We start from the raw sequence: 204,884 nt of genomic DNA, 5'->3' as shown, positions 1-204,884 counted from the left end.
ACCCACGGACCGCCGGGCGGCCCCGTTTAGTCCGTGTAAGTTCTCTAAATCCAGAAGTTGTTATAAACTCACACGGACTAAACGGGGCCGCCCGGCGGTCCGTGGGTACGTCAGAGCCAGCGGTACGACAGGCCGAACGACAGCAGCAGGTTTGTACTGTTTTCCAGCTCGTTGTAGTTAAAAAACACGTGCTGATACTGCGCCTGAATCTCCCCGCCAAAGTTGTTGTTGCGGCCAAACTGAAACTTAGCGCCGACAGCCGGTGCCAGGGCTCCCCGGATGCCGGTTTTCTGATCAGCCAGCGTGCCGTAATACGACGTATAATCGACGTAAGCCCCACCAGCCCCCATTTGCAGGTATGGCCGGACCGTCGAATTGATGTCGTTCAGGTACACCGATCCGATGGCCAGCACCGGCACGAGGGTCAGCGTCCGGGTTTGAACAGCCGAGATGTCGGTACCATCCGGAAACGAAAAAACCTGGCGAGGCAATTGCTCACTCACGTACTGATGCCCAATACGCCCTCCGACGGAAAACCGCCCCGGGAACATAGCTTCAAAGGCAACGGCCACATTCCGGCTCCCGACTTTGTCAATGTAATTCTTTTGACTGCCCATCGGCAAGCTGGCCCCGTAAAAAACCGTCGCCCGGCCCGATACAAATTGTCTGAATAAGCTACTTTGGAAGTTATCGTCCTGATCCGAACCAGTCTGCGCCATCGCACCCAGCGCCCAAACCAGTCCGAGGATACTCAATGCAATCGTCTTTTTCATGGCTTTTTAGGAATTAAAGGCCAGCGAGATGAGAGAATAGCCTTAAATCCGGCTTTTTATTCTTTTGTCTCACTGGCTTACACCGAACTTACTGATTTGCCCGCAAATACGCCGACTGCTCAAACACCTTGCTCAGCATCGTGTCGACCGAGGTCGCGTCGTAAATCCCGTTCCCCCGAATCTGGGCCTGCCAAATGACATTCAGCTCCCGGTCGGTTGTATTCGGGTTTTTCAGATCAATCAGTTGAATCAACCAGTAACTGTCGCTGACTTCGTAAAACGAGTAATAATTGGGGTAATACGGACTGAAACCGCCCCAGCCGCCCAGACCGCCGTAGCCCCAATAATCGAGGTAATACGGCGAAAACGGCATGGAGGTCACCCCGACGTAGCTGTTGTTGATCCGCATGACAGCCACGCCCAGATCGGGATTGGTACTGCGGCTGACCCGCTGATAGCCCCGGCTCGTGAGTTGCTGAGCCAGCCGATCCAGGAATTGCGGCTCGATGCCCGTCATGGATAGTTGCTGCTGGTCGTTTGATACTTCTACGACCGAATCCGGCAAGCTAAACGTTTGGTAATTGGCAAAGTTGACCGACCGGTCACGGTTGGTTATAAACACCTGACTCTCTTCCGGCGTCAGGTTTTCGAGCGGGTCGGGGCGGCAGGAACTGATTCCACTTCCGATCGCTCCCCCTATCCCTGCCCATAGCAGAATCTGAAATACAGCTTTCATACTCAACAAAAGAAATAGTACAACGTAATTAGAACCGACGTTACTTCGTCTGCTCTAGTAACTAAACGTTTTTCGGTTCGGTTTTGATAAAAAGGCAACGGTTCTTCTGCGGTTTTTGAAAACCGTAACAGGTAACGATAGGCATAGACCTTTCGCTTTTCAACCCTACATCCCGAAATGTCGGCCCGGTCTCAGGGAGACTCGGGCTCGCCCTAACTTGGATTATCAAGTCCCTTCCAGGCAGAGGGTGTTTCGGATTTAGGCGTAGTTTTTACCTAACCAAGGTTATCAGGCATATAATTTGTACAATTATCCCATGTTTCGCTTTATGGGCAGCTACTGCGTTGGCAAGTTGTAGCAGCGGGTGTTGCACCGGAAACCCTTGCAATCCCTTTACCTCGGGACCAACCCCCAAAGTGGAGTAAGTTTAACATTAACCGATCTCAAAATCATGACAACCAGGAGAATCATCTTAGTCTTTTTAGTTGCAAATATCATTAGTTTGATCGGCGTCTTTCTTTTCACTGCTACTGATGTACCTAAGTTGGCAGGACGGGCTACTATGCTGGTGGGTATTGGCCTAAATATTATATGGTTTGTGAATGCTTTGAAAAAGCTTCTCAGCAAGCGCAATCGCTTATCCTGAGAGTCATATTTAAGCACACATTACACCCTTATTCTTAAAGCACCCTATACAGACTATAGGGTGCTTTTTGGCTATTCAATAATCGGTCGATCTGATAGGGATCATACATCATCTCTTATTTACGCCCTTGCAACTAGCCCACGGGCCGACTACCTTTGTTTTTTTACAACCCGACAAAACCATGAGTTTTCTAGATAGTATACGGGGCATGAAATTTTTTGACATGCACGTCCACATGACCTCCCGTACCACCGACGATTACCAGGCGATGGCCGACGCCGGTATCGTGGCCCTGATTGAACCGGCTTTCTGGCTCGGTCAACCGCGCACGGGCGTCGACTCGTTCCGGGATTATTTCGCCAGCCTGGTCGGTTGGGAGCGGTTTCGGGCCTCGCAGTTTGGTATCCGGCACTACTGTACCATCGGTCTGAACTCGAAAGAATCCAACAACGAAGCGCTGGCTGAACAAGTGATGGAAATTCTGCCGCTGTTTATTTATAAAGAAGGCGTTGTTGGCGTGGGCGAGATCGGTTTTGACGACCAGACTCCGGCCGAAGAAAAATACTACCGCGCCCAATTGGAACTGGCCAAAGAAGCCAACCTGCCCGTCCAGATTCACACACCCCACCGCGATAAAAAGCAGGGTACCAGCCGCAGCATGGACATTGCGCTCGAACACGGCATCGATCCCGGTCTGGTGATTGTCGATCACAACAACGAGGAAACTGTTAAGGAGGTGCTGGATCGCGGCTTCTGGGCGGGTTTCACCATTTACCCGTTTACGAAAATGGGCAACGAGCGAATGGTGGAAGTGGTGAAGCAATACGGTCCGGAACGCATCATGATCAACTCGGCCGCCGACTGGGGCATCAGCGACCCGCTAGCCCTGCCCAAAACCGCAGCCCTGATGAAAGAACGCGGTATTTCGGACGAGACCATCCGACTCGTCACGTTCCAGAATGCCGTAACGGCCTTTGCCCAGAGCGGCCAACTGAACCTCGAAGACCTCGAACAACCGCTCGACATCGACCAGAGCCAGCGCTACAACGGCAGCTCGGTCCTGCGCGGAGGGCAAGCACCCCGGGTGGATAAATCGTCGCCAATCATTAAGTAACGTTTTAATTCATTAAGTAACGTTTTAATAATGAATAACGAATAGCGAATAGCGAAATATCCTCTCTACTTCGTTATTCAATATTCATTATTCGATATTCATTATTCATTCCTTTGAGCCTTCTTCCTCTTCTCCGCCTGACCCGCCCCGCAAACCTGGTGACGGCCATTGCCGATGTGATGGCCGGGATGGCCATTGCCGGGTATTACCTCATTCCGGATGCCGACCCCGCGCCGGTGGGCTGGCTCTGCCTGTCGACGGTGGGCTTGTACGGTGGTGGTGTGGTGTTTAATGACGTTTTTGACGCGGAGCTGGATGCTGTCGAACGGCCCGAACGGCCGATTCCGAGTGGGCAGGTAAGCCTTGGCGCGGCTACAACGCTGGGGAGTGTCTTGTTGCTGATTGGTATAGCAGCCGCCTGGCTGGTGAATCCGCTGGCGGGGTGGCTGGCCGTTGCCATCAGTGTGGCATCGCTGGTGTACGACAAATTCGGCAAGCACAACGCCATTTTGGGGCCGCTAAACATGGGCCTGTGCCGAGGGCTGAACCTCCTGCTGGGCATCAGCATCCTGCCCGATCAGGTACCGGTCTGGGCGTCGCTGGGCGTGATCCCGATTGTCTACATTGCGGCCATTACGATGATCAGCCGGGGCGAGGTCCACGGCGGAAATGCCGGGATTTTACGCGTCGCCGGTTTGCTCTACGCCCTGGTCATTGGCAGCATCGGCGCCATTGCCCAAAACCAGCATCAGTTGGGAACCGCTTTTCCGTTCCTGCTCCTGTTCGGCTACTTTATTTTCCCACCCCTCTGGCGCGCCATCAGCGAACCGACCGGCCGCAACATCGGCATGGCCGTCAAAGCGGGCGTGCTATCCCTGATTGTGATGAATGCCGCCTGGGTGGCCGCCTTTGCGTCCTTTCCGCTGGCGATGCTGGTGGTTTGTTTGCTGCCATTGTCGCGCCTTCTGGCAAAAGTTTTTGCAGTTACCTGATCGAACGGTTCCGAGTTATTGCGTGTTCTACACACATTACCCCGACCAGCCCTGAGCAGGACGGGGACGTAGCCATTTTTTGAGTAACTTTACGTTTTATCCAATTTAATCGCGAGGAATGAACACCCTTCATCAGTCTTTCAGCGTTCGGTTTAGCTATGATGTCTATTTTTCTGAACGGCTGTTTGAATCCACTAACCCTACCTTACTCGAATTTCTGAAAAAACACCATACGGAAGGATTTCGTAAAAAGCTTTTATTTGTTCTGGATGAAGGTGTTATGGCCAGCCATCCCCTGTTGCTGGATCAAATCAAGGCTTACTTTGTCGGTATTTCACTTGTTGATCTCGTCCCCCATTTACTTGTCATTCCCGGCGGAGAAGGGGCGAAAAACGATCCAACCCTGGTCGATCAGTTGATCGATGTGGTGGATCGCTACGGCATCGACCGGCATTCGTACGTGGTGGCTGTGGGTGGTGGGTCGGTCCTGGACCTGGTGGGCTACGTAGCCGCCATCTCGCACCGGGGCATCCGGCACATCCGGATCCCAACCACGGTTTTGTCCCAGAACGATTCGGGAATCGGCGTCAAGAACGGTGTTAATTACCGGGGCAAGAAAAACTTCCTCGGCTCGTTTGCGCCCCCGGTGGCGGTTTTCAACGACCCTCATTTTCTGGAGACACTCGACGACCGCGACTGGCGGGCGGGCATGTCGGAAGCCATCAAAGTGGCCCTGATTAAAGACCGGGCGTTTTTCGAATGGCTCGAAGCGAACGCCGACAAACTGGCCGCCCGCGACCGGGAAACCATGCAATACCTGGTTCACCGCTGCGCCGAGTTACACCTCGACCACATTGCCAGTGGCGATCCGTTTGAAATGGGTTCGTCGCGCCCGCTGGACTTTGGCCACTGGAGCGCCCATAAACTCGAACAATTGACGGATTTCGAGATTCGCCATGGCGAAGCCGTTGCCATCGGGATTGCGCTCGACAGCCTGTATTCACAGCGGTTGGGCTGGTTGAGCGAAGCCGATACCAACCGCATCCTGAATCTGGAACGTGCGCTCGGTTTCTCCCTGTTCCATCCGGCGCTGGAAGGCGACGGCATCCTGAAAGGGTTGAACGAATTCCGCGAACACTTGGGCGGACGGCTGACGATCATGCTCCTGACCGCCATCGGCCAGGGCGTGGAAGTTCACGAAATGAACCCCGACCGGATTCGGGAGGTCATTGGCATTCTGAAAGAAAACGAAATCCAGCCCGCATGAAAACCCCGCTCGGTCATTTAGGCTACTGCACGAATATCCATGCCGGGGAGCACTGGGCCGACCATTTCATTGCCCTCCAACAGGCGATTCCGGCCATCAAACAGAAACTTTCGCCGGACGCACCATTTGGCATCGGTCTGCGCTTGTCCAACATCGCTAGTGAGGAACTGGCCCAGCCGGAGCGCTTGCACGAGTTTCAGCAGTGGCTGACCGACAACGACGGCTACGTCTTTACGATGAACGGCTTTCCGTACGGCGGTTTTCACCGGACCCGCGTGAAAGACCAGGTTCATGCTCCCGACTGGCGTACACCCGAACGCGTTGCATACACCATCCGGCTATTTCGGCTGCTGGCGGCTTTGCTGCCCGCCGGAGCAAACGCCCTGACCACCGCCGGCATTTCGACCTCGCCACTCTCCTACCGATACTGGTTCCAGTGGAGCAATGCCGACGAACGCGACCTGGCCTTCGAAGCCACGACGCAGCGGCTGATGACGGTGGTGGAAGAACTGGTGCGGATCAAACAACAGGACGGCATCAGCCTGCACCTCGACCTGGAGCCCGAACCGGACGGTTTGCTCGAAACCGCCGACGAGTTTATCAACTGGTTCAACCTGTATTTACTGCCCATCGGCATCGAACGGCTGAATGATGAATTTGGGATGTCGGCCGAGGAATGTGAAGCGGCTTTGCGCGAACACGTGCAACTGTGCTACGACGTTTGCCACTTTGCCGTCGGCTACGAACGCCCGGAAGAGGTCCTGAAAAAGCTGAACGACAATGCGCTGAAAGTCGGGAAAATCCAGATCAGCGCAGCTTTAAAGGCCACGTTCCCAGTGGAGGCAAACAGCCGGGAAGCGGTGTTGGACCAGTTCCGGCAATTCAACGAACCCACGTACCTGCATCAGGTCGTAGCACGGGACGGCAACGGCGAGTTGTTGCGGTTTCCGGATTTGCCCGAAGCCCTGCTGGCCTTCAATGACACCCACGTCGAATGGCGTTCGCACTTTCACGTCCCGCTGTTTGTAGCCGATTACGGGTTGCTCCAATCGACGCAGGAAGATATTGTCGACGTACTCCAATTACAGAAGCAAAGCCCGTTTACGGAGCAACTGGAAGTGGAAACGTATACCTGGGAGGTGCTTCCCGAAGACCTGAAGCTACGGCTGAATGACTCGATTGGGAGGGAGTTGGAGTGGGTGTTAAAGGAAATTAACAATATCGAATAATGAATATTGAATAACGAATAATGAAGTAGCTCCGCACGCTTTCGATATTCGTTATTCTACATTCAGTATTCGATATTCTCATTTACTTATGAAAAAAACCGTCGTCATCGATGTGGTGGGCTTGTCGGCTTCGCTGATTGGCGAGCATACGCCCTTTTTGAAACAGTGGGTAAGCAACAAGCAATTGTCGACGATTGAGCCGATGCTGCCAGCCGTCACGACCGCCGTTCAGTCGACGTATGTGACCGGCAAATGGCCCACCGAAACCGGTATTGTCGGCAACGGCTGGTACGACCGCACGGATTGCGAAATCAAGTTCTGGAAACAATCGAACAAACTCGTTGGTGGCGAAAAAATCTGGGAACGCGCCCGGCAACTTGATCCGTCGTTCACGGTTTCCAAAATGTTCTGGTGGTACAATATGTATTCGTCGGCCGATTTTTCGGTAACACCCCGACCGCAGTACCACGCCGACGGCGTGAAAGCCCCCGACTGCTATAGCCACCCATCCGACCTGCGCGACCGCTTGCAGGAAGCCTTGGGTACCTTCCCGCTGTTTAATTTCTGGGGACCTAACGCCAACATCAAATCCACCCGCTGGATTGCCGATGCCTCACTGCTGGTCGACCGCTGGCACAACCCGACGCTGACGTTGATTTACCTGCCGCACCTGGATTATTGCCTACAAAAATTTGGACAAGATTTTGGCAAAATTTCAAAAGAACTGCACGAAATCGACGAAGTTTGTAAAGATCTGATTCAGCATTACGAGCGGCAAAATGCCGAAATCATCGTGCTGTCGGAGTACGGCATCACGAACGTAAGCCGTCCGATTCACCTGAACCGGTTGTTCCGGGAAGCCGGCTTGATCAACGTCCGCATGGAGCAGGGGCTGGAACTGCTGGACGCGGGCGCGTCGCGGGCCTTCGCCGTGGCCGACCATCAGGTGGCCCATATTTACCTCAACGATCCGACGTGCCGGGCGAAGGTTCGTTCGATTCTGGAAAAAACGCCGGGCGTTGAACTCATTCTGGACGAAACCACCAAACCGGATTACCACATCGACCACGAGCGCTCGGGCGATCTGGTGGTGATGGCCGATGCCGAGAGCTGGTTTACCTACTATTACTGGTTTGACGATGCGAAAGCGCCGGATTACGCCCGGCTAGTCGATATTCACCGAAAACCGGGGTACGATCCGGTCGAGATGTTCATGGACCCGGCCAACCCGATGGTCAAACTGAAAGCCGGGTACAAATTGCTTCGTAAAAAGCTGGGCTTCCGGTATTTGATGAACGTCATTCCGCTGGATGCGACCTTGATCAAAGGTTCGCACGGCCGCGTGGGAACCCCTGCCCCCTATCACCCGGTTTTTGTCTCGTCGCGCCCGGGGCTTTCAACTGAAAAACCGCTCCAGGCCATCGAGGTATTTGATAAAATCTGGGAAGCTCTGACAGCCGGGGTTCCGCAAAAAACCGCCTGATAACCAACCATTTGCCAGGCCGATAGCCGGATGTTTTGCAGCGTCCGGCTTTTTTGTTGGCCCGTTGAATAATAGAATCCGATCAATCCTGGATCGATTCGGTTGTTAAGTCAGGAGACAAAAGAGGAGAGACAGGAAAGTGAGAAAGAAACGTGATTCGCGACTCTTTTGTCTCCTGTCTTTCTTCCTTCGTCCATCCGCTTTCTGATTTACTCAACAGCCGAAGGAACGTTATGGAAACGAAAATTCCGCCCCAGCACCAGGATATGCAGCCGGGGCTGGAGAGCGAACTAAACCCGCAGCCGAAAGTAATTCGGTACACCTACGTCGGGACAGGAAAACTAAAAGACAAAGTGGCGCTGATTACCGGTGGCGACAGCGGCATTGGACGGGCGGTGGCGGTTCATTTTGCCCGCGAGGGGGCCGATGTCGCCATTGCTTACACGCCCCGCGAGGAGGGTGATGCGCAGAAAACCCGGGAGTTAATACAGGCCGAAGGACGCCAGTGCCTGCTGCTGCCCGGCGATCTGCGCAATCCGGCGTATTGCGAACAACTGGTCGAGGATACCGTCCGGCGGTTTGGCAAGCTGAACATTCTGGTCAATAATGCCGCTTTGCAACTGGCGCACCCGACATTCGAAGAAATGACCGACGACGACCTGGTAAACACCTTCGAGATCAATATTTACTCGTTTTTCCGGGTCACACGGGCAGCTTTGAAACACCTGCACGAAGGCGACAGCATCATCAACACCTCGTCGGTAACGGCCTACCAGGGCCGGGCCGATTTGCCGGAATATTCGGCCACCAAAGGCGCAATCATGAGCTTCACGCGCGCCCTGTCGTCGAATCTGGCGAAGAAGAAAATCCGCGTTAACGGCGTAGCGCCCGGCCCCATCTGGACCCCACTCAATCCGGCGTCGGTCGATGCCCAGCAGGTCGCCCAGTTTGGGCAGGATGTGCCGATGAAGCGCCCCGGCCAGCCCAGCGAAGTGGCTCCGGCCTATGTCTACCTGGCTTCGGCCGATGCCAGTTATGTAACGGGTCAAATCATTCACCCCAACGGCGGCACCATTATCAACGCCTGATCTCAGCCTTACGTTATGAATTTAGAAGTAGAAACTCCTCCCCAGCACCAGCGCGAGCAGCCGGGCCTGGAAAATCAGATGCACCCGCAGCCGATTTACATGCGTGACGATTATGTCGGCAGCGGCAAGCTGGAAAATAAAATTGCCCTCATCACGGGGGGCGACAGCGGGATTGGTCGGGCCGTGGCCGTGCATTTTGCCCGCGAAGGGGCCGATCTGGCCATTGTTCATCATCCGCGCGAGGAGGAAGATGCGCAGAAGACCCGGCAACTGGTGGAAGCCGAAGGACGCCGGTGTTTGCTGATCGCCGGAGATTTGCGAAAACCGTCTTTTATCAGACAGGTGATTGATCAAACCGTCGGCCAGTACCACCACATCAACATCCTGGTCAACAATGCCGCCAACCACGTTGAGCAGCCCGAATTCACCGACATTTCGGACCAGCAACTGATCGATACGTTTGAACTCAATATCCTGGCGATCTTCCGGCTGGTGAAGCTGGCCCTGGCTCATATGGCCGCTTATGATTGTATCATCAACACCACCTCCGTCGTATCGTACCGGGGCAGTAAAGCCCTCATCGACTATGCCTCGACGAAAGGCGCGGTCACAGCATTTACGCGCTCCTTATCGCAGCATCTGGTCGAGCGCAACATCCGCGTCAATGCCGTCGCACCCGGCCCCATCTGGACGCCCCTGATTGTTTCGACCAAAACGGAAGAAGAAGTGGCGGAATTCGGAAAAGAAACACCCCTGGAGCGCGTCGGACAGCCCGCAGAGGTGGCCCCTGCCTACGTTTTTCTGGCATCCGAAGACGCTTCCTACCTGACCGGCCAGGTGATCCACATCAATGGCGGAGAGGTGGTCAACACCTGAAAACCGGTTGGAAACCTGACGAAAATCAACCCAAAACACCGGTTTATCAGATTGCAGAATTAGACAATAAGAAGAACTTTTGCCTATACTTTTTTCAGGGTTGGCAGGATATGTGTTGGTTCTGAATCGTGTGAATACATTCGTACAAAATTGGACAATCGTCTAAGTTGGATATTTCGGGCAACCCCTTGACACTGTCAATCCAATTTCCAAACTTAGATAGTCCATGGGTTCCTTGTTTAACTTTTAAACCATGCGACACGTATGAGAATTCAAATTCATTGCGTCCATTTCACGGCAGATCAAAAGTTGCTGGACTTTGTTCAGAAGAAACTTGACAAGTTGGACACCTTCCACGACCGGATTACGAGCGGTGAGGTCTATTTACGACTGGAGGGTAGCGAAACGAGCCGCATCAAACATAAAATCATCGAGGTGAAGTTGTTTTTGCCGGGAGATTCCATCTTCGTCCGCCAACAGGGAACGACGTTTGAAGAAGCCACGGATATGGTGGTCGACACACTCAAAAACAAGCTGAAACGTCATAAAGATAAATTACGCAACATCTCCGCCCAGCAGATCAAGGATTCTTCGCGGGAGTTGGTGGAAGCCGAAGCTGTTAACGAAGACTTCGAGCTGTAAGATAAGCCGTTGATGAAAAATGAAAAAGCCGCCCCGAAAAGGCGGCTTTTTTGTACCCCGGACCGCCTGGTCCGGGAGTTGTTTTTTACTCCATACGAATGAAAACACTCCCGGACCAGGCGGTCCGGGGTACTAGAGGCCGAATGCTTCTTTGACTTTGCCGACAAAGTCGAGTTTCTCCCAGGTAAACAGCTCGACTTCTACCTCCTTCGCACTGCCGTTTGAATTAAACACTTTCTTCACGACCTGATTCTGACGGCCCATGTGCCCGTAAGCAGCCGTTTCCGAGTAAATCGGGTTGCGGAGTTTCAGGCGTTGTTCGATGGCATACGGCCGCATGTCGAACAGTTCTTCAATTTTAGCGGCAATCTCGCCATCGGACAGATCAACTTTGGCCGAACCATACGTATTTACATACAAACCGCAGGGTTTTGCCACCCCGATGGCGTAGGAAACCTGCACCAGTACCTGGTCGCACAAACCGGCGGCCACGAGGTTTTTGGCGATGTGCCGGGTGGCATAAGCCGCCGAGCGATCCACTTTCGAGGGGTCTTTGCCCGAAAACGCGCCACCGCCGTGGGCCCCCTTGCCGCCGTACGTATCCACGATAATTTTCCGGCCCGTCAAGCCCGTATCACCGTGCGGACCGCCGATCACAAACTTGCCCGTGGGATTGATGTAGTACGTAATGGTATCGGTAAACAGTGCCTGCAATTCCGGCTTCAGTTTGGCCTTCACGCGCGGAATCACGACATTAATAATGTCTTCCCGAATCCGCTCCAGCATGGCGGCATCCGTATCAAAGTCGTCGTGCTGCGTCGAAACAACGATGGTGTCGATCCGAATGGGCTTATGATCGTCACTGTATTCAATGGTCACCTGCGACTTGGCATCCGGACGCAGGTACGTCAGCACGTCCTTGTCGTGATTCCGGATGTACGACAGTTCCTGCAAAATCTTATGCGCCAGATCGAGCGGCAACGGCATGAAGTTATCCGTTTCGTTCGTCGCGTAGCCGAACATCATGCCCTGGTCGCCCGCGCCCTGCTCTTCCGGATTGGCGCGTTCGACGCCCTGATTGATATCCGCCGACTGGTCGTGGATGGCCGACAGGATACCGCACGAATCAGCTTCAAACATGTATTCACTTTTGGTGTAACCAATCCGCCGGATCACTTCCCGGGTAATTTTCTGCACATCGAGGTATGTATTCGTTTTCACCTCGCCCGCCAGCACAACCTGGCCAGTTGTTACCAGTGTTTCGCAGGCCACCTTGCTGGAAGGGTCATACGCCAGAAAATTGTCAATCAATGCGTCGGAAATCTGATCCGCAACTTTATCGGGATGTCCTTCAGAGACTGACTCCGAGGTAAATAGATAGGGCATTGTAGGTACGATTTTTAAGATCAAAACAGCCGCAAAGCTACTGGAATTTTACGACAGGTCAAACGCTAAATTTAGGTTCGAGCCAGAGCGCAGCCCAACACCCGATCAGAAGCAGAAGCCAGGCCCAATCGGGTAGCCGAACAGAATACGGGCGTTGCAGAGCGGCTTTTGGCAGGTTCGCTTCGGCCGAATGCGCCCGCAGGTAAGCACTGACCAGGCGATGACCAAAGCCGGCTTTTCCTTCCGGTGTGTCGACGTAAACCGCGAGCGAATCGCCCATCGGCTGCCAGCCTGACCGACCAAATCGGTATTCAGCCTCCGCCGACAGTGGATTGACGGGCGAATACCGGAGCGGAACGGTGTCCTTGCCGACGCGAAGGAAGTCCGGTTTTGTTGGTAAATTATTAAGTTCGACGTTCGTCCGCAACCCGGCAAAAACCGGCGCATCAATCCGAACAGCGTTTTTAGCTGTGGGCTGCAACGGGGTCAGAATGGCCGTCCAAATCCGGTCATAGGTAACGCTATCACCACTGAGTTTCAGCGGAAAGGTTTCATTCAGTAAACTAAATCCGATCGTTGCGCCCGTTTTCTGATGAGCTACCGGATACCCATTCACCGCAAATTGATTGATTTTTTCCCGGAACTGATACGGCAATGCCTGAAGAGTATTGCCAACGGGAACCGTGGCTTCGTTCGAGATTTTCCGGACCTGCCAAGACGTACCCAGCGCCTGGTTGATCGTCCGGCTGTCGGATTCCGGGTCGGTGCTGTTCATGAACAACACGGCTTTTCCCTGCGCAACGGCTTTGCGGACCACCGGGTTTGTCGCGTTGCCCGGGTCCGTAATGATCACATCCGGTGCAGCGGCCCGGTTGATCCGGACGCTGTTGCTGATGTCTTTTGAAATGACAGAGTTAAGCTGAACGGAATACCCTTTTTTGCCCAGCCAGTCGGCCAGCGTTTTGCTTTCAAAATCGGGACTATCGAGGATAAACTGATACGAAACCGGTTGTGGTTTTTGCGTAAAAAAGCGCAACGTATCGAGCGGTTTTTCATTGAGGACCAGTTCCACCGCCGTCCGGCCCTGCGCAAAAGCCGGAAATTGAAGCTGAAAGGACTGAAAACCGGGCTTGAGTACCATACTGTCCAGCGTTTGCCGACCAAACCGCACCGCCAACACCTGTTTTTTCGAGGATTGGATCGTACCGGCTATGGTCTGTAGTTCTTCTTTGCGGAGAAGGCCTTTCCAGCGCAGAAGCTGAACCTGATCGGGCGGGTAGTACGGCACCCACTGCACGGTTTGCCGACTCAACTGCCCTAACAGATCGGGCGAAAAATCGGTCCCAACCAGCGCGACAGCCTTCACGGTTCCGTCGGCCAACTGCGCCCGAAACCGGGGCGTTGCAAACAAACTGACCCGTGCCGACTGCTCAATGGTTAAACTGTCTTTTAGTTGGTTGATGTATTCGGTCGGCACCGTGTTGTCGGCGATTAGAACCGTGTTGTTACGACCCTCAATCTGCCATTGCGGTTCCAGAAAATAACCGACCAATACAAGCCAGAAAAGCAGATTTAGCCCTAACCGAACGGTTTTTCGCTGTCTAGAAAATGACAAATTACGAACTGTTAACCCGATCTGCATGACCAGCAAAACCAGCAAAAGAAGCAGAATCAGCCAGTGGACCGGATTGAACGAATCAAACGAAATAGTTATGCGATCAAATACCTTCATTTTAAACGACGCCAATAGGCTTGTTCGAGCTTCCGTTCAGCGGAATACGAACCAGTTGCAGAATAAGGTTTAGGCAGAGAAGTGCTACCGGTCAGCACGTACAATTTGGTTTTTAATTCCACCTTTTCCGGCTGGGTCAGGATTTTCCCGGACCCGAGTTTTTGCAAAACCGTCAACACCGACCAATTCGCCAATCGGCTATTCATTATCTCATTCGTCAGGGCTGCGCTTAATTGCTGAACAACCAGCTTCTGAGCCGAAGTTAGGCGTTTAAATTCCAGATAACCGAGTACTTCACTGACCAGCCGTTCGGTTTGTCGGGAATCGTAGTTTCGTTCCTGTTTAAATTCGGGATTGACCTTTTTTAACTCACCGGTTAACCGGGTTTCTTTCTCTTTGATTGGGGGCGGATCGTAGCCACTTTTCTTGACAAACGTTCGGGCTTTTTGCTGAGCAGCTTTCAGATAAATCAGGGCTTTGTTTTCGAACGGCAAGGCTTTCTCCGGCTCGTATAAACGCAGGTGTAGTTCCGATTGCCACATTTGCTCAAGCGCCATTTTCAGTAAACTCCGGGTCGATTGCTCATAAAAGGTATTGGCTTCTCCGTCGTCGTGCGAGTGAATATATTGCTCCATTAAAGCCGCCACCGGGTCTTTCTCATTTTCGGCCGGTTTGGGCCCTTGGTCATGATCGTGCTGATCGGGGGCAGGCAATTCTTTCTTTTGCTGCTCTTCGGCTTTTTCAATCAGCTTAAACGCAAAAGACTTTGGCGCATCTTTTTCGCCTTCCGTATCGTGTTTATGAATAAACCCTTCCAGCACGTTGCCGTCAGGCGATAGGTCATGACTACCAATTGAATTTTCAAACTCTTCGCCCAGGTATTGTCCGTAGCGTAATCGCAACACTTTCTGATCGAAACCGATTTCGTTGGAGGCACTTTTAAATTCTTTCGCTGCGAGTTTCTTCCGTCTGGCAATTAGCTTCTCGGTATCGATGATAATTTGCCGCTGGCTCCGGAAATACTCCGGCATGATGTTCACGGCCATCGTCGCCAGTTCGGCCTCTTCGACGCGGGCGGTATCCTTGTAAACAACAAAATAGGTATCGGACTTGGCAAAGTTCGCTTCGGGCTGTTTGTTGTCAATGGCCGCCCAATAGTAATACAGCTCGTCGCCGGGGGCAAAATTGAGCGCTTTCAGGTCAATGACCTTCTGTAGCTGAGCCTCTTTGAAGTTCGTTTGCGGTAACGGGAATTTTACCTCCCGAAATTTCACATTTTCGCCCGCTCCCCGCGCAACCGTCGCAACAATGTAGGCTTGTCGTACGCTAAAATCGTCCGATATACGGGCCGAAATGCGGAGATTTTTATCGTCTTTCAGAAAGTGAAACCGGTACAACTCCTTCGAATCCGGCTGGATTTTCGGGGCCAAGTCGGGTTGTGCTTCCAGCCGGTAAAAGTCGGATTGATAAATGAGTGAATCTTTCCCGTCCGTGGTTTTCCAATACGCTTTCAGGGCATAAATACCGGAACTCACCAATTGATCTCGGTATTCAAACTGCTCACCCGAGTGTTTAAAATAGACCTCTTCGCCCCGGCTATTCGCTAATCGCACGGATAATTTTTCTGTATTACTAAAATTTAACCGCCAGCGTAGTATTGATCCACTAACCGCAACCGCGTTCAAATCGGATGATTCCTTGACCGGCAAGCCCGTATAACCCGGCGGTGTAATCTGCAACGAAGCCGACTGAAAAACCGGTACCGTTGGGCGGTTTTCTTTTGCTATCGCCGGAACGTAGGTCGAACGTTTTTTCTGAATAGATGAGCTAGCCTGAATAAGCGGATACCCCCAATAAATAGCCAACACCAGCAAAACCGGCAACGCGAATAAACCGACCCGGGCGAAGATCACCGCCAGCACTTTCCGTGTTGGAATCTGAATCGTCTGAATGCGTTCGTTCAGGCGGGCTAGTTGCAATTGTTCTGCGATGTTTAACTCCTCTTTATCCAGCAAGGGCAAACTGTATTCGACGTCGCCAACAGTTTGGTGCAGAATCGCCATGGCTTCCGGTTTTTTGTCCCGAAGAAGCCCAGTTAGCCAGGCACCCACGCCAAACACCAACATTCCCACGAATATCGCCAGACCGGCCGATAAACCTGCCAGGTGAGCGCCCAGCCCAATGGCTATTCCCAGCAGCATACTTTTCAACAACGCGTTGATCGTAAGCTGATAACTAATAACCGATAAGCTACGTTTTAACTCGTTCATGCGTTCTTTTTCAAAGCCATCCAACGTTCCACGCCTACCAACACCACAAAAACCGCCAGCAGACCGGTCCGCACGCTTTCCGGCTGTTTTTTCTCCGGCCGGGCCGTTGGCACAAAGACGGTTTTCAATTCATCTGGGCGCAACGGTTCTCCATCCGGATTTAGCTTAAAGTGTCTGATTAATATGTCTGCTAACCACTCCGGCAACTGCCCCGTTCGCGCCAACTCACCGGTTTGCGGACTGAGACTTTCCGGCACATAAATCACGTTTGAAACCGTCGGAATTTTTAGTGTATTCGAGACGACGTACAGGGTGGCCGGATCCGGATTAGTCACGGCCTGGTCGGTCAGCACCCAGTCGTATTTTTTACCCGGAACCGACTTTCGGTCCAGTTGCCACACCAGCCCGTACACGTCCGACAGAGCCGCCAACGCGGCTGCTACGGTCTGCTCTTCCGCCCTGTCCCGATAACGCAGCAAAACCGCCAGCGGCCCCGAATGCGCTGGCGTCGACTCAAACCGAACATCGGATGCCAAAACCGGCTGGGTGGTCAATCGATTAGCCCGATCGACAAACACTTTCTTACCTGCCGTCTCGTCCAGGTACCGCCGGACCAGTCGGCGGGCCGAATCCGCGATGGTATGCAGTTGATACCCGGCCGGAACGCGAATAAACGGCACTTCAGCTAACTGCCGGTTATTAAGCACATACAGATGCAATTCCGACCGATCTTTCAGCAGGTTGTTGACGGATGTCTGCAAAACCGTTGGTGAAAACGCTTGTTGTTCAGGCAATTGGGTAGCGTCGGTTGCCCGCTCGGTAGCCGCATTGCTCCAGAAAACTGCTTCGCCTTTTTTCAGCGCTTCCGCCAGTTCGAACCGAAAGTTATCCACCACCAGCGGGTCCGGCTGCACCAAATGAATTTTCTGAATAGCGGCCGATTCTGCGAACCGGGTCAAAACCGGTTGGCTCAACAGAAACGCCAGCAGTAGAATCAGCAGACAACGCAGCAACAACAACAGCAGGTTATCGAATTTCAGGCCCCGTTGCTGCTGCTGGTCTTTTTCCCGGAGCCAGCGAGTAGCCGCCCAGGCCAACGTTCGGCCCTTTTTCTGGTGCCAGAAATGAATGACCACCGGAATCACGACGGCACTCATTCCCCACAGCATTCCCGGTTGCAATAGCTCCATCTATACGCTTCGTCTAGTCAGAAAATCTTTCAGCGCCCGGGCCAACGGTTCGCGGAGATTGACCCGAATCAAATGCACGTGCGGTAACCGCAGTTCGTCTTCCAGTTGCTTTAAGTAAACCGAAACCGACTGCCGGTATGTTTCCCGAACCGTCTCCGCCTGCACCTCTACCTCACGACCGGTTTCGAGGTCCTTGAATCGGTAAAAACCGCTCAGGTTGAAATCCTTCTCCTGATCGCCCAGCACCTGAAACAGCACGATTTCCCGGCGCGGACTGGCCACGCTTTTGACCAGATCCAGCCACTCGGTGTTGACCTGCAGCAGGTCGGACACTAGCACGAGTAGTTCCTTCTGCTTTTGCTGAAACTCCGGAAACCGGGCTTGAGTCGGCACCCACGGGCCGGACGCTTCGGCGTTTTGCAGGGCAAACAGAATCCGTTGAAACGCTTGCTTTCCGGCCGGGACCAGTGTTTGCAAAGCACCGTGTTGCAGGGCGTACAAACTCATGGCATCGTTCTGCCGGTAGCCCAGGTAAGCCAGCGACGCCAGCAGGATTTTGGCGTAATTCAATCGACTTACGCCCTGCTCGGTGTAGTTCATCGACCCCGACAAATCGAGCAAAAACCGGATTTGCAGGTTGCTTTCCGTTGCCGACTCGCGCACGAGGTGTTTGTCGGTGCGGGCAAACAACTTCCAGTCGATACGCCGGGGATCGTCGCCGGGCTGGTAGTGGCGGTATTGCTCAAACTCCGTCCCCACGCCGGACCGCTTGCTGGCGTGGATGCCCAGCAGCAACTCGTCGCTGACCAGTTTTCCGGCCAGTTGCAGGTTATTGAGCTTGATGAGATCCGTGGCTAACTGCATTTTGATGAGGTTGTTACACAGGGTTAATCAGAGAGTATCAGAGGTTATCAGGGAAATCTCTGGTTACCTCTCTGATTAACCCTGATTAACTCTGTGTAATAGCTATTTCAATAACTCTGTAATCACCTGGTCCGTGGTCACATTCTCGGCTTCGGCGCGGAAGTTTAGGGCGATGCGGTGGCGCAGGATTGGGTAGGCCAGCGTTTGAATATCTTCCGGGATCACCGAAAACCGTTCGTGCAACACCGCCCGGGCCTTCGAGCAAAGCACCAGCGCCTGCCCCGCCCGGGGGCCAGCGCCCCAGTCGCACCACTGCCGGACGAAAGCCGAGGGGCTGCTTTCCGGGCGGGTCGATCGGACCAGTTTGTTGATCATCGTGATCAGTTCGTCGCTGATGTGCACCTGCCGCGTCAGGCGCTGCAAATCCACGATTTCCCCATCGCTCAGCACGGTTTGCAGTTGCGGGCGGCTGGTGCCGGTGGTGTTTTTCAGAACGTTGAGTTCTTCCTGCTCCGACGGGTAGCTGAGCTTGATGTACAGCAAAAACCGGTCGAGCTGGGCTTCGGGCAACGGGTACGTTCCGGCCTGTTCGATCGGGTTTTGGGTAGCAATGATTAGAAACGGCCGGGGCAGTTCGTAGTCGTTTCCGGCGTAGGTTACCTTGTACTCCTGCATAGCTTCGAGCAAAGCCGCCTGGGTTTTGGGCGGAGTCCGGTTGATTTCGTCGGCCAGCACCACGTTGGCAAAGATCGGCCCCCGGTTGAATTTGAAGAACTTCTTGCCGGTCTGGTGATCTTCCTCCAGCATTTCCGTACCGACAATATCGCCCGGCATCAAATCCGGCGTAAACTGAATTCGCTTGAAAGGCATTTCCAGCGCGTCGGCCATCGTCTTCACCATTAGCGTTTTGGCAAGTCCCGGTACACCTTCGAGCAGACAATGCCCGCCCGCCAGCAGGGCAATCAGGATTTCGTCGATGGCTTCCTGTTGTCCGACAATCACTTTTGCGATCTCTTTCTTCAGTTGCGGGAGCTTGGCTACGAGGGTTTTATAGTGCGTGAGTTCCTTGGTTTCCAATGTTCAGGCTGTTAATGCGTAGGTAACAATATTGACCCCAAATTTGGTGTTGTCTTCGGCCAGAAAGCGTTTGTTGCGAAAGTCGTAATCCCATTCACACCCGTAATCCTTGTTGCTGTAGAGAACGCCGATGCGTCCGTTGATCGGGATGGCTTTGAGGTAATCGTGCACGAGGTCATCCCCCCAGCCGTTCAGTTCGAACGTCGTGGTGGGCGGGCCTTCGGTAAATTCAAAAAAACTGGTGTAGATCGGATGGGTGTTCGGAATCTTCTGCAAGGCTTTCGGGCTGAACGTGCGGGCCATTTCCTGCTCGAACGACTTGGCAAACAGGCCGTCGATGTCGTGGTTGCAGTCGTCGACAAAGACAAAACCGCCGTTCTGCACGTAGCGCTTGAAATGCTCACGCTCCTGGGCCGAAAACTCGACGAGTTTGTGGCCGCTCAGGTAGCAGAAGGGGCTTTTAAAGATCTCGTTGCTCGTCAGTTGAACCACTTTTTCCTTCTCATCGACCGGAATGGTCGTATACTCCACCAACGAATGCAGCAGGTTGGAAGGCATTCGCTGGTCCGTATCCCAATCGCCGGAGGTATACTGGATGCGCGTGAAAAAGAATGGTTTCAAAATCAGGTTGATGAAATGAGTAATCTAATAAATTGTTACACAGGGTTTATCAGAGAACATCAGAGTTAAGCAGAGCAGTTCTCTGATAAACCCTGGTCACCTTTGATAAACCCTGTGTAACAACCCAGCCTACACTGCGTCCGAGAGCGAGCTGAACGTGAACTCCCGGATTTTCATCGGCGGGATGAGGTAGTTCGACTCCGACTCGGTGCTGACCACACGCTCCGGTTTGCCCAGCGCTTCGAGGTTATTGAGCATGATCACCGGGCTTTCGTTGAACCGGAAGTTCTTGATCGGGTGCTTGATCTTGCCGTTTTCTATGTAAAACGTCCCGTCGCGGGTCAGGCCCGTCAGCAGCAGCGTCTGGGGATCGACCGAGCGGATGTACCAGAGTTTGGTCACCAGAATACCGCGCTGTGTGCTTTTAATCATCTCGTCCAGCGAAGCCGTTCCGCCCGCCATGATCACGTTGTTTGGAAACGGCACGGCTTTCACGCCCTGCTTTTGTGCCCAAAACCGGGAATAAGCCATGTTTTTCACCACACCTTTGTCGATCCAGTTGACCTTTTCCTGCGCCCGACCGTCGCCCGACCAGGGAGAAGCCGGCAGGTCTGGGTGCGTCGGATCGGAGTAAATCGTCACGCGCTCGTCCACGATCTTCTCGCCCAGCTTGGTTTTTCCACCCGGTTTGCTCAGAAACGACCGGCCTTCGTCGGCGCTGCGGGCGTCCATGTTAAAAAAGATGTTTTCAAGCAAAACCGCAGCCGCCGTCGGTTCCAGAATCACCGTGTACTTGCCCGGTTCCAGCGCCCGTGCGCCCACCGAACCCAGGCACTTTTGCACGGCTATTTTGGTCGCCGAAACCGTATCGAGTTTCGAGAAATCGCTGTAGCCTCGCGTCACGTAGCCCGAACCGGTGCCATCGTCGGTCCGGACGGTCAGCGAGAAGTTGACGTTGGTGCTCGGGTAGTAAGCAAACAAGCCCTTCGAGTTCATCATGGCCGAATAACCCCGGTAATCGTCCAGAAAACCGGCGGATTGCAGCTTCTGATTGTCAGCCGCCTGCAAGCTTTTGGCCACGGCTTCGGCCCGGACGGCGGGCGTAATTTTGGCCGTCGATTCAAAAAAACCGTTCGTTTTCAAGTATTGCTGCGGCCCCAGCAAACCGACGTATTCCGGGTTTTCGGGAGCCAGTTGCGCCAATTCCTCCGACCGACGCACCACTTTTTCGATGGAAGCATCATCGAACTCGTCGATGGTCGCCACTCCGACTTTTTTACCAAACGACGACTGCACCTGCAAATTCTGGTTGATCATCGCACCACTCGTCGAGACTTCGTTGCGGGCGTAGCGGATGTTGCCCCGCTCCTCGCCCAGCAGATTGACTTCGCACTCGTCGGCTTTCGAGTAACTTAATACCTTCTGAAGCAAGGCCTTGGCTTCTGCTTCGGATAATAGAACTGCCATTGTATAGTTTGTTGGTTTAAACGTTTATAGTTTAAAGTTCTCGGCTACGTTGATCGGTTAACTATAAACCAGAAACTATAAACACTAAACAGATTTAGATCTTCCGTGCGGTATTAATGACATTGACGCCGTTGAAACGGGTGGTGGAGCTGCCGTGCGAAACGGCGCTGACTTGCTGGGGTTGGCCTTTGCCATCGAAGAACGAACCGCCCAGGCGGTAATCGCGCTCGTCGCAAATCTGCACGCAGGAGTTCCAGAATTCCTGCGTGTTCGACTGGTAGGCCACATCTTTCAGCATCCCGGCAATCTGGCCGTCCTTGATTTCGTAGAACAATTGCCCGCCAAACTGGAAGTTATACCGTTGCTGGTCGATCGAGAACGAACCGTCGCCGATGATGTAAATGCCTTTCTTGACATCCTTGATCATCTGCTCGACCGACAGGGGCGTTTTGCCGGGGGCCAGCGACACGTTCGCCATCCGCTGGAACTGCACCGAACCCCAGCTATCGGCGTAGCAGCAGCCCTGCGATTCATTTTCGCCGATGATGTGTACCTGATCGCGAATGGCCTGGTAATTCACGAGTGTCCCGTCTTTCACCAAATCCCACCGTTTCGTTTTCACGCCTTCGTCATCCCAGCCGACCGCGCCCAGCGAACCTTCCTGCGTTTTGTCGGCAAAGAGGTTGACAATCTTGCTGCCGTAGTTGAAATTCTTGGTTTTCCACTTATCCAGCGTGGCAAACGACGTTCCGGCGAAGTTAGCTTCGTAGCCCAGCACCCGGTCGAGTTCCAGCGGGTGGCCCACCGACTCGTGGATGGTCAGCCAAAGGTGCGAGGGGTCCAGAATCAGGTCGTACTTTCCGGCTTCCACCGACTTGGCCGTCAGTTTTTCCTTTGCCTGTTTGGCAGCCGCCGTCACGTCTTCCAGCATATCGTAGCCCTTGTTGTAGCGGGTCGTAATGCCGGTAATCTTGTCGCTCGGGTTGACTTGCAGGTAATCGTAGCTCATGCCCACGGGTGCGCTCAGTTCACCCCGGGTTTCGAACTTGCCGGTTTTCGGATCAATGGCCGTGACGTTGAACGTGGGCCAGATGCGGTGAATGTCCTGGTCGATGTACGAACCGTCCGACGAGGCAAAATATTTCTGCTCGTTGACCATGAACAGCACCGAATTGACGTAATTGGCTCCGTTTTTCAGGGCCGCGTCATTCACCGACAACAGCAGATCGACTTTTTCCTTGATCGGCACCTCAAAGGCATTTTTCTTGATCGGCGCTTTCCAGCTCACCTCGCCAAAGCCTTTCTGCGGAGCCAGTTGCACAGGCTGCTTCATCAAGCGGGCGTTGGCTTTGGCAATGGCCACGGCTTCTTCGGCGGCTTTGGCGGTCTGGTCTTCGTTTTTGGCATCGACCACAGCCGCAAAACCCCAGCAACCGTCAGCAATCACCCGAACGCCCACGCCGTACGACTCGGTGTTGACAATGTTCTGCACCTTGTCTTCCCGCGTGACGACAAATTGCCGAAGATACCGGCCAATCCGGACATCGGTGTAGGTAGCGCCTTTGGATTTGGCGGCATTCAGGGCCGCGTCGGCCAGTCGTTTTTTGACGGCCACATCCACACCGGGTTCCAGCAAGGCTTCCGGTGCCACCGGGCGACCGAAAACCGCACCAGTGGGAAGCAGCAAGGCTCCCGCACCTAACCCGGATAATTGAAGAAAATCTCGACGATTCAAGTTAGTTTGTTAATAAAGTTAGAAGGTTCATTAAAAACGAAAATTCGGCCCGTTTCCGTCAGTCATGCCAAAAACGGACACCAGGGCCAAGATGCAAAATCGGCTCCCGCCAAACCTCCCCCAACCTGGAGGATATTTCCCGGAGTTACCCACCTCCCAACCCCTGCGGGTTTTTTGGCTGTATCAGACTGCGTCTGATAGTGAACTGAAGGTAAAATCCCGGATCTTCATCGGCGGAATCAGGACACCACCGGCCCGGACGGGTTTGCCCAAGGCTTCCACGTTGTTGAGCATGATCACCGGGCTTTCGTTGAACCGGAAATTTTTGATCGGATATTTGATCTGGCCGTTTTCGACGTAAAACGTCCCGTCGCGGGTCAAACCGGTGTACAGTAGCGTTTGCGGATCGACAGCCCGGATGTACCAGAACCGCGTGACCAGAATGCCTTTCTGTGTGCTTTTGATGAGGTCGGCCAGCGATTGAGTGCCACCCTGCATGATAAAACCACTCGGTGGTGGGGTCGCTTTGACTCCGGCTTTCTGCGCCCAGTACCGCGAATAGCTCATGTTTTTGACGATGCCGTTTTCGATCCAGAGCGTTTTTTCCTGTGGCCGACCATCGACACCGCCCCCGCCAAACCGGCCTCCTCCGCCCCCAACGAACGGCGAACCCGGAATTTCTACATTGGCCGGATCGGAGTAAATCGTAATCCGCTCGTCGAAAAACTTCTCGCCCAGCCGCGTACCTCCGCCCTTACGGCTCAGGAAGCTGCGCCCCTCTTCGGCGTTCCGGGCATCGAGGTTGTTCATCATCAGGCCAATGAGGTCACTGGCGGCCGTTGGCTCCAGAATAACCGTATATTTGCCCGGTTCGAGGGCCTTCGCGTTGGTCGACGCCAGCGCCTTCTGCATGGCAATTTCCGTCGCTTCCTTCGTGTCCAGTTTCGACACGTCGTTGAAATCGCGGGACACGTAGCCCGATCCGGTACCGTCGGCCGTTCGGGTGGTTACCGAAAAATCAACGGATGTGTAGGGATTGTACCCAAACAAGCCTTTGCTGTTGGCAATCGCAGAAAAACCGGTCGTATCTTCCAGGTAACCGGCCGCCGTCAGGTTCTTTTTGCTGCACGGTTCGATGCTGTCGAAAGCCGCCTGAGCGCGAAATTCGGCGTTGATTTTGGCCGTAGGCTCGGCGTAGGCAGCGGTTTCGATGTATTTCTGCGGTCCCAGCATCGGCACATATTCCGGGTTTTCGGGGGCCAGCCGGGCAATCTCTTCGGCCCGGCGGACGGTTTTTTCCAGCGACTGGTCGTCAAATTCGTTGATCGTCGCCGAGCCGACGCGCTTGCCAAAAACCGCCGTTACGGCCAGCGAGAGGTTGTCGGTTTCGCCACTGGTCGACACCGAATTCCGGGCGTAGCGGATGTTACCGGTCCGGTTTCCGCTCAGGCTTGCACTCGTTTCGTCGGCTTTGGAGTAGCCCAGCACTTTATCCAATATCTTTTTTGCTTCGTCTTTCGTCAGAATAGCCATGTTCGTTTAACGTTTGAGGTTTTGACGCATACCCACGGACTTTAGTCCGTGTGAGCTTCAATGATCCAGTAGTTTATATTAACTCAATGATTAACTGGCTCACACGGACTAAAGTCCGTGGGTACATTCAAATCTTCCGCCCGGTGTTGATGACATTCACGCCGTTGAAGCGGGTGGTGGGGCAACCGTGCGAGACGGCGCTGATCTGGGAAGGCTGGCCCTTGCCGTCGAAGAACGAACCGAAGGTCCGGTAATCGTTCTGGTCGCAGAGTTGGGCGCAGGAATTCCAGAACTCCTGGGTGTTCGACTGGTAAGCCACATCGTCGACCATGCCCGCAATCTGGCCGTTTTTGATTTCGTAGAACACCTGGCCCCCAAACTGAAAGTTATACCGCTGCTGATCAATCGAATACGAGCCACGACCCAGGATGTAAATGCCTTTGTCGACACCCTTGATCATGTCCGAAACCGAGCGTTTTTCAGTAGCCGGTTTGAGCGAAACATTCGGCATTCGCTGAAACTGAATCGAATCCCAATTGTCGGCGTAACTACAACCGTTCGATTCGGTGCCGCCCAGGATTTTGACCTGATCCCGCGTTGCCTGATAATTGACCAGAATACCGTCCTTGATCAGATCCCACTCCTTCGTGGGAACGCCTTCGTCATCGTACCCAACCGTGCCGAGCGTATGAGGTTGTGTTTTATCGGCGACGATGTTGACCAGTTTGCTGCCGTAATTGAAACTCTTCGACTTCCATTTATCGAGCGTGGCAAACGAGGTTCCGGCGTAGTTGGCTTCGTAGCCCAGCACGCGATCCAACTCGGTCGCGTGGCCGACGGATTCGTGAATGGTCAGGCCGAGGTGGTTCGGGTCCAGCACGAGATCATATTTTCCGGGCTGGATCGACTTGGCCGTCAATTTCTCCTTGGCCTGCCGCGCAGCTACCGTCGCATCTTCCACCATATCGTAGGAGTTGCGGTAACTGATTAACCCGTTCGGACCGGCAATTTTGTCGGATGCTGAACCATCTAAATATTCGTAGCCCATTCCCATCGGCGAACTGAGCGCATCCCGGGTTTTAAATTTTCCGGCCTGGCGGTCCACGGCGGTGACGGTAAAGGTCGGCCAGATGCGGTGAATGTCCTGGTCGATGTACGAGCCGTCCGTCGAAGCAAAGTATTTCTGTTCGTTGATAAAGAACAGGTTCGAGGTAACAAAACCGGCTCCATTTTTCAGGGCGGCATCGTTCACCTTCATCAGCAAATCAATTTTTTCCTGCACCGGCACTTCGAAGGCATTCTTCTTCAGCGGGGTTTTCCAGCTCACTTCGCCAACGCCCTTCTGAGGGGCCAGGTCGACGGGTTCTTTCTGAATTTTGGCGTTGGCTTTGGCAATGGCGACGGCGGTTTCGGCGCATCTGGCGATGGCTTCGGGCCGAACATCGCTGGTGGCCGAAAAGCCCCAGGTGCCGTCGACAATGACCCGAATCCCAACCCCGTACGATTCGGCATTGGTGATGTTCTGCACCTTCATTTCCCGCGTGAAGAGAAATTGCTGCAAATACCGCCCGATCCGGACATCGGCGTAGGTCGCGCCTTTGCTTTTGGCCGCATTCAGGGCCACGTCGGCCAGTTTTTTCTTCTGGGCCGCATCGGCGCGGGGTTCGAGCAATTGGGTGAACGAAACCGGACTACCCAGCACAGGAACCGAGCCGCCGAGCAACGCGCCCATTCCCAAACCGGAGAGTTGGATAAAATCCCGTCTTCTCATGTTTTGTTGATGGAGTTAAATAAGCAAAATTTCAGATTAGGTTATTGCTTTGAAACCTGTTTTCGATTAAAACAGCAAACAATATTTCGTGATAGAGCGGTAGCGAGCACGAAAATGGTTAAAAATCACCAAAACGACAAAAACCGCCTTGATTTTAATCCGACCAGATTGCTCCCTAGCTCCAATACTATACCCGGTATGCCCAACCCCGACGGGGTTGACTTTGGATAACCCCGGGTGCAACCCGGGGCCGTTCCGCACTGACACCCTCCCGGCCAGGCACCAGCCATATGGACGGTATCAGGAGCCTGGCTCCGGTGAGTCTGACCCCCGACTGGCTCGCTGCCCCGGGTTGCACCCGGGGTTACCCAATGTGCGCCCTGCAGGCTTTTTGGTTGATTTGGGGGTTATTTTTCGAGTTGACCAAGGATCAGGAGTTGGCTGGCGTAGCAGGCATTTTCGGCGTAACGGCGCGGGTCTTTGATGGTCTGGTTGCGCTTTTGGAGAATAGCCGCTTTGTCAAGTGGTTCCGGCGAAACCATCAGTGTGATGGTGTGCGATTTGTCGTCCAGCGTGGGCAAAAAGAAGTAGTTCGAGCGGTAATAGGTCGCAAAGCTGTCGAATCGCGGGATGGCCGCAGCGGGAGCACCGTCGACAGTAACGGCATATTGCCCGCAGCCCGGCCCGATGACGTCGTAAAGTCCGGCTACGGTTCCCCGAAATTTAACCTGGAGCAACGCACCAGGTTGGTTTGATTTGATCAGATACGAAAACCGGTTTTTCAGCAACCGGGCCACGGTGTCGGTGGTGGGCGTTACCTCCTGCCAGTCGCCCTGCCGGGAAAGTTCCTGCACGGAAATCATTTGCGCATTCTCCCAGTTGTCAGACACAAACGGCTTCGGAATCACGTGCGATCCGGGCCGACCGGCCGCAAGAATCGGCGGCAGTGCCCGGGTCAGGGCCTCGGTATAGAACCGATGACCGGTGTCGGAATACGGATGGGTTTTGTCGGGCGAAAAAACCAGTTTGTCCGGATGTTCTTCTTTTTTACCGCCCCACACCAGCTTGCCCTGACGATCTAACCGAATCACTTCCAGCCCCATATGCACCGAAGGAATACCGTACTGATTGGCGATCTGTTCCATCGCCCGCACGGAGTTGGGCATCTGGCGAGCCAGCAAAGCCGGGGCCATCGGCGCGTTGAGGGTATAAACAAAGCAAATATCCGTGCGCCGGTTTTGCCGCCAGATTTGCCGGACAATGCCCTCCATCGCCTTGTGGATCTTCTCCGGCTGCTGTCCGCTGTCGTTTACGGCAAACTCTACAAACACCAGATCCGGTTTATGGACCAAAACGTGCTGTTTCAGGCGGAAAACGCCCAGATCGGAGCCGGTACCGCCAATAGCCGCATTGATGTGCGTCAGAGTAGCCTTCGGATACTGCCGTTGCAACCAGGTAAGCGATTGTTCCCGCCAGCCGTTGGGCGCTTCAGTGATGCTCCCGCCAAAATACGCTATCGAAACCGGACCGCCTTTCTCCAACTTTTGTTTAAAGTTTGGTAGCCCATTTCGCACTAAAAATTCCCGGTTTTCCGATAAAGTGTCGGCCGATGATTGAGCTTGAGCGGAGGTTAAACCCCAAACGATGGCAGCAAAAAGAACTACGGTTTTTCTCATAAAGGGCAAGCAGGGCTTCTTACGCGTAACTTTCATCCCGGCCATTCGGTAACCGGGCCAGAATAAGAAGTCGTTTCGAACAGCGATTTAACCAAATTGCTTTCAGAAAATAACCAGACTGACTGCCGTTGGATTCAATCGACACCCTGTTCCGTTGCCCGGATGGTGTCAAAAAACCACATCCGTGCTGATCAATTTCTCATAAATATCGCTTGCGATATAAATTGTCTTTGTATTTTTGTATCGCACACGACTCATTTACAATTTTTAATTTTTCTGTTCAGATCGTTGGTGTCAGGAATCGTAGAAATCGCCCTGGGATTTGCGCAGGTGTTTCCGGGTCGGCTGGGTGGTGGCATTGTTCAAGGTAAACCCGACCGGCCATCTAATCATTCAGTAACATGTCAAACACATCCTTTTACCAATTGTCGGCTCAGAGTTTGCAGGGCCAGGAAATTCCGATGGATTCCTTCAAAGGAAAAACCGTGTTGGTGGTCAATACGGCCAGCCAGTGTGGTCTGACTCCGCAATTTGCCGGACTGGAACAGCTTTACCAGAAATACAAAGACAAAGGGCTGGTCATTCTGGGTTTTCCCTGCAATCAGTTCGGGAACCAGGAACCGGGCGATGAAAAATCGATTGCCGAAGGCTGCGTGCTCAATTACGGCGTTACGTTTCCCATGTTTCGGAAGGTCGATGTCAATGGCGATCACGCCCACCCGGTTTTTAAATACCTCAGGAAAGCCCTTCCGGGTCTGCTGGGCGGGGCCATCAAATGGAACTTCACCAAGTTTCTGATTGATCAGAACGGTCGGCCGATCAAACGGTTTTCGCCGGTTACCAAGCCGGAATCCATCGACGCATATTTGGAAAAGATAGTTCACTAACTTTGTCAAGGTTAACCCACCGACATTCTTTCCAATCGAGGGCGTGCCGGTGGGGTTTGAATTTCACTGAAATGGTCGACGAATTCTTAAAACTTGACAATCAGATCTGCTTTCCGGTTTATGCGGTTTCCAGGCTGATCACACGGGAGTATCAACCCTTCCTGAACGAACTCGGCGTAACGTACCCACAATACCTGGTGCTACTGATTTTGTGGGAACAGGACCAGTTGACGGTCAATGCCATCAAAGAGAAGTTGATTCTGAACACCAACACGGTTACTCCACTGCTGAAGCGGATGGAAAGCCTCAGGCTGATTAAACGCCAACGTTCGGAGGATGATGAGCGCAAGGTAATCATCGCGCTAACAGAGCACGGTAAAAACCTGAAAGCCAAGGCACTTACGATTCCGGAACGGCTGACGGCGGGCCTGAGTTCGAGCGAATTGCAAGTTGACGACCTGATCGACCTGAAAAACCGGCTCCATCAACTGCTCGACTATTTGGTTAGTAAAAACAATTCGGCGGAAGAATCACGGTAAGCGCGCTGCCCGGTTGCCTTTTACCTAAAACCCTTCCCTATGCCATTGAGTTTGAACCGCCTTTTCCTGATCTTGGGATTGGGTTCGCTGCTGATCAGTCCGTTGCAAGCGCAGGATAACCGAGATATAAGAACCGGAATGGTGATTCCCGACGAAACCTACAGCGACCAGCCCTACATCGTCAAAACCAACGACGGGGCCTGGCTGTGCGTTCTGACCACCGGAACCGGCCACGAAGGCGCGTCGGGCCAGCACATCATCACCTGGCGGAGCCTCGATCAGGGCAAGACCTGGATCGACAAGCGGGATGTGGAACCCGGCGACGGCCCGGAAGCCTCGTATGCCGTGTTGCTGAAAGCGCCCTCGGGTCGGGTGTTCGTCTTCTACAACCACAATACCGACAACGTCCGGGCGGTCAAAGGCGACAATCCGCCGTATAAAGACGGTTTGGTGAAACGGGTGGACAGCCAGGGCTATTTTGTCTTCAAGTATTCGGACGACCACGGCAAAACCTGGTCGGCCAACCGCATAAAGATTCCGATTCGCAATTTTGAAATTGATCGGAAGAACCCGTATCAAGGCAAAATTCAGTATTTCTGGAACGTGGGTCGGGCCTTTTCGTACAAAAAATCGGCTTACGTACCGATTCATAAAGTCGGCGGTTTTGGCGAAGGTTTCTTCACGAGCAGCGAGGGTGCGTTGGTCCAAAGTCCGGATTTATTCACGGTAGACGATCCGGCCAAAGCGCAGTGGAACACGTTGCCCGACGGTGAAATTGGCCTGCGCACTCCGGCCCAAAACGGTGGCCCGATTGCGGAAGAACAAAACGTGGTGGTCCTGAGCGACGGTTCCTTTTTCTGTGTCTATCGAACCATCGACGGTTATCCGGCCTATTCCTACAGCCGGGATGCAGGCCACACCTGGGAACCACCCCAGTACATGCGGTATGGCACCGGACACCTGGTGAAGCACCCACGAGCGGCCAATTTTGTCTGGAAATGCGAAAATGGAAAGTATCTCTACTGGTTTCACAACCACGGTGGGCGGTTTATCCGGGAGCATAAAAACCGGCGAAGCATGGCCTACGAAGACCGCAATCCGGCCTGGGTGATGGGCGGTTTGGAAGTCGATTCGCCGAAAGGGAAGGTCATCAAATGGACACAGCCCGAAATTCTGCTGTACGACGAAGACCCACTGATCCGGATGAGTTACCCCGATCTGGTGGAAGACAAAGGGTCGTATTTCATCACGGAAACCCAGAAAGACATCGCCCGCGTCCATAAAGTTGACGAGAATCTGCTGAATAAACTCTGGAGTCAGTTCGACTATTCAAAAAAAGCGCAGGACGGTCTGGTGACGCAGTGGACGTACCAATCCGGCAACTTTCCGCAAACCGTTGCGGCTCCGGTCCTTCCGGAATTTTACAAACGAGACACCAAAAAGCTGGAGCAACCGGGAATGAATGTGCCCAATGGGTTTACCATCGACATCACCTTTAAGTTGAACGACCTGTCCGGTAATCAACTCCTGCTGGATGCCCGCGACCCGGCCGGGAAAGGCTGGGTGGTTCGAACTACCGACCAGAAAACGATTGAACTGCTCATGAACGACGGCCGGACGCAATCGGCCTGGGCCTGCGACGAAGGCGTGCTGAAAGCCAATCAAACCCATCAGGTCAGCATCCTGATCGATGGGGGGCCGCACATCATCGCGTTTGTAGTCGATGGCGTGCTGAACGACGGGGGCGACACCCGGCAGTTTGGCTGGGGACGGTTTAGCCCCTACCTAAAGTCGGCCGCCGGAACGTCGGACATCCGGATCGGCGCACCGATTCGGGGAAAAGTCAATCAAGTTTCGATCTACAACCGGGCTCTGACCGTTTCGGAAGCCATTGGAAATTATCGCGCCCAAAGGAAAGCACTGTAATTCCCACTTTCATTTATTGGCTGCATGGCATTACAGATGCGCCCCGCAATACTTGCAGAAAACCGCATCGGCATCGTGTCCTTCAGCCCCGCAGGCCGGGCAGGACTGTGAAGAAACCCGGTTAAGTTTCTGAGCGGCCTGGGAAATTTCCACCGTTACGATCCCGGTCGGAACCGCAATCACGCCGTAGCCAAGGACCATCACGAGCGACGCCAGTGCCTTGCCCGCCGGGGTTTGCGGAGAAAGGTCACCGTAGCCGACCGTCGTTAACGTCACAATGGCCCAGTAAATACTCGTCGGGATGCTGTCGAAACCGTGTTCTTCGCCCTCGATGATGTACATCAACGAACCGATGATGACCACCAGCGACAAAACCGTCAGAATAAATACGCTGATTTTCCGACGGCTGGCCTGAAGGGCGCTCGTGATGATGCTGGCTTCCGACAAATATTCAGACAACTTCAAAATCCGGAAAATCCGGAGTAACCGCAGAATCCGGATGGTGAACAAATACTGCGTACCCGGAATCAGTAAACTCAGGTAAGTTGGCAAAATGGCCAGCAGGTCGACAAAACCGAAGAAACTTTGCGCATACCGCAACGGGCGCCCAACGCTAATCAGACGCAGAATATATTCGACGGTAAACAGAACGGTAAAAAACCACTCAAGCCAGTGTAACAGCGGACCATAGATCACCCTGACGCTCCGGATACTTTCCAGCATGACGACCGTTACGCTGATGAGAATGCTACCAATCAGGATGATATCAAAAGCTTTACCCGCCGGAGTATCTGCCTCGAAAATAATTTCGTGTAGACGGGCCCGCCAGGGCGACGTGGGCTTTTTAGGCGTCGATAAAGCCATACTAACGAGGATAAAGGCTTTTAGGTCAGGGGAAACGTCACGGTAATTGTCGTTCCCTCCCCAACTTCGGAGTGTGCCCGGATCAGGCCCGAGTGATTTTGAATGACCTTGCGACAGTACGCCAGTCCGAATCCCTCTCCCTCCCGGACCTGCTTATCGGGCAACTGCATAAACAGATCAAAGATTTTTTCGAGCTGCGACTTTTCAATGCCAATGCCGTTGTCGGCGATCTGAATTGCCAGGTAACGGACTGCGGCCCCGGCTGGTAACGGATACGGGAGTTGCCAGCTATCCAGCAGCTGACAGGAAATCGTAATAACCGGCGGAGTATCTTCCCGCGAAAATTTGACTGCGTTACTAACCAACTGGTAAAACAACTGTTCTAACTGCAATCGAATTCCGTTGATCGGGGGCAGATCATCCACCTCCATGATAGCCTGTTTTGCCTGCAACTGAGGGGCAAGCTGTTCGCTGACATCCCGAATCAATTTATTCAGATCGACAGGTTCACTAACAGACTCTTCATCTTCCAGATCGACAAAATCGGCCAGCCCCTTGATCATCATTGAAAACTTCCGGGCATTGGCGTTGATTTTCAACGCCAGATGTTTCGCCTGGTTAATGTCCTTTCGATCAGAAGCATCGATCAACATTTCACTAAAAATCCGGAGTTTCCGAAGCGGTTCCTGTAAATTATGGCTGGACATTCGCCGGTATTGCCGGTTTTCGTTCAGGGTATTGGCCAGTTGATGATCCAGTCGCTGTACAACGCCCAAACTGTGGTCGAGCAGATCGACCTGCTGCAAATGAAAGGCAATCAGATCGGTAAAAAGGCTGAATAGCCCGATCACCCTGGCATTGTTAAGCGCGTGGGGATGGGGGTCAATGGCGCAGAGGGTGCCGAAGAACTCACCGTTTTTCTGAAAAATAGGGAATGAAATATAGCTTTGGAACCCATACATCCGGGGCGTATGATGCTGGCAGTAGACCGAATCTTCCCGCACATGATCGATAATCACCGGCTGTTGCCGGGTCCGGATTTCGTTACAAATGGTAGTTTCGATCTCTAATTCATCGCCAGGCATCAACCCAAACTGAATATCGTCCCGAACACTGCACGTAATCCAGCGTTTTTCCGTAACCCGGGCGACGGCCGCAAAGCCCATTCCGGTCGTTTGACAAATCACATCAAGAATGGTCGGGATGATTGGAATTTGTTTGATCCTTTCAATATCCCTGAACAATGCGGCATCTGTGTAGCTCATCCCAAATCAATTACCTCAGCATCAAAGATACGCATTTGGCCAGACTATCCGTTTCTGCCTCATCGTTTTCAACCAGAGCCGAAACCGGTTTTTGTCTCCTTTAACAGACAGATGGCCCCAACCGATTTCAGCTAGCCCGGCGCTCGATTTTACCGACCAGAAAAATGTAGGAACAGGCCCCAAGCAGGCCCAGCGATCCGATAAACACCAGCGCCGGTTTGAAATTACCGTCTTTCGCCAAATACCCAATGACGATCGGCACGATAATCGACGCCAGGTTGCCCATGAAGTTGAACACGCCACCCGTCAGGCCAATCAGGTGTTTGGGTGACAGCAATGAGACAAATACCCAGGAAATCAGGGCCATTCCGGCACCAAAAAATGAGAAGGCCATGAAAAAAATGATTGCGGCCGTGTCAGTGGCGTAATTGGCCCCAACAATACTGACGGACAGGATCAATCCGACAATGATGGGGGTTTTCCGGGCGGCACTCACCGACCAGCCGCGTTTGACCAGATTATCGGACAAAAAACCGGACAGCAGAACCCCCGCACAGGCCGCCAGAAACGGCACCGAAGCCAGATAACCGGATTTGATGAAATCCAGCCCCCGGTATTGCACCAGGTAGGTTGGGAACCAGGTCAGGAAAAACCAGAGTGTAGCATTGACCGCAAACTGCGCAATGTAAACGCCCCAAAGCGTCCGGCCGCTGAATACCAGCCGCAAATTAGCCCAACTCCAGACGCTTGGCTGGGCCGCATTCCGTTTCTGCCCCCGAAACAAACCGCCCCCTTCTTCAATGTAAGTTAGTTCAGCCTCATTGACCGTCGGATGGTCCAGCGGATCGCGGTAGGATAAATACCAGACAACACCCCAGGCCAGACCGACCAAGCCGGTAATCACAAACAAGCCTTTCCAGCCCACCTGATTTTGAATCAGGACCAGCACCGGCGTCAGAAACGCCAGTCCGATAAACTGGCCCGATACGTATAGGGCCGTTGCGGCTGCGCGCTCGTTGTCGGGAAACCAACTGGTCACGATCCGGTTGTTGATCGGGTAGGAAGGCGCTTCAAAGGCCCCCGTTGCCAAACGTAGGCCAAACAGGCTGGCAAAACCCCGGGCGAAACCTTGAAAGACCGTTGCAATGGACCAGGTTATCAGGCAGAACGCGTACAACACCCGGGGACCGAAGCGGTCGGCTACCAAGCCACCCGGAATCTGCAAAACCGCGTAGGTCCAGCCAAAAGCCGAAAAGATGTAGCCCATCTCCACCGGCGACAGGGCCAGATCTTTGCTGAGCGCCGAAGCCGCCACCGACAGATTGCTGCGGTCGAGGTAATTGATGACGACGTTGACGAAAACCAGCGCCAGCATGCCGTAGCGGACGCGGGTAGGTTTCATCGTAGGGGTGTAAGTCGATTGCATTAATGCTATTTTTAAGGGTTAGGGGTCTTCTATAAAACCGTATTTTATTCCTCGACCGTCGATCAAAACCGGGATTTGCTAACTGACACAGAATTGACGAACTTTGGAATACAAAATGCCGGAGCATGTAATCAAATCAGCGACAAACGTTTGTTCTAGATAGTATGTCACATCCCGCTCAACCTCCCACCAAACTCAATCCCCTGCAACAGCACCTGCTTGACTTATTCGGTCGGCAGGAGGTCACTGAAAATGATACCAGGGCGATTCAGCAGTTGATTTCAGACTATTTTTTTCAAAAAGCCGAAGCGGAACTGGAACGGGTCTGGTCTGAAAAAGAACTCTCGCCCGACCAACTGGACAAGCTGGCTGACGCGCACTTGCGCACTCCCTACACTCCGCGCTGATGCGTGTTCTGATTGACACCAACTGCCTGCTCATGTGCGCTCCTCGATTGCTGCTAATGCCGACTGGATTATTACCAATGATCGTCACTTTGCGGCTCTTGAGACCATCCCATTTCCTAAAGTCAACAGCATTCGAATGGATGACTTTAAACGTCTCCTGAATGTATAAACCGCCCGCTCTACTTCGCCGTCCAGCCGCCGTCGACCGTCAGCATCGAACCCACCAGGTAGGTTGCCGCATCGCTGGCGAGAAAAATGGCGGCCCCCTGGATCTCCCGGAGTTCCCCCCAGCGGCCCAGGGCCGTGGCACCTACGACAAACTTTTTCCCTTCTTCCGTGTCGGCGATTGGCACGTTCATATCGGTCAGAAATGGTCCGGGACAGATGGCGTTGACGTTGATGTTGAACGGTGCCAGTTCGAGCGCCAACGCGCGGGTCATCTGCACCACCGCGCCTTTGCTGGAGGTGTAGGGCGTGCGGTTCGATAAGCCCACCACGCCCAGTGTGCTGGCCAGGTTGATGATGCTGCCGCGCCCGGCTTTTTTCATATACGGCGTCACGGCCCGACAGCAGAGCCAGGTACCCGTTACGTTCACGGTCATCACCTGGTTGAATTCCTCAAGGCTAAGCTCATCGATCGGTCCGCGGATGTTGATCCCGGCGCTGTTGATCAGCACATCGATCCGCCCGAACGCATCCAGAGCCGCCCGGGCCATCGTTTCGGTCTGTTTTTGATTGGTAATGTCGGCACTGAACGAGAGAGCGGTTACGCCAAAATCCTTGCTCAGTTCTTCGGCCGCTTTAGCGCCTTCATCGGCATTCCGGTTGACGAGCAATAGATCAGCCCCCGCCGAAGCCAGTCCGGCCGCCATCGCGAGGCCTAGTCCTTTGGAGCCACCGGTGACGATGGCCGCTCGCCCACTCAGATCAAATTGCTTAATTCCAGGTAGTTTACTCATACGTGATGTAGTTGTGTTCGGTTTTCGGTAAACGGTTTTCAGTTTTCGGTAGTGACTGTATACCGAAAACCGTATACTAAATACTGTAAACTGAAAACCGTTTACCGCCTACCGAAGTCCTAGTTTGTTATTGCTGTAGGAAAGGCAGGCCAGAATGTTATTCTCTTCAGCCGCCAGGCGATCTTCGGGTGGCAGTTGGGAGAATCGGGGAAGCCCCGGTTTGGCAGCATGCTGTCTGACCATCTGCAAGGTCCGCTCCATGTCCGTTTTGGAAATCCCTTCGAACGTAGCCCAATACTCGTCTTTTCGGCACGGGACTTCCAGCGGGTCGCGGGTTATCATTTCCAAGTTGAAGGTAACGGCCGGATTGTGTTTTTTACAGATTGCGATGATCTTCGGCAACTCCAGAATTCCGCTGCCAAGCGGCACCTCCGAGAGCAGAAAACCGTCCGGATATTCCTGTACGCCCATGTCTTTGACATGAGTCGTAAACACATACGGAGCCAGCGTTTCGACCACTTCCATGGGATTTTCCAGCAACGCAATGCTATTGCCGAAATCCAGCGTGACGCCTAGCCACTCACTTTGAAGCGGTTTAATCAACTCGACCAGCTCGGGCGCCCGCCAGTCCTTGTGATTTTCGACGGCGAGTTTGACTTTGTGTTTTCGCAAAACCGGCTCGGCCAGTTGCAGGGACGTTACGGCGTTTTTCCGCAAAGCTTGCCATTCATCGCGGGAGTGATAACTTTCGTAACGCCGTCCGCTCGAGCAAACCGTCCGCAGCACCTGAGCTCCGGCTTCCTTCGCATGGATGACCTCCTGTTCAAAAGCCGCCACCTGCTCGTCTTTTTTGGGTAATCCGATCGAGCCTTCGAGGTACAAACCGGCTTTTTCCCGTTCGTCACGCACTTTTCTGGCAAAATCCGCCGACCAATCCTTTACCACCGTCTGCACGCCACCCGCACCGATTTCCCGGCAATGCTTAATCAACTCAATGGCGTTCGTAAAACCGGGGTATTTCTGGCTCTCGATCTTTGAATTCCAGCGGGTTCCGTACGAATGCACGACAACGCCCATCGGAACGTCCCGAAAAAAACCGGGCATCGCGGGGAGCGTAAGCGCCACGGCACCAACGCCCGCCCGCTGTAAAAATTCTCGTCTGTCCATGTGTTGAGGATTGGAATAGTCAAATTCGGTACTCATTCGGGCCGCTTACTTCCCGTTGCCAGCCTTCGCTTCCAGCATATAGGCATTCAGTTCTTTGGCGGTCCACGGCACCACCCGGCCTTGCGAGGTCACCCGCGTCATGCCGACGGTCCGGCGTCCGATGGGACCGGCGTTGTTGCCCCATTCATTTCGGATATACATCAGGATGGCCGTGATCGAATTGTCGTCCATCGTGGAATGCGAAGGCATTACCGGCAAAATATCGGGCACGTTGTATACTTTCTTAGCCACTTCCACCGGCCCTTCCATGCCGTGCAGCAGGATTAGTGCCAGCCGTTTTTCGTCGCCCAGCACCCAGTCGGACCCGATTAGCGGAGGACCAAACCGGTTCAGACCGGCACCATCGGTACCGTGGCAACCCGAACAGGTGCTCAGATACAATTGTCGGCCGGTTACAAACAGTTTTTGCTCCTCATCGTTCAGTAAACTCTTTTGGGGGGTACTTACTTTTACGGCGGTATGACCGGGCCATTCAAACAGGGCTGCCAGCGACGCCAGCCGCGCGGGTTCGATACCGGGGTTGGAACGGGCCAGAATACCCGGAGCTGCGGCTAGTTTGATCGGTTGCTTCGTCGTGCTACCCAGGATCGAGAGACTCGTCAGCACGGCCTTCTCCTGCCAGCCCAGCGATTCCTTGTCCAGCATCGCCAGCAATTCGGTGAGTTCCGCCGGATTCCGCTTCCGGGCAATGGAAGTCGTCAGCATTTCCAGAAAAATCTCCTTCGACGGCTCGTGACGCTGCCACTGCGGTGAATTGAGCAACGCTTTTAGAAACGCAAACTCCTGGTTGTAAAGACTACTCATGGCCGCATCGCGAATCAACGCCGTCGTTCCGTAGCGGTTGACGATTCCGGCCAGCAAGCGATGCGAGGCCGTTAGTTCCAGCGTTCCGGCCGTAAACGTCATCTGAAGAATCTGTTCGATCGGCGCTTTTTCCCAATCGGTCAGAAGCCGCTGCGCCAGCGTCGTCCGAACGACCGGATCGGTTTTAGCCATCGGTTCCAATAGGCGCAACGCGGTGGTTTTGATCCGGGCATCCGGATCGTTCAACAGGGTTAAAAGTAACTCGGACCGGCTCAGTTTCAGGCCATCCAGCGTCCACAAGGCATGAAACCGGCCTAAGGAACTGTTGCCTTTCTGCGCCAGATCCTCCAGCGGTTTTTGCAGGCTTTTGTCGTTGCGCTCCACCAGCAGCCGCTGCGCCATGTCGCGGTACCAGCCGTCGGGGTTCGACAATTGCCGGACTAGTTCTTTGGTCGATGCCGTCGAGAGCTTCACGGCTTTTGCCGGTTTCCAGTTTTCCGGTACGATCCGCCAGATGCGTCCCCGGTTGATGGGCATCACCAGCCCCCGGTTGATCGTTTGTTCGCGCAGGTAGGGCGTCACGTAGGCTTTGTGCTGGATCAGGCCCCGGTACATATCGGCCACATACAGCGCACCATCCGGCCCCGATGCCAGGTGAACCGGCCGAAAGCGCTCGTCGGTCGAAGCCAGAAACTCTTTCCCGGGATGCGGGTCCTGGGCCGTCAGCGAAATGACGCCTTCAGCCACCCGGTTGCGCTTGATGAGGTTTCCGGCGGGTTCGCAAACGAACACATTCCCTTTATACTCCGTCGGCAGGGCCGTCCCCCGGTAGACCAGGGGCGAACAAGCCGCTGTAAACTCCTGTAAACGACCACCTTTGTCGAGCGTGCCGGGAATGTAGCCCCGGTTCACGGCTGGAGTCGGCCGGATGGGATACACACGCCGGTCGAGCGTTAGGCCGACATCGATGCCCGTGGTTGGCGTATGGTTTTTGTTGCGGGAAAGGTAGTTCGGCGGCACCAGATCGGCGTGCAGTTGCGACCAGTTGTAATTGTAATAAAGCCGCCCTTCGTCGTCGTGGCTAATGCCCCACTGCCCCCGGAATTCGGTGCTGTCGCGCTCCCATCTTCCGTTGGCAAGCCGGTACCGCAGCCGGGATTTGGCGTTGTAGTACCAGTTGTCCATACTACGCCAGAGGCCATTTCCGGAATGTTCGGGCAAACCGCTTCCGGCGTATTGGGCATCGATCAGCGTTTTACTGTCCGCTTTTAAATCCCCGTTCCGGTCTTCGGTCATCCATAGTTTGCTGTTTTCAACCACCAGAGCGCCCCCTGGTACCAGGGCAATGGCCCGCGGCAACACCAGACTATCGAGGTAGATTTTGCTGACGTCCATCTGCCCGTCGCCATTTGTATCCTCTAAGACCGAAATGCGGCCCACCGGTTTTTCCTCGCCGGTTCCGTCCATGTCAGGCATGAAACCCCGCATCTCGACCACCCACAGCCGCCCGTCTTCGTCGAACGTGATCACGACCGGGTCCTGCACCATCGGTTCGGCCGCAACGAGCTGGATTGTCAGCCCGGGTTCGAGTTGAAACGTGGTAAGTTCTTCGGCGGGTGTCCGGGCGGGCGACGGACTTTCCTGCCGCATGGTGATGAAGCTTAACAGACCCCAAAGTCCCGCACCCAACAAGCCGATGACGTAAATGCGCTTCTGCATGAAACCCTGTTTGTGAGTATTACACAATAAAGATTTTTTTGCAAAATACTACTCGTTTTGCGCAATTGTGAAGCAATTAATAAGGCTTTTTGTCATCCCTCCTGTCGTCGGGATGACAAAAGCAGTCAGTCAGAAAATGGAAGCGTGTTGTCGCCCCCTCAAATCCGCAAAACCTTTTTCCGCAACACATCCAGCGCAGCCACGGTAAATGGCCCCAGCGGTACGGTCGACATGATTTTGAGATCCTCCGTGAACGTGGTATCTTCGTCCAGAAACCGGAAAATCTGGCCAGGGGGGTTGTATTGGTACAGGCGCGTAAAGACGTCGTCGGCCGGGTGTCGCCGGTATTGCAGCACATTCAGCAGCACACTGTCCAGGTACTTTTTAAAAACCCGCCGAAGCCACGGTTTCCGGCGTCGGGGCTTGCCGATGGCGACGAGATTCTGCACAATTTCGTGTAAATACCGCTGCGTACGCTGGAAGGTGTAGCCCGTCGACGGTTTGGTGTAACCGCCCGAGGTGCCAATCCGGACGACCCGCCGACCCGCCCGCTCCTGGGTTGGTTCATCCGACATCGGAATAATGCCAAATTCGGTTTCCTGAATGGTATAGTTTCCCGTATCCAGAAACCGGCTGATGTAATCGATCAAGGCCGTATCGTATTCTGCGTCGGCCAGCAACCGGTCGTTGAAAATGGTGTATTCGACCAGGGCTGTCCGTTCATCGAATGGCAGCACGTACAAAAACCGGCAGTCGCCGTGCTGCTCGACCCGGAAATCCATCATGCAAGGGCGGTTTACGTCAAAACACGGTTTTTCGGTTTGAATAACCCAGCCTTTAAAATGCTGCAGGAGGTTGTGGTTTTCGGGCCGTTTCAGGTTCAGGGCAAACGTGCTGTCGAAGACATAACTGGCGATATACGGTTCGTCGTTGGCAATGACAAAACCGCCCTGGGGCGTGTCCTTCACGCGGTTGATGGTCACCTGGCGAAATTCAATCGTGGGAAACTGCGCGAGGTGGTTCTTCATGAACTCGTAAAAATCAATACCGCGCAGCATTTTGTACTGGTAATCACCGATGTCGAGCAGTCCCTCGTAGGTGGTTCCGAAAAACTCGACGGTGTTCCATTTCCGGAACAAAATGGGTTCAAAAGGTCCGGTCTGTTGTTCCCAGAAACACCAGGTTCGGTCGTTGCGTTGCTTGGTTTCCTTGTCCAGAATCAGAATGGACCGGTCGCGCAGGGGCGACTGGCTCAGGTAATACGCCAGACTCAACCCGGCCATTCCTCCTCCTGCGATGATGAAGTCGTATTTTTTCATTCATACCAAGAAAAGGAAAAAGGAGCAAAGCAGAAAGGAAGGGCGGGAAAAAAGCCCAAAAACCTATTTCCCTCTCTTTTTTCTGCCTGGCTCCTTCGGGTTGCGGTTTTACACGTTGACGTGCCGCTCGGCATGGTACGACGACCGAACCAGCGGCCCGGACTCGACGTATTTCAGACCGCGTTTCAGCCCTTCCTCCTGGTACATGGCAAACGTTTCGGGATGAATCCACTCAATGACTTCGTGGTGCATCTTGGTGGGTTGCAGGTATTGCCCGAGCGTCAGAATATCCAGTCCGTTCTCGACCAAGTCATCCATCGCTTTCAGCACCTCATCGACGGTTTCGCCCAGACCCAGCATGATGCCGGATTTAGTCCGCTGGCCGAAGTCTTTCGTCCGGCGAATCTGTTCCAGGCTGCGTTCGTAACGGGCCTGGGGCCGGACGCGCCGGTACAACCGCTCGACGGTTTCCATGTTGTGCGAAACCACTTCCTGACCGGCCGAAATCATCCGGATCAGTGCATCCCAGTTGCCTTTCGTATCCGGAATCAGCGTTTCGATGGTCGTCGTAGGCGACACTTCCTTCACGGCCCGGACGGTTTGGTACCAGATTTCGGCTCCCCGGTCTTTCAACTCATCCCGGTTGACCGACGTAATGACCGCGTGTTTGACTTTCATCAGCAGGATGGCTTCGGCCACCCGCCGGGGTTCGTCGGTATCGTATTCGTTCGGGCGACCCGTGGCGACGGCGCAAAACGTACAACTCCGCGTGCAGACGTTGCCCAAAATCATGAACGTGGCCGTGCCGGCCCCCCAGCACTCGCCCATGTTCGGGCAGTTACCGCTTTCGCAAATCGTATGTAATTTATAGGTATCGACCAGTTTACGGACTTTGGCGTATTCGGGACCGATGGGCAGTTTCACCCGCAACCAGTCGGGTCGTTTCCGGTTCCGTTGTTGTTCGGAAGGAATTACGGGAAGTTCAATCATAGCGCACCTCAAATCCTGTTTTCTACACAATGGATTTTTGGTTCGTAAAGTTCGGGAAAAAGCCGGAAAGGAAAAAGTGACGGGGTGTTGGCTTCGGATCACCCGCACGGGGTCTTCCGAAGCCAACACCCCGTTTTAGGATTGCTGCTCTTATCGCTTGTTCCCGAAAAAGAGGGTCACAAAACCAGAGGTATACACACTGCGGTTGTTGGCATCGTGCATAATCACAACTTCTTTCGGGAAGGCTTCGGCCAGAAAACCGATCTCCAGCCCGGTCATGTTGTTACGGAAAGCGCTCAGTTCGAACGCAACAGCCGCTTTGAAGTTCAGGCCGACGGTCAGCTTCGATTTGTCGAACCCCTGAAAAAAGCTCCCCGCGCCGACAATCAGTTCCGGCTGGAGCGACGGATCGAACGGCCGCGTGTCGACCTGGCCCGGCCGGGTTGAATATTGCACGTAATACGGTTTGATCACGCCGATGGAAGGGCCAACCGCCAGAATCCCGTTGATAGCCACACCCTCGTCCGCGGTCCGGGTGAACAGCGAAATCTCCCGGCCATACTGCGGCCGGACGACAAACAGGTAATTCTGCTTATTGTACACATACCGGGCGCCCGAGTACGGCGTCGACGACTGCACTTCTTTGGGGTGCTTCACGTTGACAATCTCAACGGCCAGGTACCGAAACTGCCGTTTCCCCTGAAACAGCGTCGGCAATGCTTTCGAATGCCGGAACACAAAACCGCCCAGAATACCGGAATTCGTATTGGTCGTGACGCCATAAGTCGTCACCGACGTATACTTGTCTTCATCAGTATCGACGTTCTGAGCCCATCCACTGCGCATTGTCAGCAGCAGACCCATGATGGTAAGTATCGGAAAAACTCGTGACACGGTCGTAGTAGAATACTTTTGTAAGAATAAAAATAACAGTTTACTTTGAAACGAAGAAATATACTCCGCGTCAACCCCGCAATTCGGCTCCGTAAGGGTAACGGTCTGTTTCATTGGATGGTTGCGTACGGCAATGTATATTTTTCTGTTAACTTTCATTGCATAACGGTTAATTAGTTTTTGGTACCATGCCCACAGTTCATACTACGTATTTAGGCGACTTACGAACGGAAGCCACCCACCTGCAATCCGGCACCCGGATTTTGACCGACGCGCCGACCGACAATACCGGCAAAGGCGAAGCCTTCTCCCCCACGGATCTGGTGGCGACGGCCCTGGGAAGCTGCATCATTACCACGATGGGCATTGTAGCCCGGCGCGATGGCATCGAACTGCCGACGAGCGAATTGAGCATCACGAAAATCATGTCGAAAGACGCCCCCCGGCGGATTACCGGGATTGAAATTGACATCGTGATGGGACCATCGGATTTCGACGAAATGTTTCGGGCCAAAATGGAGCAGATCGCCCACACCTGCCCGGTCGCCATCAGCCTGCACCCTGATTTGCAGCAGGTCGTCCGGTTTACCTGGAAAGAGACGGAGCCGATTGGAGCCTGAAACCGGCGGCTAGTTTTTGAGCAGGCGGCTTTTCAGGTCGGCCACGTTTTCTTCATACGAAGCGCCAATCGGTATTTTTACGCCGTTGACGGTGATTTCGGTGCGGGCTATTTTATCGACTTTCCGGAGCGAAACAATGTAGGAACGGTGAACCCGAACAAACCGGTTTTCGGGCAATGTTCGCAAGACCTCGGCCAATGTCTGCCGACTGAGCAGCTTGCGGTTTTTCAACACGAACGTCACGTAATTGCCGTCGGCTTCAAGGTACAGAATATCATTCAGTTCGACTTTTTCTTCTTCGTACCCGGTTTTTACAAACAGAAAGTCTTCAGCCGTTTCGCTGCGGATATTCTTGAAATCCAGCGCTTTGTTACAGGCTTTCAGGAAGCGGGCCAGCGAAAACGGTTTCAGCAGGTAGTCGATGGCATCCAGTTCGAAGCCCTGCACGGCGTAGTCGGAGTAGGCCGTGGTGAAGACGATCATCGGCACCGTGGACAGGCACCGCACAAACTCGATGCCCGAAATATCCGGCATCTTGATGTCCAGAAAAATCAGGTCGATTTTGTTTTTCTGCAAATACGGAATCGCTTCGAAGGCATCCGTAAAACCGGCTTTCAACGCCAGAAACGGCACTTTGGCGGCATGCATCCGCACGACCTCCAGGGCCTGCGGTTCGTCGTCGATGGCGATAGCGGTTAAGGGGTTCACGAAGGGTCAGTACCGAATAGTTAAGGCGATAAAATAATCCTGCTCCGACGCCTGGATCGCCAGCGTGTGCCGGGTCGGGTAAATCAGTTCCAGCCGTTTCCGAACGTTTTCCAGCCCGATGCCGGTCCGGTCTTTTTCGGGGTCGCTGGCAGTAGCCGGATGCCGGGAATTGTGGACTTTGAAATAGAGCGTGGTCAAATCCCAGGTCAAAGTAATAAAAATCCAGGACGGTTTTCGCAGGCTAATACCGTGTTTGAACGCATTTTCCACGAACGGAATCAGCATCATCGGCGCAATGGCCACGTCCCGTTCCGGCTCCTGAATCGTCACCCGGATTTCGATGCCGTGCGATTCGTCGAGCCGCATCCGCTGAAGCTGGATGTAGTTGCGGAGGTATTCGATTTCTTTTTCCAGTGGAATCCGGTCGCGGTTGTTTTCCTGCAACATAAAACGCATCATGTCGCCCAGCTTCTGAATACCGTCGGCGGTTTTTTCGCTGTTTTCCTGCAAAGCCGTTGCGTACAGGCTGTTGAGGGCGTTGAACAGAAAGTGCGGGTTGATCTGCGATTGCAGCCCCGCCAGTTCGGCCGATGTTTGGGAAACCTGGGTCTGGAGTTGAATTTTCTCCCGCGTGAAAACCCGGCGCATGAGCGCGATCAAACCCGGCACAAAAAGGGTAAGCAGCAATAAACCCAAATTGAGTCCGTAAACAGGGAATTTAAATTGCCACCTCGCACCCCATATTACCACAGTTGTCCCCAGCCAAATTAAAAGATAAACAAGGATCCGAACGATAAACTCCCCTGAACGAGAATGATGTACATAAGGAAAAATCGTTTGGTAAATACAACGTTGAAGTATGTAGAACTGGATTAAAGTGACGAGTACCATCAATAGATTACCGAAGGGTGGTTCCCAGAGCGTTTCAGGCAAGTGCCCACCTAACGCAAAGAGCATCAACAATGCCGCCAGTGGAATCCAGAAAAAATAATTAACGTACCGGTATTCCTGCCCGAATTTCCGATCTAAAAAATAGCCTAGCTGACTCAGCAGTTCGTATGCTAGTAGCAAAACGGCTAACCCGATCGTATCGGCCAGTACGTTTCGTTTACTGTATGGCGAATAGACTTTTAAGCCAATGATGGAATTGTAGTCATCCAGTTTATACCGTGTGTACAATTTAAGGGAATAATAAACCGCAACGCTACTAACGAGAAAGAAAAGTGTCAAACCCGCGAACAGCCAGGTTTCTTCGTCGTTTTTTCTACGCTGAAGATTGGGATAGACCCAATAGTGGAAAAAGAACCAGGCTAACAGAAAGAATACTACCCCGGCAATCAGCGCCAGGTTATTATTCAAATTGTGGTTATAATTCGCCAGTTCCCGTAGCGTGATGGAGGCTGGTCGGCCTCTTCCATTTTGCAAGACAGCTTCGATCATTGAGTTGAGCCGGTCGGCTTCCTGAATCAATCGGCGAACTACGTAAACCACGGTTAGTGCGGCCGTGAACCATAATTCGTACCGCCGGATGCCTGTTATGTCCCGCATAGTCAGTTGTTTTAGACAAAGCTAGGTAGGAACAACTAGGTAAGGATCGAAATGGGGTCAAACCGGCGAAAAATGGGATCAATTGCCTATCGAATGAAAACCGGATTGCCGTCCTGTTTTTTCTTTCGCATCAAATAAATAAACTGATTGGACGAACCGGCACCCGAGTGGGTAACCTGAAACGAAACGACTTCCCAGCCGTTTTTCTCGACAAAATTAACGGCCTGCATCACCGTATCAAACCGCTCGAGCGGTTTGCCTTCCTCGTCGAAGAGACGAAGTTCACTGTTGATTCGCTCCCGGAAATCGGCCTGTCCGTAATCGACATACACGCGCGCTTTGCCGCCCAGACCGGGGTATTCACAGATCAATTGACAGTATTGAATATCCAGTTGATTGATGTTGACCCGGTTTACGACCAATTGGGCAGCAGCCTGGACGGAAATCGTGATCAGAAAAAGCAGCCTAGAAAACGGTTTCATATCCTCATCGGTTTTCTCCCATAACGAAGCAAAACCGATAATTACGATACATGATCAGCTCTTCTTTTGTTTTCCGGCCAAATTTTGCTTACCCGCCAGTTCCGAAATCGCCACCACCAGCCGGTCGAGGTCTTTGGGCGTCGTGTAGATGTGGGGTGTTACGCGCACGCCGTTGACCTCACCCAGTGAGATGGGCGTTGTATGGATTTTGTAAGTACCCAGCAGTTGGCTTTCCAGTTCGGGGCCTTTGAGCCCGTCGACGCCGACGACAGCCAGCGCCCCGGCAAATTCTGGTTTGAGCGAGGTATATAATTTGACACCGGGTACTTCTTTCACCCGTTCGGCCCAGTAATTTTTCAGGTAATGTAACCGCGTAAACTTCCGGGCAGCTCCGATTCCCAGGTGAAAATCGACCGCCGTGCCGATCGCCATCTCGGACGCAAACGAGCGGGTTCCGAGCGACTCGAATTTCCGGATGTCGGTTCCGTCGGGATCGGTATTCGACAACAATGCCCAGACGTTTTTGATCTTGTCTTTTTTAATGTACATCATCCCGCTGCCAAACGGGGCGCAAAGCCATTTGTGCAGACTAGTGGCCCAATAATCACAACCCAGATCGGGAATTTTGTAATCGACATGAGCAAAGCTGTGTGCTCCGTCGCAAATGACCTCAATGCCTTGCTTGTGGGCCGCATCGGCAATTTTCCGAACCGGCATGATCTGGCCCGTCCAGTTGATCACGTGCGTTACGTGCACCACTTTCGTCTTGCTGGTAAAGGCACTGACGTATTGCCGAACCAGTTCATCCTCGTTTTCGGAGGGCAGTTTCAGATCGAGCCAGACAAGTTTAATTCCGTCGCGTTTTTCGCGCTGTTTCCAGGCATTCATCATGTTTGGGTAATCCTGTTTCGCCAGAATCACCTCGTCACCCGGTTTTAGATCCAGACCGAAAATGATGGTATTGAGTCCTTCGGTGGCGTTGCGGTTGATGGCCAGTTCCTCAGGTGAGGTGCCCGCCAGATCGGCCAGCTTAGTCCGGAGCGATTCGCGTCCCTGATCGAGAATGCGCCACATGTAGTAGCTCGGAGCCTCGTTGGAATACTGGTAAAACCGGATGTGCGCATCCTGCACCGACTTCGGTTGCGGACTCACCCCGCCGTTGTTCAGGTTAAGGAGGTTAGGCGAAACCGTAAATTCGGCCTTGATCCAGGCCCAGAAATCTTCATCGGTCGCGACTTGCTGCGGGCTGGCCGAACTTTCCAGACGCCGAAACAGAGCGCGATTTGTTTCGGACGTAAAGTCAGGAAGTATAAATGGGGCAGCGGCTGCTGTGCTGAGCTGGCGGAAGAAGGAACGACGAGTGGTCATGGGTTGAAGAGAATAGGGCGTTTGTCCAACAAGATAAAAATAAAATTGGAATGCACGCACGCCGACCAAATAATACAACAGTAAATCCTGCCAATATCTAATTTTTATTCCGGCAAACTACCGTTCACTCAGAACCTTCCGAAGTTATGATAAGCCTACGTACTTCTGGCACGGTATAGGTGGAAACTACGCATTTTGCAAAAAGCGTACTTGTGCGCTAAAACCGCCCCGGCCGACCCCCTACTTTTGCAATGTCATCTGACATATCCACACCATTTACTTTTTGAACAACACTATTAATGAAAACGGTTTTGATTTTCAGTACGCTTTGCCTTGCCCTGGCAATTACCTTAAGGGCCTCGAGTCACAAAAAGATAACACTCAAACAGACGCTCGAACAGCAGATCGCTTCGTACGTCATGTACCCGGACGTCTTGCAGGAGGTCGACAGCGACGATGAAGTCGTGATTAAATTTCGGGTCGATAGCCAGCAGCGGTTGGCCGATCTGCGCATCTCCGACGGTGACAACAAAAGCTTGAACGCCACGCTGATCAAGCAGCTAATGGGCAAAAAAATCTTTTTGAACGAACCCAATTTCAACGAAAGCCAGGAGTATCTGGCCCGGGTCCGCTTTCGGCTGATTTAAATAACACTTCCTGTCCTCCCCAGAAACGCCGTCGGCTCCGAATTGCTTCGGAGCCGACGGTTTTATAAGGATTTCCACCAGCTACTTAAACCGGTTTCGGGCATAAAAGGGCAAGACTTCCATGGAATCGATGGCTTCCAGCTTCAACTGCCGGAAATGGTAGCTTATTGGTCCGCTGAATTCGTACGGAATAACCGACCAGCGCCTTTTGCCGGAGAGGTGAGCTATGTGCAAAACCGGCTGATCTTCGGTAGGCAGCGGGGCCAGTAGTTGAACGGGTTGCAGCGGATACGAATCACCCGTGAGGTGGATCACCACGTAATCGCTGGTACTATCCAGTTCCAGGCTTCTGAATTCATCCAGGGTCATCGTTGACAGAAGGTTAAGAACAAAAACCGTCTCAGAGATTAGATAAAGTTAACCAATCGGCTATTTCATTTACATTGTCCTTGGTCAAAAATTAAAAACCGCTCCGATGACACCGGAGCGGTTTTCAGCAACAAGACAGAAACGCTTACTGCGGATTTTTCGTGAAAGCGATGTAATCGGCCAGCACCCGACCGCATTCGGTCAGATACAAATCCTTTTTCGACGCTTTATCTTCTTTCGGATCTTTGGCCGGGGTCGTCGAGTCGTTCGTGGCTACCGGTTCGCCAGCCGACGCATTGATCGACTTCCGGCGTTTTTCGGCTTCGTCGCGCTCTTTTTTGCGTTTTTCTTCCTGAAGCGACACCACGGTTTTTTCCTTGGCCCGTTTCAGTTCGGCAAAATCGGCCATCAACTGTTTCAGATCGGCATCCGACTTCACGCGTTGCTCGTAGCGGTCACGAAGTTTGGTAATCACTTTATCGTCTAGATTCCGGGTAGCTTCAAAGCGAGCTGAGGCAATCTGATCCCAGGGCAGGGCGCTCGGTTGGGAACTTTCGCCGTACTCTTCCGCACTGAACGCCGACGGCAATTCGATATCCGGCGTGACGCCTTTGTGCTGGGTGCTACTCCCATTAATCCGGTAGAACTTCGCGATGGTCATTTTCACCTGCCCGACCTTCTCGGATTCTTTCAGCCAGGTATTCAGGTCGACCATCGTCTGCACGGTTCCTTTCCCGTAGGTCTGGCTCCCAATGATGATTCCGCGTTTGTAATCCTGAATGGCCGCAGCAAAAATCTCGGAAGCAGAAGCACTGAACCGGTTGACCAGCACCGCCAGCGGACCATCGTACAGCACCGACGGATCGGGGTCGGTCTGCACTTCGATATCCCCGGTTGCTTCTTTCACCTGAACCACCGGGCCGCGTGAGATGAACAAACCAGTCAGCGTAATGGCTTCGGTCAGCGACCCCCCGCCGTTATCGCGCAGATCGATCACCACGCCGTCCACTTTCTCGGCTTTCAGTTCGTTGACAAACCGTTGTACGTCGCCAGTCGTACTAGCAAACCCTTCTTCGCGTTTGCGGGCACCTTCAAAGTCGCGGTAGAAAACCGGGATTGTGATCACGCCCAGCTTGTATTTTTTCTGATTCTGGGTGATTTCGATGACTTCTTTTTTCGCCCGTTGTTCTTCCAGCTTGATTTTTTCGCGAACCAGCCGGATTTCTTTCGGTGGCGCACTCGGTGTTGCATCGATCGACTTGATTTGCAGCCGGACGGTTGTTCCTTTGGGGCCTTTGATCAGTTTGACCGCATCATCAACCTGGTAGCCAACGATGTTGACGATCTGTCCGTCGCCCTGGGCAACGCCCACGATTTTATCACCTTTCGTCAGCAGTTTGCTCTTGAAAGCCGGGCCGCCGGGAATAACTTCCGAAATTTTGATGTAATCACCGTCTTCCTGCAACAGCGCCCCAATGCCTTCCAGCGAAGCGCTCATTTCCTGATTGAACCGGTCGGCCGAGCGGGGCGACATGTAATTGGTGTGCGGATCGAGCGATTCGGCAAACGAGTTCATGTAAATCTGGAACACGTCTTCGGCTTTGATCCGGGTCATGTAGCGGTCGAGGTTTTTATACCGCGACTTCATGCTGTTGACCACCGACGTATCGGCTTTTCCGGTCAGCTTCAGTTCGAGCGACTGGTTTTTCAGCAGTTTGCGCCACAAGTCGTTCTGTTCTTCAAGATTTTTGGGCCAAGTTGCTTTCTCGCGATCGGTGTTAAAATTTTCATCGGCCGTGAAGTCGAACGGTTTTTGCAGGTTTTCCTGCACGAACTTATTCCGTTCCTGATACCGTTTCCGGAACACATTGTAGATCTCGTAGGCCGCCGTCAGTTCACCGTTGATCAACTGATCGTCGATGTTGTTCCGGTATTTCTCGAACGAGTTGACATCGGACGCCAGAAAATAGGCCTTATTCCCATCCAGTTCCTTCAGGTAGTTTTCAAACACCACCGACGACAGGGAGTCATTCAGCCGCACTTTGCGGTAATGGTGCGTCGTCAGCAAGCGGGCGACCAGTTGTTCAACGTGTTCCTGAGACACCGTTGGCTTCAAGTCATCGGCGCTTGGGGGCGGCAACGGCACGGCCGACATCCCGGCTTGTGGACCCGGCTGAAGGCTCAGCATCAGCACCGGGACCAGCGTAATGAGGTACTTTCTCATACTTCCCTTTCTATGATTAATGTAGCACCACTTCTTTACTGGATGGTTTGAAGGGTTGGATGGTTAAAGGGTTAAAAATGCTAACGCGAGATAATCTTTTTAGCCATTTAAACACTTTCAGCCATTTTTAACCATTCAACCCACCAAGCCACTCACTTTTTCACTATTTCTAACAATTCAATATCGAAAACGAGCGTCGAATTCGGGCCGATCTGCGGGCCGGTTCCCTGCGAGCCATAAGCGAGCGTCGACGGAATATACAGTTTCCACTTCGAGCCGACCGGCATCAGTTGTAACGCTTCACTCCACCCCTGGATTACCTGATTAACCGGGATTTCGAGCGGCTGGCCCCGCTCAACCGAACTATCGAAAACCGTACCGTCGATCAACCGGCCGGTATAATGGGCTTTTACGGTGTCGGTAGTTTGCGGTTTAGGCCCGGTTCCTTCCTTCACAATTTCGTACTGCAAGCCGCTGGCGGTGGTCATCACGCCGGGTTTCTTCTTGTTTTCGGCTAAGAACTGTTCGCCGACTTTTTTGTTGGCTTCCGCTTTGACCGACCGTTCACGCTGGAAAAACTCACCGATGATCTGGTTAGCCTGTTCGGGCGCAATCTGAGTGTTCTGAGAGCGCAGGACATCCTGTAAGGCTTTTGTAATGGCACTGATATTCGCATTCCCGAGATTTTGATTCTTCAGGCCTAAGCCGACATTCACCCCAATGCTGTAACTGACGGAATCAATCGTGTTCGTGAGTTTAATCGGGGAAGCAGCTACAGCAGCAGCCGGGGCCTTCGGTTGGGGCTTGGCAGCCGGTTTTTTTGTTTGAGCCACTACCTGACCCGTTACCAATACAGCCGAGAAAAGACCGGCCACAGTCCATTGTTTAATCGTCATGTGAAAATTCAAAAGTTGTATTCCAAAAAGTCTAGTATGCTGAAAACGTAAAGTTGTAGGACAAAAGTTTGGCAATAGCGGGATTTTATAAAACAAATTATTGATGGATGGTGATGAACGGGGGTCAACGGCCAGCCCCAATAAGCAGACTCCTTAAAAGAACAACCGCTTATCTGACCAGGCTGGTCAGTAATTCACTAAAGTAAAGAACAATTATCAGCATCTCAACACGATGAAGTTAATAATTGTTAATTTTTTTCAGCCCGGATTAGAAACTGGTTAAAACCTGATTAAAACCGGATGAGACCACTGAATCAAAAAGGTTCGGGTCAATTCTTAGAAAAGTATAAACTTGCTTGAGGAATTTTCTCCATAACCTCTGTTTTAGTGAAATTTAGTGCGTAACTTTGCACCCGAATTCTTAGAACCATCATAAAAAAAGATTCTTCCACTCATATGGTATCAGTTAGACCCGACGAGGTTTCGGCCATTCTCCGGGAACAGCTATCGAACTCCAGAACCGCTGCCGAACTCGAAGAAGTTGGTACGGTATTACAAATCGGTGATGGGGTAGCCCGCATTTACGGACTATCGAACGTCCAGGCCGGTGAATTGCTGGTATTCGAAAACGGGTTGCAGGCCCTCGCCCTGAACCTCGAAGAAGACAACGTCGGAACCGTATTGCTCGGTGACTATAGCGAAATCAAGGAAGGTGCTACCGTGAAACGGACGAATCAGATTGCTTACGTCAACGTAGGTGAAGGCATTCTGGGTCGGGTTGTGAACACGCTGGGCCAACCGATCGACGGTATGGGCCCGATTACCGGGGAGACGTTCGCGATGCCACTGGAGCGGAAAGCGCCGGGGGTTATCTTCCGCCAGCCCGTAACCGAGCCGCTGCAAACCGGTATTAAATCCATCGACGCCATGATTCCGGTTGGCCGGGGTCAGCGCGAGTTGATCATCGGTGACCGCCAGACGGGGAAAACCGCCGTGGCCATCGATACGATTATTAACCAGAAAGAATTTTACGATAAAGGCCAGCCGGTTTACTGTATCTACGTAGCCTGCGGTCAGAAAGCCTCGACCATCAAGCAGGTGGAAGCGACGCTACGCCGGGCTGGTGCGATGGATTACACGGTGATTGTGGCCGCTCCGGCTGCCGATCCCTCCCCGATGCAGTTCTTTGCGCCCTTTACCGGTGCCGCCATTGGCGAATACTTCCGCGACACGGGTCGTCCGGCCCTGGTGGTTTACGACGACTTGTCGAAACAGGCCGTGGCTTACCGCGAAGTCTCCCTGCTGCTGCGTCGCCCCCCGGGCCGCGAAGCGTATCCGGGAGACGTTTTCTACCTGCACAGCCGGTTGCTGGAACGGGCCGCCAAAGTCATCAGCAACGACGAAATCGCGGCTACGATGAACGACCTGCCGCCGTCGCTGATTGGCAAGGTAAAAGGAGGTGGTTCGCTGACGGCGCTGCCGATTATCGAAACCCAGGCCGGTGACGTTTCGGCCTACATCCCGACCAACGTGATTTCGATTACCGACGGTCAGATCTTCCTCGAAACCAACCTGTTCAACTCCGGTATCCGTCCGGCGATCAACGTCGGTATTTCGGTATCACGGGTGGGTGGTAACGCGCAGATCAAGTCGATGAAAAAAGTGGCCGGTACGCTGAAACTGGATCAGGCCCAGTTCCGTGAGCTGGAAGCCTTCGCCAAGTTCGGTTCGGATCTGGATGCTTCTACGAAACTGACCATCGAACGGGGCCGCCGGAACCAGGAGATTCTGAAGCAGCCCCAATACTCGCCGGTCGCCGTTGAACAGCAGGTCGCGATCATTCTGGCCTCGACCAACGGCTTCCTCGACCGCGTGCCGGTCAACAAAGTGAAAGAATTTGAAGCCGAATTTGCTAACCAGATGAGTGCGCAACACCAGGATACGCTCGACCAGCTTCGGGCCGGCAAACTGGACGACAGCATCATCGCCGTGGTGAAAAAGGTCGCTACGGAATTAGCTGCTCGGTACGCATAAAGGTTAGATTCTGGAAATTCAGGAGTTCAGGATTTGAGTGTTCGACCGGTTTTCCGCGTCGGCGCTCAAATCCACCACTCTACAACCAACAACAATGGCCTCTCTAAAAGAAGTACGAAGCCGGATTTCTTCGATTATCTCGACGCAGCAGATCACCAAAGCCATGAAAATGGTAGCGGCTGCCAAACTGCGCCGGGCTCAGGATGGTATCATACAAATGCGCCCCTATGCCCAGAAACTGAGTGAAATGCTCAGCACAGTGGCGGCCGGTGCCGAACTGGCGGCCGAAAGTCCGTACAACCAGGTTCGGCCGGTAGAACGGGTGTTGCTGATTCTGGTAACCTCCGATCGGGGCTTGGCCGGTGCTTTTAATACCAACGTCATTAAAGAAGCGCTTACGCTGATCAACGGCCGCTACGCCGAGCAGGCTCGCCGGGGCAATGTCGAAATCATGGCGATCGGCAAAAAAGGTGCCGAAGCGTTCCAGCGCCGGGGCTTTAAAGTCAATACCAACTACATTGACACCTTCCAGGCACTGAGTTTTGCCAAAGTCCGTTTGGCCGCCGAAGAAGCCATGAATGCCTTCACGGCGGGGCAGTTCGATCAGATCGTGATCGTTTTCAACGAATTTAAAAACGTTGCCACCCAAATCATTCGCTCTGAGCAATTTCTACCGATCGTTTCCGCCCCGACGCCATCGGCGACCAAAACCGTCAACGTCAATTACCTCTTCGAACCTTCGGAAGAAGAAATCATCACGGAACTGATTCCAAAGACGCTGAAAATTCAGTTGTATAAGGCCGTTCTGGAATCGAACGCGTCGGAGCATGGCGCCCGGATGACGGCGATGGACAAAGCGACGGAGAACGCCGGGGAGCTTCTGAAAGAACTTAAACTGGTCTACAACCGGACCCGTCAGGCCGCTATTACCAAAGAAATCCTTGAGATCGTCGGCGGTGCCGAAGCGCTCTCCAAATAAATATAAGCTTACTTGAACTGGTAAACCCCGTCGCGCGAATAGTGGCGGGGTTTTTCTTTGACAAAATTGGCCCCGACAATACCAGGGGCCAATCGATTCGGGTTAGGGTAATTAGCACGAACAAAACAAAAATCAACGCTGGAAAACCAGACTCGCCACGTCGGCTTCGGAACGAACCGGTTTGTTCCAGCTTTCGAGCGACACCCAATGGCCACTCTCGTAGGCGGTATATTTATAGGTAGTTGATTTCCCGTCAGCGCTTAAGTCGTAGTCGATGGTGGCCACTGGTACGAAGTCGTCGGAGGGTGCATCCTGCGCCACTTTTTCAGTCTGCTTTTGGGAAAGCAGCAGCACAAACAAGGTGCAGAACGAAACCAAAGGCAGCGTTTTCATAGCATCTCCATTAAAATAATTCCAGAAACAATCCTGTTGGGCTGGGTAAGCCTCCTCCGGCCTAGGTTCCGGAGGAGGCTAATGCGTCAGTCTTACCCAGTCACGACCGACGCATTCTTATCAAGATCACCATGCCCTAACAAGAGGAAGGTTCACTGACAGAAAGTAAGAATACACCATAATAGAATTGGTTGGTAGGGAATCATTCGCTGATCCGGGCGAGCAATTGACTTCGACGTTGAATCACCGGCTGGTAGCTGCTTTCATTTATTAATACGCTGCCACCTGATGCTACGTTGCGGGGCGGTTTTGGTGTGTCGCTATTTTGCCGGAATGTGTCGAAAAGTAGCCGAAAAAGGTAAGGGTGAAACCCTCCTTCATGCTAATCTACCGAACGACTTCCGCCTATAGGATAGATCCAGCGAGCAGGGCATGTATTTTTAAGAAAAAAATTTGTAAGCTTGAAACCATTTTTGAACATTTAATGTATTTACATTAAATGTCACTACATTATAATTAAAACTCTTACAACAATGGCTACTTCAGCTCCCGCAACAACCGTTTGGACCATCGATCCTTCCCACTCCGAAATTCAATTTAAAGTCCGTCACCTGATGGTGTCGAACGTAACGGGTAAATTTACATCATTTGAAGGCCAGGCCGAGACCAACGGTGACAGCTTCGACGGTGCCAAGCTGACCTTTTCAGCCGATATCGACAGCATCCAGACAGGTGCCGAACAACGCGACGGTCACCTGAAATCGGCGGACTTTTTTGATGCGGCCAACCACCCGAAACTGATCTTCGAATCGACGTCGGTAACGAAAACCGGCGATGATACCTACGACATCGTTGGTGATCTGACGATCCGCGGAATTACAAAATCCGTCACACTGAAAGCCGAAGAAGGTGGCCAGATGGTGGATTTTTACGGCAACACGAAAGCCGGTTTTGAAATTACCGGAACGATCAAACGGAAAGAATTTGGTTTGTCTTGGGATGCCGTAACCGAGGCCGGTGGTGTGGTCGTCAGCGACGATGTGAAGCTGATCCTGAACGTTCAGGTAGGTCGTCAATAAGCTTTTTTTTCCTTAACAATTTTTAACCATCCGCTCCCACCGGCGGATGGTTTCTTTTTTTCTAAAATAGCTATCTCACAAAAATATAACCCTCATAGTCAGAGCCTTATAAAATTCATTCCAACCCTTACGGCCTGAAATGAATCCTAAAAAAAGATGAACTAAGCAAGCTGAAAAACCGTTATTTTAACGAGCAAATACTAATGCGAAATCGCGTAGCGTTAAGAAAAGAGTTCAGCAGTAATCGAACCCTAATATAATAATCTCAATCACGTTAAACGTATGAATATCAAGAGCATAATTGCCAGTTTGTTCATGTTGGGTCTGTTGGCAAGTTGTGCGCCATCGATTAATGTCAAATATGACTATGACCCAAAAGTGAATGTTCGTCAGTTTTCTACCTTCCGGGTTGAAGCCGACCAACGCCGTAATGCCGACCCGATTGCGGGCAGCAACCTGAACCAGCGCCGAATTGCCGATGCCATTGAAAAATCGATGCTCGCCAAAGGGTACAAACCCGTCGTTGGGGGCGAAGCGGATTTGGTGATTCGTTTCTTCTCTGACTCGAAAGACCGTCAGCAGGTGCAGTCAAACAACACCTGGTCTCCGTACTGGATGTGGTATAACCCGGGTTACAACAACGTGTATACCCGTCAGTATGAAGAAAACCGGGTGGTGATCAACGTCTACGACGCCCGTACGAACGACATCATCTGGCAGGGCTGGGCGACTGGTCAGTTGAACCAGAGCAAAAAGGATAGCAACCGGGATATTGCCTACCGGACCACGGTTGACAGCATCATGAAACAGCTTCCGGAAAGTGCCGGTTCTGATTACAGCTCCGTGAAAGAAAGGTAATTTAATCTCGGCACGAACCTGACCGGTTTGACAAAACCGCCCCTTCCGACGAAGCGGGCGGTTTTTGTTTATAGGGTTTGCGCTAACCAGCCCGTCAGGCCATTGGCCTGGCGTACCAGTTGATACGATCCGAACAGACCCAATACTTCCACGGCTGACCCGGCGGGTAGCGTTTCGATGACAGCAGCCTGGTTATTGGCTGCTTCTAATAGATCGGAGCCTGTGGGTAAAGTGGTTCGTCGCAGGGAGCGCCGGGCAGGCTCGACCACGCTGCTGGCTATGTAACCCCGCGCACCATCCGGCAATTCGATGCGTAACCAGCTTGTCGTGCCCCCCGTAACAGTAAAAGCCGAAGCCCGAGGCAAAACCCGCACGATGGGAGCATCGCCATTCGGTGATTGGCGCAAAACCGCACGAGCCGCCGAAATCCGCACGGAATCGCCCAGGGTTTCGGTCGGCACCAGCGCCTGGCGGGCCGGACCGGTGCCGCGCCGGACAAAGGGCAGCGGATCGACAGCCCCGGCGTTAAAGCTGTAAATGCCAAAATGTAGGTGTGGCCCCGTCGTCCGGGCGTTGCCGGTATTTCCGATAAACCCGACCGTATCGCCAACCGACACCCGTTGCCCCTGCTGAACGGCTTGTGAGTCCAGGTGAGCGTAATACAACGTTTGATTTCGTTTGGAATCCGAGACGTAAACGACATTGCCGCCGAGGTTGTTAGTCCCAACGCCCGACACATAGCCCTCCGCAGCCGCCAGAGCGGGCGTTCCGCGGGGTGCAAAAATGTCGATGCCTTCGTGCCGACGACGACCGGCATCACGCGGGACGCCGAAATAACTACTGATCTGACGGCTATCGCGCCCCTGAACCGGAAAGCCCAGGATGGGTTCGCGCGTGACGGAAAGCGTGTAGCGGCCACTGCGTAACAGTTCGGGTTGAATCCGAATCAGATGGGTACGGTTTCGGCGTACTTCCAGTTCCAATTGATTGGTATCGGCTTTAGCGGAGGCCAGGCGATCCGGGTCACGGTTGCTTTCATCCAGTTCATAGACGTCGATGAAAACCTGAACCGGCTGCTGGCCTTCCACCTCCACTTTGATAATCAGCTTGTCGCCCCGCTGTCCGTTCAAGCGGTAACCCAGCGCGAAGGGCCGGTTGGCCGAGAAGTAACCGCTTTCGCGGTACGGTACATTGATGAGAATAGAGTCTTTGAGCGCCCGATTGGCCGTCGCCAGCCAGTCGGTACCGAGGGCCGTGCGTTCCAGACGGGCATCGCGCAACGACTGCGCGTACTGCTCGTGCGGTGAAGCCGGACGGAACAATTTCCCCGGCCCTACGCTGGTGCAGGCTCCCAACAAGCCCGTTATTCCAATAAAAAGGCGGCAAATCAAAGAAAACTTCATAGGTGAGCATCGTTTGTTAGTAAACGACGACACCTCCCGCAAGGTTGCGGAAAATAAGCAACTTTCTGGTAGTCAGCTTTATTTTCCCATCCAGACTTTAAAATCGCTCACCTTTTCCCGGCTTACAATCGCTTCTTTCTCAAAAACCGGTTTTAACACCAGCGACAGGCGGTTTCCAAAGTAAGGCTGAATCTGCTCGACGGCATTGTGCGTGACAATCACACCCCGGTTGATTCGGAAGAACACCGAGGGGTCGAGAGCGTCCTCCAGTTCGTCGAGCGTATAATCGATCAGGTATTTCTGGTTGTTCCAGGTTTTGAAGAAGCTAAACCGCTCATCGGTGAAGAAATACGCAATATCCTGCACTTCAATGGACAGCAGCCGTTGCCCCAGCCGCACCAGAAACCGTCGGCGGTATTCTTTCGGCTGTTGCAGTTGCAGTTCGCGCAGCAATTTATCCAGGTTAAAAGGCTGATTCGATGACGGGCTTACCTCGGTCCGGCGTGCGCTCAAATCCCGGAATTTTTTCAGGCTGCGTTGCAAATCGTCTTTCTGGATCGGTTTCAGCAGGTAGTCGATGCTGTTGACCTTGAACGCCTGGAGGGCATATTCGTCGTAGGAAGTCGTAAAAATGACGGTACTGCTAATCTCTACCTGATCGAATATTTCGAAACTCTGCCCGTCGGCCAGTTCAATGTCCATGAAAATCAGATCCGGCGAAGCGTTGTTTTTCAGCCAGCCCACGGTGTCTTCAATACTGGCCGTAACCCCGGCTACTTCGAGGGTTGGGTCTACCTCCTGCACCAATTTCCGCAACTTCCGCACGGCCAGGTCCTCATCTTCTACAATCAATACATTCATCGGGATTTCTTTTTCACCAAACAACGGCAAGTAATCGTTTTTCCGCGAATAAGTCATACAAATTCCGTCCGAAATGCGCTTTCCGAAGCGTGTATTGTGTAATCCCGCGGAAGAATTGCAAACGGTCCGGCAAATAGGATGTCCTCCCGCTGCCCCTACCTCACCGCGAGCTGGCCGTTTTCGGTCAGCCGAAGCAGAACAACCATCCTGCCTTATCGACTCGGAATCAACTGAGTAAGCGGTCGGTCAATGGCGGGAAATGTCACTTTTTTGACGTCTTTCGACAGCGACCACCAAGCCCGTTCCCGCTTACTTTGTTCTTATAAAAATCTAATGAACACCATCCTTTTTTGGTATGAAAAAAGTATTGCGTATCGTCTTGATTGGAGTGGGCTTTGTGGCCGTTGCACTCCTGGGCTTTGTCAGTTTTGTGGCCATCCGAGGCATTCCTACTTATGACGCTCCCACCATTCAGGAACTGACCATTGAAGCCACCCCGGCCCGCCTGGTTCGCGGGGAGAAAATTGCCCGAATGCACTGCATCGCCTGCCACTCGGGGGCGGACAACCGGCTGACCGGTCGGCAAATGGATGACCTGCCCGAATTGTTCGGCACAGTTTATACCATGAACATCACGCAGGATAAGGAGGTCGGAATTGGCAACTGGACTGATGGCGAGCTGCTCCATTTTCTGCGCACTGGCATCCGGCGGGATGGCTCCTTTGCCCCCATCATGCCAAAATTTGCCACCATGGCCGACGAAGACCTAAAGTCCGTCGTTGTCTGGCTTAAGTCCGACGCGGCCCAGGTTCAGCCTTCGGCTCAGGAAGCGCCTAAATCGGATTTCTCGCTCTTCTCCAAACTGCTCGCCAACACGGTTATCAAACCGCTGCCCTACCCGGACAAAGCGATCGTGATTCCGGACAGCACCGACGAGGTAACCTTTGGCCGGTACGTCGCCGATGGGTTGGGCAACTGTTACATCTGCCACTCGGCGGATATTACCGACTACAATCCGCTGCATCCGGAATTATCGAAAGGGTATTACGGGGGCGGAAACAAAATGATAACATCCGACAAAAAGCCCATCTTTACGGCCAACCTAACGTTTGACGAAGAAACCGGCATCGCGAAGAAATACACCAAACAGCAGTTTATTCAGGCCGTCAAAGCCTGCGTCCGGCCCGATGGTAGCCTGCTTCGCGCGCCAATGTTTCCGCACCAAATGACCGATTACGAAGCGGGGGCAATTTTTGAGTACCTAAAAACCGTGCCCAAAATCAAAAACGACATTCCGAGCAAGGAACAGGAGGCACTGGCCAGCAAGTAAACCTGGTTTCAGTCAATCGTCATTTCATCCGCCAGCACCCAGGCCGGTTTTCCGGCGCGCGGCATTCCGATCGGGACTTTCCCCGCGTTACGGGCTATTATCCGCACAAACCGCGCTTTGACCGGTTCAAAAGCAAGGGTTTGGCGGATGATAGCCTGTTTTCCGCGTTCGGCCGGATTCATCGATACGGTTTTTACCCGTTGAAACCGTTGCCCATCGTCCGAAACCGCCACCTCGACGGCTTTCGGCAAGAGAATATCGCCCGCCGTAGCCCGCACCAAGCCAATGCTGACGGTTTGAATGGTTTGCGGTTTTTGTAAATCAATAATCGTGGTCAGGTCGGCGGTTTTCACGCCCTGCACGCCCTGCATTTCCTGCAAATAGCCCACCGTGGTGCCAAGTTGTCCGTCAGTAAGCAGCGACGGTTCTGCATCGTACGGTTTGCTGGCCGCCATTGACAGCCGGATCGGTTTTCCGGTTGCCCTGGAGACGACTAACTCCCAGGTTTGCACCGGTCCAATAACTTCCCCATTCCGGACAGTAACAGCTTTGACATTCGCTGATTCGGCTAGCAAAACCGGTTGCTCATAGCGGCCGGATGTGGGGGTTGGCTCCATACCATCCGTCGTATAGCGGATTTCGGCGTTTGGATCGCTGGTTGTCAGGATAAGCTGCAAGCGGCCATCCGGCTGCGCAGCTGTTTGGGCACGCACGGCATAATACGTCCGGGAATAGGTAGTGTTCAGGTAATCGAGCCGGTGGAGAAAAACCGGCAATCGTTGCCTGAACTCCGGCCAGCTTTTCTGGTCACGATCCGTCCAGGCGATTTCGGCCACGGCAGCCGCCCGGGGCCAAACCATGTACTCGACCTGTTCGGGCGTTTTGAGGTATTCCGTCCAGACGCTAGCCTGCACGCCCAGAATTCGGTTTTGAACGCTGGCGGGCAAATCAGCCGGAGTGGGTTCAAACGAATACGTTTCTTCCAGGGGTGTAAACCGCCCAAAGGCCAGCGGTTCCTGCGCCCTGTCGCCCTGGTAATGATCCAGGTAAACAAAATTCTCGGGCGTCATGATCACATCGTGGCCCTGCTGAGCCGCCCGGATGCCGTCTTCCACCCGTCGCCACACCATCACCGTCGCGCTTGGCGACACCCGAATGGCCGGACTATTCCCTTCCAGGATTTCGTCCCAGCCGATGATTTTCCAACCCTTTGAGGTCACCCACCGGTCGATGCGGGCCGTAAAGTAGCTTTGTAGCTGATTTTCGTTTTTCAACTTCAATTTCCGGATCAGGTTCTGGCAAAACGGGCTTTGTTTCCACGAAATCTTAGGGCACTCGTCTCCGCCAATGTGCAGATATGGTCCCGGAAACAGGCTCATCACTTCCGTCAGTACATCCTGTAAAAAGTCAAAGGTTTTGTCGTAGGGGCAAAAAACCTCCTTAAAAATGCCCCATTTTGTAGCGGTTTCGTACGTTCCACCCGAACACCCCAGTTCCGGATAAGCCGCCAACGCTGCCCTCGCGTGGCCGGGCATCTCAATTTCGGGGATAACGGTTACATATTTCGACCGAGCATACCGCACCACTTCCCGCACCTCGTCCTGCGTGTAAAAACCGCCGTAGGGTCGACCGTCAAACTCCTGCGGGTCTGATTCGTAGTAATGTCCGATCAGGGTTTCTTTCCGCCAACCGCCTACCTGCGTCAGTTTAGGGTACTTTTTAATCTCGATCCGCCAGCCCTGGTCGTCGGTCAGGTGCCAGTGAAAGGTGTTAAACTTGTGCATGGCCAGCAGGTCGATGTATTTTTTGATGAACGAAACCGGGAAGAAATGCCGGGCCACATCCAGGTGCAGCCCCCGGTACCGAAAACGCGGGGCATCTTCGATCCGACAGGCAGGGAGCGACCAGTCAACCGGCGAAGAAACCGGCGTTGGGCTGAAAACCGCCGGAGGCAGCAGTTGATAGAGTGACTGAATGGCGTAAAAAAAACCGGACGGTTGAGCGGCTTCAATCGTCACCTCACCCGGAGCTACCTCAAGCCGGTAACCTTCTGCCCCCAGCCGGGCGTCGCTGACCGGTACAAAAGCGATGGAGTTAGGACCCGGCGTTGAACCCGTAACGGGTTGGACTGAAAGCGTCAGGCCACTGGCGGTTTTCACCTGGCGAATAAACTCCTGAGCGATGGCTTGCACCTCCGATTGACCCGCTGGAAGACGCACGACCGTTTCGCCGGTCAGCACGAAGCGACCGGGCCGGGCTTCCAGGCTTGCGGGTTTCGGAATGATGGAGAACTGCCCGAAAATCGAAAAAGGAGCCAAAACCGCTATAATGAACCAAATTTTTCCCAGCATGAACCAACGGATTTGTATTTTTAGCCTTCAACTTAAACGCAGACAAAAGAAGAAAGACACGGGACAAGTGACGCAAGGTAAAAAAACGTTCATCTCACTGCTTTTCTCTGTTTTCTAATCAGTCTGCCATAAAACTAATTTGAACGGATTTAAGCAACTTCTGATTACGGGTATCGTATGGATAACCGCCCTTCCGGTTTTTGGTCAAACACAAACCCGAAAATACGACATTGAAGTGGCCGGTTTGCGGATTGGCAACATGCACATAACACAAACGAGCAGCCCGACCGCCCTCGTCTACGATCTCATCAGCGATGTGGAATTCTGGTTTTTCGGAAAAATCAAAGTGTATTACAAAACCGTCTCCCGGCACGACCCCGCCACCCGGCAACTGCTCCGCTCCGATACTGACGCGAAAACCAGCCGGGGCAATTACCAGACCGACATTGTCTGGCAAAACGGCCGGTACGACATCAATGCCAACCAGTACAAATACCAGCGCAAAGCCACCGACTCTCAACCGATTGAGTTTACGATATCCCGGCTTTACTTCGAGGAGCCCGTCGGCCTGAACCGGGTTTTTGCCGAATATTTCGGTAATTACGCCAGCGTCGAACCGACGAAAAAAGGAAGTTACCGCGTCCGAATCGACGACCGCGAGGATGAATATTTCTACGAGAAAGGGCAACTGGTCCGGATTGTGAAGAAAAACCCGATTAAGAATTACACCATCCGGCGTGTGGAGTAACCGTTCGTGAACACCGAAATCAAAACCGGTTTTTACCCTGGCAATTTCATCTTTGCCCTACGTTCGTTTATAGTCAGGTCCCTGATAATGGCCCGATTATCGTTTTTTTTTCGTTAGTTTTAAGAGAAAGAAATTCAAACAACCTCCATGAAAATTGTTTACTTGCTACGGCCAGCCCGTCTGCTTTTCTGCCTGATTGGCTGGATGGTTTTTGCGCCTTCGCTCCGGGCACAACCGGGTGTCAACAAAGCCGATTCGATTTACGTTCGGGAGAATTACACGAAAATTGAACGGCTGATTCCGATGCGCGACGGCATCAAGCTGTTCACGTCGATCTATCTGCCCAAAAACACCACCCAGAAGTACCCAATCCTACTCGGTCGGACGCCCTACAGTGTGGCGCCCTACGGCGAGGACAAGTACAAAACGTCGCTCGGTCCTTCGATGGTGTTTGCCCGCGACGGCTATATCTTTGTTTATCAAGATGTTCGTGGAAAATGGATGTCGGAAGGTGAGTTTGTAGCCGTTCGGCCGCACAACCCCAATAAGAAAAAGAAAACCGACATTGACGAGAGCACGGACACCTACGATACCATCGACTGGCTCATCAAAAACCTGCCCAACAACAACGGGCGCGTGGGTACCTGGGGCATTTCGGCACCCGGTTTTTACACGACGATGACGGCCATCGACGCCCACCCAGCCCTCAAAGCGGTTTCGCCCCAGGCTCCGGTGACGGATTGGTTTATGGGCGACGATCGGCACCACAACGGCGCGTTTTTCCTGATGGGCACGTTTGCGTTCCTGTCGTCCTACGGTAAGCCCCGGCCGGAGCCGACCTCCAAGCCATCACCCGGTTTTTCGGCGTATGGTACCCCCGATTCGTACCAGTTTTACAAGGGAATCGGGCCACTTTCGAAGGTGAATGAGCGGTATTTCAACGGGCAGAACAAGATCTGGCAGGAGATGATCGACCACCCGAATTACGACGACTTCTGGCAGGCCCGAACGCCCGTGCCGCACCTAAAAAACATCAAACCGGCGGTGCTGACCGTCGGTGGCTGGTTCGATCAGGAGGATTTGTACGGCCCGCTCAAGACCTATGCCGCCATTGAACAGCAGAATCCGAACGCGCAGAACAAGCTGGTCATGGGGCCCTGGATTCACGGCGGCTGGGCGCGGAGCAACGGCGATGGGCTGGGCAACATCCGGTTTGGGTCAAAAACCGCTCCGTATTACCGCGAGAAAATCGAACTCCCGTTTTTCAATCATTACCTGAAAGACGGCCCGGATCCGCAACTAGCCGAAGCGACTATTTTCCTGACCGGTGCAAACGAATGGAAACAATACAGCCAGTGGCCACCCAAAGAATCGCAGGAACGCAATCTGTACCTGCACCCCAACGGCAAGCTGTCGTTTGAACCGCCTAAAGAAACCGAACCCGTTTTTGATGAATACCTGAGCGATCCGAAAAAACCGGTTCCGTATACCAACAACATTCAGATTCTGCGGGGCAGTGACTTCATGTACGAAGACCAGCGGTTTGCAGCCGCCCGGCCCGACGTGCTCGTGTACGAATCGGAGCCGCTGACCGAAGACCTGACGATTACGGGCAACGTGTTGGCGAACCTGTTTGTGGCAACCACCGGCACCGACGCCGATTTTGTGGTGAAGCTCATCGACGTGTATCCCGACACGACCAAACTGACCAGCCCGATTCCGACGACCAAAATGGGCGGTTTTCAGTTGATGGTGCGGGGCGAAGTGATGCGGGCCAAATTCCGGAACAGCTTTTCGAAACCCGAGCCGCTAAAACCGGGTGAGGTCACGGAAGTGAAGTTTGACATGCAGGATGCGGCCCATACGTTTAAGAAAGGGCACAAACTGATGGTGCAGGTACAAAGTTCCTGGTTCCCGCTGGTCGACCGTAATCCGCAGAAGTTCATGAACATTTACGACGCGACGGACGCTGATTATCAGAAAGCGACACACCGCGTGTATTTTTCCACCAAAGCACCGTCACACGTGAAGGTGCGGGTGTTGGATAAGGGGATTTGAAGAAGTCTAATAGCCGACGAGCGGTAAAGGAGAGAATTAACTCGCAGCGGTATCGGCTGACTCATGAACGGTAGGGTGTTCGCAGATGCGTATTAAGAATTTCATCTACTTTTTGGTCATCCCACGCTTGTTCGTCCCAGATTTTATTGGCTCCATCAATCGACTTCTCAGTGAAATAATTGACGATCAACCGCTTAATTTCCAACCAATGCTGACTATCAACTTCCCGTGAGAACATCTTGAGCAACTCAAGTTGTGGTTGATTAAGCGGAGTTTTCAATGAATTTTCCATAAGTCATCGTTCAATAGGGGTTGTCTGACACGAATTGCTTTATCTATTCAAACGGCGTATCCATCACATTGCTCTACATTCCTCCTTGTGAAACTCCCCGGCCAGAAAAACGCTTTACCGCGCGGTTTGCTGGTGTTGAATAACGGTTTTCAACCGCTCGATTTCCTGTTGCTGGCTGTCAGCCTTGAAGTAATAGTACAGCCCGGCAACCAGGAATATTTTCGATAAGATAAAGACAATCAGAAACGCAAGCCGCCAGAGTTTGTGGACGCGGATAAACGAGTCGCTGACCTCGACTTCCACGAAATCCGACTTGGCGGTTTTGGGTTGGGGTTCCTCTTTGCCGTTGTCGGTGACGTATTTTTTCAGGTCTTTCCCGGTTGTTCGGGCCTGAATCAGTTCCCAGGTACCGGGCGGGGGCGGAACGGCACTCTCCAAGCAATACTGCTCAATCACCACCTCCAGATCGACCAGGGCCGACGATACCTCCGGATACAGGCTCTTCATCTGCTGGACTTCGTGTTGCTCCTCGTCGGAAGCCAGCCCCAGCAGATAAGCCTCTAATACCCCACTCTGTATGTACTGATGAATGTCCAAATCCTTGCGTAATTACGATCGACGAAACCGATGTATAAAATCCCGAATGGCCCGCAGCGATTCCGCTTTGGGAATCCCGGCCTGCTCCGAAATCGCTTCAAATGAATAGCCCTGACGAAACGCCAGATCAAAAATAGCTTCGGGGGAATAACCGCCCGCCAGCGAAATTGGTTCAGCGTACGTGGCACCTCGCTCCCTAGCTCGGGCCTTCATTTCCAGGGCTTTGGCCCGGGCCAGCCGAATTACTGCCAGCGCCGGATTGGTCGCCGAACCGACGGATAAAGCGAGTTGACCGGAAGTAAACACGTCCAGCAGCGCTTCCTGAGCCAGGTGGGTCTGCGGCAAAATCTGCAGTATGATTCCGTAGGCCATTGCGCCGTATCGGTCGTATAAAGCCCGTTGATCGGCAGGAGTTCGAAGCTGCCTTTGGTGGGCACTCCCCGCCGATCGTTCCAATTCATTCATGCCATACGCTATTAAGGGAACATCTGAATTAGGGTAGGTCCGGTCCTTCTCCTTACACGCTGCTATTTCCCCACCTTCCGGAATCCAATCGAGCCAAAACTACGACCAATTCATTCGTAAAGATGTAGAAAAAAATGGCAACTATCCAGCTTTTTAACCGCGGATTACCAGACATATAAAAAGCACCGTGCCTTTCAACCGTAGAAAACCGGAAATCCGGTTTTTAGTCTTCAGCGTCTACCCGTGCGTTCCGCTCAATTTTCCGTATCTTTGCGGTCAATTCTAAATTCCAGTACGACCGTGAGTTACAAAGAATACAAGAACCTGGACGGTTCGGCGTTCCGATATGCCCAGGTTGCCAACGATATTTTAGCTTTCTGGAAGGCCAACCGCGTCTTTGAACAATCCGTCGAAACGCGCGAAGGAAAGCCTACGTTTACGTTCTACGAAGGTCCGCCGTCGGCCAATGGGCAGCCGGGGATTCACCACGTCATGGCGCGGGCCATCAAGGATATTTTTTGCCGTTACAAAACGCTGCAAGGCTTTCAGGTTAAGCGGAAAGGCGGTTGGGACACCCACGGGTTGCCCATTGAATTGCAGGTCGAAAAAGAACTCGGCATTACGAAAGACCACATCGGCAAACCCGAATCGGAAGGCGGTATCAGCATCGAAGCCTACAACCAGAAGTGCCGGGAAGCCGTCATGAAATACACGGACCGCTGGAACGACCTGACCGAAAAAATGGGCTACTGGGTCGATCTGGACAATCCGTACGTGACCTACCAAAGCGAGTACATCGAATCCGTCTGGCAGTTACTGAAACGCCTGTACGACAAGGGATTGCTGTACAAAGGCTATACCATTCAGCCGTATTCGCCCAAAGCCGGAACCGGCTTGTCGTCGCACGAGCTGAACATGCCCGGCACCTACAAGGACGTGAAGGATACGACGATTGTGGCGATGTTTAAGGTGGCAAAGGGCAAAGGGCATGGAGCAGAGGGTAAGGGGGACTCAACACCCTCTGCCCTTCCCCCTCTGCCCTCTGCCACCTACATCCTGGCCTGGACGACGACGCCCTGGACGCTGCCCGCCAACTCGGCACTGACCGTTGGGAAAGACATCGATTACGTGCTGGTGAAAACCTTCAACCCGTACACCTACGAACCGGTGCATGTTGTTTTGGCGAAGGCACTGGTGGGCCGCTGGTTCAACGAAAAAGGGCAAGATGGTGATTTTGAAGGCTATCCGGCGTCGGACAAAAAACTGTTGCCGTGGAGCATCGTGGGCGAGTTCAAGGGCGCTGACCTGGCCGGGATCGAATACGAGCAATTGCTGCCTTACGTCCAGCCCGACAAACCGGCTTTTCGCGTCATCCTGGGCGATTTCGTTACGACGGAAGACGGTACAGGCGTGGTGCATACGGCCCCGACGTTCGGGGCCGACGACTTCCGGGTTGCCCAGCAGAACGGCATTCCGGCCATCATGGTGAAGGACGAAAACGGCAAGGAAGTGCCGATTGTTGATAAACAGGGCCGGTTTGTGAAGGAGATCGGAGAGTTTGGTGGCCGGTACGTGAAAGAGCAATATTATTCGGACGAAGAACAGGAGGCACCGGATTTCAAACCGACCGACGTGCTGATTGCCATCAAGCTGAAAAGCGAGGGCAAAGCGTTTCATGTTGAAAAATACGAACACCCGTACCCGCACTGCTGGCGGACGGACAAACCGGTGTTGTACTACCCGCTCGATAGCTGGTTTATCCGGACAACGGCGGTGAAAGACAAGCTCGTGGCGTTGAACAAAACCATCAACTGGAACCCCGAAAGCACCGGAACCGGCCGGTTTGGCAACTGGCTCGAAAACCTGGTCGACTGGAACCTGAGCCGCAGCCGGTTTTGGGGAACGCCGTTGCCGATTTGGCGGAACGAAACTGGGGAAGAAATCTGCATCGGATCAGTGGCCGAACTGCAAGCCGGGGTGAAAAAAGCCCTGGCATCAGGCCGTTTGTCGGACGAGCAAGCCGCGAAAAATCAGGCCTATCTGGAAAAGATCGCATCAGGCGATTACGACCTGCACCGGCCGTTTGTGGATGAGTTGTACCTGGTTTCTGAATCTGGAAAAGTCCTGCAACGCGAGCCGGATCTGATCGACGTCTGGTTCGATTCGGGGGCCATGCCGTACGCGCAGTGGCATTATCCGTTTGAGAACAAGGCAGTATTTGAAAAAGCGTATCCGGCTGATTTTATCTCGGAAGGGGTCGATCAGACGCGGGGCTGGTTCTTCACGCTCCACGCCATTTCAGGGATGCTCGGTACACTCGACGGCCAAACCGAGTCGTCGGTGGCGTTCAAAAACGTGGTATCGACCGGGCTGGTGCTCGACAAAAACGGCAATAAAATGTCGAAGCGGTTGGGCAACGCCGTCGATCCGTTCACGACGCTGGACACTTACGGGGCCGATGCGACGCGCTGGTACATGGTTACCAACGCCGAACCCTGGGACAACCTGAAGTTCAACCTCGATGGCATTGCCGAGGTGCAACGGCGGTTTTTCGGAACGTTGTACAATACGTATTCCTTCTTTGCTCTGTACGCCAACCTCGACCAAGTTGATTTCGATGGCGTTCGGACGATTCCGGTGTCGGAACGCCCGGAACTCGACCGCTGGATTCTGTCGAAACTGCAATCGCTGGTGCTGGAAGTGGAGCAGCAGTTCGAGAACTACAACCCGACCAAAGCGGGCCGGGCCATCCAGGATTTCGTTAACGATCAGTTGTCGAACTGGTACGTTCGGCTATCGCGTCGGCGGTTCTGGACCGGTTCGGCGCAGGGTAGTTCGGCAGCCGACAAACAGGCGGCTTACGAGACGCTGCACGAGTGTCTGACTACGGTTTCAAAACTGATGTCGCCCATCGCGCCGTTCTTCGCCGACTGGCTGTACCGGAATCTGACGAAGGAAACCGAATTGTCGGTTCACCTGACTTATTTCCCAAAAGCCGAAACCAACCTGATTGACAGCGATCTGGAAACGTCCATGCAACTCGGTCAGGACATTTGTTCGCTGGTGCATTCGCTGCGGAAAGGCCACAAAATCAAGGTGCGCCAACCGCTGACGAAGGTACTCATCCCGGTGCTGAGCGAAACGACCCGGCGGCAAATCGAACACGTTGCGCCGATCATTCAGTCGGAGGTCAACGTCAAATCCGTGCAATTCATCGACGATGCATCCGGTATTCTGAAGAAGAAAATCAAGCCGAATTTCAAAACGCTGGGGCCGAAATTCGGGCCGATGATGAAAGACGTCGCCACGACGATCAACACCATGACCGAAGACGACATCCGGAAACTGGAAGCTGCGGGCAGTATGCAACTCGCCATCGGCGAGATCACGCTGGCCGATGTGGAAATCCGCACGGAAGATGTGCCGGGCTGGATTGTCGCCACTCAGGGCGGGTTGACGGTGGCGCTGGACGTGACCATCACGCCCGAACTCCGGCAGGAAGGCATTGCTCGCGATTTCATCAACCGCATCCAGAATTTGCGGAAGGATCAGAATTTCGACGTAACCGATAAAATCCGGATCGAACTGGAGCCCGGCGAAGGCACAAATGATGTGCTGACGAGCGCCATCGAAACGCACAAAGACTACATCTGTCAGGAAGTGCAGGCGCTATCGCTGGAGTTGGTTAACGACCTGAACGGCAACGCGACGGAAGTGGAAATGGATGAATTTCTGCTCCGCCTGAAAGTCGAAGTCGCGTAAAACCGTACCCACGGACTTTAGTCCGTGTGAGTTAGTATCAACACCTGGTTTGGGAAAACTTACACGGACTAATTACAATGAGACTATACCCCGGATTTTAGTCCGTGCGAGTTGATCCATCTAGTAGATCTTATTAGCTCACACGGACTAAAGTCCGTGGGTACGTTACTTCACCAGGATTTTACGGACAAACCGCTTGCGGTCTCCGCTGATTTGCAACAGGTACGAACCGGCGGGCAGCCGGGGCAAGGCGAGTTGTTTTTCAGAACCATTTAGCTGAAAAAACTGCGTCTGGATGGCCCGACCCTGCACATCGCTCAGGGTCGTCTGAACGGTTTCTGAAGGTGCAAAACCGGTAAACCGGAGCGTTGCCGGTTGGTTCGGCTCGACGGGATTCGGGAAAATCTGCACATCGCTGCTTTCGGTTAACTCGGCAGAAATGCCTTCGCGGGCGTTGGCCGAGCTAGCCAGGTAAATCTTATCCAGGTAACAAACCGGCCGCGCGCTGCCCGTCGATTCCTGAAAGTAAATGTCCGAGACCGTCGCCGGGTTGTTGAAGGCCGAGAGCGGAATCGTCACCAGTTTCCATTGGTTAGCGGTAGATGTAACGGCGTACGACGGTCCTCCCCCGTTCAATATGACCCGGATTTGCTGATTGGTGTTGGTCCCGCCGTGCAGCCAGAATTTCAGGTGCGTGTAGCCCGCCAGATTCACCGGCGTGTTGGCGTGCAGGTACAAACCGGCCCAACCCGCATCGTATTTGACGGACAACGACTTAGCCCCGCTCTGAATCGGCGAGGTGTTGCCGAAGTTCCGCGTCGTATTCCACGACCAATCGACCCAATTGCCGTTCAGCGCGTCTTCATAAATCAGATACGTCGTCGCCGTGGCTCCTGTGACGGTCACCGAGGTGGTCGCCGTAGCCGAGCAGCCATTCCGGCCGACCGTCAGTGTATAGGTGCCACTGGCCGCCGATGTTACATTGGTAAGTGACGGATTTTGCACACTGGACGTAAAACTATTGGGTCCGCGCCAGCCGTAGGTTGCCCCGGTTCCCGCGTTGGTCGCCGTCAGGTTCAGCGTCTGACCCGACGAAACCGGGCTGTTGCTGCCCGCTACCGCCGTCGGCAACGGATTGATGGTCACCGCAGCCGTAGCGGTTTGCGACGTGCCGCCCGCCGGTGTCACCGTCAGCGTGTACGAGCCAGCCGCCGAGGTGCTGACGTTGGAAATTGTCGGATTTTGCTGTGTGGAGCTAAAGTTGTTCGGTCCGCGCCAGCTATACACCGCACCTGTTCCGGCGTTCGAAGCCATCAGGTTCAGCGGTTGTCCGGCGCAAACCGGGCTGTTGCTGGATGCCGTTACCGTGGGCGGTGGGCTTGTCGTACCGTTTTCAGCGAAATAGGCCAGCACAAACGTATAAGCCGCCTGGTAATAAATGGCCGGTTCGGTCACTTCCCACGACGCATCCGGCCAGGAGGTGTTCCAGTCGCGGTAGGCTTTCATGGGCGGTTCGCCTTTGGGTGGAGTAGACGAACCGGAATAATACTGATTGGCCCCACCCGCCAGAAAACCGGGTGCCGGGCCAAACTGGGAGTTGGGTCCGTCGTACTTCGCCGAGCCATCGCGGTACCAACTGTGATAAATCTCCATCACGCTGTTGTCACCTCCCAAATTGGCCCCTTTCGGCCCCATGTTGCTCAGGTACAGCCACGCCAGCGGGTTTCGTCCGTGGATGTAGTGCAGGTATTCCTCTGCAATCTCCTTGTACAAAGCGGTTTTGGCCGGATTGACGTTCAGTTCAGCCGACAGAATGGCCAGTTGGGCCCACTTCATCTTAAGCTGATTCGAGCCCCAGGTGTAATGACCGCTCCACATAAAGCCCAGGTACGGATCGTTTCTGCTCGTATAATACGGTTCGATAAACCAGTCCATGACGTTCAAAAACCGGCTTTTCAGTTCGGTAACCACACTGGCGGTGGCATTGGGCGTCTGGCAATACACAAAATAGGCCCGGTTCAGGTCCCAGCACAGCGACGCATCCAGGTGGCCGTTGGAGAAAGGCTGAAAACCGTTTTCACTGGTCCCGCTAATGTCTTTGTAATTGGCGTCGAAATACGTCCTGTACTTGGTGTTACCGGTCGTGCGAAACAGTTCGGCAGCCGCGTAAATCCGCAGCCGCTTGTCGGCGTTGGCATTCGATCCGGCGTCGGCAGCGGCCATCGTTGCCCCATCGGTACCCGAAGCCGGGCTCATAGCGGCATTGGCTTCCAGGTAGGTCCAGGCTTTTTCGGAGACCGTTCGGAGGGTGTTGGCGTAGGTCGGGTTGAGGGTCTGATACGTCCGGGCGGCATGGGCGGTCAGGGCGGCAAAGGTGGCCGTCGCCCAGGTCGTGACGTTGGTGTAGTAGCGCGGCTGTGTATCCGTCGCCGGGTTATCGGTACCGTTGTCGTAACTCGTCACGGCCACGCGGTTATTCACGCCCCCGTTGCCTTGCTGCATTTTCAGTAGCCAGTCCAGTTCCCACTTCAACTCGTCGAGCACATCCGGCACGCCGTTGCCCGACTCCGGAATGTTCGTATTATCGGGAAAAACCGCTGGGCGCAGTTCGTAGGCCAGCAACAAATCCCAAACCGTGCCCGACAAAAACGGCACGTACTTGTTGTAATCGCCCGCGTCGTACCAGCCCCCCGTGACATTCCGGGCGGTTCCGGCCTGGACCGAGGTCGTGTACAACAGCGCGTTGGCATCCTGTGCGTGGGCCATCGGGTGATTCCAGTTGCCGCCGTGGGTGGTCGAGATGTCGGTGCCGCTGCGCTGGAAATAAAACGTTTTCACCGAGGCTTTTAGGACCGGCGTATAAAGATCGTTTTTGATGTCAAACTCATACGAACGGAGATTTCGCGACGGATCGACAATGTAATACGTGCCCGGCGTCGTTAAACTCGAAAAATCACCGTGCCAGGTTTTATCGCCTGAATCGCCATGCGTATTTCCACTGTTCCAGGCCACCACATTGCCGGTAAAAACCAGCCCGTTATCCGACTTACGCCGAACCTGAAACTGTGCGCCCGGCGTGTAGCTGATGCTTCCGTTTTGGCCACTGATCGGATCAGCAAAAACCGCAATTTTCTTAGCATTGCTACGCCAACCAAACTGATCAACAGTGATTTGCTTCGAAATGGATTGTGCTTTTACCGGAATCAGAGGAGCCGTAATGCCCAGACAAATAAGGAGTAAAACAAGCCCGTGGAAAAGTACGGCGGCTGGAAGTGTTGTCGTAAACCGGTTTGCCATACAGGTATCAGGTTATGGTATAGGTAGTTAAGCCCATACAATAACAATGCCACTGTCTGACAATTAAAGAGCGATCAAAAACCGGAAACTAAAAAAGATGGTGAATGCCAACTCCTCCAATCCGTTCTGCATCTCATTCACCATCTCATAGGCTTTAACAACGCCAAAGATGGATTGTTTAAAATCTGTTTATCTGGTAATGTAAACGTTCGATAGACTAAAGTCGACAGCCGCCAAAGCATGTAGCGTCGTGGTATCGAACAGCGGAACGGCCGTATGATGGGCCTGCACCAGCAGCGGAATTTCCGTACAGCCCAGAATGACGCCCTCGGCCCCTTGAGCAGCCAGCTTTTCGATGGTAGCTACAATTTGATTACGGGTGTTCTCGCTAAAGATTCCTTTGCTGAACTCAGTGTAGATTTTTTGATGAATAAACGCCTGCTCGTCGGCATCCGGCAGCATGACTTCGATACCGAACCGCTCCCGGAGTCGCCCGCGAATAAACTGGCGCTCCATGGTGTAGCGGGTACCGAGTAGGCCCACTTTCCGAAAATCGGCTTGCTGAATAGCCTCGGCCGTCACGTCGGCGATATGCAGGAGCGGCACCGGCAACCGCGCGGCAACCGCATCAGCCACCTCATGCTGGGTGTTGCAGGCAATCACAATGCCCTCGGCCCCGGCCCGCACCAGACCTTGTGCCATCTCATCAACGGCTTGCTCAATGGCCGGCCAGTCGTCGGCCCGTTGCCATTGGTCAAACTCTTCAAAATTGGCGCTCGACAGCAGCAGTTTAGCCGAATAATTTCCGCCCAGCCGTCGACCCACTTCCTGATTGATAATCCGGTAGTAAGCCGCCGAGCTTTCCCAGGTCATGCCGCCAATAAGACCGATCGTTTTCATAATAACGGTATTAACCAACTAACGAAACACCCCAGAGCAGGACAAACAGCAAGGTCGACAACGCCAGTTGGCCCAGCCGGGGATTGAGTTCACCCGGTTTTTGGTGATTGGCAACCGCCCGACCGTTCAGCACAAATAGCGGAAAGGCCAGGACATAAAGCCAACTCAGCCCGGCGGCACCCAGCAGCAGTGTGTACACCACGGCGCAGATCATACTGCCGACCAACAGCAGCCAGTGGTAGCGGATGGCCCGCGCCCGCCCGAGTCGCACCGGAATGGAGTATTTGCCGGTTTTGGCATCGGTTTCGATATCCCGGATGTTGTTGATATTCAAGACACCCGTTGCCAGCAGCCCGACGCTCGTGGCCGGTAGAAGCAGCAGCGGATCGAACGATAAGGTATGCAGAAAGTAGGTTCCCAGCACGCCCACCCAGCCGAAAAACAGCAGCACGGCAATGTCGCCAAAACCGCTGTAGCCGTAGGGCCGTTTGCCGTTGGTATAGGCAATGGCCGCGCCGATGCACAGAAACCCGAGTCCGAGAAAAATCCAGAACACCTGCGCCGACGCATTTTGCAGCGACTCGACCAGCAGCCAGATTCCCGAAATCAGCGCCAAAACTGCCGTGACGATAATCCCGCGCAGCATGGCTTCTTTCGTGATCATGCCGGTGGCCACGGCCCGGCGCGGACCGACCCGCTCGGCGGTATCCTTGCCCGAAACGGCATCGCCGTAATCGTTGGCGAAGTTGGAAAGTATTTGAAGGAAAATAGTGGTAAGCGACGCCAGAATCGCGATTTTCCAGCTAAACTGTCCGGCCGACGAAGCCAGAAAACTCCCCAGAATGATGCTGGCCAGCGCCAGCGGCAACGTACGCGGTCGGGCAGCCGCAAGCCAACTTTTCATAGTGATGAGACTAAGAGTTAAGAGTTAAGAATTAAGAGTTAAGAATTGGCTCTACCTCAATGAAATGCGTCAGCCAACTCTTAACTCTTAATTCTTAACTCTTAATTCATATACCGACTGCTTTCTTGAATTCGTCGTCGGTCGGGAGAACTTTGGAAGCGAAGAAGTGCGTCAGTTCGCCTTTTTCGTTGATGACGTATTTGCAGAAGTTCCAGGTCGGAACTTTGTCGTTCCAGCCGTTCAATGACTTGTCAGACAGCCACTTGTAAAGAGGAGACTGGTTTTCGCCGATGACTTCGGTTTTTTCAAACATCGGGAACGATACGCCGTAATTCTTTTTGCAGAACTCAGCGATCTCGGCATTCGAGCCGGGGTCCTGGCCCTTGAAGTTGTTCGACGGGAAACCCAGCACCACAACTTTATCGCCGTGTTCTTTGTAGAACGCTTCCCATTTTTCAAACTGGGGCGTGTAGCCACACTTGGAAGCAGTGTTCAGGATCACGACTTTTTTGCCCCGGTACTGCTTCAGCGGGACGGTTTTTCCCTCAATCGAATTCACCGTAAAATCGTACAGAGATTTTGCCGGTGCGGTTGCCGAAGAAGGCCGAACTGCCACTTCGTTCTTGTCACTCAGCAGAAAATTAACGACGGTTTTGACGGACATAAAGCTGGATAAGGTAACAGCTAAAACACCAACGGATGCAATAAGCAGAAGCTTTTTCATATGGATTGGGAAAAGGTTTACATTTTGGTTGGGACTTCAATCCCTAATAACTCCATTGCTTTCCGGATAGTTTCCGCTACGGCTTTCGAGAGCGCCACCCGGAATTTTACTTTCGTCGCATCGGGTTCTGACAGGATCGACAATTCTCCGTAAAACTGGTTGTAGGCTTTCGCCAACTCAAAGGCATACTGTGCCAGGTACGAGGGCGCGTAGTCGGTGCCAGCCTCCAGAATCCGCTGCGTAAACTGCGTCAGCAAATATACAACGTGTTGCTCACTTTCAGCCAGTTCGACCGGATGCAGCCCCGCTTCGGGCTGGTGGCCGAGTTGTTCGGCCTTCCGCAAAACCGAGCAAATCCGGGCGTGCGTGTACTGCACAAACGGCCCGGTATGTCCCTGAAAATCAATGGACTCCTCCGGATTGAACGTCATCCGCTTTTTCGGATCGACTTTCAGCAGGTAATATTTCAGCGCACCCATCGCCAGCATATGGTACAACCGGTTTGCTTCTTCACTTTCAAAATCGTCAATTTTGCCCAGTTCGCGGGTCCGGCTGCGGGCGGTTTCGACCATCTCGGCGATCAGATCGTCGGCGTCGACCACGGTTCCCTCGCGGGATTTCATCTTGCCGCTCGGCAAATCCACCATCCCGTACGAAAGGTGGAACAGCCCCTCGGCGTAAGCCCGGCCCAACCGGCGCAGAATGGCAAACAAAACCGCAAAATGGTAATCCTGCTCGTTGCCCACCACCCAGATGGCGCGCCGGATCGGGAAGTCCTGGAATTTCAGATCGGTCGTACCCAGGTCCTGCGTAATATATACCGACGTCCCATCGGCCCGCAACACCAGCTTCTGATCGAGCCCTTCATCGGCCAGATCGATCCAGACAGAACCGTCTGGTTTCCGGTAAAAGACGTTTTTTTGCAAACCGTCTTCGATGACGTCTTTGCCCAGCAAATAGGTTTCCGATTCGTAGTAGGTCTTGTCGAAACTCACGCCAATCTGGAAGTACGTTTCGGCAAAGCCTTCGTAGACCCAGCCATTCATTTTTTGCCAGAGGGCCACGGTTTCGGGATCGCCCTGCTCCCATTTCCGGAGCATTTCCTGCACTTTCAGCAGCAGGGGAGCCTTTTTCTCGGCCTCCTCTTTCGGCATTCCTTCCTCAATCAGTTCCTCAATCTGCTGCTTGTAGGCTTTGTCGAACCAGACGTAATACTTCCCGATCAGGTGGTCGCCTTTCATACCCGTCGACTCAGGCGTTTCGCCGTTGCCAAACTCCTGATAGGCCAGCATGGATTTGCAGATGTGAATGCCCCGGTCGTTGACCAGACAAGCCTTCACCACGTCGTAGCCATTGGCGGCCAGAATCCAGCTGACCGAATCGCCCAGAAAGTTGTTGCGCAAGTGCCCCAGGTGCAGCGGTTTGTTGGTGTTCGGCGACGAAAATTCCACCATCACCGATTCGTTGCGACTCGGGAGTTGTCCGAGAGACGGATCTGCCAGGATCACGTTTAGTTCCTCAATCCAGACCGCATCGGCAATGCTCAGGTTCAGAAAGCCCTGAACCACATTGAATTTGCTGATCAAGGCGGTTTTTTCTTGAAGATACAAACCGATGGCCTGCCCGATTTCAACGGGCGGTTTTCGGGTTGTTTTGGTTAGCGGAAACGTGACGAAGGTATAGAGTCCTTCAAATTCTTTCTTGGTTGGTTGTAGTAAAACGGTTTCAACGGTCGTTCCGAAGAGCGAATTGATCGCTTCCGAAATGGCCTGTTTAAGTTGTGTCTGAATGTCCATTCAAAGAAACAAAAGTGTTGACGGGTTTATCGCCGATCCTTAACAGCTTAAATATGTACTGATTGACAGCCGGTTGGGCACGAATCCGAAGTTTAAGCCATCGATGGGAAGAGCATCCCAGATCGCCTAGGAAGGCGGACTATTTTACGTTTGCAAAACTACAGCAAAAAAAGCTTCTTCACTGGGTGTCGGGCGGTTTTCCTTGTTTCTTTTCCATCAAGCAAAAAAAACAGGTGAATTTTCCCAGCGTTTCTGAGCGGTTTTTCGTCTGGATGAATGAGGTCTCAGACGGCCCGTTCTTACTCTCTTTTTATGAAACCAACTCTTTCTTTCGTTCTCCTCTTCGGCGGATGGCTGCTGGGCGGCTGCGATCCCCGGCAAGCCGACAAAACGGCCCGAAAAGCGGCTTGCCGGATTCAAAAGATCGTGATCGCTAACCAGTCCGACGTATCCACGCAAACAAACGAAACAAATTTTTCCTATGATGACGATGGAAACCTGACCCGGAAAACCCAGGTACAGAATCAGACTTACCCCTCTGGCATCGGAAATCAGGTGTATTCCGTTACCGATTCCTACATTTACGACAACAACGGATTTCTGACTACCGAGAAAACCGAAACATCGGAACGAACCACGCTTCCAAACAACACCACCCGAACGCTGCAGCGCCTGTCGACCACTACGTACACTTATACTGACGGGCGGCTGACGCGTTCCCAAACGCGGTATCAAAACCCGTATGGCGTCGTGACCAACAGCACCGTCGTCTTCACCTACAACGAAAAAGGCGAACTGTTCACCAAAACCGACACCCGAACGACCGAAACCGTACCGGACGATGCGCCCGAAAAACCCGTCGGAACAGGACAGGGCAAGCGCGTCTGGACGTACCAGAACAGCAAATTGGTCGATTATGTAGAGCAATTTGAGGGTACGGAAAACCGCCCGCTGACGTTACAGAATGGGCTGGTTACCAAAATGGTTATCAATGGCGGTTATGTGCAGCAAAACACGTATGACAGCCAAAACCGGGTTCTGAAAACCGAGGAGTACCTCAACGGCAAATTGACGACCTATTTTATGCGCGAATGGAGCGAAGCCAAACCGGCCACCAACACCCTGCCCGTGTTCAAGGGGCATCCCATCGTCCAACCCGAGTTCGGCTCGGCGGGCGTGTTGATCCGGTATGATCCTTACGCGATTAATGCGCAAACCAATGCCGTGCAACACCTCTCGGAAACCATCAGTCGGCCGGAGGTCAACGCCCAGGGCTGGGTGGCAAGTGCAACCGGCGAAATCCGGCAGTTGCATCCAGCCGCGCTCCCGCAGCGAACCACCGTAACCGAAACCTACACGTATACCGATTGCCAGTAACCACCAGATTTCAAGTTGTGTAGTTCATGGTTTATAGTTCATAGTTACTGTAAATCCTTACTAGTCAAACCATTTCCATATAAACCATAAATTGTAAACTACAAACTGTAAACGATAAACCATTTTAACTGACCATCCAGCATCTGACACAACGCGAGTTACCGGATCTGATCGAGGGCTGTCGGCGGGGGCAGGAGACGGCCCGGAAAGCGTTCTACGAGCGGTTTTATGGCTACGCTTTGTCGGTCTGTCTGGCCTATGCCGACAACCGTGAAGATGCCCGCGAGTTGTTGAACGACGGTTTTCTGAAAGCGTTCCGTAGCCTGCACGAACTGAAGAATCCTGAAGCCGTCCTGCCCTGGCTCCGACGTATTCTGGTCAATACAGCCCTGGATGCGTACCGGAAAAACCGGCATCGACGACACGAAATTTCGACCGAAGCGGTTGCCGATCAACTGGTGGAACCGTACCAAAACGACGAAGCCATCCTGGCGCAGTTGTCGGCCGAACACATTCTGGCAGCTTTGCACCAACTGCCCACACCCTACCGCCTGGTTTTTAGCCTGTATGTCCTGGAAGGCTACTCGCACCGCGAAATTGCCAACCACCTGAACCTGGCCGAAAGCACCTCCCGGGCGCACCTGACTGAGGCCAATCGCCTGCTTCGACGGGCGCTTGCAACCCAAACCACCGACCACCATGCGCGAACCAACCGATAACAACCTCCACGAGTGGGTCCGGCAGATGCTCGACCCGTACCGTCCCGACTACGATCCGGCGGATTGGGAGCGTTTGCGCCCCCGGCTCCACCCCCGGCCCCGTCGGCGGTGGCTGGTTGGGCTGCTGGCGGTTTTCTTGTTCGGGGCGCTGACGATAGGCGGTTTTTGGCTAACGAATCGGCAGGAAATAGCCCAACAGCCGCCGGCTCAGAAGAGAAGTTTTATGCCGGAAACAAACCCGAAAAAAACGCATTCGGACATCCTGATTGCGGCAAACCGCCCACCGACCATGCCACGGAAACGGTCGGGAAAACCGGTCCGGACACCGTCCGCAATGCCGGTTTTGGAGCCGGTTTTTACCACCGAACCGATTCGTTTGCACGCGATTGGTCCGTTCACCGATCCGTTCCTGCGGCCGACTTCGCCCGCCGTTTCCATTCCCAGCCCGACCGAACTGGCGATTCAGCAACAACTGCTGGGCGGTTTTTTCGGACCGGATTCTACTTCGTACCGCGTCCTGGACCGCAACAGTCTCAGTTGGCCCAATGCCGCGATTGTCTGCGATTTCACGACGAGCATGTATCCGTACAGCACCCAGCTTTTTGCCTGGCTGAACCGAAACGCCCAGAATCCCGCTATTCGTGCAACGGTTTTCTTCACCGATTGCGATAGTCTGGGGCAGGAAACAAGACCCGGTGGACGGCCGGGGCAAATGTTTGTCTCTGCCGAACGCGACCCGACGCGGGTGTTGCCGGTTTTGCTGGAGGTCGCCCGAAATACCCGCAACAACGCCCACGAAGCCGAGAATGACATCGAAGCCCTGTTGTTCGCGCAGCAGCGATTCCCCGAGGCCGAACACCTGATTCTGGTGGCCGATATCGATAATCCGGTGAAAGACATGGCCCTGCTCGACCAGGTTCGAAAACCGGTCCACGTGGTGTTGTGCGGCCGCGATTGGGACAGCACCCAGGCTTTTCATCCCGATTATTTCACCATTGCCCGCCAGACCCGGGGCTCGCTGCACACGCTAACCGACGACATTGCCCCCGATCAGCTCACGTCCGACACCTGGCTACGGGTCGGTCACCGGTTTTACCGCTATCATCGACACCGGGAGCAGTTTGTCCTGACTCGGTTTCAACACCGGCCAAAGCGGTTTTTGGGGCTGTTCTGGCGGTAAATGACGACTATTCTACCCGATTCCGGCGCTTGCTTAACTGACACAACCTTCTTGTGTACAGTCTAACTATTGTCTATAAACCAACTTCTAACCTTACTTACGTTGGTATTTATCAAGCAGATAACCGAAGATTACAACCCAGATTAAGCCCGAAAAAATCGAAGAATAAAAACCAACCTCTCTCGGGTCAAAGGAGCCGTAGGTACCGAAAGCCATCATAAAAATTGAGAAGATTAGGCCAGCTACTAGCAACCTCTTTTTTCGTTGTTTATCCAGTGCCATAATGAATCAGTATTACAAACCTGCTCACACTATCACCTCCCAAATTATCTAAATTTTAAGTAAGTCTATTATTAAACGAACTACTATTATTATTGCTACAATATGAAGTCTACGCAATGCAATAGCCGGAATAAATAAGGTAACAGCAGCCATTACAATACTAAGTTTTAATGTACCTTTTACATTAAACCAATCTTCAGAATAAAATGTATATAAGTAAAAGATAAGGCAGCCAACTATTGAGCTTAAAATAAAAACAACCCAGAATCGATAGTCATTTTGAGACAATGACCCTTCTACGTAATTATCGTATTTAATTCTGAGCTTCTCTGCTAGTTGAGTTAAGTTCATAGTATAACTTATTTATATAATCAGTGAAGAGCATTGGATGCTCTTCACTGATTTACTGGTCAATACCTATTTTTATAAAAATGAGACTTTTCTCGAAGAAACAATGACCTAACATAGGTTATTGTTTCTTCGAGAAAATTAACTAGTAGTACAAAGAACAGGAGGTGCAGCGTCCGGCTTCGCACCATTTAGCCTGACCAACTAAAATGCTTCCACTCGTTAATTTACACCCACTAGAACCAGATTCGCATTTACAGCTAGCAGCGGCAATTCTGCCATTGGGAGCAGATTTAAGTAATTGATTCCAAATAGGACTAGCCGCCAGCGTAATATTAGCTTGTACAGGCACCAAAATAACTCTTCCATAAACACTTAAAGGAATATAGGTATAGTTTGCAGGCAGTTCTTCTGAGGTTTTAGCATTGCGAACGGCTGCGAGATCGTCTTTTTGGTAACCAGAAACAAAATCAGCAATGCTCTTCTTTACCTCAGGCAAGTTCATTAAAGCAGTTGTCGGACTCTTTAATTGAACAAATTCCTCTTTAGTAACGACAAAATGAAGTTCATCGTTGAAATTAACAATATCCAGATCGGTCATAGCAACTTTCTGCTCACCCTCTTCAAACGCAGATACAGTCTGCAAACAAGTAGTACAGCCGTCGGACATTGCACATCCCTTGGATACCTTATTTCCTAGTGAAGCTATGTAAGGAGAGCACCCTGATCCTTTGGTACACTTGCAGTTGATCTTCCCCCCAGCTAATAGCCTTGCCCCGGATGGATCGTTTCCGACAAGCTTGTAGCCTTCCGGGAGTGTAAAGAGCACTCCACCTTCTGGATCAGATTTATCTTTAAAAATCCTCGTCCCCTTCGGCAACAATAAACCATCATCAGGCAACTCTAATGCTTGGGTTAAAATAATAAAATCATTGGTAGTTTCCTGACCAAGAAGTAACTTATCAAACGGCTTATCGTAACGGTATTTTAAAGACACGGGGGAGACTGAATTACTATTCTCACTCCCCTGCTGGCAAGCCGTGAACCAAGTTATCAGGCTTACAAAAAATAAACTGATAATTAATTTCAAACGAAAGCAAGATGTAGTTTTCATAAAATGATGGATTTAAATAAAGTTTAGATACCTCCAATTAATACCACTAATATTAAGCAGCTTTTGCATGTGCAAATCTGGTAATTCTTACCAAAAAACCAGTTGCTCCATGTCAAAAACCGTCTGACAACAATCAAAAAATTCGAGCCATTTTAGGAAATTTTTACTGCCGTGTTTCCAAAATACCAGCCTTGTATTTTCCGGGTTTCCGATTTCAGCGTTTCCGTAACAACCGACTCAGCGTGGCCGGGTCGATGCCCAGAAACGAGGCAATATGCTGGTTCTGGACGCGGTTCCACCATTCTGGGTGTTGTTGCCGGAAGTACTCAAGCCGGTTTTCGGCCTTTGCCTGCCGCAGTAACCGCAAGCGGTTTTCCTGCGCGAGGAGGTACCGTTGCATGAGCCGCCAACCAAGCTGAATTATGTCCGGGAATCGGTGGCACAACTCGTCAAAATCCTGTCGGGTAATGCACACCAGTTCGGCATTTTCGAGGAGTTCAACGGATTCGCCATTCTCTTTTCGGAGCAGAAAACCGGCTCTCGAAAACACAACATCCCCTTCTGTGGCCAGCCAGGCCGTTACTTCCTTTCCTCCATCCAGGTAATAGCCCCTTGCTAGACCACTCACAATGTAGTACAGATAGTCGTGGGTGTCGCCGGGCCGAAAGAGTTCTACACCAGCCGGTAGCCGTTGAAAAACAAGGCGTCCTGCCAACGCCTGCCACGCTTCTACAGACAAGGGACCGTGCGAAGAAAGCTGATTGAATAGTTGTTGCTTCATCAAAACCGGCGACGAGTGTTGGCAACACACTCCTCCGGTCTTTGACGGACACCGGCCCAACAAGTCACTTTACGCTATTTCATCCGGCAAGAATGCCATTGTCGCCCCGCAAAAACCGCGCTTCGGTTTGACAAACGAACCGGAATCCGTACCTTTAATCAGTATTTAACCAAGATGCTGATGATCAAACGTCTTGCGATCGGATTGTGGAGTTGGCTGCTGGTGGCCGGAACGTCGGCGCTGGCGCAGTTCGAACCGGCGGCCCGGCTGGAATTACCGATTAGCCAGAATGCGGAGGAACTGTTCGACGTCACGACCCTCGGCAGTCGGGGCGTGTTGCTGAACATTCGGCAGGGCGATTATTACTCGTCGGCCCCCACCAAGTTTTCCTTTAAACGCTACGATACGGACCTGAAACAGCGCTGGGCGACCGAATACAAAATCGAGCCGTTTTACGAACCAGTCCGCTCCTGCCGCACCGAGCATTACCTGTACTGGCTCCTGAAAGAGAACGCCGATGAGAAAATAGCCGTCATGCGGCTGAACCTCGAAGACGGCTCCATCGAATCCTTCAAGGGCGATCTGGTGACGCCGATGGACATTTTCCACTTTCGGGTGCTCGACAACATTGCTTATCTCGGCGGCTATTACCGGTCGCGGCCCGTGGTGATGTCGTTTTCGTTTTTTGACTTGACGACCAAGGTGTTACCCGGCTTATACACGAATCACATTCAGTTAAACAACATTGAAATCGATGAGCCACGGCGGCTGGTGCACGTCATGACCGATGCCACCCATCAGCGCAACTGCGAATTTACGGTCCGGACCTATTCTTACGAAGGAAAGCTACTCCGAACGGTCAATCTGGACGGCAATACCCACAGCCTGATTTCGGGAAAACTGCTGCCGCTCAACGACGAAGAATCGCTGCTGGTCGGCAATTATTCGAACGACTGTACGCCCTATTCGCAGGGCGTCTACATTAGCCGCATCCGGAATTCGGCGGCCACGCCCGGCGACGCCATTCAGGGTAACAACATGGCAGTAACACCCACCGAAGAAACCCGCTACATCGACTTCTCGGAGCTTCAGAATTTTTTCAACTACATGAAACCCAAGCGTCAACAGAAAATGTTGGCGCGACTAGCCCGGCGGAAAGATCAGGGCAAAGACACCAAATTCCGCTACCGGCTGCTGGTCCACGACCTGATTCCGACCGACGAGGGACTGATGATGCTGGCCGAAGTGTATTATCCGCAATACCGGGGAAGCGCCTACCCGTATTTGGGTAGCGTCCGGTCCTACGACCGCTACCAGGAAGGCTATCGGTATACGCACGCATTTTTGTGCGGTTTTGACAAAAAAGGGCGGTTGCTTTGGGACAATTCCCTGCCGATTCAGGACCTGACCAGCTACGACCTGCATCAGATGGTGCAGGTCTTGCAGGATGGCAATACGACCATTCTGGCCTATCCGCACGAGGGTGAAATCCACTCGGAAGTGCTGGAAAACGGCAAAGTAGTGCGCGAACGGGAGAAGTATTCGCTGAAAAAGCTAGCGGAGAACGAGAAAGTGGTCTTTTCCGAAAACGACCAATTGGAAGCCTGGTATGACGGTCATTTTCTGGCCTGCGGGATCCAGAAGATCTCTACCGAACGCTCGTCGGCCCCCCCGCGCGAGGTTTTCTACATCAATAAAATCACGTTCAACCCCTCTGAATCCGGCAGCAATTCTTCAAGTCCTGAAACGAACACGAACGCTAGCCGAAAAACTTCCGGATCAAAACAATGATCAGATTTAGCAGGATGCTGACGACGATGCAGGTGACGATCGGAAAATAAAAACCGCCGTTCTTACCTTCAATCCGGATGTCGCCCGGCAGTCGGCCCAGCCAGCTCAGTTTATCCCCGAAAAAATACACCACAAGGCCAATTAGCAGCACAACGGCCCCGATACCGATCAGATATTTCCCCAAGCCTGCATTCATCATCTAACAGAGTTACTTCCCGACAGTAACAAAAAGTCCCAAAAAACCGTGCCGGTTTTCTTCCGCAGTGCTCACTTCTTCAACCCAAAACCGGCAAACGGCGCTTTGGCATCATCGACCACCAGCACCCAGTCCGTCGTCGGTCCGGCGAAGGGCGGTTTGAACTCCTGCGGAGCGGTATTCGGGAACTCCCCAATTTTCAGGCTCTTGCCGTCGCGGGGGTTGTACCAGTAGGCCAGCACGTTCGGAGCGGCTGTCAATCGGGGCAGGTCAATTTTCAGCGGGCTACCGTTGGGCGTGTAGGCAAACAGAAAATTATCGTCCTCCGAAATGGCCGCCACCTGGTGGTTGCCGTCGTCGGGGTTCGCGTTCTGAATCAGCCGGTCGTCGGGCATCAGGCGCGTCCAGGGGTGGGATTCGTACAACCGGCGCATGATGCCCATCTGAAACGCCCCGGCATGGTCGAGCGCCCGCTTCCAGTAAGTGCGGGCCGACGAAACCGGTGGGTTACGGTCGATGTCGAAAAACTGCCAGATGTTGTGGTTACCGTACGTATGTCCGCAACCGCCCGAGAGCAGGGCCCACCAGGCCGCCTGCCGTACATCGAAATCATCGAAATAGCCCTGCTCCGGTTTGTGGGCCACCGGATGATCTTCGTAACGCGGTTCACCGTCCAGCGTCGGTTTGGGTGGAAACATGGCGTAATTCTGACGTTGGAGCACGTAGTTCTTTTTGTTTCGGGCGCTGTGGCCCGATTGAAACATATTGATGTTCAACCACTTGTCGCTGTGAAAAAAACCAGACGAATTACTATCACCCTGTGGATGGTACGTCATAAGCTTCGTTCCGCCATCGCCTTTTTTGATGCCTTCGGCCATCGCCCGCACTATCGCCAGCCGCTGTTCGCCTTCCGGATTGCGGTCACCGCCCAAAATCCAGATCACCGGCTTGCCCCGGTAGCGCTTGCCGATAAATTCGCCGTAGGTGCGGGCATTGGCCGTGTTGAAAATCTCCGGTCCTTTTCCCCACTTCTTATTGAATTTGTCGCCCCAGGTCGGCAGCAGCCCAACCACCAGACCGAGTTCAGCCGCGCGGTTTACCACCCAGTCGACGTGCTGAAAATACACTTCGTTCGGTTTCGTAGGGTCGTTGTTCACCAGCGGCAACTGGCCGTACTGGTTGGGTTGCGTCAGGCCGTCGAGTTCGGCCAGCACCACGGCCTGAATAACCGTAAAGCCTTTGGCCGCCCGGTTTTTGAGGTACAAATCTGCTTCTTCTTTCGTCAACCGGTGGAAAAGCTCCCAGGCCGTATCACCCAGCCAGAAGAACGGTTTGCCATCGCCCCGCATGATGTAGCGTTTGTCGGGAATAATGTATAGTTTGGAAAGCGCAACGGTTTCTTTGCTGGGTGCAGCCGGTTTTTGGGCGTATGAAAACGTAGCCACGAGCAGGCCAAATACTCCCAACGTAAGACGGTTTTTCATCCGGAAACGGCTAATCATTGTATGGTTTATAGTCTATGGTTTATAGTTTATGGTTTTCAGTTAATCTGAACCAATCCAACCTCTAAACTATAAACTTTAGACCATAAACCGGCCAACTTTTACCCGGCGATTTGCTGTTGCCGTCTGAAAACCGCCTGCTGAAGGGCTTTTTTCAATAGGTCGATGACGAGCGGTTTCGACAGGTAATCGTCCATCCCGGCTTCCAGGCATTCGGCCTGATCTTCCTTCATGGCATTGGCCGTCATGGCAATAATAATCGGCTGATGCCCCGGCTGCCGGCGAATGAGCCGGGTAGCCTCCAGCCCGTTCATCTCGGGCATTTGAACATCCATCAGAACAACATCGAAGGCTTCCTGCCGCAGCTTTTCCATCACTTCGACCCCATTCTGAGCCAGTTGCGGCTGATATCCTAACTTCTGTAAGATATTCAGAATCAGGCGCTGGTTGGCCTGGTAATCTTCGGCAACCAGAATCGTCAGCGGATTATCCTGGGCAAAGGCTTTTGACAATTGCTGTTGCGCCGGGCGGGCAACGGAGGTTGTCGGCAGATCAGCCTGTTTGAGTTGTCGCTGGACCAGATCGAATAATTGCTGCTGCCGGATCGGCTTGGTCAGAATCGCCGAAAAAAGCTCGGGGTGTGCCTTACGGGTCTCTTCGCCCACTGAGCTTAACAGGACGATCGGCAGGTGAGCGTGTTGTTCGCGAATCCGCCGGGCTAGTTCGACGCCGTTCATTTCGGGCATCTGCATGTCGGTAATGACGAGGTGGAAAGGCGGTTTTTCGGCTAACAAGGTAAGCGCCTGCCGACCCGACAGGGCGGTCACCGGAATTAGCTTCCACTGCTCCAGTTGGGCTTTCAGAATGGTCAGGTTGGTCTGATTATCATCTACGACCAGTACCCTTTTGCCTTCATTTTCGCTGGTACTCAACAAGATATAATGCCGTTGCGCAGTCTGGCTCAGCTCACAGCGAATGGTAAACGTAAAGGTCGTGCCCTGCCCCTCCTGGCTGTCCACCCAAATGTCGCCGTCCATGAGTTCGACCAGTCGTTCGCTGATCGCCAGCCCCAGGCCGGTTCCACCGTACCGACGGGTCATCGAGGAATCACCTTGGGAGAAGGCCTTAAACAGCCGTTGGAGTTTGTCTTCCGAAATGCCGATACCGGTATCGCGTACCTGGAAAATCAGTTCTACTTTGTGGTCACTGATGCGTTTTTGCACACCTACCTTGACGAACACTTCGCCTTTTTCGGTGAATTTTACCGCATTGCCCACCAGATTGATCAACACCTGACGCAGCCGTAGTCCGTCACTGATGATGTGCAGCGGCACCTGGGGATCAAATTGATACACCAGATCCAACCCGGTTTCGGCGGCTTTTCCGGCAAACAGGTCCAAAACATCTTCGACACAGTGCAGCAGATCGACATCCCCCATTTCAAGCTCCAGATTCCCCGATTCAATCTTCGAGAAATCCAGAATATCGTTGATAACGCCCATCAGGTTGACCCCGCATTGCACGATCGTGTCGACGTACTCGCCCTGATCCTCCGTCAGTTCGGTTTCCTTGAGCAGGTAAGCCATCCCCAGCACGCCGTTCATGGGCGTCCGGATTTCGTGGCTCATCGTGGCCAGAAACACGCTTTTGGCCTTGTTTGCTTTTTCGGCTTCCTCGCGCGCCTGATGCTCCTGTTCCTTCTGCTCGTTGAGTTCCTCGACCAACGTCTGCAAATGTTCCGACTGCGCCTGTAGCTCTTCTTTCTGATACATCACCTCGGCGGTTCGTTCCCCAACCACATCTTCCAGCTTATCCTTTTGTGCCTGCAATTGGCGGGTTCGCCATTGAATAATCAGGTACGGACTGGCGAAGAATGCCAGCGCCAGCAGGGTTCCGAACCACCAGGTTTGCCAAAAAGGCGGTTTAATAAAAATCCGGAACGATGTACCCCGCTCGTTCCAGACACCATCGTTGTTGGATGCCTTTACCCTAAAGACGTACGAACCGGGGTCGAGGTTGGTGTACGTCGCCACGCGCTTTTGACGGACATACTGCCAGTCGTCGTCAAATCCCTCCAGTTTGTATGCATATTGATTTTTCCCCGGCGACGAATAATTCAAAGCCGCAAATTCGAAGGTGACCGTCGATTTCTTGTATGAAATTGTTATTTTATTCGACCGCAGCAACACGGGCCGGTTCGACACCAGAAGGCTGGTGATGTAAACCGGCGGTACGAACGGATTATCCCGCAACTGGTCGGGGTAGAAATAATTCAGCCCCCGAATTCCCCCAAAAAACAGCTTGCCTTCCCTGGTTTTGAACACCGCCATGCGGTTAAACGAGCCGGGTTGCAGGCCGTCGCTGGCGTCGAAGTTTCGGAAGCGGCCGGTTTTGGGGTTCAACTGCGACAGCCCCTTGTTGGTACTGACCCAAATCATACCCCGGTGGTCACTGGTAATTCCCTGAATCACTTCGTTATCCAGCCCATTCTTAAGTTGATAGGCTATAAATGCATGAGTCTTAGGATCAAACCGGTTTAACCCTCCGCTGGTTCCGATCCAGAGTATGCCCTGCGGATCTTCGTAAAGGCTATTGACCACGTTATGAACCAGGCTATTAGGTACGGCCTGATTGTGTTTATACACCGTAAACGTGCTGGTCCGGGGCTCAAACCGGTTCAGGCCGCCCCCCTCCGTACCGATCCACAAATTCCCGTTTCGATCATAACAGAAGGAACTGATATAACCCTGACTCAGGCTACCGGGCCGGGTCTCGTCGGCTCGGAAATGGGTAAACGTGCCGGTTTTCTTATCGTACCGGCTGATCCCGGCCCCAATTGTACCCAGCCAGATTTCGCCTTTTTTCCCTTCCGTAATGGCACAGACGGTTTCGTGCATCAAGCCCCGCGCATCGCCGGATTGCCGGAAATTCCGGAACGTGCCCGTCTCTTTTTGCAGGAGGCTCACCCCGCCTTTGTATGTCCCGGCCCAGATATCGCCATCGCTGTCCTGGTAAAGACTCATGACGAAATTGCTGCCCAGGCTGTTGGAGCGGGCCGGATCGTGCTGGTAATGCACGTATCGCTGGGTTGTTTTCTGCCGGACATTCAGCCCTCCGCCATCGGTTCCCAGCCATAAATTGCCCTCCCGATCTTCCAGCACCGAAAGTATATTATTATTGTTCAGACCGTTTGGATTGGTAATGTCTTTGCGAAAAAGACCAAATTTAAGCGGTTCGCGATCCACAAAATTCACCCCTCCGCTGAAGGTTCCCAGCCACATATTTCCGCTACGATCCCGGCAGATGGCATATACCGAAACATCATTCAGACTCGTGGGATTGGTATCATCCTGTGTATAACGCGTAAACGACGCCTGATCAGAGTTCAGGATATTGATTCCGCCGTTTTCAGTACCAATCCATACGTTTCCGTCGCTATCTTCGCCGAACGAATTCAAATCGTTGTGACTGATCGAGGTTGCCGAGGCTGGGTTGTGCAAAAAATGGGTGAACGTTTTCTCGTCGGGGTTCATCCGGTTCAGGCCGCCCCCTTCCGTAGCAATCCAAAACCGCTCTTTCGAGTCAATAAACAGTTTTTTCAACTTGTTACCACTCAACGAAGACGGGATTTTCGGATCATTCCGATAGTGCCGAACGATGCGGCCGGTCGGATCCCGTTGATCCAGTCCTCCGCCCAGCGTTGCCACCCAAATGCGGCCCTTCCGATCAATCAATACGTCCTGAACGGCATCGTGCGACAGGCCATCGGGTCGGTCAGGCCTATGCAAGTACCGGGTAAACGTCCCACTGACCGGATCAAACCGGTTTAGCCCCCGGTTCGTTCCGACCCAGAAAACACCCTGCCGATCTTCCGTAATGGCTGTTACACTGTTGTGGCTGATTGACTGAGGCTTGTCCCGATCGTGTCGATACACCGTAAAGGTTCCGGTAGCCTGATCAAACCGGCACAACCCGCCCCCATCGGTGCCCACCCATAACCGCCCGAGCCGATCCTGGTAAAGTACGCGGATATAATTGTCACTCAGCGTACCTGTTTTTTTGGGGTTATTTCGGTATACTGTAAATGTATACCCATCAAAACGGTTGAGTCCATCCTGCGTGCCAAACCACATAAACCCTTTCCTGTCTTGTAATATGCAATTCACATTTCCCTGAGAAAGCCCTTCATTGGTGGTGTAATGGACAAATCGAAGGGAATCTGTCTCAGCCCGAACCGGGAAACCCAGCAACAGGTAGGCCAACAGAACAAGAGAAAAAAATTTCATGAAAAATCTGGTCAATCGTATCGCATTCGTTCGAAAAATGGAACCCCAATGTCTGACAATTAACAAAAATTGTGCAAGTTTTCAAACGAAATTTACAGTTAATTGTATCAACTCTAGTTTTCATATCATGAATATTTTCTCCAATGACACGTTCTATTGCCCAGCGATACCAACAACTTTGCTCCGATGATTTCCGGATCGGCTGCGGATTATTCCAACAGCTTTCCAAAAGTTGCCCTATTTTTGCAGCTTGTTACAACGTATGACACCAACACAACGTGATTTGATTGCCGAACTCCGGCAGGGACGCCACATCCGGCTAGTCGATGAAACCGGCGTTTCGCTGGCCTGCGATCCGGGCCATACCGAAGCCGTTCAGTTGCTGCTCGATGTTCGGAAAGACCTCGTTCCAACACCCCTGCCCACGATTCTGATCACCGACAGCGGTCAACTGAATCTGTACGTCCGGCCCATTCCGGAGGTGGCCTGGGATCTGATCGACTTTGCCGAACGCCCGCTGACGGTTTTGCTGCCGAACGGCGTCAACCTGCCCGATGCCTTCCGGGCGCAGGTGCCGGTCCGCAAAACCCTGAGCGAACCCATCCGGCAACTGATCGGCGGTTTCGGGCGGGGCATCCTGACGCTGCCCTTCGAAACTACCGACTGGCCCGTGGGCCTGGCACAACCGGCGTTTTCGTGGGGCAACGTACCGGCACAGGTTCAACTCCCGCGTGTCATGGAACTCGGCCCGAACGGCGAGGTAGCTTTTTTGAGAAAATAATGAACCGAACGCCGTGGCTTTCCCTGTAGAGCCGCGTCCCGTTCAGGATTCGTTTGGTTTATGGATTTTGCTGATTTTCTACATACGCATCCCATTTTTGACGTCATCGCCCGGCAGGCGGCTGCCCGGAGCGTTCGCGCTTATGTCATCGGCGGTTTTGTGCGGGATCTGATGCTGAAACGCCCGTCGAAAGACATTGATATTGTCTGCCTGGGCAGCGGTATTGAACTGGCCGAAGCCGTAGGCCGCGAATTGAAAGTGCCCGTGACGGTTTTCAAGAACTTCGGAACCGCCATGCTCCGCACCGACTGGGAGCCGGATTCCACAGCGATCGACGCCAACCGCGCGCCGGGCTGGGAAGTCGAGTTTGTGGGGGCTCGTAAAGAATCGTACCGCGCCGAATCGCGGAAACCGATTGTGGAAGATGGCACGCTGGAAGACGACCAGAACCGCCGGGACTTCACGATCAACGCCATGGGAATCAGCCTGAATGCGGAGGATTTCGGGCAGTTGATCGATCCCTTCGACGGGCAGAATGACCTGCGCCGGAAAACCATCCGGACGCCCCTAAGCCCGGTCCTGACGTTTTCCGACGACCCGCTCCGGATGATGCGGGCCATCCGGTTTGCGGCTCAACTCGGTTTTGATATTGAGCCGGATACCTTCGAAGCCATTGCGGCCATGAAAGACCGGCTACAGATTGTTTCGCGGGAACGCATTACCGATGAACTGAACAAAATCATCCTGTCGCGCCAGCCCTCGTACGGTTTTAAGCTGCTGTACCACGCCGGTTTGCTCGATTTTATTTTCCCGGAACTGCTGGCGCTGAAGGGCGTCGAAACCATTGAGGGAAAAGGCCATAAAGACAATTTTTACCACACGCTTCAGGTGCTCGATAATGTAGCGGAGCGGTCCGACGATCTCTGGCTGCGGTGGGCGGCTTTGTTGCACGACATTGCCAAACCGGCTACCAAACGCTTCGACCCGAAAGTAGGTTGGACGTTCCACGGCCACGAAGACCTCGGCTCCCGGCAGGTTCCGGGGATTTTCCGGCAGATGAAGTTGCCGCTGAATGAGAAGATGCGGTTTGTCCGGAAACTGGTCCGGCTGCACCTGCGCCCGATAGCGCTCGTCAAAGAGCAGATCACGGATTCGGCCCTACGCCGGTTGCTGATCGAAGCGGGCGACGACCTGGAAGCGCTCATGACACTGTGCCGGGCGGATATTACCTCGAAAAATTACGACCGGGTCAAAAAGCACCTCGCCAACTTCGACAAAGTGGAACGAAAGCTAAAGGAGCTTGACGAACGCGATAAACTCCGTAACTTTCAGCCGGTTATTACGGGCGAACTGATCATGGAGACGTTTGGCCTGAAACCGTCGAAAGAAGTGGGCCACATCAAAACCGCCGTTCGGGAAGCCATTCTGGAGGGCACGGTGGCGAACTCGTTCGAAGCGGCCATTCCGTACATGATCGAGGAAGGCCGAAAACTCGGTTTAGTTCCGGTAAAAGACCCGGCATTGGCGCTGGAATCGTTATCCCAGCGCGGCCAGGACACGTCGGACTCAAATCTGTAAACGCGATACGCAACTATACAATCAATGGATAAGAATAACTTTCGGCGCTTTTTCGGTGCCACGCTGACCGTCCTGGGCATCATTGTGGTTCTCTTTGCCTGCGTGGCTTTTCTGTCGGACGCCAAACCGCTGATGGGCATGAGCATCACGAAATGGGAATCGCTGGCCCCCTTCATCGTCGGGCTGGTTTTTCTGGGTTCGGGGGTTAGTTTGATCAATAATTCGTAGGTACAAAAGCAGAACCCAAAAAACACCTGCTTATCAATATGTTGCAAAAAGGTCATTTCTGGTCTGCTTCATTTTAAACGCTTTTTGCCATTCTATGACGGAAATTTTCGAAAACATTCGAAAGTTGTATCAGTTCTATGTTCCCGACAACGAACTGGCCGACTTTATTGAGTTTTTTTCGGAATCATCGGCCACCGAAACCTTCCGTCATGTCGCCAATAATCGGTTCAGCATCCGAATGTTTCCGAGCTGGACACCGACATTTTACATCAACCTGGGAGCACCGTATCTCCTGACGGTTGGTGCCAGGCAACACGAGATCAGTTCGCGCACGGATGTGCTCATTTTGCGAAATACGCTGGTGGAGCGGCACAACCTGCCCACGGACCACATCCTGACGGTTAAATTTTTTCCGGGCGGGCTGGAAGCGGTTCTCGGGATCAATCAGGCCCAATTCGTTGATCAGGTCGTCAATCTGGAAACCGTCTTACCCCCCGGCTTGCTGCACCAAATCAAACAACCGGCGGTTTTTGAAGAACGGCTGGAGTTGCTGCAACACTTCTTTCTGGAGCAGCTTCGCGTCCGAAAAAAGACCAATCACTACCGAACGTTCGTTACGGATACCATCGGTACCTTCGGCGCCAGCGGCCTGGAACTGAAGACAGCCGAACTGGCCGACCGCTTATTTATCACCTCCAAAACCATCAACCGGTATTTTCACCGGGTTATCGGCACTCCGCCGAAAGCGTATCTGGCTACAGTTCGCACCCGCACCGCCCTGTCGGCTTACGTCGCCAACCCATCGCTTTTCTCGCCGTACGACTACGGTTATTACGACATGAGCCATTTCTACAAAGACGTGGTCAAATTTACGGGCCGGAAACTCCGTGAGAACGTCGGCTGAAAATGTCCGTTTTTTACTAAAATCTCTCCCGCTTCTCCCGTTGTTTTGTAATCAATTACATCACAACAGCACCACTACAATGAACACCCGCCTGATCTGGAAGTGGCTGGCTTTGTGCCAGTTCGTTATTGGTATGGCCTACGCACAGCCCGGCATCGTCCGCCCGCTGGAGCCCTGCGCCTGCCCGGTTCCGATTGACAGCAGCTTTCGTACGCGTTGCGCCTATTTGATTGTTCCCGAAAACCGGGCGAAGAAAAACGGGAAAACCATCAAACTTCCTTTCGTGCTGGTGGAGAGCAAAAATCCGAACAAAAAGAAAGACCCGCTGCTGTTCACCGGCGGAGGGCCGGGGGCCAGTTCGTTGGGTTGGGCCAGAGGAGCTTCGCGCTCACCCCTCATCGACGATCGGGATTGCATTGCCTTCGAACAACGCGGAACCCGCTACGCCCTGCCCCATCTGTCAAGTCCTGAACTGGATGAGGCCATCAAAGAATCGTACCGAAAAAACCTCAACAAAGACAGCATGATGGTGGTCGGCGTTAAACGGTACAAAAAAGCACTGGAAAACCGGGGCATCGATCTTTCAGGGTACAATACGGATGAAACCGTGTCGGACCTCCACGACCTGATTGCCACCTTGCGGCTCGATTCGGTCAATCTGGCCGGGGGTTCCTACAGCGGAGGGCTCATGCTAGCGGTGCTACGGAAAGATCCGTCCCGCATCCGGTCACTCATTCTGGATTCTCCCCTGCCAAACTTTGTCCCGATTGATGAGGACGAACCGGCTAATTTCAACGAATCGCTCAACATCCTGTTCGAACGCGTCGCCCGGGACTCGACCGACAAAGCGGTTTACGGAAATTTGAAAGAACGGTTTCAGCGGTATTTTACGTCCATCGGCACGAAAACGTTTTCGATTCCGTACCTGGAAAAGGGCACGAAGGACACCGTTCGGATTCAATACACCCGCAGTGATTTATTGGGAATTATCGTGAATACCAACCTGAGACGACTTCCGCTGGTCATTACCGACCTGATCAACGGCAATCATTACCCGTACATCAAACGGCTACTCGATCGCACATTCGAGTACGGCAACGGTCCGTCGGGCATGCGTCTGTCGGTGTATTGCGCGGACCAAACCGCCTATCACAGTGAAAAAGTGGGCCAGCAACTCTACGATGCGTTTCCGTACTTGAAAGGCTACCACATCAACGACGTTTACCAGGAACTGTGCGATTGCTGGAAGGTTCCGCCCATCAAACCGGAAACCAAGCAGCCTTTATACTCCAACAAACCGGCGCTACTGGCGGATGGTGAACTGGATAACGCCTGCCGCCCGCTGTATATCGACAGGATTCATCACTACATGCCCAACAGTCAGCGGCTATTGTTCCGGAATGAAGGACACGGTGTCGGAGGTGAAGACATGACCCGTTTCATGCAACAGTTTCTGGAAAATCCGTACCGAAAACTAAGCTCGACTAAACCGGAAATTGTGGTTTATTGAAGATTCCGAATGAGATCGGCCGCCCTTGGCATCTTTTACTTCTTCTTTCGCTTCTTCCGCCCTTTCTCCAACTCCTCGGCTTCCTGCATCAGCGCTTTCAGGTCAAACTTGGCGTCGTCGCTGGTGTCGACGGTTTCTTCGTACACTTCCGGATCGATGGACACCACCTTGATCGGCTTCGTTAAAAACTGCTCGATCTCGTCCAGCATCGGTTTTTCTTCCGGGCTGCAAAACGAAAAGGCCTGGCCCTTCTGCGTGCCCCGGCCCGTCCGGCCGACGCGGTGGACGTAGTTTTCGGGCTGCTCCGGCAAGTCGTAGTTGATGACGTAATCCACGTTCGGAATATCGATGCCGCGCGCACTAACATCCGTGGCAATCAGCACTTTGACGACCCCGGTCCGGAACTGGTTGAGCACCTGCAACCGGTCGCGCTGCTCCTTGTCGCCGTGGATGGTCTGGCTCACAATACTGACCCGCTCCAGGGCTTTCAGCACCCGCTCGGCCCGCACTTTGGTCCGCACAAACACCAGAATTTTGCTGTCGGGATGCTCCTTGATCATCCGTTCCAGAAAAAACCGCTTGTCGTCCATGCCGACAAACACCACCGAATGGTCGATGTTTTTCGCCACCGGGTCTTTCGGCGAAATCTGAATCCGGATGGCGTTGTGCACCAGCGAATAAGCCAGCTTTTTGATTTTCTCGTTGATCGTGGCCGAAAAAAACAGCGTTTGCCGCTTGCGGGGCAAAAACCGTATCACGTCCTGAATATCCTTGATAAAGCCCAGGTCGAGCATGTGGTCGGCTTCGTCCAGAATCAGGAACTCGACGCGCTGAAACCGGATGTAGCCTTGGCTCACCAGATCGAACATCCGGCCGGGCGTGGCAATCAGAATATCAAGGCCCGCTTCCAGTTGTGCAATCTGCGGCCCCTGCTCGACGCCACCAAAGACGCAAAAGACCTTCAAACCGGTATGCCGGGCAATCTGCTCAAACACGCCCGCAATCTGGAGCGCCAGTTCGCGGGTTGGCACCATCACCAGGCACTTGATGCCGTCGGCCCGGCGCGCGTTCCGGCGTTCGTATAGCATGCTAACCACCGGAATGGCAAAAGCTGCGGTTTTGCCGGTACCAGTTTGGGCAATCGCCAGCACATCCTCCCCTTTCAGAATCGGCGGAATCGACTTGAACTGAATGTCGGTCGGTTTCCTGAAGCCCAGATCGGCCAGGTTTCGCTTGATTTCGGCCGGAATCGAATAATCGTCAAATTTCATACTCCCTTGCGTTAACCGACCAACAAGACCGGTCGCTTGTTCCATACTGCGAATTAGGAGAATATTTCGCAGAAACGTTCGGCACTACACAAAAAACCACCCCCGACGCGCAAGGGTGGTTTCCCAGTTAACCTAAAAAGCACTTTTTTATTTTGTGGAGGTATTCAGGACAACCATCCGAATCGGCTCGTTTACAGGCTTTGTCGCCAGATTGACCTGTTTCCGAATGCTGCCTTTTGAAGACTTAAATTCCAGTTCATACGCACCATCGGCCAGGTTCTTCATGTCCAGCCGGACCGCATACTTCAGTTCTTTTTTCATAACGAAATCCTGGAAAACGATTTCGTTTTGCGCGTTGCGCAAAAGTACCGCCACCGGTTCCGGTGCCGACTTTTCGATGGCCACGCGGATTTTGTTGTCGGACGTTACATACGCACTGGCGTCGAAGGGCAGTACTTTTTGGGGAGCCGCAGGGTCGTTGCTCAGGGGGGCGCTCATCAGGGCAGCCGTACAGATCAGATTACTCAGGATGTTAAACATGGTGTTCGTTGTTTAGTATTTGTTGTTGTTAAGTAAAATTCAAGTTGTTGTTTACGTGTTCGCTTACTCTTAATCCAAACGCCGTGCCATTGCCCACAAAAATCATAACTTACTGATAATCAGAAATAATTTTTTTGTATTTTAAAGTACACTTGTCCGGGATCGTACAGTTGCTGTTCGCTGGCGGACAAAACCGGACGGTTTTCATCCAGGCAGCAAGTTGTCTTTTTCTGAGATGCACTTCGTTTTGGACAGGACAAAGTAAATCAGAGACCGCCCTGTTACTCAACATGCTACGCCCTGAACCGGCAAAATTTGCAGATAGAACCGACAGGATGCGGTTTGGACTATCGTACCCACGGACCGCCGGGCGGCCCCGTTCAGTCCGTGAGTTGCTAGTTACTCAATGTGATAGCTAACACTCACGGACTAAAGTCCGTGGGTACGTTGCCTTTCGCGGCACGATTCCGTACTTTTGAATCCCTTCATCTTCACAATTTCTTTATGAAAAGTCTCCTTACCCTGCTGGTATCGACTATGTTTTTGACCGCCATTGCGCCAACCTACGGGCAGTCTTCCGCCGACAACCCGTTTTTCAGCGCGTATAAAACCCCTTTCGGCGTACCGGCTTTTGACAAAATCCGGCCCGAACATTTCGAACCGGCGTTCGACGAGGGCATCAAACAGCAATCTGCCGAGATCGCCAACATCGTCAACCAGAAAGCGACCCCGACCTTTGGCAATACCATTGAAGCTTTGGAAGCCAGCGGGGAGCTACTCAGCCGGACCAGTACGGTTTTCTTTAACCTCAACAGCGCCAACACCAGCGATGCGCTTCAGAAAATCGCCCAGGCCGTTGCGCCTAAACTGGCGAAAAACGGCGACGACATTGCCCTGAACCCGGCCCTGTTCCAACGCGTGAAAACCGTCTACGACCAGCGTGCGAAACTGAAGCTGACGCCCGAGCAGCAGCGGTTGCTCGAAAAAACGTATAAGAACTTTGTGCGGGGCGGAGCGGCCCTGACGGCCGAGAAGCAGGAGCGTCTGCGGAAGATCAACGCCGAGTTGTCGGTTCTGACGCTCAAATTCGGGCAAAACCTGCTGGCCGAAAACAACGCCTACACGCTGGTAATTGATAAACCCGAAGACCTCAGCGGTCTGCCTGCTTCGCTCGTGAACGCAGCCGCCGACGAAGCCAAAAAGCGTAATCAGCAAGGCAAGTGGGTTTTTACGCTCCAAAATCCGAGCATTATGCCGTTTTTGCAGTATGCCGACAACCGGGCACTCCGGGAGCAGATCTTCAAGGCGTACCTGGAACGCGGCAACCACAACGACGCCCGCGACAACAAAGGACTGATGGCGAGCCTGGTGAAACTCCGGGCCGAAAAAGCGCAGTTGCTTGGCTACGCCAACCACGCAGCTTTTGTGCTCGAAGAAAGCATGGCCTCGACCCCGGCCAAAGTCAGCGAACTGCTTAATCAGCTCTGGGCTGCGGCCCAACCCGTGACCAAGCAGGAAGCTGCCGAGTTGCAGGCGCTGATGGACAAGGAGGGCAAAAACGAGAAGCTGGCGAGCTGGGACTGGCGGTATTATGCCGAGAAGCTCCGCAAACAGAAATACGCCCTCGATGGCGAACAACTCCGCCCCTACTTCTCGCTCGAAAATGTCCGCGACGGTATTTTTATGCTCACCAACCGGCTCTACGGCCTGCGTTTCGAGCCCCGGAAGGATCTGCCGGTTTACCACGAGGAAGTATTGGGCTACGAGGTTAAAGAAGCCGACGGACGGCATGTGGGCATTCTGTATATGGATTTCCACCCGCGCGCCAGCAAACGCGGAGGAGCCTGGATGACCAGCTACCGGCGGCAGGAAGTACAGAACGGCCAGAAAATCGCGCCGGTGGTGTCGATTGTTTGTAACTTTTCCCGCCCATCGGGCAACACCCCGGCCCTGCTTAGTCTGGAAGAAACCCGGACGTTCTTCCACGAATTCGGCCACGCCCTGCACGGGCTGCTGTCCAACGTAACGTACGGCAGTTTGTCGGGCACGTCGGTGCCGCGTGATTTTGTGGAGTTGCCCTCACAGATCATGGAAAACTGGTCGCAGGAAGCGCAGATGCTGAAACTGTACGCCAAACACTACCAGACCGGCGAGGTGATTCCGGATGCGTTTATCGAGAAAATCAACCGCAGCAGCCTGTTCAACCAGGGCTTCGAAACCACCGAATACCTCGCGGCTTCGCTGCTCGACATGGACTACCACACGCTGACACCCGACCAAATGCCCACCGACGTGCTGGCGTTTGAAAAGCAGTCGATGGATAAAATCGGGTTGATCGAGCAGATTCCCCCCCGCTATCGGAGCACCTATTTCCAGCATGTTTTCGCGGGCGGTTACTCGGCCGGTTATTACAGTTACATCTGGTCGGCCGTGCTGGATGCCGATGCGTTTGAGGTATTCAAACAAAAGGGTCTTTTCGACGCCCAATCGGCCCAATCGTTCCGGAAAAACGTGCTCGAACGCGGAGGCACCGAGGAGCCAATGACGCTGTACAAGAAATTCCGGGGTGCCGAACCCGACATCAAACCGCTGCTCCGTCGCCGGGGCCTGCTGAGAGACTTGTAGTACCACGAACTGACAGTCCGTGGGAGTTTAATTTCCCAAAAAACAAAATCACGGACTGACAGTCCGTGGTACAGGTATGACAAAATTCCTCCTGACCCTATTGGCAGCCGTTTCCCTGTTGGCCGCTACGTTTGACGACGTTCCGCAGACGCAGATCGGCAACGAATCCGTCCGGGCAACGCTTTATTTACCCGATCCGGAAACCGGGTATTACCGGGGCACCCGGTTCGACTGGGCCGGGGTGATTGCCAGTCTGGAGTACAAAGGCCATACGTATTTCGGGCAATGGTTTCCGCAGTACGACCCATTCCTGCACGACGCCATCATCGGGCCGGTCGAAGCCTTTGATCCGCTGGGGTACGACCAGGCCAAACCGGGCGAGTTGTTTGTCAAGATTGGCGTGGGCAGCCTGCGGAAGATTGATAATGATCCGTATAAGTTCGTCGCGCCGTATCAGCATGTCGACAAGGGCAAGTGGTCGGTGCAGAAAAAAAGCGATCAGGTGCGGTTTACGCATGTATTGACCGATGCCGCCGGGTATTCCTATGAATACGAAAAAACCGTGAAGCTGACCAAAGGCAAGCCGGAGCTGGTGCTGGAACACCGGCTGAAAAATACCGGGAAGCAGCGCATCGAAACGGCGGTTTACAACCACAACTTCCTCGTTCTGGATCAGCAACCGTCGGGGCCGGATTTCCGGGTACGGTTTCCGTTTGCCATCAAACCCACCGGCGATTTGAAAGATATTCTGGCCAGTACGAGCCAGGAACTGACATTTGCCCGCCCGCTGCAAAACCGGGAAAGCATTTACACCCTGATTGAAGGCTACAGTTCCGATGCCAGCGATTATGATATTCGGGTAGAAAACACCAAAACCGGCGCGGGTGTCCGGATTCGGTCCGACCGGCCGCTGTCGAAACTGGCGTTCTGGTCGAATCCAAAAAACCTCTCACCCGAGCCGTTCATCGCCGTCAACGTAGAGCCGGGAAAAGCGTTTACCTGGAAAATCATGTACGAGTTTTACACGCTCAAGCCTTAAAACCGCCCGCTTTAGTTGAAGTATTTCTGCGTCAAATCGCGCATGGTGTAGCTGAATCCCCAGCCGATGTGCCGGGTTTGCTCCTGAATCATCAGGCCGCGCTCCCGAAAATGATCATGAAGTTTGTGCGTTTCGATGAGCTTTAGGGCTTCCTCGTAGGCGGTTTCGGTGGAGGCATAAAACCGGTCGTCGATGTCGCCGTAGGAATTGGTAAACTGCACGGCCAGTTCGACCCGGTAGAGAAGCAGATCAGCCACATCGAACGGGAAAACCGAGATTTTCTTGAAATCACTGATGATTTTCCGGACTTCCGATGCCTTCGGATCGCCGTAGCCCCGCGTCGGGAAAAACAGTTTTTTGAGTTTGGTTTTGTACTCGGCCAGCAACGCGCCCTGTTGTTTGCTATCACCCAGGTCCATCTCGTAATACGCCTTGACCTCCCTGAATTTTTTGGTCAGCTTCAGGATTTCGTCTACCAATTCGTCGTGCGTGAGGGATTGCAGGTGTTTTTTGAGGGATGCGGGCATTGGTATAACTTTTCTATTGTCGCAGGTCAGTCAGGATTTGGGTAATCTGAATTGGCTTCCAGAACGTGCTCAAGCCGTGCTATATCGCCGAGTTCAGGCTTCATAAATCAGCACTTTTTCCTGATCAATACGTGTTTTTAAATATGGAGAAAGCGCATCTGTGCTAACCAGATCAACTTTGCGGCCCAACAACGCTTCGAGCCCTTCCATCATCTTAATATACTCAATCAATCCAATAAGTTGTGAAGAATCCAGCTCAATTAAAATATCTACATCACTCGTTGAGGAAGCCTCATTTCTTGCGACAGACCCAAATAGGTAGGCTTTCCGAACGGGTTTGTCCCGAAAATAAGGGGCAACAGTGGAAGCAATAGCAGCGGATGTTAGCATGGCAGCATTGTTTATACAAAGTTAGCAGAGAAAATTACCGTAAAAACAATGATCCATCACTACTTATCAACCCGCTTCAAAAACGTCTTCCACCCGACCACCCCGAAAAGCAGCCAGAAAAAAACCGGCACCACCAGCGTCCAGTAGTCGCCGGGGTAAGTGGCTGACATGGCGTCGTCCTGTCCGGCATTATACAAAACCGCTAACCGGTCGGTGGGCTTTACGGTTTCATAGTCGTCTTCCGTAATGGGAATGGTTCGTTCGCCCTGTGGAAACCGGCAGGTGGCCTGGTACGTGTAACTTTTGAAAACCGTACTCCGCGTACTCCGGCCGACGCGGTGGCGGTCGGTCTTCAAAACCGGTACGTCCATCGGTTGCCCGCTGGCTTTCAGTTTGCCGTAATACCGGAAATACTCTACCGCATCGTAACTAAAAAACACGGCGACTCCAAACAATACGACAACTAACACCAGCCGGGCGACGGATTGCAGAAACGTCCAGCCGGTCAGGGAGACGATGAACCCTCCGGCAAAAAAGAAGAGCGAGGTGATCACCACCAGCAACCCCGCCAGCAATTTGTTTTCCGTACTGAAATCACTGGCAGACGACCAGCGAATCAGCCTTGAGGTGCTCCGGTCGGGCTTTGGCTCCGCATGTTGCTGCCGAAATTCATCCAATTCAGGATGGTACAACAGCCTAACCCGGTCGCCGGAACCCACCCAGGCCGTATCCATGACGTAACGGGTCATATACGTTTTCTGATGATAAGGAAAGGTAACATAAGCGACATTCCCGAAGGCATCCCGCCAGGAACGTTGCTCCAGTTCAGCCGTGGCCAGCCGCACTTCTATTGGCCGCCCTTCCCGTAAAAACCGGTTTTGCGTGTGTTCTTCCTGATAAAAATAGCCCAGCAGCCAGGCCGCAACGGCCAGGATGGCGATGAGCACCAGCGAAGCCACCAACCGGTACAATCGGCCCAGAAACGTAAACAGATCGCGCAGCATGAACAGCAACGGAGAAGGTCTACCAGAAAGGTAGGCGGTTTTAACGACAGAAGCAGGGGTCTGCCAGCGGTTTTGTGTAAACGGCTGATTCACCGGCAATCCGGTTTTTACAACAACGGAAATCGGGACAAATCAACTTCGGATTTGAAAACCGACGCAGCGAAACCTATCTTTGTCAAACTTTTCCTCCTGATTCGCGCCATGCAACAACTCAGCGTCCGACACCTGCTGGGCATTAAGAACCTGACCGAGAACGACATTCAACTCATTTTAGGAACGGCTCGCGAGTTCAAAGACGTCATCAACCGACCGATCAAGAAAGTACCGTCGCTGCGCGATATTACCATTGCCAACGTTTTTTTTGAAAATTCGACCCGCACCCGGCTCTCGTTCGAGCTGGCCGAAAAACGGCTGTCAGCCGATGTGGTCAACTTTTCGGCTTCGGGCAGTTCGGTCAAAAAAGGCGAGACGCTGCTCGACACGGTCAACAACATTCTGGCGATGAAGGTCGATATGATCGTCATGCGGCACAGCAGCCCCGGCGCTCCGCACTACCTCTCGGACCGGATTCCGGCCAACGTCGTCAACGCCGGTGACGGCACGCACGAACACCCGACCCAGGCGCTGCTCGACTCGTTTTCAATTCAGGACAAACTGGGCAATGTGGCCGGGAAACGCGTGGCCATCATTGGCGACATTCTGCACTCCCGCGTGGCGCTGTCGAATATTTTCTGCCTGCAAAAACAGGGGGCCGAAGTGATGGTTTGCGGCCCGACGACGCTGATTCCCAAACACATCGACCAACTCGGCGTGAAAGTGAGCCACGACGTGCGTGAGGCTCTCAACTGGTGCGACGTGGCCAACGTGCTGCGAATTCAACTCGAACGACAGCAGATCAAGTATTTTCCGTCGCTACGCGAATATTCCCTCTACTACGGCATCACCAAAAAAATGCTCGACGAGCTCGACCGACCCATCGTGCTGATGCACCCCGGCCCGATCAACCGGGGTGTCGAACTGACGTCCGATGCCGCCGATTCGCACCACAGCATCATCCTGGATCAGGTCGAAAACGGCGTGGCTGTCCGGATGGCGGTTTTGTACCTGCTGGCGCAGATGTAACGTAGCCATGGAATAACGTACCCACGGACCGCCGGGCGGCCCCGTTTAGTCCGTGTGAGTTGGTCTTATCATCCAGATTAAATAACCTCCAAAACACGGACTAAACGGGGCCGCCCGGCGGTCCGTGGGTACGTGTTATCTTTGGGAAAAGGCCATATCCTATGATTGCCGACATCCAGACTTCCGACCACCTGACACTCCACCCGCCCCGTCAACATCAATTTGACGACGCGTATTTTTTTGACTTATGTCAGGCCAACCGCGATCTGCGTCTCGAACGGGATGCCGACGGAAACATCATTCTTATGCCCCCCACCGGATCAGAAACAGGACGTTACAATGCCGATTTGCTCATTGAAGTTGGTATCTGGAACCGTAAAACCAAGCTGGGTTACGTGTTCGATTCATCAACCTGTTTTACGCTGCCGAATTCGGCGGTTCGGTCGCCGGATGTAGCCTGGATTCGGAAAGACCGCTGGGAGCAGTTGCCGGAAGCGAAGCAGGAGAAATTTGCCCCGATTTGCCCGGACTTTGTGCTGGAAATCCGCTCGAAAACCGACTCGCTGGCGACGTTGAAGGCCAAAATGGAAGAATACCGCGACAACGGCTGCCAACTTGGCTGGCTCATCGACCGGATTGATCAGCAACTTTATATTTTCCGCTCAGACGGATCGGTGGAAATCCGGACGGAGAAATCGGCGGTTTTGTCGGGCGAGGCAGTGCTGCCCGGCTTTGAAATGACCATCCAGTCGTAGCCTTTTAAACCACAATCTCCATTTCCAGCAGGGCATAACTCAGGCTTTTGCCGTGGGGATCGACCGCCAGCGAGGTAGTGACGCCACCCAGCAACGCCTGCTGACAAACAAAGTGCAAAGCCGGTAAAAGTGGTAATTCATACCGGATGATCTCGCCCTGCACGATGTCACGAAGGTGATGCCCGACGGCTTCGGCAGTTACCCGGTCGCGCAGCAGCTCGTAGTCTTCACTTCGGTACGGAATGAGCGACAGCGTCAGCGTGTTGCCTTTGTCGCCCGCCCGGCTGTGGGCCAGGTCATACAATTTAACGTTCATGGGTGAAATAGCGTTAGCTGTGCCTGGACGCGGTCGCGCGGCAGGAGCGTTGACACGATGCCCACCACGTCGTGAATAAACTTGCGGGCTCCTCCGCCCCCGGCTGGCCCGTTGGTGTACAGCGCTTCCACCTCCTCGCCCACGCGGGCGGCTTGCTGGGCCGTAGTGGCCCGGCCCGCTATCCGCAGCCGGATTTCGTATGGTTCCGGCAAGGCTTCAAATGTTGTCCGATGAACCGAGTTGCTTCCTACGTAGTCAAGCTGTAGTTCGGGAAATGCCTCCCGCAGACGTTCCTGAACAATCGAACCGGCCAGTTGAGCACGTGCCAGCGCATTCGAACCGGCGTAGGAAATCTCGCCCTCACCAATATATCCCGCATCATAGCCTACGCTTACCTTCAGGGTTTCGGGTCGGGTTGTGCCGCGTCCGCCCGTTGCCTTGACCTGATCGGGGCCGGTTTCGTCGATCCGCACGGCGGTAAAATCAGCCGTCACATCGGGAGTCAGATACCGGCCGGGGTCCATGACTTCGTACAGCAGTTGCTCTTTAGCCGTAGCCGCACTCAGGCGTCCGCCCGTACCGGCCACCTTCCCGAAAAAGGCCGTGCCATCGGCGAAAACGTCGGCGAAGGGATGGCCCAGGTGGGCAAGGTCCGGAACCGGTTTTCGGGCCGGATCGGCAAAATAACCGCCGGTCAGTTGTCCGGCGCATTCGAGGAGATGCCCCACGACGGTTCCCTGTCCAATCCGGTCCGCATCGTCCAGCGACCAGCCCAATTCGTACACCAGCGGGGCAACGAACAGCGAGGGATCGGCGACCCGGCCGGTCAGGATGATGGTCGCGTCGGTGGCCAGTGCGGGTAAAATGGCCTCCGCACCCAGGTAGGCATTGGCCGAAATCAGCGGACCGGAATCCGCCAGCGGTTTTCCGGTTTCCAGGCTGATTTCTTCGCCGGAAAGCTGATCGAACACATCATCACCGGTCACCACCGCGACGGTAACCGGCAGGTTTAACCGCCGGGCTATCTCCATGATTTTCTGCGCCCCCGCCAGCGGATTGGCGGCTCCCATGTTGGTGATCAGCCGAACGTGGTTCGCCAGCAGATGCGGCAGCAGGCTTTCGATCCGGCGTTCGAGCAGCGGATCATATCCGGCCGTGGGGTCCTGCCGTTTGCGTTTCTGCGCCAGCGCGATGGTGCGTTCGGCCAGACATTCCAGAACGAGGTAATCAAGATGCCCGTGCTGCGCCAGGATGACGGCGGGTTCCTGCCGATCGCCGGAAAAACCGGCTCCGCATCCGATCCGGATTTTGTCTTTCATAGATGAATCGAGCCGGTTAACAAGGCCGCCAGCGTCATGACGAGCGTCGTGCCGAAAGCCCATTTCAGGGTAAATTTCTGGTGATCGCCCAGGTCCACCTCGGCCAATCCAACCAGCAGAAAGGTTGAAGCCGTCAGCGGACTTACCGGAAAACCGACAGTCATCTGGCCCAGCAAAGCCGCCCGCCCGATTTCGAGGGGATCGATGCCGAACTGGGTAGCGGTCTGACTCAGGATCGGCACCACCCCGAAATAATAGGCATCGGGCGTGAACAGCAAACTGGCGGGCATACTCGTCAGGGCCGTCAGCGTGGGCAACCAACTCGCGTGTTGTTGCGGAATGAGCGAAACCAGCGAGGTCGCCATCGCGTCGATCATCTTCGAGCCAGTCAGGATACCGGAAAAAACACCGGCGGCAAAGATCATTCCCGATACCATAAAGATGTTGTTGCCGTGGTTGCGCAGGACGGTTTGCTGATCCGACAACCGGGGGTAATTGATCAGGAGCGCCCCCGCACTGGCGACCACGAACAGCGCAGGTGTCGGAACCCAGCCTTTCATCAGCGTGATAATCAGAGCGATCGTCAGCGCGGCATTAATCCAGACGAACCGGGGCCGCCGAAGCGCCCGTTGCTGTTCGGTCAGATTTTCGTGGTGGACGTAGTGCAAATCGAGCACCCCGAGACGCTTGCGTTCCTGCAAACCAAACCGGTAGGCCACCAGCAACACCCAGGCCATCCCGGCCAGGATAGCCGGGATGTTGGGATTGAATAGTTGGGTGGCATCGGTTTTCAGGGTCGAGAGTGCCCGGGCCGAGGTACCCGACCACGGCACCAAATGCAACGGCCCAACGCTCAGCGCCACCACGCCAGATAGAATCAGCCGGTTAATCTTTAGTTGGCGGTAAATGGGCAAAAATGCCGATAGCACAATCATGAACGTGGCCGTTCCGTCGCCGTCGAGGTGGACAATCATCGTCAGTAGGGCCGTGCCGACAATCACCTTCAGCGGATCGCCTTTGACGTAGCGAATGATGCCCCCGATGATCGGATCGAACAAACCGGCATCGAGCATGGTGGCAAAATACAAAACCGCAAACATGAGCAGAATACCCGTCGGAGCTACTTGTTTGATTCCGGCCAGGATCATCTCGCCCAACTCCTTTGGACTGAATCCGGCCAGGATTCCCATGACCAACGGCACCAGAACGAGGGCCGTCAGAACCGATAACCGCTTGGTGATGATCAGGAGCAGGAAAAGGCCGATGGTGGCAAAGCCCAGAAGCGCTAGCATGGCGGAGTCAGCAACGATTACAACATGATCGGTGGCCCAATGGCCAGCAGGGCCTTGTCGTGGTGGTATTTCTCCACACACTGATTGTCAAATAACATCGTGGCCCCGTTGGCGGGTGTGTACTTCTGCCAGGTGGGCAGGCCCTTGTGGTTCGGGTTGCCGTTGCGGGCAAAGTTGATCCAGGCCTGACTCATCTTGTCGGCCAGGTCGTAAGCGGCTTTTCCGCCCCCGGTCATCTCCTCGCAGCGGGCAATGTTGTTGAACGCGAAGGGAATCTCGATGCAGTGAAGCGCCTTGTAGCGGCCGTCCAACACCGGCGACTGCCAGGTGAACAGGTACATATACACCGGCGCCGGCGACGTAGCTTTAACGTCGGCCATTTTGATGGCGCTCCGCCGGAACATCCCGTCGACATCGATCAGGTCCGAGGGGCGGGTGTCGTTCGGGTACGCTTTTTTAACGGCTGCCAAATATGAATCGGTCTGGTCGCCATACTGTTTTTGCAAAAAGCTTCGGGCATCTTCCGGCGTCATGGTGTCACCGTTCGGCAGGCGTAGCGAGGCCATAAATTCATTTTTTGTCGAGCCAATCAGGAGCGGAACCGTACTCGAAATCGACTGAGCGGCCGGGTCAGTGGGCTGGTAGGGCAGCAAACCGCCATCCAGCGTTGGCCCCCACATGAAGCCGAAAACCGTCAGCGGTTTGCCCTCCGCTTTCAGTTGTTCCTGTACTTTGTTCACGGCCTTTTTCCCGGCAGCGGCCAGTTTCTCGAACGGCACCTTCTGAATCTCGTCCACCTGCGCGGGTTGAATGCCCAGTTCGTCGAGCACGGCCGCGCTCACCCGCTTCGTCACCGCCTGCTCGTGAAAGCTCAGACCCAAACCGCCACTCTGGATGATCGCCTTGTGGAACAGGCCCTTGGCCGAAGGTGTATACAGCAGCGTGTTTACCTTGCCGCCCCCGCCCGACTGCCCGAAGATGGTCACGTTGTTGGGGTCACCGCCGAAGTTGGCGATGTTGGCCTTCACCCACTGCAAAGCCGCCACTAGGTCCATAATGCTCGTATTCGGCGAGGCTTTGTACTTCTCGCCGTAAGCCGACAAATCAAGAAAACCGAGAATATTCAACCGGTGATTAACCGAAACCAGCACCACATCGCCTTTTTTGCTGATATTCTCGCCATCGTACGACGGCAGTTCCTGCGACGAACCGGCGGTGTGCCCACCGCCGTGCAGCCAAACCATCACGGGCCGCTTTTTCGAGTCGTTTACGCCCGCCGACCAGACGTTCAGCCGCAGGCAGTCTTCGTTGGGATAGCCCCAGTCGTGGTGGAACACAAATTCTGATTCATCGTGCACCGTGGTCGTGGGGTCCATCAGCGGACAAACCGGGCCGTAGCTCATCGAACTCCGGACGCCCGTCCACGCATCCGGTTTGGTTGGAGCCATAAACCGCTCCGCTTTCGCGTACGGAATGCCTTTGAAAGTAAACGTACCATTGTGAACGTAGCCACGCACTTTACCGGATTCAGTTTGGACAACGGCCACGTCTTTGCCTGTCATGATCGGCAGGGCCGCGCTTTTCGGCGCTTGTCCCACACTCCGAAGAGGCAGGACAAGCACTGAAGCGGCCAGCAGAAGAACACTGGTTTTCATCGAGGTTGGTATAAAGAGATTGGTAAGAAGCTACGGTTATTGATTAATTTCAGAAACGAACACGCCATTGGCTTTCAGAATTTTACTGAAAAACAACACCTGATACGGCAGGGCATTTTCCCAGTACTCCCAGGTATGGGCTCCGGGCCGCTCGGTGTAGTCGTGGGACGTTTTATTCTCGACCAACCGGCGGTGTAACTCCCGGTTGCCTTCGATCAGAAAATCGTCCACGCCAATGTCGAAAATCAACGGCAAGTTGTTGGCTTTCAGCCGATCAGCCAGCGTCACCATCGTGTAGCCGGGATACGGCGTGTCTCCTTCTTTCGGTGGGCCAAGTAGTTTGGCAAAGTTTTCGGCGCGGGACCGGGCAAATTCGGCCGGAACTTTCCAGGTGGCCGTGTTGATATTCATGACGCCACTCATGCTACCGGCGGCCGCGTATAGTTCGGGGTGGCGGCTGGAAATGAACATCGCTCCGTGCCCCCCCATCGACAAACCCGCAATGACCCGGCCTTTGCGGTCGCGGACGGTGCGGTAGGTATTGTCGATTTTTTCGATCAACTCGCTGGAAACGAACGTTTCAAACTGGCTGGTGGCTACCAGCGGGCTGTCGAAATAATAGCTGGTCGGGTCGCCGTCGGGCGTTACGATGATGAGGTTGTATTGGTCGGCCAGCCGATGCAGCAGCGTTTTATCGGGCGTTTTGGTCAGCCAGTCGCGGAAACTGCCCGAACCGCCGTGGAGCAGGTACAAAACCGGAAATACCCGGGCGGTTTTCCGCGCCTTTTTGCTTTCATACTGCTCCGGCAGAACAATCGCTGCACGCAGCGTTCGCTTCATGGCCGCACTGGGCACATCGAGGGTATCGACTTTGGCCCCCAGCGCCATGACCGCAAGAGCCTGTAAGGAAAACCAGACAAAAAACCGCTTAAGATTCATATAAGATTCACAATCGATCATGAAAAGCGCCATTGTTCCCAAACGGGCAAATTCCTGCCAAACGATTTGTAGCTTTGCGTCAAAAGTACAGAAAGATTCAATACGTAGTAAGTACGCAATGAAATTTTTTGAACCATTTTATGAAAGAATATAATCATCCGGCGGTTCGGTATTTTCAGGAGGTGTCAGCGCAGTGTATCCACTACCTGTCGATCGACGGCGTGATTTTCGGTTTTCACCAGAACCAACTGAAGGTCTTGCTGCTGCGCTGGAAAGAAACTGACGCGTGGAGTTTGCCAGGCGGTTTTATTCGTAAACTGGAATCGGTCGATGATGCGGCCCAGCGGATTGTGCGCGAACGAACGGGGTTGGATGCCTTGTATCTCCAGCAATTTCATGTATTCGGGCAAACCGTTCGCTACGATCAAGACGCCACCTGGCGCACCATCAACCTGCCGCTGGAAGGCATTCAATGGTCGGAACGAACGATTTCCATCGGCTATTACGCGCTCGTCGAATATTCGAAAGTCGTCCCTACGCCCGATTTGCTAACCGACGAATGCCGCTGGTGGAATCTGGAAGAACTCCCCACGTTGCTCTTTGACCACAACCACATCATCGCGGTTGCGCTGGCATCGCTGCGTAAAAATCTGGACGACCAGCCCATCAACCACCTGCTCCCCGAGACATTCACCATCCCCGAACTCCAGCGGTTGTGCGAAACCATCCTCGGCCATGCGCTCGATGGCCGCAACTTTTACAAAAAAGTGATGGCATCCGGCCGACTCGAACGACTCGCCGAACGAAGGCAGGGAACGCCCCACAAAGCCCCGTTTCTCTACCGGTTTTTGCCCTCCGGCCAACAAGTGGAGTAGGTTCACGAGTAACCGGTTCTCAGGCGGTTTGGCGCTCCCAATTGACCTTGTAGGCCAGTACCGGTTCAGCGGATTTGGCACCCATTCGGATGAAAAAGGGCAGCAGCCGATCACGCAGCCAGATCGCCACCGGATTGCTCAGCGCTTTGCTGTTGCCGGTCCGGCGGGCTTGCCGAACGATCTTTTCAACCCGCTCCTTTCGCAACTGTACAAACGTGGCAAAGGCGGTTTCGGTATCCAGCGAATCGCGCAAGCAGCGGGCCAGCACGGCCGCATCTTCGAGCGCCAGCGACGCCCCCTGACCCGAATGCGGGGAGGTGGCATGGGCGGCATCCCCGATCAGGCAAACCGGTCCTTTGTGCCAGGACGGTAACGAAGGCAGGTCGTAAACGGGCCATTTGCCGATTTCGCCCGGCGTCGCCTGAATAATTTCGGCAATAAAAGCCGGATCGGTGGCGTGGTGGTGCAGGAGTTGTTGCCGCCAGTCGTGATCAGACAAGGCATTCAGCTCCTGCCGGGTCGGTTCGGCAGGACGGGGGATGTTGCTAAACCAGTATACTTCGCCGTCTGATTTAGGAATATAACCGAAAAACGCTTTGCGGCCGAAGATCATCTGCATGGCCCCGGAAGTTGACAGGCCGGGCGGACATTGGGCAAATCCGCCACAATCGATCAGGCCGGTATAGACGGGTTGGGGTGCCCGTGGAAATATCAATTGCCGGGTTCGGGAGTGAATTCCGTCGCATCCGACTAGAAAGGTGCCTGCGGCTTCTGAACCATCTTCAAACTTCGCCACAATGCCCTGAAAACCGCCCGGTTGAAGTCCGGTTATTTTTTTTCCCCAATGGATCGGGATATTCCGGCGAACCGCTTCGTCGCGCAGGATGCGTTGCAACTGCCCCCGTTTGATCACGACGTTTCGGCTCCCGAAGCGCTCTTCTTCGTCCTCGCTTTCCAACTGAGCCAACAGCTTGCCTCTGCCGTTGAAAAAGTCCATTCCGGCCGAATGAAAACCGGCGACCGAAAGCCATTGATCCAGCTCCAGCGTTTTCAGGATATTGACGCCGTTGGGTGCCAGATTCAGAAAAGCACCCGCTTCATCGCGGGGAGCTGTCTGCGCTTCGTAAATTTCCGATTCGATACCGGCTTCCTGTAGAAAAAGTGCCATGACCGGCCCAGCAATTCCGCAACCGATAATCAGGGCTTTCCGGGTTGTTCTCATGTCTCGTTCCGTCAGCGTTGATAGGCAAACGTAACAACATCAAGCCCGGTTGACCCGTTTTTTTTCGTGAACCGGCGGTTTTAAACGACGAGGGAGCAATTCAGGCCGATCGACCGGTGCCCGAAAGGTGTAGGCCGGAGTGCCACTCCGGCCTACAGTAGTTACAGCTCTACTCCAGCACCACGCAGCCGTAGCCCGGCACGCGCACGTTGCCGCCCTTGACCATCCGGGCACTGCCGATCGTGTCGAGCACGATTTTGCGGCCCTCGGCAGCTTCCTGCGGATAAATCAGTACTTCCGTACCGCGTTTGGCCAAATTGTGCAATACCAGCACCGACCGCTGGCCCGAGCGCCGAACAAAGGCCAGCACGGTTTTGTGCTGAATGCCACTGGCTTCCAATTGGCTGAGGTTATCGTTCAAAACCGGATGGCTGTTTCGAAAATGAATCAGGCGTTTGTAATGGTTGTAAAGCGACTGCGGATCGGCTTGCTGCTGCGCCAGGGGCGTTACGGTTGCGTCGGTCGAATACGTGGCCCGACGCCAGCGACTGCGGTTTTTATCGTTTTTTCGGACATCCCACAAAAACGGTTCCCGAATATTTTCGTCGGGTTTGGCTCCGAGCATGCCGATTTCTTCGCCGTAATAAATGTAAGGATTGCCGGGAAGCGTCAACAACAAGTTAGCCGCTACTTTCAGGTGGCTCAGGTTTCCGTTCAGCACGCTGCCGATGCGACTCTGGTCGTGGTTGGTCAGCATGATAGCATCGATGAATTGCGGGTTGACCTGCGCAAAAACCGTGTGGTTGTGGAGCAGCATCGGAATAATTCCGGCCGTATCGCGCTCCTTGCCAATAATTTCCTGCAAAGCCAGACTTAGATCGAAGTTGAAATTGGCTTTTAGCCCCCGGAAATAGGGCGCAATCCGCTCGGCCCGCGTCCAGACTTCGCCAACGGTGTAGGCACCCGGTTTGACCGACTCCATTTCCCGCCCGAACTCTTCCCAGAACTGGTGATTTTTGGGTTCTTCCCAATCCGGGTAGATGTGCCGGGCGGCATCCAGCCGAAAACCGTCGACGCCGACCTCGGTCAGCCAGAACTTCCCGGCTTTGTAGATTTCAGCCCGAACGGCCGGGTTATCGTAGTTCAGGTCGGGCATACCGCTCCAGAACAAAGCATAGTATTTTTCGGAAAACGGTGCACCCGGTACGCGATGCCAGGGATTTCGCTCCTGGGAATCGGCCGTGATTTCGCGGGTGGCAATGTTGAGCGAATTGATTTCCTGCTGGCTCATCCAGACGTACCAGTCGTGGTAGGGGTTGTCCTTGCTTTTGCAGGCTTCCACAAACCACGGATGCTGGCGGCTGGTGTGGTTGATCACAAAATCCAAAATGACTTTGATGCCACGCTGGTGGGCTTCGCGGATCAGTCGCCGGAAGTCGTCCAGCGTGCCGTATTCGGAGGCAATGCCGTAATAGTCCGTGACATCGTACATGTGGTAACTCGGCGACGGGTTGATCGGCATCAGCCAAATCGCCGAAACGCCGAGGTCCCGCAGGTAATCCAGCTTGGAGGTAACCCCGTTCAGATCGCCAATGCCGTCGCCGTTCGAATCGCAGAAGGCCCGGACAAAAATTTCGTAGTGAACGCCCGTGTGGCCCGTAATGGCCTGAGAGCTAGTCGGTAAGTTCGTAGAAGTGGCTACATCAGCAACCATAAATGCAATATGTGGTTCAGGTTGGTAAACGCCCGGCCCCGGTCAGGAGTTTGTAAAGACGCATTTTTCCGCAAATCTGACAAGAAAATCCACAAATAAACCAAAGTTTCCCAGCAGACTATCGATCCCCAACCCCGCAGGGTTTAACTTCTGATAACCCCGGATGCAATCCGGGGGAGGGCACGATCCGGGGAGGCTGCGATCCGGGGGCGTGTGCAAGCACCTATCTCCGGTAAGGAATCCTGTCTCATCACTCGAAGCATTGGCAGGTATAATCGAAAACCCGCTTGGGGGTTCGGAAAAAAATCCGAAGAATGCTATCTTTCTGCCCTACCCTTCTGCTTCAAAAACCGCATGAAAAAAACCGCCTTTTTCGTTTGCTTTCTTTTCCTGGCCCTGACCGGGGCTCAGGCTCAATCGTTTACCTTCCGGGGTCTCGACAAATCCCCGATGGACATGGCCTACTACCCCGACGATTACGCCCACGACCGCAAGTTTGCGCCCGCCAAAATCGGCACCGACAAGGCCATGATCCGGATTACCTACAGCCGTCCGGCGAAGAACGGGCGGGAAATTTTCGGGACGAAACTGGCTCCCTACGGCAAACCCTGGCGGGCGGGTGCCAACGAAGCCCCGGAGATCAAATTTTACCAGGACGTGACGTTCGGCGACAAGAAGATCAAGGCCGGAACCTACGCCCTGCTCGCCATTCCGACCGAAACCGAGTGGACGATCATCCTCAGTTCCGACGTGGACCAGTGGGGTGCCTACAGTTACAACGAAGCCCTCGATGTCGCCCGGGTGACCGTGCCGGTGCAGAAATCCGACAGTTTGATTGAGAATTTCTCGATTCAGTTTGTCAAAAAAGACGCCAAAACCGCCACCATGTATTTGGGCTGGGACACGGTGCTGGTGGCCGTGCCGGTGGGGTTGTGATACAATTCGTCTAAAATTAGTATCTTGCTTGTATGAAAATCGTCCTGGACATACCGGAAAATAAAGTCGGCTTCATGATGGAGTTGTTGCGTAGTCTTTCGTTCGTAAAAACCAAGCCCCTGCCCGTCGGCATTTCTGACGAGAAAGCCCTCTTCCTGGCAGAATTTGAGGAATCAGTTGACGAGTTGAACGACGTGCTCGCGGGTAAAACACAAGCCCGAAACGCTTTCGATTTGCTGGATGAGTTATGACATCAAAAGCTTACCTACGTTTGACCGGCAGGCCAAACGGCTGGCTAAAAAATACCCCTCGCTGAGCACAGACTTACGAATATTATTCGATTCTCTACGGGGCGAACCTACCCAGGGAGCGGCTTTAGGGAAAGGCTGTTATAAAGTTCGCATGGCAATCGCCAGTAAAAAACAGGGAAAATCAGGCGGTGCGCGGGTCATCACTTTTGTGAAAGTAGTTCAGGAAGCGGTTTATCTGTTAGCGATTTATGACAAATCGGAGAAAGAAGATTTAGCACCCGGTGAACTGGATACGTATCTGGAATTGATTAACGACTCAGCCTAAGCTTCTTCAAAATCGTTTTAGCAACTGATAGCCGGTGTAGAAATCAGACCGCGTAAATTGAGAATTTCTCGATTCAATTTGCCAAAAAAGATGCAAAAACCGCCACGATGTATTTGGGCTGGGACACGGTGCTTGTGACCTTGCCGGTGGGGTTGTAGATTAGTCAATCGGAGGCAAAGTTATTTATATGTCTCTGATTGATTCAGATAACCGGTATTCATATTCCTGTGGAGTTGTATGAAAAGCAAAGTTGATTTTGAAGCTGAGTTAGCTGAAATTCAGAAAAGCACAGCAAAAACCTTAAACTTTTTAAAGGTAAACGGTTTTGAACTTCACCTCGACGAATGGTTAACCATCTCTGAATACGGAAAAAAGTACGGTTTGGATTCTCACGTAGTCACAAACTGGATTCGCCGGGGTACGATCCCGAAAGACTGTGTGGTAGAAATTCCGAAATTCAACAACATTCGGATGGTTAAGGATCGGGCTTATCGGTGAATAACACCCTTGCATTATTAATATTAAACTATACACTCCACGCTGTTATCTTCATAAAATATATACTCATTAAATTTCATAAAGTTTATCAATTCAACCATTACTAAAAACATAATGTAAAGATATGCCAATATTTGATCTATATTCAAGACGTCAAAAGAGACTTAATAGTGAACCTTTTGAGGTATACATATATAATGAAATTCCAAAGAATTTAAGAGTTCAAATCATACATATTCTTACAGACCTAATTGGCAATGGAAGATTTGTAAATGACCTAAGTGACATTTATGAGCTGATTCACAATACACTTTGCAGAGAATATGGATTATTTTATTTAGGAGATCCTCACGAAAATTACTTAACTAGGCTTATTGAATTTATTACTGACACAAAGGAGATAGAAGAAATATTAGATGTGATTGAAGTTTCTTTCCACTACACATTAGAAGCTTATGACTATGATTCTAATTTCATGTATCATGTAAATGCGAAAATAGAATTACCAAACGCAATCGAAGAACTAAATCTTAGGTTTAAAGAAAATGGTATTGGCTACAGTTATGAAAAAGGCCAGATCCTTCGAATTGATTCAAAATATATCCACTCAGAAGTAACCAAACCACTACTTTCATTATTATCAAATAAAAAATTCGAAGGCGCAAACGAGGAATATCTAAATGCTCATGAGCACTATAGAAATGGCAAGAATAAAGAATGCTTAAATGATTGCCTTAAAGCTTTTGAAAGCACATTAAAAGTGATATGTACAGAGAAAGGGTGGAAATATGATCAAACCGACACAGCACGAAAACTAATTCAAATTTGTTTTCAAAATAACTTAGTTCCTACTTTTACACAGAATCAGTTCTCATCGCTCCAAAATTTGCTCGAAAGCGGAATCCCAACAATTAGAAATAAACTTGGAGGACATGGTCAAGGACAAGTCCCTCAAAAAGTTGATGATGAAATGACTAGATATGGTCTGAATTTGACAGGGACAAACATTATTTTTTTAATTGAGCAAAGTGGAATAAAATAAAAAACCGCTCCCGGTTTCAGGAGCGGTTTTTTGTTAGTGGAGACGCAGGGAGTCGAACCCTGGTCCAGACAAGGAAACCGTCGTGCTTTCTACATGCTTAGATGCGATTGGGATTGTCGGGAATCGGTCAGGCTCGCATCAGGCCAAACCTCATCCGTAGGTGCTTGTGTCTTACCCGGTCGTTAACACCATAAACCGGGCCAGTACTGCGAGTCGATGCCCCCTGATCCAGCCAGCAGCACAGAGGCCGGGGAGACAATGGCTAAATGCTAATCCTCCGGATTAAGCAGCCATGGCGTAGTTATATTCGCCAGTTATTGTTTGAAGGTTTGTTATACAGGAAATGCCCTCAACTCCCGACATGCTTACACGCAGCCTCAACAAGCTGTCAATTCCGGTCGTCCCCAGATGCGTGTGTAGTAGAGAACACAAAGCTACGAAAATTAGTTTTCTTCCACCGCATTGATTTTTTCCAGAGCCGTCAGACTTTCCAGCCAGGCCGCGTACAACCCGGTTTCGATCGCCACCGCCCGCTCGGCATGGGTTTGCCACGCATCACCGAAAAACGTCTCCATCTGCCGCAACATCTCGGCCAGGTGCCCCTCCTCCTCCACAATGATCGACCGTACGTTGACCTTACTGCCCGCTTCGGTCAGCACGTCCTGATAAACTGGATACAGCTTGTCAGCGCGCACCTCGATGGCGTAGGTTACGAGCAGGTAAGCCGCGTATTTCAACTCGGCGCCCGACAGGCCCAGGGCGGTTTTCAAATACCGGCACACCTGCACATCGAGCCGGTTCAGGTAGGCGTGGCTGTCGGTCGGGGCCAGCAGGTAAGCCGGTTCGTAGGTGGGGCAGTCGGCTTTCGAAAGTTTCTGAATCTGTTTCTTCAGGTAATAAGCATGGCGGGCTTCTTCGGCCGCGTGTTTGAGCATCAGCAGGTCGACGGTGGTCTTAGGTTCGGCGGCCGAAATCTTGCGGGCGCCGGTATTTTCCATCATCGAGAGCGTATTCAGCCAACGGGCGTGTAGCGTATCGTCGGCGACCAGGTGGGTTAACAACTGCGAAAATTCCATCCAACATGTTGAATTAATACTTCGCAAAGATACAGCGAAGGCTTGGGTATCAGCCCGTTTTTTTTGTACTTTTGAAGCTTTGGAAAAGTCTATTTGAAATCCGAATTTTCATAAGACGGTTTTCGCAACAACAGCTTCATTTTCACCAACCTTTATGTATTCTTCCCAACCCAACTCCTTGTTTCGCCTGCGGGTGTTCAGGTCCTGGATGCTGGTGTGCTGCCTGACGGCATCGGCCCTGTGGTCGGTGGCGCAGACGCCCCAGAAACGATTACTGGTCTTCTCCAAAACCGCCGGTTTCCGGCACGCGTCGATTCCGGCCGGAAAAACCGCCATCCTAAAACTGGGGCAGGAGAACGGTTTCGCGGTCGATACGACTGAAAACGCGGCCCGGTTTACCGAAGACAACCTGAAACGCTACAGCGCCGTTATCTTCCTTAGCACGACGGGCGACGTGCTGAACGACCAGCAGCAGGCGGCTTTTGAACGCTACATCCAGGCTGGTGGCGGCTACGTCGGCATTCACGCGGCTGCCGATACCGAATATGACTGGCCCTGGTACGGCAAGCTCGTGGGCGGTTATTTTGCCAGCCACCCCGGCAACCCCAACGTGCAGGAAGGCGAAGCGTATGTCACGAACAAAAACCACGCGTCGATGTTCGGTTTTCCGGACCGCTGGAAAATTAAGGACGAATTTTACGACTTCAAGAAGTTCAACCCCGACGTGACGGTGCTCGTGAAAATTGACGAGAAAACCTACAAAGAGGGTAAAATGGGCGACAACCACCCCATGTCGTGGTTCCACGATTACGACGGCGGTAAGGTGTTTTATACCAACTTCGGCCACCCCGACGAAACGTTTGTCAACCCGGTTTACCTCAAACACCTGCTCGGCGGCATTCAGTCGGTGATGGCGACGAAATTGGACTACGCTAAAGCCAAAACGCAGCCGTTCCCCGAAGAAAACCGCTTTACGAAGGAAGTGCTGGCCGAGAAACTCGACGAACCGACCGAACTGGTTGTTCTGGACAACGGCAAAGTACTGTTCACCGAGCGGAAAGGCGCGCTGAAGGTCTACGACCCGAAAACGAAAGCCGTGAAAGTGGTCGCCAACCTGCCGGTCTACACCAAGCAGGAATACGGTTTGATGGGTATGAACATTGACCCGAAATTCAAGGAAAACCAGTGGCTGTACCTGTATTACTCGCCCGACGCGGCCGTCTGGAAAGCCGATACGGCCCAACACCTCTCGCGGTTCAAGTTCGATGCGGAGAAAGACGAACTGAAATCCGAAACCGAGCAGGTGTTGCTGCGGGTGCCCGTCAAACGCGACAACAAATGCTGCCACACCGGCGGTTCGATTGCCTGGGACAAATCGGGCAACCTGTACCTGTCGACCGGCGACGATACCAACCCGTTCGAATCGAAAGGCTTCAGCCCCTCCGACGACCGCCCGGGTCGCGAAGGATTCAACGCCCTGACGACCTCGAGCAACACGATGGATTTGCGTGGGAAAATTCTGCGAATCAAGCCGTTGGACGACGGTACGTACGAAATTCCGGAAGGCAACCTGTTTCCGAAAGGTACGCCCAACACCCGGCCCGAAATCTACGTCATGGGAAACCGCAACCCGTACCGCATCTCGGTCGATCAGCGCACCGGTTATCTGTACTGGGGTGAAGTAGGCCCCGATGCCGCCAACGACCTCGAGCGGTTTGGCCCGCGCGGACACGATGAAGTAAACCAGGCCCGCAAAGCCGGTTACTACGGCTGGCCGCTGTTCGTGGCCGACAACCGGGCGTACCGCCAATTTAACTTCGCCGACAGCACCTCCGGCCCCTCGTACGACCCGGCTAAACCGATCAATCCCTCAAAGCTTATTAAAGGCTTGAGCGAATTACCCCCGGCCCAGAAAGCGTTTATTTATTATCCGTATGCCGACTCGCCCGAATTTGGCCCGATTGTCGGCAAAGGGGGTCGGAATGCGATGGGTGGCCCGGTTTACTACTACGACGATTATGAAGAAAGTTCGGTGAAATTCCCGCGTCATTACGATGGCAAATTCTTCGCCTACGACTGGATTCGCGACTGGATTCACCCGGTAACGATGACAAAAGAAGGCGACTTTGTGAAGATGGAAACCTTCATGCCCAACACGAAATTCAGCCACCCGATTGACATGCAGTTCCACAAAGACGGTTCGCTGTACGTGCTGGAATACGGGAGCAACTGGTTTGCCCAGAACGACGACGCCCGCCTGTCACACATCACCTACAACGCCGGAAACCGCAAACCGCTGGCCATCGCCAGCGCCAACCAACTCGTGGGCGCGGCTCCGCTGGCCGTTCGGTTTACGTCGAAAGGTTCGCTGGATTACGACGGTGATGCCATCAAATACGAATGGACATTCGGCAAAGGGCTTCCGAAAAGCACCCAGCCCAACCCGACGTTTACCTACGCCAAACCGGGTGTGTACAACGCGACGCTGAAAGTAACCGACGCGGCCGGAAATGCATCGACCAAGCAACTCGAAGTGCGGGTCGGTAATGAAACGCCGAAAGTGGAAGTCGCCGTGAAAGGCAACAAAACGTTCTACTTCGACAACAAACCGGTTGAATACGAAGTGAAAGTGGTGGACAAAGAAGACGGCACGCTGACGGCGGGTAAAATCAACCCCGAAGACGTGACGATGACCATCAACTACCTCGAAGGCTTCGACAAAACGTTGCTTGCGCAGGGCCACCAGGCCAACGTCGGTTTTGCGACCGGTAAACGCCTGATCGAACTCAGCGATTGCAAAGCCTGCCACAGCATTGATAAAAAATCGATTGGACCGGCTTACCAGGATGTGGCGAAAAAGTACGCGAAGGAGCGTCGGGCGGAAATCGTCAACAAGCTGGCCCGCAAGGTGATCGAAGGCGGTGGTGGTGTCTGGGGTGAACAGGCGATGAGCGCCCACCCGCAACTGAAAGAAGACGAAGCGAAAGAGATGGTCAGCTACGTTATGTCACTGGCCGATAAAAAACAGGCCGACAAAAAACCGCTGAAAGGCACCTACACGACCGAACCGAAGGCCAAAGATGGTTCGTACCTTTTCTCGGCCAGCTATACCGACAAGGGTGGTAACGTGATTGGTCCGCTGACGGGCACCTCGACGGTGGCCCTGCGCAGCGCCAAAACCAAAGCGACTACCTACGACGAAGGGAAAGGTGTCTCGCGGTTTAAATTACCGACGGGCGGTGAAATCGTGTTTGCCAACGAAAACAACGGTTATTTTGCCTTCAACGACATCGACCTGGCCGGGATTCGCAGCCTGACGGCGATGGGCTCGGCGGTTTCGACCTACATGGCCGGTGGCAAGCTGGAAGTCCGGCTCGACTCCCCGACCGGAACACTGCTGGGCGCTGCCGACGTGAAAAGCGAGAAAATGGAGCCGGTCAGCATTCCGATCAAAACACCGGTGAGCGGTCTGCATAAGCTGTACTTCGTGTACGTGAATCCGAATGCCAAAGGCAAACCCTTGTTTGCGCTGGAAGACATTCACTTCAACGCCGATTCGATGTAAGTTGGTTTTCAGCAAATCATCCAAGAGCGGGGTCAGCGTAAGTTGGCCCCGCTTTTTTATTGGCGGAGAGCCGGTTTTCAGGCGGTTTGTGGGTTTCGCACTCGGTAGCTTTTGCGCATCCACTGCTTTTATGATCAACTTCCGAATCCCAACATGAAAAGAAGATCTGCGATCACCTTATTGGCTGGGCTGACTGCCTCGCTTACCAGTTTTACCATATCCGAACAAAAACCGCTGGTCGTTCGGAAGGCCGATGTCATCGTCTACGGCGGCACCTCAGCGGCTGTGATCGCGGCTGTACAAGTCAAAAAAATGGGCAAAACCGTCCTGGTCGTTTCGCCGGATAAACACCTGGGCGGACTGTCTTCCGGTGGGCTGGGCTTTACCGATACGGGCAATAAGGAAGTGATTGGCGGGCTGTCCCGCGAGTTTTACCAGCGGCTGTACCAGCATTACCAAAAACCGGATGCCTGGAAATGGCAGAAACGGGAAGAATACGGCAACAAAGGACAGGGTACGCCCGCCATCGATGGCACCAACCGCACGATGTGGATTTTTGAGCCCCATGCCGCCGAACAGGTTTTTGAGGATTTCGTCCGGGAATACAAACTGACTGTTCACCGCGACGAATGGCTCGACCGCTCCCCGCAGGGAATTCGCAAAAAAGGAGGCAGAATTCAGTCGTTCCGGACGCTGAGCGGTACGGTGTACGAAGGAGCCATGTTCATCGATGCCACCTACGAAGGCGACCTGATGGCGGCAGCGGGCGTGAGTTACCACGTCGGCCGGGAAGCCAACCAAGTGTATAACGAAACCTGGAACGGGGTTCAGCCGGGCGTGTTCCAGCACGGTCACCATTTCAAAGCCAACGTGAGTCCGTACAAGATTCCCGGCGATCCGGCCAGTGGGCTGCTTCCAGAAATTTCGGCAGAACCGCACGGCGAAAAAGGCTCCGGCGACCACAAGATTCAGGCGTATTGCTTCCGGCTGTGCATGAGCAATCATCCCGAAAACCGGTTGCCGTTTCCGAAACCGGAGGGCTACGATCCGGCCCGGTACGAGTTGCTGGCGCGGGTGTTTGAAACCGGCTGGCGCGAAACCTTCCAGAAATTTGACCCCATCCCGAACCGCAAAACCGACACCAACAACCACGGCCCGTTCAGTTCGGATTATATCGGCAAAAATTACGACTACCCCGAAGCCACCTACGAGCGCCGGAAACAGATCATTCAGGAGCACGAACGGTACCAGAAGGGCCTGCTGTATTTTATGGCGAACGATCCGCGCATCCCGGCCGATGTGCAGGAAAAAATGAAGCAGTGGGGCCTGGCCAAAGACGAGTTTACCGACAACGGCAACTGGCCCCACCAGCTTTACATCCGGGAAGCCCGGCGCATGAAGGGCGTTTTTGTCATGAAAGAAGCCGATGCGTTGGGAAAAACCGAGGTGCCGGACCCGGTGGGAATGGGTTCCTACGCGCTGGATGCTCACAATTCGCAGCGGTACGTCAAACCGGACGGTTTTGTGCAGAACGAGGGCGACATTGGGGTGCATCCGGACAAACCGTATTCGATTGCCTACGGGTCCATCTTGCCCAAAGAGAACGAATGCAGCAACCTGCTCGTGCCCGTCTGCGTGTCGAGTTCGCACATTGCCTACGGGTCGATCCGGATGGAGCCGGTTTTTATGATTCTGGGCCAATCGGCGGCCACGGCAGCGGTTTTGGCGATCAACCACAAGGTTTCTCCGCAGCGACTCCCGTACCAGAAATTGAAAGAAGTGTTGCTCAAAGACCAACAACGGTTGACGTTGGCGGGCAGGTAAGGGACAGGAGACGAGAGAAGCAAAAATAATTCGCTGATCTCATTTTCCCGTGCGCTACCATTGAAGCTGTTTAATCAGCATCGTAAGGTCTTTGTTGGTTGGGAGCTTACAGGGAATATCCGGCACTAGTTTATTGATTTTGTCACGTCCGGCGGGCCGAACCCATTCTTTCACCCCAAAACGTAATTCCAGTTGGGAATTTGGAAGTATAGTCGAGTACATTTCGCCAAAATGGGTGGGGTGCCCGTTCACGGGTGATTCTCCGGCTAATAGCGCTATCTTATTATCCTGCACCAGGGTTGCGAACAGGATCGCACTGGAAAAGGTCCCGGGGCCGATGATCACAACCACTTCTCCGTCAAATGGACTCGACACCTGGCCCGGGATAACGGTTCCGGAGGGAAAGTGCAGTAGTTCCCCCGGTGCGGCTTTTTGATACGTCTCATCCCGGAATCCCCAGGAAGTGAGTTTGGCCAGATACGCTTCGCTGCGTTTCCAACTCATCGAATAACTTTTGTAAGGTTTTTGGGAGATGTGCTTGATGATCATCGTGCCGACAGCAGACGCCCCGCCGTCATTGCTACTCACATCAATGGCAAGCCGCGTAATCTGATCACGACGAATTACGGCAAAAATGCTGTCGATACACCGCTCATAGACCCGTAAATCCTGGCTTCCTCTTGTCGCAAAGGAACGGGCGAAAATATATCCGATAGTACCTAGCCGCTGATACGATATGTTGGTGGCGACGCTATCAGCCAAGTTCGGAGTCTTTTTCGGCGCGTTCGCACTGCGCATCGAGATCGCTGCGTGCTCATCGCCGAGCGGTATCAAGGCCAGACTCGCCTTTCGTTGGAAGTCGGCAACTGACAACGGCTGGTTCAACCCGGCCTCCAGCGAATCAAAGTAGGCCTTATAGCTCTCCTTCGTTAGCTGGGTAAACGGATTGGCATGTACGTTGAATAGTTGTTCTCGAATGAATTGAAAATCTTCCCGTATGGCGGCTGTCGAAAGCAACTTATCCTGAGCGCTTGAGAAGGTAGTTAGACCAAAAAGTAGGAAGAAATAGAGTAAAAGGTACCGTTGAAAACACATCATATTGGTAAATCAGGACATTTGAATGAGTCATAGGCGATCTCATTGAAAAGATGGATGCCAAAATCAAATGTTGCATCAGATTCATACAGGAGCCAAGTGTTGACAGCAGTACAACTGCGGGCAAGTTGGTTTTACAAGCCGCCCTGGCCGGGTATGACGGCACCGGCCGCTTTTGTACGAAACGGTAAAACTACCCAAAGGCGATCGAATGCCGCCTTACAACTGCAAAACCGTACGCTGGCAATTAGGAAGTTACGCCTGATTAAACCGCTTTTTTCCGCGTCAGAGCCGCCAAAATAAACATTGCTACTGCGCAGATCGCCAACCCGCCGGATTCTCGGGCTAGTTCAATGTTCAGGGTTTTCATGCCCATTTCGTCGAGCAGAAAGCCTTCAAAAACCGGCGGCCACCAGTAAACGGCTGCGCCCAAGTAGACAACTCCGGCCACAAGGTACAGCCAAACGGGCGTAAGGCTTCCCAACGCCAGAAAGCTCATAATGGCGGCAAAGCCGTAAATGGGCACCCACACGATCGGGTCCGGATCATTGTACTGAAAAGCTGCAAAAAGCAGGAAAAGAATCCCAAAAATGATGGAAATGGTTTTACGCATGGGAGTTAAGAGTTATGAGTTAAGAGTTAAGAGTTAGCTACCGCAGCGCAACTCTTAACTCTTAATTCATTGACAGTATTCCGTAATGTACGCATCGGCTTCGATATAGCCCAGTTGTTTGGCTTGTTTCAGGCTCAGGCAACCGCTTTCGCGTTGGTTGAGCATCACCTGCGTCACACCGAGGGCGTTGAAGGCTTTGCCAAATTTAGCATCCAATTGAACGGTTTTGGTAAAATCTTCGAGGGCCTGCTGAAACTCGTCCTGCTGAAACCGTATGTTGCCCCGGTTGAAATACGCCAGCGAGCTTTTCGGATCGAGCTGAATGGCCTGGTTGAAGTCCGACAAAGCCGAGGTCAGATTGCCCATCGTAGCAAATAATTGACCGCGATCCAGGAAGATATCTGAAGTATCCGGTGCCCGACGGATGGCTTCGGCGTAGTCTTTCAGGGCGGCATCGGTTTCGCCCCGGGCGGTTTTCAGTTTGGCGCGGTTGTAATACGGTTTGTAAAACTCCGGGTTTAACTTGATCGCCTGTTCATAGTCGAGCAGGGCATTTTCGTAATCTTTTAATTCAAAATAAGCCACGCCCCGGCTGTTGAAGGCTTCGTAGTTGCTGGCATCCGCGTTGATGGCATCATTCAACGGCGAAATCGCTTCCCGAAATTTACCCTGTTGCATCAGGCTCCGGCCCTCCGCCAGTTTATCCGCCGAGGACGTACAGGCTTGCAACAGCACCATTCCGAGTCCACACACCAGCCAAAAACCGCTTTTGATCTGGCTCAGGAGCTTTCGAATGCGTCGGTTTACGTTGTATTCTATGTTTATCGTTACCATGTGTTCACCTAAATTCTCACAAAAGTAGCGACCGGCTTTTATTTTCCTGCACGAATCATTACTTTTGCACCCGGCAAACAGGCACTACCAGCTCCTGCTGAATCCCCCAGGTCTTGACAGAAGCAAGGGTAGGCGGTTGTAGCGGTGAGATGTCGGTTTGCCTTTTTTTGTTTTCGGCGGTTTTCTCTCGATGCTCAATCCGAAAAATCGCAACTTGAATTCAGCGGATAATTTTTACTTTTGATTCAACGCTGGTTTAAAAAGCCTTTCCATCTCGTAACACCCGTTTCGTACACATGAAGTTTTTCATTGATACCGCCAACCTGAACGACATTCGCGAAGCGCAGGATTTGGGTATTTTAGATGGCGTCACCACCAACCCTTCCCTGATGGCGAAGGAAGGCGTTACCGGCAAAAACCGGGTTATGCAGCACTACAAAGCGATCTGCGATAGTGTCGATGGCGATGTGAGCGCGGAGGTGATTGCCACGACGTTTAAAGAGATGGTCGCGGAAGGCGAAGAACTGGCCGAAATCGATGACAAGATTGTCGTGAAAGTTCCGATGATTAAAGACGGCATCAAGGCCATCAATTATTTTTCGGAAAAAGGCATCAAGACGAACTGTACGCTGGTCTTTTCGGCCGGGCAGGCGCTGCTGGCCGCGAAAGCTGGAGCTACGTATGTCTCCCCGTTCGTCGGTCGGCTGGACGATATTTCGTTCGATGGCGTAGCGCTGATCGAGCAGATTGCCCTAATTTATCGGAATTATAGCTACGGAACGCAGATTCTGGCGGCATCCATTCGTCACCCGATGCACATTATTCAGTGTGCGGAAGTGGGTGCCGATGTCATGACGGGCCCGCTGAGCGCCATCACGGCCCTCTTCAATCACCCGCTGACGGATAGCGGTCTGGCTAAATTCCTGGCCGACCACCAGAAAGCCAGCGCAAAATGAGTTAAGAATTAAGAGTTAAGAGTGAAGAGTTAAGACAAATGCGTCGGCCTAACTCTTAATTCTTAACTCATCACTCTTCACTGAAAAAGATGTTTTCAACCGAACCGGTTCTGTCTCTCAATCAGGCTGATATTTACCAGGGTGGACGAATTGTCCTGGCGGATGTAACGTTTGACGTCAACAAGGGCGATTTTGTGTTTTTGATCGGACGAACGGGCAGTGGTAAAAGCTCGCTGTTGAAAACCCTCTACGCCGACCTCTGGCTTCAGGCCGGAACAGGCATGGTGGCCGGTTTTGCCCTGGAAAAACTGAAACCGAAGGATGTACCCTTCCTGCGCCGGAAAATTGGGATCGTCTTTCAGGATTTCCAGTTGTTTATGGACCGTAACGTCGAGGAAAATCTGCGCTTTGTCCTGAAAGCCACCGGCTGGAAAGACCAGACGAAGATGCGCAACCGGATTTCGGACGTGTTGATGCAGGTCGGTTTAGGCACGTTGCACAAGAAAATGCCGCACCAGTTGTCGGGGGGTGAGCAACAGCGGGTGGTGGTGGCCCGCGCCATGCTGAACGAACCCATGATTCTGATTGCCGACGAACCGACCGGTAATCTCGACCCGGCCGTCAGCGAGCAGATTATGCAGGTGTTTCAAACCATCAACAACTCCGGCACGGCCATTCTGATGGCGACGCACAACTACGATTTTCTCCGCAAATACCCCGCCCGCATCCTGCGCGTCGAGGACGGGAAAGTGATCGAACAAGGCTTGTAGAGTGAAGAGTTATGAGTTAAGAATTAAGAGTTAGTTAAATGCGTCCGCCAACTCTTAATTCTTAACTCATAACTCTTCACTCATTTCGCTTTCAGGTACGCGAACGGGATGATCATTTCTTCCAGCGATACCCCGCCGTGCTGGAAGGTATCCCGGTAATAGTTGACGTAATAATTGTAGTTGTTCGGATACGCGAAAAAGTAATCTTCAAGCGTAAAGACGTAGGCCGTCGAAACGTGAATCCGGGGCAGGAAGAAATTCTCCGGTTTGCGGCAAACAAACAGGTGGTTGTCGTCAAAACCCAGGTTCTTGCCCTGCTTGTAGCGCAGGTTGGTGTTCGTATCGCGGTAGCCTACAATCTTGGCCGGTTTTTGTACCCGAATCATGCCGTGATCGGTGGTTACAATCAACCGACCGCCTTTCTCCGCGATTTTCCGCACCAATTCGAGCAGGGGTGAGTGGCTGAACCAGGAGCGGGTGATGGACCGGTAAGCTGCTTCGTCGGGGGCCAGTTCCTTGATCATCGCCATGTCGGTCCGGGCGTGCGACAGCATATCCACGAAGTTGTACACGATCACATTCAGATCGTTCTGCATCAGGTTACTGAAGTTATCGACCAGTTGTTTCCCCTGGTTGATGTTCAGGATTTTGTTGTACGAAAACCGGATGTTCAGTCGGCTGCTTTCAATCTGCCGTTTCAGAAACTGGTCTTCGTTGTTGTTCAGACCGGCTTCTTCGTTGTCGTCATTAACCCACAAATCCGGGTGTTTTTTCTCCATTTCGCTCGGTAACATCCCCGAGAAAATGGCATTCCGGGCAAAAGCCGTGGTGGTCGGCAGAATCGAGTAATACGATGACTCTTCCTCCACGGTAAAGTATTCGGCCATGATCGGTTCGATCACCTTCCACTGATCATAGCGCAGGTTGTCGATCAGGACGAAGAAAAGCGGGTTGTTCTGTTCCAGCAACGGAAAAACCTTTTTGCGCATCAACTGGTGCGACATAACCGGTTTATCCATTTTGGGTTCGTTCAGCCAGTCTTCGTAGTTGTCCATCACAAACTTGCAGAACGTGGAATTGGCCTCGCTTTTCTGCATATTGAACACCTCCCCCATGCCCCGGTCCTGGGTTCCGTCCAGTTCCAGTTCCCAGAAAATCAGCTTACGGTAAATATCGACCCAATCGTTAAAATCGACCCGGTCGTTGTACATCATCGACAAATTCCGGAAATCCTGCTGGTAGCTCTGGTTGGTGCGCTCGGTGACGAGTCGTTTGTTGTCGAGAATTTTCTTGACCGACAGCAGAATCTGGTTCGGGTTCAGTGGTTTGATCAGGTAATCGGCAATTTTAGCACCGATGGCGCCCTCCATAATGTGCTCTTCCTCGCTTTTGGTGATCATCACCACGGGCAAATTCGGCCGGATTTGTTTGATCTGCTGAAGTGTTTCCAGCCCCGTCATCCCCGGCATCATCTCGTCGAGAAACACCAGATCGAAATTTTCCTGATCCACTTTCTCAAGCGCATCGGCTCCGCTGTTGACGGGCGTAATGGAATAGCCCTTATTGTTCAGAAAAAGAATATGGGGTTTCAGCAAATCGATTTCGTCGTCGGCCCAGAGGATGGAATAGTTTTGCATGTTGCTGGATGCTGGTGGTTTGATTGATTACACTACACTTATTCAACCTGCTAACGCCCGAAACTGTTTCAGCGGTTCGATTTTAACAGTAATTAACAAAACGCCGGGCGGTTTGGCTTTCAGGCAACTATAAGGTTATAGTCTTATATCAGGCAATTATAAGGCTGTAACCTTATAAAATCGAAAATAATTGGGTCTTTACCGCCGAAGCACCCGCTCCAAATCCTCCGGTGTGTCGATGCCGTGGCTGTCCAGTTCCGTCACAACGCAGCGGATACGGAAACCGTTTTCGAGCCAGCGCAGTTGTTCGAGAGCTTCGGCTTTCTCCAGTGGAGAAGGCGTCAAACGCGTGATCTGGGCCAGAATGTCGGCCCGGTAGGCGTAAATGCCGATGTGTTTGTAAAACGTATGGTATTGCAACCACTCCTCCGATTTGCGTTCGCGCAGGTACGGCAACGTCTGGCGGCTGAAATACAGGGCTTCACTCCGGCTGTTCAGCACTACTTTGGGCGTGCTCGGGTTAATCAATACTGCCGGGTCGTCAATTTTTTTAACCAGCGTCGCCAGCTCGGTATTTCCCACAAGCACCGACGCCAGCAAGTCGATCTGCTGGGGCTTGATAAAGGGTTCGTCGCCCTGGATGTTGATCACATAATCGACCGGCCCCCGCACGGATTGCATGGCTTCGAAACAACGATCGGTGCCGCTCTGGTGGTGTTCGGCGGTCATGATGGCCGTTCCACCGAACGAACGAACATGCTCCGCGATGGCGTCGTGGTCGGTCGCCACCACCACCTGGCTCAGCGACCGAGCCTGCACGGCTTGTTCCACCACACGCTGAATCATGGTTTTGCCGTCGATCATCGCCAGGGCTTTGGCCGGAAACCGGGTAGAAGCGTAGCGCGCCGGAATAATTCCCAGAATATTCATCCGCAAATTTCGGTAATTTTGCGCAAGATACTCCGAAGTCGGTTTCCGCCCCAGCATCGGAGTGCCAATTCTTGCCTGAACGATCTGCCGGAATGAGCCCTGTGAGTATACATCGATTGCCCCTTGCCTTTCAACTGCAATTTCTACAGCCGGTTTGGCGATTGGTTTTCGAACAAGTCGATGCGGCTCCGGCCCTTTTCGCGGCCGAGCTCCGGAGCCGCGACACCCAAACCCTGACGCTGGTGACGGCTGAGTTGCCCACGGGTCGAATTCGTTCGAAAACCGTTCCAGCGCTCCCGTTTCATTCGGCTCTTGTCGGCATCTGGGCAGGTCAGGCGTTGTACCACCGGTTCGATAACCCGCGCTTACCGGTCCCGACGGCGCTTGGGAACCTCGATTTACAAACGGGGCGCCCGCGTTGGGAATGGCCGCAACATCATTTTATCGGAGCCGATGCCGAGCGTGTCTGGGCGCAGCGGTCGTCGCTGGCCGACACAACCCTGTCGCCAGTCCGGGCGTTTCGGCTGGCGGATGGCGAACCACTCGAAACCGCTGAAAAACCGCCGGTTGTTCACAATGCGCGGCTGCATTATCCCGTTTCCTACACAACCGCAAGCACCTGGTGGCCGGTCTTCGACCGTTTTATAAAAAAAAATATGCACCACCAGGCCCTCGCAACGATCGATTATCTGGAACTTGGTGACAAACTGTTTTTTTTGTATTATTATCGGGAAGCAACCGATCAGCTTCGCTCAGCGCTGTTGATTACCGACCGACAACCAACCATCTGGCTGCATCAGAACACGGGTCCGAACCCGGATGATGCGCAGTCGACTCCCGAACCGAACACGCAGCCGTCATTCGGAAACGGCTCTTTCTGCGTCTGGCAAAACCAGATCATTTTTCAACCCATTGCAACGTGTATTACCAGTTATTACCTGACACCACTGCCATGAAGCGACTGTTTTCCCTCTTGTTCGCTAGCTGGCTGACCAGCATCATTACCCAGGCCCACCCCCTCCTGCCGGATTCGCTCGGGATGGAGAAGAAAGAAGGGAAGTTTTACGTTCTGCACCGGATTGAACAGGGACAAACGCTGTATTCGCTCGTGCGGAAATACAATACAACCATCCAGGCCATCAAAGAAGCCAATCCGGGCTTGCCCGACAATGTGCGCTACGATCAGGTTGTACGGATTCCGGCCAGCAACCTCTCCAGAAAAGAAGAGAAAGCTGTAAGCAAAGCGCTGAAAAAAGAAGAACAGGCCGAAAAGCGTGTCGAGCGAGAAGTCCGACAGGAAACCGCCAAAGAAGCCAACAGCGGGATTCACCAGGTCGAACCCGGGCAGACGCTGTACAGCCTGGCCAGCCGATACGGTGTTTCGATGGGCGATGTCCGCAAATGGAACAACCTTACGTCTGACAATATTGTGAGCGGTCAACCCTTGATCGTTTCGGAAAAAGCCTGGCGCGTCCGCGAACCTTCGCCTAAAACCGAAACCGCCCACCGCTCTGACTCCTCAACCGACGTATCCCGAACCTCCCGAAACGACTCGCCCAAAACCGAACGACCGGCGCCCCCGCGCACGATGCCGACACCCGCCGAGGAAGCTTCGCACCCCAACGAGCCGGAGCGGTCGGCCCCCGAATCGACCAACTCCGCCCCTTCCGAACCCCGCATCATCCGGCCCGGCGATACCGGCCCGTTCCCCAATCCGGGCGGCAACGCGAAGCGGGTTTCGGAAATTGGTCTGGCCGAGGTCATCGAACAATCCGGTAACTCGAACAAGTACCTGGGACTTCACCGCACCGCCCCCATCGGAACGCTGGTGCTGGTTCGGAACGACATGAATCAACAGTCGATTTGGGTCAAAATTATCGGCCGCCTGCCAGACACAAGTGTCAATGAAAAAGTCATCGTTAAAATTTCGGCGCGGGCCTTCGAGAAACTTTCTCCCGCCGATCGGCGTTTTCGTGCAGAGGTCAGTTATTTACATCCTTAACTTATTGACGGTTGGATAGTTAAATGGTTAAGAACCGTAACCCGATTTTTAACCATTTAACCATCTAACACTTCAGCACTTATTTTTTTATATGCTTACTCCGGAAGAGGCCAAAGCTGAGCGCATTGCGCGTCGGCATAGAGAACGGGACGAGAAAATGAAGGCAACCACCGGTTATAAAGTGTGGAGTGTGGTGTTTACGCTTTCGTACCCGATTATTGCGACGTTTACCGCCCTTTTCTCCGTCGTCGTTTCCGTCTTCTCAAAAATCTCGCAAGCCGTCGTTTGGGTGCTGAGCGGAGGCAGAAGCCGGTAACTTCAAACCAACCGATGCGCCCTGCTCACCCGGCGGTTTTCGGTTTATCTTCGTTCATGTACGATTCAATCCGGGACTTACTCGACCAGAAAGTCGAGCAGTATAATCAGCGTTCGTTTATTGAAAAAGACCCCATCAGCATCCCACACCGGTTTGCCCGGCAGCAGGATATTGAAATCATGGGATTCTGGGCGGCCACCCTGGCTTGGGGCCAGCGTCCGGTTATTCTTAAAAAAGCCAATGAGCTGATCGAACTGATGGACGGCGCGCCGTTTGATTTTATCAAAAACCATCAGGAGACCGATCTGAAACGGTTTTTGGCGTTTAAGCACCGCACCTTCAACGCTACCGATACGCTGTATTTCCTCCACTTCTTCCATACGTTCTACCAGCAGCACGATACCCTGGAAGACGCATTCGTCCCCGTACCCACGGGCTTTAGCCCGTGTGAGATAATTCTACCATCCAGATTGAATACACTCCCAAAACACGGGCTAAACGGGGCCGCCCGGCGGTCCGTGGGTACGAGTACGGTCCTGGCCACCTTCCACAACCGGTTTTGCAATGATCCGTTTTTCCCGCAACGAACCCGCAAACACATTGCGACTCCGGAACGGAATTCGTCTTGCAAACGGCTGAATATGTTTTTGCGCTGGATGGTCCGGCGCGACGACCGGGGCGTTGATTTTGGCCTCTGGAAACGAATCGATCCTGCCCACCTTGTCATGCCGATTGATGTGCACGTCGGGCGCGTGGCCCGCAAGCTTGGCCTGCTCACCCGCCCGCAAACCGACTGGAAAGCCGCCCTGGAACTAACCGAAACGCTCAGAGCTTTTGATTCAGCCGATCCGGTCAAATATGATTTTGCCTTATTCGGGCTGGGTGTCGAGGGTGAACTTTAAGTGTATGCTTAATCCAGGTACAAACCGGGCCAGTCTACCCGGTGAATGTACCACCAGTTGTTGGCCTTTCCGTAGCATACCACACTGCCCCGATGCGTAAACAGCGGTTTTGTAAGCTTGTCTATCCCGTACCGCAAAATCAAATGAATCACGCACTTCCGATGGCTTTCATCCAGTTCGATGGTTTCAATGCTCCAGTCAGTCAGCCGACAGCCATCCAGGTAATTGTGGTAGGCGTTAAATTTTTCTGCAATGTGGTTATATAGTTCCTCAGAGGTATCGTTATTTACAAAAAAATGCTCTGCCAAACAACCGTTGAGTCGGCCAAAACCGGGCTCGAACAAGCCAGTCAGCAATGTATCCGTGATGAAGATACAGGCATGGGTATGATCCGGTTCGTAATAATTGTAGTCGATACTATAGTTCATGCCGGGTAGCCGGATTTCCCGGATCTCTTTCGGAAACACAACTTCGGTGATAAAGTGGTACAGCTTTGGGTCACCTGCATTTTCATGCGGCTCAGAAATGGTGATTTCGATCCCGTGGTTAGCCAGCAGAATCAGAAAGCGATCAACGGCCTGGGTAAGTTGCTGTTCCGACAGGTCGGCGGCCGGTTGCCAGTCAGGCCGACCAATAAAATCATAAATTCGGATCATGGGCGCCGACATGGCCAGTTGGTAATACCGATGATTGTGAATTCTTTCGCGTTCTTCAACTTCTTTCAGCGCTAAACGTCCTTCACCGAACAAAGCCTGCCGCTCCAGGTCCAGTTTAATGTCGGCAATCTCCTTCTGGGCTTTGTATATCTCGTCGAGGGAAAGTACTTCGTTGGATGCAAACACGGCGAACGAATGATTTAGGTGTGATCGAACGGCAACTATATACTATACGAAGAATTAGGGCAAAAGTCACATTACAAGGTGCCATTTGATCATGAAAATGAACTTTTTCACCATATGTCACTTTAAATTATTCAATAGTATCTCCAAAGACCTCTAACTCAACTCAGACAATGCCTTTTGAAATTCAGCATCAATCTTTCGGATCGCTCACTGAATACTTTCTGCACAATTCTGATACCGGTGAATACGCAAGCATTCTGCCTGCCTACGGTGCCGTTGTCCGACAACTGGTTCTGCGAAACCCTGCTCCCAACCCCGAAAACCGGCTGCTTTCGCTAATCCGGGCACCCAAATCCGAACAGGCCTTACTGGCCGATGAGACCCACGCCAGTGCGTTGCTGTTTCCTTTTCCGAGCCGCATCCGGCACGGTATTTACGGTTTTCAGGGCGAGATGTATACGCTGCCGATGAATGAAGCCAATCAGGACAACGCCATCCACGGTTTTCTGGCGGGAAGACCGTTTGAGCTATTGGGGCAGACAGTTACGGATACCGGAGTATCGCTGGCGCTGGGCTACGTACACGATGGTTCCTATCCCGGTTATCCGTTCCCGTTCGAATTTAGGGTTCGTTATACCTTGTCGACAACCGGTTTTACGGTAAAATACGAGGTGCTAAACACCGGTCCGAAACCGGCTCCGGTAAGCTTTGGCTGGCATCCGTACTTCACAATTAACGAAGAGCCGATCGATCAATTAACCATCGAAGTCCCATCAGCCAGGCAAATAGTGCTGGATGACAACCTGTTGCCAGTAGGCGAAACTATTTTGACGGAAAAAGGGGAAATTGCGCTCCGGGAGCGCGAACTGGATGCGGCCTTTCTGGTCGAAGAAAATACCGACGGCGGTGTTACGACCATTTTGCGGTCGGCCAAACAAGGGTTGCAACTGAACGTCTGGCAGGAAACCGGGTCGAAAAAGTTTAACTACCTGGTGATTTACACGCCCATCGGCCGCGACAACATTGCCATTGAACCGCTCACCAGCAACGTCAATGCCTTCAACAACGGCGAAGGCCTCATCGTCCTGGCCCCCAACGAAATTACGGGCGGCACCATACGCGTTTCGTTGAGTTAAGAGTTAAGAGTTAAGAGTGAAGAATTAAGAGTTGGCTCCGCCGTTTCCTGTAAAGTGGCGGAGCCAACTCTTAACTCTCCACTCATAATTCATAACTCAAATTTGATGCCTTGCGCGAGGGGCAGGGAGGTGCCGTAGTTGATGGTGTTGGTCTGACGGCGCATATAGGCTTTCCAGGCGTCGGAGCCGGATTCGCGGCCTCCGCCGGTTTCTTTCTCGCCCCCGAACGCCCCTCCGATTTCGGCGCCCGAGGTTCCGATGTTGACGTTGGCAATACCACAGTCCGATCCGACGGCCGATAAAAACCGCTCGGCTTCGCGCAGGTTGAGGGTAAAAATCGACGACGACAACCCCTGCGGTACTCCGTTCTGCAAGGCAATGGCTTCGTCCAGTGTCTGGTACTTTAGCAAATAGAGAATCGGCGCAAACGTTTCGTGCTGCACGATGGCCGTCTGCGAGGGCATCTCGGCGATGGCGGGACGAACGTAACAGCCCGACTCAAAACCGGGCCCTTCCAGAGTCTCCCCGTCGATCAGCAACCGACCGCCCTGTTCTTTGATCTGGAACAAAGCGGTCCGGTAAGCCGCCACTGCGTCTTGGTCGATCAGTGGCCCGACATGGTTTTTCTCGTCCAGTGGATTCCCGATCCGGAGCTGGCCATACGCTTTTACCAGGCGGTTTTTCACGTCTTCGTAGATGGATTCGTGAATGATTAGCCGCCGGGTCGAGGTGCAACGCTGCCCCGCCGTACCGACCGCCCCAAACACAATCGCCGGAATGGAAACGTTCAGATCGGCGTGCTGCGAAACGATAATGGCATTGTTACCACCCAGTTCGAGCAAATACCGGCCCAGCCGACCCGCCACGGTTTGCGCGACAGCCTTGCCCATGCGCGTGGACCCCGTGGCCGATATCAGCGCAATCCGCGGGTCTTCGGTCAGCCAGGAGCCCGCTTCGCGTCCGCCCGTGATCAGGCACGAAACGCCTTCGGGTACGTCGTTCCGCTCCAGCACTTCTTTGATAATTTGCTGACAGGCCAGGGACGTCAGGGGCGTTTTTTCCGACGGTTTCCAGATGCACACATTGCCACACACCCAGGCCAGCATCGCGTTCCACGACCAGACCGCCACCGGGAAGTTGAAGGCCGAAATGATTCCGACGACGCCCAGCGGATGCCATTGTTCGTACATCCGGTGGTCGGGTCGTTCGCTGTGCATCGTCAGGCCGTACAACTGGCGCGACTGCCCCACGGCAAAATCGCAAATGTCGATGATTTCCTGCACCTCGCCCATCCCCTCCTGTAGCGACTTGCCCATTTCATAGCTGACGAGCGTCCCGAGTTCTTTTTTAAACTGGCGAAACTGCTCGCCCATCTGTCGGATAATCTCACCCCGCTTTGGTGCCGGGACCTTCCGCCATTCCAGGAAAGCCGCCTGGGCCGTTTCGACCACTTTAGCGTAGTCACCGCGCTGCGTGGGATACACCCGGGCCATCAATTGACCATCGACGGGTGAATAAGAATCAAGCAGCGGGTCAGTTCCATCGGTCGGTTGGGAATGCCAAAAAGCCTGTCCGGTGCTGGTTCCGGCCATTAACGGCTGCGTTTTTAGTTTTTGAAGGAATTGCTGCATACGACTTTGCTGGTTAGTCATTTCCGGGTTCCATTCGCTTACCAACCCTTGAACCTACCGGTTCGGACCGGTTTTCAATGGCCGTTCAATACAGCCGATAACTGAATTCGACCGCTTTTTACTCCGTTGATTACAAATATTTCTTCCGTTCTGGCATAATTAATGTCTGATAATTAATTAATTTTAGTGGTAAAACCTGGCATCACCAACTCAACGTTTATGACTCATTTGTTTACTTCTTTACTCGCACTGGTTCTGATCGGGTCCGTAGCGGAACGCTCGGCAGCGCAGTCTGCTGATTCCAGTCGCCGGAAACCATCGCCGTATGCCATCGGCCTGCAACTCGGTACAACGGGCGCGGGTATCCAGCTTGCGCGGGTTATCAGCACCGACGCCCGCCTGACCGGCCGCGTCGGCGTCAGTTACTTCGCCTACAACCGGGCTTTCAAGGTAAACGCCGGAGACGGGAAGTTGCACATTACGCCCGATGTTGTCATGGGCATTGCGCTGGCTTCCGTAAAATGGCATCCCTTCCAGCGCAACCAACTCTTTCTGACGGCCGGAGCCGGTTATACCTGGCGCCCCGACGTCAAAGCCAGCGTGGTTGCCGAAGGCGACGTCAAGTTTGGCGGCATGCAAATTTCGGAAGAAAATGTCGGAACTGTCAATGCGGCCCTCCGCTGGAATCATGTGCTGGGCTACGCCGGATTCGGCTATGGCCGCTCCACGCCCATTCGTCGGCTGGGTTTTGCAGTCGAGTTGGGCACTTATTACCTCGGATCGCCCAATGTCGATTTGCAGTATACCGGTTTTCTGGAAACGACTACCATTGATGAGCAAATACCCATTATTGAAAACAACCTGAAAAGTTACCGCTTCCTGCCTTCGCTGCAATTTCTGATAACCTACAGATTATAAAGCGGCTGGCTACCCGATGCCGAAGATAAGATCGTCCCGCATCTATTCTTTTATATGTCTCTTCTTTACTCAACTTTACGTGTTATGAAACGCTTGCTATCTTTTTTGTGTATCCTGGTGGTGGGGCTGCTCGATGCTTGCCAGAATCCGGTTGAAAACGTTGAACTCAAATTCAAGGACCCGCTGGCAGTTGTCATGCAGGTCAAATATAACCTGCCAAGCGGTTTGTCGCCCGACAAAGTAACGATCGATGTCGCCGGTCCGGACGGCGAAAAAGTAGTGACGACGCTGAACACCCGAAAATTCAAACTGACATCGGACGGAAAGTTGTTTCTCTGTCTGAAGCCGTCGATCACCCCTTCGGCCACTTCGCCGATCCGGTTCAACGTCGTCGCCTTGTCCGACCAATCGGTCGTCGACATCCAGCCGATTCAACTGGAAAATGCCGATTTGCGTACGATGACAATTGGCTTACTGAGCACGCAAAGTGCCAGCCAGCCCGCCCAACAATCGTTCAAAAGCACGGAAAGCGGTACCGTACAAGCCAACACCAGCATCCAGACGAAAACCGAAGCCAACGTCAGCCAGGCCACCGTTACGGTGCCGCAGGGTACGGAAGTTAAAGATGTTGCAGGGCAACCGGTAGGTGGTTCGCTGACGATTACGGCCGATCCGGTCAACAACAGTTCGACGGCCAAAGCGGTTTCCGAACTGCCGGGCAATGGCATTATCAATGCATCCAATCCGTCGGGCGGTTATCTGGGCAACCAGCAGGTGCTGCTCGTAGCGGGGGGCGTACACCTGACGATTTACAACGAAGACTATCAGTTGGTCAAAAATTTCTCGCAACCGATCCGGATTACGTTTGCACTGAATTCGCAAATGCGGAATCCGAACGCCGGTCGGGCGATCCAGCCGGGCGATGTGATTCCTCTGTTCAGCTTCGACGAAGTAACCAACCGCTGGACGCAGGAAGAACCCGGGAAAGTACAGCGCAACGCCAGTGGCAACCTGGAGTACGTCGCCGATATTAAACACCTTTCGCTTTGGGTAGCAGCATTTACCGAGGAAGTCTGCACGGATGGTCCGACGTTCAAATTCAGCAGCAAATACCCCGAACGCAGCCCCGATTACCGCTTCGACGTGATCGATCCGGCCGGAAATCCGGTGGTTCGCGCGGGGGGTGAACTCAGCTTCTGGCGGGCCATCAACAACGGCAATTCCGTTCGGGTGACGAACCTTAAAAAAGGCCTGAAAATCCGGCTTCGGATGTTCGACAAAGACAACAAAGCTTACATTTCGCCGGAAGTAGACGGCTGCTCGAATACCGAAGTGGCGTTTGACCTGACTTCGGTTCCCTATACGCCCCTGCCGCCCGCTCCGGCCGATACGCGCAAGGAAGTGACGATTTCGCTTGAATTCAAGTGTGGCGCGAAAGGAGTCAATCCCGACAAACTGCCCTTCACAGTGTTGTATTCGCAATACCGGGCCGCCAACAGCCAGGACGAGTGGAAAGACCTGCCGGTGATGCGCTGGCCGAATCTCAGCACCAAAGTGTTCATTGAACTCAACAAAGCCTACGAACTCCGCGCAGGCTCCATTCCCGACCGGCTAGACATCGAAATCAAGAATTACAAAGTATCCAGCACCACCTGGCCCATTAAACTGACGGAAGAAGAAAGCAAACCGTACTGCAATCAGTAACCGGTTTACGGTATTCAGTATTCGGTTTTCAGAGGAGATTCGAGGATACTTCCAGGGCTATGATACAACCGTATCCAAAAACCGTAAACTGAATACCGCAACCCGAACACAATCAAATAGCCTGCGTTTTCCGGATGCGCTGCACCGGACGCGCGGGCTGTTTTTTCTTCCGACGTCCCCACCAGATGATAAAGCCGGTGACGGGCAAGCTGGCGCAGATCAGGCTGGCACAGAAAGCCAGAATTTTACCGGGCAGGCTCAGAATGGCCCCGACGTGAATGTCGTAGTTCATGCGCCGGAGTTTGTCGCCGAAACCGGCTTTGGCGTAGGCTCCGGCATACGGCCCGTCATTCGGCAACTCCTTCAGCGTATACTGGTCGAAGTAAAAATAGTCGGTTTTGTAGTAGGTACCGGGCCGATAGTTAATCGAAACCCCGATGGATTCGGAAGGTAGTTCGGGGCATGTTATGTACAAACTGGCATCGGTCGGTTTGGTGCGAAAATACGGTTGCCAAATCCGGTCGACGGGGTTGGTAAACTGACGGGTTGCGGTGGAATCGGACATCGGCAGGCTGTAGTCCGGCAGTATTTTCCCGCCCGTCGTAGTCCAGTAAATGGATTTGGACAGCCACTGAATCCCGAAGATCATCCCGGTAATGGCCAGCACCAGCGAGATGAGCAGGGCGTAAAAACCGGGTACGTTGTGCAGGTCGTAGTTGACCCGACGCCATTGGGCTTTCCACTTGATCTTAAAGCTTTTATCCCGGTTTGTCCGGTTCCACTTTTTCGGCCACCACAGCACCAGGCCGGTAATCAGCAGCATCGTAAACACCAGCGTTCCGTAGGACACCACCGGCTGACCGATTTCCTCGGGCAACCAGAGGTAGTAATGGCCGTGCAGAATGAAATGGAAGAAATCCGCTTCCTCGTCCACCACCTTCAGCACTTCGCCGGTATAGGGGTTCAGGTACACCTGCACGTAATAGTCGGGCGCGGCTCCGTAAAACGGCACATTGACACTGTGGCCGACGGCTCCGTAATTAACCCCTTTGGCCGGTTTTCCCGGCACCTGCTGCTCGGCGATAGCCTGCAACCGAGAAGGCGGCAGATACGCGCCGTTCGGAACCGGTTCGACATACTGAAACGGTCGGGTGATGCTCTTGATCTCCTGCTCAAAGGCGAGAATACAACCCGTAATCGCCACGATAAACACCAATAGCCCGGACGAAAGTCCGAGCCACAGGTGTAGTTTTCCAACCAACTTTTTTACCGTCATCCTGTCAACGATCAAAATTTATACGCCATGCTTAAGCGGAAATTGCGGGGGGCTTCCGACTGCCAGTAGTACGCATTGCTCCAGGCGTAATACGCGCCGGAATACAGATAGGCATCGAAAAGATTGTTTACATTCAGGGCTACGCTAACCCGGTTGTTCTGCCAGGAAATGGCGCCATCGGCCCGGAACGTGTTGGGTAGGGTCGGTTCTTTGCTGGTGGCGTCCGAGAACCAGCCGTAGCGGTCGAGTTGCCACTGGTAACCGAGCGAAACGCCCAGGCCCTGCAACGCGCCGGTACGCAGCCGGTACGATAACCAGGCGTTGGTGACATGTTTGCTAAAACCGGGAATCGGCAGGCCGACGTTTTCGGACCGGGTATCTTTTGTAATCTTACCATCCGTGTAAGCATAATTGATCACCAGATTCAGGGCCGGCAGCAGTTCTCCGCGAACGTCGACCTCCACCCCACTGGTTTGGGTCTGGCCCAACTGAACCGAATAATTCGGGTTGGTCGGGTCCGTGGTCAGCACATTATTTTTCGTGATTTGATACACCGAAACCGTTGAGTTCCAGCGGCCATCGGCCCAATCTTTTTTCAAACCGGCTTCGAGGTTATTGCCGGTAATCGGATCGAATGCCCGGCCCTGCCGGTCGACACCCGATTGGGGCAAAAAGGCCTGATCGTACAGCGCGTAAATCGAAGTGTGTTTATTCAGCGAACCGCTGATGCCCACGCGCGGGGTAAATACGGTTTCGGTCGTGTTGGCCCCGTACTGGCTGTCTTTCGCCGAGGTCAACCGGCCTGCCAGCGTCAGGCGAATCCGATCCTGCCAGAACCGCAGTTCGTCCTGCACGTACAAACCGGTAAACGATTGCGACAGAATATTCACTCCGGCGCGGTACCGCAAGCTGACCGAACGATCAAACCGGGGCAGCAGGTTGGCCGGCAGGTAATAATTGGGCGAGTTGGCATTGAAAACGAAGTTGCTGTCGTAGAGCGGGAACGATTGCCCCCAGTCGGCCATATACTTCTTGGTGCCCAAATCCAGTCCACCCAGAATGCGGTGGACCACCGGGCCGGTCGTCACTTCCCCGTTTACAAAAATCTGCCCGAATTTGCTTTCGTTGGCCGCATCCCAAATACCGACATTCCGATAAATCCGCCCGTCGGCCTTGGCCGAATCGGCCCAGAGTGAGCTACCCACCTGGTTAAAGGTGAAGTACGCCAGTTGACCGGTCAGCTTCCAGTTGGAGCTGATCTGGTGTTCGAGAATCAGGAAGGCGCTGTGATCGTGAATCACGGTTGGGTCAAGGTTGGCCGAGGCAATGGTGGCATTCCGGGGAAACTCCGCCAGCCGGTTCGCGCCAAAGACGTAGGCCGAACCAATGGCCGACATTTTCGAGTACTGGTAGGTATATTCGGCGGTAATCGACGTTTGCTCGTTGATTTTGTACTTCAGCACCGGCGCAATCGTGTAGCGGTCGTTGGATTCAAAGTCGCGGTGCGACCCTTTCGACTGGCCCATCAGGTTTAACCGGTACTGCAACCGATTGTCTTTGCTCAGTTTGCCGTCCAGATCGAGCGTGGCCCGGTACGTATCGAAACTCCCGACTGCAAAACCGGCTTCTCCCCGTGTGACGCCAGTCGGTTTTTTGGTGACAACATTGTAAAAACCGGCGGGCTCGCCATTGGCCATCATAAAACCGGCCGGGCCTTTCACAAACTCAATCCGCTCGACCATCGACATATCTTCGGCCAGCGGCCCCCAGGTCGACTGCACGTTCATGCCGTTGCGGAACGGCGCCACCCGCGAGCCGCGCATGTTCAGCCGGGCGTAGTTGTCCCAGTGTTCCTGCCGCGTCACGCCACTGACGTTCCGGGAAACGCCTTCCAGCATGTCAAAAATCTGCTGATCCGCCAGCAATTGCCGGTTGATCACCTGAATGTTCTGTGGCACTTCAATCAGGGGCGTTTTGAGTCGCAGGCTGAGGGATGGAACATCCGCTTTATACGGATTTTTCCCTTCAACCACCACTTCCTGCAATTGCTCGGCGTTTTCAGACAGAACGATATCGGCCATCGTCGTCGCTTCATTGGCAATCACCGTCACCACCTGGCGAACCCGTTGATGCCCGACCCGGCTGATCACCAGCGTTTGCTGACCGGCGGGAACATTATTGACCACAAATTCACCCGCATCATTCGTAATCGCGCCTAATCGGGTTCCGGCGACGCGGACGCTCACCTCAGCCAATGGGCGTGCATCGGAGGTCAAAATCTTGCCCGTAATGCTGCCGGTGGTTTGGGCAAATACCAATTGCGTGTATAGGCTAGCAGCAATCGTTAGCAGGGCAGTTAGTATTCTGAAATTGAGAGGGATAAGTTTTGTCAAGGTTGTATTCATAATGACTATTTAGACTAATTATAATTACAAAGGTATATCCGAGTTATTTCTCTCCCAACTTTTTCACTAAAAAAATAGCTATGTTTGGTAAAAACCGGCTCCAGGTTCTATAAAGGCCTATTTTACCTTATAGGTTAGCTTTCGATGGCAGGTCAGAATTTTTCATTATTTCTCTCTCGGAGCAGAACTTCACCACTTGCTTACAAACCGGTTTCCTTTCACGTAAAACCGGTACGGCAGATCGATGCCCTGCGTGATCCCGATGCGCGTGGTCGTTATCGTTTCAAAGTTGTCGGCTTGCCGGGGTCGGATGTAAATCGGCGAATCCGCAGCGGAGAGCGACTGAAAGTTGTGGTCCCGTGCAATACCCAGGGCAATGACAAGTTTGCCGGGGCCGCTGGTCAACTCGCGCAACCCGGTTTTGGTGGTCGGGTCAAGGTTGCGACGCTGGCCCATGAGGTCGATGCCTTCGGTGGGTTCGAGCGCCCGGATCAGCACGGCTTCGCCCACGTCTTCCGGTCCGGTCACGACGTTCAAACAGTAATAAAAACCGTAAATCAGATAGACATACAACGTGCCGGGGAACCCGAACATGGCGGCATTGCGGGCGGTTTTGCGCCGGTACGCATGGCAGGCCGGGTCGCCGGTCAGGTAGGCTTCGGTCTCGACGATCCGGCCCGCCGTGGTTCCTTCCGGGCTTTCGTGGACCAGTTCGCAACCGAGCAGTTGCCGGGCAATGGTCATCGTATCCTGCTCGTAAAATTCGGGGGAAAGTTTTGTGTTCATCGGCAACAATAACCGCAAATTGACCAGGTCTGTTCTGAAGCAAACCACCGCGGGTGATTTTGCGTTGAAACGGCATTACGTGCAATTGCGAATTTTAGCGCAATTGCGTAGTTTAGAAATTGAACTCGAAAACATCATGGTACACGTTTCAGAATTTTTTAAGGAAGAAAGAGATCCGCTGTATATTCGGGGTGCCGAAAAAACGCTTTCGGAAAAAAACCGGGCCTTTACCAAAGCCCTCCTGGCGGAAAACAAATTCACGATCGAAGACATCGCCCGACTGGTGGACGTACCGGTTGACTATGTCGAGTAGATCAAGAAAGAGATGGAATCCTGATATGAACAAAATTTTGGTCGTTGGGATGGGGAAAGTCGGCTCGCTGGTCGGCATTCTGCTCAACAAACGCTTCACCGTAACGGGTTTTGATAAACTACCACCGGCTTACGACCTTCCCTTTGAGGTCATCCAGGGCGATGTTTCCGACGACGCTACGCTGCTCCAGACGCTGGCCGATTTCGACGGTGTGGTGTCCTGCCTGCCCTACAACCTCAACCTTCCCATCGCTAAAACCGCCTGGCAACTGGGCCTGCACTACTTCGATCTGACGGAAGATGTTCCGACCACCACGGCCATCCGCCAGATGGCCGAAACCGCCAAAGCCGTCATGGCCCCACAGTGTGGCCTGGCTCCCGGCCTGATCGGGATTGTCGGCGCCAACCTGGCGAAGCGGTTCACCAAACTGCGCGATATTGAGTTGCGGGTCGGGGCGTTGCCGCGCTACCCCAACGGTTTGCTCGGCTATTCGTTTACGTGGTCGCCTGCCGGAGTAATCAACGAGTATCTCAATGACTGTGAGGTGATTGCCAACGGTCACCGCAAGATGGTTCCGGCCCTCGACGGCATCGAAGTCATCAACATCGAAGGCCAGGAATTTGAAGCTTTCAGCACCTCGGGCGGGCTGGGCACCATGTGCGAAACCTATGCGGGTCAGGTCGATACGCTTAACTACAAGACCATTCGCTACCCCGGGCATGCCAAACTGATGCGGTTTTTGCTGTATGAGCTGATTTTGAAAGACAAACGCGTGCTGGTGGAGCAGATTCTGACCGAAGCCAAACCGCCCGTGCAGGCCGACGTGGTGTATGTCTACGCCGTGGTGGAAGGCTGGAAAGGAACGCTGCTCGAACGCGAGGAATTTTTCCGGGCGTACCACCCGCGCGAGATCGACGGCCAAGCCTGGCGGGCCATCTCCTGGACCACCGCCGGGTCGGTAGCCGCCGTGGTCGAACTGGTGGCCGACGGCTTGCTGCCGCAACAGGGCTTTCTCAAACAGGAAGACATTCCGTTCGATCGGCTGCTGGGAACGGAGAACGGGGCTTTTTTTAGGTAAAACCGGGATAAGATTTTCCGCGAAACCCTGTCAGCGCCGGGCCGTCGAAGCGCTCAAAGCCCTGACAGGGGTTTTGCAGACTTGCTTAGATCACATTCAGCGTTTGCTCTTTGATTTTTTCCAGTTCGTCTTTCATCTGCACAACCAGCCGCTGAATGGCCGCATCGTTGGCTTTCGAGCCGATGGTGTTGATCTCCCGACCAATTTCCTGTGCGATGAAATTCAGCTTTTTCCCGTTCGCTTCCTCTGCCGACAGCACTTCCAGAAAATAGCTCAGGTGGTTTTTCAGCCGGACTTTTTCTTCCGAAATATCAAACTTCTCGATGTAATAAATCAGCTCCTGCTCAAACCGGTTTTGGTCAAACTCTTCATTGATCTGAAGTTCTGTGATCATGTTCCGAATCCGCTCCCGAACGGCCGGAATGCGCTTGACATCCTGCACTTCGATCAATGTCAGCCGGTCGGTAATGATCTGGATGTATTCCCGAAACTTGCTTTCGAGCCCGTTGCCCTCCTGCTGCCGAAACTCATCGCACTTCCGGATCGCTTCGAGCGCCGTCAACTGGATCAGTTCCCAGTCATTGGCCGCCGTATCAGTCGGGGCCGCCACTTCCGAATTAAACGCATTGGGTTGTTGCAGGGCCAGTTTGAACAATTCGCCATCCGACACATCCAGCAGCAGATTTTGTGAAGTTTCCCGCAAATCGGTCAGATATGCTTCCACGAGGGGGCGGTTGACGGTCACACCGGGCCGTACGTCGGTCAGACGGGTTACATTGAGGGAAAGCTCCACTTTGCCCCGCTCGAGCCGCTGGGTGAGCAGATTCCGGAGTTCGACCTCTTTATCGGCAAAGGTTCGCGGAATGCGGCAATAAATATCCAGAAACTTGGAGTTTAACGTTTTTACTTCAGCGGTTACCGTCAAGCCATTGGCTTCCTGAGTGGCACTGCCGAATCCCGTCATTGATTTTAGCATACGTTCAATTTGAAGCAGATTGCTCGCTTATTTTTCCACTAATGGTCTTCTTGGTCAGGGCGTTCTGGTCAATTTCCGCCATTTCTTTCCGGTACTTTGCCACGTCACAGGCCAGGTAGATCGCCTGGATCATCGAGGTTTCGTCGGCCTGGTTTTTTCCGGCAATGTCGTAAGCCGTGCCGTGGTCGGGTGAAGTCCGCACCACCGGCATCCCGGCCGTAAAGTTCACGCCTTCGTCGAAGGCAATGGTTTTGAACGGAATCAGCCCCTGGTCGTGGTACATCGCCAGCACGGCGTCATATTTGCGGTAGGCGCGGGTTCCGAAAAAACCGTCGGCGGCAAACGGCCCGTAGATCAGTTGACCTTTGTTGCGCAGTTCTTGAATGAGCGGTTTCAGCACGTCCTGTTCTTCGCTGCCCAACAAGCCTTCTTCGCCCGCGTGCGGATTCAGGCCCAAAACCGCAATGCGCGGTTTCCGAATGCCGAAGTCACCCCGCAGCGACTGGTGCATGAGTTGTAGTTTCTGCAACACTTTTTCTTTCGTAATATTCGAGCGGACCCGACCCAGCGGAATGTGCCCCGTCACGACGCCCACGCGCAGGTGCTCGCTGACTAGAAACATCAGGTTTTCTTTCACGTCGAAGGCTTCGGCGAAATACTCGGTATGCCCCGGAAAGGTGAAGGCTTCGGTCTGGATGTTGTGTTTGTTGATCGGAGCCGTCACAATGGCGTCCAGATAACCGGCTTTCAGATCTTCGGTCGCCCGTTGCAAACAGGCCAGAGCGGCCTGACCGGCTTCGGGGGTTACTTTGCCCGGCTGTACGTCCTGATTCTGCCCGCCCGAATCGCTCCAGCAGGTGATCACATTCGTGAATTTGGGGTTGGCCTGCCCGACCTGTTGAATCCCGTTCAGGTTCCAGTCTTTCAGCGACAACCCGCTCTGTTGCAACAGGTTCCGATACCGGTTTAGGATTTTCATGGAGCCATAAATCACCGGGGTGCAGATTTTCTGCATCCGGTTGTGTTGCAAAGCTTTCAGGATGACTTCCGGTCCGATGCCGTTATAATCCCCGAGCGTTATGCCGATCACGGGTCGTTTGGTTTGGGGTTCCGGTTGACGTTCGTTATTTTTCTCCGATTGGCGCGGTTCCATTTATGTTCGTAGTTTCGCCTTTGGTTTTTAATGAATAATAAATAATGAACAATGAATGGCAAAGAAGGCTCCAAAAGCGAAAAAGCCGGTTTTTAATGTTCATTATTCATTGTTCATTATTCATTTTCTTTGCAAGTTACAAAAAGCCAACGGATGTCCCAGAATCACCCCATAATCCTGATTGCCGACGAAATGCACCCCTCCCTGTTTTCGATGCTCGACCAGGCGGGATTTGCCTACCACTATGAACCCCAGATCAAACGCCCAGAGTTGCTCGAACGGATTGCCGCTTACGAAGGCCTGCTGATTCGCAGCAAAACGAAAGTCGATGCCGAAATGCTCGAACGGGCCACCCGACTACGGTTTATCGGCCGGGCCGGAGCCGGACTTGACCTGATCGACCTGGCAATTGCCCAAAGCCGTAACATTCAGGTTTTTCATGCAGGCGAAGGCAACCGCGACGCCGTGGCCGAACACACCGTGGGCCTGCTTCTCGGTCTGCTGGCGAATATTGCCAAAAGCGACCGGGAAGTGCGCCGGGGCCTCTGGGACCGCGAAGGCAACCGGGGCTACGAACTCGGCAGCCTGACCGTCGGTATCATCGGTTTTGGCAACAACGGCCGCGCCACGGCCCGGCGACTGAGCGGTTTTGGCTGCCGGACGTTGTGTTACGACAAATACCTCACCCACTACGGCGGAGCGTATGCCCAGGAAACCGAGTTGGAGCAGATCCTGGAGGAAGCCGACGTGCTGAGCCTGCACATTCCGCTGACTGCCGAAACGCGCCAGATGGTCGATGACCGGTTGATCCACCGAATGGGCAAACCGTTTTACCTGCTCAACATTGCCCGGGGTGAAATTGTATCGCTGTCGGCGCTGGTACGGGGGTTGGAGAGTGGGAAAGTGCGCGGGGCCGGGCTGGATGTGCTGGAAAACGAAAAATTGGCCAAACTGACACCCGAGCAGCAAACCGCCTTCGACTACCTCCGGAACTCCGACCGGGTCATTCTGACACCCCACGTCGCGGGCTGGACCCACGAAAGCTACGTGCGGATCAACGAAGTGCTGGTTCGTCAACTCAAAGACCTGCGATGAAATTTCTTATTTTTCTGCTTCTTCCGGCTTTGGCAACGGCTCAACACCTCTCGTCCGCGCTGTCGGCTTATCTGCAAAAACTACCGGCTTCGGTGCAGGTGAGCGTCGCCCTTGAATCGCTGGCGGATACGGTGCGGTTTTATCACCGGGCCGATGCGCTGGTGCCCTCGGCCAGCGTGATCAAGATTCCGATCATGGTCGAAGCCATGGAGCGTGTCAAAACCGGCGGTTTCGACCTTGACCAAACGCACGTGCTGCTGGCAGCGGAGAAAACCGGTGGCTCGGGCATTTTGCAGACCTATCCCAACGAAAGCAAACTTTCCAACCGCGAAGTCCTGACGCTGATGATGACCCACAGCGACAACACCGCCACCAACATCCTGATCCGCGAACTGGGCATGGAGCAAATCAACCGGCGCATGCAAACGCTGGGATTGACCCAAAGCCGTTTGAACCGAATGATGATGGATACGCTGGCGGCCCGGCAGGGCCGCGAAAACCGGGTGACAGTGCGCGAAATGAATGCCCTGCTGACCAAAATCCACCGCCATGAAGTAGCCACCCCCGCCCTCTGCGACCAGATGCTCGATATTTTGAAACGCAATGAAGACAACCTGACCTTCCGGCGGTTCTTGCCCCCGTCGACCGTCATTGCCCACAAAACCGGTGGTCTGGCCTATGTCCAGGGTGATGCCGGTATTTTTTATGTCCCGAAACCGTTCGTGCTGTCGGTTTTTGTCCAGGGCACCGACACGGAAAACGCCCAACGCATCATCGGCGAAATCGCCCGGATTTGTTACCAGCAGTTGCAGTAACTTCGTTTTCGGTGAGGCAGTTTACCCTTTAGTTTCAGTGGCTTTTTTGTCATCTCGACGAAAGGAGGGATCTTCGGGTGAAGGCTGACATTCCTCCAGCGCTCGAAGATCCCTCCTTTCGTCGGGATGACAAACCGGACTCATAATGGCTCAATGATGAAAACTTTAAACCGAATACCGCAATCCGACACCCGCATGAACACCTTCGCCGACCGGGCCATGGCCTACTACAACCACCTGACCGAGCCAGAGCATTTGCCGACCGGTGTAAGCGTGCTGAACCCGTACCAACAGTCGGAGTGTCAATGACAAAAGAAGATGAGAATATACAAAAGATGCCGGGACACTAGTGCGTTAAAATTTCTTGCACTACTTGTCCACCTAAGTCCTGCTTTTCAGACTTAAAAACGCTTCCGGATTTGATTCAGAATCATTTCCATTGTACGCAATAGGGTACATGTTGATGTTTTTCTGTCTACGTGCTAGATTACTAGGAATTCAACTTCATCAAAAAAGGAAATATATTCGTTGTGTTCGACTCTTAATCCTATGATAACCATCTAAAAATGAGTACATTACCTCAAGTGTTTAGCTATCAAAGTGTTGAATCATCTATCAAACATACCCCAAACAAAAGAATACTTCAATACTGTTACTTCTTTGCTGAAATATTTACATATGTAATACTTGTGAAAGACTAAACAAAGAACTACCTTGTTCGATAATTACCATGTTCGTATAACTTAACAACTCTTTTCAATGAAAAAGACCCTATCTTTATTCAACGGAGCGATCTTACTTCGCTTTCTGCTATGCATTGGCTTTTTTGTATCAATCATTCAGGCATGTAAAAGTCCTGACAATGTAAAGGCTGTAGATCAACCTATTAATTCAAGTGTAAATTTGAAGCTTATTGAGGAGCTTGAGCAATCTCCAAATAGTGTTGTTTGGGTAAGTTATCCTGATTTAAATCCTGAAGAGAAAGCGGTTCTTTGGCACAGGCATTTAGGTAAAATGCTATTGAATAAAAGCTATAATAGATCACAGATAGATCACATAAAAGAATTAGATAAAATTATAAACGCTGATCTATATAAAAATTTAAATGATCCAGAGACTAAAAAATTCTTAGAGGATTTCCATCAAGAATGGTTCGTAAAATCTGTTGAATCGAATTTATTTTCTGTTGAACAATTATTAGCAATAAGTTCATTAGCAAGTATTGGAAACTCTTCTGCACATGGAAGAGTGCAAGCACCTCTAAAAGCCTGCGATTGTCGCTATGGAATTTCTTGCTCAGATGCAAGATGCCCTGACAACAAAAGTTGTACGACTCCAAGCTTTGATAACCGTACAAATTGCGGTATTGCAGGGACATCAGTTTGTACTGGTAAGTGTGTTTAAATTAATATGTACGCATTGACTCCTGATTTTAGGAGTCAATGCGTACACTGTACAATAACTACTTATGAAATCAATAATTAGGTCAGTAACATTAATATTATTAACGCTAATTCCCTTTTTAGCGTTTGGGCATATTCGTGGTTTAGCAAATTGGCTATCCGCTTATCTTTTTTATACTATTAGTTATTTTATCATTGGATTAATATATAACAAATTCAAAATAAATATATTTATTTATCATAGTATTGTTTTACTATCTTTAATTTCCTATGCTATTCTTTTGTTTTTTGAAGACTATTCTTACTTCTACCCTGCAATTGCACCAACTATATTCATAGCAGGTGTTTGTGGTTACTTATTCGGGTATCTTTCCCATTTTTTCAGAATCCCTTCACTCTCTGGGTTAGTTGTTATTTTACTATTTGAAGTATATGGGTGCTATCAGCTATTACCAGCACATTTTTTTAATAAAATGAGGGACTATCCTAGTCTAGCTCATCTGAAAGAAAAAAAACTTGAATTAAATTTTCAAGATTTAAATGGAGCTCCTGTCCCTAAGGAGTTTTTTAAAAATAAAATTGTTGTACTTGATTTTTGGTATACTGGTTGTGAAGCCTGCCTATTAAAACATAGAGAATATGAAAAAATATTTTCCCATTTTTCTAAATATCCTGATGTAATTATTGCAACAGTAATTGATGGTGAAATAAATTCATTATCTGGTGTTAATTCTTTTTTATCAAGACATAAATACAAGTTTCCTACTTATTATGATCCAGGAGGTGAATTCATTAAGAAATATAAGATTGGTATCGATGGGTATCCAGTAGAGATACGATTAAATAGAAATAGTGAAGTAAAAGAAGTAATATATTCTTTTGGTTTAAAAGAAATTTATCTTCAGGAAGCACTCTCAGTAATAGAAGATTTAGTCAATAGATAATTATGAAAAAGGCACCATTTGTTTTAGTAGTATTGCTAACTAGCATTAGTTATTGTTCTTGCAAGAACAATAACGGCCAGACCGAGATACAATTTGATAAAGACACAGTTAATTTTTCTATATCACATGGAAAACCTTTTAAGGCGATTTTTAAAGTAAATAATATTGGGAATGAAGATTTGAATATACTAAATGTGAGTGGTGATTGTAGCTGTACAAATATTGAATATCCTAAAGAGGCTATTCCTGCCGGGATATCCGCTGAAATAAAGGTAACTTACAACAGTGATGGTGATGAAGGTGAGGTAAAAAAAATAATTGTAGTAAAGTCAAATACAGACCCTATATTACATACTCTTACTTTGAAAGGTATGGTTACTAAAATTACAGGGTTTTAAGAAAACTGCCAGCAATCTTATAAAATTAATTCATTACGTATAAAAAATGTTTGTCTATTAATACTCGAATAACACAAAACAAGAATGTTTAAAGAAGCTATTAACCAGCTTACCAACCCATTTATTGCCTCTTTTTTTATTCTTTTTCGGTTTAATGAAAATTAAGCGATGTGATTTTGATAGGTTAAAAAAAACTTAGCCGAACAACCGCTGCCATAAGCGTTTCTTTCCTTATTCAGGAATTTGGTTAGCGACTCCTTCCACTTCTTAGTAAGGTAGTCGATCTGATTTTGTCGCAATCACGGCTTAGATTAACATAAACAGTTTCATCATTTTCTGTAGAAACCTAAAGTATTCTCACTAACTATTGTATGTTTTCTCATATTATTCTGTACCTAATGCCGAATTATGAGCTTAATTTTCTCATTATCTTTTGTATTTGACATCGACAACGAGCTACCGCCCACGCCCGAACTGTCGAGCCGGTTTATCTACCAGATCGTCGAAGCCTTTGGCGGGGCCGAAGCTTTTTACGCCCGTTTTTTCCTGACCTCGCTCTATCCGCTAGCACTGATCAAAGGGGGCAAAAACTACAACTTTTACGATGACAAAACGACCACCGAAGCGCTCTGGCCCGCCATCGTCGCGTCTGTCCGGGAGCAACTGACGTTTGGCTGCAACCGGAATGTGGTGGTTTGCCTGGGTCGTAAAAACGAAGCGTTTCTGCAACGACTCAACCAGCAACACGGTTTTTTCGGCCGGGTCGCCACGCTCGATCATCCACGCTACATCCTGCAATACCGCAGCCGCGACATCGATTCATACGTCGACCGGTATGTCCGGACGCTGGCCGATTGTCTGGAGCGCTAGTGTTCAGAACAAATGACTCAGGTCACCGGCCCGGAACCAGCGATAACCGTAGGCATCGAGCGTAATCCGGTGAACGCCATGCACATCGGCCTGTTCTTCCCGGTTCACCATCAGATCCACCAGACGCGACGTCTGGCCCCGGTTCAGGGTTAGCGTTACCTCCTGCGGTTTTTCGTCGAAGTTATGCAGGATGATCAGCGAATTGCCCGTCCGGTGGTAGTGCATCGCCAAAACCGGAATTCCGTTGGTGTCCAGAATCTGCCAGTCTCCGGAGCCGATTTCCGGACATTCTTTTCGCAGCCGAATCAGGCTTGTCATCCAGTTCAGCAACGAGAACGGGTCGCGACGCTGCCCTTCGACGTTGAGATGCGGATAGGCATACGGGCCTTCATCGATCACGGGATGCACCACCTTGTCGGCCGGCGAAAAACCGGCCTGCGGATCATCCGACCACTGCATCGGCGTCCGAACCGCATCCCGTTCGTTGAGCGTCAGGTCGTCACCCATGCCAATCTCGTCGCCGTACCGAATCACCGGCGTGCCGGGCAGCGAAAACATCAGGCTATAGGCCAGTTCGGTCAGGGGCCGGTTTCCCAACATCGGCGACAGCCGCCGACGAATGCCGCGCTCATAGAGTTGCATGTTTTCTTCCGGGCCAAACCGAGCGAATACTTTTTGGCGTTGCTCATCGGTCAGCCGCCCTAAGTCTAATTCGTCGTGATTCCGTAGAAACTGCGCCCATTGAGCGGTCGGGTGAATGTTCCGGGTGGCTTCCAGTGCCTGAATCAACGGGGCGATGTCGGCCGTTGCCAGGGCATAAAAAAGGTGCTGGTTGACAAAGAAGTTGAACATCAGGTGAATACCATCCCCGTTCTGTCCAAAATAGTTGGTACTCTCGTCGGGCAGCACGTTGGCTTCGCCCAGCAAAATCGCGTCGCCTTTCCGCCATTGCAAAAACCGACGCATCTCGTGCAGGTACTCGAAGCGCATCTCCGGTTCGGTTGGGCCGGGGGCCGGTGATTCCAGGATAAACGGCACGGCATCAACCCGAAACCCGGCCACGCCCAGTTGCAGCCAGTAGCCCATGATCCGGCGGATTTCGGCCCGAACCTCCGGATTGTCGACATTCAGATCCGGCTGGTACTCGAAAAACCGGTGAAAATAATACGCTTTGGCCTTTTTGTCGAGCGTCCAGGTGGCTTCCTGGACACCGGGAAACACCATGCCCTCGTTCCAGTCCGACGGTTTTTTGTCCGACCAGACGTACCAGTCATAATACCGGGACTCCTTGCCCCGGCGCGCTTCCTGAAACCAGGGATGCTGATCAGACGTATGGTTCACGACCAGGTCGATGATCACCTTAATGCCCCGTTTGTGGGCCTGGTGCATGAATTCGACAAAATCCCCGCTGGAGCCGTGCCGGGGGTCGACGCCGTAATAATCCCGGATGTCGTAGCCGTTGTCTTTGTTGGGTGTAGGCTGAAACGGAGCCAGCCAGACGGTATTCACGCCCAGCGCGTGGAGGTAATCCAATCGGCGGCAAAGCCCTTCAAAATCACCGATGCCATCGCCGTTGGCATCCATAAAGGTTTCGAGGTCCAGGCTGTAGATGATGGCATTTTTATACCAGAGGTCTTCGATCATGCGTGAAAAGTTGAGACGTTTCCTCTTTCGAAAAGCCCAACGCAAGGCCGATTGTTTGCCCTTTGCCCCCTTACTTACTCACTGGAAACATCTACTAAACGTTGCGCGCCTTCCGAAACCGGTTTTCTTTGTGCTGCCATTACCGATTTAGCCGACATGACCCCAATTCCTTCGTCCATTCATTCGCTCGCTAAAAGACTCTGGGATTACCACCGGATGAACCAACCGCTCGAACCCGCCGACGCCATTCTGGTGTTGTGCAGTTACGACAAACGCGTGGCCGAACGGGCCGCCCAGCTCTGGCTCGACGGCTGGGCGCCGTTGCTTATCTTTTCCGGCGGTCTGGGCGTGATTACCCGAACGCTATGGACCGAGCCCGAAGCCGATCAGTTTGCGCAGATCGCCCGGCAGATGGGCGTGCCGTCAGAAGCGATTTTGATTGAGAATCAATCGACCAACACGGGTGAGAATGTGCAGTTTACCCGCCAGTTGCTGAAGGAACGGGGCCTTGACCCGGAGCGGTTTCTGCTCGTCCAAAAACCGTACATGGAGCGCCGGAGCTACGCGACATTCTGCAAAGTCTGGCCTGAAAAACCGGTGCGGGTCACGTCCCCGCAAGCGTCCTACGAAGCGTACCTGGACGACTATTCGAACCCCGATCTGTCGCCGGACTACGTCATCAGCATCATGGTGGGCGATTTGCAGCGTATTAGGGAGTACCCGCAGAAAGGCTTCCAGATTCCGCAGGAGATTCCCGCCGACGTTTGGGAAGCGTATGAAAAGCTGATTGCTGCGGGCTACGATCAGCATTTGATCCGGGAATAGGTGGTTTTCTACCAGCTATCAAACACCAGCAGCCCACCGAATCGTCGGCGGGCTGCTATTTTTATGATTCTGAAAAGCCTTACGCTTTTTTGAATTCAATCGTCATCGTGTAGGTGTCGATGGTACCATCACCGTCCAGGTCATCTTTCTCCGTGGTGCTCCATTTCATCGTATTTCCCGATGTTTCCAGGTCATACACCTGAGCGCCATCGCTGTCGGTAATTGTCAGTTTGTTCCCGTTTACCGACCATTTTGAATTATTTTCAGCCGGGTTAAAATCGTCCAGATCGTCGGATTTGCAATTGGGAGAAGGCGTTCCGGAAATGGTTCCGTTGTTGTTGAAGGTGATTTTCGTGTCCGTTAGGCAAGCCACCGCATCAGCGCCACCGTATTGTTGAAAGAAACCCAGCAAATCCGTAATCGGCTGCCCCGTTCCTAAAAAATCAATGCCTGGGTTCACTTTCATGCCCGAAATTTTCCAGCTTCCGCTCACGGCCGACGGTTTTACGTCCGGTTCGCCGTTACCATCTTTGTCTTTGCTACAGCTTGCAAACCACAGCGGCAGGGCCAGTAACATGATCAGCGTCCAGCCATAACGGAAATTCACACGGTTCAAAAGTACTGTTGTCGTTTTCATTGTTGTTTTTGATTTGATTTGTTTAGAAAAAATGGATTTATGATTCAAAGTTGGGCGTAAATGGTGTGGTTACCCAGTGAGTTCGGCATGAAATGCGTATCTTTATGGTTAAACAGTTACTTCCATCGGTTGAAGTGTCTTGTCAGGTTGATGCCGCCTTTCGTGTCCGTTTTTTGCTTGCATCAGGCTATCCGGCGAACCAAAGAATGTTACCATTTACCGCCTGTACGAAAAAATAAATACACCATACCTAAAAAATAATCTTCTGTGTAACTCTGTATTACGGCACGATCCCAGGATTTAATTTTGGGGACTGCTTTCTCACTAACGAAAACCGTCAGCCGGTTACACTCAGAATCAAGTCTATGCTGGTAACAACTACTCCATCCATCGAAGGCAAGCGCATCGTCTCGTACCTGGGTCTTGCCAACGGGGAAGCCATCATTGGTTCCAACCTGATTAAGGATTTCTTTGCGACCGTGCGCGACGTAGCGGGCGGACGATCAGCCGCTTACGAGCAGGCCCTGCGTGAGGCCAAAAGCATTGCGATGAAAGAAATGATTGAGCAGGCCCAGCGCCTGGGCGCCAACGCCATCATCGGCGTCGACCTGGATTATCAAACCATCGGGCACAACGGCGGCTTGCTCATGGTGAGCGCCAACGGTACGGCGGTGGTGGTGGATTGATCGTTGGCCCCGCCTGAAGCGTTCGTGACTTTCCGAAACGCTTCAGGCAAAACCGTTTGTTGTTTACTTTCGGCCCAGCGGGATCAGGTAGCCCACGGAAAAGGTCGCCACTTGCTGGCTGACGTATTCAGCCGGTTGTGGATCGGCGTTGGTGCCCAGGCTATAGTGATACCGCCCTTCGACCAGGATTGAACCCGGCCCCGCCGGAATCGAGACGCCCAGCCCGCCCGTTACACCGTATTCAATGCGACCGTTGTTATCTTCCGGTTTTATTTTTTCATCGAGCAGTGTTTCACCTGCGAACACAACTTTCGTTCTGGCATCCAGCGCATAACTAGCATAAGGACCGGCGTTTACGAAAAATCGGGTTTTACGCCCAAACGATAACTTCAGCAAAAGGGGAACCTCCACGGCATTGACGGACGCCTGAACCGAAAACGTCTGTCCCTGATCTTCACCGGCAAACTTGACGGCCCGGCGCGTGTAGAGAATTTCCGGCTGAATCGAAAAGACGTTGCCAATCCCATAATTGATCACCAGCCCACCCGTGAAACCCGGTGCGGTTTCGGATTGACCGCTCCCTTCCAGATCCGACGTCGGAACGTATTCGTTTAGTAGCGCGTTGACCCCGCCCCGAATCCCGATCGACAACCCTTTGCCGGAGTAAGCCGATTCGCTTTTTACTTTTGTGGGCTTTTCGGGTTTAGCCGGTTTTTCGGCTTTGGCGGTTTTCTCTGCTTTCGGCGCTTTTTCTATCTTTTCGGTTTTGCTGCGTTTCGCGCGTTTGCCGGTTTCTTTTTCAGTCGTTTCCGCCACCGGTTTGGTTTCTGTTACGGTATGCTGAGCAACTACCGGTTCGGTTTCGGCCGCGGTCGTCGTAGAAGCTACAGCCGTGGTGGTGGCCGGCGGGGTGGTAGCTACGGCCGGTTTGGGAGCCGGTTTTTTCGCTGCCGTCGCTGTTGCTTTCGGTTTGACAGCGGTGGTCGGTTTCTTTTGAGTGGTCGCTACCGGTTTCTTTTGGGTGGTTGCGGCCGGTTTCGTACTGGTCGCGGTCGGTTTTGGTTTGGCCGTTTGGGCTTCTGCCAACAGACCGACCGCGACCAGGCAAATGGTCAATAGTGATGCTTTCATTTGGGCGATTCTTAATGTGTATTTGTTGTTACTGATGCTGCAAAATTATATCGCTCATGAAAGCCCGGCTAGAGAAGAACTACGCAATTACAAAATCGCGTAGTTTCCCTGTAACATTTTACGACACAAAAGTACCCACGGACTTTAGTCCGTGTGAGTTAGCCTAACCATTCGGATAAGATAAACTCACACGGACTAAAGTCCGTGGGTACAAAAAAACTCTTAACTTTTAACTCTTAACTCTTTTAAAACCGGTCTTCGTCGTCATCGTCTTCGTCGCCGAAGGCGTTGCCGGGGCTGAACATGCTGCCTAACAGGTCTTTAAACTGCTGACCTGTGTCGAGCGCTTTCTTGCCGACGAGCGAATACTCAGCCAGGCCGTGCAGCGCAAACTCCATCATGAACAACTTTTCGGGGCGGCTCAACCGCGAATGCAGCGAGTCGACCACATCGTCCAGGCCGTCGATGGTCCGCAGACGGTTTTCGTAGTCGCGGGTCGGCAGGTCGTTCAGGAATTCGATGACGTTTCCGTCGCCGAACCAATCGGTTATTTTTTTGTAGGGATTACCGCCCTTCTGTTTTTTGGCTTTTTCCGGATTCGGGAAGTAGTTCAGAAACTGCGTCCGAATCGCTTTCCCGATCAGGTTCTGGGCCACAATGACCGGGCCTTCTACTTCGCCTTCGTAGACGAGTTCAACTTTACCGCAGATCGCCGGAACGACGCCGTACAAATCCGTAATCCGGACGTAGGTTTCCTTCTCGCCGTTGAGCAGGGCCCGGCGTTCGGCGGCCGAGAGCAGGTTTTCGTATGCTGCAATCGTCAACCGCGCCGAGACGCCACTTTTCGCATCAACATACTCACTTTCACGGGCTTCCAGTGCAATCTGCTCGATCAGATCGGTGATCAGGTCGTTGGTTTTGACCATACCCTTCTGCTCGGTTTTGACGATGGCTTCCTGCTGCGTAATTTTCTTACCGACTTCGAGCGTTTTCGGATAGTGCGTCACAATCTGGCTGTCGATCCGGTCTTTCAAGGGCGTTACGATGCTGCCCCGGTTCGTATAATCCTCGGGGTTGGCCGTAAACACGAACTGAATGTCCAGCGGCAGACGCAGTTTGAAACCGCGAATTTGGATGTCACCTTCCTGCAAAATATTGAACAGCGACACCTGAATCCGGGCCTGCAAATCCGGCAATTCGTTGATGACGAAAATGCAGCGGTGCGAACGTGGAATGAGCCCAAAGTGAATTGTCCGTTCGTCAGAATACGGTAACTTCAAAGTTGCGGCTTTGATCGGATCGACATCCCCCACCAGATCGGCTACCGACACATCCGGCGTTGCCAGTTTTTCGGTGTATCGATCGCTGCGGTGCAGCCAGCTTACGGGCGTGTCATCGCCTTTTTCGGCAATTCGATCCTGCGCAAACCGGGAAAGCGGTTGCAGCGGGTCGTCGTTCAGTTCGGAGCCTTCCACCACCGGGATGTATTCATCCAGCAGGTTGATCATCAGCCTGGCAATCCGGGTTTTGGCCTGCCCGCGCAAACCCAGTAAATTGATGTGGTGCATCGACAGAATAGCCCGCTCCACATCCGGGATCACGGTGTCTTCGTAGCCCCATATTCCGGGAAAAACGACTTCCTTCTCCTTAATTTTCTCAATCAGGTTGTCACGAAGCTCCTGTTTAATGGATTTGGATTTATAACCGGCGGCTTTCAGTTCGCCGAGGGTTGTCATTTTCAATAACTCTTTACTCTTCAGGGATGAATAGCTCATGAAATCGTTGGGTAGCGTCGAAAATGGTGGTACTATTTTAACGGGGATTTTCCGAAATTAGTTTTTGTTTACCATTACCTGGCTCGGTTAAAAAGTAAGTAGAACAATCCGTTTGGTTAACCATTGCGTAAACGCGTCACGGTCCAGTATACCAGCGGCTAAATCCAAAATTATCTGCTCCTGTTCATCTATATCAGCCCTCACTTCGTATCCGTTGATCATTAAAAAGAATTCCATAGCAGCGTGTCCGATTCGTTTATTGCCATCCACAAAAGGATGATTCATCACCAGTGAAAAACAGATGGCCGATGCCTTTTCAATAATAGTCGGATAGAGATCTTCACCAGAAAAAGTCATTTGGGGCTGAGCAACTGCAGCTTCTAACCCACCCTGATCGCGAATGCCTGTTCCCCCGCCAGATTGCTGTATAATAATCCCGTGAAGCAGAACAATATCTTCAACATTTGGATAAGTCATGTTTCTAAGACAAACGCCGATACAATTCAGCGTTTTTATCTACAATAAAATGCATTAAACGTGTCTTGTGCTCCTCTTCCGTTTCCAATAAACGATGGACCGTTTGTTGAATTAATGCATCCACCGACTCATAACCGAGCGACAGCGCTTTTTGCTCTAACCGCGTTATTTCTGCTTCTTCCAAAGAAATTTGAATCGTCGTCATAGCTGCCATTATTTAATATTCTTGCGCCGGTTTCGCTGAAAGTCTTCGAACATCATGTTGCCCAGACCCTGCAAACTGCTGTAATACGCCCGGCCGTTGTTCACCTTTGTGAATTCGTGGACGAACTGCTTCAGGTACGGGTCCGAAGCAATCATAAAAGTGGTAATCGGAATGTCGAGCCGACGGCACTGGGCGGCCAGCGTCAGGGTCTTGGACACAATCTTACGGTCGAGCCCGAAGCTGTTTTTGTAATATTTGATCCCTTCTTTCAGGCAGGTCGGTTTTCCGTCCGTGATCATGAAGATCTGCTTGTTCTTGTTTTTCCGACGGCGCAGCAAGTCCATCGCCAGTTCCAGCCCGGCCACCGTATTGGTGTGGTACGGCCCCACTTCCAGGTACGGCAAATCCTTCACCTGAATCTGCCAGGCATCGTTACCGAACACGATGATGTCGAGCGTGTCTTTCGGGTATTTCTGTTTGACGAGTTCAACCAGCGCCATGCCGACTTTCTTGGCGGGCGTAATCCGGTCTTCGCCGTACAGAATCATGGAGTGGCTGACATCGATCATCAGCACCGTCGAAGTTTGCGTTTTCTGCTCTTTCTCCACCACTTCCAGGTCGCGCTCCATCAACGTAAACTCCTCGACCCCGCTGTTAATCTGGGCGTTGCGAATCGACTCGGTCATCGAAATCTGTTCGAGCGTATCGCCAAACTGGAAGTCGCGCAGGTCGCTGCTCAGCTCGTCGCCCACGCCCGTGTACGGTGTGTGGTGGTTGCCGCCGGATTTCGAGCGTTTCAGCTTTCCGAAAATCTCTTCCAGCGCCGACCGGCGGATCGACTGCTCACTTTTGGCCGTCATCGCGAGCGTCCCTTCTTCGTTCTGCTCGGTCAGGTAACCTTTTTCTTTCATTTCTTCGACAAAATTGCCGATGCCGTACTGGTCGTCGGTCAGGCCGTAGCGCCGGTCGAGGTCGTTCAGGTACGCCAGCGCCTGCTCGACGTTTCCCGAGGTCATCAGCAGCAATTGCTGGAAAATATTCAGCAACTGGTCGAATTTGCTGCCTTCTTTTTTTTCGGGCGGAATGTATTGGGAAAATTGAAATCCTTTCATGCAATGGAAACGTTGGTCAGCCGTTGTCGCTATTCGTTGAACAGTGCCTGACGCGGATTTGTTCGTTTCCTGAAAGTACGAAATTTCCGGCATTTTCCCGGCATGGACTCCGGCGATCCGTCGGCGTTCTGATAACCGGGCCAAATCATCCGGGTCTTTCCATTTCTTTCCAGCACCAACCCGCTTTTTCCTTATATTTGCGCTCCTTTTCCCTTCATCACCTATGCTAAAGCCGAACGGTTATCCCTGGCGCTAGCCAGCCGTTCCATCATTTGCTAAGATCCCACAGTATGAATGTATTGAAGTTTGGCGGAACGTCGGTCAAGAACGTTGAGAATATCAAGAAAGTCATTGCCATTATTCAAGACTACCACCAGAACGGCAACCCGATCGGTGCCGTGGTGCTGTCGGCCATGAGTGGCGTCACGAATCAGTTGATTGAGATTGGCCGGATGGCGGCCATCAACAATCCGGATTACCTGGAACTGATTCGCGGGATCGAAGACAGGCACTTCAACGTGATCAAAGGGCTGATTCCGATCAAGGAGCAAAGCAAAGTGTTTGCGACGGTGCGCGGTACGGTCAACGAACTGGAAGATTTGTTGCGGGGTGTCTCCCTGATTCGGGAACTGTCGGACCGGACGATGGACCTGGTGATGAGCTTCGGGGAGCGGTTGTCGTGCCTGGTGATCAGTGAATGCCTGAAAAGCAAGGGCGTTCCGGCCCGGTTTTGCGACGCCCGGCAACTGATCAAAACCGACGCGCAGTTTAGCATGGCCGAAGTGGACGAAACGACCACCAACCAGCTCATTCGCGAGTATTTTTCCACCATCGGTTCTGATCTGCCAATTGTGACCGGTTTTATCGGATCAACCGCCAACAACGAAACGACCACACTCGGGCGGGGTGGCTCCGACTATACGGCTTCCATTCTCGGCGCAGCCCTGAACGCCGACTACATCGACATCTGGACCGACGTGGACGGCATGATGACCGCCGACCCGCGCAAGGTACCGAACGCGTTCAACATCCCGACGATCACCTACGCCGAAGCGATGGAACTCAGCCACTTTGGAGCCAAGGTAATTTATCCGCCGACGCTGCAACCGGCGTTTGCCAAAAACATTCCGATCCGGATTCTGAACACCTTCAACGCTGCCCATGAAGGCACGGTGATCAGCCGCACCGCCGACCGACGCGATTTTACGATTACCGGTATTTCATCCATCGACGACATCGTGCTGGTCAACATCCAGGGCAGCGGGATGATCGGCGTGGCCGGGGTGTCGGCGAAATTGTTCAGCACGCTGGCGCATCACAAAATTAGTGTCATTCTGATTTCGCAGGCGTCGTCGGAACACTCCATCTGTTTTGCTATCGACCCGCGCAACGCCGAGCGTGTCCGCGAGATTCTGGAAGCGGAATTTGCGACCGAAATCGAGCACAAACACGTCGACAGCATTAGCATCGAGCGCGATTTGTCGATCATTGCCACCGTGGGCGAAGGCATGAAAAAAAGCTCAGGGATTGCCGGAAAGCTGTTTTCGGTACTGGGAAAAAATGGCGTTAACATTGTTGCCATTGCCCAGGGGTCGTCGGAGATCAACATTTCGGTGGTGATCAACAAAAACAACCTCTCGAAAGCGCTCAACGCGATGCACAACGTTTTTTTCCAGTCGGAAGCCCGGATTCTGAACCTCTACCTGGTGGGTGCGGGGCTGATCGGCCGGACGTTGCTGCAACAGATTCAGGCGCAGTATGATCACCTCCGGACCGAAAAATCGCTGCGAATTTGCCTGGTTGGCGTAGCCAATACAAAGAAAATGCTGCTCGACCCGAAAGGCATCGACCTGACCGACTGGCCCGAACGGCTGGCAAGCGAAGGCGTGACGACCTCCCTCCCGGCGTTTGTCGACAAATTGAAAGATTACAACCTCCCCAACAGTGTTTTTATCGACTGCACCGCCGACAAAGACATGCCGCTGTTTTACGAACCGCTGCTGAACGCCAACGTTTCAATTGTCACCCCGAACAAAGTAGCCAATTCCGGTTCGTACGCCGACTACAAACGGCTGCAACGGGCGACGGTCCGGCGGGGCGTCAAGTTTTTGTATGAAACCAACGTCGGTGCCGGTTTACCCATCATCAACACCCTCCAAGGCCTGATGACATCCGGCGACCGGTTTTTGAAGATCGAAGCCATCGTGTCCGGAACGTTGTCGTATATCTTCAACACGTTCCGGCCCGGCGTCTCGTTTGCCGCCGTGGTGCGGGAAGCCAAAGAAAAAGGTTTTACCGAACCCGATCCGCGCGAAGACCTCAGCGGCATGGATGTAGCCCGGAAAATCCTGATTCTGGCCCGAGAAGCCGGTTTTGAACTCGAACCTTCGGATGTGACAATCAACAACCTGCTGCCCGAAAGCTGCCTGAGCGCGCCCACGATCCCAGCCTTTTTCGATGAACTGGAGCGTAATAACGCGTATTTTGAGGGGCTGTTGCAGGAGGCCGAAAGCCGGAACGAAAAACTGCGTTACGTGGCTACATTCGAAAATGGCAAGGTGACCATCGAGCTACGGTCGGTTGGATTCGATCATCCGTTCTATTCGCTGTCGGGGGCTGACAACATTGTTTCGTTCACAACGGAACGGTACAAAGAGCGCCCACTGGTGATTAAAGGCCCCGGCGCGGGCGCGGAAGTGACGGCAACCGGTGTTTTTGCGGATGTGGTCAGCATCGGGAGTTACCTGGCCTGAACCAATGCGATGCGGTTTTTGTATCTTTGACAAAAATAAGAAGTTATAGAACGGCGGCCTTGCTCGCCATCCTACTGTTGAACGTATTATTGCGGATGCAATAAGTTACATACCGTGGACTCCATCAAAGTATTTGCCCCTGCCACCGTGGCCAATGTTGCCTGCGGTTTTGACATATTCGGTTTTGCCGTCGACAACCCCGGCGACGAAATTATTCTCCACAAGAGTACCGAACCAGGTGTTCGGATCAAAGCCATTGTCGGCGATGAAGGCCGGTTGCCCAAACAGGCCGAACGCAACACCGCCGGTATTGCCATTCAATCGTACCTGAAGCACATCGGCTCGGATCAGGGCGTGGAGGCCATTCTGCACAAGAAAATGCCGCTGGGCAGCGGGCTAGGCTCCAGTGCCGCCAGCGCCGTAGCCGGGGTGTTTGCCATCAACGAACTGATGGGGCGTCCGCTGAAACAGGTCGAACTGCTGCCGTTTGCGATGGAAGGCGAACGGCTGGCCTGCGGGTCGGCCCACGCCGATAATGTTGCGCCTTCGCTGATGGGCGGGTTCGTCGTCATTCGAAGTTATAACCCGCTGGATATCATCACCGTCAATACGCCCGACCAACTCTACGCCACCATCGTTCACCCCGAGATTGAGGTCAATACGAAAGATGCGCGCCAGATTCTGAAGAATGAAGTTTCCATGAAAAACACCATCATTCAGATGGGCAACGTGGCCGGGTTGATTGCCGGGTTGATGAAACCGGACTACGACCTGATCGGCCGCTCGATGGTCGATGTGATCATCGAACCGGTCCGGGCGATTCTGATTCCGGAATTCAACGAAGTGAAACAGGCGGCCCTCGATGCCGGGGCGCTCGGTTGCAGCATTTCCGGCTCCGGGCCGTCGATGTTTGCCCTCAGCCGCGACCCCGAGACTGCCGAGCGAATTGGCCAAAGCATGCGAAGCGCCTTCCGGGCCGTCGGCATCGACAGTGAGGTGTACGTTTCCGGCATCAACCACGAAGGCCCGCGCGTGATCGGGTAAGCCGAAAACTGGAACAGTTTTTGTATATACAAAATACACTCCAGGTTTACTGCGCGACCTTTTTCCGCTGCAACAAGCGATCCGTTAGGTAGCAACATGCCGTTTCGTTACCTGAAGTGCTCCCGAAACGTGACTATTCTTACCCCGGTAAGCGATGATCAGAGCACTACTCCTGCTTGTTTTTTTGCCCTTGCTGGCTTTCAGCCAACCGGCGATTGAGACCCGGCCCAGCCATTTTTTTGCCGAACTGGGCGGTTTTTATAATCCCGGCAAAGCCACCCCGTTCTGGCTGCGAACCAATCAATACGGCCTTGTTCCCAGCACACTGCCTTACGCGACCCTGCGGGCAGGCGTCCGGCAAGATTATCGGTATTATCCCCTCTCCGACATCACCTCGGCCAAACGCCCGGATAAGTTTGGCATCGGGTATGGTTTAGATGTAGTTTCTAATTTTGTTGCACAAGCAAAAAATCCGATTCTACTTCCGGAAGCGTATGTAAAAGTAAAAGCCGGGGCGTTTGAGGTGCTGGCTGGTCGGCGACGCGAGGTGGTGGGTCTGGTCGATTCCACGCTGAGTTCCGGTTCGTATAGCTGGTCGGGGAATGCGCTGCCCATGCCGAAAGTGCAGATCAGCCTGCCCGACTACACCCCGATTGGTTTCACAAAAGGGTTGATTGCCTTTCGGGGATCGTTTGCCCACGGCTGGTTTGGTAATGATCGAAAAGTCAAAAATTCGTACTTGCACCAGAAATCGTTGTATGCCCGACTGGGTAAAGCTCGCTGGCCCATCAAGCTCTATGCCGGTTTTAACCACCAGGCGCAGTGGGGTGGCAACACCACCGAACTGCCCGAATCGCTGGCAAAAAACGGCCAGCTTCCCGCCAAATTGCAGGACTATCTGTTCGTGCTGATGGGCAACAGCCTGGGGCGACTCATCGACCTCGACACGACGCGTTACAGCAAATTCGACCGGGAAAACCGCATCGGCAATCACCTCGGCAGCATTGATGTCGGCATCGAATACAGCACGCGGGAGGTGTCCCTGTTGCTTTATCACCAGAGCGTTTACGAAGATGGGTCGCTGTATTACCTGACCAACATCGAAGACGGCCTGACCGGTTTGCGGTTCCGAAACCTGAATCCAGCACCTTCGGGTCTGCGAATCACGGGCGCCGTTATTGAATTTCTGTACACCAAAAGCCAGGGCGGGGGCGTGTTCAACGACCATAACAAACACCGGGGCCGCGATAATTACTTCAACCACGCGCAATACCGCGACGGTTGGTCGTACCGGGGCCGTACCATCGGCACCCCCTTCATTACGCCCGTGACAGACTCCCGGCCGACGCTCTCGCAGTACGGTTTTTTCAGCAACAACCGGGTCCGGGCCTACCATACGGGCTTGCAGGGCAACTTCTCGAAAGCCTGTTCGTTCCTCTTCAAATTTTCCTACAGCGAAAACTACGGCACGTACGAAGCGCCCTTTGCCCAAACCGCCCGGCAGTTTTCGGCCTTCATGGGACTGGAACTACCCCTCAACCAACGCGGGTTACTCGTCACGTTTTCCGCTGCCGCCGACCAGGGCGATTTATTCGAAAACAGCAGCGCCGTCTACGCCGGAATCCGGAAAACCTGGGATTATTACAAATACCGGATTGGGAAGTAGGTTCGTACCCACGGACTTTAGTCCGTGTGAGTTAATAATAACTTCAAGATTTAGAGAACTCACACGGACTAAAGTCCGTGGGTACAACTACGGTTCAGTCTTCCGGGAACGGAATAAAGACAAAACCAGCGAAGTCGCCGTCGATGACGAAGAGGCAGCAAAACTCGTCGGGATTTTTGTAATTTTCGCGGAACAACTCGACCGACTCCGGTCCGACCAGCCGCCGTTGCACGAACTCGTCGAGCATCGACGCCCGGTACGTCCAGGCATTGCCCGCCAGTTCGTTCGGACCGAGCAGCAATTGCCCGATCTCGGTAGCCCGCCGGGTGGCGACAAAAACCGGATTTTCCGAGAAACCGCGTTTCCGGATCTGGTACGATGCTTCGCGCAACGCATCGGCCACTTTCACAAAATCCGACGAAATCGCACTCATCAATTTCCGGTTGATCTCCGGGGAGTTGGCGTCGTCGAGCAGTGTGTTTTCGTTGCTATGGTGGATCATGTTTTCTAGTTTTCAGTTTTTAGTTTACGGTTTTTAGTTTATGGTCCTGCCATGAATGCGTCAGCCCACTATAAACTGTAAACCGTTCAACTAAATTCTCGCAGCCAGCAGCAGGCTCAGGTCCTTGAAGCGCATGTTGAACTTCTTGGCAATGTAAGCATTGGTCAGCAGCCCGTTATGACTGTAAACACCTTTCATAAACCAACGGTTCGCAAACATCATTTCTTCAATGCCACCGATGGTACCGGTTTGCAATAGAAAAGGCAAAAAGATGTTACTCAAGGCCAGACTGGCCGTATGCGCAACCCGCGACGGAATGTTCGGGACGCAGTAGTGAATCACGTTCTGAAACTTATAGGTCGGCTCCTTGTGAGTGGTCATTTTGGACGTTTCAAAATTGCCACCCTGATCGATGGAAACGTCGATAATGATCGAATCGAGTTTCATCTGGGACACCATATCCTGTGTCACCACCACCGGACTCAGCCCATCCTCGGCCCGCATAGCCCCGATGACCACATCCGCCCGTTGAATGGCTTCCGAAAGCGTATCGGTTTCAATGATGGACGTATAAACATGCTGCCCGATGGCGTATTTCAGCCGTTGCAGTTTATAGATATACTTATCGAAAATCTTGATTTCGGCACCCAGTCCGAGGGCCGTCCGGGCGGCATATTCGGCGACGGTGCCCGCGCCCAGAATCACGACTTTTGTCGGCGGAACGCCCGTAATTCCGCCCAGAATGACGCCCCGGCCGTTGTTGGCACTGCTGAGATACTCGCCCGCAATCAACATGACGGTGCTCCCGGCAATTTCGCTCATCGCCCGGATGATCGGCATTCCGCCGACCTTGTCCTCGATGTATTCGTAGCCCAGGGCAGTGATTTTCTTGCTGTTCAGCCGCTCGAAATATTTCTTATCGTGGTTGGGTAAATTAACCGCCGAAATGAGCGTGCTGCCGGTTTTGATGTAGTCAAACTCCTGATCGACCAGCGGTTCGACCTTCAGAATCAGGTTCGCGTCGTACACTTCTTTGGCCGAGGGCGCAATGAGCGCACCGGCTTCGCTGTAGTCATTATCGGAAAATTTGGCACCCAGTCCCGCCCCCCGCTCGACCAGCACCTCGTGGCCGTGCCGGACCAAAATAGCCACGGCTTCGGGCGTCAGCGCAATCCGGTTTTCCTGTAATGAGACCTCTTTTGGCAACCCGATCATCAGGCTACCTTTTTGCTTCTTGACAGCGGCAGGCGCTTCCTGCGGATATAAAGCCGTTTGCTTGGCTAGTTCTTCAAACCCAGTCACTATAAACGGGATTTATGAATTACGAAGGCAACTTGTCTGATCCGGGTGATTCGGTCCACTGTCCGGAACATACCATCAGACGCTATACGTAATCCGTCATTGGTTTTAGTTGGTTTCCAGTATTCGCTCCCCATTTTCGACCCGCAGGCGGATGGTCCAGGCATCAGGCGGTAGCAATCCGGCAATTCGTTCCGGCCATTCGATCAGACAACGTTCCCCCGAATCGATGTACTCTTCGAGTCCGCTGTCCAGGGCTTCTTCTTCGTCACGCAGTCGGTAACAATCAAAATGGTAGACCGGTTCGCCGGTTTTTGTAACGTACTCATTGACAATCGAAAAAGTTGGGCTTTGAACGGTATTCGGAACCCCCAACCGGTGGCAGACAGCTTTAATCAGCGTTGTCTTTCCCGCCCCCATCTGACCTTCGAACAGCCAGACGGACCGCGAGTGCCCGGCATCAAGCAATTGACCGGCCACACCATCCAGCTCAGCCAGGCTCTGAAAGCGTAGTGTCATTCCATTGGGCTAATTTCGATTTCAAAGATAACACTTTTTTGAGTCTTTGCAGGTCGTACCGTAGTTGACCTTCTGGGCAAAAATAGCCATCTTCGGCCCTCAACTTTTTGTCTCCTATGCCTATGTCTCGTACCATTCAGGTTGGGCTGATCGGTTTCGGTCTGTCAGGCCGGTATTTTCACGCCCCTTTTCTGACGGTTAACCCCCATTTTAAGCTTGCAAAAGTGGTCGAACGGCACCGCAACGAAGCCGAAGCGTTTGACCCGACGGTCAAAACCGTTCGCAGCCACGAAGACTTGCTGAACGACCCGACCATTGACCTGATTATTGTCGGTTCGCCCAACGACACGCACTTTGCGTTCGCCAAAGCCGCTCTGCAAGCCGGGAAGCATGTGTTGATTGAAAAACCGTTTGCCAATTCGCTTGAAGAAGCCCGTGAACTGCTCGACCTGGCGCAGCAAAAAGGGCTGGTGGCGATGCCGTACCAGAACCGACGGTACGACGCCGACTTCCGAACGATTCGGCAACTGCTGGACGAAAACCGGCTGGGCGAGGTGGTCGAGTTCGAATCCCATTACGACCGGTATCGGCCCGAGATTCTCGATAGCTGGAAGGAGAAAGATCCGCAGGGCGGTGGGAATCTGTTCAACCTGGGGCCGCACCTGATCGATCAGGCGATTGCACTGTTCGGACTGCCCGAAGCGGTTTCGGGCGACGTGCGGATTGTTCGAAAAAATGGCGTTCTGGATGACTACTTCGATGTCCGGCTATCCTATGCCGACAAACGGGTGATTCTGAAATCGTCGATGCTGGCCGTCGACAACAGCCTGCGCTACATCATTCACGGCACGAAAGGCTCGTTTATCAAACACGGCCTGGACATCCAGGAAGAAACCCAGCGCAAGAATATCCTGCCCAACACGCCCGACTGGGGTGCCGAACCGGCCAGCCAGTACGGCACCTTGACCACCCCGGAAGGCCGCTCGACGGTTCCGAGCCTACCCGGAAATTACCATCTGCTGTACGACAACCTCTACCGGGCCATCGTCGGCGAGATTCCGCCGGAAGTGACGCCCGAGCAGATTTTGGCCGTCATGCGCATCATCGAACTGGCCACCGAAAGCAGCCAGACCCGAAAAGTGCTGGCATTTTAACGTACCGCCGGACTTTAGTCCGTGCTTTTATAGCTAACTTTTAAGCTGTGCTAGCTTTAACACGGACTAAGTCCGGCGGTACGGATTAATACCCCGGATTTTGTTTCAACGTCGGCTTGCCGTCGAGGTAGCTGTTGTTGATTTCATCGACCGGCAACGGGAAGTATTCATGTTTGCCTTTGGTGAAGGTAGCTCCGTTCAGGTAGGCCCGCTTTTTCGACTCTACACTCAGATACCCCGAAATGGTTTCAGATGCAATACCCCAGCGAACCAGGTCAAAAAACCGGTGGCCTTCCATCGCAAACTCCAGCCGCTCCTCGTGCCGAACCGCTTTCCAGGCCGATGCCTTCGTGGCAAAAACCGGTGAACCCGCCGGATATTCGTTGACCAGGTAGTTGGCCGCCGGTTTCCCGTCGGCGGTGGTCACGTACACACTGGTTTTGGCTCGACGCCGGATCTGATTCACCAGCTCGCGGGCTTTCTCCAGGCTCCCGACCTCCGTTTCCACTTCGGCCAGCCACAGCAATACGTGCGAATACCGGATCATGCGGTAATTATTGGCCACCCGGCGTTTGTTGGTCGAGTGGGTGTTGGTGCCCTCTTCGCTCCGGTAATACATCCATTTTTTACCCGTATACGGACCGCCGTAATTCTGATCCCGCACCCAGGTCACGCCCGGCATCGCGCCCCAGTCCAGAAACGGAACACCCCGCCGACCGACGGTATGGTCGAGACGAGGGTCCAGCGGAGTCTGGGTGTCCGGTGCGTAGGCATCCGTGATTTTGAGTCCCTGGTCGTTTTTCAGGTCCGTGTCGTTGAACGTATCCAACAGCGGCAGACCGTTGGCGTCGGTTTTGTAGGCATTGACCAGGTTGAGCGACGGCTGGTAAAAACCGCAGCAGCCCCCGCCCGGTGCGCCCGAGAAATACGGCCAGTTTAGCGTCTCCCCGGCATTTCCGTTGTTCCCGTTCGTTCCGTCATTGACCGAAAACTGCACCTCGAAGATCGACTCGGCGTTGTTGTTGGTGGCCGCCCGGAAGTTGTCGAGGTAATCGACCAGCCGGTATTTTCCGCTGTTCACGATTCCTTCCAGCAACGGTTTGGCGTCAGCATATTTCCGCTGAAACAGGTACGACTTGGCCAGAAATGCCATCGCGGCAAACTTGGTGGCCCGGCCTTTCTGGGCCTGCGTTTCGGGCAAATTATCCATCGCAAACTTGAAATCAGCTTCGATGTTCGGCCAGATGTCTTTGTCGTTGGGCACTTTGGTCGAATTCGGATCGGTGGCCTTGTACGTTTTGTCGTCGATGTACGGCACCATGTTCCACATCTTTTTAGCCTCAAAATGATAGTGCCCACGCAGAAACCGTGCCTGAGCAATCACCTGCGTTTTTTCGGCGTCGGTCATGTCCTTCACCAGTGCAACGGTCTGAATCACCTCGTTACAGCGCGAAATGGCATCGTACACATGCCGCCATTTGCCGCGCATGTGCACAAAACCGGGTTGTACTTCGTAGCGCTCAATCCCGGTGATTTCGGGCTGATCGCTGGCGTCGGTTCCTTTGTAGGCATCGTCGGAAGCCACCCCGCCGTAGACCCAGTTCGACACGGCCGCGTGCCAGTCGGTAGTTCCCGAGCCGATGCCGTCGAGCAGCGAATAAGCCCCGATCAACAGCGCGTTTACGCCGGTTTTGGTTGAAAGCTGATCAAGCGAAGCCACCCCCTGTGGTTTCACATCCAGAAACGATTCACTGCACGACGTGACCAGCCCGGCCGTTAGCAGTGAGGTAAGCATCAATATCTTTTTCATCAGAAAGTCAATATTTTTAGAGTTGCAGGATTAGATGGTTAAACGCCATTCAACCATTTTTAACCATTTAGCCCTTTTTAACCATTCAACCATTTAAACAATTAGAAACTGAGTCGCAAGCCGACCAGCATGGTTTTGGCCACCGGATAAGCGCCTTCGTCAACCCCGATGTGTGTATCCTGGTTGTTTTCGCCCGAACGACGCAGGTTGATTTCCGGGTCCAGGCCGGAATAGTTCGTGAACGTAAACAGGTTTTGGCCCTGGACATAAATCTGCGTGGCTCCAAGACCCAGTTTGCGCTGGATTCCGGCGGGCAGCGTGTACGACAACTGAATGTTTTTCATGCGCAGGTACGAGCCTTTTTCGAGAAAATAGGTCGAAATCTGGGCGCTGGTAGCATCCGTCGAGCGGAGTTCGGGCAGTATGGCGTCGGTTTTGCCGGGGCGCCACGAGTCATACAGCATCCGCTTGCTGCGATTGCCCTGGAACGTGTTGAAATCGGTCCAGTACTTCATGTAGTTGAAAATATCGTTTCCGTACACGCCCTGGCCGAAAACCGTCAGATCGAAGGCTTTGTAGCCCACGCTGATGTTCAAGCCGTAAGTAAAGTCCGGGTGCGGATTGCCGATGATATCGCGGTCGGCCGTGGTTACGACCCCATCGCCGTTGGTATCGCGGAATTTGAAGGAACCCGCGCGGTTATACGTGCCGAACTGCGGAGCATTTTTCGCTTCTTCCGCCGTCTGGAAAATACCATCGATGAAATAGCCGTAGAAGGAGCCGACCGGATACCCAACCTTGGTGGCGCTCATGGCCGGGAGCCGGGTGGCAAAGCCAAACTTGATCGAGTTCGGGTCGTTGTTGATTTTCAGGACTTCATTACGGTAGGTCGAGAAGTTACCACCGATCGAGTAGCGAAGCTCTCCACCCATCGCCTTGCCGTTGTAGTTGATACTCAGATCGATCCCTTTGTTCTGCATATCCCCGATGTTGGTAAACGGCACCGTGGCAATCCCCTGCGTAAACGGAATGTCGATCTGGGTCAGCATATCCGATGTTTTCTTTACGTACCAGTCGAATACCACCTCAATTTTGTTGTTCAACAAGCTGGCATCCAGACCGATGTTGGTCGACGTGGTCGTTTCCCATTTTCCGTTCGGGTTTCCGAACTGCACCAGGTCGAAGCCCGGCACAATCGACGACCGTGACCCGTTGATGTCGTAATGGTTTTCAACCGGCCGAGATTCGTAGATGGTATAGGCATTGTAGATGTTCGGAATGTTCTGGTTACCGGTTTTACCCCAGCCGACCCGCAATTTCAGATCCGACAGGAAATCCACGCTCTTCATGAAGTCCAGTTCCGTCAGCCGGAAACCCACGCTGGCCGCCGGAAAAATCGCATACCGGTTGGCGGGACTAAACCGCGACGAACCATCCCGGCGCAAGGTGAAGTCGGCCAGGAAAAAGTCTTTGTACGAATAATTGACTTTCCCAAACAGCGAGAACAGGCGCGTGCGGTTGGCGCCCCGACCGCTGTTTTGTAGCCCTAGCGGACTCCCGGCGTTCAAATAGCGATAATCCAGGTCATCGAAGGCGTAGTTGCTGCGGGTGGCATCAAAAATGAAGTCGTAGGTGGCAATCGATTCCGTTCCGCCCAGGATGTTGATGCTATGATTGCCGAAAGTCCGGTTATAGGTCAGGGTGTTATACCAGGTCCAGGAGTTGTCGTAGCGGTTTTCCGACCGGAAGCTATTGGCATTGCGGGCTTCGGGTGATTCGGGGTCGCGCGGGGTGTACTGGTTGAAATTGAACAGGTTATACTCCACCCCAAAGCTCGTCCGGAACGTCAGCCCTTTCAGCAGATCGACTTCGGCAAACGCATTCCCGAACAGGTGAACACCTTTCGTGACGTTGTCTTTGGCGCGGTACAACTCCTGAAGCGGTGTCCGGGCGTTGCCCAGGTTCAGCCCTTTGGCTCCGGCAAAGTTACCGGCCACATCATACACCGGAATCAGCGGGTGTGAGCGCACGGCGAAAGCAATTGGGTTCGATTCGTCGTTGTTCGTAAACCCGACCCGCTCATCGTACGAAACCGTCAGGTTCTCGCCTATTTTCAGGCGGTTTTTCACCTTAAATTCGGTGTTTGCCCGAATCGAATACCGTTTGTAGTTGGTGTATTCCAGAATCCCCTTCTGGTTAAAATGGTTGAACGAAATCGAATAAGCGGTTTTGTCCGTTCCGCCACTGGCCCCAATCTGGTAGTTCTGAATGGGAGCCGGGTTAAAGATCACATCCTGCCAGTTGGTACCCTCCTTGTTGGCTTTGGTGATCATGAATTTGGTACTCCCCAGAGCCGGATCGGTCAGGTCGTAGGTGTAGTTGATGTAGTTGCCGCTGGCATCGCGGGCCAGTCGCGGGTCACCTTCCATCGCGCCCGACGGATAAATATAATCAGGAATCCGGGGGTCGGCACCGTTACCATACTGCCCGTGTGTGGGCGTCTGGCCCACATTTTTCGCCTGCTCCCACAACAACTGTCCGAGTTCCTGCGAGTTGGTCAGTTCCAGCAACTTCCCGTTCCGCTGAATCCCGGTATACATGTCGAAGGTAATTTTCGGTTCGCCGGCTTTGCCTTTTTTGGTGGTAATAATCACCACCCCGTTGGCCGCCCGAGCCCCGTAAATGGAAGCCGCCGAGGCATCCTTCAGCACCTGCAAGCTCTCGATGTCATTGGGGTTGATGTTGGTTAGTGAACCGGTGGTCGGCACACCGTCGACGATATACAGGGGCGAGTTGTTGTTGATTGTTCCGAACCCGCGAATCCGCACCATCGTTCCACCCCCCGGCGAGTTGTCGTTCCCGACGGTTACACCGGCAGCTCGGCCCTGCAACTGCTGCGTCAGGCTGGCCGCCGGAACCGCCGTCAGTTCGCTGCCTTTCACCACCGTAACCGCCCCGGTAATGTCTTTTTTCCGCTGCGAACCGTAGCCCGTCACCACCACTTCCGACAGCGTTTTGATGTCGCTACTCAGGGAGATCGAAATGTCGGAACGGTTCCCTACGCTGATTTCCTGTGGTTCGTACCCGATGGCCGAGACCGTTAAAACGGGGTTGTTGGTTGGAACATTGAGGGTGAAGCGCCCATTGGCGTCGGTCGAAACCCCGGTGGTGGTTCCTTTGACGACAACGTTGACCCCCGGCAGGGGCGTTTTATCGTTGCCGTCGATGACGCTCCCGGTTACCTTCCGGTCCTGCGCCCACGCTGAGATTGTCAGCAAGCATAGCAATGCCAGCGCTGCCACCGATGGAATCGGTCTCAGGTAAGAATGTTTCATAAAATAGAGATGGTAGATGGTTAGATAAAAAGCGAATGGATTTGTACTTATCACGGCACAATCTTGCCAAAGTAACTTTTTTTATTCCCAAAAATCAAATTTTCAAGTCCATTTAATAAAAAATAATTTCAAATTTCCTTGACATAACAATAAAAAAGCCGAAACATCGTTTCGGCTTTTTAGAATCAAAGAAAGTAACGCTTGGCGTATAGGTTACGACAGCTTCAAATCGGTAACAACGGTCTGTACTTTCTCTTTTAACTTGGCATAGACCGCATCGAAATCTTCTTTTTTCTCCAGCGGTTCATTCACACTGACGTAAAACTTGATCTTCGGTTCGGTACCCGATGGCCGGGCCGATACTTTTGTCCCGTCGGCCGTAAAGAATTGCAATACGTTCGACGACTCGATGCCCATTTTCCCGGCTTCGATGGCGGTTTTCTTTCCTGTCGTCAAATCGGTCCGCTCCAGGCTTTTGTAATCATCGACCCGCACGACTTCCGACCCGGCGATGGTTTCTGGCGGATTGGCCCGGAAATCGGCCATCATCTGTTGAATTTCCTCCGCACCGGTTTTGCCTTTTTTGGTCAGCGAAATCAGACCTTCGTAGTAGAAGCCAAATTTCTGGTACATCTCCATCAGCAAATCAAACAGGCTCAGGCCTTTGTCCTTGGCGTAGGCCGTCAGTTCGGCAATCATGGCGCAGGACGCAATGGCGTCTTTATCCCGCACAAAATCACCGATCAGGTAGCCGTAGCTTTCTTCGCCCCCGCCGATAAACTGCTGCTGGCCTTCGAGTTCGCGAATGATCTGCGCGATGTATTTAAACCCGGTCAGCGTGTTGTAACAGGCCACGTCGTACTGCGCACACATCTTGTCGATGAGGTCGGTGGTCACGATGGTTTTCGCAACAAACTCTTTTCCGGTCAGCTTTCCGGCGTCCTGCCAGGCTTGCAGCAGGTAGTAAATAATCAGGCTGGCCATCTGGTTGCCGTTTAGCAACTCAAAATCACCGTGGTGGTTGCGGGCTCCGGCGCCCACGCGGTCGGCATCCGGGTCGGTCGCCATGACGAGGTCGGCGTTGAGGGCTTCGGCTTTTTCGAGTGCCAGCCGCATGGCTTCGCGCTCTTCCGGATTCGGCGATTTGACGGTCGGAAAATTGCCATCCGGTTTGGCCTGTTCTTCCACCACGCTGACATTCGTAAACCCGAGCGCTTCGAGCACGCGCGGAACCAGCGTGATGCCGGTGCCGTGAATCGGCGTGTAGACAATATTGAGGTCTTTTTGCCGCGCAATGACATCCGGATTGATTGAATTCGATTTGATCCGTTCGACGTATACGCTGTCGATTTCTTCATCGATCAAATGAATTTTGTCAGCAACACCGTCAAATTTCACTTCGTCGATGGACGTAATTTTATTGACTTCCGTAATGATGTTTTTATCGTGGGGGGCCACCACCTGCCCGCCGTCGTTCCAGTAGGCCTTGTACCCGTTATATTCCGGCGGGTTGTGTGAAGCTGTCACCACAATTCCGCTCTGGCAACCCAGTTGGCGAATGGCAAAGGAAAGTTCAGGCGTCGGGCGCAGCGAGCTGAACAGGTAGACTTCGATGCCATTGGCGGAAAAAATATCGGCCACAATCCGGGCGAATTCCGGGCTCATCCGGCGACTGTCGTGCGCAATCGCAACCTTGATCGGTTCGTTCGGAAAAGCCGCATTCAGGTAGTTGGCCAGCCCCTGCGTAGCCGCCCCGACGGTGTACCGATTCATGCGGTTGGAGCCTACGCCGATTACCCCACGTAATCCCCCGGTACCAAATTCCAGGTTTTTATAAAAAGAGTCGATGAGTTCGGAAGCTTCGCCATTATCCAGCATTTTGCGGATTTCCGCTTTGGTATCAGAATCATAATTGCCGTTCAGCCAGTGGTCGATGGTAGTCTGGGTAGCAGAATCAATTGCGGTTGTCATAATCAGATGAGTGTTGGAATCGGCCTCCAAGTTACAGTTCTAAATGATGGAGTCAAATCCTTTCGGTAAAAGCTTTAGATTCCACCAGTTGAAATAACCTAAAGTATCAAAACCGGTAACCAGAACACGCCATCGCCAATCCAGCGGTACCGTTCGTTTTTCAAAAACCGGTTCGGATAGCGCTGGATGGCGTACAAAACCGCACTCATCAGCCCTTCAATAACGGCCGCCCGTTGCGCAAACCGGTCATCGGCCAGAAAGAAAATGACCAACGCCAACACCGTGATTACCCCCGTCAGCGTCCGCAGCACCACATCGCTGCGATCGACGCCCCAGAGCGTCGCCAGCGAAAACGAACCATGCGGAAACTCGTAGGTTTCCATGACCGAAAACAGCAGCAGGTTCTGGAACACAATCAGCAGAAACAACAGCCCCAGCCCGATTTCAGACCACCCAAGGACCGGTTTTTGCGCCCACGAGCTTCCCCAAACGCCCACCGTATAAAGCACCGTCACCACCGGTTCTTTCCAGACCAGTTTCTGGTTGGAAACCGGCAGACGCGAAACCGCCCAGACATATCCGCCCGACGCCAACCCCAGCGCCAAGCCAAACCAGATGACACTTTTGGGAAGCCAGAACACCAGAATGAGGCAAACCGCCACCAACCCCAGCAAAACCTTCAGCAAAACCGGACGGTTTTCGGCGTGAAACCGGTGCCGGGGGGGTAGCGTGGCACGCGTCGGCAGGCCCTTCTGTACGTCGTACAGGCGATCGGCAGTATAAATAATAAACACACAAATTCCCAGCAGAATAGTGGTGGCCCAGTCGACCGGTTGACGCCCGTTGGGCAGACGCGCCACCAGGATATGCGACAACACCGCTCCGATCACCACATCCAGGCTGAGGTAATGCGCTTTTTGCAAAAACGATTTCACGTTCATAAAAAGTAATTCTCGTTCCATCGACCAGTGGACGAGAAAAGAATAGTTAAGAAAACGGAACGCGGGCGGGCCGTCGCTCCAGTAGGATCACCGGCTCACCGACGCGCAGGAGGCCCCCGGTTTCAGCCAGCACATTCTGACCAAAATAGATTTTACTGTCTAAACGCCGGTAAGTCGCCAGGGTTTTCAACGGTTCTTTTCCTTTCTGGCTGGTTTCGGGATCGATGGTCGTCAGCACGCAGCGGGCGCAGGGTTTCACGCCCAGAAACGACAACCCGCCGATCTGAAACCGGTACCAGGTATCTTCATCGTGCGGACCAACGCCTTCCACCACCAGGTTGGGCCGAAACCGGATCATTTCGAGCGGCTCTCCGATCCGGCGATTCAGCTCGTCCAACGAACCCGTACTGATCACCAGGTACGGAAAACCGTCGGCAAAGCTGACCACGTCGTCGGGTTGGGCATAGTTCGGATCGACCGGACGAAGGGAGGTTTCGGGCATGTACACCAGGCGGCACGGAAAACCGAGCAGGCGACTGAACCAGGCATCGGCTTCGGCACTGACCACCCGCGATTCAACGGCCTGATTGTCCCAGACATAGGCCGTGAGAGCTTCGTCGGTCGTCTGGTCGAGCGGAATTTCGAGCACATCGTCGGGGCGGTGACGGTGGTAAACGCGCAGATGCCGGTCGGTCAGTTCCACCTCGACCAGCGCCATGACGGTATTTTCGCGCTGGGTCAGGAACACGCCGTCGGGCCGGACCAGCATCCAGCGCCGGTCGTAGCGAAAGCCTTTCCGCTCGACCACGGCTTCCGACAGCGAAATTCCGCCCAGCGATTTGATGGGATAAATTCGGATTTCTTTCAGGATAGGTGCGTTCATGCGGCAAAGGTACGCATCGCCGTCGACTGATCGCCCACCAATTTTACCAGCGGGGCAGCGGGCTAACCTCCTGCGAGGTAAATTCGCCCTTCAGAAATTTAAAATGAGCCGCCATGGCAATCATGGCCGCGTTATCGGTGCAGTATTCAAACTTCGGAATGTAGACGTTCCAGCCTTCCTCCTGCCCCATTGTGGCTAGTGAAGCCCGCAAGCCCGAATTGGCCGATACTCCGCCCGCCAGCGCAATCTCCCGGATGCCGGTTTGCCGGGCGGCTTTCCGGAGTTTGGTCAGCAGAATTTTGATCAGCGTGTGTTGAATGCTGGCGCAGATGTCCGGCAAATGCTGGGCAACAAAGTCTGGATTGGCTCTGGTCTGCTTTTGCAGAAAATACAGAAAGGCGGTTTTTATTCCGCTGAACGAATAATCCAGCCCCGGCATTTCAACCTCCGGGAAGGCAAACGCCGTTGGATTGCCCTGTTTAGCGTACCGGTCGATGAGCGGACCACCCGGATAGGGCAAATCGAGAAGCTTGGCGGTTTTGTCGAAGGCTTCGCCCACGGCATCGTCCTGCGTCTGTCCGATAATTTTCATCTCCAGGTGATCCTGAACCAGCACAATCTGCGTATGCCCCCCGCTAACGGTCAGGCACAGGAACGGAAACCGGGGCGCGTGGTGTTCATCGATAAAATGGGCCAGTACGTGGGCCTGCATGTGGTGAACTTCGATGAGCGGAATGTCCAACGCCAAGGCCAGGGCCTTCGCAAAGGACGTACCGACCAGCAACGAGCCCAGCAAGCCCGGTCCGCGGGTAAAAGCAACGGCAGTTAGCGCGTTTTTTTGTATGTTTGCTTCCTGTAAGGCCCGTTCTACAACGGGTACAATTCGCTGCTGGTGTACCCGTGAAGCCAGTTCAGGCACCACACCACCATATTGTTCGTGGATTAGCTGGGTAGCTACAACATTGGATTGTATTTTTCCGTTAACACAAACAGCAGCCGACGTCTCGTCGCAGGAAGATTCAATAGCCAGAATGGTCATTTTTCAACTTTAATGAATCCCGAAAGTAATGAATAATGAACAATGAAGAATGAATATCAATTCCAGAGCGCCTGATTTGCCGTCCGGTAGTCCCTCGCTCCAGACGTTCCTTCTTCATTTTTAATTATTCATTGTTCATTCATCCCTGATGCGTTCCTTCTTCACCATACTCCTCAAGACCCTGCTCTACACCGTGCTGGTGGTGCTGCTGGTCGTCGGGATGGTGGGCGTCAGTCTGCAAATACCGGCCATACAAACTAAACTGGTCCGTTATGCGGCTAAACGGGTTTCCGAAAAGCTACTTTTCCCGGTTGATATTCAACGGATTGCCATCAACTTCTCGCTTCCGAACGTCTGGGTCAATTCGCTCACGCTGGAGGAGGTGACGATCCGGAACCGCGACCTGAAACCGATGATCAGCGTGGGCCGGCTGGAGGTGACGCTGGCCCTCGAAGAGCTGATCAACAACGCCGACCGCGACATTCACCTCGACGAAGTCCTGCTGTACCAACCCGACGTGGTGCTGGTGAAAGACGCCAAAACCGGTAACCTGAATATGGACGATTTTTTGGCGCGGATCAACGAAATGACCCGCGACACCACCAAACCGTCGATTGCCAACCAGAACATCCCGTTCACGATCGGAAAAGCCACGCTCATCGACGGAAAGTTTACGTACCACGACATGCGGAAACCGACTATGAGCGGTCGGCGGTTTGACTACAACCACTTTATCGTCAACAACTTAAGCGCCAACCTGAAAGATTTTCTGTTGCTCGGTGACACCATTGCCGTGGACATCAAACGGATGAAAGGGGTTGAAAAACAGGCCGATCTGCGCATTCACCGGCTCGACACGAAATTTCTCTATTGCGCCAAGGAAATGCGGCTGGACGACCTGTTGGCCCGCATCAACGGCTCCACGGTGCAAAACCGGCTGGTGTTTTCGTACGATAGCTTTTCGGCCTTCAACGAGTTTAACGACGAGGTGATTATGCGGGCCAACCTGCGCAATGCCGTCGTCCGGGCGCAGGACCTGGCACCGTTTACCTCCTATTTTGATACGAACTTCGACGTCGCCCAGGCATCGGGCGACTACGTGGGTTATATCCGGAATTTTAAAGTCACCAACGCCGACATCCGGTTTGGGCAAAACCGCCGAAGCCGTCTCGTGGGGGACCTGTCGTTCAAGGGCTTACCCGATACGGATGTCAATACGGTGGTCGATTTCCGGTTTAAACCTTCCGAGGTCAACCTACTCGACCTGCGTCCCTACTATTCGGATTCAGCGTTCAACCGCATTGCGGCCAAACTCGGCGTCGTCAACTTTGCGGCCACCTACGCCGGGCGGTTTATCGACTTCAAAACCGTTGGGACGTTTCGGACTGGCATCGGCTCGGTGTCGGGCGACCTGGCGCTGCACCTCAACGGCGACAAGGCAACGACATACCGGGGCAATCTGAAACTCAGCGATGTCAATGTCGGTGCCCTAATCGACCAGCCCGACCTGGTACAGCGCATCGACGGGCAGGGACAGTTTGAAGGCCGGGGCCTGACGATCAAAGATGGCTCGCTTGATTTGAACGCCCGGTTTAGCCGCGTCGGTTTCCGGCAGTACAACTACCAGAACCTGACGGTTCGGGGCAACCTGCAACAATCTTTTTTCAGGGGGGCGGTCAGCGTGCAGGATACCAACCTGGCGTTCAATTTGAACGGAGAATTCGACCTGCGGGGCCGGAAAAACCTCTTCGACGTGCGCGGTTCGGTGCAGAAAGCCGACTTTCTGGCAACCCGGCTGTTGGACGACAGCCTGCAAGTCCGGAGCGATCTGGACGTCAAACTGGAAGGCAATACGCTCAACGAACTGGTCGGAAACGCCCGCTTGCTGAATACCGCCGTGACCTATCGGAAGCGCAGTCTGGTGCTCGATACGCTGTTTCTGTCTTCGTCGGTCACCGACAGTGTGCGCTCGATTTCGGTCAATTCGGATTATCTCGATGCGGACCTGAAAGGAAATTTTCAATTGACACAGGTAGCCGACGACCTGAACCGGATTGCGAAAGAATACCGCCTGAATTTTGCTGGGAATGCCGCCGGAATGGCCGCCTACTACCAGCAGAAACTTCGCAAACCGGTGCCGGTTGTGCCTTACAACATCGATTACGCTTTTCTGCTCAAGAATTCACAGCCCCTGCTGGCGCTGGTATATCCGTCGTTGTACGTATCGCCCAACACCCGGCTGGAAGGTCGCTTCGGAGTAGATCAAACCTCCTTATTGACCGTCAACGGGGCCATCGATACGCTCAAATTTGACCAGTACAATTTTTACAAAAGCACGGTTGATCTGAACACCTCGAAGTTTGTCAACTCCCCGGAGGTGCTGGCGTCGCTGATTATCAACTCGGTCCAACAGCAGTTCGGCTCATTGGCGGCCACCGAAAATCTGCAGGCGGAGGCTTCCTGGGATGTCAACCACATCGATTTTACGACCAGCCTGCAACAGCAGAAAAGCACGAACCGCGCCGATCTGGGCGGATCGCTGACGTTCAAAGGCGATGCCATCGATATTGAACTCCGGAATTCCCGGTTTCGGCTGCTCGACAGTACCTGGACACTTTCGCCCGAGAACCTGATCCGGATTGTCGGGCCGGAAGTTACCATTCGAAACCTGGCGGTATCCAACCGAAATCAACTGATTGCCCTCAGCGGCAGAGTTTCGACGGATTCCCTGGAAACGCTCCAGGTCGAAACCAAAAACTTCCTGCTGTCGACCCTCAACCCGGTTTTTAACACCCGGATTTCCGGCGTTGCCAACGGCAAAGTGGCCGTTCGCGGGCTGTACGGATTGCCTCTGCTCGATGGGAACATTACGATCGATTCTCTGAAATACAACGACTTCCTGATTGGCAATATCATCAACCGCAGCACCCTCGACCAATCAAACCGGATTAATCTGGACACACGGATTCGTCGGCTCGACCGCGAAGTGCTGGCCATCACCGGCGTGTATTCCCCGGCGAAATCCGCCAATAATCCGCTCGATCTGAAAGCCGTTATGGACGGAACCGACCTGCGAATCCTGGAACCCTTTCTACGGGGCATCGCGACGAACATTGGCGGTTCGGCCACCGGCACCGTGACGATTAAAGGACCGGCCGCCAATCCGATTCTGGACGGAACGGTCGACGTAACCAACGGTCGGCTGACGCTCGACTACCTGAAAGCCGACATCGGTTTTTCGGATAAAATCCATTTTGGCCCCAACGAAATCGTTGCCCGAAACATGGTGCTGAACGACCTGAACGGTGGCCGGGCGACGCTGAACGGCGGGATTTTCCACGACGGTTTCAAGTATTTCACCGTCGACCTGAATATCCTCGACATGAAAAACTTCAAGATCATGAACACGACCCTGAAGGACAACGAGGACTTTTACGGCACCGCCGTCGCCAGCGGCCGGGCTAGCATTGAAGGGCCGTTTGACAACCTGGCGATCCGGGCCAACGTGACCAGCAACAAAGGCACCCGGATTTTCATCCCGCTCGATCAGGCGGCTACGGTTTCGCAGGAAGAAGTGATCCGGTTTATCAACGTCAACCCGGCCCAACGCGACAGCACTAGCAAACCGAATGAACCGGTGGTCGATCTATCGGGAATTCGAATGGATTTCAACCTGTCGATTACGCCCGATGCGTACTGCGAAATTCAGCTTGACCGGCAAACCGGCGACATCATCAAAGCCTATGGCACCGGCCAGCTCGCCATGCGGATCGATACGAAAGGCGATTTTACGATGACCGGGGCCTACGAAATCCAGCAGGGCGAATACACATTCACGTTCGAAAACGTCATCAACAAACGGTTTCAGATGTTGCCCAACAGCCGCATCACCTGGACCGGCGACCCCTATGAAGCAATGGTCGACGTAAAAACCGCCTACACCCAGTATGCGTCGCTGGCTCCGATTCTGCAATCGTATACCACCAACAGCTCGAACAACCCCGACCGCAACCGCCGGTATCCGGTGGACCTGCTGATTAACCTGAACGGACGGCTGCTGCAACCGGAAATCTCGTACGACCTGAAAGTGAAAGAATACCCGCAGCAGCCGGATTTTCGGCAGGCCGTGGCGGCTTTTGAATCCCGGCTGAAAAGCAACGATCAGGAATTAGGGCGGCAGGTAAGCAGCATTTTATTGTTCAGCCAGTTGGCTCCGGGCGAAGGCATCGGCCTGATCGATCCGGCCTCGGCCAACAACAACATGGTCGGGACGGGTTTGACCAACAGCCTCAGCGAATTAATTTCCAACCAGATCAGCCGTCTGGCGTCGAATTTGGACAAAAATCTGGATATCGGCGTTTCGTTGAACGGCCTGGATCAGAACATGGTCAACAACCTCCAGTTCCGGTTTTCGTACCGCTTCAACGACCGGTTCCGGATCAGCCGCGACGGCGGTTTTACCTACGGCCAGAACCAGACCAGCGTGGCCAGCCTACTCGGTGAATGGACGCTCGAATACTGGCTTTCGCCCGACGGTCAATTGCGGCTGAAAATGTACAACCGCAACCAGAACCAGCTTGGTGCCTTCAACACCACTACCTACGGCACGCTGACGACCGGGGGCGGCATGAGTATTCAGTATACCCGGTCGTTCAACCGGTTGTTTGGCCCCGCGCCCGAAGCACCCCGCCCCGGCGTTCCTACCCCGACCACACCCGCCGAACGCCCGGCCCCCACCGTTCCGACCGTCCGGCCCACTGCCTTGCAGAATAAATAGTACCCACGGACTTTAGTCCGTGATAGTGCCAATCTATTCGAAAGGTTAGCATTAAATCACAGACTAAAGTCCGTGGGTACGAGGAAATGAAGAATTTACATAAATCTATCGGGTTGTAGAAACCTTTTCAAAATCGATTGCTGTTCTTAAAACAATTCCATTCCGCGCCATCTCGCCTTCGATTTATCCCATTTTTAGTCTGTTTTCATTCCTGCTTTTCCTGACGTTAGGCCATGTGGATTGTCCGTTTAGCGCTTGAGAAAAAGTATACCATTGCCGTAATGGGCTTACTGATTCTGATCATGGGCGTTGTGTCCATCATCCAGATGCCAACTGATATTTTTCCGCGCATCAACATTCCGGTGGTGTCGGTGATCTGGGGTTATACGGGCCTGTCGACCAACGAGATGGAGAAGATGATCACGAATTTTAGCGAAACCTCCATCATCAACAACGTCAGTGATATTCAGCGGCTGGAATCGCAGACCTACAACGGAACGGCGGTTTTGAAGGTTTATTTTCAGCCTACGGTCAAGATCGAGGAAGCCATGGCCCAGGTGACAGCCATTGCCCAGACCATCCGCGTCCGGATGCCGCCCGGTACGCAACCCCCGCTGATTGTCCGGTATAACGCTACCGACGTACCGGTTTTACAACTGGGCCTTTCGAGCGACAGCCTGACCGAATCGCAGATTACCGACTACGGCGTCACCCGCATTCGGCCGCAGATTTCCACGGTGCAGGGCAGCCGTTTATCGCAACCGTTCGGGGGGAAATCGCGCCAAATCATGGTCGACCTTGACCCGGATTTAATGATCTCGCGGGGCGTGACGCCCGAAGAGGTGGTCAATGCGGTTTCGGCCCAAAACCTGACGCTGCCCAGCGGGCAGTTGCGCCTGGCCGAGCGCGAATACACCGTCCGGCTGAATACCAAACCCGACGTGATCGAGTCGCTGAACGACATTCCGGTCAAAGTGGTCAACGGCGTCACGATTCACATGCGCGATGTGGCCAACGTCCACGACGGTTCATCCATTCAAACGAACGTGGTCAAACAGGATGGCGGTCGGGGTGTGTTGATGAGCATCGTCAAGATTGGTAATGCGTCGACCACGGCCATTGTCGATAAAATCCAGAACGAAATCATTCCAACCCTGCGGGCTGCGGCCCCGAGCAACCTCAAAATCGTTGGGCTGTTCGACCAGTCGGTTTTTGTCCGGGCGTCCATTCACGGCGTGGTGGTCGAGGGCCTGATTGCGGCTCTGCTGACGGCGGCCATGATTCTGCTGTTTCTAGGCAGTTGGCGCAGTACGCTCATCGTCGCGGTTTCGATTCCGCTTTCGATTTTGACCTCGCTGACTGTATTGTATCTGATGGGCGAAACGCTGAACATCATGACCCTCGGCGGACTGGCGTTGGCGATCGGGATTCTGGTCGACGACGCCACGGTGACCATCGAAAACATTCACCGCAACGAAGAACTGGGCTTACCGCTCCGGCAGGCCATTCTGGACGGTGCGCAGCAAATCGCCACGCCCACGCTGGTGGCTACCCTGACGATCTGCATCGTTTTTGTTTCCGTCCTGTTCCTGGAAGGGCCAGCCCGGTTTCTGTTCGGGCCGCTGGCGCTGGCGGTCGTGTTTGCCATGCTGGCGTCGTATATTCTTTCCCGAACGCTGGTGCCGATGATGGCCGATTTGATGCTGCGGAACGAAACACATGCGCAGCCTGCTTCAGGAAAGGTTGACAACAGCCTGCACGCCCGTTTCAACCGGGAGTTCGATCGGTTACAAAACCGCTACCTGAGCGGGCTGGAATGGGCGTTGAGTCACCGCCGGTCGGTTCTGGCGGTTTTCGTGTTTGTCGTACTGCTTACCGCAGCGATGGTGCCGTTCATCGGTCGTGATTTTTTCCCCAGTGTCGATGCCGGGCAATTCCGGTTACACCTGCGCGCCCCGGCGGGGAGTCGGCTGGAAGAAACCGAACGCATTGCCGCCCGCACCGAAGCGCTGGTTCGCGAGGTCATTCCGGGGCAGGAAGTGGGCTCCATCATCAGCAACATCGGCCTGACCAGCGAACGGTATAACTTTATTTTCTCGGACAACTCTTCGATCAGTGCTGCCGACGCCGAATTGCTCGTGTCGCTGAACGAGGATAAAAGCCGCCCAACGCAGGACTACATTCGCAAACTGCGGCAGGTTTTCCGGGAAGAGTTGCCCGACGTAACCTTTTTCTTCCAACCCGCCGACATTGTCAGCCAGATTCTGAACTTTGGCTTAACGGCGCCTATCGACGTGCAAGTGATGGGCTTCGACCGGGGAAATAACCTCAAAATTGCCCGGGGGGTATTGCAACGAATCGCTCAGGTGCCGGGCGCAGTAGACGTGCATCTCCACCAGGTGCTCGATGCGCCGGAATTGTTCGTCAACGTCGACCGGGAACGGGCCGGGCAACTCGGGTTGAACGAGCAGAAAATTGCGACCAACCTCATGATTTCGATGAGCGGCACGGCGCAGGTAACGCCCAACTTCTGGCCCGATCCGCAAACCGGTTTTCCGTACCTGATCGCCGTGCAGACGCCCCCGTACCGGCTGAACACACTCGACAAGGTGCTGCAAACCCCGCTGGCCGTCAGTCAAAACCGGTCGACACCCCAGTTGCTGAGCAACGTGACCCGGGTCGAACGCAAGCTGACGCCGGTGATCATCAACCGCGTCAACACCCAACCGACGTACGATATTTATGCCTCCGTCGAGCGGACCGATCTGGGCTCGGTTTCCAACCAGATCGAAAAAATCCTGGCCGAATACCGTCCGCAACTAAAACCGGGTAACCAGATCGTAATTCGGGGTCAGGTGGAGAGTATGAACAGCGCCTTTTCGCGTCTTGGTCTCGGCATTGTCTTTGCGGCCGTCCTGGTCTATCTGCTGATGGTGGTCAATTTTCAGTCGTTCCGCTATCCGTTCATTATCATTACGGCTTTGCCGGGGGCGCTCTGTGGCATGGTCTGGCTATTGTTTCTGACCCATACGACGTTCAGCATCCCGTCGCTGATGGGTGCGATCATGAGCGTCGGTGTCGCCACAGCTAACAGTATTTTGCTGGTCAGCTTTGCCAAAGATCACTTGCCGGAGGTAAATTTCAACGCCCTGGAAGCGGCTCTGGAAGCCGGACGAACCCGGTTGCGGCCCATTCTGATGACGGCCATTGCCATGATCATCGGGATGTTACCGATGTCGCTGGGTCTGGGCGAAGGTGGAGAACAAAACGCCCCCCTGGGTCGGGCGGTCATCGGCGGTTTGCTGCTGGCGACGTTTACTACGCTGCTGTTTGTGCCGGTGGTGTTCAGCTATCTGGCCGGAAAGAAAAAATAGGGTGCGGTTTTCGGTAGCCAATTGCCAACAATGAATACTGAATATCGAAAACTGAATTCCATAAATGGAAAACCGAATACCGTAAAACCGTAAACTGAATACGTTTCATACATGCGACGCATCTGGATTTGGTTCGTACCTTTGAGCCTAGTTTTAGTCTTTGTTTTTATCGGTATTTTGCCCCGCATGCGAAATACGCAGGAGCTGCGCGCGGAAGCTGATGAGCAGAAAAACCGGCAGGAACTGGTGACCGTCACCACCGTAGCCCGCTCGAGCGACAGCACGGGTTTGGTCCTTCCGGGCCAGATTATGCCCTTTCGCGAAACGCCGGTGTACGCCCGCACGCAGGGGTTTCTGAAACGACGGCTGGTCGATATTGGCACCACGGTTCGCAGCGGCCAACTGCTGGCGACAGTCGAAGCGCCCGAACTGGACCAGGAACTGATCCGCGCCCGGGCCGATGTCCGGCTGGCCCAATCGAACCTCGACCGGCTGAAGAGTGTCAGTTTGCCCGGCGCGATTTCGCAGCAGGATCTGGACAACCGGCAGGCTACCTACGAAATGAACCAGGCTAACCTCCGCCGACTGGAAGCCCTGAAAGCCCTTCAGGAAATTCGGGCACCGTTCAACGGAATCATCACCGCCCGAAATGCCGAGGTGGGTAACCTGGTGTCGACCGGGGGCGCGATGCCGATGTATACCCTCTCGCAACTGGACACGCTGCGGGTCTATGTCGATGTACCACAAACGTATTACCAACTGATCAAAGTAGGCATGACGGCCACGGTTAGCGTACCGGAACTGAGCAAAACCTTTACCGGGAAAGTCGTCCGGACCTCGGGCACGCTCCGCACGGAATCCCGGACGTTGCTGGCCGAAGTCGCCATCCCGAACCACCGTCAGGAACTGGTATCGGGTTTATACGGGCAGGTAAAATTCAATCTGAAGGCTATCCAGCCGCCGGTTTTGATTCCGGCCAACACCCTGCTGGTTACTTCCGAAGGTCCGCGCATTGTGGTGGTTCAGCCCAACCGGGTGCTACGGTTTCAGCCCATTACGCTGGGCCGGGATTACGGCACTACACTTGAAGTGTTGTCGGGTCTGCAGGGTCAGGAGCAGGTTGTCACCAACCCCAACGACCGGCTGAAAGACGGGCAGCAGGTTCGGATTAAATTGCAGGGTCAAAGCTCGGCCCCAAAACAGAAAGTATGAGAAAATCAGTTTATTGTCGCATTGCGGTTCTTTTGTTGAGTGTAACAGCCACGTGGGCGCAGCCAGCGGCTTCGTCCGGAAGTTCGTCGGGCGGTGCGGTTGCCATGCCCAATCCCGTGCGCAGCGGCTGGGCGGTTTTTCGGGATCAGACCCTCGATTCGCTGATTGACGTAGGCTTGACCAACAACCCCGATGTCCGGGTGGCCGTCAACCGGGTGGAAGAAGCCCGGATTCGGGTTCGGGTGGCGCAGTCGTTTCTGTCTCCGTCCATCCGCAGCAGCCTGAATATCACCACACAAAGTTTATCGGAATACCGCCCGGTTGCCGTTCCGGTCGCCAGCGAACGGCTCCCCCGGATTCAGCTCAACACGTTTCAGATTCTGCCCATCGACGCCAGTTATGAGGTCGATCTGTTCCGGCGGATTCGGAGCAACGTGCAGCTTACCGATCTGCAACGGCAGGTGTCGGAGTCGGATGTGCAGATCACGCAACTGGTTGTTGCTTCGGAAATTGCCCGGTTGTATTACCTGATTCGGGCCAATGACAGCGAACAGACCGTCGTGCGCCGGAACATCAGCCTGCGCGACTCAACCATCTCGATCATCCGCGCCCGGTTTCAGGCTGGTCTGACCAACGAAATCGACGCCAAGCGGGCCGAAACCGACCTGGCCAACGTCCGGGTGCTGCTGCTGGGCCTGGAACGCAGCCGGACCGAGCTCGTCAACGGCCTGGGGGCACTCTGCGGACAGAACCCGGCCACGTTTTCGCTCTCGCCCGGTCGGCTGGGAACCGGTTTTCCGGCCTTGCCCTTCGCCACGATTACCGCCGACCAGCTTCGCCGTCGGCCCGATTTGTTGCAGGCCGAACAACAGACGCAGATCGCTAATGTCCAGATTCAGGTGAATCAGGCCGCTTTGTACCCGCGCATCAACCTGGTCGGTAATGGCGGAACGCTGACCGGCCGGATCGGCAACCTGTTTTTCCCGGCCAGCATGACGTACCTGCTCGGGATCAACGCCAGCGTGCCTATTTTTGAGGGCAAACGAAACCAGCAAACCATCGCGTTGGCTAAGCAGCAATACCGCACCGCCGATGTCGCCTATCAGCAACGGTTGCTGACCGCCCAGCGCGAGGCTGAAACCGCCCTCGACAACCTGCAAACGACCCGTCAGCAGATCGACGCCCAGAACACGGCCCTCGAATCGGCCCGGTATACCGAGCGACTTAACCGCGAACTTTACGTGAAAGGGCTGACCACGTTCCTGGAAGTGCTCGACGCCCAGCGGACGGTTCTGGATTCCGAACGGCAACTGGTGGTGTTACAAGGTCAGCAGGCGTCATATACCGTCGCATTGCTGAAAGCGCTGGGGGGCAGCTTTTAAACGCGGTTCGAGTCAGTTCAACAACAGAAGGTGCCCTCTGATTTTACCCTGCGTCGAAAATTCCAGGGCCGGGCTGGGTAATTGCAGGGTATTTAGCAGCAGAAATACCGACCGAACGAATCGACTTCGGGTTCGGATGGTCGTCAGATCAACACTAGGCGCTATAAAAAAACGGCGGTAGCGGGCAATATCGGATCGATCCATCGGATCGCCCGTCGGGCTCAGCCAGCGGTTTTCACGTCGGCCCAGCATCAGCCGGGAGCCGTATCCCAGGGAAAAGCCTAGCCAGGCCGGAAGACGGCTTTTGGGAACAAACGCCCGGATATTCGCGCTGATCCAGTAGGTTTGTACGTTATAATCGTTCAAAAGTCGATTCAGAAGGCCACGCCCAAGTAGCTGATCGGCGCGCCCTTCCAATCTCCTTTCGTATGGATACGGTTTATAGGCCATCACTTTGAGCTGGAGCCGTTGCTGGTGCCAAGCGGTCTGTTGAGCGAGATAGAGGTTCACCCCCATCAGGTTAGTCACAAAATCACTCCAACTGAAGCCCCAGTTGGCCGAAAAACCGTCTGCCACTTCAATCAGACTTTGATAGCCGAAGGCCGAAAGGGACCCGATCAGATCGGCTTTCGGTGTACTCACTCCCGCCGACTTCCAGGTCGACGACGACAGACGGGCGAGTGAGTAAGCCGTCCAGAGGTGGCCCAGCTTATCCATTTGATTCCAATCATTCCAGTCGTTGGCAGACTGAAACGCCTGCCTGGGATAATCGGCATACCAGGACTGGTACAGGGCTAGCCAGGAACCCGTTGCAGCCACTCCGTGGAGCGCGATGGTGCCATAGAAAGCTGCCCTTTTTTGGGGGGGAGCCGTAGAATCAATCCAACGAACGTCCTGACCGGATACGATCGTTGATACGCACAGACTGTAGAATAGCATCCAGCCTTGAAAGAGCCGCTTCATTTACAACCGGATATTTCCGCGCAACCCAAAGGCATGGGTGGCAAACGTGGTTCGACTCAGGTACAGAGCCACGGTCAGTATCCGGTTATTGACCGGTAATTGGTAGCCGATATACCCGGCGCGGGCAAAACCGCTGGAACCAAAGAACGACGGAAAGCGCAGCCCAAGTCCCAAATTACCGCCGATCACGTATTTATCCTGGTGTACATAATGAGCCTCCCCGAGCACGCTGACCAGGTTGGCCGCTTCTCCGGTTGAAAAAAAATAGGCTGTTTCTTTCCGGGCCAGAAAATGCGTGTAATTCAGCCGCCCACCTACATACAGATTTTCTAAGACTGATACCGGACGAGTTGCGCTGGCATCAATTCCAAAGCCAACCGAGTGGAATGACCCGAAACTCCAGACGGGTTTTGCCAGTGAAAGTCCTACATCGATCCGCCAGGTAGCCAGAGATACCGAAGGCTGGGCCGCTACCGACACAATCGCCCAGATGCTGACTAAGACGGTACTGAAGCCTGCCCGGATGAGCCGTACGGTTTTCAGACCTGAAAGAAGGAAGTCGACTGTTCTCATAGCACGAACGTTTACAAGGATAAGGCGTTATGAATCCGTCGGAAAACGCCGGATGTCCGTAGCATGGACGTATTCGGTGAATACCGCCTTCGGTTTCATAAGGGAATGCGTTGATGGAGAGTGGCCCTAAAATTGAACGACCAAATTTTCCGATTCGGAGTGCAGATCGGAATAGTTAGTGCTAACCATTTTCACAGCATGGTGCGCACCGGTGCGCCCGGAAGAAAGGATCGAAGAACTCGACTTGCCGGTAGAGAGTTAAACCAGCCCCTGTTCCCTGGCAAAGTTGAGCAGCCCAACAGGGGTGTAGATGTTGAGTTTACGGCAGATGTTCCGACGGTGAGCGTTAATGGTAAACTCGCTGACATACAGCCGGTCGCTGATTTGCCGGGTGGTCAGCCCTTGTGCAATCATCCGGATAATCTCAGTTTCCCGTTTGGTAATCTGGTATTTTCGGGCAAAATCATCTGCCTGTATCCGGGGTTCTGAAACGTCCGTGTGGGCTGATTCAGGAAACCAGGTCCGGCCTTCCGCCAGTGTCCGAATGGCGTTCTTCAGCGTGCCGGAATTGCTCGTTTTCAGCAAATAACCGTCTGCGCCCAACACTTGGATTTCCTTCTTTAATTGGGGTTGGTCGTAGCTGGTGAAGATAATAACTTTCAGGTGTGGGAAATCTTTTTTTATGATTTTGAGGGAGTCAATTCCGTCCGGATAAGGCATATTCAAATCCAGCAGAATGATGTCGACTTCCTGCGTCCTGAGCCGATCAATCAATTGACGGCCGTTGAAAACCGGCTCGACCACCCGGACATCGTCCATTTCTTCCAGCACCGATACCAGCCCATCGACTAGCAACGGGTGGTCATCGGCAATCAGAACGCGAATCGGCATCCTCATAGTCAGGCATTTAAGTAGGAATCTCCAGCACAACGATTGTTCCTCGGTCGGCCTTCCGTTTGATTTCCAACTGACCGTTCAAATACGCCACCTTGGCTTTCAGTTCCCGGAGGCCCTTGCCATGATCGATCGCTGCTTCGTCGATCCCAATGCCTTCATCTTCGACCATAACGGAAAGGGTATGCTCGTGTTCGATTACCTCGATCAAAGCGTAATTCGTCTTTGCGTGTTTCAAAATGTTTTGGACCAATTCCAGGATAATCCGGTAGACGTCGTTCAGCAACGAAATAGAATATCGTTGCGGGTTTTCAAACCCGATGATCACGGTTTCCAGTTTAATTTTACCGGCCAGATTTACGGTTTCGGCCAATTCTTCAATGGCTTTCCGAAAGCCATACCGCTCGAGATTTAAGGGCATCAACTGGTGGCTCAGCCCCCGGATCGTCGTCGAAACAGACGTCAGCACCTCCTGGGTTTTGTATAACTTCTGTTCGGTCCGATCATGAGTAATGCCCTTCTCGAGAGCCGACGAAATGTTGATCGTTGCCAGCGCCAGCATCGCGTTTACTTCGTGGTGCAATTGATCGGCGATCTGATGGCGTTGCTTTTCTTCCGCTTGCATGATTCCTTCCATCAGTTCAATATGACGCTGTTTTTCAAGCTGTTCCAACTGACTCTTCTGTAAAGCCTCCTGCTGCCGGCTTCGAATCTGACGATTTCTCAGGTATAAAACCAGCAACACGATGATGAGAACAGCCAGGCCGATTACGACTGCATAAAAACCGCGTTCCCGCCGGATTTCGCGGTCTCGTGCCAGCCCCTCGGCGTTCAGGCGACTGATTTGCTGTTCTTTATCCCGAATCCGAACCTTCGCCAAAATTTCCTGGATCGCCCGGTATTGATTCAGATTTGTCAACGAATCTTTGATGGCGTAAAAGTGATTGAGGGCCGTACTGTAGCCGAGATAATCGCCTTTCGCTTTCAGAAAACCGGCATACTGTTTATAGTAGTAATAACCGGCCGCCGTATATTCCCGGTTGCTGATGGTCGGCCGAAACGTTTCAAAAATCCGACCAGCCTGGTCCAACTGGCCATTCAATACCAGCGCATGGGCGTAATAAATATCGTTTGGCAACAAATTTAGCCCGGTATTCGCTCCCCCGAATTTCCTGACCATCCCGTAGTACCCCAACGCTTTTTTATACTCTCCTGCCTTCTCGGCCAGCAAACCAGCCGCCGTGAAATAACCCGCATACGGAATCTGGTCTTCCTTTACCCCAAACAGATGTCGGCTCCGATCCAGGTAAGTTCGGGCGGTCGCCAGATCGTTCTGGTACGCTTTGACAACCGCAATTTCCGCGTTGAAATAAGCCGCCTGAATGCTCGCCGGATTGGGCTTGACGGTGGCGTTATAAAAAAGCTCGGCAAACTTCCAGGCGTTTTCGTAGTCAGTAAGCAGCAAATTGATCTGCATCAACTGGTAGTATACGCTCGGCCCGGCGTTTCGGAACGTAAAGGCGGTCCGTTCGTACAATTTTCGGGGATATCGGTTCAGGCTCGAATCTTTCGCCAGTTCCAGGAGTGACTCAAATTCGGTGACTTGCCGTTGCGGACTGTTTTGGTAGAAACGCACGGCCCGGTTGTATCGGGCTGTAAACAAAGCGTTTTTATCGGGTAAACTAGTCGCCAACCGGATGGCTTTTGCAAAGTATTGCTGCACTCTGGCCGTATCATCCAAATACAAATTGGTCATGAAGGTGTAGATGAACGACAGATTTTCCCAATCTTTCGCCTGTTGGCATTCCCGTTCGCCCAGCGTCAGGTACTTTCTGAATTCCTCCTCCCGCCCCCATTCACCGTACATCAGGGCTGTTCCGACAAGGGCTTCCCGGAAAAACCGGGTATGAGGGCCGGCATTTTCACGCGCCTGCTGGTACAGTAATTCGCCCTCTTTTGAAAAAACCATCGACGATTTAGCCCGTGCCCAGCCCATCAGCAGGATATGCACCCAGTGCCGGTTGCGGGTTTTTCGTACCAGCGGCACGTACTCCGCCAACATTCCATAACTGCGGTTGATATCGGTTCGGGCGGTAGTCTGCATCAGGTCACAAGCTGCCCGAAAGGAAGTTTCGGTAATGGGCAGGCGTTTTAGCGATTCCCACTGGCTGCGATTCTCCGATCCCATTCCAGTTTGTCCCTGGATGGCGTGCGCAAGAAGGCTAAATTGTATCAAGCAGGCAACTACGGTCCGGTACATTACGCAAGGAATTGATCGCCAAGTAAATATAACTAAATACAGGTTACTACAGTGAAAAGGACTATCCCATTCCGTCAAAGGGCACAAATCTTTCAAACCTTCTCCGCCAGGCCGCGTTTTAGTGGTATTTTCCACTCAAACCTGTCTTGTCATGGCACTCCCAAACAGCCCTGTTGCGACGGCAACCGACCGCACGGCCGACGCTGAATACCCCGAAAACATGCCTACCAGTGGTTACGGTGGCTCGGCATCGATGCCAACCGGCCCCGATGAAGACGACGAAGAATACGACGAAGAAGAACTCACCATCACCGACGATGACGACGAAGATCCGGTTGATGAGGAAGACGAGGATGAGGTCTAATCATCGGCAAAACCGGCCAACGGCCCCATCCATTTTATAACCAGCCTTAAATTCTGACGAACGATGGAACCTGAAGAAAACAAACAACCTGAAGAAGAATCGGTGGAAACCTATCACGACCAGGATTCGGAACCACCCGCCGAAAGCGCCCAGGCCAACCGCACCACGGAAGAACACCGCGCCCCGAATGATCCGGCGGAAGGAGCGAGGGAATGAAGAGTTATGAGTTAAGAATTAAGAATTAAGAGTTATGAGTTGGCTGACGCATTCGCTAGTCGCGAAGCAACTCATAACTCTTAACTCTTAATTCTTAACTCAATAAAGAAAGGAGTGTGTCGCACTTCATTTCGGTTTCACGCCATTCCTTGGCGGGGACGGAGTCTTCGGTGATACCGGCTCCGGCGTATAGGGTGCCTTCGGTACCTTCGAGCTTCATGCAGCGCAGGTTAACGAAAATATGCGTTTCGGCTCCCTCGGTTCGGTAGAGATTGACCGGGCCGAGAAATCCGCTGTACAGTTCCCGTTGGTGGGTTTCGTTGGCCAATATGAATTCCTGGGCGGCTTCGCGCGGCATGCCGCAGACCGCCGAGGTGGGGTGCAAAAGCCGCAGCATCACGGTGCCCAGTTGCGGGAAGTTCACGGTTCGTGTATCGACGGAGTAATCCGACCGCAGGTGCATGAGATTCCCGGCCACCACTGTCCGGGGGCCTTCCTCGAGGTATTCGCGCACCCGGATTTTCTTGAAACACCCGATAATATAGCGGCCAACGAGGGCCTGTTCTTCAATTTCTTTCTGCGTCCAGGGCGCATCAGCGGGGCGCTTGGGCCGGCCTTCCGAATCGAACGCCGATTGCGTTCCGGCCAGGGCCACCGTGCGAAAAATACCGGCTCCGTCGACACTGACCAGCCGCTCAGGCGTCGCACCAATCCAGACCTGGTTGCGGTCGGGCAGGTAAACCGCCGAAACGAAGGCCGTCGGATAAGCCTGGCAGAGTCGGTTGAACAAGGATGGAATATCCGGCTGCTCATCGAACCGCACGGTTTTGGTCCGCGATAACACCACCTTTCGAAATTGGTTCCGTTCCATCCGGCGAATGGCCCGGCTGACGCTTTCTTCAAATTGCTTCTGCTGTTCGTCCGGAGGCTGCACGACCTGCACCGTCGGGCGGGCTTGCAATTGTTCGTCCGACCGGGCGGTTTTAAACAGAGCGCCGGACGCCGGATGATCCGCCGAAAGCTTGTGGTGGGTTTCCAGGATGGTACCGTTTTCGTCGAAACGCCAGTAGAAATCCGCTTTTAGAAATAAGGTTTGTTCTGTTTCCGGATTCAGGAACGGACTAACCGCAAACCCCATCGGCAGTTCCTCCAGTTCCATCGACACGGTCGATACCGTTCCGGATGCATCGATAATCAATTCCCGCGCGGTTTGGTTGGGCAACCGCCAGAGCGCTGCGGGAAAGCCCGCCAGCACAGCCGCCTGCCAAATCGACTGGTCGGTTTGCTGCGTTTGTACGGCTGATGAGAAGTGCCTTGAAAATTGCATTATCGAAATAGCTTCGCTGCAAATTTAGTTCTAATCCGGTAACAGTTTGTTCTTATTTTTTGTGCGACAAAAGCGGATTCTTCGAAAAAATTTAGCGAACCTTCGCCGTAGATGCACACTCAGCCCCCCTCAGAACGCTCCTGTTTTCCCAAACATCCCTCGAAATAAGTCGATGACAGTTCAAACCGCCAAGCTACCAGTTCACCCGGCAAATAAAACAGTTCACGGATTTTTTAACTTGCATCTTCCCGGCAAAACCCGTTTTTCAGCTATTTTTTACGCACAATGAAATGATACAAATTCTGATCGTGGAAGACGAACCGTTGGCGGTCCGGAAGCTGGTTACGCTATTGGCCCAGCTTAAAACCGCTTCGCAGGTGGTGAGCGTAACCGACGGCATCGAATCGACCGTTAACTGGCTTCGAACCAACCCGTCACCCGACCTGGTTTTGATGGACATCGAACTCTCTGACGGACAAAGCTTTGAGATTTTTCAGCAGGTTTCGATCGAATGTCCGGTTGTGTTCACGACCTCCTACGACGAATTTGCGGTCCGGTCGTTCCAGAGTAACCGCTTCACCTACCTGCTCAAGCCGATTAAGAAAGACGAACTGGAACGGGTGCTGGCTTCTCTCCCAGACCATAACCTACCGACCATTACCTCGACCGACATCGGCGAACTGGTGGAAGATTTGCGAAAAAAAAGCCGAAAACCGGAGTTCCGCAGCCAGTTTCTGGCCCGTCAGCAACAGCAGTTGGTCTCGGTCGATGCCGCCGACATCCGGTTTTTCTACGCCAAAGAAGGGGTGACTTATCTGTACGGCCGGGACCGAAACCGCTACATCGTCGATTACTCGCTCGACGTGCTGGAAGAATCGCTGGAACCGCAGCGGTTTTTTCGCATCAACGACCAGTTTATCGTCGAAATCGGGGCGGTTTCGCAAATTCATGCTTACCTTAACGGCCAACTCAAACTGGATCTGGATTCCGGCGGGCTGGTCCATGACATCCTGGTCAGCCGTGACCGGACTCGGGCGTTCAAAGCGTGGATCGGACGATAAATGCAGAAGCTGAATGATACCTGGATGCGCCTGGTTGGCGTTCCGCTGCTGGCGCTGATCGGGCAGTGGACCATGTACGGGTATACGAATGTGCCGTATCCGGACGATTGGCGCATCCCATTTTTCTTCATTCTGGGCAGTGTGCTGGTCTGGGAAACCAACCGCTGGGGCATCATTTTATCCCGCCGAAAATATCCGGAACTGACCCAAACCCTGCGCCGGATTGTGTACCAGTTAAGCTGGTTTGTCTTCTTCGCCAGCCTGATTCGGATTACGCAAACGTTTTTCTACGAACTGATCGGAATCTGGCCCTCGGAGGAGTCGCTGCTCTTCAAACCGTATTTTTTTAATACTCTCGTGTCGGTAGTCGGCACCGTTCAGATTGCCGCCTACTACGAAGGCGTTTACCTCTATCAGCGCTGGAAAATCACGTACACGGAAGCGCAGGAATTGAAGAAAGTGAACCTGCAAAGCCAGCTCGATTCACTCAAAACCCAGATCAACCCCCATTTTCTGTTCAACAACCTCAATTCGCTCTCGTCGCTCATCACGAGTGATACCGACCAGGCCGAACGGTTTGTCGATGAACTGTCGTCGGTGTACCGGTATTTACTCCAGCAAAACAACCGCGACCTGTGCCCGCTTACCGATGAGGTGAACTTCATCATGGCGTACTTTCATCTGCTCAAAACCCGGTACGGCGACGGTATTTTTCTGGAAACCCAGATCGAGCCGCATTACCTGACCTACCTGATTCCGCCCCTGACGCTCCAGATTCTGCTCGAAAACGCCATCAAACACAACATCATCGCCGTCAGTAGACCGCTGACGATCAGGCTTTATACCGAGGAAGGCCATCTCTTCGTGGAGAACAACATCCAGAAAAAGAAGGTCGCCGTTCCCTCCAACCAGATCGGTTTGCAGAACATCATGATCAAGTACAAACTCCTCGCCCACTCGCCCGTCACAATCCGCTACGATGAGCATACGTTTCTTGTCGGTGTGCCGCTGCTGGCACCAACGACGGAGATAGTGATTAACCAGCATCCTCAATAACTAACTGTAAATCAGCTAGTAGCTTCGAAAAGCGACCCGGTTTATCTCTTTAGCACTATTGAAACCGGAAGCTAAGCTAAGCTAAGCGCAGGTAAGAACATGAACTAATTTTTTATAATTAATGTATATACATTAAATGTTTATACCTTAAATTACATCGCCATGAAAACTGAACGCACCATTCAGCAATTGATCCCCGCGCCGTTGATGAGCATGGGTGAACTCCGGGTTCGTCAGCCGCTGCCTTCCTCCCGGCTGAGTTACCTCGACCCGTTCGTCCTGCTGCATCACGGGCATAGTTTTCTGAAAGAGAACGAAAATCCCGATCACGCGGGCGTGGGCCCGCACCCACACCGGGGCTTTTCGCCGGTGACGTTCGTGTTCAAGGGCGGTATTCGGCACCGCGACAGCCGGGGCAACGACCGCAGTGTTTACGAAGGCGGTACGCAGTGGATGAACGCCGGTCTGGGCATCATGCACAGCGAACGGCCCTTGTCTGACGAGCTGGAAATCATTCAGATGTGGGTCAATACGCCGATGGCGCATAAAAAAGACCAGCCCTCCTATTACCCGCTGTTAAAGGAAGAAACGCCTTCGTTTGTCAGCGAGGACGGCTTGGTGACGGTCAACGTAGTTTCGGGGGAACTGCTAGGCGTAAAAGGGCCGATTCCGACCTTTACGCCGATTAATTCGGCAACCCTGCACCTGAAAACCGGTGGCAAAATTTACCTGCCGCTGCCAGCCAGCCACAACGCGTTTGTGTATTTGCTGGACGGCAAACTCCGCGTTGGTGAACAAACCGACGTGCAGGCCCGGTACATGGTCGTGCCCGAAAACGACGGCGACGGCCTGACCCTCGAAGCACTCGAAGACACACGCGTCCTGTTGATGTCGGGCGAACCGAGTGGCGAGAAAATCGTGGCGCAGGGGCCGTTTGTGATGAACAGTGAAATTGAAGTGATGGAAGCTTACCGGGATTTCCGGATTGGAAAAATGGGCATCCTGATCGAAGACTAAGGTGTGGTTTCTGATTGCAGTGCGGGTTGCGGAGTTTTTACTAAGTTTCGGGTAAATTCTCCGCAATCCGCCTTTTTTTGTCAATCCATTCGTTTAAAACCAGACCGATGATTTCCGTTTCCGACGCTTACTCGATTGTTTTGAACCACCCGCTGGCCGTAGCCGCCGAAGCCATTCCGCTGACGCAGGCTACCGGACGGGTTTTGCATGAACCCTTGGCTGCCGACCGTGACCTGCCGCCGTTCGACCGCGTTTCTATGGATGGAATCGCGATTGCGTACGCTTCCTGGGCGGACGGCCAACGGCGGTTTCGGGTGGCCGGTGCGCAGTTTGCCGGACAACCCGCCCAGACGCTGACCGACGAAACGGCTTGTCTGGAAGTCATGACCGGCGCCATGCTGCCAACCGGAACGGATTCGGTCATTCGGTATGAGGACATTCAGATTTCCGACGGAGTGGCTGAAATTCAGCTTGATACGGTCCAACCGGGCCAGAACGTGCATCGTCGGGCGACAGATCGGCGGCAGCACGAGGAACTGGTTCCGGCCGGAACCCGCTTAGGCCCCGCCGAGATGGCCGTGGCCGCATCGGTCGGAAAAGCCACCGTGCGGGTCAGCCAGCGACCGCGAATTGCCCTGATTTCGACGGGCGACGAATTGGTCGATGTGGCCGAAACGCCGGAGCCGTACCAGATTCGCCGGTCGAATACGTATTTGCTGCAAACCGTCCTGGAAAGCGCCGGGGCCGAAACCGCCCTGCTGCATTTGCCCGACGACGCCGACGCGATGGAAACCGCCCTGAAAACGCTGCTGGCGGAGTTTGATGCGCTGGTGCTGAGTGGGGGCGTTTCGGCCGGAAAAGCGGATTTTGTACCCGGTGTGATGGCGCGGCTGGGCGTGCGGCAACAGTTTCATCAAGTGGCGCAGCGACCCGGAAAACCGCTCTGGTTTGGCGCTTCTGAAGCGGGTAAAGTCGTTTTTGGCCTGCCCGGCAATCCGGTTTCTACCTTTTTGTGCGCGTATCGGTATCTGCTCCCCTGGCTACAAACGTCGTTGGGCCTGCCGATTGCTCCGCCCCCCGTGGCACGGCTGGTCCGAAAAATTTCGTTTGCCCCGAAGCTAACCTATTTCCTTTCGGTCAGTTTATCCGTAAATTCCGAAGGAATCTGGCTAGCCGAACCCTTGCCCGGCAGCGGCTCTGCTGACTACGCCAACCTGCTCCGCTGCGACGGTTTTATGGAACTGCCGCCGGACCAGACGGAGTTCGCGGAGGGCGAAGCGTTTCCGGTTTACACGTTCCGCTAACGTACCCACGGACCGCCGGGCGGCCCCGTTCAGTCCGTGTGAGTTGGTATGACCAATTAGATGGAATAAACTCCCAAAACACGGACTGAACGGGGCCGCCCGGCGGTCCGTG

170 protein-coding genes and 1 other RNA gene are annotated in these 204,884 nt (G+C 53.2%); 76 read left to right on the top strand and 95 right to left on the bottom strand.

From position 1 onward, the window contains the following. Positions 1–110 precede the first annotated feature (110 nt). A complete protein-coding gene (locus tag ACO2Q8_RS25170; protein ID WP_423347647.1) occupies positions 111–773 on the bottom strand; it encodes a hypothetical protein in 663 nt (220 codons plus the stop codon). Positions 774–861: 88 nt separating this feature from the next. Continuing rightward, on the bottom strand, positions 862–1,509 hold the full coding sequence (locus ACO2Q8_RS25165; protein ID WP_423347646.1) for a DUF4136 domain-containing protein: 648 nt from the start codon (positions 1,507–1,509) through the stop codon (positions 862–864). Positions 1,510–2,336: 827 nt separating this feature from the next. On the opposite strand from ACO2Q8_RS25165, the gene ACO2Q8_RS25160 reads away from it, so the two are divergent. The 8 genes from ACO2Q8_RS25160 (at position 2,337) to ACO2Q8_RS25125 (ending at position 10,846) form a co-directional block, all read left to right on the top strand. After that, positions 2,337–3,269, top strand: a complete 933-nt coding sequence (locus ACO2Q8_RS25160; protein WP_423347645.1) for a TatD family hydrolase — start codon at positions 2,337–2,339, stop codon at positions 3,267–3,269. Positions 3,270–3,382: 113 nt separating this feature from the next. Continuing rightward, positions 3,383–4,261, top strand: coding sequence for a UbiA-like protein EboC (gene eboC / locus ACO2Q8_RS25155; RefSeq protein ID WP_423347644.1), 879 nt, complete (start codon positions 3,383–3,385; stop codon positions 4,259–4,261). 118 nt (positions 4,262–4,379) lie between these two features. Continuing rightward, positions 4,380–5,528, top strand: a complete 1,149-nt coding sequence (locus ACO2Q8_RS25150) for a 3-dehydroquinate synthase (protein WP_423347643.1) — start codon at positions 4,380–4,382, stop codon at positions 5,526–5,528. Then, positions 5,525–6,757, top strand: coding sequence for a metabolite traffic protein EboE (gene eboE / locus ACO2Q8_RS25145; RefSeq protein ID WP_423347642.1), 1,233 nt, complete (start codon positions 5,525–5,527; stop codon positions 6,755–6,757). Before ACO2Q8_RS25150 ends, eboE begins: the two co-directional genes overlap by 4 nt. 88 nt (positions 6,758–6,845) lie before the next feature. After that, positions 6,846–8,240 carry an alkaline phosphatase family protein gene (locus tag ACO2Q8_RS25140; RefSeq protein ID WP_423347641.1) on the top strand — a complete coding sequence of 465 codons (1,395 nt, stop codon included), beginning with the start codon at positions 6,846–6,848 and terminating at the stop codon, positions 8,238–8,240. Between the two features lie 233 nt (positions 8,241–8,473). Beyond that, positions 8,474–9,328 (top strand): SDR family oxidoreductase, encoded by an 855-nt coding sequence (locus ACO2Q8_RS25135; protein ID WP_423347640.1) that lies wholly within the window; start codon positions 8,474–8,476, stop codon positions 9,326–9,328. A gap of 15 nt (positions 9,329–9,343) precedes the next feature. After that, the gene (locus ACO2Q8_RS25130) at positions 9,344–10,204 is read left to right on the top strand and encodes an SDR family oxidoreductase (RefSeq protein ID WP_423347639.1); all 861 of its coding nucleotides are present in this window, start codon (positions 9,344–9,346) and stop codon (positions 10,202–10,204) included. A 264-nt stretch (positions 10,205–10,468) separates the two neighbouring features. Continuing rightward, on the top strand, positions 10,469–10,846 hold the full coding sequence (locus tag ACO2Q8_RS25125; RefSeq protein ID WP_423347638.1) for an HPF/RaiA family ribosome-associated protein: 378 nt from the start codon (positions 10,469–10,471) through the stop codon (positions 10,844–10,846). Between the two features lie 132 nt (positions 10,847–10,978). Here ACO2Q8_RS25125 and metK read toward each other — a convergent pair whose 3' ends face one another. From metK to ACO2Q8_RS25065, 12 genes are all read right to left on the bottom strand, one after another. Beyond that, complete coding sequence (metK, locus tag ACO2Q8_RS25120) at positions 10,979–12,232, bottom strand: methionine adenosyltransferase (protein ID WP_423347637.1); 1,254 nt, start codon at positions 12,230–12,232, stop codon at positions 10,979–10,981. A gap of 58 nt (positions 12,233–12,290) precedes the next feature. Beyond that, positions 12,291–13,964, bottom strand: a complete 1,674-nt coding sequence (locus ACO2Q8_RS25115; RefSeq protein WP_423347636.1) for a hypothetical protein — start codon at positions 13,962–13,964, stop codon at positions 12,291–12,293. Further along, positions 13,961–16,234, bottom strand: coding sequence for a hypothetical protein (locus ACO2Q8_RS25110; RefSeq protein WP_423347635.1), 2,274 nt, complete (start codon positions 16,232–16,234; stop codon positions 13,961–13,963). Before ACO2Q8_RS25110 ends, ACO2Q8_RS25115 begins: the two co-directional genes overlap by 4 nt. Further along, on the bottom strand, positions 16,231–17,424 hold the full coding sequence (locus ACO2Q8_RS25105; protein ID WP_423347634.1) for a BatA domain-containing protein: 1,194 nt from the start codon (positions 17,422–17,424) through the stop codon (positions 16,231–16,233). Before ACO2Q8_RS25105 ends, ACO2Q8_RS25110 begins: the two co-directional genes overlap by 4 nt. Next, positions 17,425–18,288, bottom strand: coding sequence for a DUF58 domain-containing protein (locus ACO2Q8_RS25100; RefSeq protein WP_423347633.1), 864 nt, complete (start codon positions 18,286–18,288; stop codon positions 17,425–17,427). Between the two features lie 102 nt (positions 18,289–18,390). After that, complete coding sequence (locus tag ACO2Q8_RS25095; protein ID WP_423347632.1) at positions 18,391–19,365, bottom strand: AAA family ATPase; 975 nt, start codon at positions 19,363–19,365, stop codon at positions 18,391–18,393. Between the two features lie 3 nt (positions 19,366–19,368). After that, complete coding sequence (locus tag ACO2Q8_RS25090) at positions 19,369–19,986, bottom strand: DUF4159 domain-containing protein (RefSeq protein ID WP_423347631.1); 618 nt, start codon at positions 19,984–19,986, stop codon at positions 19,369–19,371. 129 nt (positions 19,987–20,115) lie between these two features. Then, positions 20,116–21,453, bottom strand: a complete 1,338-nt coding sequence (locus ACO2Q8_RS25085) for a TldD/PmbA family protein (RefSeq protein WP_423347630.1) — start codon at positions 21,451–21,453, stop codon at positions 20,116–20,118. A gap of 94 nt (positions 21,454–21,547) precedes the next feature. Next, positions 21,548–23,188, bottom strand: coding sequence for a TldD/PmbA family protein (locus tag ACO2Q8_RS25080; RefSeq protein WP_423347629.1), 1,641 nt, complete (start codon positions 23,186–23,188; stop codon positions 21,548–21,550). A 183-nt stretch (positions 23,189–23,371) separates the two neighbouring features. Then, on the bottom strand, positions 23,372–24,721 hold the full coding sequence (locus ACO2Q8_RS25075; protein WP_423347628.1) for a TldD/PmbA family protein: 1,350 nt from the start codon (positions 24,719–24,721) through the stop codon (positions 23,372–23,374). A gap of 127 nt (positions 24,722–24,848) precedes the next feature. Then, the gene (locus ACO2Q8_RS25070; protein ID WP_423347627.1) at positions 24,849–26,492 is read right to left on the bottom strand and encodes a TldD/PmbA family protein; all 1,644 of its coding nucleotides are present in this window, start codon (positions 26,490–26,492) and stop codon (positions 24,849–24,851) included. A 407-nt stretch (positions 26,493–26,899) separates the two neighbouring features. Next, a complete protein-coding gene (locus ACO2Q8_RS25065; protein WP_423347626.1) occupies positions 26,900–28,033 on the bottom strand; it encodes an SGNH/GDSL hydrolase family protein in 1,134 nt (377 codons plus the stop codon). 536 nt (positions 28,034–28,569) lie between these two features. Between ACO2Q8_RS25065 and ACO2Q8_RS25060 the strand changes: the two genes are divergently transcribed. The 3 genes from ACO2Q8_RS25060 (at position 28,570) to ACO2Q8_RS25050 (ending at position 31,520) form a co-directional block, all read left to right on the top strand. Then, positions 28,570–29,055: a glutathione peroxidase gene (locus ACO2Q8_RS25060; RefSeq protein WP_423347625.1), complete on the top strand. Its 486-nt coding sequence runs from the start codon at positions 28,570–28,572 to the stop codon at positions 29,053–29,055. Between the two features lie 71 nt (positions 29,056–29,126). Continuing rightward, positions 29,127–29,594, top strand: coding sequence for a MarR family winged helix-turn-helix transcriptional regulator (locus ACO2Q8_RS25055; protein WP_423347624.1), 468 nt, complete (start codon positions 29,127–29,129; stop codon positions 29,592–29,594). A gap of 39 nt (positions 29,595–29,633) precedes the next feature. Beyond that, positions 29,634–31,520: an exo-alpha-sialidase gene (locus ACO2Q8_RS25050; RefSeq protein ID WP_423347623.1), complete on the top strand. Its 1,887-nt coding sequence runs from the start codon at positions 29,634–29,636 to the stop codon at positions 31,518–31,520. A 30-nt stretch (positions 31,521–31,550) separates the two neighbouring features. Here the strand turns inward: ACO2Q8_RS25050 and ACO2Q8_RS25045 are convergent, their stop codons facing one another. The 3 genes from ACO2Q8_RS25045 to ACO2Q8_RS25035 form a co-directional block, all read right to left on the bottom strand. Beyond that, positions 31,551–32,384 carry an ion transporter gene (locus ACO2Q8_RS25045; RefSeq protein WP_423347622.1) on the bottom strand — a complete coding sequence of 278 codons (834 nt, stop codon included), beginning with the start codon at positions 32,382–32,384 and terminating at the stop codon, positions 31,551–31,553. 20 nt (positions 32,385–32,404) lie between these two features. Continuing rightward, on the bottom strand, positions 32,405–33,649 hold the full coding sequence (locus tag ACO2Q8_RS25040) for a sensor histidine kinase (protein ID WP_423347621.1): 1,245 nt from the start codon (positions 33,647–33,649) through the stop codon (positions 32,405–32,407). Positions 33,650–33,776: 127 nt separating this feature from the next. Then, complete coding sequence (locus ACO2Q8_RS25035; RefSeq protein ID WP_423347620.1) at positions 33,777–35,051, bottom strand: MFS transporter; 1,275 nt, start codon at positions 35,049–35,051, stop codon at positions 33,777–33,779. Between the two features lie 188 nt (positions 35,052–35,239). Here ACO2Q8_RS25035 and ACO2Q8_RS25030 point away from each other — a divergent pair, with 188 nt between their 5' ends. Further along, positions 35,240–35,482 (top strand): hypothetical protein, encoded by a 243-nt coding sequence (locus tag ACO2Q8_RS25030; protein WP_423347619.1) that lies wholly within the window; start codon positions 35,240–35,242, stop codon positions 35,480–35,482. A 179-nt stretch (positions 35,483–35,661) separates the two neighbouring features. On the opposite strand, the gene ACO2Q8_RS25025 is transcribed toward ACO2Q8_RS25030, so the two are convergent. The 6 genes from ACO2Q8_RS25025 to ACO2Q8_RS25000 form a co-directional block, all read right to left on the bottom strand. Then, entirely contained in the window at positions 35,662–36,441 is a 780-nt protein-coding gene (locus ACO2Q8_RS25025) for an SDR family NAD(P)-dependent oxidoreductase (RefSeq protein ID WP_423347618.1), read from the bottom strand. Positions 36,442–36,549: 108 nt separating this feature from the next. After that, complete coding sequence (locus ACO2Q8_RS25020) at positions 36,550–37,608, bottom strand: sugar phosphate isomerase/epimerase family protein (protein WP_423347617.1); 1,059 nt, start codon at positions 37,606–37,608, stop codon at positions 36,550–36,552. Positions 37,609–37,653: 45 nt separating this feature from the next. Next, positions 37,654–40,191: a DUF7133 domain-containing protein gene (locus ACO2Q8_RS25015; protein ID WP_423347616.1), complete on the bottom strand. Its 2,538-nt coding sequence runs from the start codon at positions 40,189–40,191 to the stop codon at positions 37,654–37,656. 158 nt (positions 40,192–40,349) lie between these two features. Next, positions 40,350–41,510 (bottom strand): lycopene cyclase family protein, encoded by a 1,161-nt coding sequence (locus ACO2Q8_RS25010; RefSeq protein ID WP_423347615.1) that lies wholly within the window; start codon positions 41,508–41,510, stop codon positions 40,350–40,352. 108 nt (positions 41,511–41,618) lie between these two features. After that, on the bottom strand, positions 41,619–42,500 hold the full coding sequence (lipA, locus tag ACO2Q8_RS25005; protein ID WP_423347614.1) for a lipoyl synthase: 882 nt from the start codon (positions 42,498–42,500) through the stop codon (positions 41,619–41,621). 150 nt (positions 42,501–42,650) lie between these two features. Continuing rightward, on the bottom strand, positions 42,651–43,394 hold the full coding sequence (locus tag ACO2Q8_RS25000; RefSeq protein WP_423347613.1) for a hypothetical protein: 744 nt from the start codon (positions 43,392–43,394) through the stop codon (positions 42,651–42,653). Positions 43,395–43,582: 188 nt separating this feature from the next. On the opposite strand from ACO2Q8_RS25000, the gene ACO2Q8_RS24995 reads away from it, so the two are divergent. Further along, positions 43,583–44,014 carry an OsmC family protein gene (locus ACO2Q8_RS24995; RefSeq protein WP_423347612.1) on the top strand — a complete coding sequence of 144 codons (432 nt, stop codon included), beginning with the start codon at positions 43,583–43,585 and terminating at the stop codon, positions 44,012–44,014. A gap of 9 nt (positions 44,015–44,023) precedes the next feature. Here ACO2Q8_RS24995 and ACO2Q8_RS24990 read toward each other — a convergent pair whose 3' ends face one another. The 4 genes from ACO2Q8_RS24990 to ACO2Q8_RS24975 form a co-directional block, all read right to left on the bottom strand. After that, on the bottom strand, positions 44,024–44,722 hold the full coding sequence (locus ACO2Q8_RS24990) for a LytR/AlgR family response regulator transcription factor (RefSeq protein ID WP_423347611.1): 699 nt from the start codon (positions 44,720–44,722) through the stop codon (positions 44,024–44,026). 6 nt (positions 44,723–44,728) lie between these two features. After that, the gene (locus ACO2Q8_RS24985) at positions 44,729–46,270 is read right to left on the bottom strand and encodes a sensor histidine kinase (protein WP_423347610.1); all 1,542 of its coding nucleotides are present in this window, start codon (positions 46,268–46,270) and stop codon (positions 44,729–44,731) included. 86 nt (positions 46,271–46,356) lie between these two features. Then, complete coding sequence (locus ACO2Q8_RS24980) at positions 46,357–46,752, bottom strand: hypothetical protein (protein WP_423347609.1); 396 nt, start codon at positions 46,750–46,752, stop codon at positions 46,357–46,359. A gap of 54 nt (positions 46,753–46,806) precedes the next feature. Then, on the bottom strand, positions 46,807–48,120 hold the full coding sequence (locus ACO2Q8_RS24975) for an aminotransferase class V-fold PLP-dependent enzyme (RefSeq protein ID WP_423347608.1): 1,314 nt from the start codon (positions 48,118–48,120) through the stop codon (positions 46,807–46,809). Positions 48,121–48,419: 299 nt separating this feature from the next. Here ACO2Q8_RS24975 and ACO2Q8_RS24970 point away from each other — a divergent pair, with 299 nt between their 5' ends. Next, positions 48,420–48,767 carry a hypothetical protein gene (locus tag ACO2Q8_RS24970; protein WP_423347607.1) on the top strand — a complete coding sequence of 116 codons (348 nt, stop codon included), beginning with the start codon at positions 48,420–48,422 and terminating at the stop codon, positions 48,765–48,767. An 81-nt stretch (positions 48,768–48,848) separates the two neighbouring features. Here the strand turns inward: ACO2Q8_RS24970 and ACO2Q8_RS24965 are convergent, their stop codons facing one another. From ACO2Q8_RS24965 to ACO2Q8_RS24955, 3 genes are all read right to left on the bottom strand, one after another. Continuing rightward, complete coding sequence (locus ACO2Q8_RS24965; protein WP_423347606.1) at positions 48,849–49,136, bottom strand: hypothetical protein; 288 nt, start codon at positions 49,134–49,136, stop codon at positions 48,849–48,851. Between the two features lie 145 nt (positions 49,137–49,281). Further along, the gene (locus ACO2Q8_RS24960; RefSeq protein WP_423347605.1) at positions 49,282–51,360 is read right to left on the bottom strand and encodes a carboxy terminal-processing peptidase; all 2,079 of its coding nucleotides are present in this window, start codon (positions 51,358–51,360) and stop codon (positions 49,282–49,284) included. Between the two features lie 152 nt (positions 51,361–51,512). After that, positions 51,513–52,256, bottom strand: a complete 744-nt coding sequence (locus tag ACO2Q8_RS24955; RefSeq protein ID WP_423347604.1) for an FKBP-type peptidyl-prolyl cis-trans isomerase — start codon at positions 52,254–52,256, stop codon at positions 51,513–51,515. 456 nt (positions 52,257–52,712) lie between these two features. On the opposite strand from ACO2Q8_RS24955, the gene atpA reads away from it, so the two are divergent. Both atpA and atpG read left to right on the top strand, forming a co-directional pair. Then, positions 52,713–54,290 (top strand): F0F1 ATP synthase subunit alpha, encoded by a 1,578-nt coding sequence (gene atpA, locus ACO2Q8_RS24950; RefSeq protein ID WP_423347603.1) that lies wholly within the window; start codon positions 52,713–52,715, stop codon positions 54,288–54,290. 94 nt (positions 54,291–54,384) lie between these two features. Continuing rightward, complete coding sequence (gene atpG / locus ACO2Q8_RS24945) at positions 54,385–55,269, top strand: ATP synthase F1 subunit gamma (protein WP_423347602.1); 885 nt, start codon at positions 54,385–54,387, stop codon at positions 55,267–55,269. 132 nt (positions 55,270–55,401) lie between these two features. Here atpG and ACO2Q8_RS24940 read toward each other — a convergent pair whose 3' ends face one another. Beyond that, on the bottom strand, positions 55,402–55,662 hold the full coding sequence (locus tag ACO2Q8_RS24940) for a hypothetical protein (protein ID WP_423347601.1): 261 nt from the start codon (positions 55,660–55,662) through the stop codon (positions 55,402–55,404). 533 nt (positions 55,663–56,195) lie between these two features. Here ACO2Q8_RS24940 and ACO2Q8_RS24935 point away from each other — a divergent pair. Both ACO2Q8_RS24935 and ACO2Q8_RS24930 read left to right on the top strand, forming a co-directional pair. Continuing rightward, the gene (locus ACO2Q8_RS24935) at positions 56,196–56,741 is read left to right on the top strand and encodes a YceI family protein (RefSeq protein WP_423347600.1); all 546 of its coding nucleotides are present in this window, start codon (positions 56,196–56,198) and stop codon (positions 56,739–56,741) included. 282 nt (positions 56,742–57,023) lie between these two features. Next, a complete protein-coding gene (locus ACO2Q8_RS24930; RefSeq protein WP_423347599.1) occupies positions 57,024–57,599 on the top strand; it encodes a DUF4136 domain-containing protein in 576 nt (191 codons plus the stop codon). A 68-nt stretch (positions 57,600–57,667) separates the two neighbouring features. Here the strand turns inward: ACO2Q8_RS24930 and ACO2Q8_RS24925 are convergent, their stop codons facing one another. Both ACO2Q8_RS24925 and ACO2Q8_RS24920 read right to left on the bottom strand, forming a co-directional pair. Continuing rightward, positions 57,668–59,002: a peptidoglycan DD-metalloendopeptidase family protein gene (locus ACO2Q8_RS24925; protein WP_423347598.1), complete on the bottom strand. Its 1,335-nt coding sequence runs from the start codon at positions 59,000–59,002 to the stop codon at positions 57,668–57,670. Between the two features lie 78 nt (positions 59,003–59,080). Then, entirely contained in the window at positions 59,081–59,863 is a 783-nt protein-coding gene (locus ACO2Q8_RS24920; RefSeq protein WP_423347651.1) for a LytR/AlgR family response regulator transcription factor, read from the bottom strand. 355 nt (positions 59,864–60,218) lie between these two features. Here ACO2Q8_RS24920 and ACO2Q8_RS24915 point away from each other — a divergent pair, with 355 nt between their 5' ends. After that, positions 60,219–61,193: a c-type cytochrome gene (locus ACO2Q8_RS24915; protein ID WP_423347597.1), complete on the top strand. Its 975-nt coding sequence runs from the start codon at positions 60,219–60,221 to the stop codon at positions 61,191–61,193. A gap of 8 nt (positions 61,194–61,201) precedes the next feature. Here the strand turns inward: ACO2Q8_RS24915 and ACO2Q8_RS24910 are convergent, their stop codons facing one another. Beyond that, positions 61,202–63,544, bottom strand: coding sequence for a family 20 glycosylhydrolase (locus ACO2Q8_RS24910; protein WP_423347596.1), 2,343 nt, complete (start codon positions 63,542–63,544; stop codon positions 61,202–61,204). Positions 63,545–63,683: 139 nt separating this feature from the next. On the opposite strand from ACO2Q8_RS24910, the gene ACO2Q8_RS24905 reads away from it, so the two are divergent. Next, entirely contained in the window at positions 63,684–64,292 is a 609-nt protein-coding gene (locus ACO2Q8_RS24905) for a DUF6134 family protein (RefSeq protein ID WP_423347595.1), read from the top strand. Positions 64,293–64,439: 147 nt separating this feature from the next. Beyond that, positions 64,440–66,350: a CocE/NonD family hydrolase gene (locus ACO2Q8_RS24900; protein ID WP_423347594.1), complete on the top strand. Its 1,911-nt coding sequence runs from the start codon at positions 64,440–64,442 to the stop codon at positions 66,348–66,350. A gap of 61 nt (positions 66,351–66,411) precedes the next feature. Here the strand turns inward: ACO2Q8_RS24900 and ACO2Q8_RS24895 are convergent, their stop codons facing one another. From ACO2Q8_RS24895 to ACO2Q8_RS24885, 3 genes are all read right to left on the bottom strand, one after another. Further along, a complete protein-coding gene (locus tag ACO2Q8_RS24895; protein WP_423347593.1) occupies positions 66,412–66,642 on the bottom strand; it encodes a hypothetical protein in 231 nt (76 codons plus the stop codon). Between the two features lie 114 nt (positions 66,643–66,756). Continuing rightward, positions 66,757–67,239 carry a hypothetical protein gene (locus ACO2Q8_RS24890; RefSeq protein WP_423347592.1) on the bottom strand — a complete coding sequence of 161 codons (483 nt, stop codon included), beginning with the start codon at positions 67,237–67,239 and terminating at the stop codon, positions 66,757–66,759. 12 nt (positions 67,240–67,251) lie between these two features. Next, positions 67,252–67,704, bottom strand: coding sequence for a hypothetical protein (locus ACO2Q8_RS24885; protein WP_423347591.1), 453 nt, complete (start codon positions 67,702–67,704; stop codon positions 67,252–67,254). Between the two features lie 300 nt (positions 67,705–68,004). Here ACO2Q8_RS24885 and ileS point away from each other — a divergent pair, with 300 nt between their 5' ends. Beyond that, a complete protein-coding gene (ileS, locus tag ACO2Q8_RS24880) occupies positions 68,005–71,466 on the top strand; it encodes an isoleucine--tRNA ligase (protein ID WP_423347590.1) in 3,462 nt (1,153 codons plus the stop codon). Between the two features lie 165 nt (positions 71,467–71,631). Here ileS and ACO2Q8_RS24875 read toward each other — a convergent pair whose 3' ends face one another. The 5 genes from ACO2Q8_RS24875 to argS all read right to left on the bottom strand — a co-directional run bounded on the left by ACO2Q8_RS24875 (position 71,632) and on the right by argS (position 79,087). Beyond that, complete coding sequence (locus ACO2Q8_RS24875) at positions 71,632–74,763, bottom strand: glycoside hydrolase family 9 protein (RefSeq protein ID WP_423347589.1); 3,132 nt, start codon at positions 74,761–74,763, stop codon at positions 71,632–71,634. A gap of 189 nt (positions 74,764–74,952) precedes the next feature. Further along, positions 74,953–75,663 (bottom strand): aspartate/glutamate racemase family protein, encoded by a 711-nt coding sequence (locus ACO2Q8_RS24870; protein ID WP_423347588.1) that lies wholly within the window; start codon positions 75,661–75,663, stop codon positions 74,953–74,955. A 10-nt stretch (positions 75,664–75,673) separates the two neighbouring features. Then, entirely contained in the window at positions 75,674–76,567 is an 894-nt protein-coding gene (locus ACO2Q8_RS24865; RefSeq protein ID WP_423347587.1) for a 1,4-dihydroxy-2-naphthoate polyprenyltransferase, read from the bottom strand. 106 nt (positions 76,568–76,673) lie between these two features. Beyond that, positions 76,674–77,291 carry a glutathione peroxidase gene (locus ACO2Q8_RS24860; protein WP_423347586.1) on the bottom strand — a complete coding sequence of 206 codons (618 nt, stop codon included), beginning with the start codon at positions 77,289–77,291 and terminating at the stop codon, positions 76,674–76,676. A 17-nt stretch (positions 77,292–77,308) separates the two neighbouring features. Beyond that, a complete protein-coding gene (gene argS, locus ACO2Q8_RS24855) occupies positions 77,309–79,087 on the bottom strand; it encodes an arginine--tRNA ligase (RefSeq protein ID WP_423347585.1) in 1,779 nt (592 codons plus the stop codon). A 312-nt stretch (positions 79,088–79,399) separates the two neighbouring features. Between argS and ACO2Q8_RS24850 the strand changes: the two genes are divergently transcribed. The 3 genes from ACO2Q8_RS24850 (at position 79,400) to ACO2Q8_RS24840 (ending at position 82,363) form a co-directional block, all read left to right on the top strand. Then, positions 79,400–80,464 (top strand): hypothetical protein, encoded by a 1,065-nt coding sequence (locus tag ACO2Q8_RS24850; protein ID WP_423347584.1) that lies wholly within the window; start codon positions 79,400–79,402, stop codon positions 80,462–80,464. 128 nt (positions 80,465–80,592) lie between these two features. Further along, positions 80,593–81,183: an RNA polymerase sigma factor gene (locus ACO2Q8_RS24845; RefSeq protein WP_423347650.1), complete on the top strand. Its 591-nt coding sequence runs from the start codon at positions 80,593–80,595 to the stop codon at positions 81,181–81,183. Then, complete coding sequence (locus ACO2Q8_RS24840; protein WP_423347583.1) at positions 81,164–82,363, top strand: hypothetical protein; 1,200 nt, start codon at positions 81,164–81,166, stop codon at positions 82,361–82,363. The genes ACO2Q8_RS24845 and ACO2Q8_RS24840 overlap by 20 nt, the downstream gene beginning before the upstream one ends. Before the next feature lie 330 nt (positions 82,364–82,693). Here ACO2Q8_RS24840 and ACO2Q8_RS24835 read toward each other — a convergent pair whose 3' ends face one another. The 3 genes from ACO2Q8_RS24835 to ACO2Q8_RS24825 form a co-directional block, all read right to left on the bottom strand. Then, a complete protein-coding gene (locus ACO2Q8_RS24835; RefSeq protein ID WP_423347582.1) occupies positions 82,694–82,996 on the bottom strand; it encodes a hypothetical protein in 303 nt (100 codons plus the stop codon). 142 nt (positions 82,997–83,138) lie between these two features. After that, on the bottom strand, positions 83,139–84,107 hold the full coding sequence (locus ACO2Q8_RS24830; RefSeq protein WP_423347581.1) for a hypothetical protein: 969 nt from the start codon (positions 84,105–84,107) through the stop codon (positions 83,139–83,141). A 214-nt stretch (positions 84,108–84,321) separates the two neighbouring features. Beyond that, positions 84,322–84,888, bottom strand: coding sequence for a Crp/Fnr family transcriptional regulator (locus ACO2Q8_RS24825; RefSeq protein WP_423347580.1), 567 nt, complete (start codon positions 84,886–84,888; stop codon positions 84,322–84,324). A gap of 180 nt (positions 84,889–85,068) precedes the next feature. On the opposite strand from ACO2Q8_RS24825, the gene ACO2Q8_RS24820 reads away from it, so the two are divergent. Continuing rightward, positions 85,069–86,679 (top strand): hypothetical protein, encoded by a 1,611-nt coding sequence (locus tag ACO2Q8_RS24820; protein WP_423347579.1) that lies wholly within the window; start codon positions 85,069–85,071, stop codon positions 86,677–86,679. Here the strand turns inward: ACO2Q8_RS24820 and ACO2Q8_RS24815 are convergent. From ACO2Q8_RS24815 to ACO2Q8_RS24805, 3 genes are all read right to left on the bottom strand, one after another. Beyond that, on the bottom strand, positions 86,648–86,875 hold the full coding sequence (locus ACO2Q8_RS24815; RefSeq protein WP_423347578.1) for a DUF2905 domain-containing protein: 228 nt from the start codon (positions 86,873–86,875) through the stop codon (positions 86,648–86,650). The genes ACO2Q8_RS24820 and ACO2Q8_RS24815 overlap by 32 nt on opposite strands. Before the next feature lie 71 nt (positions 86,876–86,946). Beyond that, positions 86,947–88,359 (bottom strand): glycoside hydrolase family 140 protein, encoded by a 1,413-nt coding sequence (locus ACO2Q8_RS24810; protein ID WP_423347577.1) that lies wholly within the window; start codon positions 88,357–88,359, stop codon positions 86,947–86,949. Positions 88,360–88,478: 119 nt separating this feature from the next. Continuing rightward, complete coding sequence (locus ACO2Q8_RS24805) at positions 88,479–92,663, bottom strand: two-component regulator propeller domain-containing protein (RefSeq protein ID WP_423347576.1); 4,185 nt, start codon at positions 92,661–92,663, stop codon at positions 88,479–88,481. 262 nt (positions 92,664–92,925) lie between these two features. On the opposite strand from ACO2Q8_RS24805, the gene ACO2Q8_RS24800 reads away from it, so the two are divergent. The 5 genes from ACO2Q8_RS24800 (at position 92,926) to ACO2Q8_RS24780 (ending at position 97,664) form a co-directional block, all read left to right on the top strand. Next, a complete protein-coding gene (locus ACO2Q8_RS24800; protein WP_423347575.1) occupies positions 92,926–93,444 on the top strand; it encodes a Sua5/YciO/YrdC/YwlC family protein in 519 nt (172 codons plus the stop codon). A gap of 60 nt (positions 93,445–93,504) precedes the next feature. Further along, positions 93,505–95,022 carry a CCA tRNA nucleotidyltransferase gene (locus tag ACO2Q8_RS24795; RefSeq protein WP_423347574.1) on the top strand — a complete coding sequence of 506 codons (1,518 nt, stop codon included), beginning with the start codon at positions 93,505–93,507 and terminating at the stop codon, positions 95,020–95,022. A 24-nt stretch (positions 95,023–95,046) separates the two neighbouring features. Then, positions 95,047–95,250, top strand: coding sequence for a hypothetical protein (locus tag ACO2Q8_RS24790; RefSeq protein WP_423347573.1), 204 nt, complete (start codon positions 95,047–95,049; stop codon positions 95,248–95,250). 94 nt (positions 95,251–95,344) lie between these two features. Further along, on the top strand, positions 95,345–96,154 hold the full coding sequence (locus ACO2Q8_RS24785) for a helix-turn-helix domain-containing protein (RefSeq protein WP_423347572.1): 810 nt from the start codon (positions 95,345–95,347) through the stop codon (positions 96,152–96,154). Positions 96,155–96,233: 79 nt separating this feature from the next. After that, positions 96,234–97,664, top strand: a complete 1,431-nt coding sequence (locus ACO2Q8_RS24780; protein WP_423347571.1) for an alpha/beta fold hydrolase — start codon at positions 96,234–96,236, stop codon at positions 97,662–97,664. Positions 97,665–97,699: 35 nt separating this feature from the next. Here the strand turns inward: ACO2Q8_RS24780 and ACO2Q8_RS24775 are convergent, their stop codons facing one another. Next, complete coding sequence (locus tag ACO2Q8_RS24775) at positions 97,700–98,935, bottom strand: DEAD/DEAH box helicase (RefSeq protein ID WP_423347570.1); 1,236 nt, start codon at positions 98,933–98,935, stop codon at positions 97,700–97,702. A 147-nt stretch (positions 98,936–99,082) separates the two neighbouring features. After that, positions 99,083–99,475: a DUF3244 domain-containing protein gene (locus ACO2Q8_RS24770; protein ID WP_423347569.1), complete on the bottom strand. Its 393-nt coding sequence runs from the start codon at positions 99,473–99,475 to the stop codon at positions 99,083–99,085. Positions 99,476–99,979: 504 nt separating this feature from the next. On the opposite strand from ACO2Q8_RS24770, the gene ACO2Q8_RS24765 reads away from it, so the two are divergent. Together ACO2Q8_RS24765 and ACO2Q8_RS24760 are read left to right on the top strand one after the other, a co-directional pair. Continuing rightward, positions 99,980–102,100: a M3 family metallopeptidase gene (locus ACO2Q8_RS24765; RefSeq protein ID WP_423347568.1), complete on the top strand. Its 2,121-nt coding sequence runs from the start codon at positions 99,980–99,982 to the stop codon at positions 102,098–102,100. Positions 102,101–102,176: 76 nt separating this feature from the next. Continuing rightward, complete coding sequence (locus ACO2Q8_RS24760) at positions 102,177–103,139, top strand: hypothetical protein (RefSeq protein ID WP_423347567.1); 963 nt, start codon at positions 102,177–102,179, stop codon at positions 103,137–103,139. 11 nt (positions 103,140–103,150) lie between these two features. Here ACO2Q8_RS24760 and ACO2Q8_RS24755 read toward each other — a convergent pair whose 3' ends face one another. From ACO2Q8_RS24755 to ACO2Q8_RS24745, 3 genes are all read right to left on the bottom strand, one after another. Next, on the bottom strand, positions 103,151–103,666 hold the full coding sequence (locus ACO2Q8_RS24755; RefSeq protein WP_423347566.1) for a DUF6155 family protein: 516 nt from the start codon (positions 103,664–103,666) through the stop codon (positions 103,151–103,153). Positions 103,667–103,759: 93 nt separating this feature from the next. Further along, positions 103,760–104,056 carry a nucleotidyltransferase family protein gene (locus ACO2Q8_RS24750; protein ID WP_423347565.1) on the bottom strand — a complete coding sequence of 99 codons (297 nt, stop codon included), beginning with the start codon at positions 104,054–104,056 and terminating at the stop codon, positions 103,760–103,762. A 59-nt stretch (positions 104,057–104,115) separates the two neighbouring features. Then, the gene (locus ACO2Q8_RS24745; protein WP_423347564.1) at positions 104,116–105,153 is read right to left on the bottom strand and encodes a hypothetical protein; all 1,038 of its coding nucleotides are present in this window, start codon (positions 105,151–105,153) and stop codon (positions 104,116–104,118) included. A gap of 108 nt (positions 105,154–105,261) precedes the next feature. Here ACO2Q8_RS24745 and ACO2Q8_RS24740 point away from each other — a divergent pair, with 108 nt between their 5' ends. Beyond that, positions 105,262–106,182: an aspartate carbamoyltransferase catalytic subunit gene (locus ACO2Q8_RS24740; protein WP_423347563.1), complete on the top strand. Its 921-nt coding sequence runs from the start codon at positions 105,262–105,264 to the stop codon at positions 106,180–106,182. 161 nt (positions 106,183–106,343) lie between these two features. Further along, positions 106,344–106,937 carry a Uma2 family endonuclease gene (locus ACO2Q8_RS24735; RefSeq protein ID WP_423347562.1) on the top strand — a complete coding sequence of 198 codons (594 nt, stop codon included), beginning with the start codon at positions 106,344–106,346 and terminating at the stop codon, positions 106,935–106,937. Between the two features lie 4 nt (positions 106,938–106,941). Here ACO2Q8_RS24735 and ACO2Q8_RS24730 read toward each other — a convergent pair whose 3' ends face one another. The 5 genes from ACO2Q8_RS24730 to ACO2Q8_RS24710 are packed head-to-tail and all read right to left on the bottom strand — an operon-like array spanning position 106,942 to position 112,458. Beyond that, positions 106,942–107,253 (bottom strand): AtuA-related protein, encoded by a 312-nt coding sequence (locus tag ACO2Q8_RS24730; protein WP_423347561.1) that lies wholly within the window; start codon positions 107,251–107,253, stop codon positions 106,942–106,944. After that, on the bottom strand, positions 107,250–108,572 hold the full coding sequence (locus tag ACO2Q8_RS24725; protein ID WP_423347560.1) for an acyclic terpene utilization AtuA family protein: 1,323 nt from the start codon (positions 108,570–108,572) through the stop codon (positions 107,250–107,252). The genes ACO2Q8_RS24730 and ACO2Q8_RS24725 overlap by 4 nt, the downstream gene beginning before the upstream one ends. Further along, complete coding sequence (locus tag ACO2Q8_RS24720; RefSeq protein WP_423347559.1) at positions 108,569–109,864, bottom strand: CitMHS family transporter; 1,296 nt, start codon at positions 109,862–109,864, stop codon at positions 108,569–108,571. The genes ACO2Q8_RS24725 and ACO2Q8_RS24720 overlap by 4 nt, the downstream gene beginning before the upstream one ends. Before the next feature lie 17 nt (positions 109,865–109,881). Further along, positions 109,882–111,519, bottom strand: a complete 1,638-nt coding sequence (locus ACO2Q8_RS24715; RefSeq protein ID WP_423347558.1) for a carboxylesterase/lipase family protein — start codon at positions 111,517–111,519, stop codon at positions 109,882–109,884. 36 nt (positions 111,520–111,555) lie between these two features. Next, entirely contained in the window at positions 111,556–112,458 is a 903-nt protein-coding gene (locus ACO2Q8_RS24710) for an alpha/beta hydrolase (RefSeq protein ID WP_423347557.1), read from the bottom strand. 140 nt (positions 112,459–112,598) lie between these two features. Here ACO2Q8_RS24710 and ACO2Q8_RS24705 point away from each other — a divergent pair, with 140 nt between their 5' ends. Next, entirely contained in the window at positions 112,599–113,333 is a 735-nt protein-coding gene (locus tag ACO2Q8_RS24705; RefSeq protein WP_423347556.1) for an NUDIX hydrolase, read from the top strand. A gap of 19 nt (positions 113,334–113,352) precedes the next feature. Here ACO2Q8_RS24705 and ACO2Q8_RS24700 read toward each other — a convergent pair whose 3' ends face one another. Together ACO2Q8_RS24700 and ACO2Q8_RS24695 are read right to left on the bottom strand one after the other, a co-directional pair. Then, positions 113,353–114,555 (bottom strand): FAD-dependent oxidoreductase, encoded by a 1,203-nt coding sequence (locus tag ACO2Q8_RS24700; protein WP_423347555.1) that lies wholly within the window; start codon positions 114,553–114,555, stop codon positions 113,353–113,355. Between the two features lie 169 nt (positions 114,556–114,724). Next, on the bottom strand, positions 114,725–116,269 hold the full coding sequence (locus ACO2Q8_RS24695) for an alpha-amylase family glycosyl hydrolase (RefSeq protein WP_423347554.1): 1,545 nt from the start codon (positions 116,267–116,269) through the stop codon (positions 114,725–114,727). Positions 116,270–116,623: 354 nt separating this feature from the next. Between ACO2Q8_RS24695 and ACO2Q8_RS24690 the strand changes: the two genes are divergently transcribed. The 4 genes from ACO2Q8_RS24690 to ACO2Q8_RS24675 all read left to right on the top strand — a co-directional run bounded on the left by ACO2Q8_RS24690 (position 116,624) and on the right by ACO2Q8_RS24675 (position 119,321). Continuing rightward, positions 116,624–117,205: a DUF2911 domain-containing protein gene (locus ACO2Q8_RS24690; RefSeq protein ID WP_423347553.1), complete on the top strand. Its 582-nt coding sequence runs from the start codon at positions 116,624–116,626 to the stop codon at positions 117,203–117,205. A gap of 32 nt (positions 117,206–117,237) precedes the next feature. Beyond that, on the top strand, positions 117,238–117,456 hold the full coding sequence (locus ACO2Q8_RS24685) for a hypothetical protein (protein WP_423347552.1): 219 nt from the start codon (positions 117,238–117,240) through the stop codon (positions 117,454–117,456). Then, a complete protein-coding gene (locus tag ACO2Q8_RS24680; RefSeq protein WP_423347551.1) occupies positions 117,446–117,781 on the top strand; it encodes a type II toxin-antitoxin system RelE/ParE family toxin in 336 nt (111 codons plus the stop codon). Before ACO2Q8_RS24685 ends, ACO2Q8_RS24680 begins: the two co-directional genes overlap by 11 nt. Before the next feature lie 622 nt (positions 117,782–118,403). Beyond that, the gene (locus ACO2Q8_RS24675) at positions 118,404–119,321 is read left to right on the top strand and encodes an STM4504/CBY_0614 family protein (protein WP_423347550.1); all 918 of its coding nucleotides are present in this window, start codon (positions 118,404–118,406) and stop codon (positions 119,319–119,321) included. A 34-nt stretch (positions 119,322–119,355) separates the two neighbouring features. On the opposite strand, the gene ssrA is transcribed toward ACO2Q8_RS24675, so the two are convergent. Continuing rightward, positions 119,356–119,727, bottom strand: a transfer-messenger RNA (tmRNA) gene (gene ssrA, locus ACO2Q8_RS24670). A 37-nt stretch (positions 119,728–119,764) separates the two neighbouring features. Beyond that, entirely contained in the window at positions 119,765–120,397 is a 633-nt protein-coding gene (locus ACO2Q8_RS24665) for a hypothetical protein (RefSeq protein WP_423347549.1), read from the bottom strand. Positions 120,398–120,605: 208 nt separating this feature from the next. On the opposite strand from ACO2Q8_RS24665, the gene ACO2Q8_RS24660 reads away from it, so the two are divergent. Together ACO2Q8_RS24660 and ACO2Q8_RS24655 are read left to right on the top strand one after the other, a co-directional pair. Further along, entirely contained in the window at positions 120,606–123,962 is a 3,357-nt protein-coding gene (locus tag ACO2Q8_RS24660; RefSeq protein WP_423347649.1) for a ThuA domain-containing protein, read from the top strand. A 153-nt stretch (positions 123,963–124,115) separates the two neighbouring features. Then, a complete protein-coding gene (locus tag ACO2Q8_RS24655; protein ID WP_423347548.1) occupies positions 124,116–125,786 on the top strand; it encodes an FAD-dependent oxidoreductase in 1,671 nt (556 codons plus the stop codon). Positions 125,787–125,840: 54 nt separating this feature from the next. Here ACO2Q8_RS24655 and ACO2Q8_RS24650 read toward each other — a convergent pair whose 3' ends face one another. The 3 genes from ACO2Q8_RS24650 to ACO2Q8_RS24640 all read right to left on the bottom strand — a co-directional run bounded on the left by ACO2Q8_RS24650 (position 125,841) and on the right by ACO2Q8_RS24640 (position 128,328). Beyond that, the gene (locus ACO2Q8_RS24650) at positions 125,841–126,884 is read right to left on the bottom strand and encodes a S41 family peptidase (protein WP_423347547.1); all 1,044 of its coding nucleotides are present in this window, start codon (positions 126,882–126,884) and stop codon (positions 125,841–125,843) included. Between the two features lie 262 nt (positions 126,885–127,146). Beyond that, positions 127,147–127,494: a transmembrane 220 family protein gene (locus tag ACO2Q8_RS24645; RefSeq protein ID WP_423347546.1), complete on the bottom strand. Its 348-nt coding sequence runs from the start codon at positions 127,492–127,494 to the stop codon at positions 127,147–127,149. A 66-nt stretch (positions 127,495–127,560) separates the two neighbouring features. Then, positions 127,561–128,328, bottom strand: a complete 768-nt coding sequence (locus tag ACO2Q8_RS24640; RefSeq protein WP_423347545.1) for a tetratricopeptide repeat protein — start codon at positions 128,326–128,328, stop codon at positions 127,561–127,563. A 296-nt stretch (positions 128,329–128,624) separates the two neighbouring features. Between ACO2Q8_RS24640 and fsa the strand changes: the two genes are divergently transcribed. Together fsa and ACO2Q8_RS24630 are read left to right on the top strand one after the other, a co-directional pair. Next, entirely contained in the window at positions 128,625–129,284 is a 660-nt protein-coding gene (gene fsa / locus ACO2Q8_RS24635) for a fructose-6-phosphate aldolase (RefSeq protein WP_423347544.1), read from the top strand. Positions 129,285–129,373: 89 nt separating this feature from the next. Beyond that, positions 129,374–130,054: a cell division ATP-binding protein FtsE gene (locus ACO2Q8_RS24630; RefSeq protein ID WP_423347543.1), complete on the top strand. Its 681-nt coding sequence runs from the start codon at positions 129,374–129,376 to the stop codon at positions 130,052–130,054. A gap of 80 nt (positions 130,055–130,134) precedes the next feature. Here the strand turns inward: ACO2Q8_RS24630 and ACO2Q8_RS24625 are convergent, their stop codons facing one another. Both ACO2Q8_RS24625 and kdsB read right to left on the bottom strand, forming a co-directional pair. Then, positions 130,135–131,691, bottom strand: a complete 1,557-nt coding sequence (locus ACO2Q8_RS24625; RefSeq protein WP_423347542.1) for a PglZ domain-containing protein — start codon at positions 131,689–131,691, stop codon at positions 130,135–130,137. 198 nt (positions 131,692–131,889) lie between these two features. Continuing rightward, positions 131,890–132,621 carry a 3-deoxy-manno-octulosonate cytidylyltransferase gene (kdsB, locus tag ACO2Q8_RS24620; protein ID WP_423347541.1) on the bottom strand — a complete coding sequence of 244 codons (732 nt, stop codon included), beginning with the start codon at positions 132,619–132,621 and terminating at the stop codon, positions 131,890–131,892. A 161-nt stretch (positions 132,622–132,782) separates the two neighbouring features. On the opposite strand from kdsB, the gene ACO2Q8_RS24615 reads away from it, so the two are divergent. The 4 genes from ACO2Q8_RS24615 (at position 132,783) to ACO2Q8_RS24600 (ending at position 135,841) form a co-directional block, all read left to right on the top strand. After that, positions 132,783–133,577, top strand: coding sequence for a hypothetical protein (locus ACO2Q8_RS24615; RefSeq protein ID WP_423347540.1), 795 nt, complete (start codon positions 132,783–132,785; stop codon positions 133,575–133,577). Beyond that, the gene (locus ACO2Q8_RS24610) at positions 133,574–134,623 is read left to right on the top strand and encodes a LysM peptidoglycan-binding domain-containing protein (RefSeq protein WP_423347539.1); all 1,050 of its coding nucleotides are present in this window, start codon (positions 133,574–133,576) and stop codon (positions 134,621–134,623) included. The genes ACO2Q8_RS24615 and ACO2Q8_RS24610 overlap by 4 nt, the downstream gene beginning before the upstream one ends. Before the next feature lie 91 nt (positions 134,624–134,714). Further along, positions 134,715–134,939 (top strand): hypothetical protein, encoded by a 225-nt coding sequence (locus ACO2Q8_RS24605; protein ID WP_423347538.1) that lies wholly within the window; start codon positions 134,715–134,717, stop codon positions 134,937–134,939. 56 nt (positions 134,940–134,995) lie between these two features. Next, entirely contained in the window at positions 134,996–135,841 is an 846-nt protein-coding gene (locus tag ACO2Q8_RS24600) for a TIGR02757 family protein (RefSeq protein WP_423347648.1), read from the top strand. Positions 135,842–135,849: 8 nt separating this feature from the next. Here the strand turns inward: ACO2Q8_RS24600 and ACO2Q8_RS24595 are convergent, their stop codons facing one another. Continuing rightward, positions 135,850–136,683 (bottom strand): hypothetical protein, encoded by an 834-nt coding sequence (locus tag ACO2Q8_RS24595; protein WP_423347537.1) that lies wholly within the window; start codon positions 136,681–136,683, stop codon positions 135,850–135,852. A gap of 170 nt (positions 136,684–136,853) precedes the next feature. Between ACO2Q8_RS24595 and ACO2Q8_RS24590 the strand changes: the two genes are divergently transcribed. After that, positions 136,854–137,819 (top strand): aldose 1-epimerase, encoded by a 966-nt coding sequence (locus ACO2Q8_RS24590; protein ID WP_423347536.1) that lies wholly within the window; start codon positions 136,854–136,856, stop codon positions 137,817–137,819. A gap of 89 nt (positions 137,820–137,908) precedes the next feature. Here the strand turns inward: ACO2Q8_RS24590 and ACO2Q8_RS24585 are convergent, their stop codons facing one another. Continuing rightward, positions 137,909–139,450, bottom strand: coding sequence for an aldehyde dehydrogenase family protein (locus tag ACO2Q8_RS24585; protein ID WP_423347535.1), 1,542 nt, complete (start codon positions 139,448–139,450; stop codon positions 137,909–137,911). A gap of 219 nt (positions 139,451–139,669) precedes the next feature. Here ACO2Q8_RS24585 and ACO2Q8_RS24580 point away from each other — a divergent pair, with 219 nt between their 5' ends. Further along, positions 139,670–140,368 (top strand): hypothetical protein, encoded by a 699-nt coding sequence (locus tag ACO2Q8_RS24580; protein ID WP_423347534.1) that lies wholly within the window; start codon positions 139,670–139,672, stop codon positions 140,366–140,368. A gap of 84 nt (positions 140,369–140,452) precedes the next feature. Further along, on the top strand, positions 140,453–142,072 hold the full coding sequence (locus ACO2Q8_RS24575; protein ID WP_423347533.1) for a hypothetical protein: 1,620 nt from the start codon (positions 140,453–140,455) through the stop codon (positions 142,070–142,072). Positions 142,073–142,184: 112 nt separating this feature from the next. Here the strand turns inward: ACO2Q8_RS24575 and ACO2Q8_RS24570 are convergent, their stop codons facing one another. The 3 genes from ACO2Q8_RS24570 to ACO2Q8_RS24560 form a co-directional block, all read right to left on the bottom strand. Beyond that, on the bottom strand, positions 142,185–143,348 hold the full coding sequence (locus tag ACO2Q8_RS24570) for a PepSY-associated TM helix domain-containing protein (protein ID WP_423347532.1): 1,164 nt from the start codon (positions 143,346–143,348) through the stop codon (positions 142,185–142,187). An 11-nt stretch (positions 143,349–143,359) separates the two neighbouring features. Continuing rightward, positions 143,360–145,753 carry a TonB-dependent siderophore receptor gene (locus ACO2Q8_RS24565; protein ID WP_423347531.1) on the bottom strand — a complete coding sequence of 798 codons (2,394 nt, stop codon included), beginning with the start codon at positions 145,751–145,753 and terminating at the stop codon, positions 143,360–143,362. 189 nt (positions 145,754–145,942) lie between these two features. After that, complete coding sequence (locus tag ACO2Q8_RS24560) at positions 145,943–146,539, bottom strand: DNA-3-methyladenine glycosylase (protein WP_423347530.1); 597 nt, start codon at positions 146,537–146,539, stop codon at positions 145,943–145,945. Positions 146,540–146,675: 136 nt separating this feature from the next. Between ACO2Q8_RS24560 and ACO2Q8_RS24555 the strand changes: the two genes are divergently transcribed. Then, positions 146,676–146,852 carry a hypothetical protein gene (locus tag ACO2Q8_RS24555; RefSeq protein WP_423347529.1) on the top strand — a complete coding sequence of 59 codons (177 nt, stop codon included), beginning with the start codon at positions 146,676–146,678 and terminating at the stop codon, positions 146,850–146,852. A 25-nt stretch (positions 146,853–146,877) separates the two neighbouring features. Continuing rightward, positions 146,878–147,930 carry a saccharopine dehydrogenase family protein gene (locus ACO2Q8_RS24550; RefSeq protein ID WP_423347528.1) on the top strand — a complete coding sequence of 351 codons (1,053 nt, stop codon included), beginning with the start codon at positions 146,878–146,880 and terminating at the stop codon, positions 147,928–147,930. 85 nt (positions 147,931–148,015) lie between these two features. Here ACO2Q8_RS24550 and ACO2Q8_RS24545 read toward each other — a convergent pair whose 3' ends face one another. Together ACO2Q8_RS24545 and pdxA are read right to left on the bottom strand one after the other, a co-directional pair. Then, complete coding sequence (locus ACO2Q8_RS24545) at positions 148,016–148,906, bottom strand: YicC/YloC family endoribonuclease (RefSeq protein WP_423347527.1); 891 nt, start codon at positions 148,904–148,906, stop codon at positions 148,016–148,018. A 4-nt stretch (positions 148,907–148,910) separates the two neighbouring features. Next, positions 148,911–150,059 (bottom strand): 4-hydroxythreonine-4-phosphate dehydrogenase PdxA, encoded by a 1,149-nt coding sequence (pdxA, locus tag ACO2Q8_RS24540; RefSeq protein ID WP_423347526.1) that lies wholly within the window; start codon positions 150,057–150,059, stop codon positions 148,911–148,913. Positions 150,060–150,212: 153 nt separating this feature from the next. Here pdxA and ACO2Q8_RS24535 point away from each other — a divergent pair, with 153 nt between their 5' ends. The 7 genes from ACO2Q8_RS24535 (at position 150,213) to ACO2Q8_RS24505 (ending at position 155,584) form a co-directional block, all read left to right on the top strand. Then, positions 150,213–151,154 (top strand): NAD(P)-dependent oxidoreductase, encoded by a 942-nt coding sequence (locus ACO2Q8_RS24535; protein ID WP_423347525.1) that lies wholly within the window; start codon positions 150,213–150,215, stop codon positions 151,152–151,154. Further along, positions 151,151–151,969, top strand: a complete 819-nt coding sequence (locus ACO2Q8_RS24530; RefSeq protein WP_423347524.1) for a serine hydrolase — start codon at positions 151,151–151,153, stop codon at positions 151,967–151,969. Before ACO2Q8_RS24535 ends, ACO2Q8_RS24530 begins: the two co-directional genes overlap by 4 nt. 156 nt (positions 151,970–152,125) lie before the next feature. Beyond that, positions 152,126–152,278, top strand: a complete 153-nt coding sequence (locus ACO2Q8_RS24525; RefSeq protein ID WP_423347523.1) for a hypothetical protein — start codon at positions 152,126–152,128, stop codon at positions 152,276–152,278. 450 nt (positions 152,279–152,728) lie between these two features. Continuing rightward, a complete protein-coding gene (locus ACO2Q8_RS24520) occupies positions 152,729–153,373 on the top strand; it encodes a bacteriocin fulvocin C-related protein (RefSeq protein ID WP_423347522.1) in 645 nt (214 codons plus the stop codon). Positions 153,374–153,437: 64 nt separating this feature from the next. Then, on the top strand, positions 153,438–154,316 hold the full coding sequence (locus tag ACO2Q8_RS24515) for a TlpA family protein disulfide reductase (protein WP_423347521.1): 879 nt from the start codon (positions 153,438–153,440) through the stop codon (positions 154,314–154,316). Between the two features lie 2 nt (positions 154,317–154,318). Then, a complete protein-coding gene (locus ACO2Q8_RS24510; protein ID WP_423347520.1) occupies positions 154,319–154,714 on the top strand; it encodes a DUF1573 domain-containing protein in 396 nt (131 codons plus the stop codon). A gap of 408 nt (positions 154,715–155,122) precedes the next feature. Next, complete coding sequence (locus tag ACO2Q8_RS24505) at positions 155,123–155,584, top strand: uracil-DNA glycosylase family protein (RefSeq protein ID WP_423347519.1); 462 nt, start codon at positions 155,123–155,125, stop codon at positions 155,582–155,584. 3 nt (positions 155,585–155,587) lie between these two features. Here the strand turns inward: ACO2Q8_RS24505 and ACO2Q8_RS24500 are convergent, their stop codons facing one another. Beyond that, positions 155,588–157,228 carry an alpha-amylase family protein gene (locus ACO2Q8_RS24500; protein WP_423347518.1) on the bottom strand — a complete coding sequence of 547 codons (1,641 nt, stop codon included), beginning with the start codon at positions 157,226–157,228 and terminating at the stop codon, positions 155,588–155,590. Positions 157,229–157,384: 156 nt separating this feature from the next. Between ACO2Q8_RS24500 and ACO2Q8_RS24495 the strand changes: the two genes are divergently transcribed. Further along, a complete protein-coding gene (locus ACO2Q8_RS24495) occupies positions 157,385–158,053 on the top strand; it encodes a YdcF family protein (protein ID WP_423347517.1) in 669 nt (222 codons plus the stop codon). Positions 158,054–158,132: 79 nt separating this feature from the next. Here ACO2Q8_RS24495 and ACO2Q8_RS24490 read toward each other — a convergent pair whose 3' ends face one another. After that, entirely contained in the window at positions 158,133–158,690 is a 558-nt protein-coding gene (locus tag ACO2Q8_RS24490; RefSeq protein WP_423347516.1) for a lipocalin family protein, read from the bottom strand. Between the two features lie 365 nt (positions 158,691–159,055). Between ACO2Q8_RS24490 and ACO2Q8_RS24485 the strand changes: the two genes are divergently transcribed. Then, on the top strand, positions 159,056–159,376 hold the full coding sequence (locus ACO2Q8_RS24485) for a heavy metal-binding domain-containing protein (RefSeq protein WP_423347515.1): 321 nt from the start codon (positions 159,056–159,058) through the stop codon (positions 159,374–159,376). A gap of 63 nt (positions 159,377–159,439) precedes the next feature. On the opposite strand, the gene ACO2Q8_RS24480 is transcribed toward ACO2Q8_RS24485, so the two are convergent. The 5 genes from ACO2Q8_RS24480 to ACO2Q8_RS24460 all read right to left on the bottom strand — a co-directional run bounded on the left by ACO2Q8_RS24480 (position 159,440) and on the right by ACO2Q8_RS24460 (position 164,076). Next, complete coding sequence (locus ACO2Q8_RS24480; protein WP_423347514.1) at positions 159,440–160,507, bottom strand: porin family protein; 1,068 nt, start codon at positions 160,505–160,507, stop codon at positions 159,440–159,442. 245 nt (positions 160,508–160,752) lie between these two features. Next, positions 160,753–162,282 (bottom strand): magnesium chelatase, encoded by a 1,530-nt coding sequence (locus tag ACO2Q8_RS24475; RefSeq protein WP_423347513.1) that lies wholly within the window; start codon positions 162,280–162,282, stop codon positions 160,753–160,755. 87 nt (positions 162,283–162,369) lie between these two features. Continuing rightward, positions 162,370–162,759, bottom strand: coding sequence for a type II toxin-antitoxin system death-on-curing family toxin (locus ACO2Q8_RS24470; RefSeq protein ID WP_423347512.1), 390 nt, complete (start codon positions 162,757–162,759; stop codon positions 162,370–162,372). A gap of 4 nt (positions 162,760–162,763) precedes the next feature. Beyond that, a complete protein-coding gene (locus ACO2Q8_RS24465; protein WP_423347511.1) occupies positions 162,764–162,964 on the bottom strand; it encodes a hypothetical protein in 201 nt (66 codons plus the stop codon). A gap of 8 nt (positions 162,965–162,972) precedes the next feature. Then, positions 162,973–164,076 (bottom strand): vWA domain-containing protein, encoded by a 1,104-nt coding sequence (locus tag ACO2Q8_RS24460; RefSeq protein WP_423347510.1) that lies wholly within the window; start codon positions 164,074–164,076, stop codon positions 162,973–162,975. Between the two features lie 290 nt (positions 164,077–164,366). On the opposite strand from ACO2Q8_RS24460, the gene thrA reads away from it, so the two are divergent. From thrA to ACO2Q8_RS24445, 3 genes are all read left to right on the top strand, one after another. Beyond that, a complete protein-coding gene (gene thrA, locus ACO2Q8_RS24455; RefSeq protein ID WP_423347509.1) occupies positions 164,367–166,829 on the top strand; it encodes a bifunctional aspartate kinase/homoserine dehydrogenase I in 2,463 nt (820 codons plus the stop codon). A gap of 114 nt (positions 166,830–166,943) precedes the next feature. Then, positions 166,944–167,873, top strand: coding sequence for a homoserine kinase (locus ACO2Q8_RS24450; RefSeq protein WP_423347508.1), 930 nt, complete (start codon positions 166,944–166,946; stop codon positions 167,871–167,873). Positions 167,874–168,027: 154 nt separating this feature from the next. Further along, positions 168,028–169,539 (top strand): capsule assembly Wzi family protein, encoded by a 1,512-nt coding sequence (locus tag ACO2Q8_RS24445; protein ID WP_423347507.1) that lies wholly within the window; start codon positions 168,028–168,030, stop codon positions 169,537–169,539. Between the two features lie 94 nt (positions 169,540–169,633). Here ACO2Q8_RS24445 and ACO2Q8_RS24440 read toward each other — a convergent pair whose 3' ends face one another. The 3 genes from ACO2Q8_RS24440 to tsaE all read right to left on the bottom strand — a co-directional run bounded on the left by ACO2Q8_RS24440 (position 169,634) and on the right by tsaE (position 171,859). Continuing rightward, on the bottom strand, positions 169,634–170,041 hold the full coding sequence (locus tag ACO2Q8_RS24440) for a hypothetical protein (RefSeq protein WP_423347506.1): 408 nt from the start codon (positions 170,039–170,041) through the stop codon (positions 169,634–169,636). Positions 170,042–170,131: 90 nt separating this feature from the next. Continuing rightward, on the bottom strand, positions 170,132–171,343 hold the full coding sequence (locus tag ACO2Q8_RS24435; protein WP_423347505.1) for an alanine dehydrogenase: 1,212 nt from the start codon (positions 171,341–171,343) through the stop codon (positions 170,132–170,134). A gap of 105 nt (positions 171,344–171,448) precedes the next feature. After that, on the bottom strand, positions 171,449–171,859 hold the full coding sequence (tsaE, locus tag ACO2Q8_RS24430; protein WP_423347504.1) for a tRNA (adenosine(37)-N6)-threonylcarbamoyltransferase complex ATPase subunit type 1 TsaE: 411 nt from the start codon (positions 171,857–171,859) through the stop codon (positions 171,449–171,451). Between the two features lie 122 nt (positions 171,860–171,981). Between tsaE and ACO2Q8_RS24425 the strand changes: the two genes are divergently transcribed. Beyond that, the gene (locus tag ACO2Q8_RS24425) at positions 171,982–173,013 is read left to right on the top strand and encodes an oxidoreductase (RefSeq protein ID WP_423347503.1); all 1,032 of its coding nucleotides are present in this window, start codon (positions 171,982–171,984) and stop codon (positions 173,011–173,013) included. A gap of 85 nt (positions 173,014–173,098) precedes the next feature. Here the strand turns inward: ACO2Q8_RS24425 and ACO2Q8_RS24420 are convergent, their stop codons facing one another. The 6 genes from ACO2Q8_RS24420 to tsaD form a co-directional block, all read right to left on the bottom strand. Then, a complete protein-coding gene (locus tag ACO2Q8_RS24420; protein ID WP_423347502.1) occupies positions 173,099–174,823 on the bottom strand; it encodes a RagB/SusD family nutrient uptake outer membrane protein in 1,725 nt (574 codons plus the stop codon). 101 nt (positions 174,824–174,924) lie between these two features. Beyond that, positions 174,925–178,158 carry a SusC/RagA family TonB-linked outer membrane protein gene (locus ACO2Q8_RS24415; protein WP_423347501.1) on the bottom strand — a complete coding sequence of 1,078 codons (3,234 nt, stop codon included), beginning with the start codon at positions 178,156–178,158 and terminating at the stop codon, positions 174,925–174,927. A 213-nt stretch (positions 178,159–178,371) separates the two neighbouring features. Next, positions 178,372–180,129 carry a phospho-sugar mutase gene (locus ACO2Q8_RS24410; protein ID WP_423347500.1) on the bottom strand — a complete coding sequence of 586 codons (1,758 nt, stop codon included), beginning with the start codon at positions 180,127–180,129 and terminating at the stop codon, positions 178,372–178,374. A 98-nt stretch (positions 180,130–180,227) separates the two neighbouring features. After that, positions 180,228–181,091 carry a hypothetical protein gene (locus tag ACO2Q8_RS24405; protein WP_423347499.1) on the bottom strand — a complete coding sequence of 288 codons (864 nt, stop codon included), beginning with the start codon at positions 181,089–181,091 and terminating at the stop codon, positions 180,228–180,230. A 25-nt stretch (positions 181,092–181,116) separates the two neighbouring features. Next, positions 181,117–181,953 (bottom strand): MOSC domain-containing protein, encoded by an 837-nt coding sequence (locus ACO2Q8_RS24400; protein WP_423347498.1) that lies wholly within the window; start codon positions 181,951–181,953, stop codon positions 181,117–181,119. A 43-nt stretch (positions 181,954–181,996) separates the two neighbouring features. Continuing rightward, complete coding sequence (tsaD, locus tag ACO2Q8_RS24395) at positions 181,997–182,992, bottom strand: tRNA (adenosine(37)-N6)-threonylcarbamoyltransferase complex transferase subunit TsaD (RefSeq protein ID WP_423347497.1); 996 nt, start codon at positions 182,990–182,992, stop codon at positions 181,997–181,999. A gap of 148 nt (positions 182,993–183,140) precedes the next feature. Between tsaD and ACO2Q8_RS24390 the strand changes: the two genes are divergently transcribed. The 4 genes from ACO2Q8_RS24390 (at position 183,141) to ACO2Q8_RS24375 (ending at position 193,737) form a co-directional block, all read left to right on the top strand. Further along, a complete protein-coding gene (locus ACO2Q8_RS24390; RefSeq protein WP_423347496.1) occupies positions 183,141–187,769 on the top strand; it encodes a translocation/assembly module TamB domain-containing protein in 4,629 nt (1,542 codons plus the stop codon). 233 nt (positions 187,770–188,002) lie between these two features. Then, positions 188,003–191,143: an efflux RND transporter permease subunit gene (locus ACO2Q8_RS24385; RefSeq protein ID WP_423347495.1), complete on the top strand. Its 3,141-nt coding sequence runs from the start codon at positions 188,003–188,005 to the stop codon at positions 191,141–191,143. Between the two features lie 186 nt (positions 191,144–191,329). Next, positions 191,330–192,355 carry an efflux RND transporter periplasmic adaptor subunit gene (locus ACO2Q8_RS24380; protein WP_423347494.1) on the top strand — a complete coding sequence of 342 codons (1,026 nt, stop codon included), beginning with the start codon at positions 191,330–191,332 and terminating at the stop codon, positions 192,353–192,355. Next, positions 192,352–193,737, top strand: coding sequence for an efflux transporter outer membrane subunit (locus tag ACO2Q8_RS24375; protein ID WP_423347493.1), 1,386 nt, complete (start codon positions 192,352–192,354; stop codon positions 193,735–193,737). The genes ACO2Q8_RS24380 and ACO2Q8_RS24375 overlap by 4 nt, the downstream gene beginning before the upstream one ends. A gap of 12 nt (positions 193,738–193,749) precedes the next feature. On the opposite strand, the gene ACO2Q8_RS24370 is transcribed toward ACO2Q8_RS24375, so the two are convergent. The 4 genes from ACO2Q8_RS24370 to ACO2Q8_RS24355 all read right to left on the bottom strand — a co-directional run bounded on the left by ACO2Q8_RS24370 (position 193,750) and on the right by ACO2Q8_RS24355 (position 198,355). Next, a complete protein-coding gene (locus ACO2Q8_RS24370; RefSeq protein WP_423347492.1) occupies positions 193,750–194,700 on the bottom strand; it encodes a DUF2279 domain-containing protein in 951 nt (316 codons plus the stop codon). After that, positions 194,701–195,273, bottom strand: coding sequence for a hypothetical protein (locus ACO2Q8_RS24365; protein ID WP_423347491.1), 573 nt, complete (start codon positions 195,271–195,273; stop codon positions 194,701–194,703). A 258-nt stretch (positions 195,274–195,531) separates the two neighbouring features. After that, a complete protein-coding gene (locus ACO2Q8_RS24360; RefSeq protein WP_423347490.1) occupies positions 195,532–196,164 on the bottom strand; it encodes a response regulator in 633 nt (210 codons plus the stop codon). 16 nt (positions 196,165–196,180) lie between these two features. Continuing rightward, positions 196,181–198,355: a tetratricopeptide repeat-containing sensor histidine kinase gene (locus ACO2Q8_RS24355; RefSeq protein ID WP_423347489.1), complete on the bottom strand. Its 2,175-nt coding sequence runs from the start codon at positions 198,353–198,355 to the stop codon at positions 196,181–196,183. Positions 198,356–198,578: 223 nt separating this feature from the next. On the opposite strand from ACO2Q8_RS24355, the gene ACO2Q8_RS24350 reads away from it, so the two are divergent. Both ACO2Q8_RS24350 and ACO2Q8_RS24345 read left to right on the top strand, forming a co-directional pair. After that, positions 198,579–198,791, top strand: a complete 213-nt coding sequence (locus ACO2Q8_RS24350; RefSeq protein ID WP_423347488.1) for a hypothetical protein — start codon at positions 198,579–198,581, stop codon at positions 198,789–198,791. Between the two features lie 63 nt (positions 198,792–198,854). Continuing rightward, positions 198,855–199,007, top strand: a complete 153-nt coding sequence (locus tag ACO2Q8_RS24345; protein WP_423347487.1) for a hypothetical protein — start codon at positions 198,855–198,857, stop codon at positions 199,005–199,007. 94 nt (positions 199,008–199,101) lie between these two features. Here ACO2Q8_RS24345 and ACO2Q8_RS24340 read toward each other — a convergent pair whose 3' ends face one another. Further along, the gene (locus tag ACO2Q8_RS24340) at positions 199,102–200,334 is read right to left on the bottom strand and encodes a chorismate-binding protein (protein WP_423347486.1); all 1,233 of its coding nucleotides are present in this window, start codon (positions 200,332–200,334) and stop codon (positions 199,102–199,104) included. Between the two features lie 290 nt (positions 200,335–200,624). On the opposite strand from ACO2Q8_RS24340, the gene ACO2Q8_RS24335 reads away from it, so the two are divergent. The 4 genes from ACO2Q8_RS24335 (at position 200,625) to ACO2Q8_RS24320 (ending at position 204,772) form a co-directional block, all read left to right on the top strand. Beyond that, positions 200,625–201,395 (top strand): LytR/AlgR family response regulator transcription factor, encoded by a 771-nt coding sequence (locus ACO2Q8_RS24335; RefSeq protein ID WP_423347485.1) that lies wholly within the window; start codon positions 200,625–200,627, stop codon positions 201,393–201,395. Then, a complete protein-coding gene (locus ACO2Q8_RS24330) occupies positions 201,396–202,451 on the top strand; it encodes a sensor histidine kinase (RefSeq protein ID WP_423347484.1) in 1,056 nt (351 codons plus the stop codon). A 162-nt stretch (positions 202,452–202,613) separates the two neighbouring features. Beyond that, positions 202,614–203,468: a pirin family protein gene (locus tag ACO2Q8_RS24325; RefSeq protein WP_423347483.1), complete on the top strand. Its 855-nt coding sequence runs from the start codon at positions 202,614–202,616 to the stop codon at positions 203,466–203,468. A 107-nt stretch (positions 203,469–203,575) separates the two neighbouring features. After that, the gene (locus ACO2Q8_RS24320) at positions 203,576–204,772 is read left to right on the top strand and encodes a molybdopterin molybdotransferase MoeA (RefSeq protein WP_423347482.1); all 1,197 of its coding nucleotides are present in this window, start codon (positions 203,576–203,578) and stop codon (positions 204,770–204,772) included. Positions 204,773–204,884: the final 112 nt, after the last annotated feature.

Origin of the sequence: Larkinella sp. VNQ87 (assembly GCF_049445795.1) — a bacterium.
Lineage (GTDB): Bacteria > Bacteroidota > Bacteroidia > Cytophagales > Spirosomataceae > Larkinella.
Note: the sequence above shows the minus strand (reverse complement) of the source record. Positions and strands in the feature narration are given on the sequence as shown.

Excerpts from the sequence above, each read along its gene's own strand:
- ACO2Q8_RS24565 (WP_423347531.1), bottom strand. The coding sequence starts at position 145,753 with ATGAATACAACCTTGACAAAACTTATCCCTCTCAATTTCAGAATACTA.
- ACO2Q8_RS24525 (WP_423347523.1), top strand. The coding sequence starts at position 152,126 with ATGAAAACTTTAAACCGAATACCGCAATCCGACACCCGCATGAACACC.
- ACO2Q8_RS24475 (WP_423347513.1), bottom strand. The coding sequence starts at position 162,282 with ATGAGCTATTCATCCCTGAAGAGTAAAGAGTTATTGAAAATGACAACC.
- ACO2Q8_RS25015 (WP_423347616.1), bottom strand. The coding sequence starts at position 40,191 with ATGCAGAAGCGCATTTACGTCATCGGCTTGTTGGGTGCGGGACTTTGG.
- ACO2Q8_RS24575 (WP_423347533.1), top strand. The coding sequence starts at position 140,453 with ATGAAACGCTTGCTATCTTTTTTGTGTATCCTGGTGGTGGGGCTGCTC.
- ACO2Q8_RS24925 (WP_423347598.1), bottom strand. The coding sequence starts at position 59,002 with ATGAAGTTTTCTTTGATTTGCCGCCTTTTTATTGGAATAACGGGCTTG.
- ACO2Q8_RS24675 (WP_423347550.1), top strand. The coding sequence starts at position 118,404 with ATGCCAATATTTGATCTATATTCAAGACGTCAAAAGAGACTTAATAGT.
- ACO2Q8_RS24400 (WP_423347498.1), bottom strand. The coding sequence starts at position 181,953 with ATGAACGCACCTATCCTGAAAGAAATCCGAATTTATCCCATCAAATCG.
- ACO2Q8_RS24680 (WP_423347551.1), top strand. The coding sequence starts at position 117,446 with ATGAGTTATGACATCAAAAGCTTACCTACGTTTGACCGGCAGGCCAAA.
- ACO2Q8_RS25075 (WP_423347628.1), bottom strand. The coding sequence starts at position 24,721 with ATGGCTATTCTGACGAAAGACGAAGCAAAAAAGATATTGGATAAAGTG.
- ACO2Q8_RS24850 (WP_423347584.1), top strand. The coding sequence starts at position 79,400 with ATGAAACCAACTCTTTCTTTCGTTCTCCTCTTCGGCGGATGGCTGCTG.
- ACO2Q8_RS24365 (WP_423347491.1), bottom strand. The coding sequence starts at position 195,273 with ATGAGAACAGTCGACTTCCTTCTTTCAGGTCTGAAAACCGTACGGCTC.
- ACO2Q8_RS24805 (WP_423347576.1), bottom strand. The coding sequence starts at position 92,663 with ATGAAATTTTTTTCTCTTGTTCTGTTGGCCTACCTGTTGCTGGGTTTC.
- ACO2Q8_RS24390 (WP_423347496.1), top strand. The coding sequence starts at position 183,141 with ATGCGTTCCTTCTTCACCATACTCCTCAAGACCCTGCTCTACACCGTG.
- ACO2Q8_RS24485 (WP_423347515.1), top strand. The coding sequence starts at position 159,056 with ATGCTGGTAACAACTACTCCATCCATCGAAGGCAAGCGCATCGTCTCG.
- ACO2Q8_RS24940 (WP_423347601.1), bottom strand. The coding sequence starts at position 55,662 with ATGAAAACGCTGCCTTTGGTTTCGTTCTGCACCTTGTTTGTGCTGCTG.
- ACO2Q8_RS24765 (WP_423347568.1), top strand. The coding sequence starts at position 99,980 with ATGAAAAGTCTCCTTACCCTGCTGGTATCGACTATGTTTTTGACCGCC.
- ACO2Q8_RS24550 (WP_423347528.1), top strand. The coding sequence starts at position 146,878 with ATGAACAAAATTTTGGTCGTTGGGATGGGGAAAGTCGGCTCGCTGGTC.
- ACO2Q8_RS24960 (WP_423347605.1), bottom strand. The coding sequence starts at position 51,360 with ATGAGAAAGTACCTCATTACGCTGGTCCCGGTGCTGATGCTGAGCCTT.
- ACO2Q8_RS24535 (WP_423347525.1), top strand. The coding sequence starts at position 150,213 with ATGTCCCAGAATCACCCCATAATCCTGATTGCCGACGAAATGCACCCC.
- ACO2Q8_RS24640 (WP_423347545.1), bottom strand. The coding sequence starts at position 128,328 with ATGGTAACGATAAACATAGAATACAACGTAAACCGACGCATTCGAAAG.
- ACO2Q8_RS24375 (WP_423347493.1), top strand. The coding sequence starts at position 192,352 with ATGAGAAAATCAGTTTATTGTCGCATTGCGGTTCTTTTGTTGAGTGTA.
- ACO2Q8_RS25060 (WP_423347625.1), top strand. The coding sequence starts at position 28,570 with ATGTCAAACACATCCTTTTACCAATTGTCGGCTCAGAGTTTGCAGGGC.
- ACO2Q8_RS24320 (WP_423347482.1), top strand. The coding sequence starts at position 203,576 with ATGATTTCCGTTTCCGACGCTTACTCGATTGTTTTGAACCACCCGCTG.
- ACO2Q8_RS24440 (WP_423347506.1), bottom strand. The coding sequence starts at position 170,041 with ATGATCCACCATAGCAACGAAAACACACTGCTCGACGACGCCAACTCC.
- ACO2Q8_RS25165 (WP_423347646.1), bottom strand. The coding sequence starts at position 1,509 with ATGAAAGCTGTATTTCAGATTCTGCTATGGGCAGGGATAGGGGGAGCG.
- ACO2Q8_RS24775 (WP_423347570.1), bottom strand. The coding sequence starts at position 98,935 with ATGAAATTTGACGATTATTCGATTCCGGCCGAAATCAAGCGAAACCTG.
- ACO2Q8_RS24870 (WP_423347588.1), bottom strand. The coding sequence starts at position 75,663 with ATGAAAACGATCGGTCTTATTGGCGGCATGACCTGGGAAAGCTCGGCG.
- ACO2Q8_RS24780 (WP_423347571.1), top strand. The coding sequence starts at position 96,234 with ATGAACACCCGCCTGATCTGGAAGTGGCTGGCTTTGTGCCAGTTCGTT.
- ACO2Q8_RS24515 (WP_423347521.1), top strand. The coding sequence starts at position 153,438 with ATGAAATCAATAATTAGGTCAGTAACATTAATATTATTAACGCTAATT.
- kdsB (WP_423347541.1), bottom strand. The coding sequence starts at position 132,621 with ATGAATATTCTGGGAATTATTCCGGCGCGCTACGCTTCTACCCGGTTT.
- ACO2Q8_RS25030 (WP_423347619.1), top strand. The coding sequence starts at position 35,240 with ATGTCACATCCCGCTCAACCTCCCACCAAACTCAATCCCCTGCAACAG.
- fsa (WP_423347544.1), top strand. The coding sequence starts at position 128,625 with ATGAAGTTTTTCATTGATACCGCCAACCTGAACGACATTCGCGAAGCG.
- ACO2Q8_RS24790 (WP_423347573.1), top strand. The coding sequence starts at position 95,047 with ATGGATAAGAATAACTTTCGGCGCTTTTTCGGTGCCACGCTGACCGTC.
- pdxA (WP_423347526.1), bottom strand. The coding sequence starts at position 150,059 with ATGGAACCGCGCCAATCGGAGAAAAATAACGAACGTCAACCGGAACCC.
- thrA (WP_423347509.1), top strand. The coding sequence starts at position 164,367 with ATGAATGTATTGAAGTTTGGCGGAACGTCGGTCAAGAACGTTGAGAAT.
- ACO2Q8_RS25170 (WP_423347647.1), bottom strand. The coding sequence starts at position 773 with ATGAAAAAGACGATTGCATTGAGTATCCTCGGACTGGTTTGGGCGCTG.
- ACO2Q8_RS25150 (WP_423347643.1), top strand. The coding sequence starts at position 4,380 with ATGAACACCCTTCATCAGTCTTTCAGCGTTCGGTTTAGCTATGATGTC.
- ACO2Q8_RS24930 (WP_423347599.1), top strand. The coding sequence starts at position 57,024 with ATGAATATCAAGAGCATAATTGCCAGTTTGTTCATGTTGGGTCTGTTG.
- metK (WP_423347637.1), bottom strand. The coding sequence starts at position 12,232 with ATGCCCTATCTATTTACCTCGGAGTCAGTCTCTGAAGGACATCCCGAT.
- ACO2Q8_RS24560 (WP_423347530.1), bottom strand. The coding sequence starts at position 146,539 with ATGAACACAAAACTTTCCCCCGAATTTTACGAGCAGGATACGATGACC.
- ACO2Q8_RS24545 (WP_423347527.1), bottom strand. The coding sequence starts at position 148,906 with ATGCTAAAATCAATGACGGGATTCGGCAGTGCCACTCAGGAAGCCAAT.
- ACO2Q8_RS24420 (WP_423347502.1), bottom strand. The coding sequence starts at position 174,823 with ATGAAAAAGATATTGATGCTTACCTCACTGCTAACGGCCGGGCTGGTC.
- ACO2Q8_RS24980 (WP_423347609.1), bottom strand. The coding sequence starts at position 46,752 with ATGAAACCGTTTTCTAGGCTGCTTTTTCTGATCACGATTTCCGTCCAG.
- ACO2Q8_RS24480 (WP_423347514.1), bottom strand. The coding sequence starts at position 160,507 with ATGAAAGCATCACTATTGACCATTTGCCTGGTCGCGGTCGGTCTGTTG.
- ACO2Q8_RS24785 (WP_423347572.1), top strand. The coding sequence starts at position 95,345 with ATGACGGAAATTTTCGAAAACATTCGAAAGTTGTATCAGTTCTATGTT.
- ACO2Q8_RS24885 (WP_423347591.1), bottom strand. The coding sequence starts at position 67,704 with ATGAATGAATTGGAACGATCGGCGGGGAGTGCCCACCAAAGGCAGCTT.
- ACO2Q8_RS24795 (WP_423347574.1), top strand. The coding sequence starts at position 93,505 with ATGGATTTTGCTGATTTTCTACATACGCATCCCATTTTTGACGTCATC.
- ACO2Q8_RS25125 (WP_423347638.1), top strand. The coding sequence starts at position 10,469 with ATGAGAATTCAAATTCATTGCGTCCATTTCACGGCAGATCAAAAGTTG.
- ACO2Q8_RS24355 (WP_423347489.1), bottom strand. The coding sequence starts at position 198,355 with ATGGGATCGGAGAATCGCAGCCAGTGGGAATCGCTAAAACGCCTGCCC.
- ACO2Q8_RS24650 (WP_423347547.1), bottom strand. The coding sequence starts at position 126,884 with ATGATGTGTTTTCAACGGTACCTTTTACTCTATTTCTTCCTACTTTTT.
- atpA (WP_423347603.1), top strand. The coding sequence starts at position 52,713 with ATGGTATCAGTTAGACCCGACGAGGTTTCGGCCATTCTCCGGGAACAG.
- ACO2Q8_RS24770 (WP_423347569.1), bottom strand. The coding sequence starts at position 99,475 with ATGTTTAACATCCTGAGTAATCTGATCTGTACGGCTGCCCTGATGAGC.
- ACO2Q8_RS24385 (WP_423347495.1), top strand. The coding sequence starts at position 188,003 with ATGTGGATTGTCCGTTTAGCGCTTGAGAAAAAGTATACCATTGCCGTA.
- lipA (WP_423347614.1), bottom strand. The coding sequence starts at position 42,500 with ATGATTGAACTTCCCGTAATTCCTTCCGAACAACAACGGAACCGGAAA.
- ACO2Q8_RS24370 (WP_423347492.1), bottom strand. The coding sequence starts at position 194,700 with ATGAAGCGGCTCTTTCAAGGCTGGATGCTATTCTACAGTCTGTGCGTA.
- ACO2Q8_RS24415 (WP_423347501.1), bottom strand. The coding sequence starts at position 178,158 with ATGAAACATTCTTACCTGAGACCGATTCCATCGGTGGCAGCGCTGGCA.
- ACO2Q8_RS24325 (WP_423347483.1), top strand. The coding sequence starts at position 202,614 with ATGAAAACTGAACGCACCATTCAGCAATTGATCCCCGCGCCGTTGATG.
- ACO2Q8_RS24810 (WP_423347577.1), bottom strand. The coding sequence starts at position 88,359 with ATGAAAAACCGTCTTACGTTGGGAGTATTTGGCCTGCTCGTGGCTACG.
- ACO2Q8_RS24510 (WP_423347520.1), top strand. The coding sequence starts at position 154,319 with ATGAAAAAGGCACCATTTGTTTTAGTAGTATTGCTAACTAGCATTAGT.
- ACO2Q8_RS24835 (WP_423347582.1), bottom strand. The coding sequence starts at position 82,996 with ATGAACTTAACTCAACTAGCAGAGAAGCTCAGAATTAAATACGATAAT.
- ACO2Q8_RS24910 (WP_423347596.1), bottom strand. The coding sequence starts at position 63,544 with ATGCTGGGAAAAATTTGGTTCATTATAGCGGTTTTGGCTCCTTTTTCG.
- ACO2Q8_RS24920 (WP_423347651.1), bottom strand. The coding sequence starts at position 59,863 with ATGAATGTATTGATTGTAGAAGATGAGGACCTGGCCGTGCGGAAGTTG.
- ACO2Q8_RS24710 (WP_423347557.1), bottom strand. The coding sequence starts at position 112,458 with ATGAATCTTAAGCGGTTTTTTGTCTGGTTTTCCTTACAGGCTCTTGCG.
- atpG (WP_423347602.1), top strand. The coding sequence starts at position 54,385 with ATGGCCTCTCTAAAAGAAGTACGAAGCCGGATTTCTTCGATTATCTCG.
- ACO2Q8_RS24625 (WP_423347542.1), bottom strand. The coding sequence starts at position 131,691 with ATGCAAAACTATTCCATCCTCTGGGCCGACGACGAAATCGATTTGCTG.
- ACO2Q8_RS24665 (WP_423347549.1), bottom strand. The coding sequence starts at position 120,397 with ATGGAATTTTCGCAGTTGTTAACCCACCTGGTCGCCGACGATACGCTA.
- ACO2Q8_RS24660 (WP_423347649.1), top strand. The coding sequence starts at position 120,606 with ATGCTGGTGTGCTGCCTGACGGCATCGGCCCTGTGGTCGGTGGCGCAG.
- ACO2Q8_RS24330 (WP_423347484.1), top strand. The coding sequence starts at position 201,396 with ATGCAGAAGCTGAATGATACCTGGATGCGCCTGGTTGGCGTTCCGCTG.
- ACO2Q8_RS24380 (WP_423347494.1), top strand. The coding sequence starts at position 191,330 with ATGCGAAATACGCAGGAGCTGCGCGCGGAAGCTGATGAGCAGAAAAAC.
- tsaE (WP_423347504.1), bottom strand. The coding sequence starts at position 171,859 with ATGACACTACGCTTTCAGAGCCTGGCTGAGCTGGATGGTGTGGCCGGT.
- ACO2Q8_RS24705 (WP_423347556.1), top strand. The coding sequence starts at position 112,599 with ATGAAAGAATATAATCATCCGGCGGTTCGGTATTTTCAGGAGGTGTCA.
- ACO2Q8_RS24555 (WP_423347529.1), top strand. The coding sequence starts at position 146,676 with ATGGTACACGTTTCAGAATTTTTTAAGGAAGAAAGAGATCCGCTGTAT.
- ACO2Q8_RS24820 (WP_423347579.1), top strand. The coding sequence starts at position 85,069 with ATGATCAAACGTCTTGCGATCGGATTGTGGAGTTGGCTGCTGGTGGCC.
- ACO2Q8_RS24655 (WP_423347548.1), top strand. The coding sequence starts at position 124,116 with ATGAAAAGAAGATCTGCGATCACCTTATTGGCTGGGCTGACTGCCTCG.
- ACO2Q8_RS24530 (WP_423347524.1), top strand. The coding sequence starts at position 151,151 with ATGAAATTTCTTATTTTTCTGCTTCTTCCGGCTTTGGCAACGGCTCAA.
- ACO2Q8_RS25020 (WP_423347617.1), bottom strand. The coding sequence starts at position 37,608 with ATGGACAGACGAGAATTTTTACAGCGGGCGGGCGTTGGTGCCGTGGCG.
- ACO2Q8_RS24975 (WP_423347608.1), bottom strand. The coding sequence starts at position 48,120 with ATGACCACTCGTCGTTCCTTCTTCCGCCAGCTCAGCACAGCAGCCGCT.
- ACO2Q8_RS24720 (WP_423347559.1), bottom strand. The coding sequence starts at position 109,864 with ATGCTAGCGCTTCTGGGCTTTGCCACCATCGGCCTTTTCCTGCTCCTG.
- ACO2Q8_RS24605 (WP_423347538.1), top strand. The coding sequence starts at position 134,715 with ATGCTTACTCCGGAAGAGGCCAAAGCTGAGCGCATTGCGCGTCGGCAT.
- ACO2Q8_RS24865 (WP_423347587.1), bottom strand. The coding sequence starts at position 76,567 with ATGAAAAGTTGGCTTGCGGCTGCCCGACCGCGTACGTTGCCGCTGGCG.
- ACO2Q8_RS24585 (WP_423347535.1), bottom strand. The coding sequence starts at position 139,450 with ATGCAGCAATTCCTTCAAAAACTAAAAACGCAGCCGTTAATGGCCGGA.
- ACO2Q8_RS24740 (WP_423347563.1), top strand. The coding sequence starts at position 105,262 with ATGCAACAACTCAGCGTCCGACACCTGCTGGGCATTAAGAACCTGACC.
- ACO2Q8_RS24470 (WP_423347512.1), bottom strand. The coding sequence starts at position 162,759 with ATGACTTATCCAAATGTTGAAGATATTGTTCTGCTTCACGGGATTATT.
- ACO2Q8_RS24840 (WP_423347583.1), top strand. The coding sequence starts at position 81,164 with ATGCGCGAACCAACCGATAACAACCTCCACGAGTGGGTCCGGCAGATG.
- ACO2Q8_RS24815 (WP_423347578.1), bottom strand. The coding sequence starts at position 86,875 with ATGAATGCAGGCTTGGGGAAATATCTGATCGGTATCGGGGCCGTTGTG.
- eboE (WP_423347642.1), top strand. The coding sequence starts at position 5,525 with ATGAAAACCCCGCTCGGTCATTTAGGCTACTGCACGAATATCCATGCC.
- ACO2Q8_RS24715 (WP_423347558.1), bottom strand. The coding sequence starts at position 111,519 with ATGAAAACCAGTGTTCTTCTGCTGGCCGCTTCAGTGCTTGTCCTGCCT.
- ACO2Q8_RS24520 (WP_423347522.1), top strand. The coding sequence starts at position 152,729 with ATGAAAAAGACCCTATCTTTATTCAACGGAGCGATCTTACTTCGCTTT.
- ACO2Q8_RS25025 (WP_423347618.1), bottom strand. The coding sequence starts at position 36,441 with ATGAGTAAACTACCTGGAATTAAGCAATTTGATCTGAGTGGGCGAGCG.
- ACO2Q8_RS24695 (WP_423347554.1), bottom strand. The coding sequence starts at position 116,269 with ATGGTTGCTGATGTAGCCACTTCTACGAACTTACCGACTAGCTCTCAG.
- ACO2Q8_RS25130 (WP_423347639.1), top strand. The coding sequence starts at position 9,344 with ATGAATTTAGAAGTAGAAACTCCTCCCCAGCACCAGCGCGAGCAGCCG.
- ACO2Q8_RS24570 (WP_423347532.1), bottom strand. The coding sequence starts at position 143,348 with ATGACGGTAAAAAAGTTGGTTGGAAAACTACACCTGTGGCTCGGACTT.
- ACO2Q8_RS25045 (WP_423347622.1), bottom strand. The coding sequence starts at position 32,384 with ATGGCTTTATCGACGCCTAAAAAGCCCACGTCGCCCTGGCGGGCCCGT.
- ACO2Q8_RS24490 (WP_423347516.1), bottom strand. The coding sequence starts at position 158,690 with ATGAAAACGACAACAGTACTTTTGAACCGTGTGAATTTCCGTTATGGC.
- ACO2Q8_RS24730 (WP_423347561.1), bottom strand. The coding sequence starts at position 107,253 with ATGAACGTTAAATTGTATGACCTGGCCCACAGCCGGGCGGGCGACAAA.
- ACO2Q8_RS24860 (WP_423347586.1), bottom strand. The coding sequence starts at position 77,291 with ATGAAAAAGCTTCTGCTTATTGCATCCGTTGGTGTTTTAGCTGTTACC.
- ACO2Q8_RS24590 (WP_423347536.1), top strand. The coding sequence starts at position 136,854 with ATGCCTTTTGAAATTCAGCATCAATCTTTCGGATCGCTCACTGAATAC.
- ACO2Q8_RS24760 (WP_423347567.1), top strand. The coding sequence starts at position 102,177 with ATGACAAAATTCCTCCTGACCCTATTGGCAGCCGTTTCCCTGTTGGCC.
- ACO2Q8_RS25055 (WP_423347624.1), top strand. The coding sequence starts at position 29,127 with ATGGTCGACGAATTCTTAAAACTTGACAATCAGATCTGCTTTCCGGTT.
- ACO2Q8_RS24750 (WP_423347565.1), bottom strand. The coding sequence starts at position 104,056 with ATGCTAACATCCGCTGCTATTGCTTCCACTGTTGCCCCTTATTTTCGG.
- ACO2Q8_RS24630 (WP_423347543.1), top strand. The coding sequence starts at position 129,374 with ATGTTTTCAACCGAACCGGTTCTGTCTCTCAATCAGGCTGATATTTAC.
- ACO2Q8_RS24685 (WP_423347552.1), top strand. The coding sequence starts at position 117,238 with ATGAAAATCGTCCTGGACATACCGGAAAATAAAGTCGGCTTCATGATG.
- ACO2Q8_RS24995 (WP_423347612.1), top strand. The coding sequence starts at position 43,583 with ATGCCCACAGTTCATACTACGTATTTAGGCGACTTACGAACGGAAGCC.
- tsaD (WP_423347497.1), bottom strand. The coding sequence starts at position 182,992 with ATGACCATTCTGGCTATTGAATCTTCCTGCGACGAGACGTCGGCTGCT.
- ACO2Q8_RS24800 (WP_423347575.1), top strand. The coding sequence starts at position 92,926 with ATGACACCAACACAACGTGATTTGATTGCCGAACTCCGGCAGGGACGC.
- ACO2Q8_RS25010 (WP_423347615.1), bottom strand. The coding sequence starts at position 41,510 with ATGAAAAAATACGACTTCATCATCGCAGGAGGAGGAATGGCCGGGTTG.
- ACO2Q8_RS24900 (WP_423347594.1), top strand. The coding sequence starts at position 64,440 with ATGAAAATTGTTTACTTGCTACGGCCAGCCCGTCTGCTTTTCTGCCTG.
- ACO2Q8_RS24350 (WP_423347488.1), top strand. The coding sequence starts at position 198,579 with ATGGCACTCCCAAACAGCCCTGTTGCGACGGCAACCGACCGCACGGCC.
- ACO2Q8_RS24935 (WP_423347600.1), top strand. The coding sequence starts at position 56,196 with ATGGCTACTTCAGCTCCCGCAACAACCGTTTGGACCATCGATCCTTCC.
- ACO2Q8_RS25110 (WP_423347635.1), bottom strand. The coding sequence starts at position 16,234 with ATGAACGAGTTAAAACGTAGCTTATCGGTTATTAGTTATCAGCTTACG.
- ACO2Q8_RS24830 (WP_423347581.1), bottom strand. The coding sequence starts at position 84,107 with ATGAAAACTACATCTTGCTTTCGTTTGAAATTAATTATCAGTTTATTT.
- ACO2Q8_RS24965 (WP_423347606.1), bottom strand. The coding sequence starts at position 49,136 with ATGACCCTGGATGAATTCAGAAGCCTGGAACTGGATAGTACCAGCGAT.
- ACO2Q8_RS24580 (WP_423347534.1), top strand. The coding sequence starts at position 139,670 with ATGACTCATTTGTTTACTTCTTTACTCGCACTGGTTCTGATCGGGTCC.
- ACO2Q8_RS24460 (WP_423347510.1), bottom strand. The coding sequence starts at position 164,076 with ATGAAAGGATTTCAATTTTCCCAATACATTCCGCCCGAAAAAAAAGAA.
- ACO2Q8_RS24690 (WP_423347553.1), top strand. The coding sequence starts at position 116,624 with ATGAAAAAAACCGCCTTTTTCGTTTGCTTTCTTTTCCTGGCCCTGACC.
- ACO2Q8_RS24495 (WP_423347517.1), top strand. The coding sequence starts at position 157,385 with ATGACCCCAATTCCTTCGTCCATTCATTCGCTCGCTAAAAGACTCTGG.
- ACO2Q8_RS24895 (WP_423347593.1), bottom strand. The coding sequence starts at position 66,642 with ATGGAAAATTCATTGAAAACTCCGCTTAATCAACCACAACTTGAGTTG.
- ACO2Q8_RS25105 (WP_423347634.1), bottom strand. The coding sequence starts at position 17,424 with ATGGAGCTATTGCAACCGGGAATGCTGTGGGGAATGAGTGCCGTCGTG.
- ACO2Q8_RS24985 (WP_423347610.1), bottom strand. The coding sequence starts at position 46,270 with ATGCGGGACATAACAGGCATCCGGCGGTACGAATTATGGTTCACGGCC.
- ACO2Q8_RS24610 (WP_423347539.1), top strand. The coding sequence starts at position 133,574 with ATGAAGCGACTGTTTTCCCTCTTGTTCGCTAGCTGGCTGACCAGCATC.
- ACO2Q8_RS25050 (WP_423347623.1), top strand. The coding sequence starts at position 29,634 with ATGCCATTGAGTTTGAACCGCCTTTTCCTGATCTTGGGATTGGGTTCG.
- ACO2Q8_RS24505 (WP_423347519.1), top strand. The coding sequence starts at position 155,123 with ATGAGCTTAATTTTCTCATTATCTTTTGTATTTGACATCGACAACGAG.
- ACO2Q8_RS24970 (WP_423347607.1), top strand. The coding sequence starts at position 48,420 with ATGAAAACGGTTTTGATTTTCAGTACGCTTTGCCTTGCCCTGGCAATT.
- ACO2Q8_RS24405 (WP_423347499.1), bottom strand. The coding sequence starts at position 181,091 with ATGGAACGAGAATTACTTTTTATGAACGTGAAATCGTTTTTGCAAAAA.
- ACO2Q8_RS24825 (WP_423347580.1), bottom strand. The coding sequence starts at position 84,888 with ATGAAGCAACAACTATTCAATCAGCTTTCTTCGCACGGTCCCTTGTCT.
- ACO2Q8_RS24700 (WP_423347555.1), bottom strand. The coding sequence starts at position 114,555 with ATGAGAACAACCCGGAAAGCCCTGATTATCGGTTGCGGAATTGCTGGG.
- ACO2Q8_RS24645 (WP_423347546.1), bottom strand. The coding sequence starts at position 127,494 with ATGCGTAAAACCATTTCCATCATTTTTGGGATTCTTTTCCTGCTTTTT.
- ACO2Q8_RS24410 (WP_423347500.1), bottom strand. The coding sequence starts at position 180,129 with ATGACAACCGCAATTGATTCTGCTACCCAGACTACCATCGACCACTGG.
- ACO2Q8_RS25160 (WP_423347645.1), top strand. The coding sequence starts at position 2,337 with ATGAGTTTTCTAGATAGTATACGGGGCATGAAATTTTTTGACATGCAC.
- ACO2Q8_RS25140 (WP_423347641.1), top strand. The coding sequence starts at position 6,846 with ATGAAAAAAACCGTCGTCATCGATGTGGTGGGCTTGTCGGCTTCGCTG.
- ACO2Q8_RS25085 (WP_423347630.1), bottom strand. The coding sequence starts at position 21,453 with ATGGCAGTTCTATTATCCGAAGCAGAAGCCAAGGCCTTGCTTCAGAAG.
- ACO2Q8_RS24915 (WP_423347597.1), top strand. The coding sequence starts at position 60,219 with ATGAAAAAAGTATTGCGTATCGTCTTGATTGGAGTGGGCTTTGTGGCC.
- ACO2Q8_RS24445 (WP_423347507.1), top strand. The coding sequence starts at position 168,028 with ATGATCAGAGCACTACTCCTGCTTGTTTTTTTGCCCTTGCTGGCTTTC.
- ACO2Q8_RS24955 (WP_423347604.1), bottom strand. The coding sequence starts at position 52,256 with ATGACGATTAAACAATGGACTGTGGCCGGTCTTTTCTCGGCTGTATTG.
- ACO2Q8_RS24725 (WP_423347560.1), bottom strand. The coding sequence starts at position 108,572 with ATGAAAGACAAAATCCGGATCGGATGCGGAGCCGGTTTTTCCGGCGAT.
- ACO2Q8_RS25035 (WP_423347620.1), bottom strand. The coding sequence starts at position 35,051 with ATGAAACCTACCCGCGTCCGCTACGGCATGCTGGCGCTGGTTTTCGTC.
- ACO2Q8_RS25040 (WP_423347621.1), bottom strand. The coding sequence starts at position 33,649 with ATGAGCTACACAGATGCCGCATTGTTCAGGGATATTGAAAGGATCAAA.
- ACO2Q8_RS24600 (WP_423347648.1), top strand. The coding sequence starts at position 134,996 with ATGTACGATTCAATCCGGGACTTACTCGACCAGAAAGTCGAGCAGTAT.
- ACO2Q8_RS24755 (WP_423347566.1), bottom strand. The coding sequence starts at position 103,666 with ATGCCCGCATCCCTCAAAAAACACCTGCAATCCCTCACGCACGACGAA.
- ACO2Q8_RS24875 (WP_423347589.1), bottom strand. The coding sequence starts at position 74,763 with ATGGCAAACCGGTTTACGACAACACTTCCAGCCGCCGTACTTTTCCAC.
- ACO2Q8_RS25135 (WP_423347640.1), top strand. The coding sequence starts at position 8,474 with ATGGAAACGAAAATTCCGCCCCAGCACCAGGATATGCAGCCGGGGCTG.
- ACO2Q8_RS25070 (WP_423347627.1), bottom strand. The coding sequence starts at position 26,492 with ATGAGAAGACGGGATTTTATCCAACTCTCCGGTTTGGGAATGGGCGCG.
- ACO2Q8_RS24735 (WP_423347562.1), top strand. The coding sequence starts at position 106,344 with ATGATTGCCGACATCCAGACTTCCGACCACCTGACACTCCACCCGCCC.
- ACO2Q8_RS24425 (WP_423347503.1), top strand. The coding sequence starts at position 171,982 with ATGTCTCGTACCATTCAGGTTGGGCTGATCGGTTTCGGTCTGTCAGGC.
- ACO2Q8_RS24465 (WP_423347511.1), bottom strand. The coding sequence starts at position 162,964 with ATGACGACGATTCAAATTTCTTTGGAAGAAGCAGAAATAACGCGGTTA.
- ACO2Q8_RS24345 (WP_423347487.1), top strand. The coding sequence starts at position 198,855 with ATGGAACCTGAAGAAAACAAACAACCTGAAGAAGAATCGGTGGAAACC.
- ACO2Q8_RS24335 (WP_423347485.1), top strand. The coding sequence starts at position 200,625 with ATGATACAAATTCTGATCGTGGAAGACGAACCGTTGGCGGTCCGGAAG.
- argS (WP_423347585.1), bottom strand. The coding sequence starts at position 79,087 with ATGGACATTCAGACACAACTTAAACAGGCCATTTCGGAAGCGATCAAT.
- ACO2Q8_RS24360 (WP_423347490.1), bottom strand. The coding sequence starts at position 196,164 with ATGCCGATTCGCGTTCTGATTGCCGATGACCACCCGTTGCTAGTCGAT.
- ACO2Q8_RS24500 (WP_423347518.1), bottom strand. The coding sequence starts at position 157,228 with ATGATCGAAGACCTCTGGTATAAAAATGCCATCATCTACAGCCTGGAC.
- ACO2Q8_RS25115 (WP_423347636.1), bottom strand. The coding sequence starts at position 13,964 with ATGAAGGTATTTGATCGCATAACTATTTCGTTTGATTCGTTCAATCCG.
- ACO2Q8_RS25100 (WP_423347633.1), bottom strand. The coding sequence starts at position 18,288 with ATGCAGTTAGCCACGGATCTCATCAAGCTCAATAACCTGCAACTGGCC.
- ACO2Q8_RS24340 (WP_423347486.1), bottom strand. The coding sequence starts at position 200,334 with ATGCAATTTTCAAGGCACTTCTCATCAGCCGTACAAACGCAGCAAACC.